Here is a 162,409-nt window from a genome sequence, read left to right as displayed (position 1 = left end):
ACCAGACCCTCATAGGTCACAGTGTCAGTAACAACCGCACCATTAACAACACGAACCGAACCCTCAGCAAACTTAGCCTCCGTCTTAATAGACGGCGTCAAAGCCTTCTTAGAGGTAACAGTCTGAGCCTGATCCTCAAGATTCTTGTGCTCCGCAATCTTATTCGGAGTCTCAGCATCCGGAGTCTCATCACCATCAGCATTAACCTCAACAGAGGTCAACTCCTCAAACGCAACAGCAGCATCAACCGGCTTCTCAGCATTCTTAACAGTGATATCAACCGTGGTGGAACCACTACCACTCTCAGCAGCAGTGAACTCAGCCTCACCAGTACCCAGCTCAGTCTCGCCATCCTTGGACATCAACGTCGCATCCAAGTGGTACTTCTTACCAGGCACCAGACCCTCATACCAGACCCTCATAGGTCACAGTGTCAGTAACAACCGCACCATTAACAACACGAACCGAACCCTCAGCAAACTTAGCCTCCGTCTTAATAGACGGCGTCTTTTTATGGCCAGAGTCAGACGGCGAGTTTGTATCAATAATTACCTGATCTTGACCCGAATGTGAAACGAATTTGCCAGTCAGATTTGATGAATCTTTCACCTCATCCTGCCCGACGTTCGATTCTCCGGTCAAATAGGTGTAGATAGCCTTAATATTTTGCACTCTCTTGCTATTTTTATCAAACGTACCAGAGAAATCAATCCCGTCAGAAAAGTGCCAAATAGCAAGCTGTGTACCTATAATGGCCTGATCTTGATCTACCCGATTAAGCGAAAGCTTGCTTTCAAGATCTTTGATTCCAATATACGGATAACCATGATGAGCGATCCAGTTAATCTTCCGGAATGCTTCTTGACCGCCCGGCATGGACTCTTTACGCGACCCCTGTTGCTGTTCTGCAGCTTTTAGGTAACCGTCCCAGTCGTGAACAACCCCGGGCCCCTCACCCTCAGCTACATGCTCAGGATCAACACAATATCCAGCCAATCCTTCAAATTTTGCGGAGTCATTGTCTGGTGCATACCAAAACAGACGGGGCAGGAATGTTCCAGTAGACTCTGGATCCTTCCATGTCAATCCGTAGCCTGGGCCAGGAAGTGTTGTAACTTCATCCCCCACACTGACAGCTTTAGCTACTGGAGCCACTCCAAATGCAACTGCAATTGCAACAAAAAGCGCCAAAATCGGTCGAAATAGTCTACTTCGACCGAGCTGCGCACCTTCCATACTTATACTCATTTAAGCATCATCCAATCCTCATTTCCATGATTCCAGTGTCCGGATTTTACTTTCTTAAGGGTTGAGTATAGGACATTTAGGTCACGATGCAAGTTTTCACAGGATGTTTTAATGCTAGATGATTATTTGTTTCACGATCCGGCTAAATAAAATCACAGTAACATTCCATTTTTTGAATATAACGGTAGACTTATGTTTTAGTCGGTGTATCCTTTCTGTACCTGGAATAGTGCCGCATTAGGGGCGGGACCTACTCTCGGAAAGTAGGCACGTCGGGGGATACACCGCTCCAGTCCATGTAGCTAGAGTTTCGACCACAAGAACATCTGGAACCAAAGGATTACACCAGGAGATCCGTCGGCGAATGTTGGAGCACGTGCGCTATCGATAGACTTCTTGGCGGTAGGCGATCGGACCGTCAGATTTCTCACCCATTCCTACTCACTTGAGGATCACGTTAAACGTTCCGGCCTGTGCGTTATTAGCCCGGGTTTCTACCGCTTCCATGGGGTAGGGCTCACTCAGCGACTCACAATGCTCTCTAAAGAGCTTGTGAAGTGCACACGCTCTCGTGATCCGAGTGGAAGATCGTACCGTTTAGGCCTCCAGACAGTGTGTGCGTGAAATAAAGCATTGATGGCCAATGAGAAGCGTATTTGACCTTCTTTTGCATAATCTGCAAGTCTGTCCGAGTAGGTACAAATGACCGTATCTAAATACATTTTCTTACCCCCTTGCTGAGCAAGCAAATACCCCAACATAGACCCAATTCGGCCTGTCAGCTGACAATTTGCGGCTTACTAAAACCAACTAGATCCGGTGGATCGGCATGCTTTTGGCGGTAAGTAAACGGCTGCGCTTTCCAGCCCCTTGCGTTTCATGATTCGTTCGACCTTGTTGTGGTTCGTCGGGGCACACGACGTGTCCCCTAAGAGGTTGCAGTGACGCGTTTAGCCCGTAACGACCGTGCTCATCATCGAAGCTGGTTGCAGTTTTTCATTCCGATAAGTGCAACCGAATACATCTTTGATCTATGTTTTCGCGGGTGCCGACCTGTCTGAAAAATGAAGATCGATTGAGTTTTAAAGTTTGGCGCTCCTGTTCAATCGCACACCTGGTTCGCTGGCCATAAACAAACTTAAAGTGGATCACGAAGAAATCTCATTGAAGTGCCCCGAGGTTTGTTCCTAGGCATTTTCTTATCTTCTCTTACATCTCGGGCCGGTTGATGACTCCAAAACTCTGATTCATTTTCCATTGGTGTGCGGTAGCCAAGGCTCTGATGAAGCCTTGTCTCGTTCCACCAATTCTCCCAGTCGAAGTTCGCAATCTCCACGTCGACGACATCACTCCCCGTGCGGGTATAGATGAGCTCGTTCTTGTAAGAACCATTGATACGCTTAGCTAGCGCATTGTCATAACAGTCACCTTTTGACCCAGTGAACGCTGCGATTCCATCGCTAGGCAAGACGTTCGTTATAGACAATACTCACTGACTGCGAGCCGTGGTCAGAATGGTGAACCAACTGTGGAAGTTTCCTTGGGCATTTCACAATCGCCTGGTTGAGCGCCTGTAGCGGCAGCACTTGAAGTATGCATCAAATCAGACAGTGCCCAACCGACGATCCTCCGGGAGACCACATCGGTGGCAAAAGCGGTATACACGGATCCCTTCCGCGTGCAAACGTAGACAATTTTTGCTACCTCAGCCGGTCAGGCCCAGCGGCTTTGAACTCTCGACCAACTAGATCTGGGCGTAGGCCCAGCCCCGTGGGTCTATGGGTCGTTGGTGGGTACACCATCTTTACCTCCTCTAGACAGGCCGGCCATACACATCAACCGGGCAGTCTGCTCTCGGCCGATAGCGATGCCTCCACGTCGAAGAGTGTGCCACATTTTCCGCATGTACACGGCGAACATGTGCCACGAGGGCTTCCGTCGCAAAGAGCCTGTGCACTTTAGCCCCGGGCTTTGGACTGCCGGTAACCTCGCGGGGTAACCAGGTTGCCTCCACGATTATCCTTCAACGTCGTGCACATGAACTCGATTGTGAAACGATTCTAATATTCATCGATGATCTGGATCATTTCCGACGTTTTGAGCCAGGTTCTGACGCGAAAAAGCCGCGGCAGCTTTCAACAACTCATTGGTCTCCCTCAGCTCTTGGTTTTCACGACGCAGCTTGGCTACCGCTGCAACAAGATATGCAGGCAAAGGATCAGTAGTGCGCCCTTTGCGACGAGCCGCCTGCGCCCATCGCCGAACAGTATGCCACGAGACACCCAGGTTGGGTGTCACGACCTTGCACGCTTCCTGTATGGACTTGTTCTTAGCCAAGATGCAGTCTTCCACAAGGCGGACCGCTCGATCCTTTGCATCCTGTTCAAGTTTCTTTGGCATTCTTCAGAATTTCCCATCTACTCAGACGGAACAAAACCTGGGGCACTTCTGAGACAAAGTACAAACGCATTATCAGTGTCTTCACAGATGGCGGCTATGTCGCTTTTAAACTCTTCCGAAGAGAGTTTAAAAGACATAAGTAATAGCTAGCTTTCTCCGGTTAGGAGCCGAGGCTAACCTATGTCCATCAGACAGGGATCGGCCCCCGCGACGCAGTGGAAACACTACGAGGCGGGGCTCATTCGACGATTGAAAGCGGACTTGCTTTACTGATCTTCCATCACATCGTGGCGCACGATGGTCTGGTCGCGGCCAGGACCGACGCCGATGTAGGAAATGCGGCAGCCGGAGAGCTCTTCTAGGCGCAGGACGTAGTCTTGGGCCTTCTGCGGTAGCTCCTCAAAGGTGGAGCACTCGGTAATGTCCTCATCCCAGGCCGGCATGGTCTCGAAAATGGGCTCGGCGTGGTGGAACTCGGACTGGGTAAGCGGCAGTTCGTCGTAGCGCTTGCCGTCGACGTCGTAGGCCACGCAGATCGGAATCTCGCCGATTCCCGTGAGAACGTCCAGCTTAGTCAGGAAGTAATCGGTAAAGCCGTTCACACGGGTGGCGTAGCGCGCAATGACGGAGTCGTACCAACCACAACGGCGCTTGCGGCCGGTGTTCACGCCAATCTCGCCGCCGGTGGTCTGCAGGTACTCGCCCCACTTATCAAAGAGCTCGGTGGGGAACGGGCCAGCACCCACGCGGGTGGTGTAGGCCTTGATGATGCCCAGGGAGGTCTTGATGCGGGTTGGACCAATGCCGGAGCCCACGGAAGCACCACCGGCGGTCGGGTTTGACGAGGTCACGAACGGGTAAGTGCCATGGTCCACATCCAACATGGTGGCCTGGCCGCCCTCCATGAGCACGTGCTTGCCAGCTTCGAGGGCTTTGTTGAGCTCCAGCTCAGCGTCGATAACCATCGGACGCAGGCGATCGCGGTAGCTCAGGAAGTACTCCACAATCTGGTCTGCCTCGATGGCCTTGCGGTTGTACATCTTCACCAGCATCTGGTTCTTGATATCCAGCGCGGATTCCACTTTCTGGCGCAGGATGGACTCATCAAAGATGTCCTGCACGCGGATGCCAATGCGCGCAACCTTGTCGGCGTAGGTCGGGCCAATGCCGCGGCCGGTGGTGCCGATAGCGCGCTTGCCCAGGAAGCGTTCCTGCACGCGGTCCAGGGTCTGGTGGTACGGCGCCACTAGGTGCGCATTGGCGGAAATCTTCAGACGCGAGGCGTTCGCGCCGCGGGCCTCAAGGCCATCAATTTCATCAAAGAGCGCCTCAAGGTTGATCACTACGCCATTGCCCAGCACCGGGGTAGCGTTCTCAGACAAGATGCCGGCTGGCAGGAGCTTCAGCTCATATTTATCGCCGCCTACCACGACGGTGTGGCCGGCATTATTGCCGCCGTTCGGCTTGACCACGTAGTCAACCTTGCCGCCGAGGATGTCGGTCGCTTTGCCCTTGCCTTCGTCGCCCCATTGGGCGCCGACAATGACGATCGCTGCCATTGTTTAGTCACTTCCTCATTATTGAAGCCAAAATACTCTCCAACCTTACACTTTCCCGGCCCAAAAAGCGCGCGTAGCATGGTGCGCATGCGTTTTTTGTTCCTCCGCTGCGGTGCTCCGGACATCCCCATGCCCGCTGAGGCCCATAATCTCTCGGCCGTTCCTACCCGCAAAGAGCTCGCGCTTATCGACGCCTTCTTATCCCCCCTCCTTCCCACCGACCCCACCCCCTCCCTCGACGACATCGCCGCCCAGCCCGACGTCCGCCACCTCGGTGCGCCAGAGCCAGCCCCTCAGGCCTCGCACCTAGCAGAGCCCGCCCGCATCGTCGTCGCTGGCTCCGATGCCGCGCTTTCGGCCGTGCTCACTCGCCTCATGCGCTCTGATCGCCTCTGGGCCGAAGTCGCCTTCATCCCCGTCCCCTCGGCCGCAGCATCCGCCTCCACCCCGTCCGCGGCCGCGCAGAACTGGGGCCTTCCCACCGCCCCGGCCGAAGCCCTCGATTTCGCCCGCACCGCTCCGGTCCGCCCAGCTCCGCTCATCCGCAACGATTCTGGCCTCGCAGTCGCTGGCTCTGCCACCATCTCGGATTCCGCAAACGGCGCTTTCACCGGCGAAATCATCATCGATGACCACACGCTCGCCGCCTCCTCCCCCAAGACCTTCGGCGCACGCCTAGTCCCGATGACCGATGCCCCCGGCATCCTCGCCGCCCGCGCCACCTCCCCCGTCGAATCCCAGGGCCGCCTCCGCTCGCTCCTGCGCAAGCCCGGCCAACTCGACCCCGAATCCGTGCGCACCGGCCGCGCCGTCCAGGCCGGCGGCCCACAGCTGCGCGTCATCGTCGATTCGGTCCCTCACAAGCGGCCGGTGACCCGCGTGACCTTCTACCGCCACCTGCGCGACCTTCAGATCGTCCGCCCTTAGCCCCCGCGACGTCACTCATTGCGCACGACGTCTTTATCTACGCGCGAGGACGCTAGTCCTCGCGCCCCCACACCTCCGGCGGGTAGGCCGGGTGCTGCGAGGTCGGCACCAGGTGCGCCACGGCCGACTCACGCGACAGCCCACACACCATCAGCATGTCTACGACGAGGGAGCGCGTCTGGCCCAGAATCATATAGGCCGATAACGTGCCGTCCTTGTCGATGATGTCCAGCCCGGCGCGCCCGCCCACGATGCGCAGGCGCTGCACAAGGTCCGGAATTTCAATCGCCTCATCGTGGCCGTGCTTTTTGCCCCGTCCGTAGAGCTCACTTACAGCGAGCATGATTTCAGAAAGCTCATCGAGCAATTCCACCTGCTCGTCCGAAACCTTGTCGCGGTCCTCCGTCAGGCCCAGCGCCTGGCGAGAGAGCACGCGCACACCGCGGACCGCGTTATCCACCGGCATGAGGATGCGCTCCAGCGATCGAATGCTGCGCCGCGATGCCCACAACAGGGGCGAGACCTCCGAGGCCTCCCTGCCCGATTGCGCCGCGCTCAGCAGGGTATTCACGCTGTCTTGCGTACCGCGCACCGCCTCACGCGCGTCGCGGATGACGGCGGGGTCTTGCTGGCGGATGCCATAGGTGACGTCGGCAAGAATGCTCGAGGCAATCTTTAACACCTTCGAGACCTCGCGCCGCGCCTCCACCAACGGGGAATTGGGAATCAGCGCAATGGTTATCAAGCCAATGCCCGAGCCAATCATCGCGTCGATCGCGCGGTGCAGGCCACCCGGCCCCTCCGTGGGTGGGAAAATCGTCGCAATCAAAATCGCGCCAAAGACAATCTGGTTGGTCACCAGCGGCGACTTGGTCAAAAACGAGCCCACCACCAGGCCCGCGCCCACAATGAAGAAAATCTGAAACGGCCCCTGCCCCACAATCTGGAAGAGTAGGTCGCCCACGGCCACGCCAATGATGCCGCCAATCGACATCTCCAGTGCCTTTTTCATCCTGTCCCCACCAGACATCCCCAGAATGATGACCGCAGAAATCGGCGCAAAGAACGGCTGGGGGTGCCCCACCACATCGCCGGCCACCCAGTACGCGAGCGCCGCACCAATGGTCGCCTGGACGATGTAGACAAACCGCGCGCGGATGCGGTTTACCCGCGAGAGCACCGAGCGGTCAATCACCCGCAGCTTTTCCCGCGTTGAGACTCTTTCCTTCGCTTCCGACATGACTTCCAGCATAGAAGACCGCCCCTACCATCGCCGCCGTCCCCGCGCATCTCGGCCGTCGGCTGGCCTGTGGATAGCTCTTGCCGACGCCCCCTTTTCCCCACCTATCCACAATTTCGCCCTTCCCGGCCGCGCACCGCTTGTTCGGTCCTCGCGTGCCCTTTAGCTTCGGCCGTGTGAACACCGAATTTCTCTTGCTATGCCGCCGCGGCGTCGACCTCGTCGCCGAATTTCAGGGCTGCTCCGAAGACTCACTCCTCAAGGCCGGAGCCAGCCCCCTTTTGGCTACCCAGCTCGCCCGTCTGCAACACGTCTACTTCGGCCGCACATCCAATAGCCGCAAGCAGCGCCTCGCGCGCGACGCCGCCCGAACCCGCGCTCACGACCTCGCCACGCTCGATAGCATCGAGTCCTATACCCGCCGCGTGCGAGATACCAACCGCGCCTGGGACCTGCGCTTAGAGCTCTGCCGCACCGAGGCCCGCCTCATCCCTTCTGTGGCCAAGAAGCTCCTCAAACAGCTCAATCCGCCCCGCCGCCCTGAGCCCGGCGTGCGCTATACCCGCCGCCCCGACGGACCCCACACCATCTCCATTACGGCTGATCCCACCGATATCGCCGATATCAAGGGCGTGCTCTCCTCCGTCAATAAAGACGATCCCCTCGCCGCCGCCAAGAAGGTCCTCCTCGAGGGCAACCCCGGCGCGCTGCCGGCCGTGCACACCAACGTCATCCTCACCCTAGACCAGCTCGACCGCATCGTCGCCGCGCCTTCCGATGCCACCGATATCACCCTCCAGCTCACCAACGGCGCCCGCATGACCGGCGCACAGTTGGTTGCCCGCGCTCTCGCCCAGCGCGGCTACGTCAGTCTTGTTCACCCCGAACACGGCCCGGTAAACCTGTATCGCACCGAGCGCATGGCCACATGGAAACAGCGCATGCTCGCCTCGGCCGAGCATCCCGTGTGCGCCTGGCCGGGGTGCAATACGCCTGCCGACGACGCCCAAGTCCACCACCTCACCGCGTGGTCCGCCGGCGGGCCCACCAACCAAGAAAATCTGGTCACCTTGTGCGCGCACCACAACGCCGTCAACCAAGATGACCCCTCGCGGCCCACAGAACGCGGCCGTATGGTGCGCGTAAATGGCCGCATCGCTTGGGTACCGCCGTGGAGCAATACCCCACGCTTCGTCCCCAGCCCCGCTAGGCCGCCAAGCCCCAACCACAACCTTTAACTGCGCCGGCAGATCACCAAGCCCCGGCCTAAAATCGCCCCGGCCGAGAGAACGAAAAAGCCGCCTCCCACGCGGGGGAAGCGGCTCATTCGGCATGCCTATGTACGAGGCTGCCTCAACTTAGAGCACGGTGGCCAAGTTACTTGGAGAGGGACTTGCCCACAGAGTGCAGGTCCTGGCAGGACTCGATGACGCGCTCGGACATGCCCTGCTCTGCCTTCTTCAGGTAGGAGCGTGGATCGTAGACCTTCTTGTTGCCAACCTCGCCGTCGATCTTGAATACGCCATCGTAGTTCTCCATCATGTGGCGAGCGATCGGGTTGGTGAAGGCGTACTGGGTATCGGTGTCCACGTTCATCTTGATGACGCCGTAGCGAAGTGCCTCTTCAATTTTTTCCTTCTCGGAGCCGGAGCCTCCGTGGAAGACGAAGTCGAATGCGTACTCGTCCTCACCCAGGCCGAGCTTCTTCTGTGCCACCTTCTGGCCCTCGAGCAGGACCTCTGGGCGCAGCTTCACGTTGCCTGGCTTGTAGACGCCGTGAACGTTGCCGAAAGTAGCGGCCAGCATGTAGCGGCCTTTCTCGCCGGTGCCTAGGGCATCGATGGTCTTCTCAAAGTCCTCCGGGGAGGTGTAGAGATTAGCGCCTGCCTTTGCCTGAACGCCGTCTTCTTCGCCGCCGACGACGCCGATTTCGGCCTCGAGGATGACGTGCGCGTTCTTAGCCTTTTCCAGCAGCTCCTGGGCGATGACCAGGTTCTCGTCGATGGGGATAGCGGAGCCGTCCCACATGTGGGATTGGAACAGCGGGTTCTCACCGCGGTCCACGCGCTCCTGGGAGATAGCCAGCAGCGGACGGACGTACTCATCGAGCACTTCCTTCTGGCAGTGGTCGGTGTGCAGCGCGATATTGACGCCGTAGTGCTTGGCGGCCTCGTGAGCGAATGCGGCCAATGCCTGAGCACCCTTGACCTTGTCCTTCAGTGCCAGACCGGAACCGAAAGCGGCACCACCGGTGGAGAACTGGATGATACCGTCGGACTCGGCCTCAGCAAAGCCCTTCAGAGCTGCGTTAATGGTCTCAGAAGAGGTGCAGTTGATAGCTGGGAACGCGAAGCCATTCTTCTTCGCGGTATCCAGCATCTCGTTATAGACCTCAGGGGTTGCAATTGGCATGAGTTTCCATCCTTAAAAAGTGGGTTTGTGGTCAAACACGTTCCAGCACCCAAGTATGCCCGTTTCCCGGAAATTCTGCCGCAAAAACCGTGTGACATTTTCAACCCGGTCACTTCCGGGACCAATCCACTCCGACAAGCGTGGGCTATTTAGCCAAATATCGCGCCACGCGGGCGCAGGCCTCCATCAGCATCCAGCCGGAAAGCTGCACCGACAAATCGCGCTCGTCTACGCGAATGATGCCTACCTTCTCGCTCATGGTGCGCCGGCCGAAGCCGTAGTTATGCGGCAGGCGCGCATCGGACAACCAGTCAGAGCCGAAGATCGGCAGACCATCAACCTCTAAGCGGTGCTCCCACACCGACTCGGCCGAGGCCATCACCATGCGCGCGGCTAGCTTCTTCGTCGCGCGGTTGGCGGGGGAATCGCCGGGCAGGCGCACAGCGACGTCGGCAAGATAGCGCATCAAAATTCCCTTAAACAGGCCACCGTCGCCATCGCCGGTCTCCCAGTCCACCACGCCCGAAGGCGTAGCCATTCCCGAAGCCACGGTCTGCACCAAGCCCCGGATGCGGATGATGTAATCCATCATCTCGGAAGCCATCTCCGCCTCCTGCACGCTGTCGATCTGTTCCAAATCGCCCACGCCGGCCTTTTCCCGCAGCGCCAGCACGATTTCCAGGCACGCGCCGAGCACTACGCCCTGGCAGTAGGGGTGGATGTTTTTTACCACCTCAGGGCCGTCCATGCGCATGCGAACGCCGTCCATGATGTAGCCGTCGTCGTCCAGCAGGTGGTCATAGATCCAGTCAACGATGTGGCGTGCTTCCTCAATGCGCCCCATGCGCGCGAGCATGATGGCGCCCGGGCCGTTGGAGGGCACGTTCATGAAATTCTCGCCCAGGCGCCACGGCAGCACGCCAAGCGATTCATCGAGGCCTTCGTGGATATTGCGCTGCAGAGCCGCGAGCCGCTTCGGTGTCTTTGCCTTCTTCAGGCCCTCCACGCGGCCGAAAGCCAGGGCGAGCCAGGCTTTGTCATCGTAGTACTTATTCTTGGTCAGCTGCGCGAGGTTGCGGATGCGAATGCCGCGCAAGGTGTCATAGATGCGGTGGCGGCGCACCTTGGTGTTATTGCGCAGCGCCGCATCGACGAGGCAGTCCAGGTAGTGGGCCTGCCACCAGTAGTGCCAGTGGACAAAGAGCTTTTCCTTCGTGGTGGGCGGCCAGCTGACCACGGCAAGATTGGTGCGCGGCAGGCCCCATACGGAGTGCGCGTGGCGCTCATTGATGGCGGCCTCTGCGAGTTCGGCGCGGTGGGCCCACTTTTCTTCCACGGTTCCTCAATCACTCCAGTCGCACGGGTAGATATAGCTAGTGTAACGATCTTCCTACCAGGAATTGTCCAGATCGGCGTGCTGACGGATCCAGGCGTGCATGGCGATGCCGGCCGCGACACCCGCGTTGATGGAGCGGGTGGAGCCAAATTGGGCGATGGAGCAGGTCATCACCGCGGCATCCTGGGCCGCTTGCGTCACGCCGGGGCCTTCCTGGCCGAAGAGCAGCAGGCTGCGCTCCGGCAGCTCGGCCGTTTCCAGGGGCACGCAACCGGGGGTGTTGTCGATGGCAACGACGGTAAGGCCCTCCTCGGCCGCCCAAGCAATAAGCTTCTCGACGCTCTCGTGGTGCATCAAGTGCTGGTACCTATCTGTGACCATTGCCCCGCGGCGATTCCACCGCCGGCGGCCGACGATGTGCACGGTATCGACGGCGAAGGCGTTGGCGGTGCGCACGACGGTGCCGATATTGGCGTCATTTTCAAAGTTCTCGATGGCGATGTGCAGGCTATGCCGGCGCTTATCGATGTCCTCTTTGATCGCTTCCCTACTCCAGTAGCGGTAGGCGTCGACGACGTTGCGACGGTCGCCTTCGGCAAGCAGCTCTGGATCGTATTTCGCGGCCTCCGGCCCTTGCGGCAGCGGACCTTCCCAGGGGCCTACGCCATGGCGGCCCTCGTTCCACTCGGTCGGGCCCTTGGCCTGGTCGGCCGCGCCATCTGCGTTAGGCGAGGTCAAGGTCGCCCAGGCCCAGCAGGGAGCGGTACTCGAGGCCTTCTGCGGCGATGACGTCGCCGGCCCCGGTCTCGCGGTCCACAACGGTCGCCACGCCCACGACCTCGGCGCCGGCCTCGCGCAGCGCGGCCACGGCGGTCAGCGGGGAGTTACCGGTAGTGGTGGTGTCTTCTACGACAAGAACCTTCTTGCCTTCTACGTCCGCGCCCTCGATGCGACGCTGCATGCCGTGCTTCTTGGCTTCTTTGCGCACGACGAAGGCGTCGATATCGCGGCCCTCGGCATGCATGATGGAGGTAGCAACCGGGTCGGCGCCGAGAGTCAGGCCACCGACGGCCGCGAAATCCCAATCTGCGGTCAACTCGCGCAGCAGGGCGCCGATAAGGCGGGAAGCTTCGTGATGCAAGGTAGCGCGGCGGAGATCCACGTAGTAGTCAGCTTCCTTACCTGAGGACAGGGTCACCTTGCCGTGGACGACGGCCAGTTCCTTAATCAGTTCGGCGAGGCGGGCCTTCTTCTCGGCGTCCAAGTTCTGGGCGTGCGCGTTCTGGGCGTTGGTGGTGTGAGAATCCACAGTCATCTGCTCCTTGTTGTGGTTCGGGGACGGCGGCCGGCCGCCGGTATCGGACTCTAGGCTACTCTCCCCGGCGCGGGTCCGATTCCTCGGCCGCGGACTCGCTCGCCGGGTTGGGGTCGGCCTGGTTGCGATCGGCCGCGGACTCGCTTGCCGGGGTGGTGTCGACTGGGTTGGGGTCGGCCGCGCGGGGACCGTCGATGGTGGAGTCGGCGGAGGGGCTGTCGAAGATGGAGGCGGCACGGAACTGCTGGCGCGGCAGGCGGGCGGTGTGGGAATCGGGGGTGGGGCGCTCGCGGCCGTCGGCAATGGCGTCTACTTCGTCGCCGCCGAGGGCGCTGTGCTCAACCGGGCCACGGGTTTCAGAGTAGGCCCGAGACGGCATCTGCAGCGGTTCTTCCGGCCGTTGGATGACGGGTCGCTCGAATTCGGGCGCGCCGGCCGCCGGCGCGCCGCCGACGGCCTCGACGATGGGCTGGGCGGGAATCTCGCGGGCTGGGTCCAATTCCTCGAGGCGCACCACATGGGTGGCCGAGGAACGCGGGGGGAGGACGCGGGCGGCGTCGGCAAGCAGGGCGAGAGGTGGAAGCATCGCGTCCCATTCCGCAGAGCGCGCCTGCTTCGTGGTCTGCGCCAGGACCCACTCCGTTTCCAGCCATAGTGCGGTGACGGCCTCGGGCATTTGCTGCAGGGCGACGTGGACGCGCTCATCCACCATGCGCTCGGTCACGGCACTATCCGAGGAATACACATCGAATCCCTCGATGGCCATGGCCAAAAGCAGGTCCTCGGAAGCCTTCGCGTCGTCGCGGTCGAAGCGGCGAAAGTCCACCACCATGTCGGAGGCCGCACCGGTGCGCATAGCCATGACGTTGACGCCATCGATGTCCATCAACAGCATCTCGTGGCCGTACACGTTGCCCGCGACAATGTCTTTGGGAGCCGCGCCCGTGGAGGCCACTCCCCTGGTCCATTCGTCAACGAGGTAAGGGTCGGCCTTCATGAATTCAAATCCCTTGGCTTCCGCCCAATTGCGGCGCTCGCGGCGCATGGTTCCTGGCAGGATCGGCCGGTGGCGTGCGTGTGGCTTGGAAGGCGCGGGGTGCTCGCTTGTGGTCTCGGGGGTCGACTGGTGCTCCGGTTCGGGGGCTGGTTCGCCATCGGGTTCCGGTTCGGGTTCGTCGGTTGGCTCAGGTTCTCGCTGGGGCGGGGTCTCGGGCGCAGGCTCGGGCGCGGATTCCGGTGCGGGAGCTGACGCAGCTGCTTCGGTGGCTGGGGTGGCCGGGTCAGCGGCAGGGGCGCGCTCGGGGGCGACGCTCGAGGCCGAATCGGCAGGCTCGGCCGAGGCAGCGTTTTCGGGTGCGGCGTCGGAGGATGCAGAGTCCGTCGGAGTGGCGCCTGCGGGGGCGGGATCCGCGGAGCTGGGATCCTCGGCGCTGGGATCCGCGTCGGCGGAGGGTGTAGGGGTGGAGGTGCGCTGTTTGCCGTCGTAAAGCAGCAGGGCACCGCCAGCAATGCCGAGAAGAACCGCGAGAGCAAGGATTAGAAAAGCCATCATCCCACGATAGTAGTAGGAAGGAGCAAGCCCTCAGCGCTCGGCGCGCGGACGCGGGAGGCTGAGGGCGAAGGCGAGGGGCGGGCTGGGGCGATTAGCCGTTGACGGTGAAGCGGTCGCCGCGCTCGACGGGGTTGTGGGGGTTGGCGGACCACTGGGACCAGCCGCCGACATAGTGGCGCAGGCCAGTGAAGCCGGCGTCTTCCATGGCGGCAAGGGCGAGGGCGGAGTGGTTGCCGGAACCGGAGTAGATGATGGCGCCTTGGACGTTGTCGGGGGTGAGGCCGGCGTCGAAAAGCACTTCGCGGATTTCGCCCGCGGACTTCCAAGTGCGCAGGCCATCGTTGTGGAACAGGCGCTCCGGCACATTGACGGCGCCGGGGATGTGGCCGGCCTTGAGGTCGAGGTTCTCGCGGCGGCCGGCGAAGCGGTTGCGGGTGCGGGTATCGATGAGCAGGCCATCGTGATTGCGCACGTCATCGATGGTGGCCACGGGCATCTGACCCGGGTTGACCTCGGCGGTGGCACCGACGGCGAAGTTGCCAGGGCCGGTCAGCGTGGTATAGCCCAGGTGGCGCCAATTGGCCAAGCCGCCGTCGAGGATGCGGACGTTGTCTAGACCAGCCCAGCGCAGGGTCCACCACGCGCGGCCAGCGAAAAGGCCACGGCCCTCGTCATAGACCACGACGGGACGGTCCTCACGGATTCCCCACTGGCGGAAGTGCTCCTGCAACTTATCCGGATCCGGCAGCGGGTTGCGGCCTACTTGGGAGCCGGGCAAGCCGGCGAAGGAATTGGCGGTATCGCTAAACAGTGCCGTCGGGATGTGCAGGGAGGTAAATTCGTTGTAGCTCTGGCGCAGCTGCGGCTGCCAGTGGGTGGCTAAGAGGGTGAAACGCTCGCCGTGATAAATAGATTCGCGGAGTTCTTGCGGGGAGACCAAAATGCTCATGCCCCCGAGTCTAAGGGCATGAGCAGGATTTGGCGCGGCGGGCGCTGCGCGGCCGACTAGCGGGCGGCGATGTCTAGCTCGGCGCCGCCATCGGCGACGTCCACGTGGACGGTGTCGCCGTCGACAATATCGCCGGCCAGCAGCTTCTTAGCGAGCTTGTCACCAATGGCCTGCTGGATGGTGCGGCGCAACGGGCGGGCGCCATAGGCCGGGTCGTAGCCGCGCTCGGCCAGCCAGGACTTGGCGGAATCCGAAACCTGCAGGGTCAGGCGGCGGGCGTCGAGGCGATCGGACAGGCCGCGCAGTTGGATGTCAACGATGCCACGCAGAAGTTCCTCAGAAAGGGGCTCGAACATGACCACATCATCGAGGCGGTTGATGAATTCGGGCTTGAAGGCCTTCTTCACCGCATCCATGGTCTCCTCGCGGGTGCCGCCGGCGCCCAGGTTGGAGGTCAGGATGATGACGGTATTGCGGAAGTCGACGGTGCGTCCTTGACCGTCGGTAAGCCGGCCTTCATCCAGAACCTGCAGGAGGACGTCAAAGACGTCGGGGTGGGCCTTTTCTACCTCGTCGAAAAGCACGAGCGTGTAGGGGCGTCGGCGCACGGCCTCGGTGAGCTGGCCGCCAGCCTCGTGCCCGACGTATCCCGGAGGGGCACCGACGAGGCGGGAAACAGAGTGCTTCTCGCCGTACTCCGACATATCGATGCGCACCATGGCAGATTCATCGTCGAAGAGGAAGTCTGCCAATGCCTTCGCCAGCTCGGTCTTGCCCACACCGGTGGGGCCGAGGAAGAGGAAGGAACCAGTCGGGCGGTTGGGGTCGGCCACGCCCGCACGGGAGCGGCGCACTGCGTCCGATACGGCAGTGACGGCTTCCTTCTGGCCGACCACGCGGTTGCCCAGCACGGATTCCATGTTGAGCAGCTTCTCGGTCTCGCCCTGCAACATCTTGCCGGCCGGGATGCCGGTCCAGGCGGAAACGACCTCCGCGATGGTGTCCGGGCTTACCTCCTCATCGAGCATCGTATTGCGCTGTTCGGTGGCCTTGACCTCCGCGGCCGCGAGATCCTTTTCCAGCGGTGGAATCTTGCCGTAGTTGATCTCAGAGGCCAGTGCGAGGTCGCCGTCGCGCTCGGCGATTTCGGCTTGGCGGCGCAGGTCATCGAGTTCTTCCTTGATGTTTTGGACATCGTCGATGGCCTTCTTCTCGTTGGCCCAGCGGGCCTTGAGCTCGCCGAGCTTCTCGCGCTGGTCCGCGAGCTCCCCTTGCAGGGCGGCTAGGCGATCCTGGGAGGCGGCGTCAGATTCCTTCTTCAGCGCCAGCTCTTCGATCTCCATGCGACGAACGATGCGCTCAAGCTCGTCGATTTCCTGCGGGGAGGAGTCGATCTCCATGCGCAAGCGGGAGCCTGCCTCATCAACGAGGTCGATGGCCTTATCCGGCAGGAAGCGGTTGGTGATGTAGCGGTTGGAAAGCTCGGCGGCCGATACCAGCGCGGAGTCCATGATGCGCACGCCGTGATGCACCTCGTAGCGCTCCTTCAAGCCACGCAGGATGCCGATGGTGTCTTCCACGGAAGGTTCGGCGGCGTAGACCTGCTGGAAGCGACGCTCGAGGGCGGCGTCCTTTTCGATGTACTTGCGGTACTCGTCCAGGGTGGTGGCGCCAACGAGGCGTAGCTCGCCGCGGGCCAGCATGGGTTTAATCATGTTGCCGGCGTCCATGGAGCCGTCGCCAGTAGCGCCGGCGCCGACGATGGTGTGCAGCTCATCGATGAAGGTGATGATCTCGCCCTCGGAGGATTTAATCTCATCGAGCACGGCCTTAAGGCGCTCCTCGAATTCACCACGGTACTTAGCACCGGCGACCATGGATCCAAGATCCAGGCTGATGAGGGTCTTGCCCTTAAGGGACTCGGGGACGTCGCCAGCCACGATACGGCGGGCTAGGCCCTCCACGATGGCGGTCTTGCCCACGCCGGGCTCACCAATGAGCACTGGGTTATTCTTCGTACGGCGACTGAGCACCTGGACCACGCGGCGGATTTCCTGATCGCGGCCGATGACCGGGTCGATCTTGCCCTCGCGGGCGCGTGCGGTGAGGTCCGTGGCGTACTTTTCTAGGGCCTGGAACTGGTCCTCTGGGTTCTCAGAGGTCACCTTGGCGGCACCGCGCACGGAGGGGAAGGCGCCCTTGATGGCGTCATAAGTAGCACCACGGCCGGTAAGTAGCTCGGCGGCGTCGGTCTTAGAGCCGGCAATAGCGGCGAGAAGGACCTCGGTGGAGACGAATTCATCGCCCAGCTCCCCGGCCAGCTCCTGCGACTTGGTCAGGACGTTGAGGCCGTCGCGGTTAAATTGCGGGTTGGCCATATTGGCGCCCTCGGCCTTGGGATAAGAATCAACAAGCTCGCGGGCTTCCTTGAGCACGGTATCCGGGTCTACGCCGGTGGCCTTAAGAACTGGGGCGGCAATTCCGCCTTCTTGGCTAAGAATGGCTGCCAGCAGGTGGGCCGGGCGGATATCCGGATTGCCATTGGACGAGGCGGTTTGCAGGGCGTCCTGCAAAGCCTCTTGTGTTTTAGTGGTGGGGTTAAATGAGTTCATGTGTGCGTTGCTCCTTCTAAGTTTTATTCACCCACTGTAGGGCTTCACTTAGCACAACGCACCCAGAGTTGAGCCTATTCCACTCAACTTAAATATTTTTGAGCGTAATCCGCTCAACTTTATGCAGGGCTTTTAAACCTGCTTGTACTCCTCGTTTTCGTGGCCGAGAATCTGCAAGCTGTGGGCGGTAGCGAAGAAGGATACGGTCACTACCTGAATGAAAAGCGCCCACTTGAGATCTTCATTAAAGGTCTTGAAATCGCCGATACTGCACAGATGGGCAATGCCATTGGCGCCGGCCCATACAGCCAAGGTGCTGATATAAACTAGGTGGTCGGTGGGGGTAATTCCCATCTCGATGACAAACTTGCGGAGCAGGTCCATCATGATGGCAAAGTTCTTGGTCATACCCTCATGCGAGCTACCATCACCATTGTGCGGAACAATGGAACCGCTGGCCAGCGCAATAATGGAGCTGAAGCGCTCTGGGTACATCATCGCGTAGTTAAAGTAGGCGGCAGCAACAATCTGCAGGCGGTCTACGGTGGGGGTATCTTCTGGAAGCACGGCGAGACAGTCCTCGAAGTCCTTCGCCATCTCTGTGGTGGTGAGGGTTTCTGCAACCTCACGCAGCGCGAAGTCATTGTCCACGATGGTGGTCAGGAAGTCTTTGGAGGTACCAAGTTTTTCGGCCACGTGGTCAAAGAAGCGGCGGTCGACACCACGGCGACCAGCCACGCGCAGCGCGGCCTCAATAATGACCTTCTTGGCTTCCTCAGGATCCATCTGCTCGAGGTTATCCGGGACAACGAAGGGTTTTTCACGCTCGCTGCCCATGACTTTTTCTACGATGCCACGAGCATCGTTCATAATGGGGCGGCGTTGCGGAATCTGCTTATTCTTAAACCAATATTGCAGGGCATCAATCACGAGGCGATCCACCTGCTTCAAGTTAGCGGCGCGAATAACGGCATGCTGCAGGCGCAAGATGCCCACCACACTTAGATGGCCCATGCCATGGATGACAGCCCAACACGCCAAGGTGATGCGACCGATTTCTAGGGGCGAGATGTCTCCGTCCTGGGCAACGACGGCACCTTGCTCTTCAGCAAAGCGCTTGACGACGTCCAGCGCCATGTCCGCACCCGGAGTGCCCGACTTTTCTCCCTTGGCAAATTGGCAGACCCGCTCCTCATCCATGGCATCGTACCGCTCGAAGAGGTAGTGGTAGATACTAGGCTCGTCCTGTGCGTAGGCAAAGTAGGCCTCGGCCAACTGCATGAGGACATCGCCGCCGGAATTACCCTCCGGCAGGTGACGCGCCGCTTCCACCATGTATTCAGACATGCGGCAATCCAAAAAATCTGGGAGTGCCGCAAGCATGTCAGCACCGCTGGTAAATTCCGCGGAAACCGCCTCCGGCGAGAGGCCAGCCTAGTCCGCCACAGAGTCCACGGTAACAGCCTGCTCGCCTGCGGAGCCCGCTATATAAACAGCGGCTTCCAGGATAATCGCCCGACTGGAAGCCGCATCCAACTGGTACATCTAGTTCCTCATCATTCCTGAGATTGATACCCACTGATTCTAACAAATTTTAAGGTTTAGGGATGGCCCCAATCGATTACCCTTTTCAAGTATGTAGCCCCTCACCAATGTTGACGGTGGTGGCGGGGCCGATAGGCCATGGTCACGGCCGCAGCCACGTCCACCCGCCTTGCACCGATGGAACATTTTCTTAGTTTTTGCGCGCCCTATCTCATAGTTTTTTAAGGTAGCTGTGTGAGGGAGGGGACGTCGGCAAGCGCGGCTATTCCTGCTTTTGTCCTACATGGCCGATGCCCTCTTGGAAGATAGTGCCGCGCGGCGGCATAAGGCGCATGGATTTAAAAGCAATGTAGACGCCGATGGAAATCGCCAGGGAAATGGCACCGAAAATGCCGGTGAATCCGTACATCACGGCCATAGGCGCGATGATGGTCCACGAGATTTCGAATGGGCCGAAACCAATGTAGGCCATGCCGTATTCAGATAGCGTGCCGGACTTAAGCTTGGGGTCCACAATCTTGAGGATGGCGATGCCGGTCGCCACGGTGGCGGTAGCCCAGCCCCAGCCAAAGATGCCGCGCTCAATCCAGCGCTCACCAAAGAACTCGGCCGGGAACCACAGCAAGAAGAACGCGCAGAAGATGGTGCCCAGGACGAAGAGCAGGAGAAGTGCCTGCCAATAAGAGGCAATAGCGGCCGGGACGATGGCGGCCACACCGAAGGCAATGAGGTAGTCCGTGGCCGCACCAGAGACGGAGGAAATGGAGCCCTTATCCAGGTAGTCCTCTGCGCCGACGAAGTTCATAAGCGCACGGAAGATTAGGCCCACCACCATGGACATGGCAAAAAGCGGCACGGAGACATTCTCCCAGATGCTGCTCAGGCCCTGGTTGATCCCATAGGCGGTCATCACGGTCAAGATGATGAAGCCGAAGTGCAATGCGAGCGGTTCGATGGAGGAAGGGTTGGTGGTAGCGCGGCCGAGCGACGGGCGCTCATCGATGTTTTTGATATAGCCGCGGCGCAGCTCTTCCGGCAGCTCCTTGGGTACGTGGGAAACCTTGCCCTTGCGGATGCCCCAGTTACCGGCGACTACGCCGCCGATGATTGCGGCCAGCGTGCCGACGGTCGCGGAGGTAAAGCCGAGCGAAGACGCGGCATCAGCGCCTACGCCCTCGAGCGCACCACCCACGGCCGCGGCGGTACCGAAGCCGCCGGTGAAACCGACGGGCAGCATCATGCCGAACCAATTCGGGGTATCGAAAAGCGGCGCAAAAAGGAAAAGACCCAGCACGATGAACAGGCCCCACTGGCCGGTGAACATCATGGTGGAATAGCCCCACATATTGCGCGCGCCCTTGCCCATGTTGCCGCCCACTTCCATGGAATAGGCCATAGACGCAAAGACCACCGCGATGAGGATGGAGGTGTAATCACCCAAATTATCGGAGAAGTTGATCCAGCCCAGCACGTTTGGACCTACCAGTAGGCCGATGAGGCCGGCAGTGATCGGGGCAGGTAGCAGCAGGTCCTGGAAAATGAACTTCACCTGGTGGCGCAGGACGTTGCCGATGACCATGAGCAAAGAAATCCAGCCCACATCCAGCATGAGCGTATAAGCGGAAAAATCTTCCATGGGGACCCTTTCTAACTGTGCAATTATGGCGGCTTGCCCCCGTTAGAGGGCAGGCGGATAGGGAATACAATACCTTCCGCTAAGTGATCCACAACATAGGCTCCCGTTTTCACCCCCACTACAGCTTTCAGTAGGTAGCTCGACCCCCGGTTGGGCGCTGACTATTAGGATGATGTGACATGTGGGAATTGGGCGAGCATTTTCGAAATTACGCAGACGAGTACCGCGATGCGGTGCACGAGCATTTCTTTAACGCGGTGCCTGAATCCCGGCAGATTTTTGCCCTGTCGATGCGCGAAACCCATACCTCGATGGTGCCTGCGCTGGCGTGGGTGATTGAGCATACGGAGCCTAGGGAGCCCCTGCTTGCCGACGTCTCCGCAAAACTCACCCAGCTCGCCCGCGATCACCGCCGGCATGGGTTTCCGGCCGAAATCTATTCCCGCTTCGACGATGCCCTAGTAGCGGGCCTGCGGGTTTTGGCGCTGACGCAGTATCAATACAACTTTGCCTGCGACGTCATCCACCAGGTGTGCGCCACGATGGCCGACGCCGCACGGGAGTCCGATGCCGCCGGCGAAGCACCGGCGCACTCGGCGCAAGTGGTGGCGGTGGATCACCCCACCCGCGAGACGTCCATCATCCGCGTGGAGGCTGGCCTGGCTGTGCCCTATCAACCGGGGCAGCACTTTCCGGTGACCACGCAGTACTTGCCCGGGCAATGGCGGATGCTCACTCCTGCGCAGCCTAGCGACGGAACCGGCCAGGTGGTCTTTCACGTCTCCACTGCGGGCGAAGCTTCCCGGTCCCTCGCGCACGCGCAGCCCGGAGACTGGTGGACCCTGGGCCAGCCCGCCGGAGGCATTAGCCTGCAGAACGCGGGCGCAGGCGAACTGGTCATTATTGCCTATGGCACCGGGTGGGCCACGGCCCGCTGCGCGGCACTCGCCGCGCTGGACGATGATGACCGCGGCCGAGTACCACGCCTCTTCGCCGTGGCAGGGAGCCCCGGCGCCCACTATGACACCTACTTCCAGCAGAACCTGGCAGCACTTGGCGTGCCGGTGCGCCGCATCGTGCGGGAAGAAAAAGACCCGTGGCTGCTCAATGCCCGCGAATTGGCGCCCGGCGCTGACTACGTAGTCTCCGGGGAACCGACCGATGTAGTAGTCAACGAGGTGGAGTTATCCACAGGCACTCCCCCACGCTTCTTACTCGTCGGACCGGCCGACGAGGTTGTGGAAGGTGCGGAAAGGTTGGTTCAAAGGGGCGTCGGCAAGCAGCAGATCGACGTCCTTAGCTGGGGCCGCGACGGGCGCTGGCAGCCGGAAGACTACGCGGCTCTGGCCTAGTCCACAGAGGCCACAACCGGCAGGGCGCGGCGGGTTTTCGCTACCTCATTCGGATCGATGTCGGCATAGAGGATGTCATCCTCGTAGCCGGCCTCGGCCATGCGCACGCCATTCGGATCAACGATGGTGGAATGGCCAATACCCGTTGGTCCGGAAGGATTGCCCGCCTCTGCGTCACCGCCCGGGCGCGATTGGCCGGCCGCAACGATATAGCTGGTGGAGTCCAAGGCACGCGCGGCCGTGAGCAGGCGCCACTGCTCCAGCTTTCCGGGGCCATCCGCCCAGCTCGTGGGTACTACAATGAGCTGCGCACCCTGGCTGGCCAGCTCCTTAAACTGCTCTGGGAAGCGAATGTCATAGCAGGTGGCCACGCCCACTACAAGGTCATCCACGTCGAAGGCTACGAGCGATTCGCCGGCTAAGACCGTATCCGATTCGCGGTAGTCAAAGGCATCATAGGTGTGGATCTTGTCGTAGCCGCCCAGCACGCCAGGGCCTGCAATGAGCGCCATATTGGTCACGCGGTTAATGGTCTTGCCGTCGCGCTCCACGGTATCGGCTGGGCAGAACATGCCGACCACGACGGTGACCTCAAGCTCCTCCGCGAGCGTTTGGATCGCCGTGGCGAACGGGCCTTCGAGCGTCTGCGCCTGCTCATCAAGGCGCCCGGAGCGGAAATTCTGCGCCGTGGCCTCCGGCAGCACGATTAACCGCGCCCCGTTTCCGGCCGCCTCACGGATCTTGGCGAGGGCCAATTCCTGGTTTTCGGTGACATTACCGGTGGACGTTAACTGCACTGCTGCTACCTTCATGCCTCCCAAAATAATGAAGCAATGCGGAGTTATCCACAGGCTGCGCCTTTACCCCTAGCGCGGCGTTGTATGGTCCTTCAGGCTTAGGGGCATGAGTTATGTAGAAATTCCCACGCACCTGCCCGATTACGTCCGCTCCCTCATGGCGCGCCCTCCGCTGCCACCGCCGACGGCCGCGCTCGATACCGCCTGCCGCACAGCGGCCGCACTAGAGCGAGCCCGTGCCACCTGGTCCAACACCGTGGCTGCAACGGAGGACGCCACGGCCGAGCAATTGCGCTCCGTTGAGGCTTTCCTCGTCACTGCCACCGGGGTGGATTCCCGCCTGGGCCAGGCATTGGGAGATGCGCGATGACCCTATCCGTGGCTTTAAAAAATGGTGCTAGTACGTTGCACAGCGAACACGCTGAACTGCGCTTTCGTGTTATAGATGCACACCAGGATTGGCGCGACCTACCACTGGGTGGACCCGCTGGCGAGGCCGCGCGCACCAGTTTGGCGGGCTACACCGACTGGCTGGCCCAGCCGCTGCACCAGATGGAGCAGGTTGCCACCACCCTTGAACTCCACGCCAGCCTGCAGGCCCGCCGCGAGGAACTCGAGGACCGCATCATCGCATTTCTAGGGCAAGTGGATGAGCGCAATGGCGCCGCGGCCAGCGCCGCAGGACTCCTGTTGAATCAAGTGCGGGCGCTGGGCGATTCCCTCGACTGGCTATGCTCCCAAGAAATCGATGCCCTATGTACGCCTGACGGGATGGCCCCACCCGTTCGCTTGGAAGACTTCTCCGATCTTCCAGTGGATACCGTCCACGAGATTAATCTTGCCCACACCAGCGAGCACGTATCTCAGCTCGCCGCACAGAACCCAGATATGCGAGTGCTAGAAACTAGCGACGGCCGGCTCGTAGCCATGGTGGACCCCGGCGGCTTCCGGACCACACCGGCATCACTTACCACCTTCGTAGAAGGAGTTCACTCCTCCGATCCAGAAACCTGGCAGCGTGCGGTAGACCGCGGCCGCAATCTAGCCAAGGCCAGCGGCGGGCCCGCGGTCGTGTGGTTGGGCTACCAGGCGCCCTCCTCCCTGCCCCGTGCGGTTCACGCCACTCCCGCGCGAACTGCCAGTCAAGAACTCGCCCGGTTTCAGCGCTCGCTCGGTAGACGCTATCCGCAGGCCAAGCGCACCGTAGTGGGATACTCCTATGGTTCTGTCGTCACCGGGCATGCCGCAAAGCAGGAAAGGATTGCTGAGGACGTAGTGCTCGTCGGCAGTCCTGGCACCGGCGCTGGCCACGCCTCAGAACTGCATGGCCGCATCTGGGCAGCCACAAACGCCAACGACCCCATCGCAATCGCGACGGGGCCTCACGCCGGCATCCACGGCCCCGATCCCACCACTGATGCCTTTGGTGCCACTCCCCTTCCCGGCGCGGATGACCTCCCTGGCGATCATGGCTCCTATTGGGAGGACCCCCGGTTCTTGCGCGGCCTAGGCCAAGTGGCACGCGCGGATTAGTCCGAGGGGTAGGGCCTTTTAGAACAGACCAGCCGGCTGGTCCGAATAGGAGACCAACATATTCTTAGTCTCCTGATAGTGGCCCAGCATCATCAAGTGGTTCTCACGGCCAAGGCCAAAGAAACCCCGCTGCCAGCGGGGAAGCTGGCTGCGGGGTTGGGTTTACTCGTCTGCAGAGCGAAAGTTAGTCTTGGCCGTATCCACGGCCGCGGGAACGCTTGCGCTCCCGCGCGGTGCGTGGGCTCCACATCACCACGGAGGTGGACCGTGGGACATGGACAAGCTCACCACTGCGCTGCGGGCGGCGTCCAGCGGCCTGCTCGCGCAGGGCCCGGACCTCTTCAGCTAAAGCGTCGCGCTCGGCCTCGAGTCGATCGCGTTCCTCGGTCAACTCGATGATGGACTTGATGCCGGCAAGGTTGACGCCATCATCTTGGGACAGCGCCTGAATCTTGCGCAGCAGCTCGATGTCCCGGTCGGAGTAGCGGCGGCCACCGCCACGAGTGCGGGCCGGGGAGACCAAGCCCATACGGTCATAGGTGCGCAGGGTTTGGGCATGCATTCCGGAGAGTTCCGCAGCTACGGAGATGACGTAGACCGCGGTGCCGGAATCTTCTGCCTTTCCAGTGCTCATTTTTTAACACACCTCCTGCCTTAAGCATTCTCGGCGCCGGCCCAACCCGCACGCGGGTTGAAACCGGAGTCCTTTTCCGCTTGAGCATAGGTGCGCAGGGCGCTGGAGGCGGCGGCATCGAGCTTGGTGGGCACGGTAACCTGCACGCTAACCAGTAGATCACCGGAGTTGCCACCGCGCTTGGCGATGCCCCTTCCGCGCACCCGCAGCGTGCGCCCATCCGGCGTGCCAGCGGGGATCTTCACGCGCACCGGGTTATCCAAAGTTGGAACCGCGATGGTATCGCCCAAGGCCAGCTCCGTGAAGGAAACCGGAACGGTGACATGGAGGTCATCGCCCTCACGAGTAAAGACCTTGTCTGGTTTTACGGTTACCGCCACGAAGAGGTCACCGGCTGGAGTGCCGTTGGGACCTGCTTCGCCTTGTCCGGCGAGGCGGACCTTTTGCCCATCGATGACGCCGGCAGGGATGCGCACGGTGATATTGCGGGTGCGGTGAACCGTGCCGGTGCCGTGGCAATCCTTACACGGATCCGTGATGCGCCGGCCGGTGCCATCGCAGTCCTTGCACGGGGCAGAGAAACCGAAAGCACCGCGGTTTTCCGAGGTAAAACCGGTACCGCTGCAGGTGCCACAGGTAGAGGTCTTGCCGGAAGCGGAACCCGAGCCGTGGCACGTGGTGCACGGCGCATTGCCGCTGAGTGCCAGGGGAATGGTGGTTCCCTTAGCGGCTTCGCGGAAGTCGAGGGTTATTTCCGTTTCGACGTCGGCCCCCCGCGACGGTTTAGCTGAGTGGCCAGCACTACCGCCGCGGTTGAAAACGCTACCGAAGATATCCCCAACACCGCCGCCTTGAGCCGATCCTCCAGCGGATCCTCCGAAGAGGTCCGAGAGGTCGAATTCTTGCGCACCTTGTCCACCCATGCGCGTGGATCGAAACCCGCCGGGAAATCCGGCGCCTCCCATCCGCCCAAAGCCGCCTCCATTGCGGAGCATGGCCTTGAACTGGTCGTATTCCTTGCGCTCGGTGGCGTCGGAAAGCACGTCGTAGGCTTCCGCAACCTTCTTGAACCTTTCCGCTGCCGCGGGGTCGTCCGGGTGGGTATCGGGGTGATTTTCGCGCGCTAGCTTGCGGTAAGCACGCTTAATCTCGTTCTGGTCTGCGGACGAGGAGACCCCCAGATCCGCATAGTAATCTTTGTCTGCCCATTCGGGTTTAGCGCTCACTGGGCATCTCCTCCTTTCAAAGAGAATCGATACAAGTTAAGTAAAAGGGCGCCGCGGGAAGGTCACTAGTCAATTCCCAGGGCGCCCTTTTTGTTATTTACTCGGATTCTTCCGAGCTGCCGGACTCATCGCTGGGGTCCGCGATGATGACCATGGCATTGCGTACGAGCCTGTCGCCCACGCGGTAGCCCTTGCGCAGCACCGTGCCGAGCACCTGTTCATCACCGGTGGACAAGTCCTGCACGGCTTCGTGGACCTCAGGGTCGAAGGCATCGCCTTCCTCACCAAAAGCGGCGAGGTCGTGCTTTTTCAACGTGTCGTGGAGCTTATCCGCAAACGCCTTGAGCGGGCCTTCCAAGTCACCGTGCTCACGAGCCAACTCCAAGTCATCAAGAACAGGCAGGAAATCTGCGATGACCTTGGCCTTGGCGGTCTCGATTACGGCCTGGCGGTCGCGCTCGGTGCGGCGGCGGTAGTTGGTGTATTCCGCATTGAGACGCTGCAGGTCTTCGGTGCGTTCTGCCAACTGTGCTTCCACATCGCTGACGCCAGTACCGGCGGGCTCTTCGCCCGCGGTTTCGGCCTCTACCTCATCGGCGTTGACGTCCGCCAGCGCTTCTTCGAGGTCAGCATCGAGGGTGGGATCCAGCTCGGCTTCCTCGGTGGCATCAGCCTGCGCTTCCTGCGCGGCTTGGGCCTCCTCAGCCTGCTCGGCAGCAGCCTCAGCGCGGTCAGCCGAGGTAGCCTCCGGATCCGTGTTTTCCGGGTCGCCTGGGTTATGCGGCATTCCGCTGTCCTGAGTCATTACTTGTTGCCATCCTTGTTCTCGTCCTCGTCAACGACCTCAGCGTCGACAACGTTCGGGTCACCCTGCGCAGTACCAGCATCGGCAGCGCCCTCAGCGCCGGCCTCGGCAGCCTGTGCCTCGTAGATCTGCTTGCCCATCTCCTGGGATTCGGTGGACAGCTTCTCCACTGCGGACTTGATGGCCTCGAGGTCATCGCCCTTCAGGGCCTCATCAACGGCGTCAGCAGCCTCGGTGACCTTGGTCTTAACATCCTCGGATACATTGTCAGCGTTGTCATCCAAGAACTTGCGGGTCTGGTAGGAGGTGGACTCTGCGTTATTGCGCAGCTCCTGCTCCTCGCGGCGCTTCTTGTCCTCTTCGGCGTGCTGCTCAGCATCCTTGACCATGCGGTCGATTTCTTCCTGGGACAGGCCGGAACCATCCTGAATCTTGATGGTGTTTTCCTTGCCGGTGCCCTTGTCCTTTGCAGTCACGTGGACGATGCCGTTGGCATCGATATCGAAGGTGACCTCAATCTGCGGAACACCGCGCGGTGCCGGAGCAATACCGCCGAGCTCGAAGGAGCCGAGAAGCTTATTGGCAGTAGCCATCTCGCGCTCACCCTGGAAGACCTGAATCTGCACAGAAGGCTGGTTGTCTTCTGCGGTGGTAAAGGTCTCGGACTTCTTGGTCGGAATGGTGGTGTTGCGCTCGATGAGCTTGGTCATCACGCCACCCTTGGTCTCAATGCCGAGGGACAGCGGGGTGACGTCAAGAAGCAGCACGTCCTTGACCTCGCCGCGCAGCACGCCTGCCTGCAGGGCAGCGCCGACTGCAACAACCTCGTCCGGGTTAACGCCCTTGTTGGCATCCTTGCCGGTCAGTTCCTTAACCAGGTCAGATACGGCCGGCATACGGGTGGAACCACCAACGAGAACAACGTGGTCGATATCGCCGACGGAAAGGTCAGCGTCCTTGATGACCTGGTTGAACGGAGCCTTGGTGCGGTCCAGTAGATCCTGGGTGATCTTCTGGAACTCGGTGCGGGTCAGGGTCTCATCCAAGAACAGTGGGTTCTTGTCGGAGTCAACCGTGATGTACGGCAGATTAATGTTGGCCTGCTGGGAGGAGGACAGCTCAATCTTTGCCTTCTCTGCAGCCTCGCGCAGACGCTGTACGGCTCGCTTATCCTTGGTCAGGTCAACACCCTGGGAGGTCTTGAAGCGATCTACCAGCCAGTCAACGATGCGCTGATCCCAGTCATCGCCACCCAGCTCGTTATCGCCGGCGGTGGCCATAACCTCGACAACGCCATCGCCAATTTCCAGCAAGGAGACGTCGAAGGTGCCGCCACCCAGGTCGAATACCAGGATGGTCTGCTCCTGCTCGCCCTTTTCCAGGCCATAAGCCAAAGCGGCTGCGGTTGGCTCGTTAACGATACGGAGCACGTTCAGGCCTGCAATCTGGCCAGCTTCCTTGGTGGCCTGGCGCTGTGCGTCCTCGAAGTATGCAGGAACGGTAATAACGGCGTCAGTAACATCCTCACCGAGGTAAGCCTCTGCGTCGCGCTTCAGTTTCATCAGCGTGCGAGCGGAGATCTCCTGGGAGGTGTAGTCCTTGTCATCAATGTTGATCTTCCAGTCGGTGCCGATGTGGCGCTTGACGGAGCGAATGGTGCGGTCAACATTGGTTACCGCCTGGTTCTTAGCGGACTGGCCGACCAAGATTTCGCCGTTCTTTGCAAAAGCAACGACGGAAGGCGTGGTGCGGGAGCCCTCAGAGTTTGCGATAACGGTGGACTCGCCACCTTCCAATACGGAAACGACGGAGTTCGTCGTACCAAGGTCAATACCTACTGCGCGTCCCATGATTTCTTCTCCTTTTATCTTGGGGTAATTAATAAAGTTGACTGTCAGTGACTCAACTTCTCGTTGCGTCCGAGCGCTACTGTAACAGAACTTCCACGTCCGGTCACACAACCTTGAGCCTGTGCCACTCAATCCTTACAACCGGAAGCCTACAAAAGTTATTCCCCGCGACTCAACTTTTCTTGTCAACATTCCTTTTGTGCAGCTCAGCGCCACTCTTGTCGACGCCCACTCCCACCTTCCGCGCAATCACCCCCCTTCACCCAACACCACCCCATACCCAAACAGAGGTCCTTAAATAGCCCTAAGAGGATCCAAAAGTCACCTCAGAAAGGATCCAAAAGAGGATTGGCAGCCCGCCCCCGCTACCGCATACTAGGAATCACAGCAGTTAAGAGCTGCTACCCCAGAGAGAGATTGTAGTTTTACTCCGCCGATCCGAAAGGAATGTATATGTTCGATACCCTCGCAGACCTCAGCTCCGCCATCGACTTCGAGGCACTCATCAAGGGCATCAAGGGCCTCATCGAGGCTTCCTCCGAGTCCAACACCGACTCCGAGGGCCTGTCCTCCGTATTCGAGGGCCTGTCCTCCAAGGATGACGCAGAGGCTGCCGCAGAAGCTAAGTAATTAGCTTTCTGTACTCCTTCATGAAGACCGGCTAACCCCCTCACCTTCTTCCTCCGCTCGGAACCCACCACAAGGAACCGCGCACGAAGGTGCGGGGGTTTGGCTGTTTTCAATGGCTGCTTCGTGGCCGTTGTACTTACACTAAGGAGACAAACCTATCGAGCTTTAGCAACAAGGAAGCGTGTGCCGCACCGTGCCTAAACTTTCACAGCCGCATATTTACCAACGCATTCGCGAAGCCATGACCTTGCAGCGAACCGCTGCATTGACCGCCTTTTTCTGTGTAGTACTCGCTTTACTCGGCGCATTCTTTTCTCCCACCGAAGACCAGCTGTCGTCCGCAGTGCTCGGCCTTGTCCTCACCGTTATCACGACTTGCGCTTACCGCTGGCCTATCAGCATGTCAGTGACTTTTATTGTCGTCTGGATAACTGCAACACTACTTACCAAGACTCCATTTATTAGCTCGGTATTCTTAGCACCAATATTTCTTGCCGTGATTGCATACCACGGCCATCATGGGCGCACTTTCCTGATCGGAATAGTGCTGTGGCTGGGTGGTCTAATTGACCCAACAGAACCCAGCATGAATATAGATCCTGCACCAGCCTTTACTTGGGCCATGCTAATCACTATTGGCGGAGTCATCGGTGGCACTTTCGCCCATTCTGCTGACCGCTATAAATCCGCAATGCTGGAATGGAACGATGATGTCAAGCGCCGCCAATCCGACCTCGCAGAGACTTTGCACAATTCGGTTGTATCTAACCTTACAGTTAATACCATGCAGCTAGAGGCACTAAGCCTCGAGTACTCTAAGCAGCCAAAGCTAGCCAAGAAGCTCAATGAGCTTAGCGATTCTATGCGCTCTTCAATGTCTGAAGTCCGTGCGCTTACCAAGGTTCTGCGAAACGACATCAATGGGATCAACGACGGTACAAGTTTTGCAACCACCACAAAGCCTGCGAGCTTTGCTCAGCTTTTATCTGAAGAACAGGAACGCCTGTCCCGGCTCAACCGAGCACCTGTTGTAGAGGTTTCCGGTGAAGAATTCGCACCAGAATTTCCCCGAGAAATTCTGGATCCAATTGCAGCTATTACTACTGAGGCATGTCTCAACGCCGTGAAGTATTCACCACCTGGCGCAGAAATTATCATCTCTGTCCGCCCACATCTGGGGTGGACGCTGGTCTCCATTACTAACCCTGTAGCGAAGCCGACAACCACTAACGCTGATATGTCTTCCGGGATTGGACTATCCTCAATGACTCGTATAGCCGCTACTATCGACGCTCGTGTCGACACCAACCTAGACGAGGGCAGGTGGGTTTTGACGTTGTCCCTACCTCCGAGCACGCACAAGGCACGTTAGATCCAGCACTCTATCTAGCAAACACTGAGTTCGTCCATTAAGCTATCGCTTGTTTCTAACTAAATTGGTTTTAATTGAAGGAGCCCGCAGATGCAGGCCACACTCGCTACATTCCTCGCACCACTAATGCTGTCAACTTCACTCCTGGGTGGTCTCGCACCCGGAGACCTTTCCTCCACAACTGAGTACAAGTCTGCCGTGGATATTGCGTTCGGATGCCCCGCACCATGGTGCCCGAAATCGAAGTAAAAACATCCCTCTTGGTCGTCGATGACGACCCACTTGTCCTTGAGGCCTTGGGGCGCTACTTCGCCTCGGCTGAGGACATGGAGGTGCGCGCCACCGCAGAAAATGGCAAGGTCGCCCTCGAGCTTTTGCAAGAGCAGGACTTTGACGTCATTGTCGCGGACATCCATATGCCCGAGATGGATGGCACGACCCTCTTGCGTGAGGTTAACAAGCTGGAACACCCACCGGTCTTTGTTGCGATGACCGCGATGGACAATGACGAGACCCTCAAAGAGGTCATGTCCAATAAGGCCGCGGCCTATATTTTAAAAAGCTCCAAGCCGGTCTACATTTTGGATACCGTGCGCGAGGCCGTGCGCGGCGGCACGGTTGTCACCCCGCAGTCGCTTACGCGCTTGTTTGAGCAGCTTCCCGATTGGAATGCTGAAGGAACCAGCGCTGATGCGGCAGCTGCAACCGCCAAGATCAAGGACAATCACCATATCTCCCCTGCGCTAGAGCAGGTCCTGGACTTGGTCTGTCAAGGAAAGTCCAACGAAGAGATTGCCAAGAGCACGCATTATGCACCGGGCACGGTGAAGAAGTATGTGTCCACTCTACTCAGTGAATTCCACGCCAAATCGCGACTCGAGCTGGCGGTGAAGGCGCTCAAGGCCGGCTACGGTTCTTAGAACCCAATTGTTGGATAATCCGGGGGTGGGCTACCCCCGGATGAGTTAACACCCCCTCTAAACCCCACATGCTGGGGTTTATTTTTTGTTTTTCCACCCCCGCTTGCCATTTTTCAAAAGAGACTAGCATCACGTTTGCCGCTTTCCTATAATTGCGGCAACACAAAAGTTCTTAGTATTTCCCAGGCAACATTTGGAACCTGAACCTGCAGGGTTGCCGCACGTCAGAGCGTTATGGCGCTCGCGTTTTCCTCTAGCCTTACACAGTCACGTCATAGAAAGCAGGTGAGAGTTGAACACCAACCTGGCGCGCGTTCGTCGCAGCAGCGATAGGCCTCCCGTCCACATTCGGCCCGCATAACGGCCCGCTGACATCGCATTTCACCACGAATCTCTGCGACCCTCACTTTGCGTCGCGCGCACCCGCGTGTTCGCTCCTCACCCAGCTGCGCCCTGCAGCACCACATAGCTCACCGCTCAACATCCAGACGCCGTATCGGCCGGCAGTTCCAGACCGGCGCAGATACATCGCCCTTCACCCCCATGTGAAAAGTGGTTTCTAGGATGTGACCCGTTTGAAAAAGAGGTAGAACCCATATGACTTCTCCTGCTAATACCCGCTTGCCCATCTCTGATGATGTGGAAGCAGTCCTGCCTGCAGCTATCAGCCGCGCCCACGACTGGTTGAAGTCCACTGCGGACGAAGAAGATAAAGCCACCGAACAACTCGCAGACCTGCTGCGCGATGAGGACGGCGTGAAGTTCACCATGGACTTCGTCGACCGCGTCATGCGCCCAGAAGATGACAAGGTTGCCGCACACGCGCTGAAGGATATTTCCTCTCACTATGACCCGTCGTTCCTAGGCAGCATCAATGGTGCGCTCGTTGGTGCCGGTGGCTTCTTCGGCCCAATCCTGCCCAACCTAGTCATGCCGGTTGCCCGCCTGTACATGCGCAAGATGGTTGGCCACCTCGTTCTCGACGCCGAGTCTGATGCTCTCAACAAGATTCTGGACAAGGCCGCCGAATCCGGCGAACAGCTCAACCTCAACCTGCTGGGTGAAGCCGTACTCGGTGAGGAAGAGGCTAAGTCCCGCGCGGAGCGCACCCTCAAGCTCATCCGGAACCCACGCGTAACCTACGTTTCGGTCAAGGCTTCCTCTATGGTGGCCCAGCTCAATCAATGGGATATCGATGGCTCGGTAGAGCGCCTCAAGGAGCGCCTGCGTCCGCTGTACCAGGCTGCGGCGAACCGAACCGACAAGGTCTTTATCAACATGGACATGGAGGAGTACCACGACCTCCACCTGACCATCCGCCTGTTCAAAGAGCTACTCAGCGAGCCGGAATTCCTCACCCTGGATGCCGGCATCGTGCTGCAGGCTTACCTGCCGGATACCTTCGATGCGCTCAAGGATATCGCTGACTTTGCTAAGGAGCGCGTGGTTAAGGGCGGCGGCAAGGTCAAGGTGCGCATCGTTAAGGGCGCGAACCTATCCATGGAAACCGTGCAGGGCGAGGTCCACGATTGGCCGCTGGCTACCTACACCAACAAGCTCGACGTTGACGCCAACTACTACCGCCTATTGGATTTCATCCTGCGCGAAGAGTACGCCGATAGCGTCCGCATCGGTGTAGCAACCCACAACCTCTACACCGCGGCAATGGCCTATGAGCTGGGTAAGAAGCGCGGCGTGCTGCACATGATGGATTCGGAGATGCTGCAGGGCATGTCCCCAGCACAGCAGGCAGCGGTGCGCAAGGTCTTTGACGGCCGCCAGATCCTCTATACCCCGGTTGTCCACGCAGAAGACTTCGACGTCGCCGTGTCCTACCTGGTACGCCGCTTGGAGGAAAACTCCGCGCCGCAGAACTTCCTCTACGCGCTCTTTGCCCCAGGCGAGGAGCCGTTGGCAGACCAGGAAGAGACGTTCCGTCGGGCCGTCGCCAAGCGCTGGGACACCTTCGCTGGCGCCCGTCGCACCCAGAACCGCCTCGAGGAGGACGGCCGCCAAGCACCGCGTACTGGCCGCTTTACTAACGAGGCTGACACTGACCCGGCGCTCGCGCCGAACCGCCAGTGGGCGCTGGAAGCGCTCAAGCGCAATCCGGGCGAGCACGGCATCGCGGAGGTTACCGACCCTACGGCGGTCGAAGGCCACATCACCCGCGCCAAGGAGCTCGGCACCGAGTGGGGCAAGCGCCCTGCCGACGAGCGCGCCGCCGCACTGGAGGCCGTGGCAGATCAGATTGCATCTCAGCGCGGCAAGTTCATCTCCGTGGCTGCGTATGAGGCCAATAAGACCGTTACCCAGACCGACCCTGAGGTCTCTGAGGCGATTGACTTCTGCACCTACTACGGCCAGTCCGCGCGCCTGCTGGAGGAGTCCTACTCCGAGTTCACCCCGCACACCGTCACCGTGGTGACCCCGCCATGGAACTTCCCCATTGCCATCCCCACCGGTGGCATTGCGGCGTCCTTGGCGGCGGGCTCGGCGGTCATCGTCAAACCAGCCCCGCAGGTAGTTCACTGCGGCAAGCTCGTGGTGGAGGCCTTCCGCACCGCCCTCGAAGCCCAGGGCTTGGATCCAGATTTGGTGCAGCTGGTGCTGACTGATGAAGCCGAGGCTGGCAAGGCCCTGCTCTCCCACGATGACGTGGACAATGTCATCCTCACCGGCGCCTCCGATACCGGCGCGCTCTTCCGTTCCTGGAAGCCGAAGATGAATATTATGGCGGAAACATCCGGCAAGAACGCGCTCATCATCACCCCTGCGGCCGACCCAGACTTGGCCATCGATGACCTCTACAACTCCGCCTTTGGCCACTCCGGCCAGAAGTGCTCGGCGGCATCCCTGGTTATCTTCGTCGGTGCGGCTGGTAAGTCCGAGCGCCTACGCACCCAGCTGCTAGATGCCGTCAAGACCCTTAAGCCAGGCCCGGGCTTCGATATCACCACCACCATGAACGGCCTAGCGGAAGAGCCGAGCGAGAAGCTCCTGCGCGGTTTGACCCAGCTCGAGCCGGGTGAGAAGTGGCTCCTCAAGCCGGAAAAGCTCAACCAGGAAGGCACCCTGTGGTCCCCGGGCATCCGCGATAATGTGCAGCCGGGCTCCTGGTACCACAAGAATGAGTGCTTCGGCCCCATCCTCGGCATCATGTACGCCGATACTTTGGAAGAGGCCATTGCCTGGCAGAACGACACCGGCTACGGCCTGACTGGCGGCATCCACTCGCTTGACGACGCCGAGATTGAGTACTGGATCGACAACGTTGAGGTGGGCAACGCCTACGTCAACCGCGGGATTACCGGTGCGATTGTCCAGCGCCAATCCTTCGGCGGTTGGAAGAAGTCCGTCATGGGACCAGGCGCCAAGGCTGGCGGCCCGAACTACGTGGCACAAATGGGTGAGTGGGCCGATGGCGAGCTCAAGCCGCGCAACGTGGACATTGCCCCAGCAAGCCTCGCCGCACTGCACCGCCTGCGCGATAACCTCTCTGACAAGCTCACCGAGGAGGACATCACCTGGCTGTGGCGCGCCGCGGAGCTAGACCAGGTGGCCTGGCAGGAGGAGTTCGGCCGCAACCACGACCGCACCGGCCTGGTCTCTGAGGCTAATATCTTCCGCTACCGTCCACTTCTGACCAAGCTGCGCGTGCGCGTCGGCGAAGGCTACGAGCTGCGCGAGGTTGCTCGCCAGGTGCTGGCCGCCGCCATCACCGGTACTGCAACGGAAATCTCCGCCACCCCGGAGGTTGCCACCCAGCTGCAGGATCTCGGCTTCGACGTCAAGGCCATCACCGACGAGGCTTTTGCTACCGACGTGGCCAATGACGCCTCCTCCCGCGTGCGCGCCGTGGGCACCGTGCCGGATTCCATCTACGAGGCCGCGGTGCGCTCCAACTCCGTGGTGCTGGACCAGCCTGTGCTTGCCGACGGCCGCCGTGAGCTCATGCCTTACCTGCTTGAGCAGGCAGTTTCGGTTACCATGCACCGCTTCGGCATTATCCGCAACGTAGGTAACCTGCGTGACGAGTAATTCCCGGCCGCGTCAGCGGACGCGTTAAAGGTACTGAAGGGAGGTAGCGCCCCGCCCGTGGGCCGCTACCTCCTTTCTCGTATATGCGCTGCGAGTTTTATGTGGCATAGTGGTAGACAATGTCTACGTCACATAATTCGTCTTCCCGCGACGAGGCCAAGCGCCCGTCTGCGCAGGAAAAAGGCAACGCAACACAGATCCAAAAGCCGGGCGAGGAAGATTCGCATACCCTCGTCTCTTATGATGATGCGCACCTTGGTGCAGAGGCTGCCAGCGAGCACCCTGCCGAGCGCGACGATAAATCCGCCGTCCTGGCCAAGGACTTCCGCACCATGGCCAAGGTCTCGGTGGTCTTTATCCTCATCGTCGCCGGCCTAGCGCTTGCTGGCTACCTGCTCAAGTTCATTTGGGTAGGCCTGCTGCCGGTCCTGCTCGCCATCCTCGTCTCCACGGTGCTCTATCCGATCAGCGCTTGGCTGCGTGGTAAGGGATTCCCGCGCTCGCTCGCGGCGGTAAGCACCTTGCTCGGTCTCATCATTATCTTCTGCGGTGTTTTCGCCGCCATGGCCCCGGTTGTCACCAACCAAAGCCAGACACTCATTGACCAAGCTGAAGATGGCATCAGTCAACTCACGGAAATGGTGGAAGAGTCCCCCATCGATATCCAAAGTGACCAGCTACAGTCCGTGCTCGAAGACGTGGTCAAGTTTGCCAAGGGCCAAGCCTCTACCATCGCTACCGGCGTTATCTCTGGTTTCTCGATGGCCAGCTCCATCGTCGTGGCCGCGCTGATCATGCTCTTTGTCACCTTCTTCATCATTAAAGACGGCGACAAGTTCCTGCCGTGGCTACGCAAATACACCGGCAATTCCACCGGCTGGCACGTCACGGAACTCGGTTCCCGCATTTGGAAGACCTTGTCTGGCTTCATCCAGGCGCAGGCCGCGGTGGCCATGGTGGACGCAGTCCTCATCGGCCTTGGCCTGTGGGTGCTGCAAGTTCCGCTCGCGCTCGTCATCGCCGTGGTGACGTTCTTCGCCAGCTTCATCCCGATCATCGGCGCGGTCACCGCCGGTGCGCTCGCCATCATCATCGCGCTGGTCTCCAATGGCCTGACCAACGCGCTGCTGGCGCTTGCACTTATCATCATCGTCCAGCAAGTAGAGGGCAACGTCCTCCAGCCCATGCTGCAGTCCAAGGCCATGGGCCTGCACGCTGCGGTGGTCCTGCTTTCCGTGACCGTCGGCTCCACCCTGGCCGGCATCGTGGGCGCCTTCCTCGCCGTCCCCGTGGCCGCAACCATCGCCGTTGTCGTGCGCTACCACGCCGAGATGGCCGCGCTGCGCTCCGGCGAAGTCGAGCCCTCCGATATAGACATCATCACCGGCTCCAAGGACGATCCTGAAGACTTCAGCGACTTCACCTACGAACACGATGAGACCCCACGCGACAAGGTAGAACAGCTCTACCAGTCCATGAGCCCGCTGAGCTAAGACTCAGCCACAACAAGCAGCGCGCCGGTCCTCCCCGGCGCGCTTTTTAGTTTTTAGCGCAGAAAGCCTAGGTCCGTAGCGGCCGAGGCGAGCTGGCGCGCACCGCAGTCAAGGACGTTGGCCCAGGTGCCCTTGGATTCCTCATTGGCGGAATCGGAGACCTGCTTGAGCAGGGTGCAGGGCACCTCGAAGCGCTGGCATACTGCGGCGATGGAATAGCCTTCCATGTCGCACAGCTGCGATTTCTTGGCCAGCTCGGTGCGCAGGGCGGTATCGGAGACAAACATGTCGCCCGTGGCCAGTCCGCGCACCGGCAGGCGGCCGGAGGTCTCGAGCTCGATGGCCTCTGGCAGCAGGTAGCGGTTGATATCGGTAAGCACTTCTAACTTGAAGTCATGCTTGGTGACCTTGCCTATTTCGAAGACGCCAGCCATGCCGTCGACAAGCGCGCCGGCCGTGCCAATGTTGACCACGCGATCGGGAAGGGCGCCGTTAGCGCGGGCGTCGGCAAGAGCTTCCGTCAGCGCAATGGCCGCCGGAACCGTACCGATTCCGGTGATGAGCAGGGGTTCGCCTTCCGGAATGTGGGCGGCTTCCGCGTCCACAGCGGCGACGAAAAGGGTGCGTCCGTTGAGATTCTCCATGCCTGCGAGAATACCTGCCCGCCCTAGTCAAAGTTCAATGTGCGGTTCTTCTGACGCAGGCGAATCGTAATGTTTTTCTGGCCAGCGCCAAGGGCAATGATTTTCCCGCTGAGCACCCGGGCGACGGCCAGGTCTTCCTCCGTCGGTGCTTCGGCCGCGACCCGCGCCGTAGGCAGCCAAGCATCGTGCGGGTCTGGCGCGCCGAGGTGAATGAGCCGTTCGCGCTCCACGTCGATCCAATAGCCCTCCGTGGCCATGAAGCGATCGTGACTCCCCTCGAAGGAATCGCGGCGCCAGCCGCCCTCGGCCACGCGGAAGACAAAGGGGCAATAGCCAAAACGCGAAGGCACGATATAGCGCGTCTGGGGGCTGACGCGCCAATGGCCGCGCGCGGAGCTCCACACTTGGCGGTATGTATCGGCCAAGCTCATGCCCAGACGCAGGCGCTGCTGCCTGTCTTCGTCCAACCCGGCACCATCTACCTGGGTGTTTAGCTCCCCGAGCCGCGTGGCATCGGCCACGTACATGCCCAGCCACGCTTCCTCCGGAGTGGTGTACGGGCCGGTGATATCACGGTGGAAGGAATCCGGCACAGCTCTTTCCGCGTCCTGGGGCAGGCGCTGGCGGGCGGCAAAGGCCCACAGGCGCGGATGCCCCATGCGGTACAGCATCACCGTCGCCCGCGGCAGGCGGTCGTGCACCTGCTGGCGCGTCAGATAATCACCCGCGCTAATGCGTCGGAGCAGCCGCTTAGCGACGTCCCCCTCTACCTGCTGCTCCACTCCCGGCGCGACCTCCATCTCCGGTAACTGGCTAAGCAACATCAGATCGATGATGTCCCCCAGGTCAAAGACCTTGCTCAAGTCCGTCTGTGCTTCAGATCCAAAAGCCTCAATTGCGTCATAGCCCAAGGCACCGCCCAAACGGCGGATGAGATCCGGGGACACGCTCACCCGGTTGCGAGTTGCATGTAATTCCGCAGCATTGAGATTGCGCTCCAAGCCCACGAGGGCTCCTTTCTCCCCCTCATCGGGGATTTAATTCTTGGTCATGCTTGGGATTAAGCCGGACATTGGCCTTTGTGGACTTCTTTCATTGCGTCCCTTTCGCGGAGCAAGAACATTGTTAAGAAGCCTTCCTAGGGGATTTGGGAACTCTCCGCTTCGCCACCGTTGATTCTCCGTCTCCCAACAGATGACAACCTTAATCCTTAAGGGTTACATCGTGAAAGATTCATTACGTTGCAAATACCCCTTTCATAGTCCGACTCGAGAGAATTCTTGCAACTCATATGGCTACAGTATGACACGGAATGATTCTTAACCATTCCCTCTTCTTTCGCATTTCTCTCTCTGGACAGCGCACAAAGGAGCATTGCCTTTGAACGACAAGAATTCTTGGGGTTCATCAGATTCAACCCCATATTCAGATTCGTACGAATCTGCCTCCCCTGTACAGGACTCCGGTACTGGAACAAACACTAACTCTTCAGGCAAAGGCAAGCGCACCGCAATTATTGTCGTTGCCGTCCTAACCGTTATCGCGCTAATCAGCGGAGGTGCCTGGGCGCTAACGGGAAACAAGAATTCTGATGGTTCGAGCAGCGCTGAACCGAATTTTCATTCTCAAGAGAACAACAGCGAGGAAACCACTAAACAGGCGACTTCTGAAAAAGAATCCACGCCCGAGGAGAAAGCTAAGACTACACAAGCTAAGGGCGCTAGCACTGGACCTTCCACAGAGGAAAAGTGTGGAACGTTAGCCAACAACCTAATGGACGTTCCAATTGGCACGCTTCAGCTGTTTTGCGATGGCACCTGGCTTTACATGGCCCAAAAGCAATCCTCAAATTATGGACTGTTCTACTGGACCGATAATGAGTGGAAGTTGTACCGGTCTGACAATACCACTGGAGACTCCGTCAATCAGTGCTACGACAAGGGCAAGTTGGACACGGCTGGCGCCCCGAAGGAGCTGACCAACCAGCTCCAACTCTGCGATGCACAGCAAACGCAAACTCCAAAGGTTCGCGACACGCCCATTACCGCTGAGGAGGAATTTCCGCCAGAAGATTATTGGTACGGCGAATGCGATGGCAGCTACGTACTCATCGCGGAATCGGTCATCATCCCGCCGGCAACTGATCCGATTTCTGAGCCCTACCGAGTGCACAAGAAGTACCCAGGCTCCAAGATCATCCGGGGCAGCGCATGTAGTTCCCTGCGCAGCCGCACTGAAAGCGGCTCTGTCTATGCCATTATCTACGAAGCCGGCCACAGCGTGGACAAGGTCTGCGAGCTCAAGGCCAAGTATGGCGGTAATGCCCGTTCCCTCAATAATGACGCGGATTTCTCTGACCCCTGCTAACCCCGATTCCGCGTTCGATTCCCTGTCACTCCCCTTCTGCTGCGTTGTCTCCCTACACCCGATACAACGCAGCGTGCACCCCTTTGACTTTTCATCTACCGCCTCAATTTGAAAGCAATACCTTATGCCTAAATCATCTGCCCACCTAGGCCGTATAATCATTGCAGCGAGTGCGACGCTCATTAGTTTCTCCCTGGCTTCCTGCGATGACGAAACTTCGCATACAACCGCGCAGGAGTTTTCAGTTGAGTCGACGACAATGTCCTCTACAGAAGAAAACAGCGATGCCAAGCTGGAAGAATCACCCATTGACTCTACTGCGACGGAAGAAGAACCTACTCGGCCGGTGCCTCCGAACGTCGTGATGGATGACGAGCAGCCAAGCCCGGAAGCCGACACCGCCTCGTCGTGTGGTGCAGCTGATGCCCAAACGGCATTCTCCGAGGGAGTATCCCAAGTCGCTCCATGGGGCACCATCGGGTGGGAGCTTTTCGATTCCTCAGGCTACGATCCCTGTGCATCTCTATCGTGGGAAACGCTGATGGTTGAGGGAGGAACTAGTTCTTCACCGTTCCACATCATGTTGTTTAACCATGGCGAATACTTAGGCACCGCAACGGCAAAGCCCTATGGATTCGCCCCCACTATTGAGCGCGTGAGTGACTCCGAGATCGCGGTAACCTACCACTGGCCACGCGAAGGTGAAGGCAACGCGAACCGCTCCGGTACGACTGACGCTGGCTTCCGCTGGGATGAAGGCCAGCAAAAGGTCATCATGTCCGGCGACGTACCGCCAACGGGATAGAAAGTCTAGGATCGTCATTCCGGCTTTTCTTGGCCAGCGTTGTTGCTATTCTCGGGTTTGACTCGGCTTCCTGCTAATAGTCCTGCGAAAGGAAACTCGACCATGCTAAACAGCCTCGACCGTTTCTTGCTTCAACTGCGTTCCGCAGCAGCAGTGACTAGCGCCGGTGTTCTCTGCCTTTCCTTAGCAGCCTGTGAAAGTAATTCTGCGGATCCAGAAGATTCGCCTTCTTTCTCTGCTGCAAAGGAAAACGCTCCCGAAGCGGATCAAGTTACCTCTTCCACCGACGAAAGTACTGAAGAAAAGTCCGCACGAAAGACCACTACCGTAGTCGAAGCCCCTCCAGAGAAAAAGCAGCAAGAGAGCACACTAAGGCGCGGTGAAGACAATGGTGGCTCTTCTGAGTGCAGCTCTGACAATGACGAGAGTGCCTATGAAAAGGCAATCGCTCAGGTCGAACCATATCCAGGACTTGATAGTCCGTGGAAGCCTTTTGACTCCAATTTTGACCCGTGCGCAGCTCTTTCGTGGATAACCGTCACGCTTGAAGGAGCGACCGCTTCCTCGCCTTACCACATCCTGCTTTTCCACAATGGCGAATACCTAGGAACGGCCACCGCCAAGGCATACGGGTTTTCGCCAAAGGTCAGCCGAGTGGATGATTCCGAGATTGCAGTAACCTACCGCTGGCCAAAGGAGGGTGAGGGCAACGCTGAAGCATCGGGGACAACACAAGCCGGCTTCCGTTGGGATGAAGGTGCACAAAAGGTAGTCATGTCCGGCGACGTTCCGCCTATGCAATAGTTCGATGTAAAACAAGCACGTTTCGCTAAACTGTCACCAGTTTGGCGGCGAAACGTGCTTGTTTTGCGCGCTGCGTGACGCCAAGCGGCGGTCCGGGATTCGCAGGAGTGTGCGGAAGCCAAGAAATGGCCGCGTTCTAGGCTTTCGCGGGGAGCCAGAAGCGGTTATCGTGGCCACAACGTAGCCGAAGGAGAGATAGGGATGAGCGAGAAGACGTTTCAGCAGAAATTCGGGGCTTTCGCGCTGATGGCGGCGATTGTCCTGCTGATCGTGAACTTAACCGTAGTAGGGCCTACGGTGTTCGGTATCTCCACGCCGCTGCTCCTCGGAATCACGGGCATCATAATGATGCGCAATGAGAGAAGCAGCAGCGGCGCACAGGATGACTAACGCAGGCGGTGGCCTACGAAGCCGGCGGCAAGCGTGTTGCCGGAGGATTGATCGATGAGCAGGAAGTTGCCCACCGCACCGCGGGCGGCGTAGTTCTCGACGGGGAGCTCGGCCTGGGTCTGGATAGTGATGTGGGCGATGTCGTTCATGGCGACGGACTCGGGATCTTCCACATCGGAAACGCCATCAAGATCCAGGGTGCGGGTGACAGCGGCGACGCGGGCCTTAACCAGGGAGGATCCGTAGCGCAGCTTGAGCATCTGGCCGGGCTTGATGTCCTTTTCGGTCAGGCCTACAACGGTGGCGTCGAATTCGCGGGTGGCCGCGGGGCGTTGGGAGCCGGCGATGAGATCGCCGCGGGCGAGATCGATATCGTCGGCAAGCAGGAGCGTCACGGAGTCGCCGGTGGCGGCGGAGTCGGCCGGACTGTCAGCAGTGTCGATCTGGGTGATGGTGCTGGTGCGGCCCTCGGGAAGGCCAACCTCATCGCCTACCGAGATGGAGCCGGCCTTCACGCGGCCGGCGTAGCCGCGGTAATCGGAGGCATGCTCACGGATGACGTACTGGATGGGGAAACGGAAATCCAGCTCATCGGCGCGGCCGGTGGCCACAGGGACGGTCTCGAGAACCTCGAGGACGGTCGGGCCGGTGTACCACTCCATGGTGGCGGAGCGCTCGACCACGTTATCGCCCTTGAGCGCGGAAATCGGCACCACGGTGGTATCGGTGATACCCAGGCGGGTGGCGATCTGGTTGAACTCGGACTCGATATCGCGGAAAACCTGCTCGTCATAGTCCACCAGGTCAATCTTGTTCACCGCGAGGACCACATGGCGCACGCCCAGGAGGGCGGCGACATTGAGGTGGCGGCGGGTTTGTTCGACAACGCCATGGCGGGCGTCGATAAGAAGCACCACCACCTGGGAGGTGGACATGCCAGTGACCGTATTACGGGTGTACTGCACGTGGCCGGGGGTATCGGCGAGGATGAAGGTGCGCTTATCCGTGGCGAAGTAGCGATAGGCCACGTCGATGGTAATGCCCTGCTCGCGCTCGGCACGCAGGCCGTCAACAAGCAGGGAAAGGTCCATGCCGTCAAAGCCGCGGTCGGTAGAGGTGCGCTCCATGGACTCGACCTGGTCGGCAAGAACAGACTTGGTGTCATAGAGCAGGCGGCCGACGAAGGTGGACTTGCCGTCATCAACGGAGCCGGCGGTGCACAGGCGCAGGGTATCGCGCTGCTTGAGGGCGCCGACATTCGGCGCGAGGGTCGTGGTCATCAGAAGTAGCCTTCCTTCTTGCGGTCCTCCATGGCGGACTCGGAAAGTTTGTCATCGGCGCGGGTGGCGCCGCGCTCGGAAAGGGTGGAAATGGAGATCTCCGCGAGCACCTCGTCCGGGGTCGCTGCGGTAGATTCCACGGCGCCGGTGCAGGACATATCGCCCACGGTGCGGTAGCGCACGGTGCGGGTTTCCAGCTCCTCCCCCTCGGCCGGGCCGCCCCATTCACCAGGCGCTAGCCACATGCCATTGCGCTTGAATACCTCGCGCTCATGCGAGTAGTAAATGGAGGGCAGCTCCAGTTCGCGGGCGCCGATGTATTCCCAAATATCGGACTCGGTCCAGTTGGAGATGGGGAAGACGCGGACGTTTTCGCCGGCCATCTTGCCGCCGTTGTATAGATCCCATAGCTCGGGGCGCTGGCGACGGGGATCCCAGCCGCCGAAGGAATCGCGGATGGAGAAGATGCGCTCCTTGGCGCGGGCGCGCTCCTCATCGCGGCGAGCGCCACCGCAGACGGCGTCGTACTCACGCTCGGCGATGGTCTCTACCAGCGGCACGGACTGCAGCGGGTTGCGGGTACCATCGGGACGCTCCTGGAGGTCGCCGCGGTCAATCCAGTCCTGGACGCGGGCGACGTGCAAGCGAGCGCCGGATTCTTCCACGAGGCGGTCGCGGAAATCGATGACCTCGGGGAAGTTGTGGCCGGTATCGACATGGAGCAGCTCAAACGGCACCGTGGCTGGGGCGAAGGCGCGGCGGGCTAGCTCGAAGACAACGACGGAGTCCTTGCCGCCGGAAAAGAGGATGCCTACCTTGTCGAACTGCCCGGCCACCTCGCGCAGGATGTGGATGGACTCGTTTTCTAGGTCTTTTAAGTGTGGAGAAAGTGTGCTCATTATTCGTGTAACCCGCATTCTGTCTTGCCGTCTGCAAATACGCGCCCGGACCGGGCATCCTCGCCTTCGCCAACCGGGAAGGTCAGCGGGGCGCAGCCGATGGAGCGGTATCCCTGCAGGGTGAGTGGGTGGGTGATGAGGTCGTTGTCCGCGATATAGCGGTCCGTATCGTCCAGATCCCAGGTGATGATGGGAGAGATCTTCAGCCGTCCGGTGCGGTCGAGGCTCAGCGCTGGGGCGGTGGCGCGGTGTTCGGAATCGGCGCGGCGCAGGCCGGTGACCCAGCCAGCATATGGGTCCATCGCCATATTCAGCGGCTCGACCTTGCGCATGCGGTTATAGGCCGCGGTATCGCGAGCGTAGAGGCGCGGACCATACACCTCGTCTTGCTCTTCCGGGGTGAGCAAAGGCAGCACGCGAACAAGTGGGAGGTCCGGGTAGCGCTTTTCTACCTCGTCGGCTACCTGCAGGGTTTCCTGGAAGTGCCAGCCGGTATCGATGAAAAGCAGGTCTGCATCGAGCCCAGCACGGTGGGCAAGCTCAGCCAAGACCGTATTTTCCATGGACATGGTCATGGCCAAGCGGCCGGGTGCGTGCTCGGCGGCCCATTCGGTAATGGTTTCCGCTGAGGCGTCATAAAGCTTATCCGCCCACTGGTCCACCAATTGCTGGTTGCGCGCGGCTACCTCGGCGTCCAGCGGCGCGGTATCGCGCGTGCCTTCCGGGGAGATGCTGGGGTCGCGGTAGTTCTTGCCACCGTCCAGCAGGTTCGTCGTTGGGTTCATGCCGTCACACATTAGGCAAAAGCCCAAGGCGGTGCAGGAGATTGTGCGCGAAAAGCCGCTGAGCTTGGCGGGAGGTGCGAATAAAAAGTTTCCAATCCGTACCAAGCGGACTAGATTTACAGACAAGACAGTCTATTGCGGGCGTCCGCGCCCCGCACAAGGAGGCACTTTCATGCAGCGTATAGCAATCATCGGGGAGGGCCCGGCAGCCCTATCCACCGCCGAGAAGCTTGTCAGCGCTGGCATGTGTGTGGACCTCATTACCCAATGCACCGCACCATTCGGTCTACTCCGCCGCTTTGCTGGCCTCGCAGGCGTGCTTTCCGACGCCGTCTCAGGATCCCACTGCGGCCCCGGCACCACTCCCCGCTTGCGCCTTATCGGCAACGTGCGGGTAGGACCAGACGGCGACATCACGCAGAACGAAATCCACCACTTGGCCGCCTCTGGCAATCGCGAGCTACTCATATTGGAGCTCAAGGCTCGCGGCGTGGCCGTCACCACATGGGAAGGCCTATGCGCCCCACCGCAGGATTTTGAAGACTGGCGCAGCGTCATCACCCGCGCACAGCTGGCTCACGTGGGGATTTAGCAGCAATTACCGACTAGCGCCCCACCCACCACCGGTATAAACTTGCACGGCTACCCAGCCACGGCAAGGAAAGGGGCGCGAGTCCATGGATCTGGTTCGCATTCTCATTACACGGTCGGCGCCGTATACGCCGTATTTCATCGCGGTACTTGTCCTGCAGGCCTTGTCAACAGCTGCCACGCTGTACCTTCCATCGCTTAATGCCAAGATCATCGATGAAGGTGTGTCTCAGGGCGATGTGGACTTCATCTGGCGCACCGGCGGTATCATGCTGGCCGTAGCCTTTGCCCAAGTCATCACCGCCATCGGCGCAGTTTGGTGCGGCAGCCGCACCGCCATGGGCGTCGGCCGAGATCTACGCGGCGAGGTCTTCCGCCACGTTAATTCCCTGTCCACTGAGGACATGAGCCGTTTTGGCACACCTACGCTTATTACCCGCGGCACCAATGACGTCCAGCAGGTGCAAATGGTCTATATGATGATGCTGAACTTCATGGTGACCGCACCCATCATGTCCATCGGCGGCATCATCATGGCCGTGCGCGAAGACGCCGGCTTGTCCTGGCTAGTGTGGGTATCCGTGGCGGTTTTGCTCGGTACCATCTCCGTTATCATTTCCCGCCTCATGCCGCTCTTCCGTTCCATGCAGGACAAGCTGGATTCCATCAATGGCACCCTGCGCGAGCAGATCACCGGCATCCGCGTGGTGCGTGCCTTCGTGCGCGAGGCCTATGAGTCCGAGCGCTTTACCGAAGAAAATAAGAACATCACCCGCCTGTCCTTGAACATCGGCCGGCTTTTCGTGGTGATGTTCCCGCTCATTACGGTGATCCTCAACGTGGCCACGGGCGCGGTCCTGTGGTTTGGCGGTCACCGCGTGGATGAGGGCTTAGTCAACGTCGGCTCGCTCACCGCATTCCTGCAGTACCTGCTGCAGATTCTGGCGGCGGTCATGATGGGCACCTTCATGGCGATGATGCTGCCGCGCGCCATTATCTGTGCCCGCCGCATCACCGAGGTGCTCCAGCACGAGCCCTCCATTACTCCACCCAGCTCCACCACCTCTCCGGAGACCTGCGTGGGCACGGTGGAATTTCGCAATGTGGGCTTTTCCTATGCCGGTGCGGATGCGCCGGTGCTAGAAGACATTTCCTTTACCGCTCAGCCCGGCACCACTACCGCCATCATCGGTTCAACGGGCTCGGGCAAGACCACCCTGGTTTCCCTCATCCCACGCCTGTACGTCCCCACCGAGGGCCAGGTGCTTATCGACGCCACCCCTACCACCTCCCTGGCCCGCCAGGACATCGTCCAGCGCGTCTCCCTCGTCCCGCAGAAGGCTTACCTTTTTAGCGGCACGGTGGCCTCTAACCTGCGCTTGGGCCGCCCCGAAGCCACCGATGAAGAGCTCTGGGAGGCGCTGCGCGTGGCCCAAGCTGACTTCGTTGAGGACCTAGATATGCCCATATCTCAAGGCGGCACGAATGTCTCCGGCGGCCAGCGCCAGCGCCTGTCTATCGCGCGCATGCTTGTTGCCCGCCCACTGGTCTACCTCTTCGATGATTCCTTCTCCGCGCTGGACGTGGCCACCGATGCCAAGGTGCGGGCGGCAATGCGCGCCTCGTTTGCCGAGCGCGAAAAGCCGGTGACCAGCATTATCGTCGCCCAGCGCGTGGCATCCATTCGGGATGCCGACCAAATCCTAGTGCTGGACGCCGGCCGCATCGTTGACCGCGGCACCCACGAGGAACTCCTGGGCCGCTGCTCGGTCTACCAAGAAATCGTTGATTCCCAAGAAACCGCCGGTGTGGCAGGGGGCGAAAACTAATGGCTGAAAACACCACCTCTACCGCCGAGTCCACGGATGCCGGTTTTGATCCGATGGGCGGCTCCGCACCCCGTCAGGCCAAGAATTTCTGGCCCTCCACCAAACGCCTTTTCTCCCTGCTTGCTCCCTTCAAGCGCCGCCTGTGGGCCGTCGCGGCAATGAACATAGTCTGCATCTTCTTGGCCGTGGTAGCCCCGAAGATCATGGGCAAGGCCATGGACGTCATCTTTGCCGGCGTCATTTCGCGCAACCTGCCCTCTAATATTTCCGCCGAGCAAGCCATTGCGGGCATGCGCGCTGAGGGCCAGGACCGCTTTGCGGATATGGCTTCCGCGATGGACTTCATCCCCGGTGAAGGCATCGATTTTAAGCACCTGGGCACGCTCATCATCACCGTGATCGCGATGTACATCGTCTCCTCTGGCTTCCAGTGGTGGCAGGGAGCCATCCTCAACAAGTTAAGCATGGATATCGTGTTTGACCTGCGCGAGCGCGTGGAGGCGAAGATTAATGCGCTGCCTCTCAACTACTTTGATTCCCAGCAGCGCGGCGATATCCTCTCACGTACCACCAATGACATCGACAACATGCAGCAGGCCCTGCAGGAGGCGCTATCGCAGCTGTTTTATGACGCGCTGCTGGTCATTGGCATCACCATCATGATGTTCAGCGTCTCCTGGCAGCTCGCTCTGGTGGCCCTCCTGTCCCTGCCGCTTACCGGTCTAGTTATCGGCGTCATCGGTAGCCGCTCGCAGCGCCAGTTCACAACGCAATGGCGCTCCACCGGTCAGCTCAACGGCCAGGTAGAAGAATCGTTCTCCGGCCACGACCTAGCCATCGTCTTCGGCCGTACCGAGGCCATGACGGAGGAATTCGACAAGCGCAATGAGGAGCTCTACCGCTCCGCAGCTAAGGCCCAGTTCCTGTCCGGCATCATGATGCCCATCATGCAATTCCTGTCCTACCTGTCTTATGTGGCCATTGCGATCCTGGGTGGTCTGCGCGTGGCCAATGGCCACATGACACTGGGCGCTGCCACTGCCTTCATCCAATACTCCCGTGAGTTCAATCAGCCGTTAGGCCAGCTCGGCGGCATGATGCAGCAGGTGCAATCCGGCGTGGCCTCGGCCGAGCGCGTCTTTGAGCTTCTCGACGCCGAAGAGCAAGCCCCCGACACCACCGACGAGGACCTTCCCGGCCGCGCCCAAGGACTCGTGGAGTTCCAAGGCGTTGACTTCTCCTACGCAAAGGATAAAGAGCTCATCACCGGCCTCAACCTGCGCGTGGAGCCCGGCCAAACCGCGGCCATTGTCGGCCCCACCGGTGCCGGCAAGACCACCCTGGTCAACCTACTCATGCGCTTCTATGAGCTAGATGGCGGTCAGATTCGCATTGATGGGCACGATATCGCCCGTATGCCTCGCCATACCCTGCGTTCCCAGGTGGGCATGGTGCTCCAGGACGCCGTGCTCTTCAAGGGCTCGATCCTGGAGAACATCCGCTACGGCCGCTTGGATGCGACGGACGAAGAAGTCATCGCTGCGGCAAAGGCGACCTATGTGGACCGCTTCGTGCACGCGCTGCCCGATGGCTACGACACCATCATCGACCAAGACGGCGGTGCTATCTCGGCCGGCGAGCGCCAACTCATCACCATTGCCCGCGCCTTCTTGGCCCAGCCCGCGCTGCTCATCCTTGATGAGGCCACCTCTTCGGTCGATACCCGTACCGAGGTCCTCGTCCAAGAGGCGATGAACGCGCTACGCGCGGACCGCACCTCCTTCGTCATTGCCCACCGTTTGTCCACCATTCGCGATGCTGACCTCATCCTCGTCATGGAAAACGGCACCATCGTGGAACAAGGCTCGCACGACGATCTCCTTGCGGCCCAAGGCGCATACTGGCGCCTGCATCAGTCCCAGTTCGCTCAAGGGTAGGTCTTCGCCGGCGGTGAGCTACTCCAGCCCTACCGTCACGGTCGGCGCACTGAAGTGAGCACCCTTGAGGTTCACCAGCTCAAGGGTGACATCGCGCAGCTCGAGATGGTCCATGACTACATCGGGCACTTCCGCATCGGGGACGGGGTGAGCCTCTGGAATACCAAGTTTGTCCAACACGGCATTGATATCGTCGCGGCTTAAATCGATTTCCGCCCGGGGTGCAGAAACCTTACCCACTGCCGGGGTGGCCTTAAGCTCGGTAGCCATAATGGTCACCGGTCCGCCGCGTACCCCGGTGGTGTCCCCTCCCGTGGTTAGCATGCCATCGCCATAGCGGCCAGGCAGCGTGATCCCAAGGTTGTCGATGTCGAGGTTCTCGCCCTTCAGCTCCAGGACCCGCACATCACCGCTGGCGGTGGGGAAAGTACCCAAGGACACGGTGACACTCTTCGTCAGCGTCACCGTATCCGCGAAGACGGTACTGAAGTACGGAACCGCCGGGGCGTCTTGTGCATTAACCCGTTCGGAACCGCTCACACCGCACACGACCAAGGCACAGGTGAGTACAGCCAAGCAGCTACGCGCCGCCCGCGGCATCGCCCTCGTCATTGCTCTGCTGCTCCCTTGGCGCGGCGCTTTTTCTCACCTGGCTGCCACGCAAAGGTAAAGGCCCCGCCAATGATGCCGAGCAGGGAGCCGATGATGAAGCCGCCCAAATTGGACGTCGGCAAGGCGATAATGGCCACGATGATGCCTAGCACACCGACATAATTCGAGGTTGCCGGCTGGAACCACGCACCAAGGCCGAACATGGCTAGCAAGACGCCGATAAGCAGCGTAGATACGCCAGAAATAGTGGAGATCATGACCAAAAGGTCAGAGATCCGGATGGTGATATAGGCCGGCGCGGCAATGATGATGCCGGACAAAATGAGCAACAGTCCGGGAAGGAAGGGCCGGCCGTTGCGCCAGCGGCGGAAGCGCCGCCACAGGCTGGGCTTAGATTCCTCCTCGCCCGTTGCCTCCGCCACCGGGAGGGTCTGCGTGTCTTCCGTGGTCGACTCAGCAGCCATTATCCGAACCCCTCCGCACCGTTACTCCGACGTTCTTGGCAGAAAGGCGCTGTGCACCCACGGAGGTGGCCTTTACATCATCCGCTTTGAGGGAGACCTGCTTGGAATACAGGCCCCACGCGCCAGGATCCGCGGTATCGCTGAGCTGATTCGCATCGATACCCACGTTGACATCCTGCATCACCAAGGAGCCATCCACGTCGGTCGCACCGACCAGCAGGCTATCGGACTCCACGCTGCCCTCGCCCTCAGCCTTCAACGCTAGGGTGGCCTCCCCACCAACGCCGGGTACCTTCGGAACTGTCACGGAAAGGCAGAGATCTGAGACCTTGGCATGGTCCAGCTTGATGCGCGCGACAGGAAGGTGCTCTTCGGCCTTTTGATCATCATCAACAAAAAGCGAAAAGCCCTCTCCATCCAAGTGCCCCATGGTGATCTTGAAAAAGCTACCGGAAAGGGCCAGGTTCGCGGTCAAGCCGCCCTGCGCCACGGCGAATCCAGTAACACCAAAGGCAGCAAGGCCTGCGGTCAAGGCCACCGCGGCCTTGGTGATATTTGTTTTGCCCATGGCGGTTTGCCCTTTCTGCGGCGGTCTAGGTCCTCTTCTTGGCGGGTTCGGCCACGCTGCGGCCACCAGCACTGGCTATACTCCGCCGCCGTGCACAGCACGTTTAGCAGAATATGGCGGCCGAGTTTCTCATCTTGACAGTGTACAGCCCACCCCGCCGTGATACCGCACTGAATGCAGACTCTCTGATTTCCACCCCTAGGCTTTAAGGTAGATAACAACGTGGAGCATCAGTATTAAAGGAGCACGCATGACCACCGTGTTCGGTTGGATAGCTATAGCCGCATCGATTCCGGTGTGGCTGTACTTTTTCACCCGCGTATGGGCCCTCTTTAAGTTCATCCGCTCCGGCGGACCTAGCCAGCTCAAGCGCACCGATAATATAGGCAAGCGTTTATGGCGCGTTATTGCAGAGGTCTTTGGCCATTCCCACTTCAAGGGCAAACCTCTGATTAATGCCGCCCACTGGTTGGTGATGGTGGGATTCCTTTTCGGCATCCTGGTGTGGTTTGAGGCCTATATCCAAACCTTCGCACCGAATAAGGGCTGGCCGTGGCTCAGCCACTGGCCGGTCTACCACTTCGTTGAGGAAATCTTGGGCATCGCGACGGTCCTACATCGGCGTGCGCCTCAAGCTTGGCGATACCGAGCGGGGCAGCCGCTTCTTCAACTCCCAGACCGCCTCGGCGCGCTGGGTAGAGTTCATTGTCTTTTCTGAGGGACTCGGCATGATCCTGGTGAAATCCACCAAGATCGCCACCTACGGCGGCGGCTCCGCCTGGGCGGATTTCTTGAGCATCCACTTGGCCAAGCTCTTCCCCGAATCCCCGGCGTTGGTGAGCTTTTTCGCCCTGTTCAAGCTGCTATCCGGCATGCTGTTTATCGTCTTCATTTCCCGCAATTTCCAGTGGGGCGTGATGTGGCACCGCTTCACCAGCTTTTTCAATATTTTCTTCCAGCGCAACGCCACCGGTGAAAAGGCATTGCAAGAACTGCCCACTCCAGACTTGGAAGAAGACATCACCCCGGGTAGTTGGAAGATGTTGCTGGATTCCACCTCCTGTACTGAGTGTGGCCGCTGCCAAGAACTATGCCCGGCGTGGAATACCGAAAAGCCGCTGAGCCCCAAAAAGGTCATGATGGACCTGCGCCAGGGCGCACTGGATAACTACAACCCTCACGAGGGCGTGGATGTACTGTCCATGGCCGGCGTTATCGATGATGACGTGCTGTGGTCTTGTACTAACTGCGGTGCGTGCGTGGATCAGTGCCCAACCGATATTGAGCACATCGACCACATTGCGGACCTGCGCCGTTTCAAGGTACTTGCGGAATCGGACTTCCCTTCCGAGCTCACCGGCCTGTTTAAGAATATGGAAAACAAGGGCAATCCATGGGGCCGGAATAATTCTGAGCGCCGCGCCTGGATCGATGAGGCCCGCGCCGATGGCATCGACGTCCCCATCATTGGTGAAGACGAGGCCGATTTCTCCGATATGGAATACCTGCTCTGGGTGGGCTGCGCTGGCGCTTATGATGACGATGGCCGCCGCACCACCCGCGCCGTTGTAGACCTGCTGCATACCGCAGGCGTGAAGTTTGGCGTGCTCTCCACGGGTGAGACCTGTACGGGTGACCCTGCCCGCCGCGCCGGCAACGAGTTCCTCTTCCAGATGATGGCGCAGCAAAACGTAGAAACCCTCAACAACGCCTTCGACGGTGTGCCAGAGGGCCAGCGCAAGATCATCACCACCTGCCCACACTGCTTTAACACCATCCGCAACGAGTACCCAGACTTTGACGGGCATTTCGACGTCTTCCACCACACCCAGCTGCTTAACCGCCTGGTCCGCGAGGGCTTGCTCAAGCCGGTTCCGCGCACACCGGAGAATCGCAAGCCCATTACCTACCACGATCCGTGCTTCCTCGGCCGCCACAATAAGGTATTCGATCCTCCGCGCGAGCTGCTCGAGGCCACCGGCGTGGAGCTGCGCGAGATGGACAAGAACCGCGATGAAGCCTTCTGCTGTGGCGCCGGCGGCGCCCGCATGTTCATGGAGGAAAAGCTCGGCACCCGCATCAATGACTTCCGCACCGAGCAGGCTTTGGAGACCGGCGCGGAAGAAATCGCCACCGGTTGCCCCTTCTGCAATGTCATGATGACCGGCGGCGTGAAGTCCTTGGCGCAGGATTCCGCCCCCACCCCCAAGGTCAATGACGTGGCGGTTATGCTGCGCAATTCCATCTCCCTCGACGAGTCCGGCACCCTCCCTGAGCCCCATCCCAAGGCGTTCCTTGCTACCCCCGTCCGCCACCAGAAGTCCGCGGGCGCCACTGACGCCCCGCTTGCCGACGCCCCTACTTCCGCCACCCCAAATACCACCCACACCCCAGATGCATCGGCACCAGCGCCAGCCCCCGCCGCTCCTGCAGCACCTGCCGCACCCGCAGCGCCGGCTGCACCGCAGACTCCTGCAGCACCGAGTGCACCCACCCCTCCAAGTGCTCCAGCAGCACCTACGCCACAGGCACCAGCCGCTCCAACACTGCCAAGCGCACCCACAACGCCCGCGGCCCCGGCGGCACCAACTGCGCCACAAGCTCCCCAGCCACCAGCGGCACCAGCTGCTCCCGCTGCGCCGAGCGCTCCTACCCCGCCAAGTGCCCCGACAGCACCTGCACCCAAGGCACCAGCAGCTCCAACACCGCCTAGCGCACCCACAACGCCCGCGGCACCGGCCGCACCAGCTGCACCGCAAGCTCCCCAAGCACCGGCAGCACCAGCTGCTCCCGCTGCACCGAGCGCACCCACCCCGCCAAGTGCCCCAGCAGCACCTGCACCCAAGGCACCAGCCGCACCGACGCCGCCTGCAGCGCCAGCAGCTCCGGCAGCACCAACGCCGCCGGCAGCCCCGAAACCTCCACAGGCTCCTGCTGCGCCCACGCCGCCAAAGGCTGAGCCGCCAGCCGCACCGACCCCGCCAGCACCTCCGGCGGCTCCGGCACCGCCGGCGTCGGAAAGCGTGCCAAAGCCACCTGAATCTGAGTAGGCGCGCGGGGGCATTGGTGCGTACGCTGTAGTCCATGCATTTTAATGCGGGACTCCCCACCGATGCCCTGCTGCTGGCGGCAGGCGCAACCGAAAATACAAATTCCCTCGTCTCTTTCGCTTGGATTATGGCCGCGGCGCTACTCGCGCCGCTGGTCTCTTATATGCTGGGCTACCGCTTGCCCTCGGTAGCTCTGCTGCTGATTTTCGGCATGATTATTGGCCCTTCCGTCCTCGACCTCGCGGCCGAGGACGAAGGAATCGAAATGCTCAAGGAACTCGGCGTGGGCGCGCTGTTCCTCCTCGCCGGCTTTGAGATTCAAATCTCTACCCTCAAAACCAAAGAAGCCGGAACGGCACTATCTACCTGGATTATCTGTGCCCTCGCCTGTGGCGTGGGCGCCTACTTCTTGGTGGATAACGTGCCAGGTGCCATCGTCGTCGCCTTGGCGCTGACATCAACGGCGCTGGGCACGCTCACGCCGATGCTGAAACAGGACCGCATTCTGGGTACCAAGGTGGGCAACTCCGTGATGATTCACGGTGCCATTGGTGAGGTCGCCCCCATTACCGCAATGGCGCTACTGCTGGGTACTCGTTCCACGCTGACGACGATGATCATTTTGTTGTTCTTCATCATCATCGCCGTTGCCGTCGCCGTCATGCCAGCGGCCATCGCCTCGGCCATCCCTTGGGTGAAGACCGCTTTTATCTCTGGTGCGGGCTCAACCAACCAAACGATTCTGCGTCTAATCATCCTTATTCTGGCCATTCTTATGGCCGTTACCGCAGTCTTTGAACTCGATATTGTGCTCGGTGCCTTTGCTGCCGGCATCATCTTGAACCGCATTATCCCGGATGAATTCCACCGCCGCCTAGAGCACCGGCTCGATGTGGTGTTTTATTCGATGCTTATTCCAGTCTTCTTTGTGGTCTCTGGCATGAGCATTAGCTGGGATACCATCGCTCATAATCCGTGGAAGGTACTGGGCATTCCAGCTCTCATCTTGGTGACCCGTGGCCTGCCCGTCTTCTTGCGCGAAAATGTTGGGCATACCGGATCTGATATTGAAACCTTCCGCGAGCGCCTCCAAGTAAGTTTGTATTCCGCCACCGGTCTGCCAATCATCGTGGCGGTAACGTCCCTGGCGGTCAATTCCGGGATCATGGAGGCCGAGAATGCCTCGATCTTCGTCTCCGGTGGAGCGCTTACCGTCGCCATCTTCCCCTTCTTGGCCAGCCTGGTGGGCGGAAACCAGCAAGAAAAGAAGGACGAGAAGACCCCTGACGCTGAATCCAAGGACCTATAGGCTGCGTTCGCTGAGAGCACGTCCCTGGAAGGGAAGAATTTTCCTAAACTGGAAAACGTGAGTAATAACTTTGGTTCTTCCCCCATCAATCGGACTTTGCGCCTGTCCGATTCCGAGCGCAACGATGCCATCAATGACCTCGCCCGCGCCGTGGGTGAAGGCCGGTTAACCATGGAGGAGTTCGAGGACCGCTCGGACGACGTCATGCGCGCCAGCACCCACCAAGACCTCGTGCCCGTCTTCCAAGACATTCCGGCGCGTGGTTCCCACGAGGTCAAGATTTATTCCCGGGGAGACGTCACCCGTGCGCATAATGCAGGCAAGAAACCGAAGTTTGCGACTGCCCTTTCCGGCTCTGTGGTGCTTGCAGTAGCAAGCCCCACGCTGATCTTCTTGAGCGCTACCATGAGCAACCCATGGCTACTGTTAGGTGGCGTCACGGCAGCCGCCCTCATTCCAATTTTGTGGATCATGCTCTACATCGCCAAGGTAGGCCCCTCCTCGTGGCATGCACCATCCGCACGCCAGATTGAGCGGCAGCAGCTGCGTGAGATTCGCGCTCTCACGGCGCATGAGCGCGCGCAGCAAAAAATGATCGAAGAAAAGATGTGGGCCGAGCGCCGTATGCAAGCTGGCGAAATTACCGGCCAAGCCATGGATCTGGCCAAGCGGAAGTTCAGCGAGTGGAATAAAAAATAGTCATCGCCGGTGTTGAAGCATTTTGTGTCGCTGTGAATCGTGGCACAATATTCCCATGACTTCTCCCAAACACCGCATCTTTGACCAATCCGACAAACTCAAGGGCGTCGCGTATGACATCCGCGGCGAGGTCTCTGCGGAAGCGGAACGCATGGAGCTCGATGGCCACACCATCTTGAAACTCAACACCGGCAACCCTGCCGTCTTCGGCTTCGAGGCACCCGATGTCATCATGCGCGATATGATCGCCGCCCTGCCTACTTCCCAGGGCTATTCCACCTCCAAGGGAATCATTCCTGCCCGTCGCTCCATCGTTACCCGCTACGAGCTGGAGGATTTTCCACCCTTCGATATCAACGATGTCTTCTTGGGCAATGGCGTCTCCGAACTCATCAGCATGACCACCCAGGCGCTGCTTAATAATGGCGATGAGGTTCTCATCCCGGCACCGGATTATCCGCTGTGGACCGCAGCTACTTCCTTGGCAGGCGGCACCCCAGTGCACTACCTGTGCGATGAGGAGGATGACTGGAATCCATCTATCGAGGACATCGAGTCCAAGATTACGGATAAAACCAAGGCCATTGTGGTCATCAACCCGAATAACCCAACGGGTGCTGTCTACTCGCGCGAAGTTTTGCAGAAGATTGTGAACATCGCCCGCGAGCATAACCTGCTCATCTTGGCCGATGAGATCTATGACCGCATTCTTTACGACGGCGCGAAGCACATCTCCATCGCTTCGCTCGCCCCGGACCTGCTCACCATCACATTTAATGGCTTGTCCAAGGCCTACCGCGTGTGTGGCTACCGCGCTGGTTGGATGGTGCTCACCGGTCCTAAGCACCACGCCCGTGGCTTCATCGAGGGATTGGAGCTTCTGGCCGGAACGCGGCTGTGCCCGAATGTGCCAGCGCAGCACGCTATCCAGGTGGCGCTAGGTGGCCGGCAGTCCATCTACGAGCTCACCGGTACCGGCGGGCGCCTTTTGCGCCAGCGCAATATTGCCTATGAAAAGCTCAATGAGATTCCCGGCGTTTCCGCGGTAAAGCCTATGGGCTCGCTCTACCTCTTCCCGCGCTTGGATCCGAATGTGTATGAAATCCATGATGATGCCAAACTCATGCTGGATATTTTGAAGGCGGAAAAGATCCTCATGGTGCAGGGAACTGGCTTCAACTGGCCGAACCCGGATCACTTCCGCGTGGTGACGCTGCCGTGGGCATCCCAAATCGAAAACGCCATTGAGCGCCTAGGTAACTTCCTAGTGAGCTACAAGCAGTAGTTTCCCACCAGTTGCTAACGATAGTGATAATCCATAACAATATGGTGCATGGGAAGACATTCTGCGGGACCTAAATCTCAGCCGACCCCTAGTTCATGGCGTCGGCTCTCTGCTTCGATAACTCAGCATCCATGGCGATTAACTTTGCTCGGTGTGCTCGTCACAGCGCTTATTGCCACCATTGCGGGCATGGCATTGCTGTGGCCTCAGAGTCCAGCTTCCGAGCACACCTCCACTGAGTTTCAGCAAACCTATGCCCTCAACCACCCACAGGTGGAGGGCACGGTCGATACGACAGACCACTCGGCTTGCCAATCGGAACTTACTGGGCAGGCCTTCGATACGCCGCCACTTATTCCTGGGACTGAGGAAGTGCAGTGCGACCGTGCCCTAGTCAACATCACCTCCGGCGAGGACGAAGGACGCATGACCCAATTGGTCACCTACGGCAATGCCGGCGATCCGCAGCTTAAACCGGGCGACAACATTGTTCTTTCCAAGGCTAATGACCCTTCCGGTGCTGTGTCCTATGCTTTCGCTGATTATCAGCGCACCGGAAACCTAGCTCTGTGGGCAGTTATCGTGGCCGTCGTCATTATCGCTTTTGCGGCCTGGCATGGCGTGCGCGCCCTTATCGGTTTGGCGCTCAGCCTCGGCGTGATCTTTGCGTTCCTCGTCCCCGCTCTTATCGACGCCCATAGCCCCCTCTGGTCCGCCCTTGTCGCCTGTTCCGCCATCATCCTGTTCGCCGTTCCTCTTGTCCACGGCCTGAATTGGAAATCGGCATCGGCGGTGGGCGGCTCCCTTATCGCTCTCATTCTTGCAGCAGCGTTAGCGTGGGCCGCTATCGATAGTTCACAGCTACAAGGCTATAGTTCCGAGGACAACCTGAAGCTACTTCTTTATATGCCCAACGTGTCCATCGTGGGCGTGCTCTTATGCGGTTTTGTGGTCGGTGCCTTGGGCAGCCTTGCCGACGCCGCCGTGGCCCAAGCATCCACCATTACCGAACTCCACGGAGCGGACCCTGATGCTCGCCCTTCACAGCTTTTCCTCTCCGCAATGAAGGTGGGCCGCGACCATATTGCCTCAATGGTTTATACGCTAATTCTGACCTATACCGGTGCGACCTTGCCACTGCTCATGTTGATCACCGCAGCGGAGCGCCCCGCAGGCCAGATTTTAAGCAGCGATCTCGTCGCAACGGAGCTGCTGCGTTCCGGAGTAGGTGCGATGGCATTGACCCTCGCGGTTCCCATCACTACAGCCATTGCAGCTTTCACAGTGCCACAGCGCGCACAATCTTAGGGCCCTTATGCAGAAGGCTGAGCAGCGCAATAATCACGCTGCTCAGCCTTTGTATCTCAGAAGTAGAGGACCTAGAGGGTGCGCCCCAAGGCCTCGACCTTCCAGCCCGCCTGCTGCCAGTCTGCGACAGGCAGCACATTGCGGCCATCGATAATGTGCTTATTGTCCACAAGCTGGCCCGCCTGCTGCGGATCCAATTCTTTGAACTGCTTCCACTCGGTAGCCAAAATCACCAGTTCAGCCTCGCGCAGGGCATCGTCAGTGTCCGCGGCGTAATCCAAGGTTGGGAATACCTTCTTGGCGTTGTCCATGCCTTCTGGGTCATAGACGGTTACTGCCGCGCCAGCCAGCGACAGGGAACCGGCTACGGCAAGGGCGGGCGAATCGCGCACGTCATCGGAATTCGGCTTAAACGCACAGCCCAATACGGTCACGCGGTGGCCAAGCAGGGAGCCATTGAAGGCTTCCTTGGCAAGGTCCACCACGCGGTCACGGCGGCGCATATTGATAGCATCCACCTCACGCAGGAAGGTCAGCGCCTGGTCGGCGCCAAGCTCGCCAGCACGGGCCATGAAGGCGCGAATATCCTTGGGCAGGCAGCCGCCACCAAAGCCGAGGCCGGCGCCAAGGAACTTGCGGCCGATGCGCTCGTCGAGCCCAATGGCGTCGGCAAGAGCGGTAACGTCCGCGCCTGCAATCTCGCAGATCTCAGAAACGGCGTTGATAAAGGAAATCTTGGTGGCCAGGAACGCATTAGCGGAGACCTTGACCAGCTCGGCGGTCTGCCAATCCGTCACGATGAATGGGGTGTCCTGCGATAGCGGCTGAGCATAAACCTCGCGCGCTACCTCTTCGGCACGGCTTTCGCCCTCGCGCACACCGAGAACGATGCGGTCTGGGGTGATGGTGTCCTTGACGGCATACCCCTCACGCAGGAACTCCGGGTTCCATGCGATTTCCACGGTGGTGCCTTCTGGGGCAAGCTCATTGGCTAGCTCTTGGAGCTCTGCAGCCGTTCCCACCGGAACGGTGGACTTACCAAAGATGATGTGATCGCCCTTGAGCTTGGGCACCAGATCCGTGATGACGGCCTTCACGTAGGTCATATCCGCTGCGTAGGAACCGCGGCGCTGCGGGGTACCTACGCCCAAAAAGTGCAGGTTGCCGAACGCGGCTGCTTCTTCATAGTCCGTGCTGAAGTCAAGACGGCCGGCCTCGATATTGCGCTCGAGAACCTCCGGTAGGCCCGGTTCATAGAACGGAACCTTGCCCGATTTAAGAGCGGAAATTTTATTGTCATCTACGTCCACGCCTAGTACTTCATGGCCAAGCTCGGCCATGCAGGCAGCATGGGTTGCACCCAAGTATCCGGTGCCGATTACAGTCATACGCATAAAGCCCCATATTAGAGGCTCTATGTGAATGCCGGTTTAAGCCTATCGAAAATTCAGGTAAGACTTCGATGGCGTCGGTCCGCGCTGACCCTGGTACTTCGAGCCCAGCGAGCCGGTGCCATATGGGCTTTCCGCTGGTGAAGTCATCTTGAAGATAGCCAGCTGCCCCACCTTCATGCCCGGCCACAGGGCGATGGGCAGGTTGGCGGTATTAGAAAGCTCGAGCGTGATGTGACCGGAAAAACCTGGATCAATAAAGCCCGCGGTGGAGTGGGTCAACAATCCTAAACGGCCGAGGGAAGACTTGCCTTCCAAGCGGCCGGCCAAGTCTGCCGGCAGGGTGAATTTTTCCAGCGTGGCACCCAGCACGAACTCGCCTGGGTGCAGGATGAAGGACTGATCTTCTTCTACTTCCACCAAGGTGGTGAGATCCGGCATTTCCTCTTTGGGGTCAATATGCGTGTACCGCGAGTTATTGAAGACCCGGAAGTACTTATCCAAGCGCACGTCTACGGACGAGGGCTGGATAAGCTCACTGTCGAAGGGCTCGATGCCCAGTTCTTCGGCGTCGATGGCGGAACGGATATCACGATCTGAAAGAAGCACGGCCCCAATTCTACTCATGTCTAAGACCAAGGTGTATAGTAGGCCGGAGCGCACAAGTGCGCTGTGCCGACGTAGTTTAATGGTAGAACTGCAGCTTCCCAAGCTGCTAGCGCGGGTTCGATTCCCGTCGTCGGCTCCACTTGTTTTCCCATTTCATGGACTAATTTCATACCTACAGGATGGACCATGACAGCCCCTATCTTCACGCCTAAAACCACAGCGGATCTTCGCGCTGAGCGTGAGCATGTACTTCAAGATCTTGCGCCCCGCACAATCGATGAGCTCCACGAACAGCGCGCGGTTGATCAAATCTTGGTCATCGACGAGGCAACTCTGAATCGGTATGAAGCCCTGTGCTTTGTTATCGGCGACTAGACAGACACGTTTTCTCTCAGAGCTACATCTTCCCTAGCCTGAGATTCAAAAACTACCCCCACGCCAATACCAGGACGCACCGCAACAGACCCCACACAGGAAGGACACAATGGGCAAGCAGGAACCAGCGGAAAACACCGACGCAGCCAAGAAAAAAGGCACCAACCACAACGCCATCATCGCGTTGATCCTGATTCTCGTCGGCCTTGGCGTCCTGCTCTACCCCGTCGTAGCCACGCAATGGAATAACTACAACCAGTCCCGCGCCGCGGAAGAGTACGCAAAGCTCGAAAAACAAGCCCCGCCTGAGGTTCTGCACACCGCGTGGGAGGAAGCACAAGCCTACAACGCCGGGTTGGGCCAAATCAGCATTGGCGACGCGTGGACCACCACCGATAACGAAGACTCCCCCGAGTACCAGCGCTACCGCCAGTACCTGTCGGTATTGTCTGAGACCGATGCCATGGGTCGTATCGTCATCCCCTCTATCGATTCCGATCTGCCCATTTATCACGGCACCTCAGAAAAAGCACTCTCCCGCGGCGCTGGCCACCTCTACGGCACGGACCTACCTGTCGGCGGCGTAGGTGATGGCGAGGGTCGGCACGCAGCACTTTCCGCCCACACAGGCCTACAAAATGCCACGCTGTGGGACAACCTCACCAAGGTCAAGAAGGGCGATGCTTTCTACATCGCCGCCGGCGGCGAGAAGCTCAAATACGAGGTACACGATATTCGGGTCGTCGAGCCTGCGGACACCAGCTTGCTCCACCGTGAGCCAGGCCAGGACCTCGTTACGCTCATTACCTGCACCCCCTACGGTGTAAATACCCACCGCTTGCTCGTCACCGGCCACCGAGTGCCAATGGATCCGGAAGACGAGGCCGCATTCAACAGCTCTGGTATTCACTGGCAGTGGTGGATGTGGGCCATCCTGGCTGCCACTGCCATCATCGTGCTTCTGCTCATCTACTGGTGGCGCAAATATGTCAGCAACGCCAAGGACACCGCGCTTGACGACGACCCGCAAGACTCCTAACCGCCAATGAACATGCAATAAGGCCCGCCCTTCCCTGGAAGAGCGGGCCTTTTCTAAAAGTAGCCGCAAGCGGTGGTTCTATACCCAGCGGCGTCGCAAAGCGAGGCACCCTGCCGCGACAATTGCGGCGCCAGCGAGAGCCCACAGGCCTACGCCCTCACCACCGGTCTTGGGCAGTGCACCCTTGGTGATGTCAGCGACCTGAAGGACGCCGATCTTCTTCACGCAATTAGCAGCGGTGTCAGACTCAGCGCACCTATTACTGGTGATCGCGGTCCCTCCGGAGAGCACCTTGATGACTGCATTGCCATTCTGATCCCACTCCGTCGAGAACTTGATCGGCGCGGGCAGCAGGTTATAGCCGTTCGGCGCCTTCGTCTCGATGAGGTAATAAACGCCAGGGGCATCCAAGCCTTCGAGCTTGACGCGGCCTGTGGTGGTGGTCGTGGACTGCTTCACCACGGGGTTAGCATCAACGTTGACGCTGCCATCCGCGTTTAGCTTCAGGTTGCCGTTAGCATCACCGCGGTGGACGGTGAACTGCGCGCCGCCAAGCAACCCGTCGGTTTGGATCTCGTCCGGGTTGTCCGGATTATAGCTCGCCTTTTCGAGCAGGACGTCCATAGTTTCCTTGGTCTCCAGCGGGATACAGTCAGTATCCTTCCAGCCGCCTATTTCTGCCTCGTTCATGAGTCCAAAGTTGGGCTCGTGCAGGCCATCCTTGGTGTAGCAGCGGGTGTTTCCTGCAGGTTGGCTCGGGTACCCGGCGGGTACAGAGGTGCTGTCCAGCTTTGAACGATCCAGCTTGAAACGCACCGTCACCTCGTAGACATGCTGCCCTGTACTTCCGCCAACACCCTTGGATTTAGGTTTAATGATCTTCGGAGTGTCATTCTTGTTGAGTTCGTACGGACCGGCGCCCAGGTACGACTGCGGCTGGCTGGTCCTGTTGAACTCATCCTTGAAGACCACAGTGGCTCCAGTCACCGTGGCAGCACCAACGAACTTCGGGGTGTCCGTGAGCTTGCCGTAGATCACGTCGTTGGTGTCGAAGCCAGGTGCGTCCGGTGCCTCAACTACGACGTTGTACTTCGCAGTGTATTCATTCACTGCACCAAGAACAGGTTGCGGTGTGTTGTCGACAGCAACCTTATTCAAGCAGGCTTCAGTAGCAACGTTGTCATCTTCAGCCGGGCTCGACTCCCCGTCCGTGGCCTGGAAGGCCACCTTGTTGGGACTACACACCGTCTTGAGGTTGCCGTTCTCATCTTTTCGCACCGGCGCAGAGACGACATACTCTACCTTCGCGTGTCCGGGAAGGGTACCCACGTAACCCTTCATGTACCCCACCTCACCACTTGTGGCTGACGGCACGTCCATCCCGGCGTAAATGCCGCTCTCAGGTTTGATCTCATTGGGCCCCGGACCACGGCCGTTGACCACGGTAGATCCCGGACCAAAGCCCTCAAACTTTGCCGTGGGGTCGGTAGCGTTCACACCATAGTGAGTATCCGTTGGTAGGTATTCCCAGAACGTACCACCCGAGCTGGCATTGTCCGTAGTGTTTTCCACGGAGATAGTCCAAAAAGTCCGCACCTCACCGTCCACCACCTTGGTCTCGGAGCGTTGCTTCTTCACCGCAATGTTTGATTGCAGCGCTGGCGGCGGCGGAACTAGGTCGGAGGCCGCGTCCGTGTTAAATGAAGCAGGCAGGTTGTTCATTATGTTGACCAGCTCGAACTTCGGGCTATCATCATCTGGGTTGGTGATCTTTAGCTCAAAGCCCAGCTGATTCGCATTCGCACTACCCGAGCCAAAACCCAGGTTTCCATTGGAGTAGGTCCACGCCTTGCCCCAAGAAGCAGAGGGGTTCGAGATCGTGCGCCCATCCAAGGTCTTGATGCCGGTGAGATCCCAGGTCCTGATGTCGCCGGTCTGTGTGTCAATGCGTTCAAGGATAAGCTTGTCGCCTGCCTGAGCCTTACTCTGGAAACCCCACATATACTTCTGGGCTTGCGGGAGCACCGCCCAGTCCTCCGAGTAGGACTTCTGGCTTCCTAGCACGCGTTGAGCCGTGACTTTGTCGACGTCGACCTTATAAAGGTGACGGCTACCAGAAGTGGACGTGTTGCCCACAAAGAATCCCTCGCTGGTGTACACGCCAGCGTTGAGGAGATCCCGGTCGCCGCTCGTTTCAAACGGGGTACCGGTACTTCCGGCCTTTAAAATAGGCCCAAGATTATATACTTCACCGGTTGCCGGATTGATCTGCAGGAGATTTCCTGCAGGGTAGCAGGGATCACCATTTTGACCGCGAATCTGGCTTACCGCATAAAGCCAGTTATCACTCGAATCAAAGGCTAGAGCATTGTATACCCAGGGAGTGGACTCTCCCACCTGGCGAAAGTCTCGGCCTTGGTTGACTTGACGGCTCAGAATGGAAGTGTCTCGGCGAAGATCCTTAGGTTCACTGGTTACAACGTAGACAGGGCTACCGTCGGCAAATTCAGCTGGGGTGAGATCGCGCTTTGGCTGTCTGCTTGTAACCGGATCTTGGCACTCCTCTTTCGCAGGAACGGTGAAGGAAGCTGTAAACACTGTATCGGCTGGCCCGCGGTGAACACCCTTAAACTGAATCTGTGCGGTGCCACCAATAGTAATCTGCGGCAGGATGACTTGGTATTCCTTGGCGCTAATCCTTTTGTAGGTCACCTTCGCCTCATACCAACCTCCGTTGGCACCGGTGTAATAGATCGTCAGGTCATCAGGGTTAGTCGATAAATAACTGTTAACGCTGGATTTGAGGGTAACCACCGTGCCTTGCGGAATGGACAGCTGGCCGCCAAAAAGCTCACCGGCCGGAATCTTAAAGTTCGGGATATAGCGGCTTCCCTTGAGCACGTATCCATCGTTTACCATCGTGATGGTGCGGTCGCCTGCAGCGTACGGGGTAATGTTCGGCGCCGCCATCAGACGGGCTGGGGCCGCGTCAACGTCAGCAATATCAAGCGGCTCAGTCACCTCCGAAGGGGCTTCTAAGGCTTCGCTGGATTCAGGTGATGACGTGCTGGTAGTCTCCTCGGCTACTCCACGCACGTCGACGGACATCCCGCTCAGTTCGGATTCCTCTGCGACCGCTGGGATCTTCAGTGAGAAAGCTGCCCCTGCTGGCACGTCAGTAGAAAGGCCAGCGATTCGGAAAGTCACTGAAGAACTGGTTGATTTTACAACGAGGTTGTCTCCTTCGCGGACGGGGATCACTTCGCCGTCGATAGTCAGTGTGTAGGCCGAGCCGTCGAACTCCAGTCCTGCAGTCTCAACAGTGAATTCCAACTCCTCCACGGTTCCGGCGTCAACAAAGTGGCCTTCAAATGTTGCGGAGTCGCCAACAGTCAGGCTCAGTTGGTCTGCGGAATCGAGCTTGGTGCGCAGGGTTGTGGTTTGTGCTTCGGCTACGGCACCAACGATTCCGGGCAGAGCAGCCGGTGCAGCAACACCAACAACGAGAGCCAGTGCAGCAATGAACGCCGCAAGAGCACGCCAGCGGTACACAACCGGCTCGACCGGATGAGAATCTGTCCAGGACATTAGCGTCCCTCGCTTTCTGAATTCTTCCTACGGCTAAAGGCAATCATCACGAAACCAGTGGCAATCAATGCCAACGCTGCGGCTACTACACCGATTACCTGTGCACCGGTCATCGCCAATGAGCCACCATTGCCCGACGACGTTACTGGGGTTGAGGTCTTACCGGCACTTGGAGTACCCGGCGGCGTTGTCTCGGGTTGGTGAGGTGGCTTCCCTGGTTTAGTCGGTGGATAGTTCGGAGGTGTTTGCGGGGTATCCGGGCGTGACGGCGGAGCGCTCGGAGCAGATGACGACGTGGGTGGCGTCGGCGTTTCACCCGGTTTGTGGGTCTTAGCCACGATTACTCCTGGTACTGGTTTCGGGTTATCTACCACCGTGTGGAATGGAACCGCCACCACAAACGGGTTTATCTCTCGGTAGGAATCATCCGGCGCTGTAGACGTCACCACATAGAAGCCATGAGCTAGACCATCAAACGTCACCTCGCCATTGGCATTGGTGACCAGATCCACGTGCACATCGGTGCGCCAATCACGAACCTCGTCGAGATTCGCGTTCCGTACGCGGGCTGCGTCGTCAGCGTTGGTCGGGTCCAAGCCGGCAAGCCGGTCCAGATGAATTGTGACACCTTGGATTTTTCCCGAGGGCGGCTGGCCATCGTCGTTGGGATTGCCTTGTGTCAGCCGGATTGTCACTGTATCCGTAGCCGAAGTGCGTTCCGCACCAGTGGACTGCTGCCCGGCAACCTGCACCGCTTCTGCAGCAACGACGCCCGGCCCTGCGAACGCAACCGCACACGCTACTCCGACGGCAACCACTCGGGCCGACCATGCATTTGTCAACCTCTTCATCGCCTTACTCCCGCACGCTACTTTCCTTATTAATAACTTCTTGCACCCCGGTAGCCGCCTTCTGGCGACGCAGCCACCACACCAGCCAACACCCAATGACAATCACCGCAGCCAACAGCGCGTACATCCACCATTGCCAGCCCGGACCATGGGAGTTTTCAAACACCGACTCCTCCCCAGGCTCCATAGGAACCTGATGGCCACGCACCAGCAAGCGATGCGTGTTGATCCCGTACGGGGTGCACGTAATCAGTGTGACGTAATCCTGATCAGCGACTGGCCGTAGGCCATCTACCTCGCTCGGCAGCACAACTTGAATGTCGTCTACGACGTACTTCAATTTGTGGCCAGCAACCTGGATATAGAACACATCTCCCTCGGTGGCAGAGTCGAGGTGATCAAACATCGTCGAATTTGCCAGACCCGTATGCCCCGTAATGACGGAATGGGTTCCTGATCCACCGACCGGCAGGTCAGAACCATACAAATGCCCCAAACCACGCTGCAGTGTCTTATCTGCGGTGCCATGAAACACCGGAAGATCAACGTCTACTGCTGGGAACACGAGGCGGGCCATCGCTTCGGTCTCACCCAACTGCTTCAAATAAGCCTCATAGTCGGGATTGTCTACCCCGATACGGTTCAGCCACGGATCCAAGATCGGACCCGACGTATGTTCTTCGTTGTATGCATGTGCAGCATCCCACACCGAATCCTGCACCTGCGCCGGTGTCTCTTTATCCAGTCGCGCATATTCCTGCGCCACTCTTGAGGCGTTCCAATTGTTCCATGCGGTCGAGACCACTGGGTACAGCATCACCAACAACCCAACGACAACGATTACCGCCGGAAGGACTAGGCCTCCACGGCGCCTGTGCCGTCGGCCTGCATTTTGGCCTACCACCGTAGTCAACGACCCGCACCACCCAAAACAATGCCCCACGCGCTAGCGCAGCGCGACCGGGATTACAACGAAAGAGAATGAAGGGGACTGAAGTCTATACCTAGCCCAGTCCCCTCACTGGGTCGAGCACCATATTTTGATTACCCGACCCGCAGCGCAGACCATCATGGACAGTCTGCGCCACCGGAACTACGCCCGGCTATTAGTTGCGCGCGGTACGACGAGCGAACCAAGCACCAGCAGCAACAATTGCTGCGCCAATAGCAGCCAGGATGCCCACACCGGCACCACCGGTCATCGGCAGGTTCGGGGTGTCGCGCTTGATGTTTTCAATTTCAGAAACAAGGGTGACGGCGTCGTCACCCTCGAGCTCACCAGTCTTCGCGATGTTCTCGCGGGTGAACTCAATTTCGGTAACAGGGTTTTCCGGCAGTGCGTAGCCCGCTGGAGCCTTGGTTTCCTTCAGACAGAACTTCTTGATGTCGGTGACCTGTGCGTTATCTGCGAAGTCGGTGACGTGCAGTCCGTCGATGGTGATGGTGCCGTCAGCACCGGTGGTCCACTTGTCCTGCTCCTTGACGGTCAACTTACCGCCCAGCTTATTTGCCGCGGTGCACTGGTATAGCTCGAACTCAGCACCTTCCAGGACCTTACCGTCCTCCTTGCCGTCCTTCTTCACAACCTTCAGCTTGCCGTGATAGGTCACGACCTCATTGGTCTTGTTCTTGACCTCGTTGCCGGTGTTCGGGTTGTTGAAGATGACGTCAGCCTGGTTCTTCAGCTCAGTGGTGTCGCCCACTTCCTTGCGCTTGACCTCGAAGGTCAGAGACATCTTGTCACCGGACTTAACCTTGGCAAGGCCCTGGTCGGTCAGCTTAACGACGAGCTTGTTTCCGTTCTCAGCCGGATTGTTGACCTCGTAGTCACCGGCACCCAGAGCGGTCTCTCCAGCCTTGACCTCGGTGACCTTCTGGAAGTCCAAACGCTGGTCCAGCTGATCCTCGAAGCGGAAGGCGGTCAGGCTCTTACCCGCACCCCAGGTCGGAGCATCCGCGTTGATGGTGTAGGTGTACGCGTCCTGGATGTTCTGATCTGCATCCTTGACAGTCTTCTCGGTCTTGGTTTCCGCGTTCTTCGGGTACGCGATGACGTCGTAGTTCCAGGCATCCGATGCCTCGTTAACCATCGGCACCGACACGATGAACGGAGCACCGGCAACGATGCCGTCCGGAGCGTTAGTTTCCTCTACCAAGTAGATGCCCAAAGGCAGATCAGTGAAAGCTGCCTTGCCATCAGTGCCGGTGGTTTCTTCCTTGGTTTCCGCAGTCTTCTTGTCGTCCTTGACGTCAGCAGCCGACTTCGGGAACGCCGCCCAATCATCCTTCTGCAGGTCGTAATCGAGCTTGGTGATCTTGTAGGTCACGCCAGACAGAGCCTCACCCGGAACGCCTGCCATTTCCTTACCGGTAGCCGCAGTACCAGACTCAGCACCCTTCTTCTTGAAGAGGGTGATAGAGCCCTTTTGGTTGAAATTGATGTTTGCCTTGTTCACGGCGCCCTGCTCAGCAGCAGGCTGTGCATCGACAGCACCGTCTTGCGCCAGGGCCCCCGGAGCGGAGATACCCATAGAGAGGCCAACGACGGCAGCGAAAGTAACCGAACGAGCGGTACGAGAGATCTTGTTCACGGAAACTGGTCCTTTACACGAGTTCTGAAATGAGGCACCGCGCCTCATTGGCTGTGTGCAATCCATTCCCCACGGTTCACGCACCATGACCTGACTCGTTGCTAAGAATCTTTCGCCTGCCGAGAGTAGGAGTAGTTTTCAGGTGGAAACGTCTACGCAGGCCCCAACCTTAACTAACGATAGCCTGTGGATTACATAACTAGATTCTACCCCAGCGTGTTGGGCAAAGTCCCCGACTAAAGCTCCTCCCCCGCAAAACCGGCTAAACTTCTCAAGAATCCGCACGGTCCACCCAAACGTGAAGACTCCTTCTGCAGTTCAACTAATGCTTTCGAGACGTCATCTAGTTTTGTGTGAAACTGAACACATTGCCCCTTTAAGGGGGTAAGCCTGCTCGATTTTACACCCGTTACATAGAATGCAAGCTTCACGCAGGAGAGTAGCTTCCCAGAGAGCACCTTCCAACGACGACGAAACGAACCATATATGCTGCCAATACCACCAGGTAGAACATCCCCTTTGATGACCCATAAAAGGAAGCGTCACCAAGAGCGCTCAAGGTACCCTGAACTCATTTAGATTCTCAGCCTTCAACAGCCCACGTACCAAAGAGTTAATAGCGTTAAGATTCCTGACAAGAGCTCTCTACGTACTCTGAGCCTCGTCGACAGCACGAAGAAGCGCCGCATAGGCACCGCCGCACGCAAGCAGCTCGGCGTGGGTGCCGCGCTCGACCACGCGGCCAGCGTCGAGGACGATGATCTGGTCGGCATCGCGGATAGTGGACAGGCGGTGGGCGATGACCAAGCGGGTAGCATCCGCGCCAAGCACTGCCTCCTGGATGGCGCGCTCCGTCTCGTTGTCGAGGGCGGAGGTGGCCTCATCCAAGATGAGCACCCGTGGTTGGCGCAGCAACGTGCGGGCAAGCGAAAGGCGCTGCTGCTCACCGCCGGAGAAGCGGTAGCCGCGCGAGCCCACCACTGTGTCCAGACCTTCCGGCAGCGCGGCGATGACCTCGTCCACGCGCGCGGCGTTAAGCGCCGCCCACATCTGTTCCTCACTCGCATTCGGCTGCGCGAAGAGGAGGTTCTCCCGCACCGTGCCGTGAATCAGGTAGGTCTCCTGGGAGACCACGCCAATGACCTCCGCGCGCTGCTCAGGTGGAATATCGCGCAGGTCGACCCCGCCCAGGTGCACGGTGCCTTCGGTCGGATCGGCAAGGCGCGCAAAAAGTGCGGCCACCGTGGACTTGCCGGACCCGGTATGCCCCACTAGCGCGGTGGTGGTGTGGGCGGGGATGGAAAGGGAGACGTCGGAAAGCGCGTCGGTGTCGGTGCCGGGGTAGCGGTAGGAGACGTGCTGGAGGGTGAGGGAGGCGTCGGCAAGCTGGGCGGGCTGGGTGGCCTCGGTGAGTTCGGGCTCCAGGTCCAGGTACTCGAAGATGCGGCTAAACAGCGCCATCGACGCCACCCACTGCGCGCCCACGTTGAGCAGGCCGGTAATGGGACGGAAGATCTGGGTCTGCAGGGTGGAAAAGGCGATGAGCGTGCCAATCGTAATGCCCGGGCGCAAGCCGGCCGCCAGGTAAATCAGGGCCGGCATCACGCCGAAGATGATTTGCGTCAGCGCCATGCGCCAGCGCCCGGCCAACTGCGATTCCAGCTCCAAACGGATGAGGGAGCGGGAGGTTTTCTCAAAGCCGTCATAGACGCGCTCCTGCGCACCCAGCGTGGCCGCCAGGCGCATGCCGGACACGGACAGGTTCTCCGAAATGGTCTGCTGCAGCGTCGCCTGCGCGCGGCTGTTTTTCTCCATGAGGCTGCGGCGCAGAACGGCGGCGCGGCGGGTCAGCCACACTGCAGGCGGCAGTACCACCAGGGACAAAAGCGAGAGGGTAGGCGAAAGCGCCACCATCGCCACCAACGTAGCCACAGTCATGGTGAGGTTGCTGGCCACGGATGTCGCGGTTGTCGTCACCATGCCGCGCATCGCCGCGATGTCATTGGTCAGGCGCGACTGAATCTCACCGCCGCGGTTATTGGTAAAGAACTGCAGCGACTGGCGCTGCAGGTTGGCAAAGACCTGCGTGCGCAGCTCGTGCATGATGGTGTGCCCCACCCGCGCCGACAGAAAGGACTGGATAACGCCGATGGCCTGGGAGACCACGGTGATGGCCAGCATGCCGCCGACGAGCCACAGCAGCAGCGCGGTGTCGTGTTCAGGAATGGCCTCATCCACGGTGCGGCGCACCAGGAAAGGCTGCACCACCGTCAGCCCGGAGGTGGCGATGATGAGTGCCACCACCAGCAACAGCGTGCCGCGGTGCGGGCGAAACAGGCCGGCGACGCGGCGGAAGGCAACCGGGTGCTGGGCCAGCTGATCGATGTCCGCCGGGTCCTTCACCGCGGTGTGCATCGGCCGGGTCATGGCTTAACCGCAGGTAACGATGGGCTGCGGGTCGTAGACCGTGGTGGTGGTCTCCCGGGAGATCTCCTTGCCGGAGAGGTCCTTGATCACGCGGGTATCCGAGGTGGTGAAGCCCGGCGCGCCAGACGACGGCGAGCAATCCTCGCTCACCGACTTGCGCTGCGGCTCCGTCTTGGCCCAGCGGCCGTTGTTCACAGACTCAACGTCGACCGTCTTCGTGCCCTTTAGGCGCACGGTAATCTTGCCGCCACCAAAGTCGGTCTCAATGCGGACCGGGGTATTGAAGGTATTAGTGAACTGCAGGTCGATGGCGCCCTCGTACACGGTGGCCTCGCGGCCGGCGGGGTAGCGGGAAATGTAGTACGAGTGCGGGGTGTGGGCAGTATCTTCCATGCCTGCAAAGTAGGCAGCGTTGTACAAGGTGGTGGCGAACTGGGAAATGCCGCCGCCCACGGCGGAGCCGGAGTGGCCATCAATAATGATGCCGGATTCCACGTAGCCCTGAGCAGTGCCGCGCGGGCCCGTGTGGCCGTTGAGGGAGAAGGTCTCGCCCGGGTTGACCACGGCGCCGTTGACCTGTTGGGCCACCAGCTCGATATTCTTGCCGGAGGCAGCGGAGTAGCCCTCGGTGGTGAACTCGCCCACGGTGTCGTTGAAGGTCGCCTTCTTAGCATCGTCGGTGGTGAACTCTGCCGGGTCCGGCTTGTAAGTAGCATCCCACTCGCGGTCATCGCCGGTCACGCGCTTGTCAAAATCCTTCATGGTCGGCTCCCAGTCGATGATCTCGCCATCTTCGGACGGGGTGATCTGCTTGTCATTGCCGTTGAAGGAAATCTTGGCATTTACGCCGGGGACATCGGCGCCCTCGGAGCGCTCGGCCAGCAGCTCTTGCGCGCGGTTGGTATCCACGGCGAGCTTAAGCTTGCCGTCCTTCTTTTCAATGCTGGTGAACTGGGCGATTTCCGGCTTATTCAGGGTAGCGCTGACATTATTCTTGGCCTTCAAGGTAATGGGGTTATCCAGCGCCTTAGCGGCGTCACCGGTGCGCATGGCCTCGATAGCCGCATCATTGATGGCTGGCTCTACTTCTTCTGGGTCCACGTTTACACCCTCGGAATCGAGCCAATTATCCGTAACTGCATTGTGCAGGGTGCCGGCATCCACGGTTTGGCCGAGCTTGGGGTCGGTGACCTTGAGCTCACCATTGTTGAGCTCCAACATGCCATCGACTGGATCGGTGGAGAGATCCTTCTTCACGCGGTCCAGAGCCGGTTGTAGCTGTGCCTCATCCACGTTGGTCTCCACCGGAATATCCCGGGTGGAGCGGAAGAAGCTATACAGGCGGGTGAAAGGATTGAGGGAAGGCTCTTCAATATTGTCTACGGCGCGCTGGTTATCCAGGGCGAGGCCCGACTCAGAGGGAACGAGATCGGTGTGCAGGTCGCCGGAGGTAACGCTCACGGGCTCGGTTTCTACGCCCGCAAGCTCGTCTTCGAGCTTCTCCACGGCGGCGGTGCGATCCATGGCGGAAATATCCACGCCGTTGACGGAAACGGCGCGCGGAATTTTGTCCTGATTTGCCGCAACATCCCAGGCATAAGCAATGCCCGCGATCAGGACAAGGCCGACCAATACGCCGAACGCGATGAGCCAGCCTTTAGCACCGTTTTTTCCTTCTGCCTTTTTCACGCCTTAAAGGTTAACGGTTTTAGTGGCATTTTTCCTAGTCCTGTGCAGGCTCGGGTGCAGTGCCGACCGGGGGAGCGCTGACATGGCGGGCGGCGTCTGCAAGGCGTTCGAGTGGCAGGCGGCCCTGGTCGACGGCGCCAACAACGGCGTCGATCACCGCATTGATATCGCCTTCAGTGGACCACAGGGGCATATCGGCACCGGCATTGAGGGAGGTCACGACGGCGTCGGCAAGCGGGAGCGAATCCGCAATCGCCTTCATGCCACCGATGTCATCGGTATAAATAGGGCCGTCGTACTGCAGGGTCTCGCGAGCCAAGCCATAAGCCTCCGGCAGCATAGAGGCAGGAGTCTGGCCATCGCCCAAACCGGGCACGGCGAGGTGGCCCATCATGAGCGCGGCATGCGGCGCTTGGGGAAGGGCGGTCTTAAAGGGAATGAACTCATGGCCCTCCAACTCTGCAAGCGGCGGGGTAACGGCCTCGGCCAGGTGGGTATCGCCAGAAGCACGGCCGTGTCCCGGGAAGTGCTTGAATACGGCCTTGACCCCAGCGGAATCCAGCCCGCGTGCAAAGGCCGCGCCATACTCGCCTGCTTGGACCGGATCGGTGGAAAAGGATCGATCGCCCACCACCTCTAGGCCGTTGCCATCGACGTCGAGCACCGGTGCAAAGTCCACGTTGATGCCATGCGCCTTGAGAGTGGTACCAATCTCGTGGGCGAGCTGTTCCACCTCTTGCGGGGAACGCTCGGCTGCCATTTGCTGCGGTGCGGGATACTCGCCCAAGATCTCTGAGAAACGCTGCACCCGCCCGCCTTCAAAATCGATGGAGACCTCAAAATCGCGGCCTACCTCTTGGCGCAGGGCATTAATATCGCGGCTCTCTTCCTGCAGCAGGTTTGGATCCGCCCAGCTGGGGATAAAGATTCCGCCCACGCCGGCATCTAGTTTGGCCTTAGCATCGTCGTAATTGGTGACCGGGGGCATCAAAACGGAGGCAGCCATGGCGCGGATGTCCTGCTGCGGGGCTGCTTCCTGCGAAGTCTCTTCTTGCGTCTCTTGCGTCGCGGCAGGTGAGCTCGATGCGGCTGGGGTGGTGGAGTCCTGACTCTCGGCGTCCTCCTGCGGGGAGGTAGAGCAGGCACCCAAGGCCGTCACGAGGGCGAGGCTGGCAAGGATGCGCGGAGTTTTCATGCCCTCTAGTGTGCAATACTCCTCGCGTTCTGTCGCAAGCGGTGGGTAGACTAGTGACATGAGTAACGGCGAGACAATGCTAATTGCCTACGATGGCACCGAACGAGCCGGCCGCGCCCTCGAGTACGCGGCCCAGCTGCTGCGGCCCACCACGGTAGAAATCCTCACCGCCTGGGAGCCGGTAGCCCGGCAAACCGCCCGCGCCGTCAGCCGCACCGGAATGCACCAGTCCACCGTCTCCCCGGATGGCGTCGAAGAGGATCCGGCCTATGAAGAGGCGCTAAAGATTTGCCGCCAGGGCATCGAGCTGGCCGAAAGCCTGGGCCTAGCCGGCCGCGCCCACCTAGTGGAATCCGCTACCACCATCTCCTCCGCCATCATTGATGCCGCGCATGAGCTGGACGTAGACGTCATCGTCACCGGTACCCGCGCCCTGACCGGCTTCCGCGCGTGGTGGACCAACTCCACCGCCGACCAGATTGTGCGCAATGCCGGCCTCCCAGTGTTCATCGTGCCGCAGGAAAACGAGGATGACGCGGACGATGATGAGGCAGAATACTTCTAAATAGCTGCTAGTATCTTTAGCCATGGCTCTGGAAACCGATTCTTTGAACAAGCGCACCCTTGGCCCTGCCATCGGTAGCGCTGTTGTGGGCATCGCGCTCGGCGTCATCACCATCATCGGCATCGCACAATTCTCCGGCACCGATACTGTGCCGGAAGGCAATGCGGTTTCTGCTTCCGATGCGGTTTTGGGCGGCCCTGAGTACGGATCCCGCAACTAGGTGTGCGTACCCTCCGCGGGCGGCTTGCCCGCCCCTACCCGCTGGGGATTCTTGCCCTAGCGCTCATCCTCCTCGTGCAGCCGTGGGGGCTGACTGCGGCCGATACCAAGCATGATCTGGCGGCCGATCCGCTGCATTTTCTCCGCGGGGCGCTAAGCGCCTATACGGATACCTTTACCCTGGGGCAGCTGCAGAATCAGGCCTATGGCTATCTCTTTCCCCAGGGACCTTTCTTCGTTTTAACCCAGCCCCTGCCCGATTGGGTGGCCCAGCGCCTATGGTGGCTACTGGTCTTAAGCGTCGGCTTCATCGGCTTCCATAAGCTCGGCCGCAAGGTGGGCCTGCGTGGCTGGTGGGTCTGGGTTGCAGCGATGCTCTACGCGCTCTCGCCGCGCACTCTTTCCACCCTGACCGCCATTTCTTCTGAGACTTGGCCGGTCATGCTCGCTCCCTGGGTTATCCTGCCCTTCCTCAATGCCAAGCTCACCTGGCGCGATGCCGCCGCGGCCACCATCCCCGTAGCGCTGATGGGTGCGGTCAATGCCACCGCGACCATCGCGGCGTGTATCCCGGCCGCTGTAATCCTGCTCTACCGCCGCGCCTTCAGACCCGGCGCGGCCTGGCTCTTAGGGTGCCTGGCGGTATCGGCCTGGTGGATCGGCCCGCTCGTCGTGCTTGGGCGTTATGCCCCGCCGTTTACGGAATTCATCGAATCCGCCCGCGTGACCACGCGCTGGCTCAACCTGCCAGAGATCCTGCGCGGCACCACGAGCTGGACGCCGTTTGTTGATACCGAACGCGTGGCCGGCTATGAGCTAGCCACCGAGTCCTTCTTTGTGCTGGTCACCATGGGCATCGCGGCCGTGGGTATCTACGGTCTTAGCAAGCTGCCGCGCGTGTGGTCCGTCATGCTGGTGGTGGGCATCGCGGTGCTGGGCTGCCAGGTGGCGTGGTACCTCGATGCGCTCGATGGACCGCTGGCCGCGCTGCGCAACCTGCATAAATTCGATCCGCTGGTGCGCATCCCGCTGCTATTGGGCCTCGCGCGCGCCTGCATGCATCTGCCACTACCGCAAAGCTTGCAGCCTACCAAAAAGCAGACACTAGGCGCGCTCACGCTACTGCTGTGCATCGCGGTCATCTCCCCGGCATGGTCGCAGCGCTTGCTGCCACTGGGGGCCTATAAAGAGGTGCCTTCCTATTGGCACGAGGCCACGGACTTTATCAATACCCACGCCACCGATACTCGCACCCTCATCTACCCGGAGGCATCCTTTGCCCGGCAGACCTGGGGATGGACGCGCGACGAGCCAGCCCAGCCGCTGCTCGATGTCCCTTGGGCCGTGCGCGATGCCATTCCACTCGTGCCCCCAGAGGCCATCCGCGGGCTCGACGGTGTGATGGCCGCGCTCAAGGAAGATCCGGCCACCGGCGTGCGCTCCCTGCAACGCCTGGGCATCGGCGCGGTCATGGTGCGCCACGATCTCTTCACCGGGGAGGACGAGGCCCTAGCCAGCAAGTTTGGCGGCGAGGTCCATCGCTTCGGCGAGGTCGATGTCATCCTGCTCAACCACGCCGGCATGTCCTTAGGGCCTACAGATCCAGTGCGCGTGGCCGGCGGTGGGGAAGCCCTGGCGCTTCTCGACGCCCACTCCACCCCCACCACCCGACAGCTCGTCGATCGCGACGCCGATATCGTCACCGATACCCCGACGCTCACAGACCGCAACTACGGCACCCTCGATGGCCCCATCTCCGCGCCCCTGGCCGCGGACGATCCCAGCCACGTGAATAACCGCCTGCGCGATTATCCCTCCGCTGGTCCGCTTACCCAGGTGGAAACCCACGGCGGTTCGGTAGCGGTCTCCTCCTCGGCCGCCGATGCCACCGCCTTTGGCGGGGCCCAGCCGAAAAAGTCCGCCACGGCCGCGGTGGATGGGGAAAACTCCACCGCCTGGTGGCCCGCGCCGGGCGATGATGCCGGGTGGATTGAACTGCGCGGTTCTTTCACCCAACCGCGCCTAAAGCTCATGGCCACCAGCGCCACCGCGGTAACCGTGCGCTCCGGCAGCGCGGCCGTAGAAGTGGACTTGCAGCCCTTCCGCTCGCAGGAAGTCCGCGTTCCCGGCGGCGATACCGAGGCCATCCGCGTAGAGCTATCCCACCGCACCGGCATCGCGGAGTTAGAGGTAGAAGGCCAGCCGGTCGAGCGCGTGGTGACCGTCCCGGATACCTCCCCTGACGTGCACCAATTCTTCTTCCAGCAAATGCTGCAGGATACCGGCGTGCTCATCCGCGATTTCACGGCGCCGCGCCCCATGCGGGTAAAGGTAGATTCCACCAAGCCTGTGCTTATCGACGCCCACCGCTACTCCCCCGGCGATTCCCTCACCCTTAGCCCTGGCACGCACCGCGTGCGCACCACGGGGCCGTGGGTGAGCCTGCGCGAGGAGGGCTGGCAACCAGCAGGCTCTTCCGAGCCCACCGGGTACTCGATTGCAGCCACTGATGAGGATCGCCTCTTGGTCACCGGTCGCGCCTTCAATAAGGGCCTGCGCGGCTATTTGGGCAATGAAGAGCTCACCCCGCGCGAGATCGATGCAGCCACCCAAGCTTTTGTCATTCCGGCCGGCCGCTCCGGTGACTTCCGTATGACCTTTAGCGCCCAACCGGTTTACCGCGCCACCCTCCTCGTCGGCGGTGCGCTGGGGTTACTTGCCCTCGGCCTGTGCATCCTGGCGGCCACGCGGCGCCCGTCCCACCCTACTTGGCGCGCGCCGCGTGGCGGCGCTGCCTCGGCCGTGGTCGCACTCGGCGCGCTGGCCCTGACCGGCTGGCCGGCCGCGGTGGCGACCGTTGCCGCTTGGTTGGTGGTGCGTTGGACTACCATCCCGCGCGCCTACCTCGCGTCCGGTGTCGTGGCTGCGGCCGGGGCCATCCTTGCCCGCGCGCCGTGGACATCGGGATCCTATGCGGGCGATTCGCTCCTGCTTAGCTGCTTGTGTGCCGCGGGCGTGGCTTGTCTTTTCGCCTCCGACCGAGGAGAAGATCCCGGCCGGGACGCTCGATGAGCGTATAGCTCGCGGCCGAGACCACCACGGTGCCCACCACCGTCACGGCTAAAATGACCCAAAAGTCCAGGGGTTTCCCGCTAAACAGCGGCACCCCGGTAAGGGGAAAAGCTAGCCCCAAGATGGCCACATGCCACAAGAAGATGGAATAAGACCACGCGCCCAGTGCCTGCATAAGCGGGCTGGTCAGCCAGGACTTATCCCGTGGGGCAAGCGCTACCGGAACCACCACGACTGCGGCAAAGGCAGCTCCGGCAATGATTCGGCGGGAAAATTCACCCGGTTCTGGATGGATAAGTCCCTGCGGCCCGAACCACTCGCGGCTGGCAGTCCACAGCACCACTGCCGCCGCGAGCCACCACGCCCAGCGCGGCCGCAGCACCCTCTGGACGCGCCGGCTGATGCCGGCTTCTTCGTATTCGGCAGCTAGCATTCCCACGGCAAACCACGAAGCATACGCCGGCGGCCAAATCTGGGAATTGACCTGATCCTTGGTGTAATCGGCCACAAAGGGAACGAAGCCCCAAGCCCAACTAATCACGGCGCCCAGCACAATGGCCACTACCCGCCAGCGCCGCGGCAGTGCCCCAAGAAGCCACACCAACAAAGGCAGGGCAAGGTAGAAGAAGAACTCCACGCATAGCGACCACAGGTGGGTAAGCCCCGGCGCTAGCCCGTCCACCACATAAATCTGGGTGGAGGTGAGGTTGCTCAGCAGCTGGGTGAGGGTGAGCGAGTGGGCGTCGGGAAGCAGGAGCATCACCGCCACCACGCAGGCATAATAGGCCGGCAAAAGTCGCGCCACGCGCGAGCGCGCGTAGCCGGATAAGGTGTGCAAGCCACGGCGGCGCCACAGCAAGAAGGCGCTGAGTGCAAAGAAAACGGCAACGAAAAAATCGAAGCGCCCAGCAAACCCCCACCCGGTTCCGGTCTGAAAAGACACGTGGGTGACAATGATTCCAAGGGAGGCGACCGCGCGTAGACCGTCTAGCTCCGGCAGATGCTGGGGTACGCTTTTCACAGATGCCTGCGGCTGCACGCTTGCTCCTAACCCCGGATCGACCTGAAACTGATTGGACATATTACTGCAATGAAACGCTACCTTTGGCCACGCTCGCCACTGGCGTGGGTTGTCATTGCCGCCGTCATTTTCTTGGTGCTGGGCACCGTGGTGCCGCCGCTGTATAACAACCAGACCCGGCCGCTGGCCTTCGACCAAAACATCAACACAGTCACCGCCCCATCGGCCGGTGTGTGGATGGAAGCGCCCGAGTTCATCGCCGGGGCCAAAGCCATTGGCGATAGCAAAGACCCGCAATGCCAAGAAAAGCAGGCGCCCATGTGGTGCTACCTGCACCACGACCTGCTTACTATCGAGCGCAATACCACCACCTCTGAGGTAGCAGAAGACGATGCGCTCGCTAACTCCGATTCGCTCTCTCGCCTGCTCGCCGGCGATACTCCCCTTGCCCAAATCACGGAGCATTCCGTGTTGAACCGCGAGTCCACCTACCCGGTTGCCGCGCCAAAGGATAAATGGAGATTTGTCCTACCGGCGCTGGATACCGGCATGGCCCGCACCGACTTCGAGCGCGATGGAATCAACTACTTCTTTCCCTCCGGTACCGAGCAGCGCTCCTATCCGTTTTTCGATCTAGCGACGCAATCCTCCACGGCGGTGGACTTCACCACGACGGAAAAGCTCGATGGTATCCCTACCTATTCTTTCCACCACGATATCCAGCCCATTTCCTTGGCTGATATGCGCAAAAGCATTACCACCGAGGTCGATACCGGCACCGGCGATAAGCAACTAGCGGCCGAGGATTTCCGTATCTCCGGGCCAGCGAAGCGGTTCTACGACGCCGAATCGCGCGAGCTCCTCGGCCTGGATGCCACTGACCGGGTCACGGTGGAGCCCTTCTACACCATCGGCCGCGATATCTCCGTCGAACCTACCACCGGCACCATGGTGGACCTGCGGGAGAACATCAAGATCTTCTTCGCGGCGGACGAAAAGCAGGCCGGCACCATGGTGGCGAATGGCGATACGGAGGACCGCTCCATCTTTGCCGCCGATCTGCGCTGGTCCGATGAGACCCGCGCGGAGCGCCTTGATGAGGTGCGCCCGGTCATTCGCACCATTCGCGCCTTGATGGTGGTCGGCTGGGCCGGCAAGGCCATCGGCGTTGGTCTATTGCTCTGTGCCGCCTATATGTACATGCGCCGACACCGTGAAGGCTAAGCGTCTTTTACTTCTTAGCTGGGGCGCCCTCCTTGTGGCCGCGGTGTGCTGGCCCTTTGCCTTGCCCGGCGAGTTCTTGTGGCGCGATATGGCGTTGCTTGACCATCCGGCGCTTTCCCCTTCTGCCTTTGGTGACGGCAGTCTGCCCGCCCGCAATGCACCGCAAGATGGTTTCCTTGCTCTCGTGGGCGGCGCGTGGGCGGCACGGGTGCTCATTTTTGCTGCCGCCGCGTCCTCCGCGCTCACCGCGGCGCGCTGGGCACGCTCTACAGTCGCCGCGGTGAGCGCGATGGCGGTGGCGGTGGCCAATCCCTTCGTCATCGAGCGTCTCCTGCAGGGCCAGTGGTCGCTTGCGGTGGCTGCGTGGCTGCTGCCGGTCATCGCGTGGGCAGGAAGAAGGCACAGCTGGGTGGGGTGGCTGGCTATGTGGGGAGCTTCGCTTACCCCTACGGGTGGTCTCTTTGCCGTGGTGACCGCGGCGGTGACCTGCCGCAAGCGGGTAGCGCTCGGCGGCGTGGTCTTGTGTTTGCCGTGGGCCGTTCCGGGCATGTTCCATCCCGCCGCGCCCGGCGATACCGCAGCGGCGGTGGCCGCGTTTGGCCCGCGGGCAGAAGACTACGTCGGCACTGCGGGCGCGCTGCTGCGGCTCGGCGGCATCTGGAATGCGGAGGCGGCCATCGGGTTCGCCGTGTGCGGCGTCATCGTGGCGGTCATCGCCGTACTCGGGGCGTGGCGGGTTCCCGCGCGGTTGAGCATCCTCGCAGCGATTGGTCTCGGCGGGGCGATATTCTTCTGGCTGGTTCCCGGTGCTCTGGTGTGGTTCATCGATCACGTACCGGGGGCGGCGCTGCTGCGCGATAGCGGAAAACTGACCATGCTGGCGTTGCCGCTCTATGTGGCCTCGCTAGGGGCGCTGCCGAATCTGCCGGCAGCACTGGCAACCGTGGCTGCAATCGTGCAGCTGCTGCCTGTTCCGGGACGACTCGCGGTGCTCGCGCCGCGGGATACGGGGATAGACGAGCAGTTGGTGCGCGCGATTGACGGCCGCGTGGCCTTCTTCCCAGAACGCGCCAACCTCGTGGAAGTTCCCGGCGGCGTGGCTGTCGACCCCTACTCCAAGGCGGTGGCCATGGTGGAATCGGGGGAATTAAGCGTAGACGGGACCGTGGTGGACCAAGCCTCGCCGCGATACCGGGCGGCGCTGCGCGCGTGGAAAGAGCACGATGTGGACCGACTGGCCGAGCTCGGCGTCGGTGTAGTCGTGGTGGACGGTGCCATAGCCGTGGAAACGGGCGCGCCGCGGCCGCAGGTTCCGTGGGCGCTTACTGCGCTGTGGATGGCGTGTCCGCTACTAGCCCTTGCAGCAATTCCGCGAACTGCTCGCCGGTCTTCTCCCACGAAAAGCTAGCGGCAAAATCCCGCGCGTTGGAGCCAAGGGTGCGGCGAAGGGGGGCGTCGGCAAGCAGCTGCTTAGTGGCCGCCACGAAGTCCTCTTCGCGCTCTACCAGGATGCCGGTCTTGCCGTTGATAACGCTGTCACGCAGGCCAAACGTATAACCTACAGTGGGAACTCCATGTTGGGCCGCCTCCATTACTGCCAGACCCCACCCCTCTTTACGCGAGGGCATCAGCAAGGCGTCGGCACGGGCCAGCAAAGCGTGCTTATAGTCCTCGGTCACCTGGCCGCGGAAGCGCACGCGATCGCTTACCCCATGCTCCTCGGCATAGGAACGCAGGTTAGCCTCCCACCAGCCGGAGCCGATGACGTCCAGGACCGCGCCCGGGGTCTGCGCCACTGTATCCATGGCATGCTCGATCTGCTTATGCGGCACTAGGCGCGAGAGCGTAACTAGGTGCACCTCGGCCTCTCGTTCCAGGGAAGGAACGTGATCCGGAACCGGGTCCAGGCCATTGGCGATGATGTGCGCGCCCTTAATGCCCAGCGCCTCTAAATCCTCACGAGAGGCCTCAGACACGGTCACATAAGGTGCGCCGCGGTAGACGCGCGGGGCCACTCGAGACTCGAGGAACCAACCGAGCCGCCCGAGGAGAGGGCCCGCTACCGGCCATTGCTCGCGGTGGCAATGGTGAGTAAGCAGCACCGTCGGCGCCCCGGACACCAGGCGAGCGAAGAAGGGGATGCCGTTTTGGGTATCGATTACCGCATCCACCCCGCGCAGGTCTCCCACCCCCAGGCGGCCGGCCAGCATCGCCGCCCACGCACGCGGATATACGCCGAATTTGGCGCCTCCGCGGCTATAGCGCACGCCGTCGCGCACCTCGCGGTGGGCGGCATTCATGTGCTTGGAGGTGCGAAAGACCACCTCGTGGCCTTGGGATGCTAAGTACTCGCCTACGCGCTCCAAGTAGCGCTCCGAGCCACCGCCTTGTGGGTGGGTGGAATCGCGCCAGCATAGTAAAAGAATCTTCATCGTGAGGTATTAGCCTAGTGGGTTATGAGACATACCCGTAAGATGGCCACGCTCCGCCGCTCCATTCAGCTGCTGCGTTCCTTCCGCTTTGAGCAGACGCGCCCGGACATTTTCTACGGCGGGCTCGCGGAGGATACGGCCGCGCTGGTGGATAACCTTGGCCGCGACCTGGGCGTGCAGCTTCCTGGAGCACGGGTGCTCGATGTGGGCGGCGGACCGGGCTATTTTGCGGATGCTTTTGCCCGTCGCGGCGCCCGCTATGTGGGATTGGAGCCGGATGCCGGCGAGATGTCTGCGGCCGGCATCCACTTGAGCAATTCCGTGCGTGGCGATGGCACCAACCTGCCCTTTGCCGATAATTCCTTTGACGTGGTCTATTCCTCCAACGTGGCCGAGCACATCCCCAACCCCTGGGATATGGGCGAGGAAATGCTGCGTGTAACCCGCCCCGGTGGCCTCACCATCCTGAGCTACACGGTGTGGCTCGGCCCCTTTGGCGGCCACGAGACCGGCCTGTGGGAGCACTACATTGGCGGCGAGTTTGCCCGCGACCGCTATACCCGCCGCCACGGACATCCACCCAAGAACGTCTTTGGCACCTCGCTTTTCGACGTCCCCTGCTCCGCCGGCCTTGCCTGGGCACAGCGCACCGGCGCACTCAAACTCGCCTTCCCCCGCTACCATCCCAGCTGGGCTTGGTGGCTCACCCGCGTGCCAGGGGTGCGGGAGTTCGCGGTGTCTAACCTGACGTTGGTGTTACAAAAGTAGCCCCCAGCAACGCCGACGTCGCTGGAGGCTAGCTAGGCCTAGTGCTTAAGAAGCGTTCTCGACGCGCTCCTTCAGAGCGTGGAACTGGTCCCACACCTCAGACGGCACGCGGGAGCCCAGGAAGTTGAGGTAGCTGGCGTTATCCTGCATATCGCCTTCCCAGTCCTCTGGGTTGACGGCGAGAGCAGCGCGCACATCCTCGATATCAAAGTCGATGCCCTCGAGGTCGATATCCTCGGCGCGGGCGGTGTGGCCCACGACGGTTTCCTCGGCCTCAACATTGCCCTCGATGCGATCAATGATCCACTTGAGCACGCGGGAGTTCTCGCCGAAGCCCGGCCACAGGAAGCGGCCGTCATCGCCACGGCGGAACCAGTTAACCAGGAAGATAGACGGCATGCGGTCGCCGCCCTTTTCACCCATATCGATCCAGTGCTGCAAGTAGTCACCGGCGTTGTAGCCCATGAACGGAAGCATAGCCATCGGATCGTGGCGCAGGGTGCCGACGCTGCCCTCTGCTGCAGCGGTCTGGCCGGAAGCTAGCAGGGCACCGATCATGGTGCCGTGGTTCCAGTCAAAGGCCTGGGTTACCAGCGGAACGGTGGTCTTGCGGCGGCCACCGAAGAGGATGGCGTCGATCTTCACGCCCTGCCAGTCGTCGTACTCCGGAGCGGCGCTCGGGCACTGGGAAATCGGCACACAGTAACGCGAGTTCGGGTGCGCAGCCTTAGTGGAGGAGGACGGAGTCCAATCCTGACCGGTCCAGTCGATGAGGTGCTCCGGTGCCTCCTTGGTCATCTCCTCCCACCAGACATCGCCGTCGTCGGTAAGCGCAACGTTGGTGAAGATGGTGTTGCCCGGTTCCATGGTCTGCATGGCAATCGGGTTGGAACCGTAGTTGGTGCCAGGGGCTACGCCGAAGAAACCGTTTTCCGGGTTCACTGCGTAAAGGCCGTCCTCGCGCAGGTGCAGCCAAGCAATATCGTCACCGACGACCTCGGCCTTCCAACCCGGAATGGTCGGGGTAATCATGGCCAGGTTGGTCTTGCCGCATGCCGACGGGAAGGCGGCTGCAACGTGGTACTTTTTACCCTCTGGGTTGGTGAGCTTCAGGATGAGCATGTGCTCAGCCATCCAGCCCTCTTCCTTGGCCATGACAGAAGCGATGCGCAGCGCGTAGCACTTCTTTGCCAGGATGGCGTTGCCGCCGTAGCCAGAACCGTAGGACCAGATTTCCTTGGTCTCCGGGAACTGGGTGATGTACTTGGTGTCATTGCACGGCCATGCCACATCTTCCTGGCCCGGCTCCAGCGGAGCACCCACGGAGTGCAGGGCGTGGACGAAATCGCCGTCGGTACCAATCTTGTCCAAGGCTTCCGCACCCATACGGGTCATGATGCGCATGGAGAGCACCACATAAGCGGAGTCAGTCAGCTGCACGCCCAGCTTTGGTTCCGGATCGCTAATAGGGCCCATGCAGAAGGGAACCACGTACATGGTGCGGCCCTTCATGGAACCACGGAATGCCTCCGTCATTTCTTCCTTCATCGCAGCTGGCGGGGCCCAGTTATTGGTGGGGCCAGCGCCATCTTCATTCTCTGTACAGATGAAGGTGCGGGATTCCACACGGGCAACGTCGGAAGGATTGGAGCGAGCCAGGTAGGAATTAGGGCGCTTTTCTTCATTCAGCTTGATAAGCGTGCCCTTTTCCACCAGCTCTGCGGCCAAACGGTCAGCCTCGTCCTGGGAACCGTCTACAAAGACCACCTGGTCCGGCTGAAAAAGCTCAACATTCTCGCTGATCCAGCCGATAAGCTTTTCGTTTTTAGTCGGCAGCTCTCCGACGAGCCCTGGGATAGTGGCGGTCATTAGTAATTCTCCTGAGGGTGGGTATGAAAATTGGGGAAATAAATCCCCAACTGTGCCTTTCACCTCAAGATTAACGTGCTTGTCCGAATAATTTGCGCAGATTTTGTCACACCGGTTATATCCACCGCGTTTACCAGAACTTCACCAAGCGCAACCACAGATACTGTGTTAAAAATCGCCTTTTCCCATCCCCCTGTCTGGGGGTCTATTCCCCTCCCCGGCGGCAACCAAAACGATAATCTTCCACCCCCAACCGGGCCCACTGGTTATACCAGGATTGGCTTCGCCACACGTGGCCCCCGGCGCGGCGTATTGCTTGGCAAGGCTAAGCAGGGAAAAATAGGCCGCAATGAATAACACAGATAACTCTCAAAACACCCGCGCTGGAGAAATGCCTCCTGGGCGCCCACCACAGACCGACTTCAATGCCGTATTCGACAACGATCTTGACTACCCACGCCTAGGCAACGTCACCTTCCGCCGCGGCACGCTGACCGAAAATCAGCATGAGCTTTTTGAAAAGCGCTGGCCAGAACTAGGCCGCACGCTGGAAGACGAGGTCATTGACCTCGAGGCCTGGTTTGGCCGCAGCGGCGCCAAGACCATCGTGGAAATCGGATCCGGTACCGGCACCTCTACCGCCGCCATGGCGCCGAAGGAAGCCGATACCAATATCATCGCCGTCGAACTCTACAAGCCGGGCTTGGCCAAGCTACTGGGCCAGATCGAGCGCGAGGACATTGACAATATCCGCATGATTCGCGGCGATGGCATCGAGGTCATGGTGCGCATGTTTGCGCCGGAATCCCTTGATGGCATCCGCGTCTTCTTCCCGGATCCCTGGCCAAAGGCCCGCCACCACAAGCGCCGCATCATCCAGTCGGGCACACTCAACCTTTTTGCTTCCCGCCTGAAGAAGGGCGGCGTGCTGCACGTTGCTACCGACCACGCCGGATACGCCGAGTGGATCAATGAGCTTGTTGAAGTAGAGCCGAGCCTGGATTACAAGGGCTGGCCGTGGCCAGAGTGCCCGCAGTTGGTGGACCGTCAGGTCATCACCAAGTTTGAGGGCAAGGGTCTAGATAAAGAACACGTCATCACGGAGTATCTCTGGGAGAAGAAATAAATGAGCACCTACCTACTTGTCTGGGACGCGCCCAATATGGACATGGGCCTGGGCTCCCTGCTCGGCGGCCGCCCCACCGCCGCACACCGCCCGCGCTTCGACGCCATCGGCCGCTGGCTGGTACACCTTGCCCAGGACGTTGATGCGGAGCCGCGCGCCGATGTCTTTACTAATGTCACCCCGGGCGGCGCCGATGTCATCCGCCCATGGGTAGAAGCCATCCGCAACGTGGGCTTCGGCGTTTTTGCCAAGCCCAAGATCCACGAAAATGATGACGTGGATCCGGATATGCTTGACCACATCGAAAGCCTCCGTGAGGATCTAGCCGGCGTGATTGTTGCCTCCGCCGATGGCCAGAATTTCCAGGAGCCTTTGGAAGAGCTCATCGCGGAAGGCCTTCCGGTGACGGTCCTCGGTTTCCATGAGCATGCCGCGTGGGCCGTAGGCCACGCAGATATCAATTTTGTGGACCTGGAAGATATCGAGGGTGTATTCCGCGAGCCGCTACCGCGCGTGAACCTGGATAACCTGCCCGAGGGTGGTGCATGGCTGCAGCCATTCCGTCCCCTGGCTGCGCTGCTTAATAACCGCTAGGAGGCTGCCCCAATGTTTGAAAAATGGGGACGTTTTTCCTATGCACACCGCCGGCTCATCCCCGCCGTCATCGTCGCCGCCATCTTTGCGCTCTTTATCGGCTTTGGCTTGCAGCTCGAAGACCGCATGAGCCAGGAGGGCTGGGAGGATCCCAATGCGGCGTCGACAAGCGCGGCCCAGATCGAGCAGGAAGCATTCGGCCGCGATAACTCCGGCGATGTCATCTTGCTCTTCCATTCCCCCGATGAGAACTTCGATGCTGCCAAGCAGCACTTGGCGCAGTTGAAATCGGAGTATCCGGACCAGATTGACTCGGTGACCAGCTACTTCGACACGAAGAACCCGAACCTGGTCAATGCTGATCACTCGCTGGCTTTCGCCGCTATCGGCCTGAAAGGCGATGATGAGCAGACGCTGAAGGATTTCCGCGCCATCGAGGGCGCTCTCACAGATACCACCGCACCGGTGGAGATTGCGGGTGCCACCGCGGTTGCTGATGCCTTGGATGAGGGAATGTCCCACGATATTTCCCGCGCCGAAAAAGCCGCCCTTCCACTGGTAGGTATTCTCCTGCTGGTGGTCTTTGGCTCCGTCGTCGCGGCCTGCATGCCGCTGGTGGTCGGCGGCCTCTCCATCTTGGGCTCTTTGGGCATCCTGTCCATCCTGGCCGGATTCTCGCAGGTCAATGTCTTTGCCCAGGCCGTCGTCACGCTGCTAGGCCTCGGCCTAGCCATCGATTATGGACTCTTTATGGTCTCGCGCTTCCGCGAAGAGCTGGACAAGGGCCGCTCCACGGAGGAGGCGGTGGCCACCACCACCGCGACAGCCGGTCAAACTGTGGTTTTCTCCGCAGCCATGGTCGCCGTTGCGCTTTCCGGTCTCTTCCTCTTCCCCCAAGCCTTCCTGAAATCCGTGGCCTATGGGTCCATTTCTGCAGTCGGCTTGGCCGCGCTCCTTTCGGTCACCGTGCTGCCGTCCATTTTTGGCATGCTCGGCCCCAAGATCGATACCTGGTCCGTGCGCCGCACCTCGCGGACGGCACGCACTATTCAGGACACCTGGTGGTATAAGCTCCCGCGCTGGGCCATGCGCCATGCCCGCGGGCTGACCATCGCGGTATGCGGCCTGCTCATTGCCCTGACCCTGCCCATTATGAGCATCACCTTTGGCGGCATCAACGAGTCTTACCTGCCGCCTGACCAGGACACCCGCGTGGCACAGGATAAATTCAACGAAGAGTTCCCGGCCTTCCGCACGGAGCCGGTCAAGCTCGTGGTAGAAAATGCCTCGAACCAGCAGCTTGTCGACGTCGTCATGCAGGTCCGCGGCCTCGACGGCCTCACCGAGCCCATGGCGCCGACGACTGCCACCAAGGACGGCACTACCGTCCTTTCCGCCGGCATTGAAGACCGCGATGATTACGCGAAGATTGTGCACGAACTGGAAAAGGTCAAGGCCCCTGAGGGTGTGAACCTCTACGTGGGCGGTACTCCCGCCATGGAGGTGGAGTCCCTCGATGCACTCTTCCACACGCTGCCGTGGATGGCGCTCTACGTGGTGCTGGCTACATTCCTGCTCATGGCCCTAGTCTTCGGCTCCTTTGTACTGCCGCTCAAGGCCATTGTGATGACGTTGCTGACCTTGGGCGCAACGCTGGGCATCCTGACGTTAATGTTCGTTGCCGGCCTGGGCTCGGACATCCTCAACTTCACGCCCGGCCCGCTCATGAGCCCGATTTTGGTGCTCATCATCGCCATTGTCTACGGCCTGTCCACCGATTACGAGGTCTTTTTGGTCTCCCGCATGGTGGAGGCCCGCCGACGCGGTGCTTCCACCGACGAGTCTATTGCGGCCGGCACCGCGCATACCGGCGGCATTATTACCGCAGCGGCGCTCATCATGATCGTGGTCTCCGGCGCTTTCGGCTTCTCCGATATCGTGATGATGAAATACATTGCCTACGGCATGATTTTTGCCCTGCTTATCGACGCCACCATTGTCCGCATGCTCCTCGTTCCGGCCGTCATGCACTTGCTGCGCGAGGATAACTGGTGGGCCCCTAGCTGGCTGCGCCACGCCACCACCACTTTGACTGGCGGTGCGACGCACCGCGGCAAGACTGTTCCCTTCACTGAACTCAAACAACGCCTCGAAGGGGGTAAGTAAGTGAAGAATTGGCTGCGCCTCATCGCCTCGCTCATCGTCCTGCTGGTCTTGGTTTATGTCTTCCGCGATGAGCTGGACTTCCTGCGCGAAGGCTTCTCGCGGCTGTCCCACTCCGATCCCGCTGCGATAGTACTCGTAGTCATCGCCTCCATCGTGGCGGTACTCGCCATGGGCGAGGTCATGCGCTTGCTCATTCGAGCCGGCGGCATCAAGGTGCCGGCCGCAGAAACCGCAGCACTGACGTTGGCCGCTAATGCCTGGTCCACCACTCTTCCGGCCGGCCCGGCTTTTTCCGCCATCCTCACCTTCTACGTGCAGCGCACGTGGGGCGCGTCCGTCATGCTGTGTGGCTGGTTCTTCGTGCTGTCCTCTGCGATTTCCACCATGTGGCTCGTGCTCATCGGCTTGGGTGGCGTGCTCTTCCTCAACGCGGATATGGCGCTCTGGTCCCTCATCGGCACCTTGGTGCTCATGCTGGCGCTTTCTGGCGGCCTGTTCTGGCTGACCAATCATCCGGATACCATTATCCGCTGGCTCAACCGCCAAAAGCTCATTAAGGGCTCCAAGCGCGAAGCCCTCGTGGACCAGGTCAAGAATCTGGAGGAAGTTCACCTTACCCGCCGCCAATTCGGTTGGGTCTCCTTCTACTCTTTGGCCAACCGCCTGATCGACATGGTCTCGCTATGGGGCTGCGTGTGGGCCGTTACCGGCCACCTGCCCGCCCTGCACGCGGGCGAGGACACCACGACGATGGCCGGCGTGGCGCTGGCCTATCTCACCGCTAAGCTTGCCGGCTCTGCTCAGGTCACGCCGGCCGGCCTCGGCACGGTGGAAGCCGCCATCATCGCCACCCTGGTGGCTACGGGCATGACCGCGGTGGACGCTACCGGCGCGGCCATCATCTACCGCCTCATCTCCTTTGCCTTGATCACCATCATTGGCTGGGTAATCTACTTCTGGCACTATGCCCGCAAAGGCATCACCTATGCCGCCTTGAACCGAAAGGAAAACGCATGAGAATCGCCCCCATTATCGATATCATCGCTCTGATGCTCTTCGCCGTGGCTGCCCGCCTCGCCCACGGCGGTTTGAGCTTTTCCACCTGGGTAGATGCCTTTTGGCCCTGGGCCATAGGCGCGCTTATCGGCTGGGTCATCATCCTGGCTGTCAAGGTGCAGGGCAAGTGGAAGGAAGGCGGCATCGTCTGGCTGAGCACAGTCGTGGGCGGCATGGCCCTGTGGATGCTCGTCAACGGCCGCCTGCCGCACTGGAGCTTCCTCATCGTGGCGACGGTGATGTCCGCACTATTTTTCTTTGGCTGGCGGCTTTTCGCCCGCAAGTAAAAAAGAAGGAGGGTTTAACCCTCCTTCTTTTTTGCTCCATTTACTTGGAACTTACCTGAATGCCTGCCTGATTGAGAATATCGACGATGAAACCGATAAGTTCGCTGACAATGTCCACAGCGCTAGACAAAATCATAGATAACTCCTTCACTAGGATTAACTCTTTATATGCTATCCAAGCACAAGGCATTACATCGGGGCAATAGTGTGCTTCTTCGGCAGATCGCTTTCCTGCTTGGTGGCAAGTTGGCGCAGCGCCTGACGGAGCGCCAAGCGGGACTGATTCGGCTGAATCATAGCGTCTAGATAGCCACGCTCAGCCGCGACATAAGGAGCGGTCATGGTCTCATCATAGAAGTCCATGAACATCTTCTTGGTCATCTCACGCTGTTCCGGGGTCTCGGCTGCTTCTAGCTGCTTACCTGCAATCATCACCACGGCAGCGGCCGCACCCATCACGGCGATCTGCGCGGTCGGCCACGCCAGGTTGATATCACCGGTCAGGTTCTTCGAGCCCATCACCGCATAGGCACCGCCGTAGGCTTTGCGCACGATGAGCGAGACCTTCGGCACGGTGGCTTCCACCACGGCGAAGGCAAACTTGGCGCCGCGGTGGATAAGTCCCACCTTTTCCTGTTCCACGCCCGGCAGGTAGCCCGGGGTATCCACCACAAAGACCAGCGGAATATTGTAAGCATCGCAGATGCGGATGAAGCGCGCGCCCTTATCGGCGGCGTCGGCATCAATGCAGCCCGCAAGGTGCATGGGGTTATTGGCCACAAAGCCAACGGTCTTGCCATCGATGCGGCCAAAGGCGGTGATCATATTGGGGGCGAAGTTCTCTTGAATCTCAATGAGATCCTCGTCATCGCCCAACTGGGTCAACAAGTCCATCATGTCGTAGCCAGCATTAGTGTCATCCGGCATGAAGGCATTGAGCTCTTCGTCCTCGGCCACTTCGGCGTCGGCAGGCGCAGCGAACTCCGGTGACTCATCAAAGCAGGTCAGCGGCAGGTGGTCGAGGAGATCGCGGACCATATCAAAGGCGTCATCCTCGGAAGGGACGACCGCCGAGACGTTACCGTTAAGCTCCTGCTGGCGAGCGCCACCGAGCTCGGCGGAGGTAATGTCCTCGCCGGTAACCTCGCGGATGACGTTCGGTCCGGTGACATACATTTCCGCTTCCTCGTCTACGGCAATGACAAAGTCCGTGGTCACGGGAGCATAGACGGCGCCACCGGCCGACTTGCCCATCATGATGGAAATCTGCGGGCTGCGGCCGGACAGCGGCAACTGGCGGCGGGCGATCTCGGAGTACATGGCCAGCGAGGTCACCGCATCCTGGATGCGGGCGCCGCCGGAGTCCTGGATACCGATGACCGGGCAGCCGATCTTGATGGCCATGTCCATGACCTCGGTGACCTTCTTACCAAAGGTCACACCGACAGAACCGCCGTAGACGGTTTTATCGTGAGCGTAGATACACACGGGACGGCCGGAGATGCGGCCATAGCCGGTGACCACGCCATCGGAATAGATGGCGTCAGGGTCACCTGGGGTCTTACCCAAGGATCCGGTTTCGACGAAGGAACCCTCATCTAGCAATTCATTGATGCGTTGACGAGGCGTGGTGCGCCCAGCCTCGTCGCGGCGCTTGCGGGAGCGCTCACTGCCTGGGTCCTGCGCCTTATCAAGGCGCTCGCGCAGGTCAGCGAGTTTCTCAGCGGTTGTCTGCTTGGCCGCCACGTATCTTCTCCTCGATCCATTCGTCCATATGCTTGCCCACGATGCCGATGGCCGGCTCGTCTGGCACTGCAAGGTGATCGCTTTGCAGCTGCACAATTTCTAGATCCTTAACGATAACTCCCCAACCGCCGTCGGGGTCAATCTCAGCGTAGCGCGGCTCCAGCTCAATCGCACCGTCGTGCATGCGCTCGGAGCGGAACAGCAGGACCGGCACGGTGACATCGGCCCAGCGGTGGAAGTCGATTTTGGCCAGAATCTGGTTATCCACGAAGGAAGCGCGCTGGTGCTCCAGAACGCCGGCGGCAAGGCCGTGCTCAGAGGCATCGGTAGTAGCGAGGAACTCCGCCAGCATGGTCATAAGCGCATCTTCGCCCATGGTCTCCAGCATCTCGTACGGCGGCTCGAAGTCCAGTCCGTAGGTTTTCTTGGCAAAGGCCGCGTAGCGCTCCCACCGAGCACGGGTTTCTTCCGGGGTATCCGGCGCTGGATTCGACGGCTGGGTGGTATCCAGCAGCGCGATGAACGCCACGTCCGCCGAATCCTGGCCACGCTGGGTGCGCTGATGCAGCTGATAGGCCACCTCATAAGCCAGCGCGCCACCGAAGGACCACCCGCCGAGCACGACCTTGCGGCCGCGAGCGTAGTGCAGGATGTCCTCGATATAAGCCTCGGCGCGCTCCTCCAGCGAGCCCTCGACGCGCTCTACGCCGTAGACTGCCACGTCCTCGGGCAGGCGTCGGGTTAGTGGCTGGTAAACCACAGTGGTGCCGCCGGCTGGGTGGAACATGAATACGGCCGGGCCATCAGCCTCACGCAGGACGCGGATATTACCTTCCACCTCGGTCTCCAATCCTTCGCGGACGAGGTCGGCCAAAGTCTCTAGCGCCTCGGCCTCGTGGACCTGCTGGGCGGTGACCTCGATGCCGGCACGCTCGGTGAGGCGCTCGGCGATTTGGGTCGCTACCTCATCGCTTACCTCTGGCAGTGCCGAGGTAACGCCCGCAGCTGCCTTACCGGTAAAGGTGGCCCAGGTGCCAAAGACCATGCGCTCCGAGGCATCACGCGGGGCAACGCCGACGCCCTGGCCGGGTTCGTCTTCTTCTGGTGCAGGCGTATCCGCAGTAGCAATGTCGTTGGTATCCACGCTGCCGCCGGCTACGGCCTCTTCCACCATGGAAATAACGTCGGCCAAAGAGGCGTCGCGTAGCGCCTGCACCTGCAGCGGCGGAATTTGGAAGTCATTTTCCACGCGGTTCTTAATGCGCATGCCCATTAGGGAATCCAGGCCCAAGTCAATGAGCGGCAACTCGCGCGGCAGGTCAGAGACGTCGTAGCCCATGGATTCCGACACGATGAGTGCGAGGCGGTCTTCCACGGTTTCCTCGGCGGGATCCCAGCGTACGGCATCAACTTCTGCGGTTGCTGCAGGCTCGCTTTCAGGCACATCGGCCACGCCCGGGATAGGCGCCGCGCCCAAGTCCAAGGCGGAGGCAAAGCCTTCCGCTAGGAGCTCCGTCTGTGCGCCTCGGACGGCGTAGACGGCTACGGACATACCACCGATGGACTGGCTTACCAGCGTGGTGACCTCACCGCGCGGTGGCAGGTCGGCGTGTTCCTCGGTAGCGATGATGCGCGCCCCAGGCTTGACGGCCTCGGCCGCCGCCTCCACGATGGCCAGCGCAGATGGCGCCTGGTCCGCATTGGTAGAGAAGGCAACCTTGCCCTCTGGCAGATTGACGCGTGCGCCCGGCAGGCCGGATACACCGGCCGACGGACGCGCGTTGGTCCAGAAGCGCTGGCGGTTGAACTGGGTATAGGGCGCCTCTACGCGCGCACCAGAGCCAAATACCGCACCGAAGTCCACCGGCATGCCAGCGACATAGAGCTTGCTGAGCAGATCCAGCAAGGACTCGGTGGGATCCACCTTGCGCTTCAACGCATACAGCAGCTGCGCATCGGCCTTGCCCACGGCGAAGGCGGTGGACATGAGGCCCATCAGCGCCACCGGGTTCGGCGAGATTTCCACCAGCTGGGTGTGGCCGGCGTTGAAGGCCGCCTCGGTGGCATCCTGCAGGTAGACCGAGTGGCGGGTCATGCGCAGCCAATAGTCCTCATCGTGCACGGTGGTACCAGGGCGATAAACCTCGCCCTTATCCACGGAGGAAAACAGCGGGGTGTGTAGCGGCTTGGCTTCCATGCCGGCGATGGCTGCATGCAGCTCGCCCAGGATGGGGTCCACGGCCGAGGTATGCCCGGCGGCCTTCACATTGAGCGCACGGGCGAACTTGCCCTCGCCGTCGAGCTTTTCCACCAGGTCCAGCACCTCTTGGCGTGGGCCGCCCACGGTGGTCATACCGGGTCCGGTATACACGGCGGGTTCGATATTGCCGTCGAGCGCGGCAATATCCTCGGCCGAGAGCTCTACGACGGCCATGGCTCCTTGCTCGGCATCGCTTAGCGACGCCTCACCCTCACCCATCAACCGTGCGCGGTGGCAGGCAATAACCATGGCGTCCTCTGCGGAGATGCCGCCTGCGGCATAGGCCGCGGCAATCTCGCCCATGGACATGCCCATCACGCCGGCTGGACGCACGCCAAAGGAAGCAAGCAAGTCCGTCAATGCAATCTGAATGGCGGTAATGGCCACCTGGGCGGTCTCGGTGTCATAGGTTTGGGCATCATCGTTGACGATATCCAGGATGGACCAGCCGGACTCAAAGTCCACGATGGCATCGAGCTCTTCCAAGCGAGCTTTGAACTGCGGCGAGAGCGCAATCATGTCCTTCGCCATCTTGCGGTGCTGGGATCCGAACCCGGAGTAAACAAATACCGGGCCTGGGACCTGCGGGGAATCCGCAGCGGCGATGCCAACGGAAACCTTGCCCTCAGCCACCTGGCGCAGGCGCTTGACCGCTTCCTCGGTGGAGCTAGCCATCACGACGGCGCGGGAACGGGAGTGGTTGCGGCGGGCGACAGTTCGGGCGACGTCGACAAGCGCGGGCTTTTCCGCCTCAATGAAGTCTGCCAACAGGGCCGCAGCGCGTGCCCGGCGCGAAGGCAAAAGGCCGGATACCGGCAACGCGACCGTTTCGGTGGAAAGCTGCGGCGCGCGTTCGGCCGGGGTACCGCGGTAATCGGTGAGTACGACGTGCGCATTGGTGCCGCCGAAACCAAAGCCAGACACACCCGCAACCTTGCGCCCGGAGTACTCGGGCCACTCGCGCGGATCCTCGACTACCTCGAGGTGCTCGGCCTCGAAATCGATATAACGATTCGGCGCCGAGTAATTGATATTGGCCGGAATTACGTCATTGCGCATGGCCTGGATGACCTTGATAAGGCCGACCACGCCCGCGGCGGATTCAGAGTGGCCGATATTGGTCTTGGCAGAGCCGAGCAAAATAGGAGTTTCGACCCCGCGGCCCGCACCGAGCACGCGGCCCAGGGCGGAGGCCTCGATCGGATCGCCCAGAATGGTGCCGGTGCCGTGGGCCTCAATATAGTCCACGTCCTGCGGATTTACGCCCGCATCAGCATAGGCGCGGCGCAGCACGTCCTCCTGTGCCTCCGGATTCGGGGCGGTCAGGCCATTGGAGTGGCCATCGGAGTTGACGGCAGAGCCCTTGATGACGGCCAGGATATCGTCACCGTCGGCTTCCGCATCCTCCAGGCGCTTGAGCACGAGGACGCCGGCGGCGTCGGCACGCACGATACCATCGGCGTCGTCGGAAAAGGCGTGAATGGCACTCGTCGGAGAGGTAACGCCCAACTCCGAGAACGCCGTGGACGCATGCGGGGCGGCCAAGATATTCACGCCACCGGCCAGCGCCACGTCCGCGCTCCCCGTGCGCAAATCCTTCATCGCCTGGTTCACCGCTACGAGGGAGGAGGAGCATGCCGTATCCACGTTGATGGAGGGGCCGCGGAAATCCAGGGCGTAAGAAATGCGGTTGGCAACCACAGCCGAGGAAATTCCGGTCAGCGCATACGGGTGCATCTCGGCGGAATCGGCACCGATGAGCATGCCGTAGTCGTTATTGGTCGAGCCCATGTATACACCGGTCTGCGTGCCACGTAGCTCATTGGCGGGGACACCAGCGTTTTCTAGTGCTTCCCACACCAGCTCCAACAGGATGCGCTGCTGGGGATCCATATTGGCAGCCTCAAGTGGAGACAGGCCAAAAAATTCCGCATCAAAGGAGGCGATGTCTTCAAGGTAACCGCCATCGGTATTTTGCTGAGCGATCTTCTCGCTCATTACCGGATCTGCGGAGTATTCGGACCACCGACCCACTGGCAACGGGCCGGTGCCGGCGCGCGATTCCGCCAACATAGACCAGAACTCTTGGGCATTGTTGGCGCCCGGGAAGCGGCCGGAAAGACCAATGACCGCAATGTCGGATCCCTGCGCGATCCGCGGGGCGCGCTCTTCCGGCTGGGGCACCGCCGGTGCGTTCAGCAGGCGGTCCGCCAGCAGCTCGATGGTGGGATACTCATATGCCACGGTGGCATCGAGGCGGGTTCCCAGAAGGTTTTCCAGCTCGCCGGATAACACTACAGCATCCCGCGAGGAGAGGCCATAATTTTCCAAAGGCTTGGAATCTAGGATCTCTTCGGCGGAAACACCGGTGGCCTGGGCGACCCAGTCACGCAGCCATGCTCGCAGTTGCTCGATGGTCATAAAAAGGTCTTTCGTTACGGAAAAATACTAAATAGCAAAGGGGTATATCGCTATATTTTGTCACTTTGTTAGCGATATATCAGAATCCCACATAATTCTTCTTGGCTACGCGGCGCGCAATCTTGCCGGAGGACGTGCGGTTGATTTCGCCAGGTGCCTTCCACACGATGTCATCCGGAGTGATGCCGTGGTGGGCAGTGACCGCGGTGCGAATGGCCTCGGTTGCCTCGGCATCATCGGACGGCTGCGCATCATCGGCGCGCTCCACCAGCAAAACGAGGGACTCAGAGTCATTGCCTTCCACGGAGAAGGCAGCAACGGAATCCGGGCGAACCTGCGCGGAAGCGGCTTGCACCGTGCCCTCAATATCCTGCGGATAATGGTTGCGCCCAGCAATGACGATGAGATCCTTCAGACGGCCGGTGATATACAATTCCCCATCCACGATGGTCGCCAAGTCTCCGGTGGCCATCCAGTAATCGTCTTCCGGCAGGCCATCTTGTTGACGCTCACCCAGCGTATTGCGGAAGGTCGCAGCAGTTTCCTCTGGGCGGTTGAGGTAGCCGGTGGCCATATTGGGACCGTGAACCCAGATTTCTCCGATAACGCCGTCCTTCACCTCGGCGCGAGTTTCCGGATCCACAATGGCGAGGTGCTGATGCGGCACGCACTGTCCATTGGAGGCGTAGGCAACGGTGTCTTCGGATTTATCCTCGATGACGGCGCGACCTGCAGCTAGCTCCGCGCGGTTAAAGTGCGCGATGACCGGGCGCTTCTCGGTTTGCGGGGTAGACACAATAAGCGCCGCTTCTGCCAGGCCATAGGACGGTCGCAGTACGGAGCGATCCACGCTGAAGGCACCGAGGAAAGAGTCCACGGCCGATTCCGTCACCGGCTCGGAACCAATAATAATGCCGGCCACGTGCGAGAAATCTGCATCCTTGGCATGGCGCGCAGCGAGTTCCAAGGCAAAGTTCGGGATTGCGGCATAGGTGGCCTGCTTGCCCGCCGTGAGGCGCCGGACCCAGCGATCCGGGTGCTGGATGAAATCGCGCGGGGTCATCATCTCGAAGTCGAGGCCCAAGATGGTGACAAATACGGCCAGGATGATGCCCATATCGTGGTGCATCGGCAGCCAAGAAACGATGCGGGCAGGCATCTGCAGCTGCACGGCCTGGAAGATCTGCGCCACGTTGGTAATAATCGCGCGATTGGTGAGCTCCACACCGGCCGGGGTGCGGGTGGAACCGGAGGTGTACTGCAGGAAGGCAGTGTCCTCTGCGGTTCCCTCCACAGGAGTCCAGGAGGACGCCAAAGAATCAGGAAGGGCGTCGAGGGAAATGATGCGCGGGCGCTCGCGTTGAGCGGAAAAGTACGTGCGCACTGCCGCCGCCGATACGCGGTTAGTTACCACAATGGACGGTTCACAGTCACCAAATACGGCCTTTAGGTGGTCCGAGTGCCCCGGTTCGTTGGGGTCATATAGCGGAATCGGCACCATGCCCGCATATAGAGCGCCCAAGAAGCCGAAGACGTATTCTGGTGAATTACCAGCCAAGATAGCCACGCGGGTACCAGGCTCTGCCACCTGCTGCAGGCGCGCCGCCACCACCTTGATGCGGTTATTGACCTGTGCGCGGGTGAGCTCCCGGCAGGTTTCTTCCTCACCGTAGATCCACTGGCGCATCACCACGCGGTCTGGGTCGGTCTCCGCTTGGAAGAGCTTCTCTGCCAACTGGGCCAAGGTGAACTCGGGCGCTAAGAACTGCCCCATCTGCGCTTTTAGATCCATCGATTCTCCTTAGGTAAATGGTTTCGGTAATAAAACTATCGGAGTTGGGGGAATGGTTGTTACGCGGCGTCGATAAGCTGGCGGGCCCAGCCCACTACCCATTGGTTAGCAGTCGTTCCATCGATAACGCCACTATTGGAGGCATATTGCGCATGCACGCCATTCGCGGCAATCAAACCCTGCGCGCGCTCAAGTGCATTGGTCACGTTTGGCGGGGCATCACAAACCGAATCATTGGGCGCGCAAATCTGGAAGGTGCGATCCGCGAGGCTACCGAACCCATTCTGGCGCGCACCACGCATGGAGGCCCCCGGCACGATGGGCTGAACCAATCCGGATACCGGCTGAAGGGCAATTTCAGCACCGACACCACCCACCTTGCGACCCGGGTTTTGCCCGACGCCATTTTGACGGCGGCCGTCCGCGATAAGGGCCACGCCCGCGATGGATTCCGCCGGCACCACACCCTGGCCGCCGCCAATCTCATCGGCAACGTCGCCAGCAATCACCGCACCCTGAGAAAAGCCGCTCAAAATAAATTTGGTAGCTGGGCAGCTTTGGTGAACGCTACGTAGCTCGTCATTCATCTTGGCGGTTCCCTCATTGCGGGAATCGTCGTAGCTCATTTCATGTTGCGCATTAATATTTTTGAATTGCGCGGTATAGGGAAGGGTCCAGACCTTCACGTCCTCCCCGTAGGCCTCCTGCAACGGCTTCGTAATAGACAGCATGAACGAGCGCGGGTTGGCAGAAGGGTTAATGGGGTCGTCGTCAGCCGCAGACTCCCAGGTACCCGGGGCAGAAATGAACTCCACACGGGGGCACCACTCAGGCTGCTGCGGTTGCGGTGGCGCGGCCTGCTCCGTGGTGTGCGGAGCCGGGGAGTCGGTGCCTTGGTTGAGGTAACGCGACGCGCCTACGCCAATGACAGCTAAAACGACGAGGGCCGCGACAACGGTAATAGTTTTTCGCATGGATTAGTTGTACCAGCTAAACCTAGCAAATCCCTGAACGTGCGGAATCCTTGATGAGCTGGGAAAGCTCTTCGAAGCCCATCGTGGTGCGCTGCTGCTCAATGAGCTGGCCGGCAACCGCAGAAATGGTGACCTCATTCTCGTCACAGGCCGCTTTGCCGGCCCCAAGGAGCTGATCCTCTACGCCATCGACGTTAACGCCGGCGTCCTTGAGCTTGTCCAAGTATTTGGCGTCCGGTTCCGGCACCTCAGCGGACGGGATTTCAGAGATCTCACGCGCACCGCGATCTTCTTGCGACTTAGAAGCGGAATTCTCCGAAGAGGAAGGGGCATCGGACTCCCGCTCGAGGGGCGCGATCTCGGTCTCTTGCGGCGGTTCGCTATCCACCGTGGCGGAATCGCAGCCCGCAAGACCCAAGCACAGCGCCGCGCCCACAACTACTAGCTTGCGCATAGCTACTTCTTCTCGGCCCGAACCTGGCCGAGGACCTCGCTGATCTTGCCGTGCTGGAATTCCTGGCTCACGCCGCCAGCGGCAATCTCAGAATAGTCAGAAGTAGGCCAGCCGAACTCGCCTTGCTCCCAGCCAGCCTGGCCCCAGCGGTCCATGATCTTGCTCTTCAGAATGTAGTGCGCACCGGACTTCGGGGACCAGTAGATGCTGCCCTTCTCAAAGGTCTGGAAGAAGCCGCCGTTGACGGCGTTCTCACCGGACGTCGGGAAGCCGAGCGCAGATTCAGCGCCGCCCATGTCCTTGTACTTGGCACCGATAGCACCGTGGACTACCTGGTTGGAGCCATCCGGATTACGGGTCAGGACGCCATCCTGGAATTCCTGCATGTAGCCCTCGCCGACCTTCTTGACCGGGCCGGTCGGGTACTTCAGGTCGCCCCTTTCGTAGCCGTTCTTGCCCCAGGCCTGGAACATATCGCCGGTAATCTCCCACGCACCGGTCTCCGGGGACCAGTAGATGGAGCCGTGCTCGAAGTGCACGAAGCGACCCTTGCCGTCCGGGGTCTTAGACTCGCCGGTCTTAGGGAAGCCCAGCCAGGAGGTAGGCCCGCCGATTTCGGCGTAGCGAGCACCAATGCGGCCGAAGAGGGCGTGCGCACCGGTATCCGGGGACCAGTAAGCGGTACCAGACTCGAAGTCCTGGGCCTTGCCCTTCTTGGCGACGTCGTACTCGTTATTCAAGCAAGAGCCAATGACGCCGCTCTTGGTTTCCTTGGCGATGGCACCAATGGCCTCACAGTCCGCACCGCGATCAGCCTTGTCCATCTCGAGGGCATCTGCGATGTAGGGCCATGCCTGCTGCATCTCAAACTGCCAGTATTCCCAGCTATGCACGCCGGATGGGCGGAACTTAGTCACAGGGTCAATCTTGGCGCGCTTCGCATAATCAACAAAAGTCTGGGTCGACATACGGGAGATGACCTCCAAGCCCATGCCGGCGAGGTTTGCTTGACCCTTGGCCACGGAGTTGGCGTTACCAAAGTCATCCTTGCCCGAACCTGCAGAGACATATACCTTCATGTCTTTCAGGTTTTCGATGCCCAGCTTTGGATCGTGGTCGATCCAGTTCTGGGAGCCCGGCTGTCCCCACATCTTGCGGGAATCATAACCGCCGGCATCGCGCTGCGCAGCCATAATGGCTTCCGGCATGCCGCGCGTAGTGGTGTCCAGGTAACCGGAGAAGGAGCCCACGAAGTTGAACAGGTGCGGGTTGCGCTCAGCCAAGTTCATCGCGGCCGTGCCGCCCATGGACAGGCCGGTGACCGCACGCTTGTGGTTCGAGCGGTACTCATTATCCAAGATGGGGATCAATTCCTTGGTGAGGAAGGTCTCCCACATGTAGCGCTTACCGCGGTCTGCTTGCTCCCAGTCCGAGTAGAAGGAAGATTCGCCGCCAACCGGCATAATCAGGTTGACGTTACGGTCAGCGTACTGGTTCAAAATATTGGTCTCGATGGTCCAGCCGGACTCATCGTCACGCGCACGCAGGCCGTCGAGCGCCCATACCTCTGGGAACTTCTTTTCCGGGTGGGAGTACCAGTCACGAGCCAGCTGGATTTGCACCTTCTGCTCTTTATCCGGCATGGCTGCGGACTTGATGTAGACCATCAAGTGGCGGTTGGTCAGGTACTCCACACGATTGATCTTGACACCCTCCGGCAGGCCCTTAACATCTGGGTATTCGGTGTTCAGCGGGGTGCGAGCGGGTGGCTCCTTCGGGGCGAAGTGATCGGACAGGCTGGAATCGCCGCCGATTGCGGAAGAGAGATCGCCTACGGAAGATTGTGCGGTGGCGTTTGGCAGCAGAGCCAAACCCACGGCAATAGCGGTAGGTACTGCGGCCACTGCAAGGCCCTTGCGAGCTTTGCTCGGGGAAGTGCTTTTGCGCATAGGTAAACGTCCTTGAAGATTTGCCGCGGTACCTTTCCGAGGGTTCCCCTCCCCCGGACCGATGCCTGCGGCGTGAGCTGTCTATCGTGTGCTCAAGTTTAAGTTGAACTTGAGGCTTACGCTAGACTGACACGCCGCTACATTGCCGGGGAGTTGCCCGGGTTATCCTGTCCGCTCACGCGGTACAGGTGCTCGTTGACAAACTCGCCGACGCCCCAGCGTGCCAGCTCGCGGCCGTAGCCGGAGCGGTTCACGCCACCGAAAGGCAGGCCTGCTGCGGTTACCGACGCCTCGTTGACAAACGTCATGCCATCGTTGAGCTGGTTTGCCACCTCGAATGCGGCATCCAGATCGGTGCCCCATACGGAGCTAGACAAGCCATAGTCCGAGTTATTAGCAATCTCGATGGCTTCTTCGACGTCCTTGGCCTTATAGACAATGGCGACCGGACCGAAGATTTCATTGCAGCCAACGTCGGCGGAAGGGTCGACGTCGGTAAGCAGCGTAGGCTCCATGTACGCACCCTCGCGGTCAATCTTCTTGCCGCCTACGCGAACCTTGGCATCACCATTGGCCGCAGCCTTCTCCAGCCGCTCTACAATCTCATCGCGAGCGTCGATGGAAGACAGTGGACCAATATCTGCATTCTCATCGTCGTACGGGCCAACCTTCATGGCCCCGATCTTCTTTTCCAAGTACTCTACGGTGCGGTCGTAGAAGTCCTCGAGCACAATAAGTCGCTTCGGCGCGTTGCAGGCCTGGCCAGTGTTGTACATGCGAATCAAGTTGAACTGATCCAGTACCCACTCGAGGTTTTCATCATCAATGACCAAGAACGGGTCGTTGCCGCCCAGCTCCAGCACCGACTTCTTATAATTTTCGCCCGCGGTCTTTGCTACTGCAGAGCCCGCAGCTTCAGAGCCAGTCAGGGAAACGCCCTTGATGCGCTTATCCGCTACAAAAGCATCCATCTGGGAACCGGAAGCGTAGATGTTGATGTACGCGTCCTTCGGCAGACCAGCCTCTTCCAGGATGTCCTGGCATGCTTGGGAAGACAGCGGGCAGATGGAAGCGTGCTTGAGCACAATGGTGTTACCCAGCAGCAGGTTAGGCGCCGCGAAGCGGGCTACCTGGTAGTACGGGAAGTTCCACGGCATGATGCCTAGCAGTGGGCCGATCGGCTCCTTGCGCACTACGGTCTTGTGCGCGTTTTGGGCCGGCAGGTATTCATCTGCAAGCAGCTCGTGAGCGTGCTCAGCATAGTAGCGGTAGATATCGGCCACGATCTGAATCTCAGCCTTAGCCCAACGGGTTAGCTTGCCCATCTCACGGCCAATGTGATCGGCTAACTCATCAATGCGCTCTTCATAAAGATCCGCTGCGCGCGAAAGGATTGCCGCGCGTTCCTCAATGCGGGTCTCACGCCATGCATTAAAGGCCGCAGTAGAACGGTCCAGAATGTCATCACGCTGTGAATCATCGATACGCTCGAAAGTGTCTTCACTCTTACCAGTGCTTGGATTCTCAATAGCGAACATGGACCCCTGTATAGTCCCGACTCACGAACCTTGCAATGTTCTCCTCTGCAATTTAAGGAATTGCTCCCAAGTAAGTTTCCAGTGAATGTTTCGTGGCGCTAGAGGTCCGGCTGCGCGGTCCACTTCAAAGGTGCCATCCTCAAACATCCAGACAATATCTCCGGTAAACGGGTCCATGATGTATCTCACCCGACCATCCGTCTTCACGTTATGGTGATGCTGGCATAAGCTGACCAAGTTTCCGGCGCTGGTCGGACCCCCTTCGTCATACTCCACACGGTGGTCCAGTTGGCAATAGTGCGCTGGCATTGAACACCCCGGCCACCGGCAGGTCGCGTCCCGCCCCTGCACCCAGGCACGGATTTCTTCTGAGGGAACATACTTTTTGACGTCCTCGGCGGTAAGAGTTCGCACCGCAGAGTCATGTGCTAAGTCCTCCCCCAGATGGCACCACCCTGCGCTAGGAATAAAGACGCGGGAAGGATCCTCGCCAGTGCGATAGGTGTTAATCACCACCTCGGTACTAGTGCGGTTAAAGATCAGATTTTCCAGCGCCTCCGCCTTTGAAACTCCGTCTTCTGCTGCCGCTTTATCAACATGCCGGGAAATCGCCGCCGCAGTGGCCTTATCTGTCTTCAACACGATCGTGGCTTGTCCACCCGAATAGGACACCGACACCGCGCGCTCGATTTGCGCCGACAAATCTGGCTTCAGCAGCCCATCAATGAATCCGCGCAGGAAATTTCGGATTTCCGGTTCCGTCGGCACGTGCTGTCCTGGGTCTTTGGGCGTGAGAAAATCTGCCAAGGCCGCATCAACCAGCTGGATCTGCGCTTCATCCCCGCCGAGGGGGCGCAATTCCACGTCAATAACTTGGAGTCGCGGAAGGTCCAAAATCCAGTGTTCTGTTTGTACTGCGGTAGTAAGCGGCAGTTCGCGCATCCGAAAGTGGGCTTGGATTGCACTTGATACCCGCCATCGCGAAAGACCGAGCTTCTTAGCCAATACAGCTAGTGTGCAATCAACGTCGTCTTCCAACTGTGGCAACACTGCCTGGAACAGTTGCCATGATTGAATTCTTTGCACCATGGCCATGACACACACGGTGTCTTCCATGTCATTGGTAGAAAAATACGCTTGTTTTGGTGGTGCGGTAGCAGTAGTCACAAAAGCTCCCCCTCTAAATAAATTCGCACACCCAATCGAACTGACACCCCTAGATTAGCGCAACGCCGAGATCCCCGCAATAGATAGACGCATATTTGTTCGATACGCCTCATAAAAGAAAATCCCCTTTCCTTGAGAAAGGGGACTCGGCCGCAAGAATTACCAAGCGTTCATGACGTTAAGCACCTGCGGCTTAGAGCGGTTGAGCTGGTAGCCGAACTGCTCCCAGTTGTGCAGACCCTGTGCCGGGTAGTCCACGGTCGGGTTCAGGCCCTGCAGGCGAGCGGCGCCTTCCCACACGCGGGTGGTGATATTGGAGCCGAACTCGAGTGCGGCACCTGCCGCTTGGTGCTCCGGCAGGTAGTGGCTATCGCCGGCGCCTGGGACACCAGAAGCTGCGGAGATGTACAGGTTGGTATTGCGCAACTTCGGAATAAGCAGCAGCGGATCGTTCTGGAAACGCTTCGGGTTAAACAGGGAACCGTACATAGCGTTGATGTTGAATCCGCCCGCATCCAGCATGGCAAAGCGCATCATGGTCTGAGCGCCTGGGACCGTGGTGGTCAGGAAGCCAGAGTAGGACAGCGCCTGACGGAACTGGTTCGGGTGCTTTGCAGCCAGGGTCAGGGCGGCACCGGCGCCCATGGACAGGCCAGCAATGGAGTTATTGTTGCGGGCAACACCGAAGTTGCGCTCCAAGTAGCCAGGAAGCTCGCTGGTCAGGAAGGTCTCCCACTTATAGTTGACCGGATTTTCCAGGTCGTAGGTAGCAGGACCCTGCCAGTCAGCGTAGAAGGAAGCAGCACCACCGACGGGCATAGCGAGGGTGATGTTGTGCGGCTCGTAGGTCTTGGCAGCATTAACGTCATTTACCCATGCGTTAGTGCGATCGGTGGCACGCAGGCCATCTAGCAGGTAAAGGGCAGCATTGCCGCCACGCTTTGCCGGCTGAACCTGCACCGGAATGGTGCGGCCCATTGCCTGGGACCATACGTCGCAACGCTGGACCCACCAGCCGACCTTGTCCCACTCACACGTACCAGTGGCGTCACGGCGCAGCCAGTCGCGGTTGGCTGCCTCTGCCGGCTGGGACCCTGCCACGACGGCCAGGCCCAAAGCTACGGCAACTGCCATGATGACTGAAAGGACGCGACCCTTGATGGATGCAGTCATCTTTCTCCTTCAAACTCCTCGGTGATTGTCACTAAGTTCTATCGTCCGGAACCTGTATACCGTTAACGTCACGGATCGATAACAATATCACAGAATAGTGTAACTTAGGTTCCCCCTAAAGTCTGCATTTAAAGGGATTAATGCAGGTAGTCAGAGGGATTAGAAGAAAAAGTGAGGGTCCGGCCATCGGTCAGGGAGAATTTAATATTTTTCCAGAAACGGTCCCAAGTTAGGGGTTCCCTGTATGTGGCGAAGAGTTTCTGAAAATCGGCGTCGTCAAGCGCGGCGCGAGCCTTGGCCGCCTCGTGCTTATCAATCCACGCCGGGATCTCGTCGATATCGGCCGCGGAATCTGCCACCTGCCACGACATATCCAAGCTCTTGTCGTGCCCAATGCGCCCGCCCACGATGCGCGGCTGGCGCGCCGCCAAAGGGTTGCTGAGGCCGATATTGTCCAGCACGCGAATATCCAGCGGCGCATTCATGGAAGACAGGCCCAAATTGAGCAGGTAAACGGTCGGCGGATCGGTGCGCGAAGGGTCCGCAGGCGTGGCCGTCCACGAGAACCTATCTTCGCCCTTGATATAGCGGAAGGTCATGGCGTCGCCGGCCTCTAGCTCGTCGATGCCCTCTTGGTAGTCCTCCATAAACTTGGCGCCGAGGAACTCTTCGGCCCGCATAGGAGGATCCTGGCGCTGGGTGGCATAGGTCCAGAAATCGCGCTCGTCCACGATGGAAATTTCATCCGCATAGACGCTGCGATCCACCGGATGGCCGCGCAGAACGATAACCAGCGCCCACACCGCGCAGAGGACGGAGACAATCCACATGCGTACGCTAACGACAAAGATTGGAAGCAGAAACGCAAAAAGTGGCAGCAGCAGCATGCGGCCGTGCATAAAGTCTCCGCCCACGCGCAAGACGTAAAGCGTATGGATGAGTGCCGCACCCACAAAAAGATACGTGGCAGTGGCGGTGGAGCGCAGAGCGGTGGGGCGCAGGTCCGCCTTCCACAGACCTGCAATGGCAAGCACTATGAGCGGCAGGAAGAGCCAGTACGGTCCGGCAAAGTCCGCCAGGTAGGTAAAGCCTTTGCCCCATTCGGAACCCGCCGCGGACTTGGCCACGGCCGTGTGCGGGGTCAGCAGGCCGTAGTAGCCCATGCGGAAAATCTCATAGGCCAACGGCAGCGGCACTGCGACGGCAAGAATCTTCCACCAGCGGTGGGATACGAGCAGCACGATTCCCACCAGCCCGCCATACAGGGCGAGCTCTGGGCGCACCAGCCAGGACAGCCCGGCCCAGAAGGCGAGCCAATAGGCTTCGCTATTGCTCCCGGAGTGGCGGCGCGGGCGCGACCACCGCAGCAAAAGCCACCACAGCACTGCGAGATAGAAAATGCACAGGCCCCATTCCAGCCCAGAAGTGAAAAAGTCCCGGGCCGGTGGCAGGGCCAGATACACCAGCGCGCCGGCCGGAAGGACGGCTCCAGAGCGCATGCTTGCCGACGCCCCCGTGCCGACAACCATTGCCGCTACCGCTAAGAAGAGGCCCAAGTAAACGGCGATGCCTTCCAGATTTGCATGGGAAACCCAGCGCACGAGGAAGATGAGGTACTGCCACAGCGTGGAGGTATTGGCCTCTACACGCTCGCCCATATTGAACACGGGCCCATTTCCGGCTTCGAGGTTGCGCACGGTGCGCAGGACGATGAGGCCGTCATCGGAAATCCAACGGCGTGCGAAGCCGCCCCAGAAAGATAAAACACCGATCACAAGAACGACCGCTGGGGTGCTCCAGCGGGCGATGCTCTTGTGGTCGATGTTAAACACGGGGAGAAAGTTTATCAGCCCCACGGAAAATTTCTATATCGATTCCGCTGTGTCTAGAGCAACGGCATGATATAAACCGCCATGGCAATGCAGGCGAACCAAGCCAAGGCGAGAACCTGCAAAGTGCGGTCCTCCAGTGCAATCTCGTCCGGTGCGCCGCCCTGGCCGCGGTCCACATCGGCCGCATAGCGGAGGATGGCGATGGTAAACGGCACCATGGAAATCTGGTACCACACGCCGCCGGTCTGGGCGTCGTTAGCGAGTTCGAAGCCCCACAAGGTGTAGCAAATGACCACCGCGGTGGCGGCTAGGGTCCACACGAAGCGCAGGTAAGTGGGCGTATACCCCTCCAGGGACTTGCGGATTTTCGCGCCGGTCTGTTCTACCAACAGAATCTCCGAGTAGCGCTTGCCGGAGGCCATAAATAGCGAGCCAAAGGCCGCCACCAGCAGGAACCACTGCGAAAGCTCGATGCCTGCAGCCACGCCACCGGCCATGGTACGCAACATGAAGCCAGAGGACACCAGGGCGATATCAATCACCGGCATATGCTTCCAGCCAAAGCAATAGCCCAACTGCAACGCGATATAAATCGCCATCACGATAGCCAGCTGCGGCCCAGCGGTGGCAAGGAAAGACAGGCCGATGGACAGGCCGATGAGCACCACGGCCATGACATAGGCGAGCTTAATCGGCAGCACGCCCGAGGCAATCGGGCGGAAGCGCTTGGTCGGATGCTCTTGGTCCTCGCGCCAGTCCTTCGCATCGTTAATCAGGTAAATGGAGGAAGCACCGAGGCAAAAGACGACGAAGGCCAAGAGGACGTCGAGAAGCACGCGGCCGTGGAATAACGCATCGGCGCCGGCCGCAGCCGGGGCGGCCAGCACCAGGACGTTTTTTACCCACTGCTTGGGGCGCAGGGCCTTAATCATGCCATCGGCAAGATTCTTCGGCGGCTTGCGCTTGCGGCCGGTATCTACGCCGGAGGTGTGCGGTTCCGAATGGAAAAAGTGCTGGTTTCCATCATCACTCATGCTTCATTCCTTTCATCACGACCTCCGCGGTAGCAGCGCCGATGGCCGCACCCACGGCCGTGTCTGTTGGATAGTGCACTCCGAGCACCATACGCGATGCCATCATTACCGGCACGCCGAGAAGGGGCGCCTTGCGGCCGGTAAGGCGGCTTACCGCCACCAGGAATGCGGTGGTCGAAGTCGCGTGCGAGCTAGGGAAAGACAATGTGGAGGGCGTCTTTACCCCCACGCGCACGTACGGATAATCCGGGCGCTTGCGGCGCACGATGCGCTTGAGCACCACACTGGCGGCGTGCGCGAGGAAGGCGGCGGCCCCAACACGGACCCAGCCTTCGCGGCGGCGCTTGTCGATGCCCGCCCCTACCGCAGCGCTGCCCATCCAGCCCAAGGCATGCTCGCCCCAGTGGCTAAGCCCGCGGGCGGTGGGAAGCACGCCGGGCACGTCGAAGGCCGCACCCTGGATGCATTCGAGGACGCGCGATTCTGCTACGGAAAGCTTATTGGGCATCGAAGACCTTCTTCCACGACTCGCGCGAGGTCAGCTCCGGCTGGGCCGCCCGGTATTCGGCGCGCAGGTCATCGAAGTTCTCTTCGATTTCCTTCAGCAATTCGCGGGTCTGGGTCACGAGGTCCTTGGCCAGATCGCGATCACGTTTGCGGAAGGCCACGCCGGTGCCACCCGCGGTGGACACAGTGGCCGAATCTACGCGGGACAAGGTGAACCAGCGGGCCTCGTCCGGGGTGAGGTTGAGCTGCGGCGCCTCATGGTGCGCAGCGTCTTCCTTGCTGACGAGGTGCTTGAGACCCTTGATAGCCCACGGGATCTTCTTAATCTTGGCCAGGCGGCCGCCGATATTGCGGGTGGGCACGCCCGGCGCGCCGGTGGGAGCCGGCAGCTCATCGGCGGATTCCAGGATGACGGCATCGGAGTAGTTCTTGCGGATCTGCGCAATGCGCGGCAGCGAAGACTCCAGGATGTCGAAGAGCTGGTCCGGCCCGGCCAGGAAGTCTCGCATAGCCTCAATCTGGATGGCCATGGTGGAGTATTCCATGCACATGGTGTGCTTGAGGGTGGACTTAAAGATGGACTTGGTAATGCCCTTGGCCGGCCCCTCGTGGTACATCGCGGCTACGATGAGGCGGTTGCGCAGGTGGAAGTAGGCCTGCCAGTCAATGGCATCGTCCTTATCCGCCCAGGCCATGTGCCAGATGGCGGCACCTGGCCAGGTCACCGTGGGGAAGCCATTGCGCGCCGCGCGCAGGGAATACTCGGTATCGTCCCACTTGATAAAGAGCGGCAGCGGCTGGCCGTTGGTTTCTGCCACAATGCGCGGGAAGAGGCACATCCACCAGCCGTTGTACTCCACGTCAACGCGGCGGTGCAGCGCGCGGGAATCGTACTTCTTGGGATCTAGGTGAGTTTCGCGGGTACCGATGGCGCGCAGCGGGTACTTGGCAAAGTCGTGGTCGTAGACGGCGTGCGGTGCCGCACCCCACATGAAATCGGCACGGTTGACGCGCTCGCCGGTAGTGCGCAGCTGGGAGCGCTCCTGCAGGTTAAGCATTTGGCCACCGACGATAATCGGCTTGGCAGCGTAACGGGCCGCTTGCACCGCGCGCAGCACGGAATCCGGTTCGATGGCGATGTCATCGTCCATATAAAGGATGAAGGGCGAATCGGTATTTTCCAGCGCCTCGTACATAATGCGGGAGTAGCCACCGGAGCCGCCTAGGTTGCCCTGGCGGAACTCGCGGAAGCGCTCACCAAAGTGAGCGACTGCCTCGTCATAGCCTGGCTCATCGGCAGGGTGCTGGTTGCCTTGGTCCGGCATGAGGACGAAGTCGATGATCTCATCGACTACTGGGTCCTCGGCCAATGCCTTAAGGGCTGCTACGGCATCGGTCGGGCGGTTGAAAGTGGGAATGCCTACCGCCACGCGCTTGTCTTGGGCCGGCTGCTCGGTGCCGTCCGGCAGCACCTGCGGGCCGGGGGCGTGGGGGGAGCACCAGGCGGCGTCGGCAAGCGTGGTGTCCTGCTCGGCGGTGATATCGAACCACAGCCAGCCGCCGTCTTCGAAGTTTTTGAGTGGCAGCTCGAACTCATGGTGGCCGGTGCTTACCAGGTGGTTGGCCACGGAAATGCGCTGGCCATCCTGCTTGGAGCGGTAGAGGGAAATATTTGCCTGGCCCTCAATGTCCAGGCTGAGGATAACGGAGCGCAGCTGGGACCAGCGGCGCCAATAGGAGGCCGGGAAGGCGTTGAAGTAGGTTTCAAAAGAGGCTTCCTCGCCGGCCGGGATGGTTACGGACGTGCGGTTAAACCAGCTGAGGCGTTCGCGGTTTTGCTCGGCCTCGATGAGGTAGAGCATCCGCACATCAAAGGGCTCGCCGCGCTTAGGCAGCAGAATGCGCTGCAGGGGCTCATGGGCCTGGGTGTTGTTGGCAGTCACGATAACTTCGATTCTCCAAACGGTATAAACAGTAGTCAGCGATTTAGCGTAGTTGCTTTTGCATAAGTACTACGGTTTACACGCGGAGCCCGTAAGATGGAACATCATGAGATGGGTTCCTTGCGCGGCAGTAGTAGGTCTTTTTGCTGCAGCTAGCGCACCCGCCGCCCTCGCGGAGGACAAGCCCGCGGTGGATTTTTTGGACCACGCCCAGATTCTAAGCTCTTCGGACGAAGAGGCCGTGAAATCACAAGCGCAGTCCATGCACCTTCCAGATTCCGTGCACGAGGTTGTCTACGCCACGTATCCGAATTCGGGCGAGGGTTTTTCCCGCACCCTGTTGCATGACTTGGCGCGCGAGCACCCACAATTCATCGGCAACGGTGAGCTGCAGAAGAATGTACTCGTTATCGCCGTGGGCTTTGAACCCAATAGCATGGCCGTGCGCTGTGGCGCCCAAGTGTGCCGAGACATCAAGATTTATGACGCCGGCCGCGTGGACGGCATCCTGGATCAGATGCGGCCGGCGCTGGAGGACGATGACTATACCGTCGGCATGATCTTGGCCACGCGCGCCGTCGCGGATCCGACCGTGCGCCGGCAATCTGCGCAGGAGGCGCCCACGTGGTCCGTGTTCATCGCAGCCACTGTGATGCTCGTAGTTCTGGGCGCGGTCGGCCTCATTACCTACTTGTTCATCCGCCGCGCCCGAGTGCGCAAGCGCTTCGATTATATTGAGGGCGCTCGCGACGGGGCTGAGGAACTCATCAAGCGCACGGAGGCACGGATTGACGCCCTGCATTCCCCCTTGGCGGGCGACTACCTGAAGGTACAGTGGCGCTCTCTGTTCAATCAGTACACTGATGCGCGACCGACGCTCAAGGCGCTGGAGAACATCCAAGACTATTCCCTGCACGCCGCTTCCATTAAGGAGGCATACAAAGCGCTCAAGCAAATCAATACGGCCGCAGCGCAGATAGATTCCTTGGAAAATTTCTGCGCCGGCGATACTGCAGTGCGCGCGGGCGAAGTGCAATGGCTGCTTGGCGACGCCCAAGCGGCCCTCTCCCGCCAGCCCGACAACGCCAGCTTGCGCCAGATAACGCAGCGCATTAAAGACCTGTCCCAGGATCTGTCGCGGGAAGACTTCGACTCCGCCTTCGCTCGCGTCCTCGAGGACTACCACCCCATGGTGGGCGCGCTGCCAGAAAGGCTATATCCGCAACGCGACCGTAAAACTCCCCCGCTTCTAGGCACGCCGGAATGGCGCCCCGGCATGGGCACGCATTACATGCCCTATAGGTTTGCGGGCTTCTGGGTAGCTAATAATAACGTCTCCTCCCAGCTGCCCAACCCATATCGCTTCTAAGCGTTGACCGGTTCGGCTACCGGATCAATGCCCAGCTTATTGAGCATGTAGAGTACGCGGGCTTCGAGGTCATCAGCCAATTCGCGCGCCTCCTCCACGGTATCCGCGGCAGGAATATCCCAAATTTTGATGTCCTTGCCTGCCTCATCGCGCTCGATCTCGCGGCCCAAGAACACGATGTAATCCGGCATCGCTACCGTACGCACCTCATCGAGGTACTTATTCGGGGCCTCGCCCATGCCGCGCTCGTTCATGACGTGGGCAAGGTGACCTTCCGCTTCGTTTTCTGGGTGAGTAACGGCGGTATCTACAAAGAGGGCTGCGCCGGCGTGCTTGCGGGTCAGTTCCGCTGCGGCTTGGGCCAGCGCATTATTGGTACCGGCGGCAAATCGTACGTGCAGGCGGTGAGCACCGAAGTAGTCGCGGACCTCACGCTCCACCAAAAGCGGCACGAATTCATCGAGTTCCGCCTTTTTGGTGTGCTTGGCAATAACCTCATCGAGCTTGGCATCGATTTCCGCGGCCGTGTACTCGTGGCCATAGTTCTCGTGCAGATCCTGGCGCAGGGTTTCAAACTGGTTCATTGTTATCCCCTTTCTCGGATTATTGTCCCGTTTGCTAATTGTTAACCTGTAGTTAACTTTAATGGTTAACGTTGGGTTAAGTCAAACGGTTGGGAATAACCCAATAGTTTTCTGCACCGGAAAGCGGAAAGGCCCGCCGGGTGTTCCGGCAGGCCTTCTTGGACTGTTCCTTCTTTTTATCGGGAATGCGCGATGCGCGGCTACGCAATTTTAGATGCTCTTGCAGCCGATCCGGCGACATTTTCCACATGCGGCGGTCAGCCATGCCGTCACCTCCTTTCCTCAGAGGTGATTAAGCATAGCGCTTAGTGGCCACGCTCCTGCTCAATGGCCTTGCCCTCGTTCCAGAAGGGCGCGAGCTTGATGTCGAACATGCTCAGCGCTGAGGCGATAACCATGCACATGTCGACATCGACAGACAGCCCGAGCCAACACGTTTACAAGCAGGAAATCGGCCACAAAGTGCACATCAATCCCCCGCTTTAGCACCGGATCTGACCGAACACGTCAGCAAGTCATGCGCTTTTGAAGCCCGATCCCCACGAAACCCAAACCACTCTCGGGCAACACTTTTTAGTATTAATTAACCAGCCTTAAGCACCCTTCAGGACGATTACCATACTAAAAGCTGTTTACTTCACTCGAGTTCCTTTAACGTAGTGGACAGAGCAATCAGCAATGACCGCTCGCCCTTATTCCCCATCACTACCCCATGAAAGGAGGCCTCAAGTGACCGCAACACTGACACTCGCCGATGTCGCCCGGCTGACCGGCGTTACGCGCCCCGCGGTCAACGAGTGGATTCAGCGCTTTAACTCAGAATCCAACGTGCCCTTCCCCTCCCCTTACGGAGAACATGATGGCCACCCCTACTACGCCATCACCGAAATTCAAGACTGGCTGCGAGAAACCAAGCTCGGCCGCCGCGACACAGCCGTTAAAGATGCCCTCTTCTATTCTTCGCTCTACCGAATGCTGCTCCGCAATCCGGCACGCGCGGCCTTGGGCCTTTTGAACTGCAACACGGCTCTCTCCCCTCAGGATTTTTCGCCCTCTGCTGCAGTAATCGACTCTCTTACCGCGGCGTACCAGCGCGCAGCAGACAACATTCCTTCTGATGCCCCTGAAGCTGATATCGCAAAAGCAGCAGAGCAGGTAGCCGAGGCAGCTTTCGGGCCCGCGGCCGCGCTCGCCCGTCTTGCAGATGACCTCAGTGCTCAGCGCCAGGTCACACTCTCTTCCCGATTTACTTCCCGCGCTATGCAAGCAGTATCGGAAGCCCTCACGCTAGAGAACCCAACTCCACCTATCATCCCTACTGATGAATACAGCCTAGGTTTCGTCACTGGACTCACCCGGGAACTCGAAGAGACACTGGTGCTCAGCATCGGATATCGAAAAGACTGCGCACCAGACTCTCTCTATTGGGCCGAACTAGCGTGCCGAAACGTGGAATTCATCGACGCTAGCGAGGAGATCCCAGCGAATTCTCTCCTCGTCCACGCTGTTCCTTCCCCTCCAAAGACTGCGCCCGAATACTTCGAGCACCTCCAGGACTTGCTCGACAACTTAGACGAGCGCGGCGCAATGTTCTGCATTTCCACCGCAGACATGCTTATCGAGGACTCTTTAGCGCAGGTCGTCCGACGGCGGTTCCTCGCACCGACCGAAACCGGCGCAATTGCACCGCTGCGTTACAGCGCACGGCTGCCCCGAGGTATTTTTCCGGACCGCGGACAGCAGCAGGGCGCACTATGGATTCTCAAGCGCCCTAATCGCGAGGCCATAGGCAACCCTGCCGATGCTGCTGTGGTTATCGCTGACGTGCCGGACCTTAAGAGACCCGGTCTCGTCTCAGACTGGGCAACCATGCTCACCACACCGGATGAAGCACGCAAGCACGCCTTTGTCCGCGGTCGTATTCTTCGCGCCGCTGATGCCTGGCGCAGTCGTACTCATTCTCTCGATGACTCGGTCTTTTCTTCTACGTCGACGTCCTCCGCCGCCGATCTCATGCATACCGCGCATCAAGCAGGATTAGACATCAGTTCAGCAGGGCTGGAGGACGCGCAGCCAAAGATTGGTATGCGCGCTGAATCGGGGGCAACGCGCCTTGAGTACCTACCGTGGAAGGCCGCGACCAACGCTCGCACTGGGGTACTGCAGAAACTCAGCGGATCCCGCATTGCCGAACATGATCTCGCCCCTGAAGCAGTAGCAAAACTGGAACTCATCGGTGAACCCGAAATTCTGGGGAGCATTCCACAGGGCGCACGTTGCATCGATCGTCTCCGGCTGGAAGACATTGCACCGCGCGGCACCCTCACAGAACCAGGGGACGTGGTCTTCATCAAGAACCCAAGACCACGCGCGCTCATCGATGAGGAAGGCGGCAAGCTAGTCACTGCACCGGCTCAAGCACTACGATGCCGCACCTTCCGTGGACGCAGCCACACTCCCTTGGAACAGGTCTGCCTTCCCTACCTCGTAGAGAAGGCTATTAACGAAGCTGTCTCCTCCGAGTTGGCATCGGTGTACTTCCCCGTATTGCCTCGCAAGAATGCGGAAGACCTCAGCACAGTCGAGCAACAGCTCGGCGCACGGCGTCGCCAGTTGGTTGAGCAGCTAAGGAGCATCGATGTTCTACGGCACAACCTCACTATTTCGATAGGTACCGGTGCTGTCACCATCGCTGAATCTCGTGCACAATCCCCGCCAGGCTAATAACAGAGTTCAACATTCAAACGCACAAACACCGTTATATGTAAGGAGAAAAATGACTAACTCAGTCAAGGATGTGCAGAACGTAGAGTCTGCCTCCGCCACCACCCTCAAAGAGCTCAAGGACACTTTATGGAAGGCAGCAGACAAGCTGCGCGGTTCCATGGACGCATCCCAGTACAAGGACATCGTCCTAGGACTGGTATTCCTCAAATACGTCACTGATGCTTTCGACGCCCGGCGCGCGGAGCTGCGTGCTGAAGGCGAGGAGCGCGGCGATAGCGAAGAGTACATCCAGGAAGACCTGGAGGATATCGACGCTTACCGTGAGAAGAACGTTTTCTGGGTGGACCGCATCGCTCGTTGGACCTTCCTGCGCGACAACTCGAAGGGCAAGACGGCCGACGCCGGCCAGGAGTACCAGTCCATTGGCAAGCTCATCGATAACGCGATGAAGCAGCTCATGCTGGACAATGAGTCGCTATTAGGTACCCTGCCCACGAACTTCGCCTCGGATAGCGTTGACCAGCGTCGGTTGGGCGAACTCATCGACTTGTTCAGCACCACGCGTTTCACCGCGGAGGGTCCCGAGCGTGCTCGCGATTTGCTGGGTGAGGTCTATGAATACTTCCTGGAGAAGTTCGCTCGCGCTGAGGGCAAGCGTGGCGGCGAGTTCTACACCCCGCGCCCCGTCGTCCGCACTCTCGTGGAAATCCTGGAGCCGACCCAGGGTCGCGTTTACGACCCGTGCTGTGGCTCAGGCGGCATGTTCGTTCAGGCAGAGAAGTTCCTCGAAACCACGGAGAAGGACCGCACTGCTCTGGCCATCTACGGTCAGGAGCTCAATGAGCGCACCTGGCGCATGGCCAAGATGAACCTGGCCATCCACGCTATTAGCTCCGCTGGCCTCGGCGAGCGGTGGGCCGACACCTTCGCCCGCGACATCCATCCGGGCAAGCAGATGGACTACGTCATGGCCAACCCACCGTTCAACATCAAGGATTGGTCGCGAAACGAGGAAGACACGCGCTGGAAGTACGGCGTCCCGCCCAAGCGCAATGCAAACTTCGCGTGGATGCAGCACATTACCTCCAAGCTCACCTCTCAGGGCGAGGCCGGTGTTGTCATGGCCAATGGCACGATGACGTCGAACTCCTCTGGTGAAGGCGATATCCGCAAGGCCATGGTGGAAGACGACATCGTCTCCTGCATCATCGCTCTTCCTGCACAGCTCTTCCGCGGCACGCAGATTCCGGTTTGCGTCTGGTTCTTCGCCAAGGACAAGAAGGCGGGTTCCAAAGGCTCCATCGACCGCACCAATCAGGTGCTCTTCATCGATGCCCGCGAGCTCGGCCACATGATTGACCGCACGGAGCGTACCTTCAGCGACGAGGATATCCAGAAGATCGCCGACACCTTCCGCCTGTGGCGCGGCCGCACCTCCGCTCCGAAGGACGAGGCCTACGAAGACATTGCTGGCTTCTGCAAGTCCGCCTCCCTCGACGACATCCGCGACGCCGACTTCGCCATGACCCCCGGCCGCTACGTCGGCTTCGCCGAAGCCGAGGAAGACGACGAGCCCATCGACGAGAAGATTGCCCGACTCACCAACGAGCTCACCACCGCGCTTGACGACGCCGCCCGCCTCGACCAGGTCGTCCGCGAACAGCTGGGGAGGTTGAAGTAATGCCAAAGCTACGAATCCGCGAAATTGGTGAAGTCTTTGATGGTCCTCACGCGACACCCAAACGACGTAAAGAGGGGAAATACTTCCTGAACATCAGCTCACTCCAAAACGGACGCTTAATTCTCGACGAATCCGATTTCATCGATGACGAAGACTTTCAGCGTTGGACTCGTCGAGTAACGCCACGAGAAAACGACCTTCTATTTTCTTATGAAACTCGGCTCGGGGAAGCCGCGTTAATGCCGCCTGACATCGATGCAGCCCTCGGTCGCCGTATGGCACTGCTCCGACCGAACCCAGAAGTCGTCGATCCGACCTTCCTACTCTACTATTGGCTTTCCCCGAAATGGCAGCAAAAGATTGCCCAAAACACCCTATACGGGGCAACCGTAAACCGTCTGCCGATCACCACGTTGCCCAATTGGGAAATAACACTTCCAGAACTTAAAGTTCAACGCCCAATCGGGCGGACATTGGCATCCCTCGACGATAAAATCGCCGCAAACAATCGAGCTAAGGGCATCGCACTCGATTTAATTAAAACCCTTGGTGGAAAACCAACGAACACCGTTAAGCTGTCTGTTCTGTGCGAACGAAGCACACGCTCAATTAAGCCAGAAACCATTGAAGCCAAAACAGTCTTGCACTACAGCCTCCCGGCGTTCGATCTCGGTGCTCCTGCACAGGAAGATCCAGCAACTATTAAGAGCAACAAATTCTCACTTGAACGTCCCTGTGTTCTGCTGTCAAAGTTGAATCCACATACGCCCCGAATCTGGAGTGTCCCCGTCATCAACGAAGACGTTCCAATGATCGCATCTTCGGAATTTGTTGTGCTTCGACCAACAACTTGTACACAAGCACAGCTTTTTGCAGCCACAGCACAACCTGAGCTTTTCCATCACCTGGAGTCACTGACGGGAGGAACTTCAAAAAGTCACCAACGCGTACGTCCTGCCGACATCTTGACTAGCGAAGTTCCTGACACACGAACGCTTTCTGCTGAAGAACTACAAATGCTTGAGTTGCTAACACTCCGATTCGAAAGTTTGGTGGTAGAAAACCAAGTCCTCGCCCGCACCCGCGACGAACTCCTTCCCCTCCTCATGAGCGGCCGCATTACGGTCGGTGAGGCGGAGGACGCTGCGGATGAGGCGGCATCGGAAAGCTAAGCACTCCCTACTCCTACAACCCCTAAGGAGAAGCTCATGTTGAGCGAAGAATCCCTCGAGCTCATTGTCCAGGACCACCTGGCTGAACTGGAATGGCAGGCTGGACACGGCCCGGACTTTGCGCCGGGTTCCGGCGAGCGCGACACGTGGAATGACATCGTGCTGCGCGGGCGACTGCGCAATGCCGTGCGCAACCTCAACCCGGACGTGCCGGAGGAGTACCTCGACCAGGCGATTGGTGAGGTCATCACGCCGAAGTCACAGTCCGCGATTGCGGAGAACCGGCGCATTCACCAGATTTTGGTGGAAGGCTACCGCGGTATCGAGTACATCGACCACGAAGGCAATTTCCAGAACCCGACCATCAACTTCCTGTCCTCACACCCGCACAAGAACGACTACTTGTCGCTCAACCAGGTCACCGTTGCGAACCTCGATGGAGAGCGTCGCTTCGATGTGGTCTGCTACGTCAACGGCATGCCGCTAGCGTTTATCGAGCTGAAGAAGACGGGCGCGAATACCTCCGTCGAGGGCGCCCACAACCAGCTGCAGACGTACGTCAAGGAATTCGGCATGGCCTTCCGCTTCGCCAATATTGTGATTCCTTCGGATGACCTCAGCGCGAAGTACGGTACGCCGTTTACTCCGTGGAACCACTTTGCGCCATGGAACGTGGATGAGGACGGCAGCCCGGTCGACCCCAACAACATGGTTGTGGCCGGCGAGCCGGTCACGCAGCTGGACCTGTTGCTTGATGGTCTGTTTAATGTGGAGCGTTTTGGGCAGCTCTACAGCGACTTCACGGCGTTCGATGACACGGCCGAGGGCCTGATCATGCGCATCGCGAAGCCGCACCAGTACTTCGCGGTGACCAAGGCTGTGGGTTCCACGATCACGGCGGCGCGCGGCGACAAGCGCGCTGGCGTCATCTGGCACACGACGGGAGCGGGCAAGTCCATGGAGATGGAGCTCTACACCGCCAAGATTATGCGTCGGCCCGAGATGCTCAGCCCGACCGTGATTGTGCTCAATGACCGTACCGAGCTGGATGAGCAGCTCTTCGAGACCTTCAACCGGTCCACCATCCTGCCGGAGACACCGCGCAATATCGAGTCCCGTGCTGAGTTGCGTGAGCTGCTCTCACAGAAGACCTCCGGCGGCATCTACTTCTCCACGCTCCAGAAGTTTGGCTTGAATGGAAAGGGCGAGCTCCGCGAAAAGGAGCACCCGTTGCTCTCTGACCGCAGCAACATTGTGGTCATCGTTGATGAGGCTCACCGCTCGCACTATGGCTTTGGCGACACCGCGGCTGACGGTTACGCGCAGCACCTGCGTAATGCACTACCGAATGCCACCATGTTGGCGTTTACCGGTACCCCGCTCAAGGAATGGGACCGCGATACGCGCAAGGTCTTCGGTGATGACGTCGACATCTACGACATGAACCGCGCCGTCGAGGACGGTGCCGTCGTTCCCGTGTATTTCGAACCGCGCCTCATCCCACTCAAGCGCATTGCTGGGATTACCGATGACGAGATTGATGACACCGCTGAGGAAGTGCTCACGGGTCTCGACGAAGTCGAGCGCGACCGGATTCAGCGCTCCGTCGCCGCGTTGGAAATCATTTACGGTTCCGACGACCGCTTGGATGCGCTCGCTGAGGACTTTGTTCGCCACTGGGAAGACCGCCGCGAGAACATGCGGGAGTTCATCGGTGCACCGGGCAAAGCCATGATCGTGACCGCCACGCGTTCCATCGCAGCACGCCTCTACTCCAAGATCGTGGCGCTGCGCCCTGAGTGGCACTCGGATGCCGATGACAAGGGAAAAATCAAGGTCATCTACTCTGCCGCGCCGTCCGATCCGGATGAGCTCAAGGTCCATATGCGCCGCCCGAGCGCGCTCAAGGCCGTGAAGAACCGCATCAAGGGCGTCGACGACGAGCTGGAAATCGCCATCGTTCAGTCCATGATGCTCACCGGTTTCGATGCGCCGCCCCTGCACACGCTCTACATTGACCGCTCGCTCAAGAGCGCGCTGCTCATGCAGACGCTCGCCCGTGTGAATCGCACGTTCCGGGACAAGCAGGATGGCCTCCTTGTCGCCTATGCTCCGCTGGTCGAGAACCTGGAAAAAGCTCTTGCGGAGTTCACCCTTAACCCTTCCGACGACGGAACCAAGGTCACAGGCCAGGACGTTGAGGAAGCACTAACTCTGGCGAAGGGATTCCTGGCTCGTCTCGACGACATTGTGGGAATCGAATGGAAGAACACCGCTTTCATCGATGACGCCAACCTTCGCCGTGCCTTGCTCGATGTCACTGGTTTCCTTCGCAATCCAAGAACCGAAGGCAACTACGACCCCGAGAAGCCAAACGCGCGTCCCGTCGCTGATGAGTTCAAGCGTCAGGCTGGAAGGCTCGCGCGTGCATGGGCGCTTGCGTCCAACAGCCCTACCGCCGATGAATTCCGTCCGAGCGTGCAGTTCTATTCCGAGGTCAAGAACTGGCTCATCAAGCTCGATGCGGGCGACCGCGTGGCCAATGGCGAGCCGATTAGCGACTCCATCCGCAACACCCTAGGCAAGCTGGTCGTTGATTCGGCTGAGGCCACCGGTGTCATCGACATCTACCGCCAGGCCGGGATTGAGATTCCGAACTTGCAGGATCTCACCGTCGACCTGTTCAAAGACAAACAATCCCCCTCTGAGGTCTCGTTGCTCATCGATGCGTTGCGCCGCCAGCTCCAGCAGGAAGCCCGCACCGCCACAGGAAACAACGAGCTGCGCTCCAAGCAATTCTCCGAGCGGATCACCGAGCTGATGAATCGATACACCAATCAGCAGCTCACGGCCGCTGAAATCATCGCCGAACTCATCCGCCTGTCCAAAGAGATTGTCAAGGAAAGCAAACGTGGTGAACAATTCACCCCGCCACTAGGCAATGACGAGCTCACCTTCTTCGACGCAGTGTCGACAAACGAATCCGCAAACGAGCTCATGGACGACGAAGTTCTTGCTGAAATCGCACGCCAGCTCGTTTCCATGCTGCGTCGCGATGCAAAGACCGACTGGACAGTCCGCGATGACGTACGTGCGAAACTACGCCGCTCGGTCCGCAGGTTGCTACGCGACTACAAGTATCCACCGGACAAGGCGCCGGAGGCCATCAAGCTCGTGCTTGAACAGATGGAGAAATTCGCGCCAAGGTATTCAGCGGCGGCGCACGAACAAGGTGACGTTGAGCACCGTGGTTAGCCCTGCAGCCGATAGCGCTGCTTCGGGCTCTTCAGCGGCTCAGTGCGCACGATGACGCCTTCCTCAACAAGTTCGTTGATGGTCCTGCGCACTCCGTTGAGGGACAGCCCTGCAGCCCCTGCCAATTCGCGGCTGGACGCTGTCCTGTGTTCGCGAAGATAATCGAGCACGCGCCCGCGGGTAACGCCACCCAACGCCGCGGTGCGCTCCGGAGCAGTCGGATTTCGCCGCGCAAAGGTGAGTTCAAATGCGGTTAGTGAATCCTGTGGTACCGGCGGCGGCAGCAGCTGCTGCTCCAGTTGGTCGAGAATCTCGATATATCCGGTACCACGATTTTCCGCAACGTACCCGTCTCCGTCACCGGCAGGAGTCACCTCCAGCAACGCAGACAAATGCTGATTGCGCGCGCTAGACATACCCGCAGTGCCCAATCGATCAACGGTGACCGTTCCATAAAGACCACCTGGGTTAAGGATCTCCAGCCGGTCGGCATACAGGTTCACTTGTACCTGCGTGCCCCGCGCCTGCGGCGAATAGTCACGGTGCATAAGCGCATTAGCGACTGCCTCACGCACAGCCTCCGGAGGATAGTCCGGCAAGTCCTTACGGAAGACTCCCTCGATTACGCCTCCGACGCGCATATTGCGTCGGACTGCCCGCACGGCATCCGCGACCAGTACCGGAATGGGCCCCACCAGACTTTCGTTGTCGAGGAAGCGCTGCTTGCCCATCCCGGCCGATTTATTGGTGCCGGGATATGCTGCAAAGGTCACGTTGAGCCGCGGGAAAAACTGTTGCGGGTAAGTGCCCGCTGCCATAAGCCCGCCCAGAGTTGGCACTAGTTTTCCGTTGTCGTTCCGGGTAATTAGATGGAGCGCTAACATCGCCTCTTCATCGCTCAACCGTCCAAAAATGCGTTCATGGATGGAGCGCTCGCGGGCCAAGATCTCGGCCACAATGTCAGGATCCAGATCGTCGATGTCAGCATCCGGAACCGGCTCCAGATCCCATTCCGGCTGGGTCTTGTTTTCCTCCAGCCGGTCGATCTCGTATGGCTTTAGTACGCGGTCCCCATCATGGACCCGGATATAGCTGCCGTGATACTTCGACTGAGAAACGACCCAGCAAGGCTTCTCAAAAGGAGCACATTCGGGAATGGTGCCAACGACAATGCTCGCGCCCTCCCATTCAACAATGCCGATCTGGGCGCGAACCGACGGGGTCACGAGGTCTGCACATGCGCCAGCCAGGGCATCCGCCATGGCAATAGCATCAAAGCCTGGTACCGTAACGAACCCGTTGTCTTCATCCAGCCCCAAGATGATGATTCCACCGGTCCCGTTAGCAAAGGCAGAGATAGAGCGAACGAGCTTCTTGGGAAAACCTCCCGCAGCTGCCTTGACCTCGACGGCGCGCGTATCGGTGTCCTGAGTTCGCAGGCTTCCAATGATCTCGGTGATCTCCGCTTGGTCATCGTCCCAGACCACAATCACTTACCCCCTATCAGCGCTCAACGCTCCTGAACACCCTCAAACACTACACACAACACTACACACACTGTGGTGCGTTGTGTAGTGTTCGCAAGTGTTCCTCGTCCGAAATTCTCACAGTACGGGATGATTTTGCAGGTAAATCATAATTTTCCCGGTCTACACAACACTACATACAACACACCACCCAACACTCCATAGTGTGGTGTGTTGGGTGGTGTGTTGAGTGTTAAGTGTTCTGTTGACGGATTTCGGCTTAGTGGCCGCGCTTCTGCTCAAGCGCCTTGCCTTCGTTCCAGAACGGAGCCAGCTTGTTGTCGAACATACTCAGCGCGGAGGCAATGGCCATATGCATGTCGAGGTACTGGTAGGTGCCCAGGCGGCCGCCGAAAAGAACGTTGTTCCCGCGTGCCTCGGCGGCAGCGCGGCGTCGGTAAGCCTCCAGCTTGGTGCGGTCCTCTGGGGTATTGATTGGGTAGTACGGCTCATCGCCTTTATCGGCAAAACGCGAATACTCCTTCATGATGACCGTCTTATCCTTCGGGTACTTATCCTTGCGCTCCGGGTGGAAATGGCGGAACTCATGGATGCGGGTGTAGTCCACGTCCGCATCGTTGTAGTTCATCACCGGGGTGCCCTGGAAGTCACCGGTATCCAGCACCTCCAAGTCAAAGTCGAGGGTGCGCCAGCCCAGCTCGCCCTCGGCAAAATCAAAGTAGCGATCCAGTGGGCCGGTGTAGACCACGGGCGCATCTGGGGACTCGGCGCGCAGCTCTTCGCGCACCTCGAACCAATCGGTATCCAGGCGGACCTCAATATTGTCATGGTCAGCCATGTTTTCTAGCCATGCCGCGTAACCGTCGACCGGCAGGCCCTCATAGGTGTCGTTGAAGTAGCGGTTATTGAAGGTATAGCGCACCGGCAGGCGGGTGATATTCGCGGCCGGCAGCTCCTTCGGATCGGTCTGCCACTGCTTTGCGGTGTAATCGCGGATGAAGGCCTCATACAGCGGGCGACCGATGAGCGAGATGGCCTTCTCCTCCAGGTTTTGTGCCTCTTCCGGGGAGAATTCGCCGGCCTGATCCTTAATGAGCTGGCGGGCCTCATCCGGGGAGTAGTAGCGGCCGAAGAACTGATTGATAAGACCCAGGCCCATCGGGAATTGGTAGGCGGTGCCATCGTGCATGGCAAACACGCGGTGCTGGTAGTCGGTGAAGTCGGTGAACTTATTGCAGTAATCCCACACGCGCTTATTAGAGGTGTGGAAGAGGTGCGCGCCGTACTTGTGCACCTCGATTCCGGTGGTGGGTTCGGCCTCGGAGTAGGCATTGCCGCCGAGGTGATTGCGGCGCTCCACAATGAGCACCTTCTTATTCAGCTGACTAGCGGCACGCTCGGCAACCGTTAGACCAAAAAATCCAGAGCCAACAACGATGAGGTCATAAGAAGTCATGGCCTCCACTTTATTGCACTACGGCAGCTGACACGGTGCATCGGCGTGTCGCAACAGATTTCACAGAAGTCACAAACGTACCATCACTATCAACTCTTAACTTTTGGCAACGGTTTTTACAGCTGCACAACCCCAGGGAGATAACAGTGCAACAACGACGTCGACTAGTACCCACCAGGTCAAAATGGTCCACCCCCGTCATCGCGGCGGTCACTTCCATCGCGCTCGCCGTGACGGCCGCATTCGGCGGACAGCAAGTTCTCAAGACCCAAGACTCCGGCAACGGCGGTCCCATTGAGGTCAAGAATTCCTCCTCTAGCTTCAGTGACGGCGAATCCATCGTCGTCGATGACCCAGCCGTAGCCGCTCAGGGCGACGGCGAAGGCCGCCGCGCGGTCAAGCAGTTCCACCGCGACGAAACCTTCAACATGTTTGCCGTCACCTGGGAGGGCAAGCGAGATATCAATTCCTTCGTCCGCTCCAAGCAGCAGGACGGTTCCTGGAGCGAATGGCTGCCCATGGATGCAATGAATTACACCGAGGGCAAGAACGGCACCGAACTCATCTTCGTGGGCGATACCAACGATGTGCAGGTTTCTATGGCCAACGTTGACCTCGTGACCGGTTCCAACCTCGACAAGAAGGAAGATTCCCTCCTGGACAAGGCCGCCAAGGGCGCTGATGCCAACCGCCCCGCGCCGCTTGCGTACAACGTCGGCGATATCTCCCCCGTGGCCGATGAGCGCACCCAGGTTGCGGATCTCGACGCCGTGTTTATCGACGGCAACGCCCAAGAAGGCGAAGCCATCGAGCCCACCGCAGAAACCGCGGGCATGCCCAAGGTAGTCACCCGCGCCGGCTGGGGAGCAGACGAATCTAAGCGCTGCCAGCAGCCAACCTACGACGATGGCATCAAGGCCATGACCCTGCACCACACCGCAGGTACTAATAACTACACCCGCGCGCAGGCAGCGGCACAGGTACGCGGTGCCTACGACTACCATGCGCAGACCCTGGGCTGGTGCGATATCGGCTACAACGTACTGGTAGATAAGTTCGGTACCATCTATGAAGGCCGCTACGGCGGCTTGGACAAGGCCGTACAAGGTGCCCACGTGGGTGGCTTCAACTCCAATAACTGGGGCATTTCCATGATTGGCAACTACGAGCAGGCTGAGCCTTCCCGCGAGATGCTCAACTCCGTGGCCGAGATTGCTGGCTGGAAGGCCGCTATTTCTGGCATCGATCCAATGGGCAAGGCCAGCTTGTACTCCGGCGGATTCAACGGCTCCAAGTTCCCTGCAGGAACCATGGCCACCGTGCCGGCGTTCGCGGGCCATAATGATTTTCACTACACGGCCTGCCCGGGCCAGTACACCACGCGCCATTGGGATGAAATCCGTAAGAACACCAAGCGCAAGGCGGACGCCATCAAGTCCGGCAAGAACAGCACGGACCTGAACTGGCAAGAGTCTCCACGGCCAAATACCCCCAAGACCCCGCAGCAGGCGGGCGAAGAAATCATGTCCTCGCTGGGCGACGTCGAGGTCCCAGTCTCGACCATCTCCGCACTCGCTGGAATCGCTGCCGCAGTCTTCGGCGTGCTCATCGCCAATGACCGCCTGCAGAAGCCTGATACCGATCAGAAGGTGGCGGGCAATTTGACCACCGGGGATATCCCGGAGATTGTCAACAAGGTTGTCCAAGTCTCCAACAACGAGGGCTTGAAGGAATCGTGGACCTCCGTGCTCAATGCCTTCGGCCCGGTCTTGGGTCTAGCAGTCGGCGGCCCGGATACCACCGATGGCGGCAAAATCCTCTACCAGCTCTTCCAGAATGGCGTGGTGCTTTCCTCCAAGGAGTCCGGCACCAAGGCGTTGACGGGTGAGATCGCCAAGAAGTGGTCCGAGGGCGATAATGCCTCCAAGCTCGGCCTGCCTCTCTCCAACGAGGAAAAGAATGGCAAGGAAATCCGCGTGAAGTTCCAGGGTGGCGAGATTGTCTACAACACCGAAACGGAAAAGGTAGACATCTTCACCGACTAGAACCAGCGCTCTAGCACCTTTGCGACGCCCGCCTGGTGGTTAGCCACGGTGACCGCATCCGCGGCCGCCTTAACCTCCGGGTGGGCGTTTTCCATGGCCACACCGCAACCAGCCCAGCGCAGCATCTCGATATCGTTGGGCATATCCCCAAATGCGATCGTCTCCTGCTGGGCGACGCCGGTGTGCTGCGCCAGCCATTCCACCCCGCGGCGCTTAGTCACATTGGGCGCGGCAACCTCCAAAATTCCCTCTTGCATGGAATACGTCAGGTGCGCGAGCTCCGGATCGATGTGCGGCGCAATGAGCTCATAGAGCTCTGGGGCGGAGTAGTCCGTGTTGCGGATGAGGAACTTCACCGCCGGCTGCCCCACTAGCTCACCCATGCTGACCACGCCGAAGCCCTCAAACAGGGCGTTTTCGGAGTAGTGGCGCTCGACTACGAAGAGGTCCTCGACGGCGTCGGCAAGCGAGCCTCCAGCCCGCTCCGCGCCGAAGCCCACGGTGCCCAGTACGGTCTGGGCCACATCCACCACTTCCGCCAACGCTGCGGGTGAAAGCTCGTGGGCGGACATCACGCGGTCCTCCGCGGAGTCATACAACACAGCGCCGTTCGAGGTCACGCATACCGGCCGCGCGGACAGCTGCTCCAGCACCGGGGCAATCCAGCGGAACGGACGGCCGGTAGAAAGCGCAAAATAGGCACCCTGTTGGACCGCCCGCGCCACTGCGTCACGGTTGCGACGCGGGACACGGTGGTTGCGGTCCAGCAGGGTGCCGTCAATATCGCTCGCGATGAGGCGAGGAGCGCAGGAAGGGAAATTCTCCATACCCGCGAGTTTACGTCAGGACTTAGATGTTCAGGTCCTCGTCCTCATTATCCTCCCAGTCCAAGGAACGTTTAATAGCGCGCTTCCAGTCGCGGTAGAGGGCCTCTACCTCTTCCTTCTCGCGCTTCGGCTTAAACACCTTCATGTCTCCTTCCTGGCTACCCAAAACGCTCAGGTCATCCCAGAAGCCATTGTCCAAGCCTGCCGCGAAGGCCGCGCCGGTGGCGGTGGTCTCGATATTCTTCGGGCGGTGTACTTCCACGCCGAGGATATCGGACTGGAACTGCATCAGCAGTTCATTCATGGTCATGCCACCATCCACGCGCAGCTCGGTAATCTCCACGCCGGAGTCCGCCACCATAGCGTCGGCAACATCGCGCGTCTGGTACGCGGTGGATTCGAGCACGGCGCGAGCCAAGTGCTTGCGGTTAGCAAAGCGGGTCAGGCCCACGATGACGCCGCGAGCATCCGGGCGCCAGTACGGAGCGAAGAGCCCGGAGAAGGCCGGCACGATATAAACGCCGCCGTTATCCTTCACTTCGCGCGCGAGGTTTTCGATGGACGCAGAGTTGGGGATGATCTGCAGGTTATCGCGCAGCCACTGCACCAGGGAACCGCCCATGGATACAGAACCCTCGAGGGCATACACGGGGCGCTCGCCCTCGCGCTGGAAGCAGACGGTGGTCAGCAGGCCGTTCTCGGAGAACTTCGGGGTGGTACCCGTGTTCAGCAGGAGGAACAGGCCGGTTCCGTAGGTATTCTTTGCGGAACCTGCGCGGAAGCAGCCTTGGCCAAACATCGCAGACTGCTGGTCACCCAGGATGGCGCGGATAGGCACACCGGAAAGCGAACCGCGCTCACGCACGGTACGGAAATCGCCCAGGGACGGGCGAATCTCCGGCAGCATGGACATCGGGATGCCCATTTCCTTACACAATTCCTCATCCCACTCCAGCTTTTCGATGTCCATAAGCAGGGTGCGGGAGGCGTTGGTGACGTCGGTGGCATGCAGCGCTTCGCGGCCGGCATCGCCCTCGGCGCCGCCGGTGAGGTTCCACAGCAGCCAGCTATCTATGGTGCCGAAGAGCAGGTCGCCTGCCTCAGCACGCTCGCGGGCACCTTCGACGTTATCGAGGATCCACTTCACCTTCGGTCCCGCCGGGTAGGAGTTGATGATCAGACCGGTGCGGCGGCGCCACTTTTCTGGTCCTTCCTCACCCGAGAGTTCCTTACAGATGGCGGTGGTACGGGTATCTTGCCAGACAATGGCGTTGTAGACCGGCTTACCGGTGTGCTTATCCCACACCACGGTGGTCTCACGCTGGTTGGTGATACCTACCGAGTCAATGTCTTCCACGGTGATGTCGCCATTGGCAAGAGCCTCACCGACGGCGCGACGGGTATTGCTCCAGATTTCTTCCGGATCGTGTTCTACCCAGCCTTTTTCCGGGAAGATCTGCTCGTGCTCGAGCTGGCCAACGGCAGCCTGCTCGCCGTTGTGGTCAAAGATGATGCAGCGCGTCGACGTGGTTCCCTGGTCGATAGCGGCGACGTATTTCTTGTTAGTCATGTGTCTAGTCTCCTATACGAAGATGGAATTAGAGCGCAACGGACAACAGGCCAACGGCTACGGCCGCGACCAATGGGGCCACGATAGGAACCCAAGCATAGCCCCAGTTCGCGCTACCTTTGTCCTGGATGGGCAAGATGAATGCATAAGCAATTCGCGGGCCCAGGTCACGGACCGGATTGATGGCATAACCCGTAGGGGTACCCAGGGACAGGCCGACCGACACCACAACGAAAGCAACGGCAAAGTAGCTCATTGGGCCAAGCTCGCCGCCGGTGGGGCCGAAGGCGATGAACATCAACAGCACGCAGGTGGCGATGAACTCCGTCACCGCATTCCAGCCGTTCTTAGGATGTGCCGGCTTGGTAAAGAAGATACCGTTGGTGTCCTTATTGGCACCGGTGACGTTTCCGGCGTCGTCGTAATTATTGGCGTCGAAAAGCTGCTTGAAGGCAGCCCATGCCAGGATGGCACCGAGGATAGCGCCGAGGATCTGGCCCAGGAGGTAATACGGCACCAGAGACCACTCGAGCGAGCCATTGACGGCCAACATTACGGTGACGGCGGGGTTAAGGTGCCCGCCCGTGGGATCGGCCACGCTCGCGCCGACGAAGACCGCCATACCCCAACCCAGGGCGATAACGACCCAATCGGAGCCGCGTGCGCCAGAGGTGCGCAGGTTCACCAGCGCACATACGCCGTTACCTAGAAGGAGCAGCAACGCAGTGCCGATAAACTCCCACAGGAATGCATCAGATCCGGTCATAACTTATACCTCGTTTTGGGTAGGTCGGGCGGATCCTGCGCGTACCAAAATGTCATTGGCCTCACGGTCAGTTACCGCAGCTTCTGCTTCAAGTTCGGCCTGTGTGTGGGCCTTGAATTGGGATACCTCGCGCTCCTTGTCGGCATCGCTCCAGCCCAGCAGCGGTGCTACAAAATCAGCAACGGCCGGGGCGGCGTTCACACCGCGATCGCCGAACTCGATGGCGATGCGCAGGCGGCGGGACAGGATGTCTTCCAAGTGCAATGCACCCTCGTGGGTAACGGCGTAGCGGACCTCGGCCCACAGGTAGGACTCGGCACCTGGCACTGGCTCGAGCAGGGAGGCGTCCTCAGTAGCTGGCGCTAGGACCTCGCCCAGCAAAGAGCCATAGCGGCCGAGCAGGTGCTCAATGAACTTCTCGCTCAGGTTGTAGCGACGAGCCAAGGACGGGACCTGGTTGGCCAAAGCGTGATAGCCGGCGGCACCCAGGATCGGAGTTTGCTCGGTGATGGACTCTGGGACCTTGGTACCCAGTTCCTTCACCGCTAGGTCCACGGCGTCCTTACCGATGACGCGGTACGTGGTGTACTTACCGCCGGCGACAGAGACCATGCCTGGGGCCACGCGTGCGACGGCGTGGTTGCGGGAGAGGTTGGTGGTGGAATCGGACTTGCCGGACAGCAGCGGGCGCAGGCCGGAGTAGACACCCACGATGTCATCGCGGGTGATCTGGCGGCGTACGCGCTGGTTTACCTGGTCCAGAATGTAGTCAATATCGGACTTGGTCGGCGCCGGATCCGGCAAGGAGAGACCCTTTTCCCAATCGGTATCGGTGGTACCGATGATCCAGTACTCGCCCCATGGGATAACGAAGAGGACGGACTTTTCGGTGACGAAGCACAGGGCTGCCTCTGCATCAAGCGCATCCTTCGGCACGACGATGTGCACGCCCTTGGAGGCGTGAACGGTGAACTTGCCCTCCACGCCGGCCATCTCTTGAATCTTGTCATTCCACACGCCGGTGGCGTTGATAAAGACCTTGCCGCGCACGGTGGTCTCGCGGCCGGTAGCGGTATCGCGAACCTTAGCGCCTACGATGCGGCCCCCGCGGTCCTTGTCAAAGCCAATGACCTCGGTATTGGTGCGAACATCAGCGCCGTACTCGGCAGCGGTACGCAGGACGGTCATGGTGTGGCGGGCGTCATCAACCAAAGTGTCGTAGTAGCGCACGCCGCCCACAATGGCATCTTCTTTCAGGCCCGGGGTTACCTTAAGCACGCCCTTTCGGGTCAGGTGCTTCTGCATAGGGACGCTCTTGGCGCCACCCATGAGGTCATAAAGAGTAAAGCCACCGAACATCATCACGCGCTCCCATACGTGGTGGGTCAGCGGGAAGATGAACTTCAGCGGCTTCACTAGGTGGGGTGCCAGGGTAGACATGTTCAGCTCGCGCTCCTTGAGGGACTCCGCCACTAGGCGGAAGTCAAACATGGCTAGGTAGCGCAGGCCACCGTGGAACATCTTGGAGGAGCGAGAAGAGGTACCTGCGGCGAAGTCGCGCGCCTCAATGACGGCGGTCTTGAGGCCACGGGTAGCGGCGTCCGCTGCCGCACCGGCGCCTACGGAACCGCCACCGATGATGACTACGTCGTAGTCCTCATCCGCGTATCCATTCCATAGATTTTCAAAGTATTCGGGGTTAAAGGATTGGTTGCTTTGCTGGGTCATTGCTGACCGCATCTCCTTCCTTGGTGCTTGCATGTGCCTGCGCCATAGATCCATGAATGAGATGGCAAAAGCACAGCTAAGAGCAGTTAAATTGTGGTTTCGGTGGAAAGATTCACACCGCGGCTGCAGAGATTTTATCTCCTTAAACCTATGATAGGAGTCACGGACGTCAGTTACACAGATGGTTACTCACACGTAGGTTTCAGGCCCGTAAGCAGTAACTTTTCCTAAAATACTTAGCCACCCAAAAAGAAAAAGCACCCCCTCGCGGGGGTGCAAAGCAGACGCAAAGTCCGCGCTATTTCTGCGCTAACCGCGCCATCACTTCAAGCACTTCGGACATTCCGGCTTTCTCCGCAGAATATGTGACCGCTTGGGCGCCCTTGACCACCTCAATAGGGGCAGTTTCCAAAGCCACCACCGGCATCCAATCAAGGAAATCCTCGTCGCCTGGCTCGTTAGCAAAAACCAGGGCCTCTTCCGGCTTAGCTTGCAGATCCTCGAGGATGCGCTCCACGCCTTGTACCGCGGTTGCGGCAGTGACGGAGAGTGCATTGGTATCGAGACGCGGCTGCACAGCATCCTCATCAAGGACAACGCTCCACACGGCCTGCGGAACATCCACCTCACCGGCGGGTGATATCACGATCAGGACTTCGGCCGCCGGGTAGATCTCCGCCAAAGCCTTGTGCAATCGCGGAGTCAGCGCGCCATCTTCCCAATTCAGCGCGCTGCTGTGCGCCACTATCACGCGAGGGATGGAAGAGAATTGCGCCTTCATGCGGTGCGGCAAGCGTGAGACGATAAGCCGGGATTGGGTAGCTGCCGCCAACAGGCCCTGCTCTGCTACGGAACCGGCCCATATCTCCTTACTGCTGGCCGTGATGGACGCTTGGGTTTGCGCCACATCCGACTTCAGCTGCGCCATGACATCCGCGACCTTGTCGCGGCCTTCATCCAAGCCGCGGGTTGCCTCTTCAACCACGGCGTTGAGGTTGTGTTTGATCCACTCCAAGGTCTCCGGGGCGGTGCGCGCCTTATTCTTTGGCTCCTCCCCGTCCGTTCCCTTGGCGGCGGTCATGTGATTGCGCACCAAGTCAACCGTAGTAACGGAGACGCGTTCTTTGAGGCCCACTAGATCGTCGCGCAGTCGGCGTACGCGGTGACGTTCGGTCTCCACTTCAGCATCGCGAGCTTCTGCCTCATCAAGGGTAGGAGCCCCTCCACCTTTACGGGCGGGCACCCAGTATTCACCGGCAGGCATGGGCCCAAATTCGGCTTCGTACTGCTCCCATAGTCCTTCCAACGCCTCTTGCATACGGCGTCGAATCTCCGCGGTATCAGCCTCCGCATCACCGGTGGGATAGTACGGTTCGAGGGCGGTAATAAAGACAGGCGTCTTGGTCCGTCCCAGGTTCTTTTTGTGTCCCTTGGTCCACAGGCGTTGCGAACCAAAAATGACCTGTGGGATTACCGGCACCCCCGCCTCATAGGCAATGCGGGAGGCGCCACTTTTCATGCTGCGGATTTCAAAGCTGCGGGAAATTGTGCCTTCAGAAAACACGCCCACGAGTTCGCCGTCCTTGGCCAGCTGTACCGCTTGGTGGAAGGAGGCGCTGCCATCGATACGGTCAACTGGCACGTGGTGCATGGCCTTCAACAAAGGCCCTGCCACTGGGGCTTTAAAGATTCCAGCTTTAGCCAGGAAGCGTACGAGACGCTTCTTGCGATAGGCCAAAAAGGCGCCAAAAAGGAAATCCATATAGCCGGTGTGGTTGCAGACCAACACCGCGCCGCCCTTATCGGGGATATTTTCTTCCCCCGAAAGGCGCATTTTTAACCCCTGTGCCAGAGTCACCCCCCTGCCAATGTGGGTGATCTGGCGGTACAGGAAATTCGTCGCAGCGTTCATAACTCTCCAGGACGACGGCGGACTTACTGCGGGGTCAGGACATCCTTGCCCACGAACGGGCGCAGGGCCTCAGGAACAACGACGGAGCCGTCAGCCTGCTGGTGGTTTTCCAGAATGGCAACGAGCCAGCGGGTAGTCGCCAGCGTGCCGTTCAGGGTAGCTGCGATCTGGGTCTTGCCGTTCTCGTCGCGGTAGCGGGTGGACAGGCGGCGAGCCTGGAAGGTGGTGCAGTTCGAGGTGGAGGTCAGCTCACGGTAGGTGCCTTGGGTAGGAACCCAAGCCTCATTGTCGAACTTGCGGGCCGCCGAAGAACCGAGGTCGCCACCGGCAATATCGATGGTGCGGTAGGGCAGTTCCATGGCTGCAAGCATGTCCTTTTCCATGGACAGAAGGCGCTGGTGCATTTCTTCCGCGTCCTCCGGCTTGCAGTAGACAAACATCTCCAGCTTGTCGAATTGGTGGACGCGCAGGATGCCGCGAGTGTCCTTACCGTGGGAGCCAGCCTCACGGCGGAAGCAGGAGGACCAGCCGGCGTACTGCAGCGGGCCATTGGAGAGGTCGATGATCTCATCCTTGTGGTAACCGGCAAGGGCCACCTCAGAGGTGCCTACCAGGTACATATCATCGGCCGGTAGGTAATAAACCTCATCGGAGTGCTGGCCCAAGAAACCGGTGCCGGACATAATGTCTGGGCGAACCAGAACTGGCGGGATCATCAGCTTGAAACCGGCTTCGCGCGCCTTCTGCGCCGCGAGCATCAGCATTCCCAGCTGCAGGAAGGCGCCATCGCCAGTGAGGTAGTAGAAACGAGCGCCGCCTACCTTAGCGCCGCGCTTGACGTCAATGAGACCGAGGGACTCGCCCAACTCAAGGTGATCCTTTGGCTCGAAGTCGAACTCAGGAATCTGGCCTACTTCTTCTACCACTACGAAGTCATCTTCGCCGCCGGCCGGGGCACCTTCAACCACGTTATCGAGCTTGTACTGCAGCTCTTCCACCTTGGCCTCAGCGGCAGATTGTGTCTCTTCCGCCTCCTTGACCTTGGCCTTCAGCTCATTAGAGCCCTCCAGCAGTGCCGGACGCTCCTCTGGGGAGGCTTGGCCAATCTTCTTGCCAAAAGCCTTCTGCTCAGAGCGCAGTTCGTCGGCCTTTTGGATAGCAGTGCGGCGCTGCTCATCAGCTTCCAAGAGCTGGTCTACGAGGGAGGGATCCTCACCTCGGTTCACCTGGGAAGCACGGACAACGTCGGGGTTTTCGCGGAGTAGCTTGAGATCAATCACGAATGTAAGTTTAGCGTATTGGCAACGTCTTGCGGTGGTAATAACCAGCGAATTATGATGGCTTTATGTCCGCCGTTCAGCTCCCCGCCCGCACAATTACGGACGGTCCCGTTCCAAAACACACCCAATTGCACGATATCCTCGAAGAATTGTGCCGCACGACCCTCAAACCCGGCGATATCCTGCCCGGCGAGAGGCTTCTTGAAGAAACCTATGGCGTGTCACGGATCACGGTACGCCGCGCCATCGGGGATCTTGTCGCGGCCGGAAAACTGCGGCGCGTCCGCGGAAAGGGCACCTTCGTAGCGCCCAATCCCCTTGTCTCCCGGCTCCACCTAGCCTCATTCTCGGATGAGATGGGCGCACAAGACGTCACTGCCTCCTCCAAAATCCTTACCAGCGGACGCAGCAGCGCCCCGGAGGATGCCGCCCTCTTTTTTGATACGCCTGCCCAAACCGAACATATTCATCTGCGCCGCCTGCGCTTGGGCGATGGCGAGCCCTACTCCATTGATGACGGCTGGTATAACTCCACGTATGCGCCCAGCCTGCTAGAAAATGACACCTACAATTCGGTCTACGCCATCCTCGACTCCGTCTTTGACGTCCCCATCACCGATGCGGATCAAACGGTCTCGGCGATTTCAGCCAATGCGGACACTGCCCCGCTTCTCGACGTCCCTGTGGGCACCCCACTGCTGCACATCGTGCGCTACTCTCGCTCGGGCGATAGGCCGGTGGAGTGGTGTTCCTCCGTCTACCGCACCGACCGCTACCGCCTGACTACCCGGGTGGCTAGGGAGAACAGTATCTAGCCAGCGCCCTGCTTAACAGGTAAGATTAAGGGCCTTATGAAGAAATCACCTGCGTGGCGTTCCGCTGTGGCCGTCCAGATTGTCTTGATTGCGGCAATCGCGGCGGCCGTTTTCATGGGCATCTATGGCGTTATCAGCTCCCACAAATCGGGTGGCGAAGATACTACCGCTGCCCAGCAGCACAAGAGTGGGGATACTTCAGAAACCGCCGCTCCTAAACCGGAGCCCTTCACCGCTGCGGCCGCCGGCGCTTGCTTGACGTGGGACATCGCCCAGGATGGCTCCGCCACCGGGTTCAAGGAAGTACCGTGCTCCGAACAACACCGCTTCGAGGTTTCCAAGACCGAAGACCTGAGCGTCTACCCCACCAGCGAATTCGGCCCTGATGCCACCCGCCCAGCGCTTACCCGCCAACACCAATTGCGCGATGAGCTGTGCGAATCCGCCACCGTGGGCTATCTGCACGGGAAGTGGGATCCGAATGGTAAGTACGATGTGGCGTCCATTCTGCCGCCGCAGTCCGCTTGGGATCGCGGCGACCGCACCTTGCTGTGTGGCCTGCAAACCACCGATGATCACGGCGTACCACAGCTTACTACCGGCAACGTCGAGGCCTCCGAGCAGGCAAACCTCGCCAAGCCGGGCGAGTGCTTGGCCATCGATGACAAGCAAGTTCCGCACGTCGTCGACTGCGCGAAGCCCCACCAAATGGAGACCGTTTCCGTCATCGATGTGGGCAAGCAGTTCCCTGACGGCTACCCGGACGGCAAGGATATGGACAAGTTCCTGTCCGATACGTGTACCGCCGCTACTGAGGACTACCTTGGCGGCGAGGAGCAGCTCTACCAGTCCACGCTGCAACCATTCTGGGGCTCTATCACCGAGGCCTCGTGGAATGGCGGCACCAAATCCGTCAATTGCTCCCTTGTGCATGCCCGCGAAGGCGGCGGTTTCTCTGCCATCACCGGTTCCGCTACCGGTGGTCGCCAGGCGCTGACTATCGACGGTCAACCGCCAGAGGAACGCCCTGAGCGCAATCCACTGCGTGAGGACAAAGACAATAGTCCGGCACCCGAGTCTGCCGCCCCCGCACCGGCCCCAGCACCCTAATGGTCGAGGTATCAGAAGAGCGCTTCGATGAGATGGTCAACGAGGCGCTGGATCAAGTCCCCGAGGAATTCGTGCGCCGCATGCGCAACCTCGTCATCTTGGTTGAAGATGAAAATCCCGATAACCCTATGCTGCTAGGGCTCTACGAAGGCGTCGCACTGCCGCACCGCACCTTCGATCACACCGGTTTCCTGCCCGATGCGATCTTCATTTACCGGAACACGCTGCAGCGCTGGTCCGGCAGCGAGGAAGAATTAGCAGAGCAGGTTAAGGTCACCGTATTCCACGAACTCGGCCATTACTTTGGCCTCGAGGAAGAGGAGCTACACCGCTTGGGCTGGGGCTAGAGCTCCGTATCCGCCCACTGGGTTAACGTCCACTCACCAAAGTCCTTGCCGCGCGGTTCCATCACCATAAAGCGGCAATTGGCCAGGTAGCCGGTATAGGCAAAGTCGGCATCAACACCCGTGGCGTGTTTGGTGAGCACGCGGATAGCGGCGCCGTGGCTGACGAGAATGACATCGTGGTCGTCGCCAAGCTGCTTCGCAATGCCCTCCAGCACCGGCTGGTAGCGCGCCAGCACATCCTCCAAGATCTCGCCGCCTTCCATCCCGGCGCCGCGCTCACCATCGCACCAGCCACGCATAGCCACCATGTGCGACCGATGGGCATCTTCGCTACCGTCCATCTCCCAGTCACCGGCGAAAATTTCGTGCACGCCGGAGATTACGTCAACGCGCTGAGAAAACTCCGGCATACCGCGCTCCTGCTCAAAGGCACGTGCCGCCAGCATCGCGGTCTGCTGAGCGCGCAGGGCAATGGAGCATTTAAATTCCACCTCGCGCTCGCCCACCAACTGCGCTAGCTCCCGGCCTACCTCCGTGGCTTGGTCGCGCCCGCGCTCGGTAAGCTCTGCCCCGGGCGGGCGGGTATCGAGGAGGCGGGAAATATTGGAATAGGTCTGGCCGTGACGCAGCAGGATAATTCTTCCGGGCATGCTTCTAGATTATTGGCCCCTGCGCGCCCGCGCTACCCAATCATCCGCCGCTGCCAGATCGCGCGGTGGCTTGCCCGCAGGGGTTGCCGCCGGCCAGGAGCCGAGGAAAAGCAGGTCCTCTGCCCGCAACCACAGGGCCCGCAGCGCCTCCGCCACCGGCTGATCGTCAATGTGCCCGATAAGGTCCACGTAGAAGCGGTACGTGCCAAAGGCCTCCCGTGTAGGGCGCGACTCAATCCGGGATAGGTCCACCCCGCGGTGCGCAAAGTCCTGCAACGCCCCCACCAGGCTGCCCGGTTCATTTGGCAGGGTGAAGATGACGCTGGTGCGGTCCTGGCCAGTCCTTGCAGTGGGTTTTCCCGGACGCCCCACCAGGACAAAGCGCGTTGCGGCGCCCTCAACATCTGCCACGCCCTGGGCGATGGTCTCCAGCCCAAAGATCTCGGCGGCCCGCGCCGGCGCTGCGGCCGCATCCGCTTCCCCACGGGCTACAGCCTCGGCCGCGGCGGCATTGGAACTGGCCGGCACGAACTCTACCTTCGGCAGATTGTCTTTTACCCAGCCGCGGATTTGCTGGAACGCCACCGGGTGGGTGCTCAGCCGCGCAATGTCGCCCGTGCCTTGCCGGGTCATGATGCTAAAGGCCACGGGGATATCCACCTCGCGGTAAATCTGCACCGGTTCGGCTTCAACCAGCGCATCAAAGGTGGTGGTGACCGCGCCGTCGACGGAATTTTCAATGGCTACGCAGGCGTACTCGGCTTGCCCAGCGCGCACGGCGGCCACAGCCTCCGAAGGCGAGCCAACCGGCAGGGTCTCTACCTGCGGCAGGTGCGCGGCAAACTTATGCACGGCCGCTTCCGTAAAGGTTCCGGCCGGCCCCAGGAAGGCGATGGTGGTAGTCATGCACGTCACCTTAGCCCACTAAACTGGTACCCCATGGACTTTTCCGTAGAACAACTCCGCGCGGATCTGCACGGCCTTACCCCCGAGGAGCACGGTTTCACCTACCTGGATGTGGACCGCGAGCCCTCCGGCCGCGGCCGGCTGAGCGGCTGGGTCCTCTCCGCCAAGGATCTCTGCGATGTCCGCGGCATGCCCACGACCTTGGGAAATACCGATCGCACCTACTACCCCGAGCGCAGCGATGCCTTCATCGAGGCCTTGGAGAAGCAAGGTGCGCGCATCATCGGTAAGTCCTCCACGCCGGAGTTGGGCCTGCGCGTGGATACGGAACCGGTGGGCCTGCCCCATCCCGATAATCCCCTTTATCCCGGCTGCACACCGGGTGGTTCCTCGGGCGGTGCGGCGGTACAGATCGCGCGCGGGTTGCTGCGCGCGGCGCACGCCAGCGATGGCGGCGGTTCCATCCGAGTGCCGGCCGCGGCCTGCGGCGTGGTGGGCTTTAAACCGGCAGGAAAAGAACTGGGTGTGCAGGGCTTTATCACCCGGACCGTGGCCGATAATGCCTTTCTGCATGGCCACCGCATGATCACCCCGCGCGCCCGCATCGGCCTGCTGGTAGAGCCGCTGTTTTGTGATGCCAGCGTCGATGCCCACCATCTGCGCGCCACCCGCGAGGCCGCCCAACGCCTACAGGCAGCCGGCTTCACCGTGGTGCCCGTTTCCCCGTATCCGCAGGCCCGGGCCACCTTTGCGCATTTCCGCACGACCTTTACCTCCCGCCTAGCGGGGCTCAACCCGGCGGCGGGCTACGCCGAATGGATTGCTCAGCAGGGCCGGCGCGTTAGCTCCGCTGAGCTGGCCGCGGCGCGGGCGCATGTCCGGCAACTACCCGGCTTGCTGGCCCAGGAATGGGGCGTCGATGCCATCCTCACCCCAATGCTGACCACGGACCCGCCGCGTATTGGTTCTTTCCTGTCCCTGCCCCATGCGGAGAATTTCGCAGCCCAGACCCGGTGGTCGCCGTGGGGTTCCCTGTTCAACATGGCCCGTCTGCCAGCTATTTCCGTGCCGTGGGCCGTACCCAATCACCCGCCGGTGGGCGTACACCTGGGAGGCATTACGCTTTCCGACGCCGCCCTCCTCGGCCTCGCCCACATCCTGCACCCATGACCAAGTCTTTACGTGCCGAGCTTCTCATCGTCCTCACCCTCACCTTTGGTATTTCCGGGGTGCGGGCGGTATTAAACCTCATCAATTCCCTGGCCTCCCCGCACCGGCTCAACGAACAATCGGTCACGCTCAATTCCAGCCAGTCCTCTCTTGCCTGGGTGGATATGGGCCTGCAGCTGTGCTCGGCCGCCGTGCTCTTTTCCTATGGAGCCTTAGCGCTTTTCCTGCTGGCCAAGGATCACATAGTGCCCCGGCCCCACCGCACCCGCGACTGGCTCGAAGGCGCAGGGCTTGCCGCCCTCATTGGCATCCCGGGGCTCGCCCTGTATTTCGCGGCGGTGCAATTGGGGTGGAGCAAGGAAGTCATCCCGGGCGACTTCGCCAATGCCTGGGTGGAAATCCCCGTTTCCCTCCTCAAGGCCGCTGCCAACGCCTTCGCGGAAGAAACCGTGGTGGTGATGTGGCTTATGACGCGCTTGCGCCAGGCCCGCTGGTCGCTGCCAGCCACGCTGGCCGCAAGCTCCATTCTCCGCGGTTCTTACCACCTCTACCAGGGTATTTCCGCTGGATGTGGCAATATCATCATGGGGTTAATCTACGGCTATTACTACCACCGCACGGGGCGGGTATGGCCTTTGGTCATAGCGCATTTTCTTATCGACGCCGTCGCTTTCGTGGGTTATTCCTTCCTGTGAAAATGCCCTTAAGGGGACGTCGTGAGGCAGGCGTTGCTCGCTGCTCCTTGTAAGGTATAGCGCATGACTGAATCAGGACGAGATCCGCATAGGGAGGCCCGCCGCGCCGGCGACGATTCCTCCACTGAATTCGTCCTTGGGGCCGATGGACGTCCCCTCAAGGATCGATACGGCCGCCCCATTCGACGCCGTTCCTCCGCCCGCCCGGCGCCGCGGCGCGTGGAACCCGAGCAACAATCCTTCCGCGCTCCGCAGCCACAGCAACAGCCCCCGCGCCGCACTCCGCCGCCAACACCGAGCCGCTACCCCAGCCAGTACAGTGCGCAGCAGCGCCCGCCTCGTCGCACCACGCCGCGCCCTGCACCCCGGCAGCGCCCGCACAGTCGGCGCAAAAAGGTCAATCCGGCCAAGCGCGCCCTCGGGTGCGTTGGCTTGGCGCTCGTCGTCCTGCTGGTATTCAACCTCGTCTTCATGTTCTGGACCGATGCCCGCCTCACCCGCGTGGAGGCGCTGCCAGAAGAACAAGTGTCTAATACCGCCGGCACCAATTGGTTGCTCGTCGGTTCTGACTCCCGCCAAGGCCTCAGCGAGGAACAGCAGGCTGAACTGGGCACCGGTGGTGATGTGGGCGAGGGCCGCACCGACACCATCATGCTGCTGCATATCCCACGCACCGGCAAGGCCAAGCTCGTTTCCATCCCACGCGATAGCTACGTGGAAGTCCCCGGTTTTGGCATGGACAAGATCAATGCTGCCTTTACCTACGGTGGACCGCAGCTCCTTGTCCAAACCGTCGAGGGCACGACCGGTCTGCGCATCGACCACTACGCCGAGATCGGCATGGGCGGCCTAGCCAACGTGGTCGACTCCGTCGGCGGCGTAGACGTATGCGTGAAGGAACCCATCAATGACCCGCTGGCCGGCATTGATCTCCAAGATGGCTGCCAGAAGCTCAAGGGCCGCGACGCCCTCGGTTACGTGCGCACCCGCGCCACCGCCATGGGTGACCTTGACCGCGTGCAGCGACAGCGCGAATTCTTCTCCGCCCTATTGGATAAGGTTGCTTCCCCGGCCACCCTGATTAACCCATTCCGCGCCTTCTCCTTGGTCAACCACACCGCCTCCTCGTTCATCGTGGACGAGGGCGACCACATCTGGCACCTCGCCCGCGTGGCACTTGCCATGGGCTCCGGTGTAGACACCGAGACCGTCCCCATCGGCGGTTTCCAAGACACCGAGGTAGGCAACGTCGTCCTCTGGGACGATGGAGCAGCCGCCGAGTTGTGGGATTCTCTCAAATAGCGATCAAAAAATGGCCCTTCCTCTACCGGGGAAGGGCCATTTTCCTCTCTTTAGCGCAGGGTCACCTGGCGGGACTTGATGTTTTCTAGTTGCTTGCGCTCATCGGCGCTCAGCTGGGCATCATTAGAGATTTCTTCCTCCAAGGCCTTGTCCACGCGCGTGAGGTGGTCCTCATAAGAAGCGTGGTCAACCTCTGGATCCAAGTCGAAGACCGGAGCGATGAGACCGTGGGTGCGGAAAACACCGGCGAACTTGGTGCCCTCGCCCAAGTTCAGCTCGCCGCGGGCGGCGACGCGCGCCAGCGCGTTCAGGAACGAGGATTCATCGTCATTGGGGCGGACCCAACGGATGTGGGCCTTGCCGCCGCCGGCATTTGCCCAAAAGGCTGCACCAGTGATGTTCTCGCCCACCTGGTGAGACTCGATGACGGAATCATTTGCCGCGCGTAGCGACTGCGCAATCTGCGGGGTGACCTGTGCTCCCTCCGGAATCCACCATTCGAAGTCCTGGTGAACCTGCACGTCGAGGGTAGCGGAGGCATCGATAAGCTCCTCCAGCTTCGGCTCCGAGCCGTCGGCCGCGGTGGATTCCAGGGTGGCGCCCGGCTCGTTATTCTTCACCCAGTTAAGGGCAAAAGCGAGGTCGCGGCCTGGGTTGTGGGTGTGGGACTGCACCTGCAGGCCTACGAAAGCATCTCCGCCAAATTCGGTGTCCCGAATAAGCGCGGCAGAAGCACCCGGCAGGACGGTGGCTACATACACGTTCTTATCGCAGCCTTTGACATCAAGCTTGGCAAAAGCAGAGGGGACGAACTCCTGCATGGCGACCAGGGAGGCCTCCGCAGCAAGTCCGCCGTAGGGGCGGGGATCCTTTTCCAGGGCGGCGCGCTCCTTGGCGCGGGCAGCGAGCTTTGCCTGGCGGCGGGACATGCCCTCAGGCAGCTGTTCCTTGTTCTTTTTCTTCTTGGCCATGCCTCCAAGATACCTGCTTACTAGAGCTCAATGGCATGCAGGGCCACTTCGGGCTGATTGGTGGCGAGCATATCTACCCCGTTCGCCCACGCCCACTTCATATCCTCCGGTTTGTCTACGGTCCACAGGTAGGTGGGCAATCCCTGCGCGCCGATAATTGCCGGCCGCAGCTTCGCGCGCAGCAACGATACGCCGAGCGCGGTGGGCTTGGACAGCATTAGATCGGGACGGTTGACGTGGCGCTCCCAATCGCGACGAAGATAAATCCGGTCCATGTGCGGCGCCAAATTCTGCATGCGGCGGATGGCGTGGTGGGAAAAGGAAATGACGTGGATCCGGGGGTCGTCAAAAAGCCCCGCATAACGCAAGCGCAGCACCGTTTGCTCCTCCAGGATGTCGCCCTGCCCGGAGGGGTGCTTAGTCTCGATATAAAGGTGGTGCGGTGTGCCCTCGAGTAGTTCCAAGAGTTCGTCGAGAAGCATCATGCGCTGGCCCGAACCGATGTCAACGCCACGCAATTCTTCCCAGTCCATCTTGGAAATGCGGCCGGGGCGCCCCGCGGTGCGGTCCAACGTGGGATCGTGCTGAACCACTACTTTTCCATCGCGCGTCAAGCGCACATCGCACTCGACGCCGTGAATTGGCAAATCTAGGGCTTTTTCAAAAGCTAGAGGGGATAGCTCCGGATATTTTCCGGAGTATCCCCTATGAGCGATAATCTTCACTAGCCGAAGAACTCTTCCTTGATGTCATTCAGTGTCTTAGCAGAAGCATCGAAACGCTCCTTTTCGTGCTCATTGAGATCCAGCTCAATCGCGCGCACGATGCCGGAACGGTTGATGATGGCAGCGGTGCCGATGTAGAGATCCTCTACTCCGTATTCACCCTGCAGGTAAGCAGATACTGGCAGCGCCACGTCCTGGTTCTGGATGACGGCGGCGGTGATACGGGCCAGGCCCATGCCGATGCCAAAGGAAGTAGAGCCCTTAGCGTCAATGATGGAGTAGGCGGCATCGCGAGTGTCTTCGAAGATCTTCTCGATGCGCTCTGCATACTCCGGATCCGAGTCCAGCTTCTTGGACAACGGGACACCAGCGATATTCGCGGTGGAGACGGCCGGCAGCTCGGAATCGCCGTGCTCGCCCACGATGTAGGCGTGTACGGACTTCGGTGCAACATCTTCCAGCTCGCCCAGCATGTAGCGGAAACGAGCGGAGTCCAGCACGGTGCCCGAGCCGATGACGCGCTTGTGGTCCAGGCCGGAAGCCTTCCATACGGCGTAGGTCAGGATATCCACTGGGTTGGAGGCAACCAAGAAGATGCCATCAAAGTCATTCGCCATGACGTCAGAGACGATGCTGTTCATGATCTTGACGTTCTTGCCCACCAGGTCCAGGCGGGTCTCGCCCGGCTTCTGTGCGGCACCGGCGCAGATGACGACCATATCGGCGTCTGCGCAATCGGCGTAGGTGCCCTTGGTGACGCGGGTGCGGGTAGGGGCCCAGACAACACCGTGGTTGAGGTCCATGACGTTGCCTTCTAGCTTCTTTTCATCGATGTCGATGATTGCCAGGTGGTCAACGATGCTTTGGTTGATGAGAGCGAAAGCGTAAGCGACTCCCACATCGCCGGCGCCGATGAGGACTACTTTGTTTCCAACATGATTTGCCATGACCCCATTGTGCAACTTTGTGGAGATTTTTGCACGGGCTAAATCTCACGCTGAAATTCCCACCGAAATCTGGGACAATCGGACATTATGAAACGCGCTCTCCGCCGCGCTGCACTAATCGCTCTTGGCGTAGCCGCGGATCTCACGCCCATCGTCCGTATGACCAGCCGGCAAACCTTACCGCCCAATATGTCGGCTGGAATTTTGGGTGCGGAATTAGCGACGTGGGCTGCTGTTTCGCCTTCCCTACTGCCCCGTCCGTGGTGGGTGACCGCCGCCAACGTGGCAATCGGGCAGGGCGTCGGGCATCTAGGGGCGGCGTCAACAAGCTTCGTGCTCAATCGCATTGGCAAGCGCCCGCAGGACCGCCTCGGACCGCAACATCGACAAATTGTGCACCTTGCTATTGGCGCCGGGACTGCGTTTAATGCCGTGCTTTCGCTGCGCAATCAGAAAAAACAGGCGGAGTTGGTCAATAAGCAGCTCGTGCGCGGGCCCGTCACGGCGGCCATCGGCCTGGCTGCGGGCACCGCAGGCTACGGCACGCTCCTACTCATCGGGGAGGCCACGCAGCTTGCCGTCACCAAACTGTCACGCCAGCTGGGCCGCTGGGTGCCGGCGCTCATTGCGTGGCCGGTGGTTACCGCGGGACTGAGCCTCACGGCGTTTGCACTTTCTGACCGCGTGGTCTTTCGACGCTGGCTGCGCTCGCTATCGCACCAAGCGCAGCGGTTAAATAAGCAGATTTTCCCCGGCACCTCCATGCCGTGGGAGCCGGAGCGCTCCGGCAGTCCGTGGTCGCTCGAGCCGTGGTCGGCGTTGGGACAGCAGGGACGCCGGTTTGTCTCCAATGGCCCCCGCGCCCGCGATATCCGCACAGCGACGGGAATCGATGCAAAGGAACCCATCCGCATCTACGCCGGATACATTCCAGGGCGCTCCTTCCAGCAATCCGCGGAGAAAATCCGCGCCGAACTCGAACGCACTGGTGCCCTGCGGCGAGAGACTATCGTCATCCAAATGCCCGCCGGCTCGGGGTGGATCAATAATTGGGGTGCTTGCTCTTATGAGTTTTTGACCGGCGGTGATTGCGTCACCGTCACCATGCAGTACTCCTACCTGCCTTCAGTTTTTTCCTACCTCGTAGATAAGAACGCACCGAAGCAGGCGGCTCGTGAATTGATTCGGGTCATACAAGAAGAAATAGATAGGCTGCCTAAAGAAAACCGCCCGCGGCTTTATTTCGCAGGTGAATCACTTGGTGCCTACGCCATTATGGATAACTACCATAATGTGGAAGACCTACTTTCTGCGTGTAATGGCGCAGTTTTTTCCGGCCCCCCGCGCATGACGCACTTTACTCAGCGCCTGCGCCGGGATATTGGTTCCCTAGAACGCCTGCCCGTTATCGATGGCGGCAAGCATGTGCGCTACGCGGCGGCCCCTGACCATACGCTGCACGACGCCTTTGGCAATGACTACGCCCATACCTGGCGCCGACCCCGCATGCTCATTGCCCAGCATGCTTCCGACGCCATCGTGTGGTGGGATCTCAACCTTCTCGTGCGCAGGCCCACCTGGATTCATGAACCGCAGCCAGAAGCGCTGCACGCGGATACCTTCCGGCAGCTGCATTGGGTTCCGTTTATTACCTGGTGGCAAATTGGCTTGGACCAGATCAATTCCCTCAACGTCCCTGGCGGGCACGGACACAACTATTTTGAAGAAATGCTCTGGTATTGGGATGAGGTCTTAGGATCCCAATCCCGCCAATCGCTCACGCCGAAGTTAGCCAAGAAGATTGCCCGCTTTATTCGGCGCGACGCTTAGTCGCATTTCACCCCAGTACTGTGGTGCGGGCAGTACCCATTAGGCACCTTATATAAGTACTGCTGATGCTCATCCTCAGCCAGGTAGTACTCCCCAGAATCAGTTTCGGAGAGGAGTTTGACCTCCGTGGTGGTATCCCCGAATCCGAATTCCTTGAGTTTCTCTGCATAGGAATCCACGATGCCCTGGATTTCTGCGCGCTCTTCCTCCGTGCGTGGGTAGAAAGCAGAGCGGTATTGCGTTCCTACATCGTTGCCCTGGCGGAAGCCCTGCGTGGGATCGTGCGCTTCTAGGGCCTGTACGACAAGATCGCGCAGGCTGATGCGCTGCGGGTCATAGACCACCTCCACCGCCTCGGCATGGTTGGTTAGCCCACGGCACACCTCGTAGTACGTGGGATTCGGGGTGGCACCGCCTGCATAACCCACCGAGGTGGATTCCACGCCTTCGGTCTCCCAAAACATTTTCTCCGCACCCCAGAAACATCCCAACGCAATAAGAATGGAGCGCTGCCCGTCCTTCCACGGCCCGGTAATCGGTGTTCCTAAAACGGCGTGCGGGGCGGGGTCCACGATTGGCTCCGGTCGACCCGGCAGAGCATCGTCTGCAGCAACAAGTTTGGGCTCCGGCTTAAACATCCACATAAGGTATAGCTCCTTCCTTATTCCTTCTTCCCAACGTTGTACTGCGAAAAGCTATTCCGCGGCCAGTTAATATTCGCGCTAGTTCCACAATTCGAATTAATCATGGCGAAATCTTTCCACCGTGCCTATCATCGGGACACGTACCCGAAGAAAGGATTTAACAAATGGCTGTTTACGAACTTCCTGACCTCCCATACGCATTCGACGCACTGGAGCCACACATCTCCGCAGAGATCATGGAGCTCCACCACGATAAGCACCACGCAACCTACGTTGCTGGCGCTAACGCTGCACTCGAGGCACTCGAGGAAGAGCGCAACGGTGAGGCTAACCCGGATCGCATCCGCGCCCTCTCCAAGAACTTGGCGTTTAACCTGGGTGGCCACACCAACCACTCCATCTTCTGGAAGAACCTGTCCCCGAACGGTGGCGGCGAGCCAACCGGCGAGCTGGCAGAGGCCATCAACCGCGACTTCGGCTCCTTTGAGAAGTTCAAGGCTCACTTCTCCGCTGCTGCTACCTCCCTGCAGGGCTCCGGCTGGGCTGTTCTGGGCTACGACCACATTGCTGGCCGCCTCATCATCGAGCAGCTGACTGACCAGCAGGGTAATACCTCCATCGACTTCACCCCGCTGCTGATGCTGGATATGTGGGAGCACGCTTTCTACCTGCAGTACAAGAACGTTAAGGCCGACTACGTTAAGGCCGTATGGAACGTCTTCAACTGGGATGACGTTGCTGAGCGTTTCGCTGCAGCCACCAAGTAACTCCTTTTAGTTACTTCGGCCGCCCCTTCGGGGCGGCTTTTTCTATGCCCGGATAAATTCCCGGAATTGCTGCACTGGGGGCGCATCGTCCCCGGCGCGCCACACTAAACCGAGCTCGCGGTACGCTGGCGGCGTAAGGGGGATCAGGCTCCCCACCTGTAGATAAGGATCATCCAGCGGCAAAAGCGCCACCCCGAGTCCTGCCGCTACCAGCCCCGCAACGGTAGTAAGTTCCATCGATTCGAAGACGAGGTGGGGGCTAAAGCCAGCGTCGTCTGCAAGGGCATCGAGAAGCATGCGCGTGCCATAGCCTGGGAGCATGCCGATGAACGGGTCTGCAGCGAGTTCCGCTAGTTTCACCTCCCGCCGGTTCGCCGCCCAGTGGTCTTCCGGCACAGCAAGGCCTAGTCGCTGCACCTTAATCTGGTGCCAGCCCAGGGCTGCATCAGGCCGTGGGCCCACGAGGGCAAGGTCGGATTCGCCGTTTTCCACCCTGCTCACCAGCTCCTGCGCCGCGCCTTGATGCAGGCGAATATCTACGTGCGGGTGCTGCGCGCGATAGCTCTTGAGCAGGTCCGGAACTAGCCAGGTGCCCAGCGAGTGCATGAAATCTAGGCGCACGGTGCCGCGTTCTGGATCCATGAGGCGGGCAACATCGTCCCGCCCGACCTGGTAGGCGCGGAGCATTTCCCGCCCAGCCGCAGCGAAGGCCCTCCCGCGCGAATTCACGTGCAGGGTGCGCCCAGTGCGCTCGAAAAGGCGGGCGCCAAGACTAGCTTCTACGCGCTGTACCCGGCGGGTCAGCGCGGATTGGGAGATTCCCAGTTCATCGGCCGCAGCACCCACGCGACCTTGATCCACCACGGCGAGGAAGCCGCGGACATCCTCCACATTCATGCATGCTCCGCATCGTTTAGTGTATTTTTCCACATTTTACACATGATGCATGTCCGGGCAGGCTAAATGATATGACTCGAACGCGGCGCGCAACGGTAGCCATGCTCCTTGTAGGCTTGGCTATATTCTCCAGCCTGTATTCCACCCAAGCCATTCTTCCCACGCTGGTACACAACATGGGGCTTTCTTCCACTGAAGCGGCCATGACCGTATCGGCCGCCACGGGCGCGCTGGCCCTATGCGTGGTGCCCGCATCGATTCTCTCCGAGCGTTTCGGCCGCGGACGTATTCTGCTCATTTCGGCCGTTGCCGCGACCGGCGTGGGGCTCATTGTGCCCCTCGCCCAGGAGGGGTGGCAGCTCATCGCGGTACGCGGCCTGCAGGGTGCGCTGCTGTCCGGCGCCCCCGCCACGGCAATGGCATGGCTTTCTGAAGAACTCGATGACAAAGCCCTGCCGCGGGCTATGGGCCTATACATTGCAGGCACCTCCGTCGGTGGCCTTACCGGCCGCCTCATTCCCACCGGACTGGTGGAGATTTCCACGTGGCGCTGGGCGCTCTTCGGCTCGGCGCTGGTCTCACTCGCCTTTGCCATTACGTCTTGGCTGCTACTTCCTACCCAACGCAATTTCCGGCCCAAATCCATCCATCTCAAGACCGAAAGCCGGGCGCTTTTGGGCCATTGGGCCAACCGGGATTTGGCCTTGCTCTTTCTCACCGCATTCCTGTCCATGGGCACGTTTGTCTCCATGTATAACTTCTTAACCTTCCGGCTCATCGATGATTTTGGTCTGGCCCCTTCGCTAGCCGGCTTGGCCTTTTTGTTCTACCTCACCGGCACATGGTCCTCAGCGCGGGCAGGTTCCCTTGTCGCACGCATAGGCCATGGGAAAACCCTATTCGCCTCTGCCGTGCTTTTTGCCCTTGGCATCGCGCTGTGCGCCGGCAACCTTCCGCTGACGCTTCTCGGCATGATCGCCTTTACCGTGGGCTTTTTCGCCGTACACTCCACCGCCTCCGGGTGGGTGGGCCAGATCGCCACCCACGACCGCGCGGAGGCTTCTTCGATGTATGTGTTCTGCTATTACTTTGGCTCTTCTGTGGTGGGCGCATGTGCCGGCCTGCTTTTCGACGCCCTATCGTGGCCCCTCTTCATTGCCTTCTTCACCGCCGTAGCCCTCGCCCTTACTGCACTGACTTGGACCAAGATTAAATCCGACTAAAATCGGTTTTATGCCTGAGAATAAGTGGTCGGCGCGGACATGGCACCGCAAGGCCTCCCGTCCCGTATCCCTATGGATGATGGTTTTCATCCTCGTGGGGGCAACGCATACCTTGGTCCCGAACTACCGGTGGGTACTCATCCACCTATTCACCCTCGGACTGGTGAGCAATAGCATCATCGTGTGGTCCCAGCACCTAACGGAGAAATTCACCCAACAGCGCCTCCCCGAATCCGCTCGTCCTGCCCAATTGGCCCGCATCTATGGCCTCAATGCCGGAATCATCCTCGCGTTAATCGGTCAAATCCTCATGGAGTTCTGGTCCCAGCACTGGATTGTTACTCAGGTGGGCGCCACGCTCATTGCACTGATGATGCTCTGGCATGCGGCATCGCTCTTCCGGCAATGGCGCGGTGCCAAAGATAAGCGCTTCCGCCCCGTAGTGGGCGCTTATGTTCTTTCCGCCCTGTGCCTGCCGGTGGGTGCCATCTTTGGCGGGCTGCTGGCCGTCTATCCCGGCCATCCCACGCTGCTACTCGCCCATATCGCCGCCAATATCGGCGGATTCATCGGCTTGGCCGCGGCCGGTTCTCTCACCATCCTTTTCCCTTCCATCTGGCGCACCCAAGGTATTAATCGCCATATGCAATCCTCCTTTGTGCTGCTCGCAATCGGTGTGGTTGCCACGATCGTGGGCGCTTTCCTCGGCTTCCCCGAGTTGGGACTTATCGCCTACTGCTGCGGTTGGGCGCTGAGCTTGCAGCAGTGGCTCGCTAATGTGCTGACGGTGGCTAAGGACCCGCGCGATCGCATCACCTTTTCCTCGGTCTCCGTGCTCATGGCCTCGTTATGGCTGGTGCTGTCTTTGGTGTACTACACGGTGCAGCATTTCTTTATGCCCGAGCCGGCGCTGCCCACCCTCGCCTTGCTGGTGGGGTTTGCCGGTCAACTGCTCATCGGTGTGATGAGCTACCTCCTGCCCAGCACCATGGGTGGCGGTCCCGCTGCCGTCCGAGCGGGCTTGCAGCAACTGGACAAACTCGGCCTCCTGCGCGCCACCTTCGTCAACGGTGGGCTGCTCATCTGGATCGGCACCGATATTTCCCTGCTTAAGGTGGTCGCCTCCCTCCTGTGCATCCTGTCCCTGGCGGTCTACCCCGTGCTCATCGCCCGGGCGGTGAAGGCCCAGAAGCAGGTCCTGATGAAAAAGGCGGAGGGCCCGGATCCGAAGCCGGGGCCAGAGTGGAACCAGGTCTACGCGGGGATAGCGATTCTCGCGGTCATCTACGCCCTATTTACAGCGCTGTAGTACCCGGCGCGCCGGCGTCCATCCACTCGCGGACCGCGCGCGTGGCCTGAACATCGCCGGAGTTATAGTCCAGCAAGCGCTGCCGCGCCACGAGGTCACCGGCTAGCGCCTCGCGGCGCGCGTTCACGGATTCTTCACCGTCGAAGTCTTCTTCTGGCCAGGTAAAACCCGCTTCCGGGGCGACTACCTTCAGGCCTAGGCCGAAGGGGCCGGCGAAGGATCGTTTGACGTGGGCGAACATATCCACCCACTCCGGTGAGGAGATAAACTCTTCTACTTCCCGCTCATCTACCTCGCGGAAGCGCTGCGCGGACATGCGCATCCAATGGTTCTCACCGTGGGACGAGTAGCAATATGCAGCAAAGGTTTTGCCCTCCGCATGGGCTTGCGCACGCACATCCATTAACCAGCGCCAGAATGCTGCAAAGTTCTCTGCCTCGGCGCGGCCGCCCAACGGTTCCCACGTAACAAACGGGACGTAGTTACCGTCGTGCCACGCTCCCCATAGATACGCGCCCTGGTCCAGGTAGGCTTCCATATCCACGTCTACCTCCACGTCTGCGCGCGGGACCTGCACGCCGCCGCGGCGCAGCAACACTTCCCCGGTGCGCCAGGCAGCAGCAAGGCGGGAGGGCTCGCCCAGGTCGGCGTCGATAAGCGCCTGCACGGTAGTAATCCCGCGCTCGCGATAAGGCTTAGCGCGGTCGCCGGATAGGAAGAGCGAAATATCATCCGCCGCCACCAGCTCTTGCTCGCACAAAGACCAAAAGCGGCAGCTCGCGCACTCCTTGACTCGCACCGGGGCGGTAGGAAGCGGCTGATTCCAGGCGCGTTCCAGATCAAACTTGGCTGTTTCCGTAAAAAATGCCCGGGTGCGGTCCTGGCCGATGGCCCCGCCCCGGCCGGAATCGAGCCCGAGATCCCGCAAAGCACGGGCGGCAAACGCTAAACGGTAACCATCTACCGCATGATGGCGCAGCTTATACGGCGCCTCGAGCGGCTCGCTCAGGCCCAAGCGATGGGTAGGCACCGCCGGCGTCGTCTTGGTGCCATTCTTGCGGGCCACACGGTGATTGGACACGATAATCGGGGTGTACTTATCGCCTTCGCGCAGAAGCAAATCTACGCGCACCATCCACTCCTCGGTGGCGAAGACCGCGTTGGTGATGTGCGTATACCCGGAAGCTAAGGCCTCAAGGGTGCGCATGGAGCGCTCCCACTCATCGCCTTCCAGATCGATGCGGCGAAACCTGCCAGAGCCCTTGCGGGGAAACATCTCCATGACGGCCTCCACTGCAGCCGCGTGGCGCTCCGCCCGGGCAATCGAGGCATGGGTACGCGGCATCTCGGGGTGCGCGCGCCGCTGTACTAAGCGGTAGCGGCACCCCACCAGGTCCGAAGCAACAACCACATCCTCCACACCGGGTGAGCTTAATAGAACGGCAAGGTAAAGTTGAATCCAGACTCGATCAAACGTGAGGGAAATTTAATGAGCATTCTGAAGAAAGTTAAAAAGGCCCGCCAAGAAGCACGCGCACAGGCAAAGGCCGCCAAAACCCGCGCCAAGGCAGAGGTAAAGGCCCAGTCTAAGGACCGCCGCCGCCAGCAAAAGCTCCTGGCCAAGCAGGAAAAGCACCTCATTAAGTCGGAGGAAAAGGGCCTCAAGAAGCGCCGCAAGCATGAGGAGAAGATGGCCAAGAACGAGCTAGCCAAGCTCAAGGCCGGCCGCTTTAACTCCGATAACGTCAAGCGCTATGCCGGTGCATTGCGCACCGCCGCACCCCTGCTGCTGCCGCTCCTTTACCGCGGCTACGTGGGCCTGAAGACCGAAGGCGAAAAGCGCAAGGCCGCTAAGGCAGGCGTGAGCTCGGAGCAGATGGCTTCCTTCTCCGGCTACGGTGCGCCGCTCAAGGCCCGCACCGCCGGCATCCGCAACTCCCTCGATAACACGGACGTTCCAGCCGGCTTCAAGCGCGATGTGCGTGACCGCCTGCAAGAAGTAGACTCCGCCATCGATAATGCCGAGTTCATGACCGAGCAGCAGCGCCGCCGCGCTCACAAGACCATTAGCTCGGAAATTGACTCCATTACTGCGGAAATCCAGCAGCACCTGGCCCAGTAAAAGAGCTACACGCCGCCACCGCCCCCTATTCGGTGGTGGCGTTTATTTATTTTCTATAAAGATCCGGGATTTTTCGGGAAAAGTATTTTCGGCCAGAAAAAGTTGCTGATACTCTTCTAACCGCCCTACCCCTTTAACACCGTTTATGCTCTCTGTGTTTGGTGTGCAATTTTTAAAATTGGAGGAAATATGTCTCGCCGTGAAGTGACCCAATTTTACGACGACTTGGACCACACCCTAATCCCCGAAGATCAGCTAGAAGTCGTTCGCTTCAGCGTAAACGGTCAAAATTACCTCATCGATCTCTCCGTGGATAACGCGCGTCACTTCCATAATCTTCTGGCCCCCTACGTGGACGCCGCCCGCATTGCCCCGGACATCAATGCACAGCGCGCCAATCCCAGTCAGATCCGCGAATGGGCCCGCGCCCAAGGGCTACCAGTGGCGCACCGCGGAAAAATCCCGCAGGACGTCATCGAGGCGTATAACGCCGCTAATTAAAGCACGCCCTGCTCGCGGGCGGCTGCCACCGCAGAGGTGCGCGAGCGCACACCCAATTTGTCATAAATGTGCACAAGGTGGGACTTTACCGTGGCCTCAGACAGCATGAGGTCTTGGCCAATCTGCCGGTTCGACGCCCCCGCTGCTACCAGCTGCAAGACCTCGAGCTCACGCGGCGTGAGGGAGGTGCGTGGCGTACGCACGCGAGTCATCAGCCTATCGGCCACGATGGGAGATAGCGCCGAATCACCCTCCGCAGTCGAGCGCACTGCGGACAGCAGCTCGTGCGGTGGTGCATCCTTGAGCAAATAGCCCACGGCACCGGCTTCGATAGCGCCGAGGATATCCGCATCAGTGTCATAGTTGGTGACCACGAGGACCTTGGGCGGGGTGGCCATCGCGGAGCGAATCTGCGCGGTTGCCTCCGCGCCACCCATAACGCGGGTCCCCTCCACGCCCGCGCCGAAGCGCAGGTCCATCAATATGACATCGATGCCGCCCGCCTGCGCTGCCGACACCGCAGCTTCGGCCGTAGCGACCTCCCCTACGACGTCGATATCCTCTGCCCCCTCAAGCACGGAGCGCAGACCCAGGCGGACGATTTCGTGGTCATCTGCCAGTAGGACCCGAATCACGACATTCCTCCTATCGATGTCATTGTCAACCAAAAGTTTAATCTACCCGGTTGCCTAAGGGCATACTAACTGACACGGCCGTGCCCTCCCCCGGCGCGGATTCAATAATGACCTCCCCACCTAGCTCTTGTGCACGGCGCCTAATTGCGGCCAGCCCAATATGCCCCAGTCCAGCCGGGGTACTTTCCACCGCGGTCGGATCAAAGCCCTTGCCGTTATCCACCACATCCAGGCGCACCTCATCGCCCTCATAGGTCACCGTGATCCGGGCGCGGCTTGCCTTTGCATGCTTGACGACGTTCCCCACAGCGCCCTGCGCAATCCGCAGCAGCGCCGCCTCTACCTTCATGGGCAGCTGCTGTACCTCTCCTTCGGATTCCACCTCGACGTGGATATCTCCGGTAGCACCGAAATTGTCCGCCATACGGGTCAACGCGGCCTCAAGGGATGCCTCATTGAGCGTCGGCGGCTGCAAAGCGGCAATCATTGCCCGCGCTTCGTGCAAATTATCCGCGGCCGTCCTGCGGGCCAGCTCGATGCGCTCTCGCGCTTTGCCCGCGTCCTGCTTATCCAGATCACGGTCCGCCGAATGCAGGAGCATTTGAATGGAAGACAGCCCCTGGGCAAGGGTGTCATGAATCTCGTGCGCAATGCGCTGACGCTCGGCCACCATGCCGGCATCGCGCTCCGTGGCTGCCAGCTGCGAACGGGTTTCAATCAACTCTTTATTCATCCGCGACAGCGTCCGGAAGGCGTAGGTGATCGCTATGGTCACCAGCGCCGAGACCGCCGGCCCCATGACACCGCCGAAGGTCAGGCCCTGCGGAATCTGCACCACCACGGTGATGATCGAGGCAACGATGACGCACGCGATGCCCGCCGCCATGTCCAGCACCGTAAGGTACAAAAAGAACATGGCGAAGACCAGATAGATTGCCGCTGGGGCCACGAACAGATCCGCAACCCACAGCACCGAGAGTATGCACAACCACAGGTAGCGCACAGGCTGGGCCCAATATTCCCCGTATACCGAGCCTGCGAAGTACACGGCCGCAAAGCCCACCAAAAGCAGCAGGTTGATGATCGCTTGCGAAAGCGGCATCCGCGCGGAGGTAAAAATGCCCACCACCAGCAGGCCAGCGGTCAGGATATGGATGCCGGTGCGCAACGCATCGGTATCCCGGTCTATTGTGGAGCTCATGCGCAAAAGCCTACTTCCCCTACTCGCTCTAGCCACTTTTGGGATCGTCGGCTGCGATTCACCCGCACCCACCCCTGCACCAACTACTACGGTCGCTCCGGAGGCTTCGGAGTCACCGGAGGTTAACGTCGCCCAAACTGCGGAAGTCAATGACTGGAGCGATTGCCCCTACATCGGCCCCGGCTGGCTCGAAGAAACCAACGGACAGCGCCTGACCAAGCAGGGCATCGACACGCGCTTTCCCACCCCGGCCTGCGTCTTTTGGTCCTACCAGGACGAGCCACAGGCCACCGTCATCGTGCGCGATATGCCCACGGTCGACGACGCCCGCGCCGCAGTGGATTGGGCCGCGCCTATCGACGCCACTGAACCGGCCTCCTTCGACGGCTGGGAAGGCGGCCGGGGCGTGGTCAATGAGCACGCCGTGTACGCCGTACAGAAGGACACGCACGCGGTGCTGGTGTGGAGCAACCAGCAACAAACCGTTAAGTCAGAGCAAATCGCCCACGAAGCGATCGCCAACTTGGGCCTTTAAACCGCGACGTCGTTATACGGCATCATCGGCGACAGCCACGGGAATACAACCTCCATGAGTAGGAAGAAGACTCCCACCGCAATAGCAATGGCCAAGATAACTTTCACCGGCGTCGGCCCCGGCAAGAGATTCCACAAAGCGCGATACATTATTTCTCCTCTTTTTCCACTTCCATAGCGTGCACAATCATGCGCTCCGCGTTGGAGAACTGCGGGTGGCACGTAGTCAAGGTCAAGATCTCGCGGCTCGGTTCGGCGTCCGACTCTGGCACGGGGTTGGTCACCGAGACGTCGCCAGGCGTCGTAATATGCCGACCAGCCACATGGGAATACTCCGGCGGAATTCCATTGAAACAGTCCGTCTGCTCGCCATCGATGGGCAATACGCGATAGGTAATTCGCTCCTTGTGCGTCTCCACCACGATGTCATCGCAGGTCTCTAGCTTGCCCAAGTCATTAAAGGGAGCTCCTTTGCCCACGCGGTGGCCCGCAACCGCAAAATTGCCCATCTCTCCCGGCATCTGGGAATCCTCGTAGCGGCCCGGGCCGCGCAGCAGGTCATCTTCATTAGTGCCCTCAATAATGGCGAAGCGGTAGTCAGAACCGAACGTGGGAATATAAAGCTGCGCGAACGCCTCACCCAACTCCGGCTCTAGCTTCTGCCGGGGATTTCGCCATTGCTCTTCGAGGTGGGCGCTCGCCTCCTCCTGCAGCTGACCGGATTCTACATTTGTCCAATAGGCTTCATAGAATGCAAAGAGTAAAAGAACCACGCCAATGGTTAGCATGAGTTCCCCAAGAACTTTAGTCATGCCTTAAACCATACTGCCCATGAAAGGTTAAGCATGTACGAAGTCTTCATGTACCCAGTTTCCGGAATCATGAAGTTCTGGCACTGGCTCATCAGCAGCTTCGTCGGTGAATCTACGGCCTGGCTGATTTCCATCATCTTGCTGGTTATCACCGTGCGCGGCATCGTTGTTCCCCTGAACTGGATTTCCGTACGCTCCGCCCGTATCGGCGCACTCATCCGCCCGGAGAATAACCGCATCAAAAAGCAGATGAATAACGCCACCACCACCGAGGAGATGGCGGCGCTCATGCAAGAGGAAAAGAACCTCATGAAGAGTTATAACTACAACCCCGCAGCTGGTTGTGTCCCCCCGCTCATCATGATTCCGGCCTTCATCGGCCTTTATCAAGTGCTCCTGCGCATGTCCAATATTGAGAGCGGCTCCACCACCGTGGGCATGTTGAATGCCTCCGATGTTTCGGCCTTCCGCGAAACCACCTTCTACGGCGCTCCGCTGACGGATTTCGCCCGCGAGCACGGCGACCTCATCAACCCCATCCTCATTGCCGCCATCGCCTTTACCATGGCTAATTCCGTCATTTCCCTCGTGCGCAGTTTCCGCACCACTCAATTTGATCAGAACGTCAACCGCCGCGTCTTCATACTCATGGGCTTTTTGCTGTTGGTAATCCCTTTCTTCCTGTGGCACCTAGCCCAAACCGGACCTATCCCAGTAGCAATCATTCTTTACTGGGGCTGCGCCTATCTCTGCACGTTGATCCAAACCGCTATCTTTGAGATCATTTTGCACCGCGACTACCCGCTTACTGAGGATGTCCACGCTATGCGTCGCGAAAGCATTCGCCGCTGGCGCAAGCGCGAAAAAGAACCCGCCCTCTCCAAGGAGGAGAAGAAGCGGGTCAACCAGCTACGTATGGAGGCGCGAAAGTACCTTAAATCGAATAATCAGCAGGGGGAGCAGAAAGCATCTGAGTAGCCAGGTCGCGGGCCGTCTGCAGCGGCCCAATCTCCTTGGTGAGCCGAGCACCCGCACGGCCGCCATCCAAGAGAATCAACAGCTGGCTCGCCTGCGAGGACGATGGGTAACCATTGCGCTCAGTTAGCAAAGCCGTCAGAGTGGAATGCACCCAATTACGGTGTTCAACGCAGGCTGCCACGATACCGTGTTCCGCCTCGGTTTCGGGGCGCGGATACTCTCCTGCCGCATTCAAGAAGTGGGAGCCGCGGAATTCCTGCGTGGGTTCTTCCTCGATCGCCTTATCAAAAAAGGCCAGGATCTTTTGATCCGGATCCGTCATCTCTGCGGTACGCTGTTCCCAATCTTGGCGGAACTTCTCATCCAAAGCTTCTACATAAGCGATAACGAGCGCGTCTTTGGAACCAAATAAGGAGTACAAAGAAGCTTTAGCCACATCTGCCTCGCGTAGGATGCGGTCAATTCCGATAACGCGAATGCCCTCGGTGGTAAAAAGCTTGGTCGCCGATTCCAGCAGCCGGCTGCGCGGGCTGGGCCGATTACGGCGCGACTTCTTCTCTGCCATGGGTTCCTCTCTAAAACGACAAAGCCGGTTCATCTATACTTTATAGACAAACCGGTTTGTACGCGAATTAAATTCGGGCTACTTCTTGATGAGCCCCACGATCCACAACAGGATACAAGCACCACCCGTAGCGGCAATCAAGGAGAAGATCCATCCACCTTCCTCAATATTCAGGAAGTGGATAATCATGCCACCGATGACGCCACCCAGCACACCAACAATAAGGTTGGTCAGCAGGCCGTGGTCGCGCTTCATAATCTTCTCTGCCAGCCAGCCGGCAATGATACCAATAACAATCGAGCTAATAAGCCCCAGACCCAAATTCATGTAATCCTCCTAAAATAGCGGGTATACCTTAGCGTACACGAGGGCATACTACCTAAGGCGGCTCCACACAACAAGAGCGCTCCGCCCTTGTGGGCGAAGCGCTCTATGAACAGCAGCTTTTAGTCTTCCTCATCCGGACGGACAACCATCATCGGGCACGGTGCGGACTGCAACAGTGCGCGAGAGGTCGAGCCCAAGAGCATGCCTTTAAAGCCGCCACGACCGTGCGAACCAACAACCAATAGCTGCGCGCCTTCTGCAGCCTCGGTCAAAGCGCTCACTGGACGGTCACGGGTAATGAGCTTCTTTACCTCAACCTCTGGGTATTCTTCACGCGGCTCCTTCAGATTCTCGGTCAGAAGCTCGCTCTGCTCCTTTTCAATATCAGCCCACTCGGACTGGGCGGCCGACAGACCCGCCAAGGAAGCCTGCACCTGCATATCCATCCAAGTATGCACGGCAATCAAAGCAGCACCGCGGGCCTGTGCCTCTCGGAATGCGTAAGAAGTAGCTTTCTGCGATACCTCGGAACCATCCACACCAACGACGACAGGGCCGTACTTGGTGGAGTCCGTAACATGATTATCCTCGCGAACGACGACCACCGGGCAAGAGGCGTGCGATACAACCGAAGCGGAGACAGAACCCATCACCATGCCGGACAGGCCACCCATGCCGCGGGAGCCCATGACGATCATGGTGACATCGTGCGACATTTCTAGCAGCATGTCGATCGGGGAGCCCTCGGCCACAGTGTGACCAATCTTCAGCTCTGGGGCTACCTCATGAGCGATGGCGCGAGCTTCCTCGATCTTCTCGAGGGTCTCGGCCTGCAAGTCGTCGAAAAGCTCCTTTGGCGGAACCATGCCCTCTGCGTACAGGAACTGTGGCATGGTGTAGCTAGATGCGATCCGCAGTGGAATCTCGCGCTTCATAGCCGTATTTGCGGCCCAACGTACTGCATTCTTCGATGCATCCGAACCGTCAACGGCAACGACTACAATGTCTTCCTTAGCCATGATGTGTCCTTTCGGTGGTTATACCTTAATTGTAGTACGGATTAGGCTTGAGGGTTGACGGTTGCAGCCTCGGAATTCGACGGGAACATAACGGTGTACACAAACTCCAAGACGGTGCGAATTACGGCACCAATACCTTCAGAGAAAAAGGCAACAACCGGTTCAATGAGAGAGTTAAAATCCATGGACAAAACATTAATACATCGCCGAAAAGGTTTCACGCCTTTACCGATTAAAGACGGGCTGAATCCAACCCGCGTGCGCACCTCCGAGGCGGGCATAACGGCCTGGGAATTTCTTAGTGCAGTCATTTCGGCACAACGCCACCGACACCCCGACGACGACGCCTCGGCACTCCAGGTGCGTTTCGACTCCGGCGAGGTAGTACTACGCAATCAAACCAAGCTTCGACCCGACTCCATATTAAGCAACGACGAGGACGTCTTTTTCTATCGCATACCGGCACCCGAAACACCGGTGCCTTACGACGTTCCCATCCTCTTCGAGGATGAACATATCCTCGTCGCAGATAAGCCACCGTTTATGGCAACCATGCCACGCGCACGCCACATCGTACAGACCGCTACAGTCCAACTACGGAGAATGACAGGTAACGACGAGCTTGCCCCAGCGCACCGCCTAGACAGACTTACCTCCGGAATTTTGCTATTCACCAAACATCGCGAGGTTCGCGGCGCCTATCAAACCCTCTTCGCGGAAAAGAAGGTGCAAAAGACCTATCAGGCGATCGCCGAATACCGCCGCTTTCCGACGCCCCTCCAGTGGGCCTCCCACCTCACCAAAACCCCAGGCGAAATCCAAGGACGAATAGGCGATGGCACCCCCAACGCTTTTACTACTCTGGCCGCAGTAGAACTAATAGACAACGCCCCGTATGAAAGGATCCATGGCGCCCTGCCGCAATTAGGGAAATACACGCTTAAACCCACCACGGGCAAGACCCATCAATTGCGTCTTCACATGTGGCAAGCTGGAATACCCATCCTAGGTGATCCCGTCTATCCAGAAATCTATCCTGAGGACGCGGAGGATATGCGGATCCCAATGCATCTCACGGCAAGCCACATCGAATTTACTGACCCGCTTAGCGGGAAGTACCGGGAATTCGAGTCCGCCCTTCCTCTCTACACGCACCGCCTAATCGACCACACATAGCCCTCATATTGTGTAGACCGTGAAACTGTCACGTGGCGAAAGGCAGAACCAAAGCGGGCGCTATTTACCAGTGGATAACGGAAAGTCGCCGGACCAGACCTTGTGTGTAGATCCCAGAAAGAGCCTGCCGGGAGCGGGGACGCAACCAGCTGCGAGTCCTAAAGTGTGCTCCTGGGGCGCCTAATGCCTTTAAGCTTCAGCGACGACCAAAGGCGGCGGCATACAGCTCGCCACGACTCCCGTCGTGTGGCGTCTGCTGCGGCAAAACGTAAAAAGAGAAGGAGACGGTGGTTGACCGTCTCCTTCCCTGTTGTTTCTGTATTTTGTTGTTTGTTGTTGTTTGGTGTCGGCGGTGACTTACTCTCCCACAACCTCCCGGTTGCAGTACCATCAGCGTGTGCAGGCTTAGCTTCCGGGT

134 protein-coding genes, 1 tRNA gene, 1 rRNA gene and 1 pseudogene are annotated in these 162,409 nt (G+C 59.8%); 57 read left to right on the top strand and 80 right to left on the bottom strand.

What is annotated here, in order from left to right; translation table 11 throughout:
* The 5 genes from BKN05_RS03225 to BKN05_RS03210 all read right to left on the bottom strand — a co-directional run.
* Positions 1-422: VaFE repeat-containing surface-anchored protein (locus BKN05_RS03225; protein WP_286687944.1), on the bottom strand; the 422-nt coding region annotated here is incomplete at its 3' end.
* A complete protein-coding gene (locus BKN05_RS03220) occupies positions 406-1,236 on the bottom strand; it encodes a thioester domain-containing protein (protein ID WP_286687943.1) in 831 nt (276 codons plus the stop codon). The genes BKN05_RS03225 and BKN05_RS03220, both read right to left, overlap by 17 nt.
* A gap of 1,150 nt (positions 1,237-2,386) precedes the next feature.
* Positions 2,387-2,716: an integrase core domain-containing protein gene (locus tag BKN05_RS12615; RefSeq protein ID WP_225746371.1), complete on the bottom strand. Its 330-nt coding sequence runs from the start codon at positions 2,714-2,716 to the stop codon at positions 2,387-2,389.
* A 599-nt stretch (positions 2,717-3,315) separates the two neighbouring features.
* Complete coding sequence (locus BKN05_RS03215; RefSeq protein WP_225746370.1) at positions 3,316-3,648, bottom strand: transposase; 333 nt, start codon at positions 3,646-3,648, stop codon at positions 3,316-3,318.
* A gap of 266 nt (positions 3,649-3,914) precedes the next feature.
* Positions 3,915-5,207 (bottom strand): adenylosuccinate synthase, encoded by a 1,293-nt coding sequence (locus BKN05_RS03210; RefSeq protein WP_225746369.1) that lies wholly within the window; start codon positions 5,205-5,207, stop codon positions 3,915-3,917.
* A gap of 87 nt (positions 5,208-5,294) precedes the next feature.
* Between BKN05_RS03210 and BKN05_RS03205 the strand changes: the two genes are divergently transcribed.
* Positions 5,295-6,134 carry a hypothetical protein gene (locus tag BKN05_RS03205; RefSeq protein ID WP_286687942.1) on the top strand — a complete coding sequence of 280 codons (840 nt, stop codon included), beginning with the start codon at positions 5,295-5,297 and terminating at the stop codon, positions 6,132-6,134.
* Between the two features lie 52 nt (positions 6,135-6,186).
* Here BKN05_RS03205 and BKN05_RS03200 read toward each other — a convergent pair whose 3' ends face one another.
* Positions 6,187-7,386: an FUSC family protein gene (locus BKN05_RS03200; RefSeq protein ID WP_286687941.1), complete on the bottom strand. Its 1,200-nt coding sequence runs from the start codon at positions 7,384-7,386 to the stop codon at positions 6,187-6,189.
* 164 nt (positions 7,387-7,550) lie between these two features.
* Between BKN05_RS03200 and BKN05_RS03195 the strand changes: the two genes are divergently transcribed.
* Positions 7,551-8,612, top strand: coding sequence for an HNH endonuclease signature motif containing protein (locus tag BKN05_RS03195; protein WP_286687940.1), 1,062 nt, complete (start codon positions 7,551-7,553; stop codon positions 8,610-8,612).
* 139 nt (positions 8,613-8,751) lie between these two features.
* Here the strand turns inward: BKN05_RS03195 and fbaA are convergent, their stop codons facing one another.
* The 9 genes from fbaA to BKN05_RS03150 form a co-directional block, all read right to left on the bottom strand.
* The gene (gene fbaA / locus BKN05_RS03190; RefSeq protein WP_049377132.1) at positions 8,752-9,786 is read right to left on the bottom strand and encodes a class II fructose-bisphosphate aldolase; all 1,035 of its coding nucleotides are present in this window, start codon (positions 9,784-9,786) and stop codon (positions 8,752-8,754) included.
* Positions 9,787-9,931: 145 nt separating this feature from the next.
* Positions 9,932-11,122 (bottom strand): glycoside hydrolase family 76 protein, encoded by a 1,191-nt coding sequence (locus tag BKN05_RS03185; protein WP_049377133.1) that lies wholly within the window; start codon positions 11,120-11,122, stop codon positions 9,932-9,934.
* 54 nt (positions 11,123-11,176) lie between these two features.
* Entirely contained in the window at positions 11,177-11,860 is a 684-nt protein-coding gene (locus BKN05_RS03180; protein WP_239279369.1) for a TrmH family RNA methyltransferase, read from the bottom strand.
* Positions 11,847-12,437, bottom strand: coding sequence for an orotate phosphoribosyltransferase (gene pyrE, locus BKN05_RS03175; protein ID WP_286687939.1), 591 nt, complete (start codon positions 12,435-12,437; stop codon positions 11,847-11,849). The genes BKN05_RS03180 and pyrE overlap by 14 nt, the downstream gene beginning before the upstream one ends.
* A 55-nt stretch (positions 12,438-12,492) precedes the next feature.
* Complete coding sequence (locus tag BKN05_RS03170) at positions 12,493-13,989, bottom strand: TtfA family protein (RefSeq protein ID WP_286687938.1); 1,497 nt, start codon at positions 13,987-13,989, stop codon at positions 12,493-12,495.
* 91 nt (positions 13,990-14,080) lie between these two features.
* The gene (locus tag BKN05_RS03165) at positions 14,081-14,938 is read right to left on the bottom strand and encodes a sulfurtransferase (protein WP_049379001.1); all 858 of its coding nucleotides are present in this window, start codon (positions 14,936-14,938) and stop codon (positions 14,081-14,083) included.
* 56 nt (positions 14,939-14,994) lie between these two features.
* Positions 14,995-17,550: an ATP-dependent chaperone ClpB gene (gene clpB / locus BKN05_RS03160; protein WP_286687937.1), complete on the bottom strand. Its 2,556-nt coding sequence runs from the start codon at positions 17,548-17,550 to the stop codon at positions 14,995-14,997.
* A 132-nt stretch (positions 17,551-17,682) separates the two neighbouring features.
* Positions 17,683-18,897, bottom strand: coding sequence for a TetR-like C-terminal domain-containing protein (locus BKN05_RS03155; protein ID WP_286687936.1), 1,215 nt, complete (start codon positions 18,895-18,897; stop codon positions 17,683-17,685).
* Positions 18,898-19,357: 460 nt separating this feature from the next.
* Positions 19,358-20,731, bottom strand: a complete 1,374-nt coding sequence (locus BKN05_RS03150) for a sodium/glutamate symporter (RefSeq protein ID WP_286687935.1) — start codon at positions 20,729-20,731, stop codon at positions 19,358-19,360.
* Between the two features lie 179 nt (positions 20,732-20,910).
* On the opposite strand from BKN05_RS03150, the gene BKN05_RS03145 reads away from it, so the two are divergent.
* On the top strand, positions 20,911-22,083 hold the full coding sequence (locus tag BKN05_RS03145; protein WP_286687934.1) for a 2-polyprenylphenol hydroxylase: 1,173 nt from the start codon (positions 20,911-20,913) through the stop codon (positions 22,081-22,083).
* On the opposite strand, the gene BKN05_RS03140 is transcribed toward BKN05_RS03145, so the two are convergent.
* On the bottom strand, positions 22,080-22,895 hold the full coding sequence (locus BKN05_RS03140; RefSeq protein ID WP_286687933.1) for a carbon-nitrogen hydrolase family protein: 816 nt from the start codon (positions 22,893-22,895) through the stop codon (positions 22,080-22,082). The two genes, BKN05_RS03145 and BKN05_RS03140, sit on opposite strands and share 4 nt — an antisense overlap.
* Before the next feature lie 91 nt (positions 22,896-22,986).
* On the opposite strand from BKN05_RS03140, the gene BKN05_RS03135 reads away from it, so the two are divergent.
* Both BKN05_RS03135 and BKN05_RS03130 read left to right on the top strand, forming a co-directional pair.
* The gene (locus tag BKN05_RS03135; RefSeq protein WP_286687932.1) at positions 22,987-23,250 is read left to right on the top strand and encodes a hypothetical protein; all 264 of its coding nucleotides are present in this window, start codon (positions 22,987-22,989) and stop codon (positions 23,248-23,250) included.
* Positions 23,247-24,413 (top strand): alpha/beta hydrolase, encoded by a 1,167-nt coding sequence (locus BKN05_RS03130; RefSeq protein ID WP_286687931.1) that lies wholly within the window; start codon positions 23,247-23,249, stop codon positions 24,411-24,413. The genes BKN05_RS03135 and BKN05_RS03130 overlap by 4 nt, the downstream gene beginning before the upstream one ends.
* Positions 24,414-24,597: 184 nt before the next feature.
* On the opposite strand, the gene BKN05_RS03125 is transcribed toward BKN05_RS03130, so the two are convergent.
* The 4 genes from BKN05_RS03125 to dnaK form a co-directional block, all read right to left on the bottom strand.
* The gene (locus BKN05_RS03125; protein ID WP_049378992.1) at positions 24,598-25,047 is read right to left on the bottom strand and encodes a heat shock protein transcriptional repressor HspR; all 450 of its coding nucleotides are present in this window, start codon (positions 25,045-25,047) and stop codon (positions 24,598-24,600) included.
* A gap of 20 nt (positions 25,048-25,067) precedes the next feature.
* Positions 25,068-26,273, bottom strand: a complete 1,206-nt coding sequence (gene dnaJ, locus BKN05_RS03120) for a molecular chaperone DnaJ (protein WP_284821428.1) — start codon at positions 26,271-26,273, stop codon at positions 25,068-25,070.
* Positions 26,274-26,370: 97 nt separating this feature from the next.
* Positions 26,371-27,078: a nucleotide exchange factor GrpE gene (grpE, locus tag BKN05_RS03115; RefSeq protein ID WP_286687930.1), complete on the bottom strand. Its 708-nt coding sequence runs from the start codon at positions 27,076-27,078 to the stop codon at positions 26,371-26,373.
* The gene (dnaK, locus tag BKN05_RS03110) at positions 27,078-28,928 is read right to left on the bottom strand and encodes a molecular chaperone DnaK (protein ID WP_286687929.1); all 1,851 of its coding nucleotides are present in this window, start codon (positions 28,926-28,928) and stop codon (positions 27,078-27,080) included. The genes grpE and dnaK overlap by 1 nt, the downstream gene beginning before the upstream one ends.
* A 453-nt stretch (positions 28,929-29,381) precedes the next feature.
* On the opposite strand from dnaK, the gene BKN05_RS03105 reads away from it, so the two are divergent.
* The 5 genes from BKN05_RS03105 to BKN05_RS03085 all read left to right on the top strand — a co-directional run bounded on the left by BKN05_RS03105 (position 29,382) and on the right by BKN05_RS03085 (position 37,384).
* Positions 29,382-29,558, top strand: a complete 177-nt coding sequence (locus tag BKN05_RS03105) for a hypothetical protein (protein WP_179387052.1) — start codon at positions 29,382-29,384, stop codon at positions 29,556-29,558.
* A gap of 193 nt (positions 29,559-29,751) precedes the next feature.
* Positions 29,752-30,930 carry a sensor histidine kinase gene (locus BKN05_RS03100; protein ID WP_269954101.1) on the top strand — a complete coding sequence of 393 codons (1,179 nt, stop codon included), beginning with the start codon at positions 29,752-29,754 and terminating at the stop codon, positions 30,928-30,930.
* Positions 30,931-31,145: 215 nt separating this feature from the next.
* Positions 31,146-31,850 (top strand): response regulator transcription factor, encoded by a 705-nt coding sequence (locus BKN05_RS03095; protein WP_232619457.1) that lies wholly within the window; start codon positions 31,146-31,148, stop codon positions 31,848-31,850.
* 597 nt (positions 31,851-32,447) lie between these two features.
* Positions 32,448-35,891 carry a bifunctional proline dehydrogenase/L-glutamate gamma-semialdehyde dehydrogenase gene (locus BKN05_RS03090; RefSeq protein ID WP_286687928.1) on the top strand — a complete coding sequence of 1,148 codons (3,444 nt, stop codon included), beginning with the start codon at positions 32,448-32,450 and terminating at the stop codon, positions 35,889-35,891.
* A 119-nt stretch (positions 35,892-36,010) separates the two neighbouring features.
* Positions 36,011-37,384: an AI-2E family transporter gene (locus BKN05_RS03085; RefSeq protein WP_286687927.1), complete on the top strand. Its 1,374-nt coding sequence runs from the start codon at positions 36,011-36,013 to the stop codon at positions 37,382-37,384.
* A 53-nt stretch (positions 37,385-37,437) separates the two neighbouring features.
* On the opposite strand, the gene BKN05_RS03080 is transcribed toward BKN05_RS03085, so the two are convergent.
* Complete coding sequence (locus BKN05_RS03080; RefSeq protein ID WP_286687926.1) at positions 37,438-38,028, bottom strand: nucleosidase; 591 nt, start codon at positions 38,026-38,028, stop codon at positions 37,438-37,440.
* A 23-nt stretch (positions 38,029-38,051) separates the two neighbouring features.
* The gene (locus tag BKN05_RS03075) at positions 38,052-39,035 is read right to left on the bottom strand and encodes a hypothetical protein (protein ID WP_286687925.1); all 984 of its coding nucleotides are present in this window, start codon (positions 39,033-39,035) and stop codon (positions 38,052-38,054) included.
* Between the two features lie 766 nt (positions 39,036-39,801).
* Here BKN05_RS03075 and BKN05_RS03070 point away from each other — a divergent pair.
* The 4 genes from BKN05_RS03070 to BKN05_RS03055 all read left to right on the top strand — a co-directional run bounded on the left by BKN05_RS03070 (position 39,802) and on the right by BKN05_RS03055 (position 42,394).
* Positions 39,802-40,395, top strand: a complete 594-nt coding sequence (locus BKN05_RS03070; protein WP_286687924.1) for a hypothetical protein — start codon at positions 39,802-39,804, stop codon at positions 40,393-40,395.
* A 124-nt stretch (positions 40,396-40,519) separates the two neighbouring features.
* On the top strand, positions 40,520-41,200 hold the full coding sequence (locus tag BKN05_RS03065) for an LppP/LprE family lipoprotein (protein WP_286687923.1): 681 nt from the start codon (positions 40,520-40,522) through the stop codon (positions 41,198-41,200).
* A 102-nt stretch (positions 41,201-41,302) separates the two neighbouring features.
* Positions 41,303-42,004 (top strand): LppP/LprE family lipoprotein, encoded by a 702-nt coding sequence (locus BKN05_RS03060; RefSeq protein ID WP_286687922.1) that lies wholly within the window; start codon positions 41,303-41,305, stop codon positions 42,002-42,004.
* Between the two features lie 201 nt (positions 42,005-42,205).
* Positions 42,206-42,394 carry a hypothetical protein gene (locus BKN05_RS03055; protein ID WP_286687921.1) on the top strand — a complete coding sequence of 63 codons (189 nt, stop codon included), beginning with the start codon at positions 42,206-42,208 and terminating at the stop codon, positions 42,392-42,394.
* Here BKN05_RS03055 and BKN05_RS03050 read toward each other — a convergent pair.
* Genes BKN05_RS03050 through BKN05_RS03040 form a run of 3 tightly spaced genes read right to left on the bottom strand, consistent with a single transcriptional unit; the run spans position 42,391 to position 45,358 of the window.
* Entirely contained in the window at positions 42,391-43,674 is a 1,284-nt protein-coding gene (locus BKN05_RS03050; RefSeq protein ID WP_286687920.1) for a sulfate adenylyltransferase subunit 1, read from the bottom strand. The two genes, BKN05_RS03055 and BKN05_RS03050, sit on opposite strands and share 4 nt — an antisense overlap.
* Positions 43,674-44,573: a sulfate adenylyltransferase subunit CysD gene (cysD, locus tag BKN05_RS03045; protein ID WP_286687919.1), complete on the bottom strand. Its 900-nt coding sequence runs from the start codon at positions 44,571-44,573 to the stop codon at positions 43,674-43,676. Before cysD ends, BKN05_RS03050 begins: the two co-directional genes overlap by 1 nt.
* A complete protein-coding gene (locus BKN05_RS03040; protein ID WP_286687918.1) occupies positions 44,573-45,358 on the bottom strand; it encodes a phosphoadenylyl-sulfate reductase in 786 nt (261 codons plus the stop codon). The genes cysD and BKN05_RS03040 overlap by 1 nt, the downstream gene beginning before the upstream one ends.
* A 172-nt stretch (positions 45,359-45,530) precedes the next feature.
* Here BKN05_RS03040 and BKN05_RS03035 point away from each other — a divergent pair, with 172 nt between their 5' ends.
* From BKN05_RS03035 to BKN05_RS03025, 3 genes are all read left to right on the top strand, one after another.
* Complete coding sequence (locus tag BKN05_RS03035) at positions 45,531-45,950, top strand: methylenetetrahydrofolate--tRNA-(uracil-5-)-methyltransferase (RefSeq protein WP_286687917.1); 420 nt, start codon at positions 45,531-45,533, stop codon at positions 45,948-45,950.
* Positions 45,951-46,035: 85 nt separating this feature from the next.
* Positions 46,036-47,778 carry an ABC transporter ATP-binding protein gene (locus BKN05_RS03030; protein ID WP_286687916.1) on the top strand — a complete coding sequence of 581 codons (1,743 nt, stop codon included), beginning with the start codon at positions 46,036-46,038 and terminating at the stop codon, positions 47,776-47,778.
* Complete coding sequence (locus tag BKN05_RS03025) at positions 47,778-49,715, top strand: ABC transporter ATP-binding protein (protein WP_286687915.1); 1,938 nt, start codon at positions 47,778-47,780, stop codon at positions 49,713-49,715. The genes BKN05_RS03030 and BKN05_RS03025 overlap by 1 nt, the downstream gene beginning before the upstream one ends.
* Before the next feature lie 18 nt (positions 49,716-49,733).
* Here the strand turns inward: BKN05_RS03025 and BKN05_RS03020 are convergent, their stop codons facing one another.
* Genes BKN05_RS03020 through BKN05_RS03010 form a run of 3 tightly spaced genes read right to left on the bottom strand, consistent with a single transcriptional unit; the run spans position 49,734 to position 51,359 of the window.
* Positions 49,734-50,327, bottom strand: coding sequence for a hypothetical protein (locus BKN05_RS03020; protein ID WP_286687914.1), 594 nt, complete (start codon positions 50,325-50,327; stop codon positions 49,734-49,736).
* A complete protein-coding gene (locus tag BKN05_RS03015; protein ID WP_286687913.1) occupies positions 50,324-50,791 on the bottom strand; it encodes a DUF6114 domain-containing protein in 468 nt (155 codons plus the stop codon). Before BKN05_RS03015 ends, BKN05_RS03020 begins: the two co-directional genes overlap by 4 nt.
* Positions 50,781-51,359 (bottom strand): DUF6230 family protein, encoded by a 579-nt coding sequence (locus BKN05_RS03010; protein WP_179387067.1) that lies wholly within the window; start codon positions 51,357-51,359, stop codon positions 50,781-50,783. The genes BKN05_RS03015 and BKN05_RS03010 overlap by 11 nt, the downstream gene beginning before the upstream one ends.
* A 250-nt stretch (positions 51,360-51,609) precedes the next feature.
* Between BKN05_RS03010 and BKN05_RS03005 the strand changes: the two are divergent.
* From BKN05_RS03005 to BKN05_RS02985, 5 genes and pseudogenes are all read left to right on the top strand, one after another.
* A pseudogene (locus tag BKN05_RS03005) lies at positions 51,610-54,409 on the top strand ((Fe-S)-binding protein).
* A 34-nt stretch (positions 54,410-54,443) separates the two neighbouring features.
* A complete protein-coding gene (locus tag BKN05_RS03000) occupies positions 54,444-55,718 on the top strand; it encodes a cation:proton antiporter (protein WP_286687912.1) in 1,275 nt (424 codons plus the stop codon).
* Between the two features lie 96 nt (positions 55,719-55,814).
* A complete protein-coding gene (locus BKN05_RS02995; RefSeq protein ID WP_394372003.1) occupies positions 55,815-56,417 on the top strand; it encodes a DUF1707 domain-containing protein in 603 nt (200 codons plus the stop codon).
* A 55-nt stretch (positions 56,418-56,472) separates the two neighbouring features.
* A complete protein-coding gene (locus tag BKN05_RS02990) occupies positions 56,473-57,702 on the top strand; it encodes a pyridoxal phosphate-dependent aminotransferase (RefSeq protein ID WP_005329397.1) in 1,230 nt (409 codons plus the stop codon).
* Between the two features lie 144 nt (positions 57,703-57,846).
* The gene (locus BKN05_RS02985) at positions 57,847-59,010 is read left to right on the top strand and encodes a YibE/F family protein (protein ID WP_286687910.1); all 1,164 of its coding nucleotides are present in this window, start codon (positions 57,847-57,849) and stop codon (positions 59,008-59,010) included.
* Positions 59,011-59,081: 71 nt separating this feature from the next.
* Here the strand turns inward: BKN05_RS02985 and BKN05_RS02980 are convergent, their stop codons facing one another.
* Both BKN05_RS02980 and dcd read right to left on the bottom strand, forming a co-directional pair.
* Entirely contained in the window at positions 59,082-60,404 is a 1,323-nt protein-coding gene (locus tag BKN05_RS02980; RefSeq protein WP_005329402.1) for a UDP-glucose dehydrogenase family protein, read from the bottom strand.
* Between the two features lie 42 nt (positions 60,405-60,446).
* A complete protein-coding gene (dcd, locus tag BKN05_RS02975) occupies positions 60,447-61,010 on the bottom strand; it encodes a dCTP deaminase (protein WP_286687909.1) in 564 nt (187 codons plus the stop codon).
* Between the two features lie 65 nt (positions 61,011-61,075).
* Between dcd and BKN05_RS02970 the strand changes: the two genes are divergently transcribed.
* The 3 genes from BKN05_RS02970 (at position 61,076) to BKN05_RS02960 (ending at position 62,424) form a co-directional block, all read left to right on the top strand.
* Positions 61,076-61,149: transfer RNA gene (locus tag BKN05_RS02970), tRNA-Gly, on the top strand.
* A 47-nt stretch (positions 61,150-61,196) separates the two neighbouring features.
* A complete protein-coding gene (locus BKN05_RS02965; protein ID WP_005325457.1) occupies positions 61,197-61,385 on the top strand; it encodes a hypothetical protein in 189 nt (62 codons plus the stop codon).
* 109 nt (positions 61,386-61,494) lie between these two features.
* Positions 61,495-62,424, top strand: coding sequence for a class C sortase (locus BKN05_RS02960; RefSeq protein ID WP_049378965.1), 930 nt, complete (start codon positions 61,495-61,497; stop codon positions 62,422-62,424).
* Between the two features lie 78 nt (positions 62,425-62,502).
* Here the strand turns inward: BKN05_RS02960 and BKN05_RS02955 are convergent, their stop codons facing one another.
* The 7 genes from BKN05_RS02955 to BKN05_RS02925 form a co-directional block, all read right to left on the bottom strand.
* A complete protein-coding gene (locus BKN05_RS02955; RefSeq protein WP_286687908.1) occupies positions 62,503-66,012 on the bottom strand; it encodes a prealbumin-like fold domain-containing protein in 3,510 nt (1,169 codons plus the stop codon).
* Positions 66,012-66,863: a SpaA isopeptide-forming pilin-related protein gene (locus BKN05_RS02950; RefSeq protein WP_083312490.1), complete on the bottom strand. Its 852-nt coding sequence runs from the start codon at positions 66,861-66,863 to the stop codon at positions 66,012-66,014. The genes BKN05_RS02955 and BKN05_RS02950 overlap by 1 nt, the downstream gene beginning before the upstream one ends.
* A 4-nt stretch (positions 66,864-66,867) precedes the next feature.
* Complete coding sequence (locus BKN05_RS02945) at positions 66,868-67,776, bottom strand: class C sortase (protein WP_049378962.1); 909 nt, start codon at positions 67,774-67,776, stop codon at positions 66,868-66,870.
* A gap of 193 nt (positions 67,777-67,969) precedes the next feature.
* Positions 67,970-69,454: a SpaH/EbpB family LPXTG-anchored major pilin gene (locus BKN05_RS02940; RefSeq protein WP_286687907.1), complete on the bottom strand. Its 1,485-nt coding sequence runs from the start codon at positions 69,452-69,454 to the stop codon at positions 67,970-67,972.
* A 645-nt stretch (positions 69,455-70,099) separates the two neighbouring features.
* Positions 70,100-71,881: an ABC transporter ATP-binding protein gene (locus BKN05_RS02935; protein ID WP_005325452.1), complete on the bottom strand. Its 1,782-nt coding sequence runs from the start codon at positions 71,879-71,881 to the stop codon at positions 70,100-70,102.
* A 3-nt stretch (positions 71,882-71,884) separates the two neighbouring features.
* Positions 71,885-73,570, bottom strand: a complete 1,686-nt coding sequence (locus BKN05_RS02930; protein WP_286687906.1) for a VanW family protein — start codon at positions 73,568-73,570, stop codon at positions 71,885-71,887.
* A gap of 34 nt (positions 73,571-73,604) precedes the next feature.
* Complete coding sequence (locus BKN05_RS02925; RefSeq protein ID WP_286687905.1) at positions 73,605-74,765, bottom strand: glycoside hydrolase family 3 N-terminal domain-containing protein; 1,161 nt, start codon at positions 74,763-74,765, stop codon at positions 73,605-73,607.
* Positions 74,766-74,823: 58 nt separating this feature from the next.
* Here BKN05_RS02925 and BKN05_RS02920 point away from each other — a divergent pair, with 58 nt between their 5' ends.
* Genes BKN05_RS02920 through BKN05_RS02910 form a run of 3 tightly spaced genes read left to right on the top strand, consistent with a single transcriptional unit; the run spans position 74,824 to position 78,621 of the window.
* Positions 74,824-75,330: a universal stress protein gene (locus BKN05_RS02920; RefSeq protein WP_049359996.1), complete on the top strand. Its 507-nt coding sequence runs from the start codon at positions 74,824-74,826 to the stop codon at positions 75,328-75,330.
* A 22-nt stretch (positions 75,331-75,352) separates the two neighbouring features.
* A complete protein-coding gene (locus tag BKN05_RS02915; protein WP_005325448.1) occupies positions 75,353-75,550 on the top strand; it encodes a DUF2613 domain-containing protein in 198 nt (65 codons plus the stop codon).
* A gap of 2 nt (positions 75,551-75,552) precedes the next feature.
* Positions 75,553-78,621, top strand: coding sequence for an alpha-(1->3)-arabinofuranosyltransferase domain-containing protein (locus BKN05_RS02910; protein ID WP_286687904.1), 3,069 nt, complete (start codon positions 75,553-75,555; stop codon positions 78,619-78,621).
* Here the strand turns inward: BKN05_RS02910 and BKN05_RS02905 are convergent.
* The gene (locus BKN05_RS02905; RefSeq protein WP_225746320.1) at positions 78,542-79,702 is read right to left on the bottom strand and encodes an acyltransferase family protein; all 1,161 of its coding nucleotides are present in this window, start codon (positions 79,700-79,702) and stop codon (positions 78,542-78,544) included. The genes BKN05_RS02910 and BKN05_RS02905 overlap by 80 nt on opposite strands.
* Before the next feature lie 9 nt (positions 79,703-79,711).
* Here BKN05_RS02905 and BKN05_RS02900 point away from each other — a divergent pair, with 9 nt between their 5' ends.
* Together BKN05_RS02900 and BKN05_RS02895 are read left to right on the top strand one after the other, a co-directional pair.
* Entirely contained in the window at positions 79,712-80,866 is a 1,155-nt protein-coding gene (locus tag BKN05_RS02900) for a PorA family protein (RefSeq protein ID WP_225746319.1), read from the top strand.
* Positions 80,856-82,274, top strand: coding sequence for an MmpA family trehalose lipid delivery protein (locus BKN05_RS02895; protein WP_286687903.1), 1,419 nt, complete (start codon positions 80,856-80,858; stop codon positions 82,272-82,274). The genes BKN05_RS02900 and BKN05_RS02895 overlap by 11 nt, the downstream gene beginning before the upstream one ends.
* Here BKN05_RS02895 and BKN05_RS02890 read toward each other — a convergent pair.
* On the bottom strand, positions 82,189-83,298 hold the full coding sequence (locus BKN05_RS02890; protein ID WP_198492168.1) for a glycosyltransferase family 4 protein: 1,110 nt from the start codon (positions 83,296-83,298) through the stop codon (positions 82,189-82,191). The two genes, BKN05_RS02895 and BKN05_RS02890, sit on opposite strands and share 86 nt — an antisense overlap.
* Positions 83,299-83,322: 24 nt before the next feature.
* On the opposite strand from BKN05_RS02890, the gene BKN05_RS02885 reads away from it, so the two are divergent.
* On the top strand, positions 83,323-84,066 hold the full coding sequence (locus BKN05_RS02885) for a class I SAM-dependent methyltransferase (RefSeq protein ID WP_286687902.1): 744 nt from the start codon (positions 83,323-83,325) through the stop codon (positions 84,064-84,066).
* Positions 84,067-84,111: 45 nt separating this feature from the next.
* Here BKN05_RS02885 and BKN05_RS02880 read toward each other — a convergent pair whose 3' ends face one another.
* Complete coding sequence (locus tag BKN05_RS02880; protein WP_286687901.1) at positions 84,112-85,935, bottom strand: phosphoenolpyruvate carboxykinase (GTP); 1,824 nt, start codon at positions 85,933-85,935, stop codon at positions 84,112-84,114.
* A 349-nt stretch (positions 85,936-86,284) separates the two neighbouring features.
* On the opposite strand from BKN05_RS02880, the gene trmB reads away from it, so the two are divergent.
* From trmB to BKN05_RS02855, 5 genes are read left to right on the top strand one after another with little or no spacing between them, the layout of a single operon-like run.
* The gene (trmB, locus tag BKN05_RS02875) at positions 86,285-87,061 is read left to right on the top strand and encodes a tRNA (guanosine(46)-N7)-methyltransferase TrmB (RefSeq protein ID WP_286687900.1); all 777 of its coding nucleotides are present in this window, start codon (positions 86,285-86,287) and stop codon (positions 87,059-87,061) included.
* Positions 87,062-87,655 (top strand): NYN domain-containing protein, encoded by a 594-nt coding sequence (locus BKN05_RS02870; RefSeq protein ID WP_286687899.1) that lies wholly within the window; start codon positions 87,062-87,064, stop codon positions 87,653-87,655.
* A gap of 12 nt (positions 87,656-87,667) precedes the next feature.
* A complete protein-coding gene (locus BKN05_RS02865) occupies positions 87,668-89,821 on the top strand; it encodes an MMPL family transporter (protein WP_286687898.1) in 2,154 nt (717 codons plus the stop codon).
* Positions 89,822-90,838 carry a lysylphosphatidylglycerol synthase transmembrane domain-containing protein gene (locus BKN05_RS02860; RefSeq protein ID WP_286687897.1) on the top strand — a complete coding sequence of 339 codons (1,017 nt, stop codon included), beginning with the start codon at positions 89,822-89,824 and terminating at the stop codon, positions 90,836-90,838. It begins immediately after the preceding gene.
* Positions 90,835-91,164 (top strand): DUF3054 domain-containing protein, encoded by a 330-nt coding sequence (locus BKN05_RS02855; protein WP_286687896.1) that lies wholly within the window; start codon positions 90,835-90,837, stop codon positions 91,162-91,164. The genes BKN05_RS02860 and BKN05_RS02855 overlap by 4 nt, the downstream gene beginning before the upstream one ends.
* Before the next feature lie 189 nt (positions 91,165-91,353).
* Here BKN05_RS02855 and BKN05_RS02850 read toward each other — a convergent pair whose 3' ends face one another.
* From BKN05_RS02850 to BKN05_RS02790, 13 genes are all read right to left on the bottom strand, one after another.
* A complete protein-coding gene (locus tag BKN05_RS02850) occupies positions 91,354-92,910 on the bottom strand; it encodes an acyl-CoA carboxylase subunit beta (RefSeq protein WP_286687895.1) in 1,557 nt (518 codons plus the stop codon).
* Positions 92,885-97,591: a type I polyketide synthase gene (locus BKN05_RS02845; protein ID WP_286687894.1), complete on the bottom strand. Its 4,707-nt coding sequence runs from the start codon at positions 97,589-97,591 to the stop codon at positions 92,885-92,887. Before BKN05_RS02845 ends, BKN05_RS02850 begins: the two co-directional genes overlap by 26 nt.
* Positions 97,592-97,670: 79 nt before the next feature.
* Complete coding sequence (locus BKN05_RS02840; protein ID WP_286687893.1) at positions 97,671-99,383, bottom strand: AMP-binding protein; 1,713 nt, start codon at positions 99,381-99,383, stop codon at positions 97,671-97,673.
* Positions 99,384-99,442: 59 nt separating this feature from the next.
* The gene (locus BKN05_RS02835) at positions 99,443-100,357 is read right to left on the bottom strand and encodes a cutinase family protein (protein ID WP_198492179.1); all 915 of its coding nucleotides are present in this window, start codon (positions 100,355-100,357) and stop codon (positions 99,443-99,445) included.
* A 22-nt stretch (positions 100,358-100,379) separates the two neighbouring features.
* The gene (locus BKN05_RS02830) at positions 100,380-100,811 is read right to left on the bottom strand and encodes a DUF732 domain-containing protein (protein WP_049377548.1); all 432 of its coding nucleotides are present in this window, start codon (positions 100,809-100,811) and stop codon (positions 100,380-100,382) included.
* 2 nt (positions 100,812-100,813) lie between these two features.
* A complete protein-coding gene (locus BKN05_RS02825; RefSeq protein ID WP_269954065.1) occupies positions 100,814-102,760 on the bottom strand; it encodes an alpha/beta hydrolase-fold protein in 1,947 nt (648 codons plus the stop codon).
* A gap of 137 nt (positions 102,761-102,897) precedes the next feature.
* Entirely contained in the window at positions 102,898-104,298 is a 1,401-nt protein-coding gene (locus BKN05_RS02820) for an NAD-dependent succinate-semialdehyde dehydrogenase (RefSeq protein ID WP_286687892.1), read from the bottom strand.
* 21 nt (positions 104,299-104,319) lie between these two features.
* Positions 104,320-105,465, bottom strand: a complete 1,146-nt coding sequence (locus BKN05_RS02815; RefSeq protein WP_286687891.1) for an HNH endonuclease signature motif containing protein — start codon at positions 105,463-105,465, stop codon at positions 104,320-104,322.
* A 159-nt stretch (positions 105,466-105,624) separates the two neighbouring features.
* Positions 105,625-106,638, bottom strand: coding sequence for an alpha/beta hydrolase (locus BKN05_RS02810; protein ID WP_049377543.1), 1,014 nt, complete (start codon positions 106,636-106,638; stop codon positions 105,625-105,627).
* Positions 106,639-106,775: 137 nt separating this feature from the next.
* On the bottom strand, positions 106,776-108,470 hold the full coding sequence (locus tag BKN05_RS02805; RefSeq protein WP_049377542.1) for an arabinofuranosyltransferase AftB family protein: 1,695 nt from the start codon (positions 108,468-108,470) through the stop codon (positions 106,776-106,778).
* A gap of 53 nt (positions 108,471-108,523) precedes the next feature.
* A complete protein-coding gene (locus BKN05_RS02800) occupies positions 108,524-109,504 on the bottom strand; it encodes a decaprenyl-phosphate phosphoribosyltransferase (protein ID WP_049377540.1) in 981 nt (326 codons plus the stop codon).
* Positions 109,497-110,012: a phosphatase PAP2 family protein gene (locus BKN05_RS02795; protein ID WP_269954061.1), complete on the bottom strand. Its 516-nt coding sequence runs from the start codon at positions 110,010-110,012 to the stop codon at positions 109,497-109,499. Before BKN05_RS02795 ends, BKN05_RS02800 begins: the two co-directional genes overlap by 8 nt.
* Positions 110,002-111,954 carry a glycosyltransferase gene (locus BKN05_RS02790; protein WP_286687890.1) on the bottom strand — a complete coding sequence of 651 codons (1,953 nt, stop codon included), beginning with the start codon at positions 111,952-111,954 and terminating at the stop codon, positions 110,002-110,004. Before BKN05_RS02790 ends, BKN05_RS02795 begins: the two co-directional genes overlap by 11 nt.
* Positions 111,955-112,060: 106 nt before the next feature.
* Here BKN05_RS02790 and BKN05_RS02785 point away from each other — a divergent pair, with 106 nt between their 5' ends.
* The gene (locus tag BKN05_RS02785; RefSeq protein ID WP_286687889.1) at positions 112,061-113,323 is read left to right on the top strand and encodes a TPM domain-containing protein; all 1,263 of its coding nucleotides are present in this window, start codon (positions 112,061-112,063) and stop codon (positions 113,321-113,323) included.
* On the opposite strand, the gene BKN05_RS02780 is transcribed toward BKN05_RS02785, so the two are convergent.
* A complete protein-coding gene (locus BKN05_RS02780; protein ID WP_284788407.1) occupies positions 113,320-113,907 on the bottom strand; it encodes a three-helix bundle dimerization domain-containing protein in 588 nt (195 codons plus the stop codon). The genes BKN05_RS02785 and BKN05_RS02780 overlap by 4 nt on opposite strands.
* Before the next feature lie 76 nt (positions 113,908-113,983).
* Positions 113,984-114,172 (bottom strand): DEAD/DEAH box helicase, encoded by a 189-nt coding sequence (locus tag BKN05_RS02775; protein ID WP_286687888.1) that lies wholly within the window; start codon positions 114,170-114,172, stop codon positions 113,984-113,986.
* 464 nt (positions 114,173-114,636) lie between these two features.
* Here BKN05_RS02775 and BKN05_RS02770 point away from each other — a divergent pair, with 464 nt between their 5' ends.
* The 4 genes from BKN05_RS02770 to BKN05_RS02755 are packed head-to-tail and all read left to right on the top strand — an operon-like array spanning position 114,637 to position 122,742.
* On the top strand, positions 114,637-116,631 hold the full coding sequence (locus tag BKN05_RS02770) for a helix-turn-helix transcriptional regulator (RefSeq protein ID WP_286687887.1): 1,995 nt from the start codon (positions 114,637-114,639) through the stop codon (positions 116,629-116,631).
* 52 nt (positions 116,632-116,683) lie between these two features.
* A complete protein-coding gene (locus BKN05_RS02765; RefSeq protein WP_286687886.1) occupies positions 116,684-118,315 on the top strand; it encodes a class I SAM-dependent DNA methyltransferase in 1,632 nt (543 codons plus the stop codon).
* Entirely contained in the window at positions 118,315-119,487 is a 1,173-nt protein-coding gene (locus BKN05_RS02760) for a restriction endonuclease subunit S (protein WP_286687885.1), read from the top strand. Before BKN05_RS02765 ends, BKN05_RS02760 begins: the two co-directional genes overlap by 1 nt.
* A 36-nt stretch (positions 119,488-119,523) precedes the next feature.
* The gene (locus BKN05_RS02755) at positions 119,524-122,742 is read left to right on the top strand and encodes a type I restriction endonuclease subunit R (protein WP_286687884.1); all 3,219 of its coding nucleotides are present in this window, start codon (positions 119,524-119,526) and stop codon (positions 122,740-122,742) included.
* Here BKN05_RS02755 and BKN05_RS02750 read toward each other — a convergent pair.
* Positions 122,739-124,235 (bottom strand): ATP-binding protein, encoded by a 1,497-nt coding sequence (locus BKN05_RS02750; RefSeq protein WP_239661061.1) that lies wholly within the window; start codon positions 124,233-124,235, stop codon positions 122,739-122,741. The genes BKN05_RS02755 and BKN05_RS02750 overlap by 4 nt on opposite strands.
* A 253-nt stretch (positions 124,236-124,488) precedes the next feature.
* The gene (gene glf / locus BKN05_RS02745) at positions 124,489-125,685 is read right to left on the bottom strand and encodes a UDP-galactopyranose mutase (RefSeq protein ID WP_049377530.1); all 1,197 of its coding nucleotides are present in this window, start codon (positions 125,683-125,685) and stop codon (positions 124,489-124,491) included.
* 146 nt (positions 125,686-125,831) lie between these two features.
* Here glf and BKN05_RS02740 point away from each other — a divergent pair, with 146 nt between their 5' ends.
* Positions 125,832-127,730, top strand: coding sequence for an N-acetylmuramoyl-L-alanine amidase (locus BKN05_RS02740; protein ID WP_049377529.1), 1,899 nt, complete (start codon positions 125,832-125,834; stop codon positions 127,728-127,730).
* Here BKN05_RS02740 and BKN05_RS02735 read toward each other — a convergent pair.
* From BKN05_RS02735 to serS, 6 genes are all read right to left on the bottom strand, one after another.
* Entirely contained in the window at positions 127,727-128,557 is an 831-nt protein-coding gene (locus BKN05_RS02735; RefSeq protein WP_049377528.1) for an HAD family hydrolase, read from the bottom strand. The two genes, BKN05_RS02740 and BKN05_RS02735, sit on opposite strands and share 4 nt — an antisense overlap.
* Before the next feature lie 22 nt (positions 128,558-128,579).
* Positions 128,580-130,127 carry a glycerol kinase GlpK gene (gene glpK, locus BKN05_RS02730; protein ID WP_049377527.1) on the bottom strand — a complete coding sequence of 516 codons (1,548 nt, stop codon included), beginning with the start codon at positions 130,125-130,127 and terminating at the stop codon, positions 128,580-128,582.
* A 28-nt stretch (positions 130,128-130,155) separates the two neighbouring features.
* Positions 130,156-130,893 (bottom strand): MIP/aquaporin family protein, encoded by a 738-nt coding sequence (locus BKN05_RS02725; RefSeq protein WP_049377526.1) that lies wholly within the window; start codon positions 130,891-130,893, stop codon positions 130,156-130,158.
* Positions 130,894-130,896: 3 nt separating this feature from the next.
* Positions 130,897-132,621 carry a glycerol-3-phosphate dehydrogenase/oxidase gene (locus tag BKN05_RS02720; RefSeq protein WP_049377525.1) on the bottom strand — a complete coding sequence of 575 codons (1,725 nt, stop codon included), beginning with the start codon at positions 132,619-132,621 and terminating at the stop codon, positions 130,897-130,899.
* A 298-nt stretch (positions 132,622-132,919) separates the two neighbouring features.
* Entirely contained in the window at positions 132,920-134,455 is a 1,536-nt protein-coding gene (locus BKN05_RS02715) for a lysophospholipid acyltransferase family protein (protein ID WP_286687883.1), read from the bottom strand.
* A 101-nt stretch (positions 134,456-134,556) separates the two neighbouring features.
* On the bottom strand, positions 134,557-135,813 hold the full coding sequence (serS, locus tag BKN05_RS02710) for a serine--tRNA ligase (RefSeq protein WP_049377523.1): 1,257 nt from the start codon (positions 135,811-135,813) through the stop codon (positions 134,557-134,559).
* A 65-nt stretch (positions 135,814-135,878) separates the two neighbouring features.
* Between serS and BKN05_RS02705 the strand changes: the two genes are divergently transcribed.
* Genes BKN05_RS02705 through BKN05_RS02695 form a run of 3 tightly spaced genes read left to right on the top strand, consistent with a single transcriptional unit; the run spans position 135,879 to position 138,085 of the window.
* Positions 135,879-136,628, top strand: coding sequence for a GntR family transcriptional regulator (locus BKN05_RS02705; RefSeq protein WP_049377522.1), 750 nt, complete (start codon positions 135,879-135,881; stop codon positions 136,626-136,628).
* Between the two features lie 36 nt (positions 136,629-136,664).
* Positions 136,665-137,738 (top strand): septum formation family protein, encoded by a 1,074-nt coding sequence (locus tag BKN05_RS02700; RefSeq protein WP_049377521.1) that lies wholly within the window; start codon positions 136,665-136,667, stop codon positions 137,736-137,738.
* Positions 137,738-138,085: a metallopeptidase family protein gene (locus BKN05_RS02695; protein ID WP_049377520.1), complete on the top strand. Its 348-nt coding sequence runs from the start codon at positions 137,738-137,740 to the stop codon at positions 138,083-138,085. The genes BKN05_RS02700 and BKN05_RS02695 overlap by 1 nt, the downstream gene beginning before the upstream one ends.
* Here the strand turns inward: BKN05_RS02695 and BKN05_RS02690 are convergent.
* Together BKN05_RS02690 and pheA are read right to left on the bottom strand one after the other, a co-directional pair.
* Positions 138,082-138,735, bottom strand: a complete 654-nt coding sequence (locus BKN05_RS02690; RefSeq protein ID WP_049377519.1) for a histidine phosphatase family protein — start codon at positions 138,733-138,735, stop codon at positions 138,082-138,084. The genes BKN05_RS02695 and BKN05_RS02690 overlap by 4 nt on opposite strands.
* A gap of 9 nt (positions 138,736-138,744) precedes the next feature.
* Positions 138,745-139,641 (bottom strand): prephenate dehydratase, encoded by an 897-nt coding sequence (pheA, locus tag BKN05_RS02685; RefSeq protein WP_049377518.1) that lies wholly within the window; start codon positions 139,639-139,641, stop codon positions 138,745-138,747.
* 33 nt (positions 139,642-139,674) lie between these two features.
* Here pheA and BKN05_RS02680 point away from each other — a divergent pair, with 33 nt between their 5' ends.
* From BKN05_RS02680 to BKN05_RS02670, 3 genes are all read left to right on the top strand, one after another.
* Entirely contained in the window at positions 139,675-140,811 is a 1,137-nt protein-coding gene (locus tag BKN05_RS02680) for an amidase (protein WP_049377517.1), read from the top strand.
* Positions 140,808-141,506: a CPBP family intramembrane glutamic endopeptidase gene (locus tag BKN05_RS02675; protein ID WP_049377516.1), complete on the top strand. Its 699-nt coding sequence runs from the start codon at positions 140,808-140,810 to the stop codon at positions 141,504-141,506. The genes BKN05_RS02680 and BKN05_RS02675 overlap by 4 nt, the downstream gene beginning before the upstream one ends.
* 63 nt (positions 141,507-141,569) lie before the next feature.
* Positions 141,570-142,808, top strand: coding sequence for an LCP family protein (locus BKN05_RS02670; RefSeq protein WP_049377515.1), 1,239 nt, complete (start codon positions 141,570-141,572; stop codon positions 142,806-142,808).
* A gap of 50 nt (positions 142,809-142,858) precedes the next feature.
* Here the strand turns inward: BKN05_RS02670 and BKN05_RS02665 are convergent, their stop codons facing one another.
* Genes BKN05_RS02665 through BKN05_RS02655 form a run of 3 tightly spaced genes read right to left on the bottom strand, consistent with a single transcriptional unit; the run spans position 142,859 to position 145,451 of the window.
* On the bottom strand, positions 142,859-143,779 hold the full coding sequence (locus BKN05_RS02665) for a DUF5926 family protein (protein WP_198492209.1): 921 nt from the start codon (positions 143,777-143,779) through the stop codon (positions 142,859-142,861).
* A 20-nt stretch (positions 143,780-143,799) separates the two neighbouring features.
* Positions 143,800-144,504 carry a glycerophosphodiester phosphodiesterase family protein gene (locus BKN05_RS02660; protein ID WP_049377513.1) on the bottom strand — a complete coding sequence of 235 codons (705 nt, stop codon included), beginning with the start codon at positions 144,502-144,504 and terminating at the stop codon, positions 143,800-143,802.
* On the bottom strand, positions 144,504-145,451 hold the full coding sequence (locus BKN05_RS02655) for an L-lactate dehydrogenase (RefSeq protein ID WP_198492210.1): 948 nt from the start codon (positions 145,449-145,451) through the stop codon (positions 144,504-144,506). The genes BKN05_RS02660 and BKN05_RS02655 overlap by 1 nt, the downstream gene beginning before the upstream one ends.
* An 87-nt stretch (positions 145,452-145,538) precedes the next feature.
* Here BKN05_RS02655 and BKN05_RS02650 point away from each other — a divergent pair, with 87 nt between their 5' ends.
* Positions 145,539-147,281 (top strand): alpha/beta-hydrolase family protein, encoded by a 1,743-nt coding sequence (locus BKN05_RS02650; RefSeq protein WP_286687882.1) that lies wholly within the window; start codon positions 145,539-145,541, stop codon positions 147,279-147,281.
* Here BKN05_RS02650 and msrA read toward each other — a convergent pair.
* The gene (gene msrA / locus BKN05_RS02645; protein WP_049377510.1) at positions 147,278-147,925 is read right to left on the bottom strand and encodes a peptide-methionine (S)-S-oxide reductase MsrA; all 648 of its coding nucleotides are present in this window, start codon (positions 147,923-147,925) and stop codon (positions 147,278-147,280) included. The two genes, BKN05_RS02650 and msrA, sit on opposite strands and share 4 nt — an antisense overlap.
* Before the next feature lie 164 nt (positions 147,926-148,089).
* On the opposite strand from msrA, the gene BKN05_RS02640 reads away from it, so the two are divergent.
* The gene (locus BKN05_RS02640) at positions 148,090-148,692 is read left to right on the top strand and encodes a superoxide dismutase (RefSeq protein ID WP_049377509.1); all 603 of its coding nucleotides are present in this window, start codon (positions 148,090-148,092) and stop codon (positions 148,690-148,692) included.
* 42 nt (positions 148,693-148,734) lie between these two features.
* On the opposite strand, the gene BKN05_RS02635 is transcribed toward BKN05_RS02640, so the two are convergent.
* Positions 148,735-149,589: a LysR family transcriptional regulator gene (locus tag BKN05_RS02635; protein WP_049377508.1), complete on the bottom strand. Its 855-nt coding sequence runs from the start codon at positions 149,587-149,589 to the stop codon at positions 148,735-148,737.
* A gap of 71 nt (positions 149,590-149,660) precedes the next feature.
* Between BKN05_RS02635 and BKN05_RS02630 the strand changes: the two genes are divergently transcribed.
* Together BKN05_RS02630 and BKN05_RS02625 are read left to right on the top strand one after the other, a co-directional pair.
* Entirely contained in the window at positions 149,661-150,812 is a 1,152-nt protein-coding gene (locus tag BKN05_RS02630; RefSeq protein ID WP_049377507.1) for an MFS transporter, read from the top strand.
* A gap of 10 nt (positions 150,813-150,822) precedes the next feature.
* Positions 150,823-152,121: a copper oxidase gene (locus BKN05_RS02625; protein WP_080970383.1), complete on the top strand. Its 1,299-nt coding sequence runs from the start codon at positions 150,823-150,825 to the stop codon at positions 152,119-152,121.
* Here the strand turns inward: BKN05_RS02625 and BKN05_RS02620 are convergent.
* On the bottom strand, positions 152,108-153,541 hold the full coding sequence (locus tag BKN05_RS02620) for a TM0106 family RecB-like putative nuclease (RefSeq protein ID WP_193393061.1): 1,434 nt from the start codon (positions 153,539-153,541) through the stop codon (positions 152,108-152,110). The genes BKN05_RS02625 and BKN05_RS02620 overlap by 14 nt on opposite strands.
* A gap of 69 nt (positions 153,542-153,610) precedes the next feature.
* Here BKN05_RS02620 and BKN05_RS02615 point away from each other — a divergent pair, with 69 nt between their 5' ends.
* Both BKN05_RS02615 and BKN05_RS02610 read left to right on the top strand, forming a co-directional pair.
* Positions 153,611-154,243, top strand: coding sequence for a DUF6474 family protein (locus tag BKN05_RS02615; protein WP_049377505.1), 633 nt, complete (start codon positions 153,611-153,613; stop codon positions 154,241-154,243).
* Between the two features lie 189 nt (positions 154,244-154,432).
* Positions 154,433-154,744 carry a histone-like nucleoid-structuring protein Lsr2 gene (locus tag BKN05_RS02610; RefSeq protein WP_049377504.1) on the top strand — a complete coding sequence of 104 codons (312 nt, stop codon included), beginning with the start codon at positions 154,433-154,435 and terminating at the stop codon, positions 154,742-154,744.
* Here BKN05_RS02610 and BKN05_RS02605 read toward each other — a convergent pair.
* Together BKN05_RS02605 and BKN05_RS02600 are read right to left on the bottom strand one after the other, a co-directional pair.
* Positions 154,741-155,379, bottom strand: a complete 639-nt coding sequence (locus tag BKN05_RS02605; RefSeq protein WP_040425341.1) for a LuxR C-terminal-related transcriptional regulator — start codon at positions 155,377-155,379, stop codon at positions 154,741-154,743. The genes BKN05_RS02610 and BKN05_RS02605 overlap by 4 nt on opposite strands.
* A gap of 37 nt (positions 155,380-155,416) precedes the next feature.
* Entirely contained in the window at positions 155,417-156,580 is a 1,164-nt protein-coding gene (locus tag BKN05_RS02600; protein WP_049377503.1) for a sensor histidine kinase, read from the bottom strand.
* On the opposite strand from BKN05_RS02600, the gene BKN05_RS02595 reads away from it, so the two are divergent.
* Positions 156,579-157,115 carry a DUF2020 domain-containing protein gene (locus tag BKN05_RS02595; protein ID WP_049377568.1) on the top strand — a complete coding sequence of 179 codons (537 nt, stop codon included), beginning with the start codon at positions 156,579-156,581 and terminating at the stop codon, positions 157,113-157,115. The genes BKN05_RS02600 and BKN05_RS02595 overlap by 2 nt on opposite strands.
* Here the strand turns inward: BKN05_RS02595 and BKN05_RS02590 are convergent.
* A complete protein-coding gene (locus BKN05_RS02590) occupies positions 157,112-157,264 on the bottom strand; it encodes a hypothetical protein (protein WP_049377502.1) in 153 nt (50 codons plus the stop codon). The genes BKN05_RS02595 and BKN05_RS02590 overlap by 4 nt on opposite strands.
* A complete protein-coding gene (locus BKN05_RS02585) occupies positions 157,264-157,926 on the bottom strand; it encodes a class E sortase (protein WP_049377501.1) in 663 nt (220 codons plus the stop codon). The genes BKN05_RS02590 and BKN05_RS02585 overlap by 1 nt, the downstream gene beginning before the upstream one ends.
* A 33-nt stretch (positions 157,927-157,959) precedes the next feature.
* On the opposite strand from BKN05_RS02585, the gene yidC reads away from it, so the two are divergent.
* Positions 157,960-158,904 (top strand): membrane protein insertase YidC, encoded by a 945-nt coding sequence (yidC, locus tag BKN05_RS02580; RefSeq protein ID WP_049377500.1) that lies wholly within the window; start codon positions 157,960-157,962, stop codon positions 158,902-158,904.
* On the opposite strand, the gene BKN05_RS02575 is transcribed toward yidC, so the two are convergent.
* From BKN05_RS02575 to BKN05_RS02560, 4 genes are all read right to left on the bottom strand, one after another.
* Positions 158,861-159,469, bottom strand: coding sequence for a TetR/AcrR family transcriptional regulator (locus BKN05_RS02575; protein WP_049377499.1), 609 nt, complete (start codon positions 159,467-159,469; stop codon positions 158,861-158,863). The two genes, yidC and BKN05_RS02575, sit on opposite strands and share 44 nt — an antisense overlap.
* Before the next feature lie 78 nt (positions 159,470-159,547).
* Positions 159,548-159,796 carry a GlsB/YeaQ/YmgE family stress response membrane protein gene (locus BKN05_RS02570; protein ID WP_049377498.1) on the bottom strand — a complete coding sequence of 83 codons (249 nt, stop codon included), beginning with the start codon at positions 159,794-159,796 and terminating at the stop codon, positions 159,548-159,550.
* A 119-nt stretch (positions 159,797-159,915) separates the two neighbouring features.
* Positions 159,916-160,815, bottom strand: a complete 900-nt coding sequence (locus BKN05_RS02565) for a universal stress protein (protein WP_049377497.1) — start codon at positions 160,813-160,815, stop codon at positions 159,916-159,918.
* Positions 160,816-160,856: 41 nt separating this feature from the next.
* Complete coding sequence (locus BKN05_RS02560) at positions 160,857-161,000, bottom strand: hypothetical protein (RefSeq protein ID WP_005325337.1); 144 nt, start codon at positions 160,998-161,000, stop codon at positions 160,857-160,859.
* Between BKN05_RS02560 and BKN05_RS02555 the strand changes: the two genes are divergently transcribed.
* Positions 160,981-161,991 (top strand): pseudouridine synthase, encoded by a 1,011-nt coding sequence (locus tag BKN05_RS02555; RefSeq protein ID WP_080970382.1) that lies wholly within the window; start codon positions 160,981-160,983, stop codon positions 161,989-161,991. The two genes, BKN05_RS02560 and BKN05_RS02555, sit on opposite strands and share 20 nt — an antisense overlap.
* Before the next feature lie 344 nt (positions 161,992-162,335).
* On the opposite strand, the gene rrf is transcribed toward BKN05_RS02555, so the two are convergent.
* Positions 162,336-162,409, bottom strand: a 5S ribosomal RNA gene (gene rrf, locus BKN05_RS12695); the annotation flags it as partial.

Origin of the sequence: Corynebacterium sp. S5S1 (assembly GCF_001913985.1) — a bacterium.
Taxonomy (GTDB): Bacteria; Actinomycetota; Actinomycetes; order Mycobacteriales; family Mycobacteriaceae; genus Corynebacterium; species Corynebacterium marquesiae.
Note: the sequence above shows the minus strand (reverse complement) of the source record. Positions and strands in the feature narration are given on the sequence as shown.

Coding starts and splice junctions, on each gene's coding strand:
- BKN05_RS03140 (WP_286687933.1), bottom strand. CDS start 22,895: ATGAAGGTAGCAGCAGTGCAGTTAACGTCCACCGGTAATGTCACCGAA.
- BKN05_RS03055 (WP_286687921.1), top strand. CDS start 42,206: ATGAGCGAGAAGACGTTTCAGCAGAAATTCGGGGCTTTCGCGCTGATG.
- BKN05_RS02560 (WP_005325337.1), bottom strand. CDS start 161,000: ATGGATTTTAACTCTCTCATTGAACCGGTTGTTGCCTTTTTCTCTGAA.
- pheA (WP_049377518.1), bottom strand. CDS start 139,641: ATGACTACCACCATCGCCTTCCTGGGGCCGGCCGGAACCTTTACGGAA.
- BKN05_RS03200 (WP_286687941.1), bottom strand. CDS start 7,386: ATGCTGGAAGTCATGTCGGAAGCGAAGGAAAGAGTCTCAACGCGGGAA.
- fbaA (WP_049377132.1), bottom strand. CDS start 9,786: ATGCCAATTGCAACCCCTGAGGTCTATAACGAGATGCTGGATACCGCG.
- BKN05_RS03060 (WP_286687922.1), top strand. CDS start 41,303: ATGCTAAACAGCCTCGACCGTTTCTTGCTTCAACTGCGTTCCGCAGCA.
- BKN05_RS02835 (WP_198492179.1), bottom strand. CDS start 100,357: ATGCGAAAAACTATTACCGTTGTCGCGGCCCTCGTCGTTTTAGCTGTC.
- BKN05_RS03210 (WP_225746369.1), bottom strand. CDS start 5,207: ATGGCAGCGATCGTCATTGTCGGCGCCCAATGGGGCGACGAAGGCAAG.
- BKN05_RS02600 (WP_049377503.1), bottom strand. CDS start 156,580: ATGAGCTCCACAATAGACCGGGATACCGATGCGTTGCGCACCGGCATC.
- BKN05_RS02555 (WP_080970382.1), top strand. CDS start 160,981: ATGAGAGAGTTAAAATCCATGGACAAAACATTAATACATCGCCGAAAA.
- BKN05_RS03220 (WP_286687943.1), bottom strand. CDS start 1,236: ATGGAAGGTGCGCAGCTCGGTCGAAGTAGACTATTTCGACCGATTTTG.
- BKN05_RS02565 (WP_049377497.1), bottom strand. CDS start 160,815: ATGGCTAAGGAAGACATTGTAGTCGTTGCCGTTGACGGTTCGGATGCA.
- BKN05_RS03145 (WP_286687934.1), top strand. CDS start 20,911: ATGTGGGAATTGGGCGAGCATTTTCGAAATTACGCAGACGAGTACCGC.
- BKN05_RS02650 (WP_286687882.1), top strand. CDS start 145,539: ATGAAACGCGCTCTCCGCCGCGCTGCACTAATCGCTCTTGGCGTAGCC.
- BKN05_RS03040 (WP_286687918.1), bottom strand. CDS start 45,358: ATGAACCCAACGACGAACCTGCTGGACGGTGGCAAGAACTACCGCGAC.
- BKN05_RS02630 (WP_049377507.1), top strand. CDS start 149,661: ATGACTCGAACGCGGCGCGCAACGGTAGCCATGCTCCTTGTAGGCTTG.
- msrA (WP_049377510.1), bottom strand. CDS start 147,925: ATGTGGATGTTTAAGCCGGAGCCCAAACTTGTTGCTGCAGACGATGCT.
- BKN05_RS02780 (WP_284788407.1), bottom strand. CDS start 113,907: ATGAACCAGTTTGAAACCCTGCGCCAGGATCTGCACGAGAACTATGGC.
- BKN05_RS02925 (WP_286687905.1), bottom strand. CDS start 74,765: ATGAAAACTCCGCGCATCCTTGCCAGCCTCGCCCTCGTGACGGCCTTG.
- BKN05_RS02590 (WP_049377502.1), bottom strand. CDS start 157,264: ATGTATCGCGCTTTGTGGAATCTCTTGCCGGGGCCGACGCCGGTGAAA.
- BKN05_RS02705 (WP_049377522.1), top strand. CDS start 135,879: ATGTCCGCCGTTCAGCTCCCCGCCCGCACAATTACGGACGGTCCCGTT.
- BKN05_RS03000 (WP_286687912.1), top strand. CDS start 54,444: ATGCATTTTAATGCGGGACTCCCCACCGATGCCCTGCTGCTGGCGGCA.
- BKN05_RS02715 (WP_286687883.1), bottom strand. CDS start 134,455: ATGCGCCTTTCGGGGGAAGAAAATATCCCCGATAAGGGCGGCGCGGTG.
- BKN05_RS02595 (WP_049377568.1), top strand. CDS start 156,579: ATGCGCAAAAGCCTACTTCCCCTACTCGCTCTAGCCACTTTTGGGATC.
- BKN05_RS02575 (WP_049377499.1), bottom strand. CDS start 159,469: ATGGCAGAGAAGAAGTCGCGCCGTAATCGGCCCAGCCCGCGCAGCCGG.
- glf (WP_049377530.1), bottom strand. CDS start 125,685: ATGACTTCTTATGACCTCATCGTTGTTGGCTCTGGATTTTTTGGTCTA.
- BKN05_RS02820 (WP_286687892.1), bottom strand. CDS start 104,298: ATGTTCGCTATTGAGAATCCAAGCACTGGTAAGAGTGAAGACACTTTC.
- BKN05_RS03135 (WP_286687932.1), top strand. CDS start 22,987: ATGAGTTATGTAGAAATTCCCACGCACCTGCCCGATTACGTCCGCTCC.
- BKN05_RS03015 (WP_286687913.1), bottom strand. CDS start 50,791: ATGGCTGCTGAGTCGACCACGGAAGACACGCAGACCCTCCCGGTGGCG.
- BKN05_RS03025 (WP_286687915.1), top strand. CDS start 47,778: ATGGCTGAAAACACCACCTCTACCGCCGAGTCCACGGATGCCGGTTTT.
- BKN05_RS02990 (WP_005329397.1), top strand. CDS start 56,473: ATGACTTCTCCCAAACACCGCATCTTTGACCAATCCGACAAACTCAAG.
- BKN05_RS03165 (WP_049379001.1), bottom strand. CDS start 14,938: ATGAGCATTTTGGTCTCCCCGCAAGAACTCCGCGAATCTATTTATCAC.
- BKN05_RS03085 (WP_286687927.1), top strand. CDS start 36,011: ATGTCTACGTCACATAATTCGTCTTCCCGCGACGAGGCCAAGCGCCCG.
- BKN05_RS02755 (WP_286687884.1), top strand. CDS start 119,524: ATGTTGAGCGAAGAATCCCTCGAGCTCATTGTCCAGGACCACCTGGCT.
- BKN05_RS03080 (WP_286687926.1), bottom strand. CDS start 38,028: ATGGAGAATCTCAACGGACGCACCCTTTTCGTCGCCGCTGTGGACGCG.
- BKN05_RS02585 (WP_049377501.1), bottom strand. CDS start 157,926: ATGACTAAAGTTCTTGGGGAACTCATGCTAACCATTGGCGTGGTTCTT.
- BKN05_RS03065 (WP_286687923.1), top strand. CDS start 40,520: ATGCCTAAATCATCTGCCCACCTAGGCCGTATAATCATTGCAGCGAGT.
- BKN05_RS02890 (WP_198492168.1), bottom strand. CDS start 83,298: ATGAAGATTCTTTTACTATGCTGGCGCGATTCCACCCACCCACAAGGC.
- BKN05_RS02640 (WP_049377509.1), top strand. CDS start 148,090: ATGGCTGTTTACGAACTTCCTGACCTCCCATACGCATTCGACGCACTG.
- BKN05_RS02800 (WP_049377540.1), bottom strand. CDS start 109,504: ATGAGTGATGATGGAAACCAGCACTTTTTCCATTCGGAACCGCACACC.
- BKN05_RS02675 (WP_049377516.1), top strand. CDS start 140,808: ATGACCAAGTCTTTACGTGCCGAGCTTCTCATCGTCCTCACCCTCACC.
- BKN05_RS03150 (WP_286687935.1), bottom strand. CDS start 20,731: ATGGAAGATTTTTCCGCTTATACGCTCATGCTGGATGTGGGCTGGATT.
- BKN05_RS02905 (WP_225746320.1), bottom strand. CDS start 79,702: ATGTCCAATCAGTTTCAGGTCGATCCGGGGTTAGGAGCAAGCGTGCAG.
- BKN05_RS02870 (WP_286687899.1), top strand. CDS start 87,062: ATGAGCACCTACCTACTTGTCTGGGACGCGCCCAATATGGACATGGGC.
- BKN05_RS02635 (WP_049377508.1), bottom strand. CDS start 149,589: ATGAATGTGGAGGATGTCCGCGGCTTCCTCGCCGTGGTGGATCAAGGT.
- BKN05_RS02700 (WP_049377521.1), top strand. CDS start 136,665: ATGAAGAAATCACCTGCGTGGCGTTCCGCTGTGGCCGTCCAGATTGTC.
- BKN05_RS02830 (WP_049377548.1), bottom strand. CDS start 100,811: ATGCGCAAGCTAGTAGTTGTGGGCGCGGCGCTGTGCTTGGGTCTTGCG.
- BKN05_RS03030 (WP_286687916.1), top strand. CDS start 46,036: ATGGATCTGGTTCGCATTCTCATTACACGGTCGGCGCCGTATACGCCG.
- BKN05_RS02670 (WP_049377515.1), top strand. CDS start 141,570: ATGACTGAATCAGGACGAGATCCGCATAGGGAGGCCCGCCGCGCCGGC.
- BKN05_RS03170 (WP_286687938.1), bottom strand. CDS start 13,989: ATGATGGCTTTTCTAATCCTTGCTCTCGCGGTTCTTCTCGGCATTGCT.
- BKN05_RS02775 (WP_286687888.1), bottom strand. CDS start 114,172: ATGGCTGACCGCCGCATGTGGAAAATGTCGCCGGATCGGCTGCAAGAG.
- BKN05_RS03090 (WP_286687928.1), top strand. CDS start 32,448: ATGACTTCTCCTGCTAATACCCGCTTGCCCATCTCTGATGATGTGGAA.
- BKN05_RS02965 (WP_005325457.1), top strand. CDS start 61,197: ATGACAGCCCCTATCTTCACGCCTAAAACCACAGCGGATCTTCGCGCT.
- BKN05_RS03050 (WP_286687920.1), bottom strand. CDS start 43,674: ATGACCACGACCCTCGCGCCGAATGTCGGCGCCCTCAAGCAGCGCGAT.
- BKN05_RS02960 (WP_049378965.1), top strand. CDS start 61,495: ATGGGCAAGCAGGAACCAGCGGAAAACACCGACGCAGCCAAGAAAAAA.
- BKN05_RS02950 (WP_083312490.1), bottom strand. CDS start 66,863: ATGAAGAGGTTGACAAATGCATGGTCGGCCCGAGTGGTTGCCGTCGGA.
- BKN05_RS02725 (WP_049377526.1), bottom strand. CDS start 130,893: ATGACCGGATCTGATGCATTCCTGTGGGAGTTTATCGGCACTGCGTTG.
- yidC (WP_049377500.1), top strand. CDS start 157,960: ATGTACGAAGTCTTCATGTACCCAGTTTCCGGAATCATGAAGTTCTGG.
- BKN05_RS02690 (WP_049377519.1), bottom strand. CDS start 138,735: ATGCCCGGAAGAATTATCCTGCTGCGTCACGGCCAGACCTATTCCAAT.
- BKN05_RS03155 (WP_286687936.1), bottom strand. CDS start 18,897: ATGTCTGAATACATGGTGGAAGCGGCGCGTCACCTGCCGGAGGGTAAT.
- pyrE (WP_286687939.1), bottom strand. CDS start 12,437: ATGACTGTGGATTCTCACACCACCAACGCCCAGAACGCGCACGCCCAG.
- BKN05_RS02855 (WP_286687896.1), top strand. CDS start 90,835: ATGAGAATCGCCCCCATTATCGATATCATCGCTCTGATGCTCTTCGCC.
- glpK (WP_049377527.1), bottom strand. CDS start 130,127: ATGACTAACAAGAAATACGTCGCCGCTATCGACCAGGGAACCACGTCG.
- BKN05_RS02625 (WP_080970383.1), top strand. CDS start 150,823: ATGCCTGAGAATAAGTGGTCGGCGCGGACATGGCACCGCAAGGCCTCC.
- BKN05_RS02720 (WP_049377525.1), bottom strand. CDS start 132,621: ATGACCCAGCAAAGCAACCAATCCTTTAACCCCGAATACTTTGAAAAT.
- BKN05_RS02955 (WP_286687908.1), bottom strand. CDS start 66,012: ATGTCCTGGACAGATTCTCATCCGGTCGAGCCGGTTGTGTACCGCTGG.
- BKN05_RS02655 (WP_198492210.1), bottom strand. CDS start 145,451: ATGGCAAATCATGTTGGAAACAAAGTAGTCCTCATCGGCGCCGGCGAT.
- BKN05_RS03215 (WP_225746370.1), bottom strand. CDS start 3,648: ATGCCAAAGAAACTTGAACAGGATGCAAAGGATCGAGCGGTCCGCCTT.
- BKN05_RS02900 (WP_225746319.1), top strand. CDS start 79,712: ATGAAACGCTACCTTTGGCCACGCTCGCCACTGGCGTGGGTTGTCATT.
- BKN05_RS03095 (WP_232619457.1), top strand. CDS start 31,146: ATGCCCCGCACCATGGTGCCCGAAATCGAAGTAAAAACATCCCTCTTG.
- BKN05_RS02980 (WP_005329402.1), bottom strand. CDS start 60,404: ATGCGTATGACTGTAATCGGCACCGGATACTTGGGTGCAACCCATGCT.
- BKN05_RS02570 (WP_049377498.1), bottom strand. CDS start 159,796: ATGAATTTGGGTCTGGGGCTTATTAGCTCGATTGTTATTGGTATCATT.
- BKN05_RS03130 (WP_286687931.1), top strand. CDS start 23,247: ATGACCCTATCCGTGGCTTTAAAAAATGGTGCTAGTACGTTGCACAGC.
- BKN05_RS02610 (WP_049377504.1), top strand. CDS start 154,433: ATGTCTCGCCGTGAAGTGACCCAATTTTACGACGACTTGGACCACACC.
- BKN05_RS02615 (WP_049377505.1), top strand. CDS start 153,611: ATGAGCATTCTGAAGAAAGTTAAAAAGGCCCGCCAAGAAGCACGCGCA.
- BKN05_RS02760 (WP_286687885.1), top strand. CDS start 118,315: ATGCCAAAGCTACGAATCCGCGAAATTGGTGAAGTCTTTGATGGTCCT.
- BKN05_RS03125 (WP_049378992.1), bottom strand. CDS start 25,047: ATGAGCACTGGAAAGGCAGAAGATTCCGGCACCGCGGTCTACGTCATC.
- BKN05_RS02920 (WP_049359996.1), top strand. CDS start 74,824: ATGAGTAACGGCGAGACAATGCTAATTGCCTACGATGGCACCGAACGA.
- BKN05_RS02845 (WP_286687894.1), bottom strand. CDS start 97,591: ATGACCATCGAGCAACTGCGAGCATGGCTGCGTGACTGGGTCGCCCAG.
- BKN05_RS02865 (WP_286687898.1), top strand. CDS start 87,668: ATGTTTGAAAAATGGGGACGTTTTTCCTATGCACACCGCCGGCTCATC.
- BKN05_RS02695 (WP_049377520.1), top strand. CDS start 137,738: ATGGTCGAGGTATCAGAAGAGCGCTTCGATGAGATGGTCAACGAGGCG.
- trmB (WP_286687900.1), top strand. CDS start 86,285: ATGAATAACACAGATAACTCTCAAAACACCCGCGCTGGAGAAATGCCT.
- BKN05_RS02765 (WP_286687886.1), top strand. CDS start 116,684: ATGACTAACTCAGTCAAGGATGTGCAGAACGTAGAGTCTGCCTCCGCC.
- dnaK (WP_286687929.1), bottom strand. CDS start 28,928: ATGGGACGCGCAGTAGGTATTGACCTTGGTACGACGAACTCCGTCGTT.
- BKN05_RS02785 (WP_286687889.1), top strand. CDS start 112,061: ATGAGATGGGTTCCTTGCGCGGCAGTAGTAGGTCTTTTTGCTGCAGCT.
- cysD (WP_286687919.1), bottom strand. CDS start 44,573: ATGAGCACACTTTCTCCACACTTAAAAGACCTAGAAAACGAGTCCATC.
- BKN05_RS03010 (WP_179387067.1), bottom strand. CDS start 51,359: ATGGGCAAAACAAATATCACCAAGGCCGCGGTGGCCTTGACCGCAGGC.
- BKN05_RS02840 (WP_286687893.1), bottom strand. CDS start 99,383: ATGGATCTAAAAGCGCAGATGGGGCAGTTCTTAGCGCCCGAGTTCACC.
- grpE (WP_286687930.1), bottom strand. CDS start 27,078: ATGACTCAGGACAGCGGAATGCCGCATAACCCAGGCGACCCGGAAAAC.
- BKN05_RS02665 (WP_198492209.1), bottom strand. CDS start 143,779: ATGGCCAAGAAGAAAAAGAACAAGGAACAGCTGCCTGAGGGCATGTCC.
- BKN05_RS02880 (WP_286687901.1), bottom strand. CDS start 85,935: ATGACCGCCACTATCCCAGGGCTCGTCGGAGAGCTGCCGACTAAAAAC.
- BKN05_RS03070 (WP_286687924.1), top strand. CDS start 39,802: ATGGACGTTCCAATTGGCACGCTTCAGCTGTTTTGCGATGGCACCTGG.
- BKN05_RS02915 (WP_005325448.1), top strand. CDS start 75,353: ATGGCTCTGGAAACCGATTCTTTGAACAAGCGCACCCTTGGCCCTGCC.
- BKN05_RS03020 (WP_286687914.1), bottom strand. CDS start 50,327: ATGACGAGGGCGATGCCGCGGGCGGCGCGTAGCTGCTTGGCTGTACTC.
- BKN05_RS02680 (WP_049377517.1), top strand. CDS start 139,675: ATGGACTTTTCCGTAGAACAACTCCGCGCGGATCTGCACGGCCTTACC.
- BKN05_RS02825 (WP_269954065.1), bottom strand. CDS start 102,760: ATGCGCAAAAGCACTTCCCCGAGCAAAGCTCGCAAGGGCCTTGCAGTG.
- BKN05_RS02885 (WP_286687902.1), top strand. CDS start 83,323: ATGAGACATACCCGTAAGATGGCCACGCTCCGCCGCTCCATTCAGCTG.
- BKN05_RS02935 (WP_005325452.1), bottom strand. CDS start 71,881: ATGACCCGGCCGATGCACACCGCGGTGAAGGACCCGGCGGACATCGAT.
- clpB (WP_286687937.1), bottom strand. CDS start 17,550: ATGAACTCATTTAACCCCACCACTAAAACACAAGAGGCTTTGCAGGAC.
- BKN05_RS03105 (WP_179387052.1), top strand. CDS start 29,382: ATGTTCGATACCCTCGCAGACCTCAGCTCCGCCATCGACTTCGAGGCA.
- BKN05_RS02795 (WP_269954061.1), bottom strand. CDS start 110,012: ATGCCCAATAAGCTTTCCGTAGCAGAATCGCGCGTCCTCGAATGCATC.
- BKN05_RS03035 (WP_286687917.1), top strand. CDS start 45,531: ATGCAGCGTATAGCAATCATCGGGGAGGGCCCGGCAGCCCTATCCACC.
- BKN05_RS02810 (WP_049377543.1), bottom strand. CDS start 106,638: ATGACTGCATCCATCAAGGGTCGCGTCCTTTCAGTCATCATGGCAGTT.
- BKN05_RS03205 (WP_286687942.1), top strand. CDS start 5,295: ATGCGTTTTTTGTTCCTCCGCTGCGGTGCTCCGGACATCCCCATGCCC.
- BKN05_RS02735 (WP_049377528.1), bottom strand. CDS start 128,557: ATGGAGAATTTCCCTTCCTGCGCTCCTCGCCTCATCGCGAGCGATATT.